Below are 230,686 nucleotides of genomic sequence, written 5' to 3' on the forward strand. Positions count from 1 at the left end.
TGGACGCTCCAGGAGCGTCGGGCGGGCGCGAGCGCGCCCGCGGGCATGGCGGGTTCGGTGATCTACGCGACCGAGCTCTTCGACGCCGACACCGTGCGCGCGTTCACCGAGCGCTTCGTGCGCGTGCTCGCCGCGGTGGTGGCCGACGCCGAAACACCGGTCGGCTCGGTCGATCTGCTCGACCCAGCCGAGCGTGCCGACCTGACCTCGCGGGCCTGCCCGCCGCCGCCGGCGCCGCGGCTGCTGCCCGAGCTGTTCTCCGCCGGTGCGCCCGCCGCGACCGCGGTGGTCGACGACGGGCGGAGGCTCACCTACCGGGAGCTGAACGAGCGCGCGAACCGGCTGGCCCGGCTGCTGATCGCCGCCGGTGTCGGCGCGGAAGACGTGGTCGCGCTGGCGATCCCGCGCTCGATCGAGTCGGTGGTCGCGCTCGCGGCCGTCTCCCGGACCGGCGCCGCCTTCCTGCCGATCGACTCCAGGCTCCCGGTCGACCGCATCGCCTTCATGATCGCCGACTCCGGCGCGCGGATCGGGTTGACCGTGACCGGCGTCCGCGCGGCGCTGCCTGGCACGATGTGGTGGCTGGTGCTGGAAGACCTGGATACCCGCGGCTACGACGCGGCCCCGGTCGCCGACGCCGACCGGCGGGTGCCGCTGCACCCGGACCATCCGGTGCACGTCATCTACACCTCCGGCTCGACCGGGCGCCCGAAGGGCGTGGTGGTGAGCCACCGGGCACTGGCGAACTTCGCCGCCGACCAGGACGGGCGCTTCGGGCTGAGCGCGCGGACCCGTGCCATGCACTTCGCCTCGCCCTCGTTCGACGCCTCCCTGCTCGAGCTCCTCCTGGCGATGCTGCGCGGCGGGACGCTGGTTATCGTGCCGCAGAGCGTGTACGGCGGTGCGGAGCTGTCCGAACTGATCCGGGAGCAGCGGGTGACCCATGCCGTCATCCCGCCCGCGGCGCTGGCGACCTTCGACCCGTCCGGGCTGCACACGCTGCGCGTGGTGATCGCCGGTGGTGAGGCCAGCCCGCCGGAGCTGATCGCCAGGTGGGCGGTCCCGCTGCCCGACGGCACCGTGCGCGCCTATTACAACGGCTACGGCCCCACCGAGACCACGGTCGACAGCAACATCAGCGCGCCGCTGGTGCCGGGTGCGCGGGTGACGATCGGCGGACCGCAGGGCGGCACGCAGTCGCTGGTACTGAACGCGAGGTTGCAACCGGTTCCGGTCGGCGTCGCCGGTGAGCTGTACATCGCGGGGGTGCAGCTGGCCCGCGGCTACCACGCCCGCCCCGGGCTCACCGCCGAGCGCTTCGTCGCCCATCCGTACCGCAGCGGCGAGCGCATGTACCGCACCGGCGATGTAGTCCGCTGGACCGAGGGCGGCGAGGTCGAGTACGTCGGCCGCGCCGACTTCCAGGTCAAGATCCGTGGCTTCCGGATCGAACTCGGCGAGATCGACGCCGCGCTGGCCGCGCACCCGAGCGTGGATTTCGCGGTCACCATCGGCCACCGCGGCGAGACCGGCGTCGCCAACCTGGCCTCGTACGTCGTCGCCGCCCGCGGCCGCACGGTCGACACCGCCGAACTGACCGCGCAGCTGCGCGAAACGCTGCCCGGCTACATGGTCCCGGCCGCCATCACGGTGCTCGACCGGCTCCCGCTGACCACCGTCGGCAAGCTCGACCGCAAGGCGCTGCCCGCGCCGGTCTTCACCTCCGAGGTCGCCTTCCGCCCCCCGCGGACGCCGGTCGAGCAGATCGTCGCCGACGTCTTCGGCCGGGTGCTCGCGGTCGAGCGGGTCGGCCTGGACGACGACTTCTTCACCCTCGGCGGCAACTCCCTGCTCGCCACCCGGGTAGCGGCCAGGCTCGGCGCCGCGCTGAACTCCCGGGTGCTGGTCCGCACCCTCTTCGAGACCTCGACGGTCGCGGAGCTCGCCGCGGTGCTCGAGCGGGAGTCGGGCACCGGCGCCCGCCCCGCCCTGGTCGCGGGTGCGCGCCCGGAGCGGATTCCGCTCTCGCTCGCCCAGCAGCGCATGTGGTTCCTGAACCGCTTCGACCCCGATTCGGCGGTCTACAACGTGCCGATCGCGGTCCGGCTCACCGGCGAGCTCGATATCGCCGCGCTGGAAGCGGCTGTGCGCGATGTGGTCGCCAGGCACGAGGTGCTCCGCACCGTGTACCCGGAGACCGCGGACGGCCCGGTGCAGCGCGTGCTCCCCGCCGACGCGTCGGCGATCGCGCTGACCCCCGTACCCGTGCGCGCCGGCGACACGCAGGCCCGGGTTGCCGAGCTCGTCACCGCCGGTTTCGACGTGACCGCCGAGGTGCCGTTGCGGGTGGCGCTCTTCGAGGTGGCGGAGACCGCCGAGTACGTACTGGTCTTCGTGGCACAGCACATTGCGATGGACGGCTGGTCGGTGAGCCCGCTGACCCGCGATCTCATGGTCGCCTACGCGGCGCGGGCGGCGGGCGCGGCGCCGGAGTGGGCGCCGCTGCCGGTGCAGTACGCGGATTTCAGCGTGTGGCAGCGGGAACTGCTCGGTGCCGAGGACGACCCGGCCAGCCTGCTCGCGGTCCAGACCCGGTACTGGCAGCAGGCCCTGGCCGAGCTGCCGGACGAGCTGGCGCTGCCGACCGACCGGCCGCGGCCGAGTGTGTCCCGGTTCGCCGGGGCTAGTGTGGATTTCGAGGTCCCGGAGGAGCTGCACCGCGGGCTGCGCCGGCTCGCCGCCGAGCACAATGCCACGCTCTTCATGGTGCTGCAGGCCGGGCTGGCGGTGCTGCTGGCCCAGCTCTCCGGCAGTGCCGACATCGCCATCGGCACCCCGGTGGCGGGCCGCGGCGAGGCCGAGCTGGACGACCTGATCGGCATGTTCGTCAATACCCTCGTGTTGCGGACCGTAGTGGTCCCGGACGACGGGTTCGACGCGCTGCTGCGGCGGGTGAAGGAGACCGATCTCGCCGCTTTCGCGCACGCCGACGTGCCCTTCGAGCGGCTGGTCGAGGTGCTCTCGCCGCCGCGCTCGCAGGCCAGGCACCCGCTCTTCCAGACCGCGCTCACCCTGGTCAACGCCCCGGTCACCGAGTTCGAGCTGCCCGGCCTCCGAGTCGGAGGTGTGCAGCCGTCGGCACTACCTGCCAAGTTCGATCTGCAGTGGACGCTGCGGGAATTGCCGACCGCCGAGGGGGCCGTCGCGGGAATCGCCGGATCGGTGGTCTATGCGACCGATCTGTTCGACGCGGCGACGGCGCGTTCGTTCGCCGAGCGGTTCGTGCGGGTTCTGGCCGCCGTGGTGGCCGATGCCGGGGCCCCGGTGGGCTCGGTCGATCTGCTCGATCCCGCCGAACGCGCCGATCTGGTGGCGCGGGCCTGCCCGCCGCCGATGTCGCCGCGCTTGCTGCCCGAGCTGTACGGCGCGGGCGCGCCGGATGCGGCCGCGGTGGTCTTCGAGGGGCGGACCCTGACCTACCGGGAGCTGAACGAGCGCGCGAACCGGCTGGCCCGGCTGCTGATCGCCAGGGGTGTCGGTGCCGAAGACGTGGTCGCGCTGGCGATCCCGCGCTCCATCGACTCGGTGGTCACGGTGGCGGCGGTGTCCAGAACCGGCGCGGCGTTCCTGCCGATCGACTCCCGGCTCCCGGCCGACCGGATCGATTTCATGCTCGCCGACTCCGGAGCGCGGATCGGGCTGACCACCGGCGGCGTGCGGGAGCAGTTGCCGCGCACGTCCTGGTGGGTGGAGCTGGCGGATCTGGAGCTTGGCGAGTTCGACGGCTCCCCGCTCAGCGATGCCGACCGGCATGTGCCACTGCATCCGGATCATCCGGTGCACGTCATCTACACCTCGGGTTCCACCGGGCGTCCCAAGGGCGTTGTGGTGAGCCACGGCGCGTTGGCGAATTTCGCGGCGGATCAGAACCGGCGTTTCGGGTTGAGCGCGCGAACCCGGGCGCTGCACTTCGCCTCGCCGTCGTTCGATGCCTCCCTGCTGGAACTGCTCCTGGCGATTCTGCGTGGCGGGACGCTGGTGGTGGTGCCGCAGAGCGTGTACGGCGGCGAAGAACTGTCCGAGCTGATCCGCGAGCAGCGGGTCAGCCACGCGGTGATTCCGCCCGCGGCGCTGGCGACCTTCGACCCGTCCGGGCTGGACACGCTGCGCGTGGTGATCGCCGGTGGTGAGGCCAGCCCGCCGGAGCTGATCGCCAGGTGGGCGGTCCCGCTGCCGGACGGCACCGTGCGCGCCTACTACAACGGTTACGGTCCGACCGAGACCACGGTGGACAGCAACATCAGCGCGCCGCTGGTGCCGGGCGCACGGGTGACGATCGGCGGGCCGCAGGACGGCACGCAGTCGCTGGTGCTGAACGCACGATTGCAGCCGGTGCCCGTCGGGGTGGCCGGTGAGTTGTACATCGGCGGGGTCCAGCTGGCGCGCGGCTATCTCGCGCGCCCCGGGCTCACCGCCGAGCGTTTCGTGGCCAACCCGTTCCGCGGCGGCGAGCGCATGTACCGGACCGGTGATGTGGTGCGCTGGACCCGCGATGGCGAGGTCGAGTACGTCGGCCGCTCGGACTTCCAGGTGAAGATCCGCGGTTTCCGCGTCGAACTGGGCGAGATCGATACCGCGCTGGCCGCGCACGGGGACGTGGACTTCGCGGTCACGGTGGGGCACCGGGGCGAGACCGGGGTGGCGAACCTGGTCTCGTATGTCGTTGCCACGCCCGGGCATACCCTCGATAGCGGCGAGCTGACCGCGCACCTGCGCGAGACGCTGCCCTCCTACATGATCCCGGCCGCGATCATGGTGCTGGATCGGTTGCCGCTGACCACGGTCGGCAAGCTCGACCGGAAGGCGCTGCCCGCGCCGGTCTTCGGCTCCGAGGTCGCCTTCCGTGCCCCGCGGACGCCGGTGGAACAAACCGTTGCCGAGGTCTTCGGCCGGGTGCTCGCCGTCGAGCGGGTCGGCCTGGACGACGATTTCTTCGCCCTGGGCGGCAACTCGCTGCTGGCTACCCGGGTGGCCGCCCGGCTCGGTGCCGCCCTGCACACCCGGGTGCTGGTCCGCGCCCTCTTCGAAGCCTCGACCGTCGGCGAGCTCGCCGCGGTGCTGGAGCACGAGTCGGGCAGCGGCGCCCGCCCCGCCCTGGTCGCGGGTGCGCGCCCGGAGCGGATTCCGCTGTCACTGGCGCAGCAGCGCATGTGGTTCCTGAACCGCTTCGACCCCGGGTCGGGGGTCTACAACGTGCCGATCGCCGTCCGGCTCAGCGGCAGGCTCGACACCGCCGCGCTCGCCGCCGCTGTCCGCGACGTCCTCGACAGGCACGAAGTCCTGCGGACCCGGTACCCGGAGACAGCCGCCGGCCCGGAGCAGCAGGTGCTGCCTGCCGCGGCGGTGCTGAGCGAGCTGCCCGTCGTGCCGGTGACGGCCGCCGCGCTGCCTGCGGAGCTGCGAGCGATGGTGTCCGGCGGGTTCGACGTCACCGCGGCGGCGCCTTTGCGCGTCACCCTCTACGCGCTCGACACCCCACCCGCGCAGGACCCCGAGTACGTGCTGGTCTTCGTGGCGCACCACATCGCCGTGGACGGCTGGTCGGTCGGGCCGCTCACCAGGGACCTCATGGTCGCCTACATCGCGCGGAGCGGGCAGATGCCGCCGGACTGGGCGCCGCTGCCGGTGCAGTACGCCGACTACAGCATCTGGCAGCGCCGGGTGCTCGGTGCCGAATCCGACCCGGACAGTCTGCTCGCCACCCAGGCCGAGTACTGGCGCGGCGCGCTTGCCGGGCTGCCCGACGAGCTCGGGCTGCCCACCGATCGGCCGCGGCCGGGCGTCGCCACCTTTACCGGCGACCGCGCCCCCTTCACCGTCGACGCCGATCTGCACGCCGGGATCCTGCGGCTGGCCAGCGAGCGCCAGGTCACCGTGTTCATGGTGGTGCAGGCGGTCTTGGTCGTGTTGCTGTCGCGGCTGTCCGGGGCATCGGACGTGGTGCTGGGAACACCCGAGGCGGGCCGCGGCGAGGCGGAGCTGGACGACCTGGTCGGCATGTTCGTGAACACGGTGGTGCTGCGGACGCCGGTCTCGCCCGACGACGATTTCACCGAGGTGCTCGCGCGGGTGCGGGAGACGGATCTGGGTGCCTTCGCGCACGCGGACATCCCGTTCGAGCGACTGGTGGAGTTGCTCGATCCGCCGCGGTCGCGGGCACGGCATCCGCTGTTCCAGGTCGCGCTCTCGCTGACCAACCTCCCCCCGTCGACCTTCGAGCTGCCCGGGCTGCGGCTCGGCGCGGTGCAGACCGACGAGGTGGTCGCCAAATTCGATCTGCAGTGGAGCCTCGTCGAACAGCACGGCCCCGACGGAGAGCCCGCAGGCATCGACGGTGTGGTCGACTACGCCACCGACCTCTTCGACCGCAGCACGGTGCGATCCTTCGCCGACCGCTTCCTGCGGGTGCTGCGCGGCGTGCTGGCCGACCCATCGGTGACCGCGGGCTCGGTCGGCGTGCTCGACCCCGCCGAGCACGCCGACCTGGTGGCGCGGACCGGGGCACCCGCGGTCGCGCCGCGGATGCTGCCGGAGCTGTTCACGCTCGGCGCGCCGACGGCGCCCGCGGTGGTCTCCCAGGGGGAGACGCTGACCTACGGCGAGCTGAACGCACGGTCGAACCGGCTGGCCCGGTTGCTGGTCGCCGAGGGCATCGGAGCCGAGGATCTGGTCGCGGTCGGAGTGCCGCGGTCGGCGGATTCGGTGCTCGCCGCCTTGGCGGTCGCCAAGACCGGGGCGGCGTTCGTGCCCATCGACCCCAACTATCCGGCCGAGCGGATCGCGCACATGGTCACCGACAGCGGGGCGCCGATCGGACTGACGGTTCGGGCGGTGCGTGCGGTGCCCCCCGGCCCGGCGCGCTGGCTCGTGCTGGAGGACCTGGAGCTGTCCGGCTTCGACGACACGCCGCTGACCGACGCCGACCGGGTGCGGCCCGTGCGGCCGGAGCATCCGGCCTACGTCATCTACACCTCCGGCTCCACCGGCGTCCCGAAGGGCGTCGTGGTGACGCACTCGGGGCTGGCGAACTTCGCCGCGGAGCAGGCCGAGCGGTACGGCCTCGGCACCGGCACCCGTGCACTGCACTTCGCCTCCCCGAGCTTCGACGCCTCGATCCTCGAACTGCTGCTCGCCCTCGCCGGGGGCGGTGCGTTGGTCGTGGTGCCGCCGACGGTGTACGGCGGCGATGAGCTCGCCGCGATCATCCGCGGCGAAGACGTGACGCATGCGTTCGTCACCCCGGCCGCGCTGGCCACCTTCGAGCCCGCCGGCCTCGACTCGCTGCGAGTGCTGGTGGCCGGTGGCGAAGCGTGTCCGCCGGAACTGGTGGCGAAGTGGGCGGTTCCGCTGGCGGACGGCACGATGCGTGCCTTCCACAACGGCTACGGCCCGACCGAGACCACGATCATGACCAACATCAGCGCTCCGCTGCGGCCGGGGGCGCCGGTCACGATCGGCGGCCCGACCCGGGGGATGCAGTCGCTGATTCTGGATTCGCGGCTGCGGCCGGTGCCTGCCGGTGTGCCGGGTGAGCTGTACCTGTCGGGTATCCAGCTGGCTCGGGGCTACCACGCGCGCCGCGGTCTCACGGCGGCGCGGTTCGTGGCGAATCCGTACGTGGCGGGTGCGCGGATGTACCGCACCGGTGATGTGGCGCGCTGGACCCGGACCGGCGAGGTGGAGTACGTGGGCCGCTCGGATTTCCAGGTGAAGGTGCGCGGTTTCCGGATCGAACCGGGCGAGATCGACGCCGCGCTGGCGACACACGAATCGGTCGGCTTCGCGGCGACCGTCGGGCATCCCGGCGCGACCGGAACGACCGTGCTGGTGTCGTACGTGGTCGGAGCCCGGGGTTGCGTGCCCGACCCGGCCGCGCTCACCGCGCACCTCGGGGAGCGGCTGCCCGGCTACATGGTCCCCGCCGCGATCATGGTGCTCGATCGGATACCGCTGACCCCGGTCGGCAAGCTGGATCGCGCGGCACTGCCCGCTCCGGTCCTCGAGTCGGTCGAGTTCCGCGCGCCGTCGACGCCCGCCGAAGAGACCGTGGCTGAGGTCTTCGCCGAGGTACTCGGCATCGAACGGGTCGGCGCCGACGACGACTTCTTCGAGCTGGGCGGCAACTCGCTGATCGCCACCCGGGTCGTCACCCGGCTGCGCGAGCGCACCGGCACCGAGCTCCGGGTCGCCGTCCTCTTCGACGACCCGACCGTGGCGGGCGTCGCGGCCCGGGTCGTCGCCGCGCACTCGGGCGACGACGCCGCGATGGGGGTGCTGCTGCCGATCCGGCGCACCGGCGACCGGCCGCCGCTCTTCTGCCTGCACCCCTACACCGGCCTGGCCTGGAGCTTCGCCGGGCTGGCCCGCTTCCTCCCCGCCGACCAGCCGATCTTCGGGCTGCAGACGCCCGCGCTCACCGAGGACGACTGGCGGCCTGCCTCGCTCGACGACTTCGTCGAGCGGTACGTCGCGGAGATCAGGAAGGTGTGGCCGGAGGGGCCGTACCGGCTGCTCGGCTGGTCGATCGGCGGGGTGCTGGCGCACGCCGTCGCGGTGCGGCTGCAGCGCGACGGCGCCGAGGTCGAGCTGCTCGCGGTCCTGGACGGCACCCCGGCCGTCGACTTCGCGGATTTCCGGCGGGCGGTGCGCTCCGCCTTCGCCGAGGTGGGGATCGCGCCGGAGGCGCTGCCCCCGGAGGAGGACCTCGGCGACCTGAGCGAGGCGGCACTCGAGGCGCTGGCCGCCGCGATCCCCGCCGAGCTGGCGGTGCTGGACGCCGCCCGGCTGCGGCGCATCTATCGCGGCGCGATGTCCGTCGTCGAGCTCGCCACTCGGCACGATGTCGGCGTCTTCCGCGGTCGGATCGAGTTCTTCCGCGCCACCCGGCTGGATTCGGGCGGGGTGCTCGTCGACCCCGCCGAGTGGCAGCCGTACACCGACACCCCGGTCGCCGACCACCCCGTCGACACCTCGCACCTGCTCATGACCACCCCGGAGGCACTCGCGCGCATCGCACCCCGACTGACCGAAATCCTCGATAAATAGCGCCGCGCCCGGCGCTGTGAACTGCATCTCGCGCGGCATTGTTGCGATGCTGTGCGGATGCCCTGCACCCTTGAGTGTGTAGCGTCCGCCAACTGGCCCGAGTGCCCGGAGCGCGGTTTCCCCATGGAGCCCGCGCCGCGCGGACGCCGCTCGGCTGTGCCCGCATCGGTGGTAACGGACCACGTGTCCGCATTCGATGCTTGTTCTGGGGGCCAGTCGGTAGTGACAGGGGAGCGGACGATCGGTGGGTGTGACGTGCTGGCTGGTGGGCGACGGGGAGACGTGGCTGTCGGGGTGAGCTGGGAATGACCAGCCCCGCCCGGCCGAGGGCTGCGCGTACCCGCAGGTCGCGACTGGTTTCGCTACCCCAGCTGATGACGTCGGCGGTGGAGGCGAACCCGGACGGCACCGCGGTGGTGTTCGCCGGTGCGGACGAGACCTACGGCAGCCTCGGCTACGCCGAGCTCGACGAGCGCTCCAACCGGCTCGCCCGGCTGTTGCTGGAGCGCGGGGTCGGGCCGGGCGATCTGGTCGCGGTCGGCATCCCGCGCTCGCTGGAGTCGGTGCTCGCGGTGTGGGCGGTCGCCAAGACCGGCGCCGGGTTCGTCCCGGTGGATCCCAGGTACCCGCGGGAACGGGTCGCCTACATGGTGCGCGATTCCGGCGCGCTGCTCGGGCTCGCGGTCGGCGCGGTCCGCGCCGAGCTGCCGGAGACGGTGGAGTGGCTCGCGATCGACGCCGACCTGGATCTGGAGGCGTGGTCGCCGGAGCGGGTCACCACCGCCGACCGGCGCCGCGCGCTACGCCCGGACGACGCCGCCTACGTCATCTACACATCAGGCTCGACCGGGCTGCCCAAGGGCGTCGTCGTCACCCAGGCCGGGCTGAAGAGCTTCTGCGACGAGCAGCGCGACCGGTACCGGGTCGACAGTGATTCCCGCGCACTGCACTTCGCCTCGCCCTCGTTCGACGCCTCGGTGCTGGAGCTGCTGCTCGCGCTCGGCGGCGCGGCCGCGCTCGTCGTGGTCGACCCGGCGATCTTCGGCGGCGACGAGCTGGCCAGGCTGCTCCGCCGGGAGCGCGCCACGCACGCCTTCATCACCCCGGCGGTGCTCGCCTCGCTCGACCCCACCGGCCTGGACGAGCTGCGCGTCGTGGTCGCGGGCGGCGAGGCATGCCCGCCGGATCTGGTGCGGCGCTGGGCCTTCGGTGGCCGCGAGTTCTACAACGGCTACGGCCCCACCGAGACCACCATCATGACCAACATCAGCGATCCGCTCGTCCCCGGCGAGCCGGTGACGATCGGCAGGCCGATCCGCAACATCACCGAGTTCGTGCTGGACGAGCGGCTCGGCCCGGTGCCGGACGGCGTCGTCGGCGAGCTCTACATCACCGGCGCGCAGCTGGCCCGCGGCTACCACGCGCGGCCCGCGCTCACCGCGGCGCGCTTCGTCGCGAACCTGTTCGAGGAGAACGGCTCCCGGCTCTACCGCACCGGCGACCTGGTGCGCAGGCTGCCCTCCGGCGAGATCGAGTACCTGGGGCGCAACGACTTCCAGGTGAAGATCCGCGGGTTCCGGATCGAGCTCGGCGAGATCGACGCGGTGCTCGCCGCGCACGACGGGATCGACTTCGCGGTCACCGTCGGCCACGAACTCGACAGCGGCGCCACCATTCTCGTCTCCTACGTGCACGCGGCCGGGGGCGCGCCGGTGGACACCGCTGCGCTGACCGAGCTGGCCGAGGCGCGGCTGCCCGCGCACATGGTGCCGACCGCGGTCATGGTGCTCGACGCCATCCCGCTCACCCCGGTCGGCAAGCTGGACCGTCGCGCGCTGCCGGAGCCGGTGCTCGACCACAAGACCTACCGGGCGCCGGAGACGCCGGTGCAGCTCGCCATCGCCGAGGTGCTGGCCGAGGTGCTCGGCACCGAGCGGGTCGGGCTGGACGACGACTTCTTCGCGCTCGGCGGCGACAGCATCACCGCCATCCAGGTGGTGTCGCGGGCCCGCGCCCGCGGCGTCGTCTTCACCCCGCGCGAGGTCTTCGAGAGCCGCACGCTGGAGGCGCTGGCCGGGCGCGCGCACACCGCCGAGCCGGAGGCCGCCGCGGCGGAGCTCGCGCTCGCGCCGGTGCCGGAGGCCGAACGGGAGCGGCTGGCGCTGCGCTACCCCGGGCTGGCCGAGGTGTGGCCGCTGACCCCGCTGCAGTCCGGGATGCTCTTCCACGCGCTGCTCGCCGAGACCTCGATCGACGCGTACATGACGCAGTTCGTGATCGATCTCGGCGGCCGGGTGGACGCCGAGCGGCTGCGCGGCGCGGCCGCCGCGGTGCTGGACCGGCACGACAACCTGCGGGTCGCCTTCGCCGAGGACGGCGCGGGCAACCCGGTGCAGGTGGTGCTGGACCGGGTCGAGCTGCCCTGGCGCGCGGTCGAGTTCGCGCACCTCGACCCCGACACCGTGGCGGTGGAGACCGACCGCCTGCTCGCCGCCGACCTGGCCGAGCGTTTCGACATGCGCCGCCCCCCGCTGCTGCGCTTCGCGCTCATCCGTACCGCCCCCGACGCCTGGCGGCTGCTGGTGACCGCGCACCACATCCTGATCGACGGCTGGTCCATGCCGCTGCTCATGCAGGACCTGCTCACCGTCTACGCGCTCGGCTCCGCCGCCGCGCTGCCCCCGGTGCGTTCGTACCGGGAGTACCTGGCCTGGCTGGCGCACCGCGACCAGGGCGAGTCCGTCGACGCCTGGCGCGCCGCGCTGGCGGGCTTCGACGAGCCGACGCCGCTCGCAACCGCCGGGCGCGGCCGCGAGCTGGCCGCAGGCATCGGCGAGCTCGGCTTCGCGCTGAGCGCCGAGCAGACCGCCGGGCTGGCCCTGGTGGCGAGCGAGGTCGGGGTCACCGTGAACACCGTGGTGCAGGCGGCCTGGGGGCTGCTCGTCGCCCGCTCGGTCGACCGCGACGACGTGGTCTTCGGCGCCACCGTCTCCGGGCGGCCGCCGCAGCTGCCCGGCGTGGAGTCCATGGTCGGGCTGTTCCTGAACGCCATCCCGGTGCGGGTGCGGCTCGGCGCGGACAGCACGCTCACCGAGGTGCTGCGCGCCCTGCAGGCCGAACAGGCCGGGCTGCTCGACCACCACTACGTGGGGCTGAGCGAGATCCAGGCGGCCGTCGGCGTGCCCGAGCTCTTCGACTCGCTGCTGGTCTTCGAGTCCTTCCCGGTGGACGCCGCCGCGCTCACCGACGCCGCCGACGCCCTGGACGGCATGGTCATCACCGGCGCGACCGGGGTGAACGGCTCGCACTACCCGCTCACCGTCATGGTGGTGCCGGACCGGGAGTGGCAGCTGCAGATCAAGTACCTGCGCGAGGTCTTCGACGACGAGCAGGTACGGGTGCTGGCCGACCGGTTCGCCGCGCTGCTGGCGCGGTTCGTGGCCGAGCCCGGCGCCAGGGTCGCCGACATCGATGTGCTCACCGACGCCGAGCGCGCGGTGCTGGCGCGGGTGAACGACACCGCCGCGCCGGAGTTCGCGGACGGGGCCACGCTGGTCTCGCTCTTCGACGCCCAGGTCGCGCGCACGCCGGACGCCGCCGCGGTGCTCGCCGACGGCGAGACGCTGACCTACGCGGAACTGGACGCCCGCGCGCGCGAGCTGGCCGGGTACCTGGCCGGGCGCGGGGTCGGCCCGGAATCGCTGGTGGCGGTGGCCATGCGGCGCTCGGTGGAGCTGGTGGTCGCGGTCTACGCCGTGCTGCGCACCGGGGCCGGTTATCTGCCGATCGATCCGGATCACCCGGTCGAGCGCAGCGAGTTCGTGCTCGGCAGCGCCGGGCCCGCGCTTGCGCTGACCACCGCGCGGGACGGGTTCGCCACGGCGGTCGATGTGCCCGTTGTGGTGGTCGATGATGTTGTCGGAGAACCTTTCTCGGGTGCGGCCCCGCAACCGGGGAATGTCGCGTACGTGATCTACACGTCCGGGTCGACCGGGCGGCCGAAGGGCGTGGTCATCACCCATCGGCAGATGGCGAATCAGTTCCGGTGGGCGCAGCGGGAGTACCCGCACGGCGTCGGCGACGTGGTGCTGTTCAAGACGCCGATCACCTTCGACATCTCCACCTGGGAGCTGTTCTGGCCCCTGCAGACCGGGGCCGCGATCGTGGTCGCGGAGCCGGAGGGGCATCGGGATCCGGCGTATATCGCGCGGGTGCTGGCCGAGTACTCGGTGACGGCGGTGCACTTCGTGCCGTCGATGCTGGAGGCGTTCCTGGATGCCGTGCCCGAGGTGTCGCTGCCGTCGCTGCGCTTCGTCTTCGCCGCCGGTGAGGCGCTCTCCCGGCAGACGGCGGTGCGCGCCGCGGCGCTGCTGCCCGGCGTCCGGCTGGACAACTGGTACGGGCCCGCCGAGGCGACCGTGGTGAGCGCCTTCCCCGCCGCCGCGGCGCGCGGGGGGACCGGTGTGCCCATCGGGGCGCCGGTCGCCAATACCGGTGTCGCCGTGCTGGATCGGCAGCTGGTTCCGGTTCCGGTCGGTGCGGCCGGTGAGCTGTATGTGTCCGGTGTGCAGCTGTCGCGCGGGTACGCCGCGGCGCCCGGGCTGACCGCGGAGCGTTTCGTCGCGGGCCCGGACGGGACCAGGCTCTACCGGACCGGTGACGTGGTGCGCTGGGTGCACGCCGGTGCCCGATTGGCGCTGGAGTACCTGGGCCGCAGCGATTTCCAGGTGAAGCTGCGCGGCCAGCGCATCGAGCTGGGCGAGATCGAGAGCGTGCTGCTCGCGCACCCGGCCGTGCAGCGGGCCGCGGTGCAGCTGGTACGCGGCGCCACCGGTGACCGGCTGGTGGGTTATGTGGTTCCCGCACCGGGTGCGGAGATCTCCGGGAGCGGTCGCACCCCGGCTGTCACCGAAGCCGAGCTGCTGGCGCACGTGGGCGCCGGTGTCCCGTCCTACATGGTCCCCTCGGCCCTGGTCGTGCTCGACTCTTTCCCGCTCAACCCCAGCGGCAAGCTCGACCGCCGCGCCCTCCCGGTCCCGGCGGCCGCGGCGCGCGCCTACCGCGAGCCGGCGACCGAGGCCGAGCGCGCGGTGGCCGGCGTGTTCGCCGAGGTGCTCGGGCTCGAGCGGGCAGGCGCGGACGACGATTTCTTCGAGCTGGGCGGCAACTCGCTCGTCGCGACCAGGGTCGCGGCCCGGCTCGGCGCGCTGACCGGTGCCAGGGTGCCGGTGCGCACGGTGTTCGAGCGGACCACGGTCGCCGGCCTCGCCGCCGCGCTCCCGAGCGGTGCGGCGGGCGAACGGCTTCCGCTGGTCGCCGGGGTGCGCCCGCCGCGGGTGCCGCTGTCACTGGCCCAGCAGCGCATGTGGTTCCTGAACCGCCTGGACCCGGAGTCGGCGGTCAACAACCTGCCGGTCGCGGTCCGGCTCACCGGAACCCTGGACACCGCCGCGCTCGCCCGCGCCGTCGCCGACGTCGTGGCCAGGCACGAGACGCTGCGCACCGTCTACCCGGCCGACGCCGACGGCATCCCGCACCAGGTGGTGCTCCCGGTGGACCGGGTCGCCCCCGCGCTGACCCCGATCCCCGCCGACCGGCTGGACGAGCAGCTCGCCGAGGTGCTCGGCGCAGGCTTCGACGTGACCGTCGACCCGCCCTTCCGCGCCGCCCTGCTGGAACAGGGCCCGGGGGAGTACGTGCTCGCCTTCGTCGCGCACCACATCAGCGCCGACGGCTGGTCCATGGGCCCGCTGACCCGCGACATCATGCTCGCCTACGCGGCCCGCGCCGCCGGGCAGCCGCCCGCCTGGACCCCGCTCCCGGTGCAGTACGCCGACTTCAGCCTCTGGCAGCGCGCCGTGCTCGGCGCCGAGGACGACCCCGACAGCCTGCTCTCCGCCCAGGCGGCGTACTGGCGTGACCGCCTCGCCGGGCTCCCCGCCGAACTCGCGCTCCCCGCCGACCGCCCGCGCCCGGCCACCCAGTCCTTCGCGGGCGGCAGCCACGGGTTCCTGATCGACCCGGCCCTGCACGCCGCGCTCACCGAAATGGCCCGCGCGCACGGCACAACCCTGTTCATGGTGCTGCACGCCGCCCTCGCGGCGCTGCTCGCCCGGCTCTCGAACAGCCTCGACATCGTCGTCGGCACCCCGGTCGCCGGGCGCGGCGAGGCCGAGCTCGACGACGTCATCGGCATGTTCGTCAACACCCTCGTGCTGCGCACCGAGATCACCCCGGGCGCCGGCTTCGACACCCTGCTCGCGCAGACCCGCGACCACGACCTGGCCGCCTTCGCGCACGCCGACATCCCCTTCGAGCGGCTGGTCGAGGTCATCGACCCCGAGCGCTCCACCGCGCGGCATCCGCTCTTCCAGGTGATGATCTCGCTGCAGAACCTGCCCGCGACGAGCCTGGAGCTCCCCGAGCTGCGGGCCGACGCCGTCGACTTCCCCATCGACACCGCCAAGTTCGACCTCATGCTCGCGCTGCGGGAGGCGGGCGAGCACGGCATCGCCGCCGAGTTCTCCTACGCGCGAGACCTGTTCGACCCGGAGACCGTCGCCGGTTTCGCCGAGCGCTACGTCCGGCTGCTCACCGGCATCGCCGCCGACCCCGCCGCCCCCGTCGGCGACATCCCGCTGCTCTCCGCCACCGAGACGGCGCAGCTGCCGCACACCGTCGAGCCGCGGGAGCTCGGCCCGACGCTGCTGCTCCCCGACCTCTTCACCGAGCAGGCCCGCCGCACCCCGGACGCCACCGCACTGGTCGGCCCCGACGGCAGCACCCGCAGCTATGCCGAGTTCGGCGCCCGGGTGCACCGCCTCGCGCGCCGCCTCGTCGAGGCTGGCGTCGGCCCGGAGACCCTGGTCGCGCTCGGCCAGCGGCGCTCGGTCGACCTCGTGGTCTCCGCCTACGCGGTGCTGGCGGCGGGCGGCGGCTACGTCCCGCTCGACCCGGACCAGCCCGCCGACCGCATCGGCCACATCCTGGACACCGCCGCCCCGATCCTGACGCTCACCGCCGACGGCTTCGACGCGGGCGCGCACCCCGCGCTCGACCTCGGCGCCGTCGACCTCACCGGCTACGCCGACACCCCGCTCACCGACGCCGACCGGAATGCCCCGCTGCGCCCGCAGAATCCGGCCTACGTCATCTTCACCTCCGGCTCGACCGGTCGCCCGAAGGGTGTGGCGGTGCCGCACGCCGCGGTGGTGAACCAGGTTCGCTGGATCACCGCGGAGTACGGGATCGGCCCGGACGACGTGGTGTTGTTCAAGACCCCGGCCACCTTCGACGTGTCGGTGTGGGAGCTGTTCGGCCCGCTGAGCGTCGGCGGCCGGATGGTCGTCGCGAGCCCGGACGGCCACCGCGACCCCCGCTACCTCGCGGAGGTGATCGCCGAGCAGCGCGTCACCATGACCTCGTTCGTGCCGTCCATGCTGAGCGTCTTCGCCGCGAGCGCCGACCCGGCGGCGCTCACCTCGCTGCGGGCGCTGCTGCTCGCCGGTGAGGCGCTGACCGGCGCCGTGGTGGACGCCGTCCGCCGGATCACCCCCGCCGCGCTGTACAACCTGTACGGGCCGACCGAGTTCACCGTGCACGCCACGCACACCCAGGTCCCGGCCGCGGTGCCCGGCGCGGTGCCGATCGGCACGCCGGTCTGGAACGCCGCCGCGTACGTCCTCGACGCCAGGCTGCACCCGGTGCCCGCCGGGGTCGCGGGGGAGCTGTACCTGGCGGGCGCGCAGGTGGTGCGCGGCTACGCGGGCCGCCCCGACCTCACCGCCGACCGCTTCGTCGCCGACCCGTTCGGCCCGGCGGGCACCCGCATGTACCGCACCGGCGACCTGGTCCGCCGCGGCCCCGACGCCGCCCTGACCTACCTTGGCCGCACCGACTTCCAGGTGAAGCTGCGCGGCCTGCGCATCGAACTCCAGGAGATCGAGGCCGCGCTCACCGCGCATCCCGACGTCACCCAGGCGGTCGTCGTCCTGCACACCGACCCGCACACCGGCGACCGCCTCGTCGGCTACGTGGTCCCCGCGACGGCCGACCGGGCCGCGCTGCGCGCGCACCTCGGCACCCGGCTGCCCGGCTACATGGTCCCCGCCGCGCTGGTCCCGCTGGACGCCATGCCGCTGAACGCCAGCGGCAAACTGGATCGGAAGGCGCTGCCGGAGCCGGTCTTCGAGAAGGCCGCCTTCCGGGCCCCGGTGACCCCGGTGGAGCAGATCGTGGCCGGGGTCTTCGCCGAGGTGCTCGGCACCGAGCGCCGGATCGGCCTGGACGACGACTTCTTCGGCCTCGGCGGCAACTCGCTGCTCGCCACGCAGGTGGTGGCGCGGATCGGGGCGGCGCTGGACGCGCACATCCCCGTCCGGGTGCTCTTCGAGATCGCCACCGTCGGCGGGCTGGCGGCCCGCGCCGAGCAGGCCGCGGGCGGCGGCGCCCGGCCCCCGCTCACCGCCGCGCCGCGCCCGGCGCACATCCCGCTCTCGCCCGCCCAGCAGCGCATGTGGTTCCTGAACCGCTTCGACCGCGGCTCGGCCGCCTACACCATCCCGGTCGCGGTCCGGCTGCGCGGCGCGCTGGACACCGCCGCCCTGCGCGCCGCCATCGCCGACGTGGTGGAGCGGCACGAGATCCTGCGCACCGTCTACCCGGAGACCGCGGACGGCCCGGCCCAGGTGATCCTGGCGCCGGAGCAGGCGACGCCGAAGCTGCGCGTCCGCCCGCTCACCCCCGACGAGCTCCCCGGCGCGCTGGCCGAGCTCGTCACCGCGGCCTTCGACGTCACCGCCGAGGTTCCGCTGCGGGTGGTGCTCTTCGAGCTCGCCCCGGACGACTTCGTGCTGGCCATGGCGATCCACCATGTGTCGGGCGACGGCGCCTCGGTCGCCCCGCTCACCCGCGACCTGATGATCGCCTACGCGGCCCGCACCCGCGGCGATGCTCCCGGCTGGGCGCCGCTGCCGGTGCAGTACGCCGACTACAGCATCTGGCAGCGCGAGCTGCTCGGCGCCGAGGACGACCCGGAGTCGCTCGCCGCCGAACAGCTCGCCTACTGGACGCGCACCCTCGCCGGGCTGCCCGACCAGCTCGAACTGCCCACCGACCGCCCGCGCCCCGCCGTGCGCTCCTACGCGGGCGGCGTCGTCGGAGTGGAGATCGACGCCGAGACCCACGCCGCGCTCACCGACCTGGCCCGCGAGCAGGGCGCCACCCTGTTCATGGTGGTGCACACCGCGCTCGCGGTGCTGCTGGCCCGGCTGGCCGCCACCGACGACGTGGTGATCGGCACCCCGATCGCGGGCCGCGCCGAGCCCGGCCTCGACGACCTCATCGGCATGTTCGTCAACACCCTGGTGCTGCGCTCGCGGATCGCCCCGCACGAGCGCTTCACCGAGCTGCTCGCCCGCCAGCGCGGCACCGACATCCAGGCCTTCGCGCACGCCGACGTGCCCTTCGAGCGGCTGGTCGAGGTGCTGAACCCGGCCCGCTCGCAGGGCAGGCACCCGCTGTTCCAGGTCGGGCTCTCGTTCCAGAATTTCGCCGCCGCCGAGCTGGAGCTCGCCGGGCTGAGCCTCTCCGGGGTCGAGATCGACACCGCGCTCTCGCAATTCGACCTGCACCTGATCGTCGGCGACAACTACGGCCCCGACGGCGTCCCCACCGGCATCGTCGGCGGCCTCACCTACGCCACCGACCTCTTCGACCGCGGCACCGCCGTCGAGTTCGTCGCCCGGCTGCAGCGGGTGCTGCGCGCCGTCGTCGGCGACCCGGCGAGCACCGTCGGCGACATCCCGCTCACCGGCACCGCCGAGGCCGAACGGGTGCTGCGCGAGTGGAACTCGACCGCGCACCCGGTGCGCTGGGAGCTGCTGCACCAGGGCTTCGAGGAGCGGGTGCGGGCCGAGCCCGCGGCCGTCGCGCTGGTCGCCGGGGCCGAGCGGCTCACCTTCGCCGAGCTCTCCGCGCGGGTGGAGCGGCTGGCAAGGGTGCTCGCGGCGCGCGGGGTCGGGCCGGAGGTGCCGGTGGCGCTCGCGCTGCCGCGCGGGGTCGAGCTGGTGGTCGGGATGTACGCGGTGCTGCGGGCGGGCGGCGCCTTCGTGCCGATCGACCCGACGCACCCGGCCGAGCGGATCGGCCACATCCTGGACATCGCGCGCCCCGCCGTGGTGCTCATCTCCGCCGAGACCGGCTTCCCGGTGCGGGTGGAGGCCCCGCTGGTGGTGCAGGAGCTGGACGGCGAGCCCGGCTTCGACGGCCCGCTCCCGGTGCCAGCGCCGGACCACCCGGCCTACACCCTCTTCACCTCCGGCTCCACCGGCCGCCCCAAGGGCGTCACCATCACGCACCGGGCGGTGGCGAACCAGATCGCCTGGATGGCCGCGCACTACGGCTTCGGGCCGGACGACGTCTACCTGCAGAAGACCGCCTCCACCTTCGACGTCTCGATCTGGGGCTACTTCCTGCCGCCCGCGAGCGGCGCCCGGCTGGTGCTCGCCGCCGACGGCGCCCAGCGCGATCCCAGGCACATCGCCGAGCTGGTGCGCGCGCACCGGGTGACCCGCACCGACTTCGTCCCCTCCATGCTGAACGTCTTCGCGCAGTACGCGGGCAGCGCCGACCTGGCCACGCTGCGCGACGTCTTCGTGATCGGCGAGGCGCTGCCCCCGGAGACGGTGGCGGCGCTGGCCAAGGTCTCCGACGCCGCCGTACACAACGTCTACGGTCCAACCGAGGCCGCCGTCTCGGTGACGTACCACGAGGTCACCGCCGCCGACACCGCCGTCGTCCCGATCGGCGTCCCGGAGTGGAACTGCACCGTCTACGTGCTGGATTCGCGGTTGCGGCCGGTTCCGGTGGGAGTCGCGGGCGAGCTCTACCTGGGTGGGGTACAACTGGCGCGCGGCTATGTCCGGCGCCCCGACCTCACCTCGGATCGCTTCGTGGCCGACCCGTTCGGCCCGCCCGGATCCCGCCTCTACCGCACCGGTGACGTGGTGTCCTGGCGGGCCGACGGCGTGCTCGTCTACGGCGGCCGGGTCGACTTCCAGGTCAAGTTCCGCGGCCAGCGCATCGAACTCGGTGAGATCGAGACCGCGCTGCTCGGCGTCGACGGCGTCGCGCAGGCCGCGGTGCTGGTGGCGGCCGGCGCGACCGGCGAATTCCTGGCCGGGTACGTGATGCCCGCGCCGGGAGCCGAACTCGACCCCGACGCGGTGCGCGCGGGCGTCACCGCGGCGCTGCCCGGGTACATGGTGCCCGCGGTGGTCACCGTGCTGCCCGAGTTCCCGCTGAACACCTCGGGCAAGCTCGACCGCAAGGCGCTCCCGGTGCCGGAGTTCCGCTCCCGCGGCTTCCGCCCGCCCGCCACCCCGATCGAGGAGATCGTGGCCGGGGTCTTCGCCGAGGTGCTCGGCGTGCAGCGGGTCGGCGCGGACGACGACTTCTTCGCGCTCGGCGGCAACTCCCTGCTCGCCACCCAGGTGGTGGCCAGGATCGGCGCCGCGCTGGAGGCCACCGTCCCGGTGCGCGCCATCTTCGAGGCGGGCAGCGTGGCCGCGCTGGCCGCGCGGGCCGAGCAGCACGCGGGCTCCGGCGCGCGGCCGCCGCTGGTCGCCGCCGAGCGGCCGGAGAATCTGCCGCTCTCGCTGGCACAGCAGCGGATGTGGTTCCTGAACCAGTACGACCCCGGCTCGGCGGTCTACAACATCCCGATCGCGGTCCGGCTCACCGGCGCGCTCGACGTGCCCGCGCTGGAGCAGGCCGTCGCCGACCTGGTCGGCAGGCACGAGGTGCTGCGCACGGTGTACCCGCGCACCGACGCCGGGCCGGTGCAGCGCGTGGTCTCGGTGCGCGCGGCCTTCGACGGCCTCGCCGCGGAGCTGGTCACCGTGGACGACCTGCTGCCCTGTGTGCAGTCGGTGGTCACCGAGGGCTTCGACGTCACCGCCGAGGTGCCGGTGCGGGTCGAGCTGTTCCGGATCGTCGGCACCGACGAGCACGTCCTGGTCTTCGTCGCGCACCACATCGCCGCCGACGGCTGGTCGGTCGGGCCGCTGACCAGGGATCTCATGGTCGCCTACACGGCGAGGGCGGCCGGGGCGACCCCGGCGTGGGCGCCGCTGCCGGTGCAGTACGCCGACTACACGCTCTGGCAGCGCCGCGTGCTCGGCGCCGAGGACGACCCGGAGAGCGTGCTCGCCGCGCAGGCCGGGTTCTGGCGCACCGAGCTGGCCGGGCTCCCGGACGAGCTCGCGCTGCCCGCCGACCGGCACCGCCCCGGCACCGCGAGCTTCGCGGGCGCGCGGGAGCCGTTCACCGTCGACGCCGAGCTGCACCTGGCGCTGCGCGCGCTGGCCGCCGAGCACAACGTCACGCTCTTCATGCTGATGCACGCGGCGCTCGCGGTGCTGCTCGCCCGGCTCTCCGGCGGCGACGACATCGCCGTCGGCACCCCGATCGCGGGCCGCGGCGAGCCCGAGCTGGACGACCTGGTCGGCATGTTCGTGAACTCGCTGGTGCTGCGCACCGGCATCGAGCCCGCCGAGCCGTTCACCGAGCTGCTCGCCCGGGTCAGGGACGTGGACCTGGCCGCCTTCGCGCACGCCGACATCCCGTTCGAGCGGCTGGTCGAGCTGCTCGACCCGGTGCGCTCGCAGGCGCGGCACCCGCTCTTCCAGGTGGTGCTCTCGCTCGCCAACCTGCCCGCCACCGAGTTCGAGCTGCCCGGGCTGCGCATCGCCGGGGTCGAATCCGACACCGCCGTCGCCAAGTTCGACCTGCAGTGGACGCTCAGCGAGCTGCGCGACGAGCGCGGCGAGCCCGGCGGCATCGCGGGGCTGCTGGAGTACGCCACCGACCTGTTCGACCCGGAGACCGCCGCCGGCTTCGCCGAGCGCTTCGTCCGGCTGCTCGCCGCGGTCGCCGCCGACCCGGCGGCGCCGGTCGGCGCGGTCGAGGTGCTCGCGCCGCGGGAGCGGGCGGAGCTGATCGCCCGCTGGGGCGAGGCCGCCGTGCTGCCGCGGCCGCTGCCCGAGCTGCTCGCCGCCGCGGCGGCGGTCGACCCCGCCGCGCCCGCGGTGGTGTACCGGGGCGAGAGCATCAGCTACGCCGAGCTCGACGCGCGCTCGAACCGCCTGGCCCGGTTGCTCATCGCCGCCGGGGCCGGCCCGGAGGAGCGGGTGGCGCTCGCCGTCCCGCGGTCGGCGGACTCGGTGCTCGCGGTCTGGGCGGTGGCCAAGACCGGCGCCGCCTTCGTCCCGGTCGACCCGACCTACCCGGCCGAGCGGATCGCGCACATGGTGACCGACTCGGGCGCGCGGCTCGGGCTCACCGTGCGCGGTGTCAGCGCCGCGCTGCCGGACTCGGCGCGCTGGCTGGTGCTGGACGACCTCGACGCCTCCGGGTACGACGCCGCGCCGATCACCGATGCGGACCGGCTCCGGCCGCTGCACCCGGACAACCCGGTGTACGTCATCTACACCTCGGGCTCGACCGGCGTGCCGAAGGGCGTGGTGGTGGCGCACTGGGGCGTCGCCAACTTCGCCCAGGTGGAAATCGAGTACTTCGGCCTCGACGCGAACATCCGCGCCCTGCACTTCGCCTCGCCCAGCTTCGACGCCTCGATCCTGGAGCTGATGCTGGCGGTGGCGTGCGGCGGCGCGCTGGTGGTGGCGCCCGCCGACCTGTACGGCGGCGCGGAGCTGGCCGAGCTGATCGAGCGCGAGCGGATCACGCACGCCTTCGTCACCCCGGCGGCGCTGGCGACCTTCGAACCGGCCGGGCTGGAGTCGCTGCGGGTGCTCGTCGCGGGCGGCGAGGCCTGCCCGCCGGAGCTGGTCGGCAGGTGGGCGGCGCCGGGCCGGGCCTTCCACAACGGCTACGGCCCGACCGAGACCACCGTCATGTCCAACATCAGCGGCCCGATGGTGCCCGGCGCGCCGGTGACCATCGGCGCCCCGGTCCGCGGCATGCGCTCGCTGATCCTTGACGCCGGGCTGCGGCCGGTGCCGGTGGGCGTCGCGGGCGAGCTGTACCTGTCCGGCGCCGGTCTGGCGCGCGGCTACCACGCCAGGCCGGGGCTCACCGCGGAGCGGTTCGTCGCCGACCCGCACGTGCCGGGCGGACGGATGTACCGCACCGGCGACGTGGTGCGCTGGACCCGCTCCGGCGAGGTCGAGTACGTGGGCCGCTCCGACTTCCAGGTGAAGGTGCGCGGTTTCCGGATCGAGCTGGGCGAGATCGACGCCGCGCTGGCCGCGCACGGGTCGGTGGACTTCGCCGTGACCGTCGGGCGCGACGGCCGGCTGGCGGCGTACGTGGTCGGCCGCGATATCGACACCGCGGAGCTGACCAGGCACGTCGCCGCCCGGCTGCCCGGCTACATGGTGCCGTCCGCGATCACCGTGCTGGACAGCATCCCGCTCACCCCGGTCGGCAAGCTGGACCGCGCGGCGCTGCCCGAGCCGGTCTTCGCGGCCAGGGCGTTCCGCGCCCCGGCCACGCTCAGCGAGGAGCTGGTGGCGGGCGCCTTCGCCGAGGTGCTCGGGTTGGACCGGGTCGGCGCCGACGACGACTTCTTCGAGTTGGGCGGCAACTCGCTGCTCGCCACCCAGGTGGTGAACCGCATCCGCGAACTCGGCGGCGCCGAGCTGCGGGTGGCGGTGTTCTTCAGCGACGCGACGGTGGCCGGGGTGGCGGCACGGGCCGCCGAGGCGCTCGCCGACGGTGGCGACGCGAACGCCGCGATGGGCGTCCTGCTGCCGATCCGGGCCACCGGCACCGAACCGCCGCTCTTCTGCGTGCACCCCATGTCCGGGCTGGCCTGGGCCTACGCCGGGCTGGCCCGCTTCCTGCCCGCGGCGCAGCCGATCATCGGCATCCAGTCGCCCGCGCTCTCCGAGGACGACTGGCGGCCGCTCTCGGTGGCCGACATCGTCACCAGGTACGTGGCCGAGATCCGCGCGGTGCGGCCGGAGGGGCCCTACCGGCTGCTCGGCTGGTCGCTCGGCGGCGTACTCGCGCACGCGATCGCGGTCCGGTTGCGGGAGCAGGGCGCCGAGGTGGAGCTGCTGGCCGTGCTCGACGGCGTGCCCGGAATCGACCTGGACGATTTCCGCCACGAAGTGCGCACCGCCTTCGCCGAGGTCGGAATCGCTCCGGATGCGCTGCCGGACGCGGACAGCCTCGGTGAGCTGGGTGACGAGGCGCTCGCGGTGTTGCTGGAATCGGTCCCCGCCGACCTGGCCGTGCTCACCGCCGACCGCATCCGCCGGATCTACCGGGGCGCGGTGCGCTCGGTGGAGCACGTCACCAGGTACCGCCCCGCCATCTTCGACGGCCGGATCGACTTCGTCGGCGTCACCCGGTTGGACGCGGGGGCCGAGCCGCACGCGGGCGCGGCCGGCTGGCGGCGCTACACCGACGGCCCGGTGGCCGAGCACTCGATCGACTCCACCCACCTGCGCATGATGGAGCCGGAGGCGCTGGTCCAGCTGGGTCCGCTGCTGACCGGGCTGCTCGGTGGGGACGGTGCCGAGCGGACGACCGGTACTTCCCGATAGAGTGCGGCGCGGCCCTGCCCCCGAGACCGGCGCCCCGGCATCTCGGGTGCAACAAGGCTGATTTGCCGACGATAAAGCGAGTGTGCGGCAGGGGCGACCGCTGCCTACACTCGAGAATCTGCTCTGCCTTAGGGGATGCACACGATGGACTCCCACCGACGCTCGAACCGGGACAACCGTCGGCGCAAGACCCGTAGCCCGCTGTTCGCTCAGCTGCTGACGGGGGCGGTCGAGGCTGCGGCGGAGTCGATCGCCATCCGGTACAACCCGACCGGCGAGCCCGGCGACCAGGTCGAGCTGAGCTACCGGGAGCTGGACGAGGCCTCGTCCAGGCTGGCCCGCGAGCTGATCATCCGGGACGTCGGCCCCGGCGCGGTGGTCGCCATCGCCATCACCCGCTCGGCGGAGTCGGTGCTCGCGGTGTGGGCGATCGCCAAGGCGGGCGCGGCCTATGTGCCGATCGACCCCACCTACCCGCGCGAGCGGATCGAGCACATGGTCGCCGATTCCGGCGCCGAGTTCGGCCTCACCCTGAGCAGGCACCGGCCGGTGCTCGGCACCGCCGCCTACTGGATCGAGCTGGACGACCCCATTCTCGCGAAGCGGATCGACGAGCGCCCCGGCCACCCCGTCTCCTACGAGGACCGGGTGCGGCCGTTGCACGCCGAGCACCCCGCGTACGTGCTCTACACCTCCGGCTCGACCGGCAGGCCGAAGGGCGTCGTCGTCACGCACGCCGGGCTCGGCGCGCTGGTGGCGCACGAGCGCGACCACTACGACGTTCGGCCCGGCTCCCGGGTGCTGCACATCTGCTCGCCCAACTTCGACGTCTCGGTGCTGGAGCTGCTGCTCGCCTTCGCCACCGGCTCCACCCTGGTGATCGCGCCGCCCGGGGTCTTCGGCGGCTTCGAGCTGGCCGATCTCATCCGCCGCGAGCAGGTGACGCACATGCTGATCACGCCGGGCGCGCTGGAGTCGGTGGATCCGGGCGGGATCGACTCGCTGCGCTCGGTCATGGTGATCGGCGACCGCTTCGGCCCGGAGCTGGTCCGACGCTGGGCCGTCTCACCCCGGAACTTCTTCAACGCCTACGGCCCCACCGAGGCCAGCATCGCCGCCACCGGCACCCCGGCACTGCGCGCGGGCGAGCCGATCACCATCGGCACCGCCTACCCGGGCGTGCACGTCTTCGTGCTCGACGCCAGGCTGCGGCCGGTGCCCGCCGGGGTGGTCGGCGAGCTGTACCTGGCCGGGCCCGCGCTGGCCCGCGGCTACCTGAACCGCGGTGCGCTCACCGCGAGCCGCTTCGTGGCCTGCCCGTTCGGCAGCGAGCTCGGCGAGCCGGGCACTCGCATGTACCGAACCGGCGACCTGGCAAGGCGCACCGATTCCGAGAACGGCCCGCTGGAGTTCCTCGGCCGGACGGATTTCCAGGTCAAGGTGCGCGGCTTCCGGGTGGAGCTGGGCGAGATCGACGCCGCGCTCACCGCGCACGAGGACGTCGACTACGCCGCCACGCTCGGCAAGGTGCTTCCATCCGGGGTCACCGCGCTGGTCTCCTACGTGCTGCCCCGGCCGGGCGCGGTGCTCGACACCGAGAAGCTGGTGCTCTTCGCGGGCCGCGCGCTGCCCGCCTACATGATCCCGGCGGCCGTCGTCGTGCTCGACCGCATCCCGCTGAACCCGGTGGGCAAGCTGGACCGCGCCGCGCTGCCCGAGCCGGTCTTCGCCGCGCGCGACTTCCGCGCGCCGGAGACCGCCGCCGAGCGGGCCGTCGCCGAGGCGTTCGCCGCGGTGCTCGGCACCGAGCGGCAAGTCGGCGCCGACGACGACTTCTTCGAGCTGGGCGGCAACTCCCTGCTCGCCGCGCAGGCCGCGGCTCGGATCGGCACCGCGCTGGCGGCCAAGGTCCCGGTGCAGCTGCTCTTCGAGGCGACCACCGTCGCCGCGCTGGCCGAGCGGGTGGCGGCGTACGCGGGCACCGGCGGCAGGCCGCCGCTCACCGCGCAGCCGCGCCCCGAGCGCATCCCGCTCTCCTACGCGCAGCAGCGCATGTGGTTCCTGAACCGCTACGACCCCGAGTCGGCGGTGAACAACATCCCGACGGCGGTGCGGCTCACCGGCGCGCTCGACGTGGCGGCGCTGGAACTGGCCGTCACCGACCTGGTCGGCAGGCACGAGGTGCTGCGCACCGTCTACCCGGAGCTGGACGGCGTCGGCTACCAGGACATCCGGCCGGTCGGCGACCCCGTGCTGCCCCGGCTGGAGCGCGGCAGCGCCACCGAGGACGAGGTGCACGAGCTGGTCATGGCGGCCGCCGCGCGCGGCTTCGACGTCACCGCGGCGCCGCCGATCCGGGCCGTGCTGCTCGAGCTCGGCCCGGACGACGCGGTGCTGGTCTGCGTGGTGCACCACATCGCCGCGGACGGCTTCTCGCTCGCCCCGCTCACCCGCGACCTGATGACGGCGTACCTGAGCCGGACCCGCGGCGCCGAGCCGGACTGGGAACCGCCAACCGTGCAGTACGCCGACTACGCGCTCTGGCAGCGGAAGGCCCTCGGCTCCGAGGACGACCCGGCCTCGACCATGGCGGAGCAGCTCGGCTACTGGCGGGCCCGGCTCGCCGACCTGCCGCCGCAGCCGGAGCTCCCCGCCGACCGGCCGCGCCCCGCCGTGGCCTCCCACCGCGGCGACACCCTCCCCTTCCGGGTGGACGCGGGTACGTACGCCGGGCTGCGCAGGCTCGCCGCCGAGCACGACGCCACGCTCTTCATGGTGGTGCACGCCGCGCTCGCGGTGGTGCTGAGCAGGCTCTCCGGCACCGACGACGTGGTGATCGGCACCCCCGTCGCCGGCCGCGGCGACGCGGCGCTGGACGACGTGATCGGCATGTTCGTCAACACCCTCGTGCTGCGGGCCGATGTGCCCACCGCGCGCCCCTTCACCGAGCTGCTGAGCGCGGTGCGCGGCGGCGACATCGCGGCCTTCGGCCACGCCGACGTCCCGTTCGAGCGGCTGGTGGAGCTGCTCGACCCGGTGCGCTCGCCCGCGCGGCACCCGCTCTTCCAGGTCATGCTGACCTTCCACAACACCGCGCGCGCCGAGCTGGAGCTGCCCGGGCTCTCGGTGCGCCCGATCGAGCTGCACAGCACCGGCCAGGCCCGCTTCGACCTGCAGCTCACCCTGGTCGAGCACCCCGGCTCCGGGCTGGCGGCGGCGATCGACTTCGCCACCGACCTCTTCGACCCGCCCACCGTGCGCGACTTCGCGGACCGCTTCGTCCGGGTGCTCGCCGCGGTCGCGGCCGACGCGACCGTTCCGGTCGGCGACCTCGACCTGCTCGCGCCGGGCGAGCAGGAGCTGGTGCTGAACGCCTGGAACACCGCGGGCGCCCCGGTGCCCGAGCTCACCCTCGTCGACCTGGTCGCGGCCCGCGCCCAGGCCAGGCCGTACTCGGTGGCCGTGCGCGGCCCGGGCGAGCTCGGCACCGAGCTGGACTACGGCACGCTCTGGGCCCGCGCCGAGCAGGCCGCGCGGGCGCTGATCGAGCTCGGCGCCGCCCCGGAGACGGTCGTCGCGGTCGCCGCCGGGCGCACCGAGGAGCTGCCCATCGCACTGCTCGCGGTGCTCATGTCCGGCGCCGCCTACCTGCCGCTGGACACCGGCTACCCGGCGCAGCGGCTGAGCTTCCTGCTCGCCGACGCCGCCCCGGTCGCCGTGCTGACCACCGGCGCCGAGCGGGAGCTGCTCCCGCCCACCGACATTCCCGTGGTCACGCTGGGCGAGCTCGGCACCGGCGCCGAGCCGGACGAGTTCGTCACCCAGGTGCTCGCCCCGCAGCGCAGGCTCGCGGCGGCGCGCCGCGGCGAGCTGCGCCCGGACAACCTCGCCTACGTCATCTACACGTCGGGCTCCACCGGGACGCCGAAGGGCGTCCGGGTGACGCACCGGAACGTGCTCGAGCTCTTCGCCAACACCCAGCTCATCTTCGACTTCGACGCCGACGACGCCTGGACCCTGTTCCACTCCTTCGCCTTCGACTTCTCGGTGTGGGAGCTGTGGTGCGCCTTCGCCACCGGCGGCACCGTCGTGCTGGTCGACCAGCTGACCGCGCGCTCGCCGGAGGCGTTCCGCGCGCTGCTTGTCCGCGAGCGGGTGACCGTGCTCAACCAGACCCCGTCGGCCTTCCGGCAGCTGGCCGAGGCGGACCGGGTCGCGGTGGCCGGCGGCGCCGACCCGCTGGCGCTGCGCTACGTGGTCTTCGGCGGCGAGGCGCTCGACCTGCGCGGGCTGCGCGCCTGGTACGAGCGGTACCCGCGGGACGCCCCGTGGCTGGTGAACATGTACGGCATCACCGAGACCACGGTGCACGTCACCTTCCAGGTGCTGGACGAGCGGATGGCCGCGGAGGCGGTCGGCGTGATCGGCCGCGCGCTGCCGGGGGTCAGGGCGTACGTGCTCGACGATCGGCTACACCCGGCGCCGGTCGGGGTGATCGGCGAGATGCACGTCAGCGGTGGCCAACTGGCCCGCGGCTACGCCGGGCAGCCGGGGCCGACCGCGGCGCGCTTCGTCGCCGACCCCTTCGGCCCGCCCGGCGCGCGCATGTACCGCAGCGGCGACCTCGGCCGCTGGGCCGGGTTCGGCGCGGGCATGGCGCTGGAGTACCTGGGCCGCGCCGACCAGCAGGTGCAGGTGCGCGGCTTCCGGATCGAGCCGGGCGAGGTGGAGGCCGCGCTGCTCGGCCTGGACGGCGTCGCCGAGGCGGCGGTGCTGGTCCGCGCCGACGAGCACAGCGGCGAGCGGCTGGTCGGGTACGTGGTGCCCGGCCAGGTCTGGGACGCCTTCACCGACTCCGGGCCGGACCCGGCCGCGCTCCGCGCCGAGCTGGCCGCGGTGCTGCCCGCGCACATGGTGCCGGATGTGATCACCGTGCTGTCCGCGCTCCCGCTCACCCGCAACGGCAAGCTGGACCGCACCGCGCTGCCCAGCCCCGAGGTGATCGGCGCGGCGCAGACGCAGGCCCCGGCCGGGCCGATCGAGCAGGGCGTCGCCGACGTCTTCGCCGGGCTGCTCGGCGCCACCGAGGTGGGCAGGGACGACGACTTCTTCGCGCTCGGCGGCAACTCGCTGCTCGCCACCCGCGCGGTGGCGCGGGTGAACGAGGCGCTGGACGCCGCGGTCGCGGTCCGCGACCTCTTCGACGCGCCGACCGTCGCCGAGCTGGCCGACCGGGTGGTGGCCAGCCGCGCCGCCGCGGACGGGCACGCCGAGCGGCCGCCGCTGGTGCCGGTGCGCAGGCCGGAGCGGGTGCCGCCGGCCCCGGCCCAGTACCGCATGTGGCTGCTGAACCGGCTGGACCCGGAGTCGCTGGTCTACAACATCCCGCTGGCCATCCGGCTCACCGGCGAGCTCGACGCCCCCGCGCTGCGCACCGCCGTCGCCGACGTGCTCGAGCGGCACGAGCCGCTGCGCACCCGCTACCCGCTCGGCCCGGACGGCATGCCGTACCAGGAGGTGCGGACGGTCGAGGAGACCATGCCGGAGGGGCTTCCGGTCCGCCGCGCGGCCGACCCGGGCCGGCTCGTCGCCGACCTCATGGGCAACCCGTTCGACGTCACCGAGCACGTTCCGGTGCGCGCGGTGCTGGTGCAGACCGGCCCGGCCGAGCACCTGCTCGTCCTCGTCCTGCACCACATCTGTGTCGACGGCGCCTCGGTGGCGGTGCTCGCCCGCGACCTGGTGACCGCATACGCCGCCCGCTCCACCGGCGTTCCGCCCGCCTTCGCGCCGCTCGCGGTGCGCTACGCCGACTACGCCATCCGGCAGCAGGAGGTGCTCGGCTCGGCCGACGACCCCGGCTCGCTGGCGGCGAGTCAGCTGGCGTACTGGAGGGAGCAGCTCGCCGGGCTGCCCGCCGTGCTCGAGCTGCCCTGGGACCGCCCGCGCCCGGCCACCCCGACGATGCGCGGGCTGAGTGCGCGGGTGGTGATCCCGGCCGAGGTGCACGAGGAGCTGATCCGGCTCACCCGCGGCCGCAACGCCACCGTCTTCATGGCCGTGCACGCCGCGCTCGCGGTGCTGCTCGCCCGCTTCGCCGACAGCGGCGACCTCGCCATCGGCACCCCGTACGCCGGGCGCGGCGACCGCGCGCTGGACGACCTGGTCGGCATGTTCGTCAACTCGCTCACGCTGCGCACCGTGCTCGCGCCGGAGGAGAGCTTCACCGAGCTGCTGGACCGGGTGCGGGAGACCGACCTGGACGCCTTCGCGCACGCCGAGGTGCCGTTCGAGCAGGTGGTCGAGCACGTCGTCGCCGGGCATGTCGGCCCGCACCACCCGCTCTTCCAGGTCATGCTGGCCTTCCAGAACGTGGAGCCGCCGTCCCTGGAGCTGCCCGGGCTGCGGGTGAGCGCGCTCGACCCGGGCGCCGTCACCGCCAAGTTCGACCTGCAGGTCGTGGTGGAGCCGCGGCCGCGGGTCGACGGCCACGCGGGCGAGCTGGTCGCGCTCTTCACCGTCGCCGCGGACGTCTTCGACGAGGTCGCCGCGCAGTCCTTCGCGCGCCGCTTCGCCCGGGTGCTCGCCGCCGTCGCCGACGACCCGGAGATCGCGGTCGGCGCCATCGACCTGCTCGACCCCGCCGAGCGGGAGCGCGCGCACGCCCGCACCCAGCTCGCCGCCGCCCCGGTCGCCGCGGCCACGCTGCCCGAGCTGATGACCGCCGCGGTCTGGGGCGCGCCGGTCGGCGCCGCCGTGCGCTACGCCGAAGCCGACGGCGCCGCCGTCGAGATCACCTACGCCGAGCTGGACGAGCGCTCGAACCGGGTGGCGCGTGCGCTGATCGCGCGCGGCGTCGGCCCGGAGGACATCGTCGCGGTGGCGATGCCGCGCTCGCCGGAGTCGCTGCTCGCGGTCTGGGCCATCGCCAAGAGCGGCGCCGCCTACCTGCCGGTCGACCCGGACCACCCGGCCGACCGGGTGGCGCACATGATCGGCGACTCCGGGGTGCTGCTCGGGCTCACCGTCGCCGGGGTGCGCGACCGGCTGCCCGGCGCCGCCGAGTGGCTGCTGCTCGACAGCGAGAACACCGCCTACTCCGGCTACCCGGCGGGCGCGGTCGAGCAGACCGACCGGCGCAGGCCGCTGGAGCCGAGGCACCCGGCCTACGTCATCTACACCTCCGGCTCCACCGGGGTGCCCAAGGGCGTCGTGGTGACCCACGCGGGCTTCGCCCGGCTCGGCGCGCACCAGCGCGAGAAGTTCGGCGTCACCCCGGATTCCCGGGTGCTGCACTTCGCCTCGCCCTCCTTCGACGCCTCCTTCCTGGAGCTGCTGATCACGCTGGCCGGCTCGGCCACCGCCGTCGTCGTCCCGCCGACCGTGTACGGCGGCGCCGACCTGGCCGCGCTGCTGCGCCGGGAGCGGGTGACGCACGCCGTCTTCACCCCGACCGCGCTCGCCTCTATGGAGCCGGACGGCCTCGACGACCTGCGGGTCGTCCTGACCGGCGGCGAGGTGCTCAAGGCCGACCTGGTGCGGCGCTGGGTGCAGCCGATCGGGGAGAGCGGTTTCCGCGAGTTCTACAACGCCTACGGCCCCACCGAGGCCACCGTCGCGACCACCGTCACCGAGCAGCTCAGCGGCAGGCTGGTGCCGACCGTCGGCGCCGCCATCCCGGGCAACGGGGTGTACGTGCTGGACCGGCGGCTGCGCCCGGTGCCGGACCGGGTGGTCGGCGAGCTGTACCTGACCGGTGCGCAGCTGGCCCGCGGCTACCTCGCGCGGCCCGGGCTCACCGCCGACCGCTTCGTCGCCGACCCGTTCGCCGCGGACGGCTCCCGGCTCTACCGCACCGGGGACCTGGTGCGCTGGACCAGGTCCGGCGATCTGGAGTTCGTCGGCCGCACCGACACCCAGGTCAAGATCAGGGGCAGGCGGATCGAACTCGGCGAGATCGACGCCGTGCTGGCCGGGCACGACGACGTCGACTTCGTGGCGACGCTCGGCCTCGACCGACCCGAGGGCGGCACGATCCTGGCCGCCTACGTGCGGCCGATCAAGGGCCGCTCGCCCGCCCCGAGGGAGCTCTTCGAGCTCGCCGAGCGGAGCCTGCCCGCCTACATGGTGCCCTCCGCCATCACGCTGCTCGACGAGGTGCCGCTGGCACCGACCGGCAAGCTGGACCGCGCCGCGCTGCCCGCGCCGGTGCTGCGCGGCGCCGCCTACCGCGCGCCCGCCACCCGGCTGGAGGCGCTGGTCGCCGGGGTCTTCGTCGAGCTGCTCGGCGCCGAGCGGGCGGGCGCGGACGACGACTTCTTCGCGCTCGGCGGCAACTCGCTGAGCGCGACCAGGCTGGCCGCCCGGCTCGGCGCCCGGCTGGACACGACGGTGCCCGCCCGGCTCGTCTTCGAGGCGCCGACCGTGGCGGCGCTGGCCGCCAGGCTCGCCGAGATCCAGGGCTCCGGCGCGCGCCCCGCGCTCACCCCGGTGCCGCGCCCGGAGCGGTTGCCGCTCTCCCCGGCGCAGCAGCGGATGTGGTTCCTGAACCAGTTCGACACCAGCTCGCCCACCGACACCATCCCGGTGGCGCTCCGCCTCACCGGCGCGGTCGACGTCGCCGCCATCCGCGCCGCCGTCGCCGACGTGCTGGCCAGGCACGAGGCGCTGCGCACGGTCTACCCGGCGGTGGACGGCGCCGCGCACCAGGTGGTGCTCCCGGTCGCCGGGGTGCTGCCCGACCTGGACCCGCGCCCGGCCGACCCGGCCACGCTGCCCGCCAAGCTCGCCGACTTCGCGAACGTCGGCATCGACGTCACCGAGCAGCCGCCGGTCCGCGCCGCGCTCTACGAGCTGGGTCCGGAGGAGTTCGTCTTCGCGCTGGTCCTGCACCACATCGCCGCCGACGGCGCCTCCATCGCACCGCTCGTCCGCGACCTCAGCACCGCCTACCTCGCCCGCACCACCGGCCGCGAACCCGCCTGGACCCCGCTGCCCGTCCAATACGCCGACTACACCCTCTGGCAACGCGAACTCCTCGGCGCCGAGACCGACCCCGACTCCCTGGCCGCCGCCCAGCTCACCTACTGGCAGCACACCCTGCGCGGCATCCCCGCCCGCCTCGACCTGCCCGCCGACCACCCCCGCCCCACCGTCGCCACCGGCCGCGGCGCCCGCCACACCTTCACCATCCCCGCCGCCACCTACCGCGCCGTCGAAGAACTCGCCCGCCGCCACAACGCCTCGGCCTTCATGGTCACCCACGCCGCCTTCGCCGTCCTGCTCGCCCGGCTCACCGGCACCCGCGACATCACCGTCGGCACCCCCGTCGCCGGCCGCGGCGAAGCCGCGCTCGACGACCTGGTCGGCATGTTCGTCAACACCCTGGTCCTGCGCACCCCCATCGACCCCGCCGAACCCTTCACCGACCTGCTCACCCGGGTCCGCGAAACCGACCTCGCCGCCTTCGCCAACGCCGAGCTGCCCTTCGAGCGCCTCGTCGAGGTCATCGACCCCGAACGCTCCGCCGCCCACCACCCCCTGTTCACCGTCGCCCTGTTCTTCCAGAACCTCGACCCCGTCGCCCTGGAACTCCCCGGCCTCACCGTGGCCGGGCTCGACGTCGACGGCGTCCGCGCCCGCTTCGACCTGCAACTCACCGTCACCCCGCCGCGCGAGGGCGCCGCGGCGGCCGAGTTCGCCTACGCCACCGACCTCTTCGAGCCGGCGACCGTCGCCGGTTTCGCCGACCGGCTGCTCCGCCTGCTCGACACGCTGGTCACCCGGCCCGCCACCGCCGTCGGCGACGCCGCGCTGCTGACCGACGCCGAGCGGGCGGCCGCGGTGTGGTCCGGCCCGGCGTTCCAGGTGCCTGGCGAGGAGCTGCTCGACGGGTACCGCCGGGCGGTGCGCACGCTCCCGGCGCAGGTCGCGGTGGAGTACGAGGGCCGCACCCTGACCTACGCCGAGTTCGACGCCGCGGTGAACCGGCTCGCCCGGCTGCTCATCGCCCGCGGCGCCGGTCCGGAAACCGTTGTCGCGCTCTCCATCCGGCGCTCTCCGGAGCTGGTGATCGCCATCTACGCGGTGCTCACCGCGGGCGCCGCCTTCCTGCCGCTGGACCCGGAGCACCCGGCCGAGCGGATCGGCACCGTGCTCGGGATCGCGGCACCGGTCTGCCTGCTCACCACCGCCGCCGACCGGGTGCCCGCGCCCGCCGGGCTGCCGGTACTCGAGCTGGACGGCCTGGACTCGGCCGGTTTCGCCGCCGAGCCGCTCGCCGCCTACGAGCGGCGCGCTCCGCTGCACCCCGAGCACCCCGCGTACGTGCTCTTCACCTCCGGCTCGACCGGGCAGCCCAAGGGCGTCGCGGTGCCGCAGCGCGCCATCCACCAGCAGATCAGCTGGATGCTGGCGCGCTACCCGCTGGAGCCGGGCGACCGCTACCTGCAGAAGACCGCGACCACCTTCGACGTCTCGCTCTGGGGCTGGCTGCTGCCGCTGCGCGCGGGCGCCAGGCTGGTGCTCGCGAGCCCGGACGGCCACCGCGACCCGCGCTACCTGCTCGACACCATCGCCGCGCGCGGCATCACCGCCACCGACTTCGTGCCCTCCGTGCTCACCGCGCTGGCCGCGGCGGCGGGCCGGGGCAGCGCCGACCTGGCGAGCCTGCGCGAGCTCTTCGTGATCGGCGAGGCGCTGCCGCCGCAGACCGTCGCCGCCTTCGCCGCCGCCACCCCGGCCCGGCTGCACAACCTGTACGGCCCCACCGAGGCCGCCGTCTCGATCACCGGCTGGACCGCGCGCCCCGGCGTGCCGGTCGCCATCGGCGAGCCGCAGGGCGGCAGCCGGGTCTACCTGCTGGACGAGCGGCTGCACCCGGTGCCGGACGGCGTGGTCGGCGAGCTGTACCTGGCGGGCGGCCAGCTGGCCCGCGGCTACGTCGGCCGCCCCGACCTCACCGCCGACCGCTTCGTCGCCGACCCGTTCGGCCCGGCCGGTTCCCGCATGTACCGCAGCGGTGACCTGGTGCGCCGCACCGCCTCCGGCGAGCTCGAGTTCCGCGGCCGCGCCGACTTCCAGGTGAAGTTCCGCGGGCAGCGGGTCGAGCTCGGCGAGATCGAGGCCGCGCTGCTGGCCGCGCCGGAGGTGGCGCAGGCCGTCGTGCTGCCGGTGCCGGTGGCCGAGGGGGAGCACCTGGTCGGCTACCTGGTGCCCGCCGACGGCGCCCGGCTCGACCGGGACGCGCTGCGCACCCGGTTGCTCGCCCGGCTGCCCGGGTACCTGGTGCCCGCCGCGCTGGTGGAGCTGGACGCGTTGCCGCTGAACAGCTCCGGCAAGCTGGACCGGCGGGCGCTGCCCGCGCCGGAGTTCACCGCGCGCGCCTTCACCGCGCCGAGCGGCCCGGTGGAGGAGCTGGTGGCCGCCGCCTACGCGGAGGTGCTGGAGACCACCGGTGTCGGCCGGGACGACGACTTCTTCGCGCTCGGCGGTAACTCGCTCGGCGCCATGCGGGTCGCGGCCAGGATCGGCGCGGCGCTGGAGCGCCGCGTCCCGGTGGCGCTGGTCTTCGAGCTCCCGGTCGTCGCGGCGCTGGCCGCCCGGCTCACCGGCGCGCCCGTCGACGACGCCCCCGCGCTGGTGGCCGCGGTCCGCCCGGCCCCGGTGCCGCTCTCGCCCGCGCAGCGCCGGATGTGGTTCCTCAACCAGTTCGACACCGCCGCGACCGCCTACAACATCCCGGTCGCGGTCCGGCTGCGCGGCGCGCTCGACACCGCCGCGCTGCACGCCGCGCTCGGCGATGTCATCGACCGGCACGAGACCCTGCGCACCCGCTACCCGGACGCGGGCTCCGGCCCCGAGCAGCAGATCCTGCCGCCCGGTGACGGCATCGAGCTCGCGATCGAGCCGGTGGCCGCGGCCGAGGTCACCGAGCGGGTGGCCGAGCTGGCCGCGACCCCGTTCGACGTGGCCGCCGAGGTGCCGGTGCGGGTCGCGCTGCTCGCCGTCACCGACCCGGAGCACGGCGGCCCCGAGCACGTGCTCGTCGTCGTGCTGCACCACATCGCCGCCGACGGCTGGTCCATCCGCCCGCTCACCGGCGACCTGGTCGCCGCCTACCGGGCCAGGGTCGACGGCGCCGCCCCCGAGTGGGCGCCGCTGCCGGTGCAGTACGCCGACTACGCGCTCTGGCAGCGCGCCACCGTCGGCGACCCCGACGACCCCGACTCGCTCGGCGCGGCCCAGCTGCGCTACTGGCGGGACGCGCTGGAGGGGCTGCCAGCGGAGTCCAGCCTGCCCGGCGACCGGCCGCGCCCGGCGCAGCCGTCCCTGCGCGGCGGCACGGTCGCCTTCACCGTCGACCCGTCGGTGCACCGCGCCCTCGACGAGCTGGCCAGGGGCACCGGCGCCTCGCTCTTCATGACCGTGCACACCGTGCTCGCGGTGCTGCTGGCCCGGCTCGGCGGCGGCGACGACATCGCCGTCGGCACCGCGGTCGCAGGCCGCGGCGTCGCCGAGCTGGACGACGTGGTCGGCATGTTCGTCAACACCCTCGTGCTGCGCAGCCGGATCGACCCGGCCGAGCCCTTCGCCGAGCTGCTCGCCAGGCAGCGGGAGACCGACCTGGCCGCCTTCGCGCACGCCGACGTCCCGTTCGAGGAGGTCGTCGCGGCGCTGCAGCCGGAGCGGGCACTGAACCGCAGCCCGCTCTTCCAGGTCGCGCTGGCCTACCAGAACCTGCCAGCCACCGGCTTCGCGCTGCCCGGGCTGGAGCTGACCGTGCTCGACCCGCAGCTGCGGGTGGAGCGCTTCGACCTCTCGGTCGCCATCGGCGCGGCCGGGCCCGCGCGGGACGCCGCGCTGGTCGGCTCGGTCGGCTACGCGCTGGACCGCTACGCCGAGTCCACCGTGCGGGCCTTCGCCGGGCGCTTCGTCCGGCTGCTCGCCGCGGTCGCCGCGGCGCCGCGCACCCCGGTCGGCGACCTGCCGCTGGTCACCGAGGCCGAGCTGGGCGGGTCGTCCCGGCTCGGCGGCAGGCCGGCCCCCGACCTGCTCACCCTCTCCGACCTGCTCACCGGCGCGGCCGCGCAGGCGCCCGCCACCGTCGCGCTGCGCGCGGGGGAGCGGGGCTGGACCTACGACGAGCTGCAGACCCGCTCGGCCCGGCTGGCCCGCGCGCTGATCGACAGCGGGATCGGCCCCGGCGACGTGGTCGCCGTCGGCATGCCGCGCACCCCGGAGTCGGTGCTCGCCATCTGGGCGGTGGCGCAGACCGGCGCCGCCTTCGTCCCGGTCGACCCGGACTACCCGCCGGAGCGGGTGGCCTTCATGGTCACCGACTCCGGCGCGGTGCTCGGGCTCACCCTCGCCGCAGTGCGCGACCGGCTCCCCGCCGACCTGCCCTGGCTGGCCCTCGACGGCCGCGGCTCGGACAGCTGGATCAACGAGTTCGGCGGCACCCCGGTCACCGACCGGGACCGGCTGGCCCCGCTCAGCCCCTCCGACATCGCCTACGTGGTCTACACCTCCGGCTCCACCGGCGCGCCGAAGGGCGTCGCGGTGAACCACCTCGGGCTGGCCGGGCTGGTGGTCGCGCAGCGGGTCGCGCTGCGCGCCTCCGGCGATTCCCGGGTGCTGCACGTCGCCTCGCCCTCCTTCGACGCCTCGATCTTCGAGCTGCTGCTCGCCGCGGGCGCGGCCGCCACGCTGGTGATCGCCCCGCGCAGTGCGTCCAGCGGCGACGAGCTGGCCGAGCTGCTGCGCGCCGAGGCGGTCTCGCACGCCGTGCTCACCCCGTCGGTGCTCGCCACGCTCGACCCCGCGGCGCTGCCCGACCTGGTCTCGCTGCTCGCCGCGGGCGAGGCGAGCCCGCCGGAGCTCGCCGCCCGCTGGGCGATCACGCTGCCGGACGGCCGGGTGCGCGAGCTGCACAACGGCTACGGCCCCACCGAGGCCACCGTCATGACCAACAGCGCCCGGCTGCAGCCGGGCGCCCCGGTGACGCTCGGCGAGACCGTCGCCGGGATCACCGAGTGGGTGCTCGACGGGCGGCTGCACCCGGTGCCGACCGGGGCCGTCGGCGAGCTGCACATCGCGGGCGCCGCGCTGGCCGAGAGCTACCGGAACCGCCCCGGGCTCACCGCCGCCCGCTTCGTCGCCTGCCCGTGGCTGCCCGGCCAGCGCATGTACCGCACCGGTGACCTGGTGCGCCGTACCGCCGCGGGCGACCTGGAGTTCCTCGGCCGCAACGACCTGCAGGTGAAGATCCGCGGCCTGCGGATCGAACCGGGCGAGCTGGAGGCCGTGCTCACCGCGCACGAAACGGTCGGCTTCGCGGTGGTGCAGCCGCGGCGGCTGCCCGGCGGCGCGGTCGGGCTGGTCGGCTACGTGCTGCCCGCCGCCGGCCACGAGATCGGCGTCGAGCAGCTGCACGCCTTCGTGACCCACCGGCTGCCCGCGCACCTGGTGCCCGCCGCGCTGGTCGTGCTGGAGAGCATCCCGCTCACCCCCGGCGGCAAGCTGGACCGGGCCGCGCTGCCCGCCCCCGTCCCCGCGGGCGGCACCGCCCGGCCCCCGGTCGACGCCACCCAGGCCCGGCTGGCCGAGATCTTCGGCCGGGTGCTCGGGCTGGAGCACATCGGCGTCGACGACTCGTTCTTCGCGCTCGGCGGCGACAGCATCTCGGCCATCCAGGTGGTCGGCGGGGCCCGCGCGGCCGGGCTGGTGATCACCGCGCGCGAGGTCTTCGAGCAGCGCACCGTGGCCGGGCTGGCCCGGATCGCGCGCACCGCGGCGCACCAGGGCAGCGCGCCCGCCGAGCTCTCCGGCGGCGGCATCGGCTCCATGCCGCTGCTCCCCGTGCTCGCCGACTTCCTCGACCGCGGCGGCATCGTCGACCGCTTCGGCCAGTTCATGGTGCTCGCGCTGCCGCCCGGGATCGACCGGGCCGACCTGGTCGCCACCCTCGCCGCCGTGGTCGAGCGGCACGACGCGCTGCGCGCCAGGCTGCGCCCCGCACCCGCGGGCTGGGAGTTCGAGACGAGGGCGACCGACGCCACCGAGCTGGTCGACGCCGCCATCACCCGGCTCGACGTGCCCGCGGCGGCGGGCGCGGCCGAGCTGAACCGCTTCGCGACCGTCGCCACCGACACCGCGCTGGCCGAGCTGGCCCCGGCCGCGGGCCGGATGTTCGCCGGGGTCTGGCTGCACCGCCCCGACGACCGCGACGCCCTGGTCCTCGCCGTGCACCACTACGTGATCGACGGCGTCTCCTGGCGCGTGCTGCTGCCCGACCTGGTCACCGCGTGGGCGCAGATCTCGGCCGGCATCGAGGTTGAGCTGCCCCCGGTCGGCACCTCGCTGCGCCGCTGGGCGCACGGCCTCGCCGCCGCCGCGCCCGGCCGCGCCGACGAGCTCCCGCTCTGGCGCTCGATCCTGGCCACCCCCGACCCGCTGCTCGGCGTGCGCGCGCTCGACCCGCGCCGCGACACCCACGCGGGCACCGGCCGCTTCGAGGTGCCGGTGCCCGGCCCGATCGCCGCCGCCGTGCTCACCCGGCTGCCCGCGCTCTACCACACCGGCCCGGACACCGCCCTGCTCACCGCGCTGGCCATGGCGGTGCGGGCCTGGCGCGCCCGGCGCGGCGTCGAGGCCGCGACCACCGTGGTCCGGCTGGAGGGCCACGGCCGCGAGGAGCAGGCGGTGCCCGGCGCCGACCTGGCCCGCACCGTCGGCTGGTTCACCACCGTGCACCCGGTCGCGCTCGACCTCGGCGCCGTCGCGCTCGGCCCGGACTACGAGGGCGGGGCGGGCGCCGCCGAGGCGGTGCGCGCCGTCAAGGAGAACCTGCGCGCGGTGCCCGACCGCGGCATCGGCTTCGGCATGCTGCGCGGGCTCGACCCCGCTGGCGAGCTCGCCGAACCCGCGCACCCCGGCCAGATCTCGTTCAACTACCTCGGCCGGGCGGGCGGCATCGCGGGCGCGCTCACCATGGACTGGCTGCCGACCGGCGAGTTCGGCCGGATCGAGCTGGACCCCGCGCCCGAGCTGCCCGCCTCCGGCGTGATCGAGATCGACGCCATCGCCGACGACCTGGACGGCATCCGGCTCACCGCGACCTTCCGCTACGTCGCAGGCATCCTGGACGAGGCCGACGTCCGCGACCTCGCCGAGGACTGGCTGGCCGCGCTGGAGTCGCTGGCCGGGCACCTGGACCACCCGGCCGCGGGCGGGCTCACCCCGTCCGACGTCGCGCTGGTCGCGGTGTCGCAGCCGGAGCTGGACGGCTGGCGCCGGGCGGGCGACGGGCTGGTCGACGTGCTCCCGGTGACCCCGCTGCAGGCCGGGCTGCTGGTGCACAGCGCCGAGCCGGGCCCCGACTACTACGTCATGCAGTTCGCCCTGGAACTCCCCGCCGACGTCGACCTCGACCGGCTCTACGCCGCCGGGACCGCGCTGCTCGACCGGCACGCCGTGCTGCGCACCGTCTTCGCGCACACCGCGGACGGCACCCCGGTGCAGCTGGTCTACGAGCGGGTCGCGCTGCCCTGGCAGCACTTCGAGCCGGTCCCCGACGCCGACCTGCCCGCGCTGCGCGCCGCCGAGCGCGCCGAGCCGATGGACCCCGGCGCCGCCCCGCTGCTCCGGATGACGCTGTACCGCACCGAATCCGGCCGCGCCCACCTCACGCTCACCCTGCACCACCTGCTGCTCGACGGCTGGTCCATGCCGCTGCTGGTCCGGGACCTGCTCGTGCTCTACGCGGGCGGCCCCGAGCTGCCCGCGCCGCGGCCCTACCGCGATCACGTCCAGTGGCTCGCCGAGCGCGATCGCGGCGCCGCGACCGCCGCGTGGGCCGCCGCGCTGGACGGCGTCGAGCCGACCCTGCTCGCCCCCGCGCTCGCCGCCTTCGCCGGGCCGGTCCGGCCCGAGCAGCGCGACGAGGTCGGCACCGCCGTCGTCGAGGTCGACGTCACCAGGACCGCCGTGCTCGGCGCGCTCGCCACCGGCACCGGCGTCACCGTCGCCACCGTCGTGCAGGCCGCGTGGGCGCTGGTCGTCGGCGGCGCCGTCGGCAGCGACGACGTGGTCTTCGGCGCGGTCGTCTCCGGCCGCCCGGCCGAGCTGGCGGGCGCCGAGGAGATGGTCGGGCTCTTCGCCACCACCGTCCCGGTGCGGGTGCGCACCGGCGGCCCGGGCACGGTGCGCGAGCTGCTCACCCGGCTGCAGTCCGAGCAGGCCGCGCTGCTCGACCACCACCACCTCGGCCTCGCCGACATCCAGCGCGCCCCCGCGCACCGGAACGGCTCCGCCGACCCGCTCTTCGACACCCTCGTCGCGGTGGAGAGCTACCCGGTGGACACCGAGGCGCTGCGCGCCGCCGCCGAGCACGCCACCGGCACACCCGGGATCGGCGCCATGGACTCCGTCACCTACACGCACTACCCGATCACCCTGCTGGTCGAGGTGGGCGCGCAGCTCGGCATCCGGGTGCTCTTCCGCCGCGACGCCGTTGAGGACGCGGTCGCCGCCGTGCTCACCCAGCGGCTGCGCGTCGTGCTCGACCGGATCTCGCTCGGCCCCGACCGCAGGCTCGCCGCGCTCGACCTGCTGCCCGGCCCGGAGCGCGCCGTGCTCGACGCGCTCAACGACGGCGCGCTCGCCCCGCCGCCCGGCGAGGACACCCTGGTCTCGCTCTTCCGCGACCAGGTGGCGCGCACCCCGGATGCCCCCGCGGTGACCTTCGGCGCCGAGACCATCTCCTACGCCGAATTCGGCGCCCGCGTCGCCGGTTACGCCGGTGCGCTCGCCGACCTCGGCGCCGGGCCGGAGCGCCTCGTCGCGGTGGCGCTGCCGCGCTCGCTCGACCTGGTGACCGCGATCTACGCGGTGCTGGAGACCGGCGCCGCCTACGTCCCGCTCGACCCGGCCGACCCCGCCGAGCGGATCGACGCGGTGCTCGCGCGGGTGCGCCCCGAGTTCGTCCTCGGCACCGCCGATTTCCGCACCGGAGCCGGGACCACCGTCGTCGACTTCGCCGAGGTGCGGCCCGGAATCGCGCGGGCCTACGCCAACCGCCCCGACACGCTGGCATCCGTCGTGCACACCTCCGGCTCCACCGGCCTGCCCAAGGGCGTGCTCAGCACGCACCGGCAGCTGGTGAACCAGCTGCGCTGGGCCCAGGCCGCGCACCCGCACGACAGCACCGACGTCGTCCTGCACAAGACCCCGGTCACCTTCGACATCCACGCCTGGGAACTGTTCTGGCCGCTGCAGACCGGGGCCAGGCTGGTGATCGCCGAGCCCGGCGCGCACCGCGAGCCCGCGCTGCTGCGCGCCCTCATCGAGCGCGCGGGCGTCACGACCGTGCACTTCGTCCCCTCGCTGCTCGACGCCTACCTCGGGCTGCTCGCCGAGACGCCGGGCGAGCCCGCCGCGCTGCCGCGCCGGGTCTTCGCCGCGGGCGAGGCGCTCGGCCGGAGCACCGTGCAGCGCTTCGCCGCGCTGCTCACCGGCGAGCTGCACAACTGGTACGGCCCCGCCGAGGCGACCGTGGTGACGGCGTACCGCGCCGACACCGACGGCGGCACCGGCCCGGTGCCGATCGGAACCCCGGTCGCCGGCACCGACATCCACGTGCTGGACGCGCTGCTGCGCCGGGTGCCGATCGGCGCCCCCGGCGAGCTGTACCTGGCCGGGGTCCAGCTGGCCCGCGGGTACGCGGGCGAGCCGGGCCGGACCGCCGAGCGGTTCGTCGCCGACCCGTTCCGCCCCGGTGAGCGGCTCTACCGCACCGGCGACATCGTCCGGCTCGGCCGGCGCGGGCTGGAGTACCTGGGCCGCAACGACTTCCAGGTGAAGCTGCGCGGGCAGCGGGTCGAGCCGGGCGAGGTGGAGGCGGTGCTGCGCGCGCACCCCGCCGTCGCCGTCGCCGCGGTGACCGTCGCCGACGGGCGGCTCGTCGCCTACCCGGTGCCGGTCGCAGGCCAGGTCGTCGACCCGGCCGAGCTGCTCGCCTTCGCCCGCACCCGGCTGCCCGGGTACCTGGTGCCCGCCGCCGTCGTCCCGCTGGCCGAGCTGCCGCTCACCGGCACCGGCAAGCTCGACCGCCGCGCCCTCCCTGCCCCCGACTTCGCCCCCCGCACCGGCCGCGAGCCGCGGACGCGCACCGAGCGGCTCGTCGCCGACGCCTTCGCCGCCGCGCTCACCGGCGCCCCCGCCGTCGGCGCCGACGACGATTTCTTCGCCCTCGGCGGGACGAGCCTCGACGCCGTGCGCGTCGTCGCGCGGCTCGTCGCGGAGACCGAAGTGCCCGTTCGCGTCCCATGGTTGTTCGACGGAGCGACGGTCGCCGATCTCGCCGGGCGGATCGACGGGGTGCGCGGTGTGCCCGCGGTCCCCGTCGCGCACGCGGCCGGGGACGCCCAGTACGAGTCCGGTGCTCCGATCACGGATCTCGATTCCGCCGCCGGTCCCGACGCGGGCGAGATCGCCAGCACCGACCTCGATTCCGCCGCTGGCCCAGGCGCGGGCGAGATCGCCGACCTCGATGACGGCTCCCGGCTCCCGGCGCCCGCCGACGACATGCCGACCGCCGTCTACCAGCCCGTCACCGCGGGCAAACACGCCGCCGAACCCGCCGCCCCGGCGGACCCGGCCCTCGCCGTCGTCCTCCCGCTGCGCACCGGCGACGCGAAGCAACCGCCCCTGTTCTGCATCCACCCCATGGCCGGCCTGGCCTGGTGCTACCAGCCGCTGGCGACTCGCCTCACCCCGGGAGTCCCGGTGTACGGCATCCAGTCCCCGGTCCTGTCCGAGCCGCTCACCGGCCCGGACGCCTGGGACGGCCCGGAATCGCTGGCCGAGCTGGCCGAGCGGTACGTGGCCGAGATCAGGGCGGTGCGCCCGGAAGGCCCGTACCACCTGCTCGGCTGGTCGCTCGGCGGCGTGCTCGCGCACGAGGTCGCGGTGCGGCTGCGCGCCGCAGGCCAGCAGGTCGGGCTGCTCGCCCTGCTCGACGCCGACTTCGCCTTCGACCTCACCACCTGGCGCGAGACCACGGTCCGCATGCTCGCCGAGATCGGCATGCACGACGTCGACCCCGACCGGCTCGCCGAACTCTCCGAGGAGCACCTGGCGGCACTGCACCGCAGCATCCCCAGCGAAATGGTCGAGGTGGACCGCATCCGCCTGCGCGCCGCCTACACCACCGCGGTCCGCTCGGTCCTGCTGCTCCCGCGGCACCGCCCCGGCGTCTTCGACGGCACCGTGCACTACTTCCGCGCCGCCGCCGACGACCGCCGCGATCACGACGTCATCGCCTCCTGGCGCCCGCACGCCGCCCGCATCCTCGACCACGAGGTCCCCGTCCGCCACGAGGAGATGACCGGCCCCACCGCCCTCGACACCGTCACCCCCCTCCTCGACGCCCTCCTCACCGCCGACGCCCCCACCGAGATCCGCCCCCTCCCCAAACACGCCGCCCCCACCCCCGAGCCCGCAGTCCCCGCCGACCAGCCCGCTGCCCCGGCACCCGAGCCCGCTGCTCCCGCTGACCAGCCCGCTGCCTTCGCCTACGAGCCCGCTGCCCCCGCCGACGAGCCCGCTGCTCCCGCTGACCAGCCCGCTGCCTTCGCCTACGAGCCCGCAGTCCCCGCCGACGAGCCTGCTGCCTCCGCTGACGAGCCTGCTGCGCCCGCAGACGAGCCCGCAGCCCCCGCCGACGAGCCGAAATCGGCCGCGGAGTCCGCATGGGCCACAACCTCGAACGACACTGCCGCATCGGCGCCCACCCCCGCCGACGAGTCATCCGAGGTGTCGGCACAGCCCGCCGAGCCCGCATGGGCCACCCCGTCGAACGGGACCCCGGTGCCGAGCGCGGAACCCGCCCCGGCCCAAACCCCCGTCGAGTACCCCTGGGCCACCCCCTCCAACGGCACCTCTGTGCCGAGCGGAACCCCCGCACCAGCGGGAACCGGCACGGAGTACCCCTGGGCCACCCCGTCGAACGGTGTCCCCGCCGCCCCGGCTCCCGAACCGAGCCCCCCGTGGGCCACCCCGTCGAACGGTGTCCCCGCCGCCCCGGCTCCCGAACCGAGCCCTCCCTGGGCCACCCCGTCCAACGGAGTCCCCGCCGGCCCGGACCCTGAACCGAGCCCCCCGTGGGCCACCCGGTCGAACGGCGTCCCCGCCACCCCCGACTCCCCGTGGCCAACCGCCACCACCCCCGCCCTCCCGCCCCACGACGAGGACGAAGCCCCCCGCCACCGCGCCCGCCAGGAATCCCCGAACCCCTTCGGCCCCGCCGTCACCGACCCGGCCGAGCCGAGAACCCAGGTCCCGACCATCTCCACCTCGGCACTGACCACAGCGGTCCTCCCGTCCCGCCTCCCCATCACCACCCCGACGGCGGTGAACCTCGGCCTCACCCCGCAGCTCCGCGCGGCAGCCGTGGACGTCCCCGCCGGAACAGACCCGGCAGCGGTCCGCGCCGCGGTCGACGCGGTCCTGGAGCGCCACCCCCTGCTCTGGTCCCGCTGGCGCCAGGAACCAGGCGCCCCCGGCCCGGTCTTCGAACTCCCACCCCCGCCCGAGCGCGCCGACGAGCCCTTCGTCCACCTCCCGCTCTCCGGCGACCTCCCACCCCTCGACCGCATGGTCGCCGAGGTCTCCGCCGAACTCGACCCGGCGGCCGGCCGCAATATCCGCTTCGTCTTCGCCGCCCGCCCGGACGGCTCCGCCACCCTGCTCCTGGTCGCCTCGGCCCTCGTGGTCGACGACACCACCTGGCGCATCCTGGCCGACGACCTCTCCGCCGCCTGGTCCGGCAGCAGGCACGCCAACCCGCCCGGCGCCGACGACGGCGTCACCGAGCTGCTCACCGCGCTGCGCCGCCGCTTGGCCGGCCCCGAGCGCGCCGAGCTGGACTGGTGGCGCGGCACCCTGGCCGGCCGCCCGGCCGAGCCGCCGATCCCGGCCGGCGGCCGCCGCCGCATCTCGCTCACCATCACCGCCGACGGCACCGCCGCGGTGGCCGCCGCCGCGGCCGCGCACGGCGCCGAGGTGCTCGACGTGCTGCTCGCCGCCACCGCGCTCGCCGTGCGCACCGCCGCCGACCAGGCGGTGACCAGGGCCATCGGCCCGGTCGTCCGGCTGCAGGCGGACGGAAGGAGCGCGGGCCGCACCGACGGCGTCGCGGGCGCCTTCGACGTCGGCTACCCGCTCCCGCTGCCCCCGGCCACCGTCGACGTGGCCGAGGCGCTGGTCGGCGGCCCGGCCGCGGGCGAGCTGCTGGAGCGCGTCGCCGCCGCGCGCGCCGCGGTGCCATCCGGCGGCGCGGGCTACTCGGTGCTGCGGCACGTCACCGCCCGCAGGGAGCTGGCCGCCGCCGCGCAGGGCCGGTACGCGCTGCGCTACCGCGACGTGCGCCCGGCCCGGGTGCTGATCGAGCCCCCGGTCACGGACGTGCTGCTCGACCTGCTGATCGACGTCGGCCCGGACGGCCTGCTCGTCCGCTTCGACTACGTCGAGGCGGCGTTCAACCAGGACGAGATCCGGGTCTTCGCCGAGCACTGGGTGCGCGCGCTCGGCGGGCTGGCCGAGCACGGCTCGCAGCAGCCTGCCGCGCGCTGACGGCTCGCCGGGCCGGGAACCCGTTCCCGGCCCGGCGCCGCCGTCGGGCATGATGGGGCGAAGTCACAGTAACGTCACGCCGGGCCGCGGCGACTACACAGACCGTAGGGTTCGGGGCGCGTGTCCGCGTCAGGACGTGCCAGTCGACAAACCCGAGACGAAGCGAAGGTGTGAAATTGATACGTCGTCCCAGCCGGCGCCGCGGTACCCGCGCGGCAGTGATGATCGCGACGACGGCGGTGCTCGGCGGCCTGCTGTCCGGTCTCGGCGCATCGACGGCGACGGCCGACCCGATCATGGATCAGAAGGCCCTGCTCGGTAACCCGGTCGCGCCGGACGGCTCGAAGATCGTCAAGGCCGAGTACAAGGATGACCGCAACCTGCGGCTGCACGTGTACTCCGCCGCCATGGACGAGAACATCCTGATCGATGTGCAGCGGCCCGCCGACACCTCCGAGCCGCGCCCGACGCTCTACCTGCTCAACGGCGCGGGCGGCGGCGAGGACGACGCCTCCTGGCAGGCCAAGACCGACGCGCTGCAGTTCCTCTCGGACAAGAACGTGAACGTCATCCAGCCCATCGGCGGCAAGTGGAGCTACTACACCGACTGGATCGCCGACGACCCGGTCCTTGGCCGCAACAAGTGGAAGACCTTCTTCACCGAGGAGCTGCCCCCGCTGGTCGACGGCGCGCTCGGCACCAACGGCACGAACGCCATCGCCGGGCTCTCCACCTCGGGCACCACGGTGCTCGCGCTGCCGATCGCCAAGCCGGGGCTGTACAAGGCGGCGGCCGCCTACAGCGGCTGCGCCATGACCAGTGACCCGGTCGGCTCGGAGTTCGTCCGGCTCACCGTCGAGGTCTGGGGCGGCGGCGACACCCTGAACATGTGGGGCCCGGAGGGCAGCCCCGAGTGGGCCGCCAACGACCCGTACGTGAACGCCGAGCGGCTGCGCGGCACCGAGCTCTACCTCTCCACCGGCAGCGGCCTGCCCGGCAGGCACGACACCCTGGACGGCCCCTACGCGCTCCCCGGCTCGTCGGGGCTGGCCAACCAGCTCGTCGTCGGCGGCGTCATCGAGGCGGGCACCAACTACTGCACGCACAACCTGGCGACCAAGCTGAAGGATCTGGACATCCCGGCCACGGTCAACTTCCGCCCGGACGGCACCCACTCCTGGGGTTACTGGCGCGATGAGCTGCCCGCCTCCTGGCCGACCCTGGCCCGCGGCCTCGGGCTGTAGCAGCACCCGGTGAGCGCCCCGGCCGCAGTGGCGGCCGGGGCGTTCGCTATGTCGGCAGCAGGGCGGTCAGCGCCGCCGCGAGCACGGCGTCGGCGTACTCCTCGGTGAGCCCGCCGAGCCCGAGCGACCAGCGCATCTGGATCGGCCCGAGCAGCAGGTCCACCGCCAGCTCGACATCCGCATCGGCGGGCAGCGCGCCGGCCAGCCTGGCGGCGACGGCGGCGCGCTGGGGGTGCAGCAGCCGCTCCCGGTACTCGCGCGCCAGCCCGGCGTCCTGCTGGATCTCCACGTACATGGCGCGCAGGAATCCGTCGTGCACCGGGTCGGTGAGCGCGCCGACCGCGCCGCGCAGCAGCGGCCGCAGGTCGGCGCGGAGATCGCCGGTGTCGGGCAGCGCCGCGGCCGCGTCCCGCTCCAGCAGCGCGTCCAGCACCACCGCGCCCTTGGACGGCCACCACCGGTAGATCGTCTGCTTGCCGACGCCCGCGCGCGCGGCGATGGCCTCGATGGTCAGCCGCGGGTAGGGCAGCTCGGCGATGAGTTCGCCGGTCGCGGTGAGGATCGCGGTGCGGGCGCGCTCGCTACGCCGGGATTCGTTCACCGCGCCAGCTTACTACGAGACGAGACGTATCGTCTTGACCGGCGAGCTGCGGAGTGTCATCCTCGTACAAGACGAGACGTTGCGTCTCGGTTAGGAGAGGAACTCCATGACGCGAACCTGGTTCATCACCGGTGCCAACCGCGGCCTCGGCCGCGCCTTCACCGAGGCGGCGCTCGGCGCGGGGGATCGCGTCGTCGCCACCGCGCGGGATCCGCGCCGCATGCCGATCGAGCACGAGCGGCTGATCGTCCTTCCGCTCGACGTCAGGGACCGGGCGGCGGTGCTGAGCGCGGCCGATACCGCCGTCGAGCGGGCGGGCCACGTCGACATCGTCGTCAACAACGCCGGGTACGGCCTGGTCGGCGCGGTGGAGGAGCTGTCGGAGGAGCAGCTGCGGGATCAGCTGGAGGTCAACTTCTTCGGCGCGCTCTGGGTCTCCCAGGCGTTCGCGCCGCACCTGCGGGCGCGGGGCAGCGGGCACATCGTGCAGATCTCCACCGTCGGCGCGGCGGGCAGCCTGCCGCTTTTCGGCGCGTACAACGCGGGCAAGTGGGCGCTGGAGGGGTTCAGTGCCGCGCTCGCCGACGAGCTGCGCCCGTTCGGCGTCCACGTCACGCTGGCCCAGCTCGGCGGTTTCGCCACCGACTGGGCGGGCTCCAGCATGCGCTTCGGCACCCGAATCCCCGCCTACGACAACTGGCGCGAACAGATTTTCGGCAGTACGGACTACCCGGCCGAACCCGCCTCCGCCATCCCCGAACCCGCCACCACCCCGGACTCGGCCGAACCCGCCGCTACCTCGGACTCCGCCGAGCACGCCCACACCGCACCCGAACCGGTCGAATATGCCGACGCCGCACCGGAACTCGCCGCCCGCGCCCTGCTCGACCTCGTCGCCGAGCCGAACCCGCCGCTGCGCCGGATCATCGGCCCCGGCGCTCACCAGATGGTCACCGCGGCACTCGACCAGCGCCGCGCCGACTACGCCCGCGACCCCGAATTCCACTGGCCGACAGGTCAATGACGCGCGCCCGCGAGACGCCTGGCGTCAGTCCGCGAAGACCGGCTTCCGCTTGGTCAGCATGGCCGTCGCCCCCTCGACGAAGTCCGCCGACTGCAGCAGCTCGATCTGCCCGGACTTCTCCGCGGCGAGCGTGGCCTCCAGCGCGGTCAGGGTGGCGGCGTTCAGCGCCTGCTTGGTGAGCTCCAGCGCCCGCCGCGGCCCGGCGGCGACCTTCGCCGCCGCGGCCTCCACCGCCGCGTCGAGCGAGGCATCATCGAGCACCTCGGTGAAGAGTCCCGCCGCGTGCGCCTCGCGGGCGGGCAGCCGCTCGCCGAGCAGCGCCAGCTTCGCGGCGAACGGACGCCCCGCGGCGGCCGCGACGAGCGCCGCCGCGCCGCCGTCCGGCATCAGCCCGATATTGATGAACGCCAGCAGCAGGTAGGAATCCTCACTCGCGTAGACCAGATCCGCGGCGAGCGCGATCCCCACCCCGACCCCGGCCGCCGCGCCCCTGATCCGCACGATCACCGGCACCGGCACCGCGACGATCGCCCGCACCAGCCGGTTCGCGGTATCCATCACCTGGTCCGGGGTGATCCCGCGCTGCGTCTCGGCGCCGGAGGCCGACAGATCGGCCCCGGTGCAGAAGTCGCTCCCCTCGCCGGTCAGCACGATCGCGCGCACCGAGCGGTCGTCGGCGGCGGCGACGAAAATGTCCCCGAGCGCGACCATGGTGTCGAAGTCGATCGCGTTCTTGCGCTTGGGTTTCGTGATGGTGACGCGCAGGATCTTGCCGTCGCGCACGGCCGAGAATCCGGCCGGAGCCGCCGTCTCGACGGAATCGGGGTTGCTCATGTCGGTCTCCTGGTAGGAAGTTCAGCGGGCGCCGTGCGATGAATGATGGTTAACTTTGCGAATTGTGGTTAACTTAGGTTGACTGGTCCGGCGCTGTCAACAGACGGCGCGCCGGAGGGAACGGAGAGGTGTATGGTCGCGGATCGCAGCGAGGCCGGTCTCGCCACCGCGCGGCCCGATTCCGGCCAGCCGGTGCGCCGCCGCCCGAAGGACCGCAAGGTCCAGATCATCCGCGCCGCCGCCCGCGCCTTCAGCGAGCGCGGCTACTACCCGGTCGGCGTCGACGAGATCGCGGCCGAGGTCGGCATCTCCGGCCCCGCGCTGTACCGGCACTTCACGAACAAGTACGCGCTGCTGGTCGCGGCCGCCGAGGAGGGCGCGCGCGCCCTCCTCGAGGTGGCCCGCGCCGCCGACGATCCCGCCGCCGACCCGCGGGAACGGCTGGACAAGCTGATCCGCGGCATCGCCGAGCACACCATCGAGATCCGCCGCGAGGCCGGGCTGTACCGCTGGGAGCGGCGCTACCTGGAGCGCGAGGACCGGGTGCGGATCCGGCGCGTCTACGACGACCTGAACGCCACCCTCGCCGAGCCGATCGGCGCGCTGCGCCCGGCGGCGACCGAGGCCGACGTCGCCATGCTGGCCGCCTCGGTGCTCAGCGTGGTCGCCAGCATCTCGGCGCACCGCACCGCGCTCTCGGGGACCAGGCTGCTTCCGCTGCTCACCGGCATGTGCTGGGCGGTGCTGCGCGCGGAGCTGCCGCCGGCGCCGGGGGAGCCCGATCCGGGGCCGTCCGTGCGCGGCCTCCCGGTCACCTCGAAACGCGAACAACTGCTCACCGAGGCGATCCGGATCTTCGGCAGGCAGGGCTACCACGAGGCCAGCATCGAGGAGATCGGCGCCGCGGTCGGGATCAACGCCTCCAGCGTCTACCGCTACTTCAGCAGCAAGGCCGACCTGCTCGCCGCCGCCTTCTACCGCACCGGCGACCGGGTCGCCATCGCGCTCACCGAGGCGCTGGCCGAGGCCACCGACCGCCCGGACGCGGTGCGCCGGATCGCCGGGCGCTACGCCAGGCTCACCTTCACCATGCCGGAGATCATGCCGGTCTACTACGCCGAGTTCAGCAACCTGCCGCAGGCCGAGCAGCACAAGCTGCGCGCCATCCAGCGGCAGAACGTGCTGGAGTGGGCGAACCTGCTCGACGGCGACCCGATCGAGGCCAGGTTCCGGGTGCACACCGCGCTCGGCCAGGTGATCGACGTCGGCAGGCTGATCCGCTTCGACAGCCGCCCCGAGCAGCTGGCCCGGGTGCACGCGCTCATGCTCGCGGTGCTGCTCGGCGAGCAGCCGGAGCCGCCCGCCGAGCCGTGAACCTCAGCCGACGCGGCCGTGCCGCAGCCCGAACATGACCTTGGCCGCGCGCAGGTGCCGCCGGTGCCGGTGGAAGGTCGAGAGGTTCACCTGCGCCCGGTAGCGCTTGCGCGCGATGGCGAGCGTCCGGCTGAACTCCTGCAGCCCCTGCACGCCGTGGCTGTGCCCCTGCCCGTACTCGCCGAGCCCGCCGAACGGCAGCGCCGGGATCCCGGCGTAGGCCGAGGACGAGTTGATCGTCACCACCCCGACCCGCAGCTTCTCCGCGAACGCGGCCACCTCGGCGACGTCCCTGGTGAAGACCGAGACCGCGATGCCGTTGCTCGCGGCGTTGATCCGCTCCGCCGCCTCGTCGATATCGGCCACCCGGTTCACGATGAGCACCGGGCCGATGCCCTCGCCGGTGACCGCGATGCTGTCCTCCGGCACCTCGGTGAGCACGATCGGCTCGATGTACGGCTCCCGGATCGAGTCCAGCCCGCCGACCACCGCGCGGCCGCCGCGGGCCAGCGCGTCCCGCACCTGCCTGCGCACCACCTCGATCTGCGGCTCCAGGATCATCGGGCCGTACGAGGCGTGCCGGTCGGCGCCGGGCCGCAGCGCGGCGGCCTGCTCGGCCACCAGGTCGAGGAACGGCTCGTAGATCGAGGCGGGCACGTAGGCGCGCTGGATCCCGGTGACGTTCTGCCCGGCGTTCGACATGGCGCCGAAGACCGCCGCCTGCGCCGCGTCCCGCAGCCTGGCGTCCACGTGCACCACCATCGAGCCCTTGCCGCTGCGCTCCACCACCACCGGGGTGCGCGAGCGGGAGCACTCCGCGACCACCGCGCGGGCGCCCTGCTCGGAGCCGGCGTAGGCGATCTTGTCCACCGCGGCGCGGCAGAGCGCGATGCCGGTGCGGTCGTCGCCGGTGACCGCCTGCAGCACCGGCTGGTCCGGCTCGATCTCGGCCCAGCTGCGCGCCAGCCAGACGCCGACGCCGGTGGTCAGCTCGTGCGGCTTGAACACCACGGCGTTGCCCGCCGCCATCGCGTAGGCGATCGACCCCATCGGGGTGAAGACCGGGTTGTTCCAGGCCCCGAGCACCCCGACCACGCCGAGCGGCAGGTAGCCGACCGAGGCGTGCTGGTTGCGGCTCAGCCAGGTGGAGCGCAGGTTCCGGCGGCCGAGCGCCCGCGCGGCGTTGCGCGCCGCCCAGTCCAGGTTCTGCACCGCGAGCATGACCTCGATGGCGGCATCGGCCTCCGGTTTGCCGGTCTCGGCGCTGAGCAGCTCGACGAGCTCGCCCGCGCGCCGCGCGATCAGCCGCTTCCAGGCCAGTAGTATCCGTTTTCGGGCGGCGAAAGTCATTCCCGCCCACCATTTCTCGGCGCGTTTCGCGGCGCGCACCGCGTGTTCGACATCCCGTGCGCCCATGATCGCGTAGGCACCGACGGTCTCGTCGGTGCGCGGATCGCGGATGGTCACGGTGTTCGGTCGGTCCGGTCCTCCCGGGAGCGCCGCCACTGTCGGCTGCGCGGACTCAACCATGGTCACCCTTTCGAGATCGGTGTGCCCACCCTGCTTCCCCGGCGATTCCGGCCCCCGAACAGCAGGGTATGCGGGTGATGCGGTGGCGGACAAGGACGTCCGGTCGAGAACGGGCAGCGGCGCCGACGTGACCGGCGTCGCAGTTCTCCCCTGTGATGAATACCACACTTGAATCGTGCACGATTGGGTACCGGACGACTGCGCGCCATCCGGAAATGCGGCCGGTAACATCGCGCCCGACGCGGAGGATCATCAGCCCGGGACGTTCTCGTACGTGCCGGCGCCACCCCGCGCACCCGCCGATAGTGGAGAGTTGATGCCGAGTCCGAATGTAGTGGAGGCGCCCGTGCGCGAAACGACTTCCAGGGAGGTCCGGGAGGCCGCGGTCTCGGTGACCGATGTCCGGAAGTCCTTCGGCGATGTCCACGCCCTCCAGGGCATCGGCTTCCAGGCCGAGCGCGGCAAGGTGCTCGGCATTCTCGGCCCGAACGGCGCGGGCAAGACCACGACCGTCAAGATCCTGGCCACCCTGCTGCGCCCGGACTCCGGCACCGCGATCGTCGCCGGGCACGACGTGCTGCGCGACCCGGCGGGCGTGCGCCGCTCGATCATGATGACCGGCCAGTACGCCGCGCTGGACGAGAACCTCTCCGGCCGGGAGAACCTGGAGCTCTTCGGCAGGCTCATGGGGCTGACCAAATCCGCCGCCCGCAAGCGCGCGGACAGCCTGCTCGAGGAGTTCGACCTGGTGGCCGCGGGGCGCCGCGCGGTGCGGCACTACTCCGGCGGCATGCGCAGGCGGGTCGACATCGCCTGCGGCCTCGTCGTTCGCCCCGAGGTGGTGTTCCTGGACGAGCCGACCACCGGCCTCGACCCGCGCAGCCGCCAGGGCGTCTGGGAGCTGGTCACCGCGCTCAAGGAGCAGGGCATCACCGTGCTGCTGACCACGCAGTACCTGGAGGAGGCCGACGTCCTCAGCGACAACATCATCGTGATCGACCACGGCACCGTGATCGCCGAGGGCACCGCCGACCAGCTCAAGGAGCGCACCGGCGGCAGCTGGTGCGAGATCGTCCCGCTCGACCCCAAGCGCATCGACTTCGCCGTCGCCGCGCTCGGCGACCTGGTCCCGGAGGCGGTCCGCGCCGACCTGCCCGGCCACGACCGGCTCTCCATCCCGGCCCCCGGCGGTGCCAGCACGCTCGCCGAGGCGGTCCGCAGGCTGGACGCCGCCGGGATCCAGCTGGCCGACATCGCGCTGCGCCGCCCCTCGCTGGACGACGTCTTCCTGAGCATCACCGGCCACTCCGGCGGGCAGCAGTGACGGCCACCGCCGAACTCTTCGCGGGGCTGCCAGAGGCCAAGCCGAACTCGTTCGCGCAGTGGCGCGCGCTCACCGGCCGGGTGATCTGGGTGATGGCGACCAAGGGCGAGCTGATCGTCGCCATGCTCACCCCGCTCGTCTTCACGCTCGGCTTCTACCTGCCGCTGCGCTACGTGATGAAGTTCCAGGGCATCGACTACGCGCAGTTCGTGATGCCGATCATCGTGCTGCAGACCATGGCCTTCACCATGATGTCCAATGCCCAGCTGGCCGCCTTCGAGGCGCTCACCGGGCTGAGTACCAGGCTGCAGAGCATGCCGATCGGCGCGCTGGTCCCGCTCACCTCGCGGATCTGCGCGGGCATCGTGCGCTCCAGCTGCTCGCTGGCGGCGGCGCTGGTCTTCGGGCACCTGATCGGGTTCCGGTTCAGCGCGGGCTGGGGGCAGGCGGTGCTGTTCTGCGTCTTCTCGCTCGGGGTCGGCACCATGCTCGCCATCGGCGCGGACGCGCTCGGCAGCGTGACCAAGAGCCCGGAGTCGCTGAGCCAGGCGCTCACCCTGCCCACCATCATCTTCGGCATGCTCTCCTGCGGCTTCGTGCCCGAGGCGAGCTTCCCGGCGTGGATCCGGCCCTTCGTGCGCAACCAGCCGATCTCGCAGTTCTCCTTCGCGTTGCGCGACATGGCGGCGGACGGCGTGACCTGGCACGTCCTCTGGGTGCCGCTGCTCTGGCTGATCGGCGGTTTCCTGGTGTTCATCCCGCTGGCGATCTGGGCGAGTGTGAGGCGGTCATGAGTACGGTCGATACGGTCGAGCGGGAGATCAGCTGGCACGGCAGCCCGCTGCCGGAGACCAGCCCCGCCGCGGAGAGTTCGATGCGCAGCTGGGCCGCGCACAGCCTGCTGCAGTGCAAGCGGCTGCTGCTGGTCTGGGCCCGCGACCCCGGCACCACCATCCAGACCCTGGTCTATCCCGCGCTCACCCTGCTCATGTTCAAGGTGGTGCTCGGTGACTCGATCACCCGCGCCACCGGCATGCCGAGCATCTACGGCCAGGTCGCCATGCTCACCCTGATCGCGGCCATGACCGGCTCGGTCGTGAGCGCGCTCGGCTTCAAGGCGGAGAAGGCGACCGGGCTGCTCGGCCGCTTCTGGACCATGCCGGTGCACCGCGCCGCCGGCCTCACCGGCAGGCTCCTCGCCGAGGCGCTGCGCGTCCTGGTGACTACGCTCTTCGTCATCCTGGTCGGGCTCACCCTCGGCTTCCGCTTCGAGCAGGGCCCGCTCGCCGCGCTCGGGCTGATCGGCATCCCGGTGCTCTTCGGCATGGGCTTCGCGGTGCTGGTGACCGCGCTGGCCACCATCTCCGAGGGCGTCATGCTGGTGAACATCATCGGCATCGTGAACACGCTGCTGATGTTCTTCAACTCCGGCTTCGTCCCGGTCTTCGCCTACCCCACCTGGCTGCAGAGCACGGTCGAGAACCAGCCCATGAGCTGCGCCATCGAAGCCATGCGCGGCCTCTCCTACGGTGGCCCGGTAGCCGAGCCGCTGCTCAAGACGGTCCTCTGGACCGTCGCCCTGATCGCGGTCTTCGCCTACCCGGCGGTCCGCGGGTACCAGCGGGCCGCCGAAACCGGCCGCTGACGCGGTGCGCAGGCGGACCGCGCTCGCCGTCCTCGGCACGGCGCTGTCCGCCGGGCTCACCGGGTGTCACGACGATCCCGACCCGTCCGTACTGCGGGTCGGGACCGAGGGCACCTACCCGCCGTTCTCCGTCCGCGGCCCCGGCGGCGCGTTCACCGGCTACGACATCGAGGTGGCCGATGCGGTCGGTGCCCGGCTGGGCAAGCGCGTCGAATTCACCCAGGCGTGGCTGCGGCACGGGCTCGTCGACGGGTTGGCGAGCGGCGTCTTCGACCTGCTGGCGAGCCACATCGAGCTCACGCTGGGGATCGACGAGCAGCTGGGCACGGCGGGGGTCTACGCCACCGGGGGCCGGGTGTTCCTCACCCTGCCCGGCGCCGAGCCGGTCGCCGACCCGGCGCGGCTGCGCGGCCGCACCGCGGTGCGCTGGAACCCGAGCGACTGGCCCGGGCTGCACCCGGAAGATCTCGGCGCGACCGTCGTCGAGGCCCGCACCCTCGACGACGCCGTCCGGCTGCTCCGGGAGGGCGGCGCCGACGTCGTCCCCGCCGACAGCCTGGCCGTCGCCGACTACCGCACCCGCACCCGCGACAACACCCTGATCGCCACCCCCTACCCGGACTACACCCCCGGCTACACCTTCGTCACCCGCAAACACGATCCCCTCGCTCCCGAGGTCCGCCGCGCACTCGCCGAACTCCGCGCCGACGGCACCCTCCGAACCATCTCCGAGAGGTACTTCGGCGTCGACGTCACCCCCGCGGATTGATCGGCTTCTGCTCCGTCCACGAGGGAACCTCGACGGCACCGGACGCGTCGAATCTGTCCCACTCGCCGTGGGACATCGTGGGGGGAAGACATGAAGGTACGAATTTTCGCCGTGGTCATCGCGGCGATAGCGGCATCGTTCGCCGGGACGGTTACCGCTCCGCCCGCCAACGCCTCGTTCCCGTGGGGAGCGTGCGGGGCGAGTTCGCCCGCCGACAAGGTCGTGACGACCTTCGGCAACTGGAAATTGCTCTGTGGCACTGGTGATTTCGGTTTCCGGCACATCCAGGCCAGGCACTTGGGGGAATGGGAGAGCCTCGCAGCGATCGAGAACCGCAACTGGCGGGACATCGCTGACATGGCCATGGCCAAGGCCCATGACGCCCCCGATTGGCAGGGTTCGCACGTTACAGGTCAGATCTACCTGGTCAATCACGCCACGGGGGCGATCGTCAAGACGGCCCAGCCGACCGTGATCGTGAACAACAGGAATGAAATCATTACCGCCTTCCCGGGAGGAGGATGCCGTGGGAAAGCCTGAACTCCCGAGCGTCGAAGACCTGGTCGATTCCGTCATCCGCGCGGGAGCGGAGCTGGGCCTCCGGATCGAGAGAGGCGAAGCCGGGCGGTTGGTGATCACGGCGGACGGTGCGATGCGTGTCGAACCGCCGCTGATCTTCAGCATGACGGATCAGGAACTGCTCGACTATCACGTCCGCTTGGCGGGTTACGCGGGTAAGCCGGGTGGCTCGCGTACTCCCTGGCTGAGCTGGTTGATGCTGATGTCGACCCACCTCGAAGAGGCCGTCTACCAGGCGGGGAAGGCGGAGGCGTCGACGTCGATCGCGATCGGGGCGACGGGCTTTCAGCCTGCTCCGACGTAGTGCTCAGCCCTCCCGGACTCGATCGGAAGGGCTGAAATCGTGGTCGAGCCAGCGATTCCGGTTGGTCCAGCCGACCAGGTCGTAGCGCCAGCGGAAGGGCCAGGTGTGCGCGACGGTGTCGAAGAGGACGGCGCCGAGGGCGGTGTAGTCGTCGTGGGCGGAGAGCAGGGCCCGCTGTCCGCGCTCGTCCTGGGTGAAGAACGACTCGAACATGGCGATCGACTGGTCGGTGGTCAACCGCCCGAGCCCCCACAGCCCGCGCTCGCGCATCCAGTAGACGAGCCGGGCCCGCCAGGGCCAGAGCGCGGCGATCGGGTCGGCCCCGCGCCGCACCGCCTCGACCGCGGTGTCGACGAGCGCGAGCGAATCGGCCACGCTGTACCCGGTGCACGGGTGCATCATCCCGCCCCGCGACCCGAACGGAACCGCCTGCGCCGCACCGCGCTTCGGCGGCGGCTGGTCGAGCGGATAGTGCGCGGCCTCGCTCGGCTCGTCCCCGGTGAGCCGGATCCCGTGCGCGGCAAGGCGATTCAGCGTGCGGCGGCGCAGCTCGCGCTGCGGCATCCCGCCGCGCAGCCCGAGGCTGGTCTCCTCGAAGATCACCGTGCCGTCGCCGAGCGGGACGGCGTAGAGGAAGGACGGCGGCTCGTCCGGCCCGGCCCCGTTCTCCGGCCGCCAGTCCAGCAGCAGCCCCTCGCCGTCGGCGACCATGGGTGCCGCGGTCTCGGCGTCGACGAAGATCCCGTGCGCGCTTGCTGCCCGCCGCTGCCCGAGCGCGGGCAGTCCGCGGCTGTCGAAGACCGTGCCCGCCCGCACCACCGTGCCGTCGCCCAGCGTCACCTCGTGCGCGGACACGGAGGTAGCCCGGTCCGCCAGCACCGTCGCCCCGTCCAGCGGCAGCGCGTCCCGCAACCCCGGTTTGGAGAGCACGCAGTACGGCCGCTCGATCCGGTGCTCGGCGGCGGCCCACACCGTCGGCGCCTCGATCCGCTGCGCGATCACGCTCCGCGGCAGCCACTCCGGCAGCTCATCGACCCAGCAGGAGAAGGTGGGCGGCCACAGCCGCTCCGGCCGCGGGTCGATCGCCGTCACCCGGAACCCCGCCGCGACCGCGCGGTGCGCGAGCGCCCGACCGGTCGGCCCGAGCCCGACCACGCAGATGTCGACCTCGCTGCTCATACCTGGCATTCAACCGGCGCCCGGCGGCACGGACAATATGGGCTCGGTCATGGTGTCCGAACAGCGGCGTTCCGACCCGGGGAGCGCACCCTGCGGCGGGGCTCAGCGCGGCGTCACCCAGGTGGTGATGTCGGCGTGCACCACCTCGACCCCGTTCGCGTCGTAGATCGAGACCGGCACCACGACCTCGGCCCCCTCGGTGATCGCCGCGAAGTCAGGCATCGAGGTCAGCTCGGCGACGGCGCGCAGCCCGGTCTCCGCCTTGGCCAGGTACTCGACCGTCATCTTCTTGGGGATCCAGCGGTGCGTGGTCGGCACCGTCGCCTCGCTCAGCATCCCCATCGCCACCTCGGCGAGGTTGCAGGCCGCGATGGCGTGGAAGGTGCCGATGTGGTTCCTGATCCCGAACCACTTGGGCGAGGTCACCTCGCACACCCCCGGCTCCAGCCGCACCACCGTGGGCAGCACGGTGCCGAAGTACGGCACCCGCGCCACCATCCCCAGCGAGAACAGCGCGTGCCCGACCCGGTTGTCCGGGAGCTTCTTCCACCCGCGGTAGGTGGTGGTCAGGTTGGTCATGCGCAGTATCTTACTTGCTAGTAAGTTCTGTCGTGCCGAATGCGGATCAGGGGCGATTTGAAGTCGCTCCCGTCCCTCGTGCATACTGTTCGGGTTGCCTTGCACCGGCTCGTGCCCTCGTGGCGCCCCGGGTGAGGCGAGCAGAACCTCGTGCATCTCATCGGGAGACCGGTGTGGGTGCGTCCGGGACGTCGTTCCGAGGCCGTGATGAGTTTTCGATCCGGGGCCGAAGAATGAGCGGAATGGCGACACGCCCGACCGCGTGGACCGGAGAACCATGACAGATGAACAGCGGCGAGTGACCGGGAACGTCTCCGGTCGTGGTCTCACTCTGAGGCGTCTTTCGTGTGTTCGGGCTGTGCAAATCGAGGTGGTGCGGAAGCCCGGCTTCCGTAACCACGAAGGAAAGCGGAGAAAAGGACACTTAGCGTGGCGGGACAAAAGATCCGCATCAGGCTGAAGGCCTATGACCACGAGGCGATCGACGCGTCCGCGCGCAAGATCGTCGAGACGGTGACCCGCACCGGGGCCCGCGTGGTCGGCCCGGTGCCGTTGCCGACCGAGAAGAACGTGTACTGCGTCATTCGTTCGCCGCACAAGTACAAGGACTCGCGCGAGCACTTCGAGATGCGTACGCACAAGCGTCTGATCGACATCCTCGACCCGACGCCGAAGACGGTCGACGCGCTCATGCGCATCGATCTGCCGGCCAGCGTCGACGTCAATATCCAGTGACGGGGACCGCAGACATGACTGACAACAAGAATCGGCCTGCCGCAGGCATCCTGGGCACCAAGCTCGGCATGACGCAGGTTTTCGACGAGAAGAACCGCGTCGTCCCGGTGACCGTCGTCAAGGCAGGCCCGAACGTCGTGACCCAGATCCGCACGGTCGAGCGCGACGGCTACAGCGCCGTCCAGGTCGCCTTCGGCGCCATCGACCCGCGGAAGGTGAACAAGCCGACCTCCGGCCAGTTCGCGAAGGCGGGCGTGACCCCGCGCCGCCACGTCGCCGAGATCCGCGTCGCCGATGCCTCCACCTTCGAGGTGGGCCAGGAGATCAGCGCCGAGGCGTTCGGCGAGGGCAGCTACGTCGACGTCACCGGCACCAGCAAGGGCAAGGGCTTCGCGGGCACCATGAAGCGGCACGGCTTCAGCGGCCAGGGCGCCTCGCACGGCGCCCAGGCGGTGCACCGGCGCCCCGGCTCGATCGGTGGCTGCGCCACCCCGGGCCGCGTCTTCAAGGGCATGCGGATGTCGGGCCGGATGGGCAACGACCGCGTGACCACCCAGAACCTCTCGGTGCACAAGGTGGACGCGGAGAACGGCCTGCTGCTGATCAAGGGCGCGATCCCGGGGCGCAAGGGCAGCGTCGTGATCGTCAAGAGTGCCGTGAAGGGTGGTGCGCACGCATGAGCGTGGACACTGGAAAAGTCGACACAGCAAAGAAGTCCGTTTCCTTGACGCTGGACGTGAAGGAGCTCGGTGGCAAGACCAATGGGACCGTCGATCTCCCCGCCGAGATCTTCGACGTCCCCGCCAACATCGCGCTGATGCACCAGGTGGTGAACGCCCAGCTCGCGGCGGCCCGCCAGGGCACGCACGCCACCAAGACCCGCGGCGACGTCCGCGGCGGTGGCAAGAAGCCGTACCGGCAGAAGGGCACCGGCCGCGCCCGTCAGGGCTCGACCCGTGCGCCGCAGTTCGCCGGCGGTGGCGTCGTGCACGGCCCGCAGCCGCGCGACTACAGCCAGCGCACCCCGAAGAAGATGAAGGCCGCCGCCCTGCGCAGCGCCCTCTCCGATCGGGCGCGCAACGAGCGCATCCACGTGATCACCGAACTGGTGGCCGGGCAGGCCCCGTCCACCAAGGCCGCGAAGACCTTCCTCGCCGAGCTCTCGGAGCGGAAGAAGTTCCTGGTCGTCGTCGGTCGCGAGGACGTCGCCGCGTGGAAGAGCGTGGCGAACCTGCAGCACGTGCTGCCGATCGCGCCGGACCAGCTGAACACCTACGACGTGCTGAACAGCGACGAAGTGGTGTTCTCGGTCGAGGCACTGAACGCCTTCGTGCACGGTCCGGCCGAGTCGGCCCAGGAGGAGAGCAAGTGACCACCATCGCCGACCCCCGCGACATTTTGCTGGCGCCGGTCATCTCGGAGAAGTCCTACGGTCTGATCGAAGAGGGCACCTACACCTTCATCGTGCACCCGGACTCCAACAAGACGCAGATCAAGATCGCTGTCGAGAAGGTCTTCGGCGTCACGGTGACCAGCGTCAACACCGCCAACCGTCAGGGCAAGCGCAAGCGGACTCGCTTCGGTTACGGCAAGCGCAAGAACACCAAGCGCGCGCTCGTGACCCTCTCGGCCGACAGCAAGCCCATCGAGATCTTCGGAGGCCCGGTCGCGTAAGCGGGCGGGAATCCAGAAAGTAGAGAAGAACTCATGGCTATTCGCAAATACAAGCCGACCACCCCGGGTCGCCGCGGCTCCTCGGTCTCGGATTTCGCCGAGATCACCCGCTCGACCCCGGAGAAGTCGCTGCTGCGCCCGCTGTCCAAGAGCGGTGGCCGCAACGCGCACGGCCGGATCACCACCCGGCACCGCGGCGGCGGCCACAAGCGCGCCTACCGCGTGATCGATTTCCGTCGCCTCGACAAGGACGGCATCCCGGCCAAGGTCGCGCACATCGAGTACGACCCGAACCGGACCGCCAACATCGCCCTCCTGCACTTCCTGGACGGCGAGAAGCGCTACATCATCGCCCCCAAGGGCATCGCGCAGGGCAGCCCGATCGAGTCCGGCCCGACCGCCGACATCAAGCCGGGTAACAACCTGCCGCTGCGCAGCATCCCGACCGGTACCACGATCCACGCGGTCGAGCTCCGCCCGGGCGGCGGCGCCAAGCTGGCCCGCGCGGCCGGCATGAGCATCCAGCTGCTCGGTAAGGAAGGCGCCTACGCCGTCCTGCGTATGCCCTCCGGCGAGATTCGCCGCGTCGACGTGCGCTGCCGCGCCACCATCGGCGAGGTCGGCAACGCCGAGCAGTCGAACATCAACTGGGGCAAGGCAGGCCGCATGCGCTGGAAGGGCCGCAGGCCCACGGTGCGTGGTGTCGTCATGAACCCGGTCGACCACCCGCACGGCGGTGGTGAGGGCAAGACCTCCGGTGGCCGCCACCCGGTCTCGCCGTGGGGTCAGCCGGAAGGCCGCACCCGCAAGCCGAACCGCCCGAGCGACAAGCTCATCGTCCGCCGCCGCCGCACCGGCAAGAAGCGCTAAGGAGGAGGTAAGAAATGCCACGCAGCCTCAAAAAGGGCCCGTTCGTCGACGACCACCTCCAGAACAAGGTGGACGTGCAGAACGACAAGGGCACGAAGCAGGTCATCAAGACCTGGTCGCGTCGCTCCACCATCACCCCCGATTTCATCGGCCACACCTTCGCCGTCCACGACGGCCGCAAGCATGTGCCGGTGTTCGTGTCCGAGAACATGGTCGGGCACAAGCTGGGTGAGTTCGCGCCGACCAGGACGTTCAGGAGCCACGTCAAGGACGACCGGAAGAGCAAGCGGCGATGAGCACTGAGACGCAGACCCCGACGACCGCTCGGGCGACCGCGAAGTTCGTGCGGGTCACCCCGATGAAGGCGCGCCGCGTCGTGGACCTGGTCCGCGGCAAGCGGGTCGAGGACGCACTGGCGATCCTGAAGTTCGCGCCGCAGGCCGCGAGCGAGCCGGTGGCCAAGGTCGTGGCGAGTGCCGCGGCGAACGCCGAGAACAACCTCGGCCTCAACCCCGCGACGCTGGTCATCTCCACGGCCTACGTCGACGAGGGAGCCACGCTGAAGCGTTTCCAGCCGCGGGCCCAGGGCCGCGCGTTCCGGATCCGCAAGCGCACGAGCCACATCACCATCGAGGTCGAGAGCGTGCAGAGCCTTGCTTCCGCCCCTCGTAGCCGCCGGAAGGGAGGGGCGAAGTAAATGGGACAGAAAATCAACCCCCACGGCTTCCGTCTCGGTATCACTACCGACTGGAAGTCCCGCTGGTACGCCGACAAGCAGTACGCGGATTACGTCAAGGAAGACGTCGCGATCCGCAAGTTGCTGGCGACCGGCATGGAGCGTGCCGGCATCTCGAAGGTCGAGATCGAGCGCACCCGTGATCGCGTCCGGGTGGATATCCACACCGCGCGTCCGGGCATCGTGATCGGCCGCCGCGGCGCCGAAGCCGACCGCATCCGTGCCGCGCTGGAGAAGCTCACCAAGAAGCAGGTGCAGCTGAACATCCTCGAGGTCAAGAACCCCGAATCGGATGCCCAGCTCGTCGCCCAGGGCGTGGCCGAGCAGCTCTCCAACCGCGTGGCGTTCCGGCGCGCGATGCGCAAGGCCATCCAGTCGGCCATGCGTTCGCCGAACGTCAAGGGCATCCGCGTGCAGTGCTCGGGCCGCCTCGGTGGCGCCGAGATGTCGCGCTCGGAGTTCTACCGCGAGGGGCGGGTGCCGCTGCACACGCTGCGTGCCGACATCGATTACGGCCTCTACGAGGCCAAGACCACCTTCGGTCGCATCGGTGTGAAGGTCTGGATCTACAAGGGCGACATCGTCGGTGGCAAGCGCGAGCTGTCCGCCGCCGCTGCCGCGCCGGAGCGTCCGCGTCGTGAGCGGCCCAGCCGCCCGCGCCGGTCCGGGTCCGCCGGTACCACCGCGACCAGCACCGAGGCCGGACGTGCCGCGACCGCTACGGCGGTCGCCGACGCTCCGGCGGAAACTCAGGAGGGCTGACGCATGCTGATGCCTCGCAAGGTCAAATTCCGCAAGCAGCACCACCCGGGCCGCAGCGGAATGGCGAAGGGCGGCACCGCCGTCACCTTCGGTGACTTCGGCATCCAGGCACTCGAGCCGGCCTACGTCACCAACCGGCAGATCGAGTCGGCGCGTATCGCGATGACCCGCCACATCAAGCGTGGCGGCAAGATCTGGATCAACATCTACCCGGATCGCCCGCTCACCAAGAAGCCCGCCGAGACCCGCATGGGTTCCGGCAAGGGTTCGCCCGAGTGGTGGATCGCGAACATCAAGCCCGGCCGCGTGATGTTCGAGATGAGTTTCCCCAACGAGGAGATCGCTCGCGAGGCCCTGCGCCGCGCGATGCACAAGCTCCCCATGAAGTGCAGGATCGTGACCAGGGAGGAGCAGTTCTGATGGCTACCGGAACACCGGCCGCAGAGCTCCGCGAGCTCACCGAGGACGAGCTCGTCGCCCGCCTGCGTGAGTCGAAGGAAGAGCTGTTCAACCTGCGTTTCCAGATGGCGACGGGTCAGCTCGATAACAACCGTCGCCTGCGCGTCGTCCGTCACGAGATCGCGCGCATCTACACGGTCATGCGTGAGCGCGAGCTCGGTCTGGCCACCGGACCCGCTGGCAAGGGAGATGCGGCATGAGCGAAGAAGTGACCACCGAAGAGCGCAACTCGCGCAAGATCCGGACCGGCTACGTCGTCTCGGACAAGATGAACAAGACGATCGTCGTCGAGCTGGAAGACCGGCACCGGCACAAGCTGTACGGCAAGATCATTCGCACCACCTCCAAGGTGAAGGCGCATGACGAGACCGAGTCCGCGAACGTCGGCGACCGCGTGCAGCTGATGGAGACCCGTCCGCTGTCCGCCACCAAGCGCTGGCGTCTGGTCGAGGTGCTGGAGCGGGCCAAGTAGGTCCTGCTTTCGCACGGTCAGAGAAAGGGCCGCTTCCTCCGGGAAGCGGCCCTTTTGTTTTCGTTCTAGCTGGTCATTGCGTAGGTGCGGCTGAGTTTGTGGGCCGCCTGCATGGCCTGGTCGACGACCGAGCGGGGGAGGCCCATTTCGGCGCCGATGCTGGCGGCGCTGCGGGAGCGGTCGGCCATCTCCAGGATTTCGGCGAGCTGTTCGACGGGGACCTTCGACCAGCCGCGGGCGACGATCGTCTTCGCGGCGGCCCAGGCGCCTGCCTCGTCGGATTCCATGACGGGGTCGTGGTCGGGGAGGGCGGGTTCCGGCTCGCTCGGGGTGAGGGCGGAGGTCAGTTCCTTCAGTTCGGGCTGGGCCGGGGCTTTGGCTTCGGGTTCCGCTTCGGTGAAAGGCAGGGGTTCCTGCTGCGGCGGCTCGGGAGCGGTGACGGCGCGGAGGTGGATGCGGGGGGTCGCCGGTGGGAGCTGGTCGGGGTCGGTTTGGGCGGCGGGGGTAGCGCTCGGCCGCTCCCGGGGAGGCTCCGGCTGTTCCGCGGCGGCGGGCTCGATCTCCTCGTGAGAGGGTGGCGGTTCTGCTTCGGCAACGACCGGTGCGGGCTCGGGCGGGCGGGAGTAGGCGGGCTTCTCGTCGTGGGCTGCGGGGAGCTTGGCATCGTTGCGGGGCAGGCCGCGCTGTGCGTCGGTGGCAGCCGGGTGCGTGGGGCCGTTGTCCGGTGAGGCGGACGGCTGCGGTGGAGTGTGCTCCTTCGGCGCCGCTGGTGCGGGTTGCGGAGTCGGCTGGTCGGCCTCGGCGATGGAACTCTGCGGTTGCGCTTCTTCGGGCTCGGCAGTCTTCGAGGCCACGATCAGCGCGTCGTCGGCGTCCACCTGCGGAACGGCGGGCTGGACAACAGGGTGTGATACGACGACGGCGCCGGTTTCCGCAGTAACCGCGGTATTGTGGGCCTCGGCCCGCCCGGGGGCCGCGATCTTCTGCGCGGCCGGAGCAGCGGGGGAGCCGGCAACTGCCTCGCTCGGTGCGGCTGCGGACTGGGCAACGGCCCGATCCGGAGCCGGGGCAACGGAATCGCTCTCGGGACGAGCAGGCTCGATCCTCGCCTGCTCGAACTCGGCATGCGCCCGAGCAACCAGCTCGGCGAGATCCACCTCGCTCTGCGGAGCCGGATACCGCTCGGCGAAGGCATGGGTGCGGGCAGCGGGTGCCTCGACCATGGAATCGATGGGCAGGTCGACCGAGGCATCGTCGATGAGCTGCGCGTATCGGGCGGCGACCCAGGAGTGCAGCCAGATCACGACGCCGACCATGATCGGGGCAATTGCGAACTCCGCCGCCCGGCCGAGTTCACCGGCGGCCAGGTGCGGCCCCGCATTGAGCCCGATGGTGGTCCCGAGCAGTGCGAGTTCCACCAGAATCACCCGCCCGCGGGGCAGCTCCCGCCCCCAGCGGGCAGCGGTGGTCGCCGTGATCATGATGATGATGATCGGAATCGAGATCATCGCCTCGATGCCGTACGAAAGCCAATACAGCGGGTCGGCCATATTTCCGCTGGGTACCAAGTTGCGCTGCACGTTGACCCCGGCCCACACCATGCCGAGCACAACGACCGCGATGAGCGCCCGCGACGACCACTCCGCCCGCTGGTACAACTGCGCGATTCGCGCGTCCTGCGAAGCCACCCGCCGCCGCGCGGCCAAGGCCTTGCGATGCCAGCGCGCATCGGACTCCTCGGTCCGCCGCAACGCCGCATCCGCCCGCCGATCCCGCTTCTCGGCATCGAGCTCGTCCTGCACGGCCCGCCGCCGCTGCCCTCGCCGCTGAGCCCGAATCCACTCTGCGAGCTCTCGCTCAGCCGCGACTTCGCTGTCGGAGAGCACATCGAGCAGGGCATTGTCGTGCTGCAGAGGCAGTTTTCCCCGCGCCGTCGCCACCTGGTGGGCCAGGGCGTCGATCTCGGCACGGCCGGTCGAGCTGTCGTCGCGCATCGCGAGCCTTCCCGGGCCGGGGCCCGGGGACAGCGGCCGCCGATCCGATGGTTCGAACGTATGTGTGATCGGTGCGAGGCTAGTCTGTAGTCTGGCTTCGGTCAATGCGGAGCGCGGTGTTGTGCTTCCCGCGTGCGCGGGGATGAGCCCGTTCAGCGGAAACTGGTGCCGAGCAGGGATATGTGCTCCCCGCGCACGCGGGGATGAGCCCGCAGCGCAAGCGGATCGCAGAATTCCAATCCGGTGCTCCCCGCGCACGCGGGGATGAGCCCGGTGCGCCAGCGCGGCGACGGTGTACTGCTCCGTGCTCCCCGCGCACGCGGGGATGAGCCCGCCGGGCAGTTGGTCGCGCTCGGCGCGGGCCTGTGCTCCCCGCGCACGCGAGGATGAGCCCACGAGGTCGCCGCGCTGCGGGGCGCCGGTGACGTGCTCCCTGCGCACGCGGGGATGAGCCCGATCGGGGTCCAATAGCCGAGTGTCGGCAGTTGTGCTCCCCGCGCACGCGGGGATGAGCCAGCTGACACTTGAGCACCACGGCACAGTTGACGTGCTCCCCGCGCATACGGGGACGAGTCCCCGTCCGCTGAACCTCGTGGTCTACACCTCGCGTACTGGCGACCCCGCTCATCGCCGCGAGAGCGGGGGTTGTCCGTCGATCACCTCGGCCACCAGGTCGGACCACTGCGTCGCCAATCGGCCGACATCGAACCAGGCGGCGTGCAATGGCCCGGAACTGGCCGGCGGTTCGGCACACAACAGCCGCTCGGCGATGACGTGCGCAGCGGCCATGTCATCGATGACGAGTGCGCAAGTCGCTGCCTCCACGGCACCTACTCCGGCATGGCCGACAATCCATTCCGCGATCTGGTCCCGCAGCACGCGGCGACTGTTGTCGCGCAGCTGATAGTGGCCGGGATAGCGCGCGCGGACGCGATGCATCTCAGCAAGCGCTCGAGCGCACTTCAGCAACAGTGTGACGTCGTCGCGAACGGGAACCCGGAAGGCGGTGGTGAGCTCCCGCCAGTGCGGGAGTCCGGGGCGCGACGCGGTCATGACAGCGGCGTGGACAGGCGGGCGAGCGCGGCCGCATAAGGCAGACATCGAGCCGGATCGTGACCCGCATGCCGGGTGAGTACGCTCGAAGCGTCCCAGCGCTGCAAGTCCGGCGGCAGCTCGTCACACCGGTAGGTGCGAATCCCGTCGACCAGACCGCGGTACCGCGCCGGGGCGACATCGCTCTGCTCGCTCATGAATGCTTCCCTGCCGCGGCTGCGCGCACTCGCCGAAGACCGCGATCGGGCGTCTGCGCAGTGCCAATCGCCTCCCGGTCTGCGGGAACCATGCGCTTGGCGCGAACCAGCACGTCCTGCGCGGCCTTCTTGCGCGGGCAGTCCGCAGCGCGGCACGCTCGGTGTCGCCGCATCTCGCGATGCGCCTGTTCGACGGTGAAAGGCTGCTCTGGAACGGCGTGTAGCGCGTCCTGTCGCTCGGCCTCCACCCGGCCGATGATCTCGGCAGAGGAGGGACCGACATCCCTACGGCGCTGTGCAAACCAGTCTTCGAACCCCATTTGTGCGTCCCCCTGCGGTCGCGTCCAGATTTGGAGGCACCTACCACCGCGGTCTGCGATCAGGTCGCGTGGCTGATCGATTCGGAAGCCAACGCGGGCGGCAGGGCCGGATTCGACGCTATGACCTGCGTAACACCGCTCCTGTCCCGAAAGGGCAGGGCTCATGCCCGAGCCGTCCGGCGTACCCTCGGCGGTGCATGGGTTGCCCGAGCGCGGAGGAGACGGCCCGATGTCCGACCTGCCACCGAACGAAATCGGCCGCCGAATCCGGGAGATCCGGTTGTGGCGGGGTCTCAGCCTCGAAACCGCAGCTGGGCTGGCTGGCATCTCCTACGGTTACCTCGGCCGCGTCGAGCGCGGAGAGCAGGCCCTCTCCAAGCGCCGCACCCTCGAAGCGTTGGCGCAAGCGCTGCGGGTCGCGCCCTCCGAATTCAGCGGCCAACCGTGGGAGCACGGTGCCGGTCAGTCCGCTGACGCCTACGCGGGCCTGCTCGACATCGAAAGTGCCCTCGAGCGGTGCAAACTCGGCGATGACCCTGGCGGCTCGGTGCGGGAGTGGCCCGTCATCGACGCGGATCTTTCTGTGGCAGAACGCTTACGGGAAGACACCGACTATCCGGCGGTGTGCACACTGGCTCCGGGGCTGCTCGTCGAACTCCATGCCGCCTACGTCCGCCGCCCAGACCTACGTGCCGAAGTGCTGGCCGGCCTCATTCGCTGCTATTACATCCTCGCCGCGACCACGAAACGCTTCGGCGTGCGCGGATTGCCGATCATGATGGTGAAGGCTGCGCAGTCGTGCGCCGAAGAACTGGAGTCCCCCGCGTGGATCGGGTTCACGGTCTGGCTGCGCGGGTCGATCTCCGGGTCCATGTCGCGAAGCCGGCAATACGAACGATGTGTGGCTACAGCTGATCGGATCGCCCCACACCTCGATGACGATGAGGTGGTGCAGGCGTACGGGATGCTCAATCTCTCGGCAGCCTTGGCGGCGGCCGTCCAAGACGATCGGTCGACGGCCGAGACTCATCTCGCCGAAGCGGAAGCCGTGGCTCAGCGGATGGAACGAGACGTGGGCGGTTTCGGGCGGCTGTGGTTCGGACGCACCAACGTGCACATTTGGCGGGCCTCGATCGGGATCGAACTCGGTGACGGCGTCGCGGCGGTCGAGCGCACGGGCGGCATCCCTGTCGACTCGATCCCGTCGGCGTCGCGGCGCGCCAACTTTTACTCGGAAGCGGCACGCGTGCTGCTGGCAGAGCCGCCTTATCGTAGTCGAGGGTTGGACATGCTACTGAAGGCGGAATCTATTGCGCAGCTGCAGGTTCGTGGTGATTTTTTCGTTCGCGAAGCTGTGGCCGACCAATTGCGGACGGCTCGGCGTGATGCGGGCGGGCGGAACCTGCGTGGTCTCGCGTGGCGGTTGGGGATTGTGCCGGAACAAGGAGCACACTTCAACTGACTGCCTAGTGGCGCGGGCGGTGTCGTGCTCTTAGTGCCTGTGCCCACTGGTGCGTTTAGTCCGGCTAAGGTTCGGGCGCGCGATCTATTCTGGCGTGGACGCAGTATCGGTGGACTGGGCGTAGAGTCCACCCGCCCATGCCGGGTGTGGGTGGCGGGTAGGGGAAAGTGTCGCAGTCGGTCAGATGTCCGATTGAAAGGAGGGGCGGATCGAAAGTGAATGGGTAACTCTGTTACCCGACGTTGCGCCGCAGGTCAGGAAGTGTGCTCCCCGCGCACGCGGGGATGAGCCCTCTGCTCTACGCCGTAGAACACTTCCCCCTCTGTGCTCCCCGCGCACGCGGGGATGAGCCCCCTCCGATTGCCTCGGCCGCGGAGCCCATCTTGTGCTCCCCGCGCACGCGGGGATGAGCCCACGAGGGTGTGCACGGCCCCGCCGAGGTCGAAGTGCTCCCCGCGCACGCGGGGATGAGCCCCCATCCGGCGGCGGTGGCGTGGTCGGCGGTGGGTGCTCCCCGCGCACGCGGGGATGAGCCCCCCTTGCTGCCATCCGCGAAGATGCCCGTGCCGTGCTCCCCGCGCACGCGGGGATGAGCCCCGTTCCTTGTCGACGACGTCGAGCTCCAGGTTGTGCTCCCCGCGCACGCGGGGATGAGCCCGGTCGCACGATCGGCATCGAGGCGGCCAACGAGTGCTCCCCGCGCACGCGGGGATGAGCCCTCGGCCGGATTCGCCACCAGCCTGGACACCTAGTGCTCCCCGCGCACGCGGGGATGAGCCCGTCGAGAGCAACGGCAGCGACGGCGTGGTGATGTGCTCCCCGCGCACGCGGGGATGAGCCCCGTGTCGGCCTCCGCCAGCGCGGCACGAGCGGGTGCTCCCCGCGCACGCGGGGATGAGCCCTCGCTCTTTCCGAGCCCGACCCCAAAGAGGACGTGCTCCCCGCGCACGCGGGGATGAGCCCCGCTCGGGGTACCACCAGCGCAGAGCGTGGTGGTGCTCCCCGCGCACGCGGGGATGAGCCCCTCGGGATGCCCGAGCCGCTGGCCGCCGCTTTGTGCTCCCCGCGCACGCGGGGATGAGCCCCCCGAGAGGCCCGCCCGCCATGCCCGACCTTCGTGCTCCCCGCGCACGCGGGGATGAGCCCGCCAGCGAGCGCCGGTCGCTGGCGCACATCCGGTGCTCCCCGCGCGCGCGGGGATGAGCCCTCATCCAGGTCCACCCGGTCGTCCGGCTCGACGTGCTCCCCGCGCACGCGGGGATGAGCCCTTGTCCACCAGCCCATCGATCTCGACCAGCTCGTGCTCCCCGCGCACGCGGGGATGAGCCCCCGGCTGCCTTGGTGGCGCACCTGGTCACCGGGTGCTCCCCGCGCACGCGGGGATGAGCCCCGGGCCGCCGGCCGCGCGATCAAGTACCTGACGTGCTCCCCGCGCACGCGGGGATGAGCCCGCCGTGTCCCCCTCGGTCGGTACCTGGATCGGGTGCTCCCCGCGCACGCGGGGATGAGCCCAGCCCACCCCACGAGCCCGCGGCGAACGGGTCGTGCTCCCCGCGCAGGCGGGGATGAGCCCATCTCCTGCGCCTGCACGGCGGTGCCGACGGTGTGCTCCCCGCGCACGCGGGGATGAGCCCTCCTGGTGGGTCTCGAGGAACGAGTCCTTGTCGTGCTCCCCGCGCACGCGGGGATGAGCCCGCGGCGCTGCGGCACCGGCCCGGCGCGCTGGAGTGCTCCCCGCGCACGCGGGGATGAACCCGGCTGGCTGGTCTCGCTCAACGGCAAGCTCACGTGCTCCCCGCGCACGCGGGGATGAGCCCAGGGCCTTGGCTTCGGGATCCCGGACCCCGACGTGCTCCCCGCGCACGCGGGGGATGAGCCCCGGGATCGCTCGCCCGGCAATGGCGGCGGCGTGTGCTCCCCGCGCACGCGGGGATGAGCCCAGGTCGGCGAGGCGGGCGTGGGGGCTGGTGGCGTGCTCCCCGCGCACGCGGGGATGAGCCCTCCGGCGGCAATGAGGCCGTGGGCCTGCTGCAGTGCTCCCCGCGCACGCGGGGATGAGCCCTGCCGCAAGGTGCCCAAGCCCGACGACAAGTCGTGCTCCCCGCGCCTGCGGGGATGAGCCCTTGTGCGGGAACTGGGAGTCTTCGGCTTTCGCGTGCTCCCCCGTGCCTGCGGGGATGAGCCCGAGTAGATCCTGAAGGTCTACAACGGCGACGTATGCTCCCTGCGACTGCGGGGCAAAGCCCGGGCTAGACAAGCATCGCTGCGGTCCGGGTCAGGTGGCTTCTCCGCCCGTGGGACGACAGCTCGCGCGCGACGCTGCACCGGATCGCACTATCGCACGGGGCCGACAGCTCGCATGGTTTGCGTATCAACAACGGTCGTGTCGCAGCGCGTGCCAACATCTCTGCGATATCGGACATTTCGCACCTCGGGAAGCGGTCATTCGATGGACAGCCGTGATCCGTGGCGATTGCTACTCTCACCGCTGCAGAGCACCGCGAATCGCTGGTCTCCGCACTTGTCGGTGGTGGGCTTTATCGTCGCGACCATCCGAAGGGGGGATAGATGCTGAGCAGCGCAACGATGTCGGCGTGGGCGAAGACCGACCGTGACGGCGGTCGGCTGTCGCTCGTCCGTCATCTCGCAGACTCCGCCGAGGTTGCGAAGCTCGTATGGGACGAATGGCTACCTCCACATACCCGCCGTGCGATGTCCGCGAATCTCGGTGACGAGGAGGGCCGCGCCGTCCTGTGCTGGCTCGCGGCCGTGCACGATCTCGGCAAGCTGACCCCCGCCTTCGCGTGCCAGGTGCGCGATCTGGCCGAGACCATGGCGGATCGCGGTCTGAAGTTCCCAGCTGCTCTCAGCAATCGAAAAGCGTTGCCGCACGGTCTCGCCGGGCAGGTAGCAATCACAGCGGTGTTGGTCGAGCGGGGTTGGACGAAAGCAGCAGCCGATTCGTTCGGCGTGGTGGTCGGCAGCCACCACGGTGTCCCGCCGACCGAGCGGGAGGCAGACAGCGGCGCGAACCAAATCGACCTGCTCGGCCGCGCCGAGTGGGACAAGTCGCGGCGCGAACTGCTGGACTTCGTGACCGAGCGGACGGCGGGCTGGGACCGGGTGGACCGGTGGCGGCACTCCCCGCTGTCGCTGACCCAGCAGGCGCTGTTCACCGCGGCCGTGATCGTCGCGGACTGGATCGCAAGTAACCAGGACCTCTTCCCGCTGGACGAAGCGCGGGCTTCGAGCACCGCGGCCCCGCTGGCCTGGCAGGTGCTCGGTCTGCCGCCGCCGTGGTTACCGCAGCCGGTGCCGTTGCAAAACATTTCGGAAGTTCAGCGTTTCGTTCGAAGCAGGTTCGGGTGGCCCGAGTCGGTGCAGGCGCGACCGCTGCAAGCGGAGTGCGTGCGGCTCGCGGCCGCGCTGCCTGAGCCGGGGCTGATGGTGGTCGAGGCGCCCATGGGGGAGGGGAAGACGGAGGCGGCGCTGGCCGCGGCAGAGCTGCTCGCGCAGCGGTTCGGATTCGGGGGAGTGTTCGTGGCGCTGCCGACGATGGCGACCTCGGACGCAATGTTCGGTCGCGTCCACCGCTGGGTGGAGAATTTGCCCGATACCCCATCCACAATGTTCCTGGCGCACGGCCGCGCGGCCCTGAACAAGGACTTCGCCGAGTTGCGCAGTGCGGGATTCGATTCCATCGGTGTCGACTGCGTCGACAGCGGGGTCACCGCCCACGCCTGGTACGTGGGTAAGAAGGGACCGCTCGCCGATATCGTCGTCGGGACCATTGATCAGGTGTTGCGCGCCGCACTGAAGACGCGGCACGTCATGCTTCGCCACCTCGGGCTCGCGAACAAGGTCGTCATCGTCGACGAGGTGCACGCGGCCGACAGCTATATGTCGACCTACCTGTGCCGGGCACTGGAGTGGCTGGGTGCGTACCGGGTCCCGGTCATCCTGCTTTCCGCGACACTGCCGCCCGCCCAGCGCGATCTGCTGGTGCGTGCCTACCAGCGCGGTCGGGGAGATGTCGAGTGCGCGATCGAGGCCGAAGCCGGCTACCCGGCGGTCACGGTATGGCCGCATTCCGAACTCGGTGGCCCTGTCGCCGCCTCCGGTCGATCGATCGCCGGCATCGCGATCGAGCCGATCGAGGACGACGCGAGCGGGCTTGCCAACCGGCTCCGCGCCGAGCTGGCCGCCGGTGGCGTCGCCGGAGTCGTGTGCAACACGGTGGCGCGGGCGCAGGAGACCTATACCGCCCTGGTGGACGGCGGATTCGAGGAGGCGGAGGTGCTGCTGGTGCACTCCCGCTTCGTCGCGGGGCACCGCGCCGAGCTGGAGGAAAAGTTGCGGGCGGCGCTTGGGCCGGCGGGCGGCGGTGCGCGGCGACCGGCCCGGTTCGTCGTGGTCGGTACCCAGGTGATCGAGCAGTCGCTCGACATCGACGTCGACCTGCTGGTGACCGACCTGGCACCGGTCGACCTGATGTTGCAGCGGATCGGGCGGCTGCACCGCCATCGCCGCGACGGTCGGCCGACCGCGGTCGCGCGGCCGCGCTGTCTGGTTCGCGGCGCGGACTGGAACGCCGTCCCGCCCGAGCCGGTGCGCGGTTCGGAGGCCGTCTACGGACTGTCCCGGCTGCTGCGGGCTGCCCTGGTGCTGAGCCTGTCGACGGGCCGCTCCGTCACGGTGCCCGATGACGTGCCCGGTCTGGTCGCCGCAGCGTACGACGAGAAGGTCGATCCCCCGATCGAATGGTCTGACACGATCCGCTCGGCGGACGAGGCTTGGGCCGATCACACCGCGAAACAGCAGCGGAAGGCACGTGACTACCTGCTCCCGGGACCGGCGAGCGAGAACCCCACTGTGGCCGGGTGGCTCGCGCACGCCATCCCCGACGACGCCGAGGGCGTCGGCGGTCAGGCACAGGTCCGGGACGCCGAGGACAGCCTGGAGGCGATCGTTGTGCAGCGCTGCGGCTCGGCGGTATGTGCCCTCGAACAGGTTCCCAAGATCGGTGGCACCCCCGTGCCGACCGAGACCGAACCACCGTCATGGCTGGCGAAGAAGCTCGCCGCCTCCACGATCCGGCTCCCCGCCTACCTGACCCGATACGGACGGAAGGAGCGAATGATCCGCGCACTCGAGGACACCTGGTATCCGGGCTGGCAGCGGAGTCACTGGCTGGCCGGCGAGCTGGTGCTGGAACTCGACGCGGACGGCGTGGCGAACCTGGTCGGGTACGACCTGCGCTACGACCCGCTGCTCGGACTGCTCGCCGTCCCGGCGGCCGAGGATCGGAGTACGCCGTGACGGACGAGTACCGGTTCGACCTCCTCGATGAACCGTGGATTCTCGCCACCGACACCGCGGGCAGGCTGCGTGAGGTTTCGCTGCGACAGGTGTTCCGCGACGCCCACGAATTGAGCGCCTTGGCGGGAGAACTCCCCACCCAGGAGTTCGCGATCCTGCGACTGCTCCTGGCCATCCTGCACCGCAGCATTCACGAACGAGCCGGAACCGCTGTCGAGGTCTGGGCCGGGCTGTGGCAGGAGTGGCCTGCCGCCGAGATCGACGCCTACCTGCTCCGTTACCGGCACCGCTTCCAGCTCTTCGACGCGAACGAGCCGTTCTTGCAGGTGGCCGAGCTTCGGTCGAGTAAGGACGCAGTCAGTTCGCTCGACAAAGTGATTGCCGACATCCCCAACGGCAGCAAATACTTCACCACCCGCGCCGGGCGCGCGATCGACCGCATCGGAGCAGCCGAGGCGGCCCGCTGGCTGGTCCATGCGCATGCCTTCGATCCGTCCGGGATCAAGACCGGCGCAGCCGGCGACGACCGGGTCAAGGGCGGCCGCGGCTATCCGATCGGAATCGCGTGGGCAGGTGGGCTCGGTGGTGTCTACCTGGAAGGCAGTAACCTCCGGCAGACGCTGCTGCTCAACCTCGTCCTGACCGACCCGAGCGGGGAACGCCACCAGCAGATCGGTGTCCCGCCCTGGGAGCGCGCGGCCGATGGCCCCGCCGTCCGGAAGGACCCGGGCCCGCACGGCCCGGTCGAACTGTTGACCTGGCAGAGCCGCCGGGTGCGCCTCGTCCGGGACGGCGACGAGGTCACCGGTCTCGTGCTCTGCAACGGAGACGCGCTGGAACCGTTCAATCAGCAGCTGCTCGAGCCCATGACTGCGTGGCGCTACAGCGAGATCCAGTCGAAGAAGGCAGGCAGGGCGCGGCACTATCCGCTGCTGCACGATCCGGATCGCTCGCTCTGGCGCGGGTTGCGTTCCCTGTTGAGCGATGTAGCGAACTCGGCCCCCACCGCCGGGCGCGGAATCGCACCGGGCGTGGTCGAGTGGGCGGGGCTGTTGACGGCACGGGGCGTGATCCCGCGAACCCATCCGATTCGCCTGCACGCCACCGGGATGCACTACATCAACAATGTCTCGATCGTCGGCGACATCATCGACGATGCGATCGGGTTCTCCGCCGCGATGCTGGCCGACAACCCCGCGCTGCGGACCTGCGCGGTGAACGCCGTACAGCTCGCCGAGGACTGCGTCTACGAACTGGGACGGCTCGCGGCGAACCTGGCGATCGCGGCCGGTGGTGAGACGGACGGGCCGACCGCGCGGGCGAAGGAGCTCGGCTACTACACCCTCGAAGATCCTTACCGGCGGTGGCTGCGCGGACTCGACCCGCACGCCACCGACCTGTCGGACTCCGCCGTCGAATGGCAGCGCGTGGTCGGGCGCATCGTGCACGGCCTCGGCGATGAACTCATCACTGCGGCCGGGCAACCGGCATGGGTCGGCCGCGAAGCGAACAAGCGGTGGGTCGACTCCGGGCAGGCTGATCTCTGGTTCCGCGACAAGCTCCGCGAACTGCTGCCCGTCGCGTTCACCGCACCGGCCACCCCCGAGAAAGGAAAGGCGACCGATGACGAACGTGTCGATGTCGTTTGGTGACCGCGAGAAGTTGCTGCGCGACTACGTTTCCGGCCGGGTCTCCGTCTTGCAGAGGAGGTACCGCGAACAGGACGCCGACGCGCGGGCGGCACTGGCAGAGCTGCGCCGCGGTGTCGGCGGCGCCCCAGGAACCGATCCGCTGCTGTGGAAACTGACCGTCGACGGCTTCCCGGCCGAACTGAACGCGCCGGAAACCCTGACCCGTGCCGAACACGACGGCGCCGCGACGGTGTGGGAGCGCGCGGCCTTCGACGCGATCACGCTCTTCGCGCTGCACCAGCAGTCGCGGACCAGCGCCATGCACCGCGCGGGCATCGGGCTCGGCGCGGCCGTGCGCGTGCTCGGCACCCGCGCCGGCTCCGAGGACGCCGTGCGCGCTCGCTTCCACGCGCTGGGGACAGCACAGGATCATCCCGCGCGGCTCATCCACCTACGCGGCCTCATCACCCAGTGCCGGGCCTTCGACATCGCCCTCGACTACGGCAGACTCGCCGTCGACCTGGGCAGGCTCGACCGCAACACCTACGCCGACCGCGTACTGCTGGCCTGGGCTCGCGATCTCCATCGCCGCCCCCGCGAGGCCACCGCGGACACCCCTGAGACAGGAGAGAAGCGATGACCAGGCTCTTCATCGACATCCACGTTCTGCAGACCGTGCCGCCGAGCAATATCAACCGAGACGACACCGGGCGACCCAAGACGGCCTACTACGGCGGCGTGCAGCGCGCCCGCGTCTCCAGCCAGGCATGGAAGCGCGCGGCCCGCACCGAATTCCGCACACTGGTCGATCCAGACACGCTCGGCGTGCGGACGAAGCGCATCGTGGAACTCGTCGCCAAGCGAGTCGGTGGCGCGATCCCCGACTCCGAGGCGCGTGACACGGCCGTGGCGACGGTATTCCGGGCGGCGGGCATCGGTCTGGAGAAGCCCAAGAAGAAGAAAGAAGAGGAACTCGACCCGACCGAGCAGTCGAAGTACCTGCTTTTCCTCAGCGCGACTCAGATCGACCGCCTCGCCGAACTCGCGATCGCCGCGCACAATGGTGCCACGGTGGACAAAGCCGCGGCCAAGGCGGCCGCCAAGGGGGCCGACAGCATCGACGTCGCGCTGTTCGGGCGGATGGTCGCCGATTCTGCTGACCTCAATGTCGATGCCGCCGCCCAGGTCGCGCATGCGATCTCGGTGCACGCGGTAAATACCGAATTCGACTACTACACCGCCGTCGATGACCGCGCACCCGAGGACAATGCGGGCGCGGGCATGATCGGCACCGTCGAGTTCAGCTCCTCGACGCTCTACCGGTACGCGACCGTGAATGTCGCCGCGCTGCAGCGGAACCTCGGTGATCCGGACGCCACCGTGCTCGCCGTCGAAGCCTTCGTGAAAGCCTTCGTGCGGAGTATGCCGACCGGCAAGCAGAACACCTTCGCGAACCGCACTCTGCCCGACGCGGTGGTGCTCAGCCTGCGCACCGACCAGCCAGTCAATCTGGTCACGGCCTTCGAGGAGCCGATCGCCGCGGCCGGCGAGGCACGGGCCGCCGTGGCCGCGAAAGCACTCGTCGCCCGCTATACCGCCGTCGAGTCCGCTTACGGTGACGGCTCCACGGTCAATTACCTGGTCGCCGCCGGTGACGGTGCCGACGTGCTCGCCGAGATCGCCGCACCCGGCTCGCTCGCCGCGGCGGTGGACGGCATCACCCAGCGAGTGCGCGCCGCGCTGGCGGTGACGCCGTGACGGTGCTGCTGTTGCGGTTGGCGGCTCCCCTGCAGGCATGGGGAGTCGCGAGTCGCTTCGCGCGCCGGGAGACGCAGCAATTTCCCTCCAAGAGCGGAATTCTCGGACTCATCGCCGCCGCGCAGGGGCGGCGCCGCACCGATCCCATCGAGGAGGCACTGCAGGGGCTCGGCTTCGGCGTGCGGGTCGACCAGCCGGGGCGATTGATCCGCGATTTCCAGGTGGCGCTCAGTCTGGACAAGAAGCAGTCGTTTCCGCTGTCACAGCGCTACTACCTCGCGGATGCGGCGTTCCTCGCGGTGATCCACGGTGAGCGCGAGCTCATCATCGGTATTAGAGACGCGCTGCGCCGTCCTGAGTTTCCGTTGTACCTGGGGCGTCGATCCTGCCCTGTCGCCGAGCCGCTCGTCATCGGTGAGCCGACCGAGCAGCAGCTCGCCGACGCGCTGCGGGGTACGGAATGGCAAGCGGCTAAATGGTATCGGGGAAGGCAACCGGACCGGCTCCGGTTGCCGATCTATCGCGATCTGTTGCCGGGTGATCCGGAAGGACAATTGCGTGAGCGGGTGCGCGACATGCCGCTCAGTTTCGATCCCGAGCGTCGCGAATACGGCTGGCGCACCGTGGTGGAGGATCACGTCGATATCGACAATCCGCTGGGGCGAGCCGGGCACTCCCCGATGGCCGCCCTGGGAGGTGAGTAGCGATGTTCCTGTCTCGTGTGCCGCTCAACGGCGCCCGCACCGGTGCCCGCCGAATATTCGAATCGCCCCAGGTGGCGCATGCCGCGGTCCTCGCTGCGTTCCCGCCGCAGCCCGACTCCGGCGCCGGCCGGGTGCTGTGGCGGATCGACCGTCGCGACCATCAGGTCGACCTCTACGTGGTGAGCCCGGCGGAACCGGACTTCACCCATATCGTGGAACAGGCCGGATGGCCGACCACGACGGCGTGGACCACACGCAAGTACACGCCGCTGCTCGATCGACTCGAGGCCGGCCAGCGATGGCACTTCCGGCTCACCGCCAACCCCATTCGCGCCGCACTCGATCGCAGCGTGGACGCTCCGCTGGAGCGCGGCAAGCCGACCGGCCTCACTCATACCGATCAGATTCACTGGCTGCAGAAACGGGCCGCACCGAACGGATTCACGCTCGGGGCGAGCGATAGTGCACTCGATGTCGTGGTTTCCGATCGGAAGACGGTGCGATTCCGGCGCCGGGCGGCCACGGTCACCGTCTCGACCGCGACCTACGAGGGCACGCTCGCCGTGGTCGACGCTGATCGGCTCAGGTATGCCCTGACCAGCGGAATCGGCCGCGCCAAAGCTTATGGCTGCGGCCTGCTCACTCTCGCCCCCACTCAGTGAACGACCAGCCCTCCGCTCGGTCGATCGGGATCGGCGAGCTGGTTCGTGCCAAAGACCGGCTCTCGTTCCTGTATCTGGAGCGGGCGACCGTCCATCGGGACGGCAATGCCATCACGTCCACCGACGAGAACGGCGTCGTGCATATTCCCGCGGCGACCATCGGTGCGCTGCTGCTCGGCCCGGGCACGCGCGTCACCCATCAGGCGATGCTGCTGCTCGCCGAGAGCGGGTCGACCGCGGTATGGGTGGGTGAGCGCGGCGTGCGGTACTACGCGCACGGGCGATCGCTGGCGCGGAGTTCCCGGCTGCTCGAGGCGCAGGCGGTCGCGGTCACCAATCAGGCCCAGCGGCTTCGGGTAGCGCGCCGCATGTACGAGATGCGTTTCCCGGGCGAAGACGTCAGCGCGTTGACCATGCAGCAGTTGCGCGGGCGCGAGGGCGCGCGCGTGCGGCGCTTGTACCGGGACCACGCGGAACGCACCGGAATCGCCTGGAGCCGACGCGACTACAACCCCGACGACTTCGGCGCGAGCGACGACATCAATCGCGCGCTTTCGGCCGCGACCACCTGCCTCTACGGCATCGTGCACGCGGTTGTCGTCGCGCTCGGCTGCGCGCCCGGACTCGGTTTCGTGCACACCGGCCACGAACGGTCCTTCGTCTTCGACCTCGCCGATCTCTACAAGGCCGACTTCGCCATCCCACCCGCCTTCGAAGCCGCCGCGTCCGGCGCCGACGACATCCCCGCCACCACCCGCCGCGCCGTCCGGGAGGCGGTGCACACCGGACATCTGCTCGAGCGCTGCTGCACCGACATCTATGCCCTGCTGCTCCCGGAAGAGCCCGACGGTGCGGCCGAGTGGGATACCGACATCGTCGAGCTGTGGGACCGCGGGGGCAATGTCGCGGCGGGCACCTCCTACTCGGACTCTGGCTCGGATTCGGACTCTGGCTCGGACGAGGCTGAAGTTCCGTGGTAGTGCTGGTGTTGACGGCCTGTCCAGCGGGCCTGCGCGGGCACCTCACCCGCTGGTTCCTGGAAATCAGCCCCGGAGTGTTCGTCGGTGTCGTCTCCGCGCGGGTCCGGGAGCTGGCCTGGGAACGCGCCGTCGAGCTGGCGCGGGACGGGCGCGCCATCATGATTCACAGCACTCGCGGCGAGCAGCGGCTCGCTTTCAAGGTGCATCGGCATGATTGGGAACCTGTCGATATCGATGGACTTCAGCTCATGCGACGGCCGCACACCGCCGATGCGAGGGCGGGGAAGGCGCGGGCCGGCTGGAGCAAGGCGAGCCGCTATGGACGTGCGGCGAAGCGCCGTAAGCCGTCGACTACCGACGAATAGGTGCGTGGCCATAGTGAAGTCCCTTGGCACCTGGTGGGATTTGCATTGACGGCATGACCGCATCGGTGTGTGAGAGCATCGCCGTGCCCGGACATGGGTGCACGCGTGCGGCTCATCCCCGTGTGCGCGGGGAGCACACTTACTGACCTGCGCTTACTTTGGCAGAGGCCGTTGCTCATTCACTTTCAATCCGCGACTCTCCCAACCTCCGATCGCTAACGCTCTACCACCCCGACGGTAGCGAAACTCGCGGGGAGCAAGATCCGAATCGAGCCGACACCCGTCAAACTCCCGCTCGCTCCAACCGCCACCCGCTCGCCCGCGACCGCTCCCCCCAGAAAGCCGCGTATCGCCCACCGAGTTGCAACAACTCACTGTGCGTCCCCCGCTCGACAATCGCCCCGCCCTCGACGAACAGGATCTGATCCGCGTGCGCGATCGTCGACAGCCGATGCGCGACCACGATCACCGTCTTCCCCTGGGTCAGCTCGTGCACCCCGCGCACCACGACCGCCTCACTGTGCGGATCGAGCGCACTCGTCGCCTCGTCCAGCAGCACGATCGGCGCCTCCTTGAGCAGCGCCCGCGCGATCGAAACCCGCTGCCGCTCACCGCCGGAGAGCGAAGCACCGCCTTCACCGACCCTGGTATCCCACCCGTCCGGCAGCCGCGCGGCGATCTCGTCGACGCGAGCCGCCTCGCCGACCCGGCGCACCTCCTCGTCGGTGGCGTCCGGCTTGCCGATCCGGATGTTCTCGGTGACCGAGCGGTCGAACAGGTAGACATTCTGGAAGACCAGCGCGAGCTGGTCGAACAGCGTCTGCGACGGCTGCTCCCGCACATCGTGCCCGCCGATGGCCACCCGCCCGGAATCCACGTCGTAGTAGCGGGCGGCGAGCCGCAGCAGCGTCGTCTTGCCGGAGCCGCTCGGCCCGACGATCGCGGTGGTCGTGCCCGCGGGCACGGTGAAGGACACCCCGGAGATCACCCGCTCGCCCGCGCGGTAGCCGAAGCTGACGTCATCGAAGCGCACCTCGGGCGCACCGGGGGTGACCTCGGCCGCGGCCTCCGGCAGCACCGGCTCGGCGAGCAGCTCGGTGACCCGGTCGAGGGAGTTGCGGGCGGTGCGCAGCCCGTTTCCGATCTGCGCGGCCTGGGTGAGCGGCTCCACGAACCGCGCGCTCACCGCGATCAGCGCGATGGCGACGGCGGCCGAGACAGAACCGCCGGTGACCAACGTGATCACCACGTACACCAGGACCAGGAACACCGCCTGAACGAACAGCTCGAACACGATGAGGCCGGGCACCGAGGTGAACACCGTCCGGGTGGTCTCCGAGCGCTGCCGATGCAGCGCGCCGTCCAGCGCCTTGTTTCCGCTGCCGACCGCGCCGAAGGCCCGCAGCACCGGCTGCGCCTGCGCGAACTCGACCACCCGCGCGTCGGCCTCGGCCGCGGCCGCGTGCACCCGCTTCTCGGAGGTGGAGTAGGCCCGGCTGGCCATTATGTTCACCGCGTACAGCACCGGCGCGGCCACCAGCATGGTGAGCGAGATCCGCCAGTCCACGAACAGCATGCCGACGGCGACGGTGACCGGCACGATCACCGCGGTCAGTATCTTGGCGACCAGGTAGGCGAGCGCCCGCTGCACCTCGAGCACGTTCTCCGTGGCGAGCCGGCCGATCGGACCCGCGCCGTGCGTCTCGAACCAGCCGAGCGGCATCGCGTTCAGATGATCGCCGATGCGCAACTGCAGGTCGCGCTGCATGCCGAGCGCGATGCGCAGCGCGATGGTGGTCTGCAGGTAGCTGAAGACGGCCATCACCGCGACCGCGACCACCATGGCGATCGTCCAGGTCCAGGCGCGATCCAGGCGATCCTCGAACAGGGCCTCCAGCACGGGAACCAAGAGCAGGTAGCCGATGCCCTGCGCGACCGCCTGCGCGACGATCACCGCGAGCAGGATCGGCAGCCTGCCCCGGAACTGCTCGGGTACCAGCCCGAGCACCTTGGCGATCATCGGACCTCCTCGCTTTCCACCAGCGCGACCGCGCCGAGCGCGGCCTCGTTGATCTCCCAGAGTCTCTGATAGGTGCCGCCCGCCGTGCACAGCGTCTCGTGGTCGCCCTGCTCGACCAGGGTTCCGTTCTCCAGCACCAGGATCCGGTCGACGCCGGTGAGGGTGTGCAGCCGGTGCGCGATCACCAGCACGGTGCGGCCCGCGACCAGCACGGCGAGCGCGTCCTGCACCGCCGCCTCGGATTCCGGGTCGGCGAAGGCGGTGGCCTCGTCCAGGACCAGCACCGGGGTGTCGGCGAGCAGCGCCCGCGCGATGGAGAGCCGCTGCGCCTCGCCGCCGGAGAGCGTCGCGTCGACGCCGATCTCGGACTCGTAGCCGCGCGGCAGCGCGACGATCCGGTCGTGGATCCGGGCGGCGCGGGCGGCGGCCTCCAGGGCCGCGTCGTCGGCGTCCGCCCTGGCCAGCGTCAGGTTGTCGCGGATACTGCCGCGGATCAGCCGGACATCCTGCAGCACGAAACCGACGGTGCGGTACAGCTCCTCGGTGCCGTAGTCGCGGATGTCCCTGCCGCCGATGGTGATCCGCCCGCCGGTGACGTCGTAAAACCGGGGCAGCAGCTTGGCCAGCGTGGATTTGCCCGACCCGCTCGGCCCGACCAGCGCGGTGATGGTGCCGGGCGCCAGCTCCAGCTCGACCCCGCGCAGCACCGGATGGCCCTCGCGGTAACCGAAGGTGACGTCCTCGAACCGCACCCGCCCCCGATCGGCGTCGGCCACCGCGGGCACCGGATCGCCGGAGCCGGCCGCCAGCTCCGGCGTCTGCTGCAGCTCGTGCAGCCGCACCGCCGCCGCGCCGCCCTCGCGCAGCGCCTGCCCGCCGTACCCGAGCCCCATGAGCGAGCTGCCGAGACCGAGCCCGACCAGCAGGAACGGCAGCACATCCAGCGGAGCCAGCCACTCCAGCCCGACCCCCGCCAGCCCGGCGACCACGATCACCACCATGACGAAGACCGGGGCGATCACCACGTCGGTCACCGACTGCGGCCGGATCTGCGGCGTCTTGAGCCGGTCCAGCGCGGCCACCTGCTGCTCGATCGCGTCCCGGTAGGCGCTGTGCGCGCGGCCCGCCTGGCCGAAGGTCCGCACCACCTGGATGCCGTCGACGAATTCGATCGCCGCCTCCTGCACCGTCCGCGAGGTGCGGGTGTAAACGGCGAGCCGATCCCGGCCCGCCTGGTCCATCATGCGGCTGAGCCCGATGAAGTAGATGACCAGCGGAATCAGCAGCACCAGGGTGAGCCGCCAGTCCACCGTGAACAGGTAGCCGAGCGCCACCAGCGGGGCGACGACCGCGCCGACGAACTCCAGCCGCGCATGCGCGATCAGGTAGTGCAGCGCCTCGACGTCGTCCTGCAGGTACTTCTTCACCTCGCCGGAGCTGCGGTCGGAGAACCAGCCGAGCGGCACCCGGCTCAGCTTGGCGGCGAGCGCGCGGCGCACGGTCAGCTGGAAGCTCGCGTCCACCAGGTGCGACCAGGTGAGCGCGGCGGCCTGCAGCAGGCCGCGGGCGACGAGCACCGCGATGGCGATCCAGACCAGCCGCCAGACCCGGTCGGTGTCGGTCTGCGCCGCGAGCAGCTCCCGGCTGGCCTCGACGATGAGGATGAACGGCACCACCGTGCCCAGCGAGGCGACCGCGACCACCAGGCTCGCGAGGGTCAGCGTGCGCTGCACCGGGGCGAGGATCTCGCGCCGCGCCAGCGCCTCCTGCTGCTTGCGTTCCTTCAGCACCGCCTTCGGCGGCCGGTTCCCCGGCTCCGCCGTCGGCGGCGCGGTCTGCACCGTCATGCGCCTCGCCTCTCGCCCGTGGTCGTCACGCAGCGGGAGTCCCCCCGCCTCGGAGATAGGTTAGGCTAAGTTTTGCCATCGCGGTTGATTGGTTCGAAGTTGTCCGAATAGTCGGAATCCTCGGTGGCGCAGCGCTGTTGTGACGGAGATGACCTCCTCCGTCGTCGATCCCGACACCGAGTTCGGCGCCCACGTCGCCGAACGCCTCGACTCCGATCAGATCGCCTGGCTCACCACCGTCGGCCCGAGCGGCACCCCGCAGCCGAACCCCGTGTGGTTCCTCTGGTCCGACGGCACCCTGCTGATCTTCAGCAGGCCGGACCAGGCCAAGATTCGCAATATCCGACGCAACCCACGGATCTCGGTGCACCTCAACAGCACCGAGACCGGCGGCGACGTCGTGGTGTTCACCGGCACCGCGCATATCGAGGAGGTGCCGCCCGGCGACGCCGAGACCGGCGCCCTGCTCGCCAAGTACGCGGAAGGGCTCGAGAGCCTGAACCTCACCGGCGCGGAGTTCACCGCGACCTACTCCGCCGCGATCCGCATCGTCCCGGACCGGTTGCGCGGGTTCTGACCGGCTAGGGTCGGGCCGGTGCGACGCCGTCAGCGGCCGCCGCTGCCCAAGCGGCACGGGCTCGACCCGGCTCGATTGCGGCTGCCCGAGGAGGGCGCGTGGGGTTCGCTGCGCGATCACCTCGTGGAGCGGCTGCCCCGGGTGCCCGCCGCGCGGATCGACGAGATGCTGGCGGCGGGGGCGATCGTCGATCTGGACGGTCCGCTGTCGCCGGATGCGCCGTACGTGCCCGGCGGGGCCGTGTGGTTCCACCGGGATCTGCCGGTCGAGGCACCGGTGCCGTTCGACATCACCGTGGTGCACCGGGACGACGACATCCTGGTGGTGGACAAGCCGCATTTCCTCGCGACCATTCCGCGTGGGCGGCACATCCTGGAGACCGCCCTGGTCCGATTGCGCCGCGACCTCGACCTGCCCGAGTTGATTCCCGCGCACCGGCTGGATCGGGCCACCGCCGGGCTCGTGCTGTTCGTGGTGAACCCGGCCCGGCGCGGGGCCTACCAGACCCTTTTCCATCGTCGCGAGGTTTCCAAGGAGTACGAGGCCATCGCGCGGTACGACCCGGAGCTGGCGCTGCCGCGCACGGTGACCAGCCGGATCGTCAAGGAGAAGCACATCCTGCCCGCGTTCGAGGTGCCCGGGGAGCCGAACTCGCTGACCGAGGTGGAGTTGCTCGAGCAGCGCGATGGACTCGGCCGCTATCGGCTGCGGCCGCACACCGGGCGGACCCACCAGTTGCGGCTGCATATGAACAGCCTCGGGGTGCCGATTCTCGGTGACGATTTCTATCCGGAAGTCACCGACAAGCCGATCGACGACTTCACCCGGCCGCTGCAACTGCTCGCCGCGCGGCTGGGGTTCACCGATCCGCTCAGCGGGGTGCAGCGGGAATTTCGGACTACCCGGCGGTTGCGGGCATGGGACGATCCGGTCGGCTGGGCCGAGAATTAGAACCGGTTCAGCGGGGTAAGCGCTGATCGATGGCTCTTTCCTCGCACTCAGGCAGCATCCGTACACTTGGCCCGGTGCGTGAACCGGATCTGGGCGTCAGTGGCCCCGCGGCCCCTTCTGTCCCCGACTCGGAGCCGCGGCATCGCGTGCACGCCTACCTTGATGTAGCTGTCGTTGTCGTCGTGCTCGCCTGCACGAATCTCATCGCCCACTTCACCACCGCCTGGGCCAATGTGGTCAGCGTCCCGGTGGCGGCCGTCGTCCTGCTAGCGCTCATGCGGCGCCGCGGGCTCGGATGGCACGAGCTCGGGCTCTCGCCTCGGCACTGGCGGCGCGGCACGCTGTACTCCGTTGGCGCCGTCGCCCTGGTGCTCATCGTCGTCGCCATCGGTGCCGCGCTACCCATGACCAGGCCTTTCTTCCTCGCCGACCGGTACGCCACCGTCTCCGGCGCGCTGATCGCCTCCATGATCATCATCCCGCTGCAGACCGCTATCCCGGAGGAGTTGGCGTTCCGCGGAGTCCTGCACGGCACCCTGGATCGGGTCTATGGGGTGCGCGGCGTCTTCTTCACCGGCTCGCTTCTTTTCGGGCTGTGGCACATCGCCTCCTCTTTCGGGCTGACCAGCGGCAACGCCGGGCTGGGCGCGGTGCTCGGCGGTGGGTGGGTCGGGCAGGTGCTCGGCATCGCGCTCGCGGTGCTCGCAACTGGTGCGGCGGGGGTGGTGTTCACCTGGCTGCGGCGGCGGAGTGGGAGCTTGCTCGCGCCGATCGCGCTGCATTGGTCGGTGAACGGGGCTGGGGCGCTGGCGGCGGCAGTGGTGTGGCATGCGACGGTTGGGTAGAAGGTTTGAAAGTGAATGGGTAACGGGGTTACCTGTTGCTAAGGTGCTGGTCAGGAAGTGTGCTCCCCGCGCATGCGGGGATGAGCCCTCCCCATTGTTGTTGATTCGCTGGACGCGTGCGTGCTCCCCGCGCATGCGGGGATGAGCCCACGGATTTGTCGCCGGTGCCGAGTGCTGCGGCGTGCTCCCCGCGCATGCGGGGATGAGCCCCGGGCCCGGGCGGTGGAGTCGAGGCGGGCCAGGTGCTCCCCGCGCATGCGGGGATGAGCCCGGCCTGCCCGCGGTCGACGAGCCGCTGGAGTTGTGCTCCCCGCGCATGCGGGGATGAGCCCGGAGAGGGAATAACGCCGAGCGGAAGCCTTCGGTGCTCCCCGCGCATGCGGGGATGAGCCCACGCCGTCGCGGTCGAGGTGCAGCTGCGAGCAGTGCTCCCCGCGCATGCGGGGATGAGCCCCGCGCTCAGGTCCGCGATGCCCCAGCCGTAGACGTGCTCCCCGCGCATGCGGGGATGAGCCCCTGCGGCCGGGCACCCGGTACGTGTGGTGGGAGTGCTCCCCGCGCATGCGGGGATGAGCCCTCACACGGATGGTGTTCGTGATCGGGGTGTTGGTGCTCCCCGCGCATGCGGGGATGAGCCCTCGACAACCTGCGCCGACTCGGGCTCAGATGCGTGCTCCCCGCGCATGCGGGGATGAGCCCGGGCCGGTGAGTCTCGGGACGGTGCCTAGGGCGTGCTCCCCGCGCATGCGGGGATGAGCCCGCATGTGCGAAGAATTTCCGGCCGAATCCGAGGTGCTCCCCGCGCATGCGGGGATGAGCCCGGGTCGTCCGGCAGGCTCCAGAGGTTGCCCTCGTGCTCCCCGCGCATGCGGGGATGAGCCGCTGAGCCAGAACAGGGCCTCGCTCATGTCCCCGTGCTCCCCGCGCATGCGGGGATGAGCCGCTGAGCCAGAACAGGGCCTCGCTCATGTCCCCGTGCTCCCCGCGCATGCGGGGATGAGCCGAACGCCTTGAGTCGCTCCTGTCCCTCGGTGGAGTGCTCCCCGCGCATGCGGGGATGAGCCCTCTCCGCACCCCTCGCCTACGCCGGCCCCTCCGTGCTCCCCGCGCATGCGGGGATGAGCCCTCGACGCCGCGCCGGTCGAACTGCTGCCCGCCGTGCTCCCCGCGCATGCGGGGATGAGCCGCGCCCGGCCCGCGCCCGCGCGTTGCTGACCGGGTGCTCCCCGCGCATGCGGGGATGAGCCGGGCCCGCGAATCGCCGCCTCCTACCACCTCAAGTGCTCCCCGCGCATGCGGGGATGAGCCCCCGCACCGACGGCACCTGCTACACGCAGGTCCGTGCTCCCCGCGCATGCGGGGATGAGCCCTCGGTGGCGCGGAACCCGGTTGCCGCGACGATGTGCTCCCCGCGCATGCGGGGATGAGCCGATGTCGATCGCCGCGCCGCCCATGACGAGTACGTGCTCCCCGCGCATGCGGGGATGAGCCGAACGGCGAGGCCACCGTCCCGACCCTTCAGGCGTGCTCCCCGCGCATGCGGGGGATGAGCCGCTGCCGCCCCGGGTGGAGACGGTGACCAGGCGGTGCTCCCCGCGCATGCGGGGATGAGCCGTCGAACTCGGCCGCCGGCGCCCCGTCCAGGAGTGCTCCCCGCGCATGCGGGGACGGGGTGCACCACGGATAGTGGCGTCTGAGCGCGCTCGACTGCCAGAGGCTGTTGCGCTATCGCCTTCCTCTGGGTGGATCGGTCGACCTGTGACTCCCATCGAGCAGCGCGTTGCCGCGAAAATGGAAGTGCCTTGCCTTCTACACTGCTCCACCTGAGATTCCGCCGTACTTGTTTGCGACCTCACTCACAACAATCGGTCGCTCACCCAGCGGTGGACCCACTATTGCGGTGATCAAATCGGCTGTGACCCTGCGTGTTTCGATCGCACTTCGAGTCCCGCCGAACCAGCGCCCGATGAGCGTGCGCACCGGTGGGGCGAGGAACAGCGGGGCGTCGGTGAACGCGAAGTGGTCGGTTCCGCCGACGGTGTAGTGATACCCACCGGCCCGCAACCCGTCGAGCAGCTTGCGGTTGCCCTCGACGTAGGCGGCCGAGTGCCCGGTGAGCGCCGGGTCGCTGTCGATCAGCAGGTACGGGCCGGGGAGGCGCTGTTCGGGTAGATCACCGTAGAGCGTCCCGTCGATATTGGCGGCAGCGATCACGCGCTGGTCATGGGCCAGCGCGGAGGCGGCTGCGGCGCCGCCGAAGGAGTGGCCCGCGGCGGCCACGCGGGTGGTGTCGATGCGGCCGGTGAGGACACTGTCGGCGGTACCGATCCGGTCCAGCGCGAAGGACAGATCCGCGGTGCGGACGGCCAGCTGGGCGGCCATCTCGGCATCGGAGCCCGAGTTCGGTACCCCGTGCGCGACGGTGCCGTCGGCGAGTTCGGTGACGGCGACCTCGTACGGGTGATCCACCGCGAGCACCACGAAACCGCGCGAGGCCAGCTCGGTGAGCAGCCCGGTGTAGACCGCGCGCGGCGCGCCGTAGCCGGGGGAGAAGAGGAGCACCGGCCAGCGCGGGCGATCGTCGGCGAGCGGGACGTCGGCGCCCGCGTGCGTGTCGATCAGGTGGTAGCGGGAGAGCAGCACCGACGGTATTCCGGAGACCGTGGCGGGCAGGTCGCCGTGGCCGTCGAGATAGAGGTATCGCCGTGGCACCGAGTCGAATTCGGCCGGATACCACGCCTGGACCACGACATTGCGGTGGTCACCGGAGTCGGCCGTGGCGGGCTCGGGCCGGGACTCGTCCACCCAGCGCAGTACGGTGCTGCCGACCGGATGGGCGCCGTCCGGCGCGGGCAGCCGCGGCACCGGCGGCAGCGCCCAGACCGCGGTGGCGACCGGGACCAGCACGCCGACGAGCAGCGCGGCGGGCAGGGTGCGTCGCGGGGTGCGGACGAGCAGCCAGGTAGCGACCCCGAGTAGCAGGTACGCGGGCACCCGCTGCCAGACGAAACCCTCGAAGAGCAGCTGAATTCCGGCACTCGCGAAGAGCAGGGGGAGCAGCACCGGCGCCGCCCAGCGCGCGGTGCGCGGCACGACGGCGCCGCCGACCGCGAGGAGCAGAGCACCCACCACCAGGACCGCGTCCAGCACCGACATGCCTTCAGCTTCCCGGTGGCGGCGAGATTTCGCATCGGCCGCTGGATGGCCGCGATGTACGCCGCAGGTAGGACAACCCGGTGTGCAGTTGGGAAATAAGGGGAAAAGCCGAGCAGAGATGATGTGCGGGCACCCGACCCCGCAATAGCGTCGGCTACGCGCACGCGGCACCGGGTGGGATGTCCCCGGTGCCGGGTGCGTGCGACCGACAGGGGGAACGATGGCGGGACCGGGATGATCGAGCTGGGCTGGACGATCGCCGTCGGATTGCCGCTGGTGGTGCTGATCTCGGTGATCCTGTGGCCGTCGGGACGGCCTTGACCCGGTGCCCACGGGGGGCACCGGGGCCGGATCAGGAGATCAGCAGGAGACCGAGGCGTAGTAGCCGACGGTGCAGACCGATTCGCTGGTGAGCTTCCAGGTGCCGTTCACCTGCCGCCAGGAGACCTCGATCAGCGGGAACGGGGCGTACCCGGAGACTGTTGTCTGCAGGTTGGCCGTGAGGGTGTCGCCCGCGACGGCGACCGGGCCGGTGACGTACCACGCGAAGCTGGGCACCGAGGAGATCACGCTGGTGATCTTGTCGATGGTGGCGAGGTCGGATTCGCCGCCCTCCAGCTCGGCGGCGCGGGCGCCGCGGCCCGCGCCGGGGTTCAGCACCAGCTGCAGCTTGGCCTGCAGCTCGCCGACGGACGGCGCCGCGGTGTGCACCACGGCGGGCGCGGCGGTGGCGGGGGCGGCGATCGCGACGCTGCCCCCGCCCAGTAGAGCGCCTGCGGCCAGGGCGATCGCGGTGCGGGTCCTGAGGTTGATCATGTGCGTATCCCATCGTTTCGTGCGGGGTGTGCCGTACACGTCGGCTTCGACGCGGGGGCTTGGCACCACCCAGCAATATAAGGTAAGCCTATGCAAACATGAAGGGCGACCGGTACCGCGAGAGTTGGGAGCACCCGGTGGACAGACTTCTGGTGATCGGGGCGGGGCCGAAGGCGATGGCCGTCGCGGCCAAGGCGCACGTGCTCCGGCAGCTCGGTCTGCCCGCCCCGCACGTGACGGTGGTGGAGGCGCACGCCGTCGGCGGCAACTGGCTCCCGGGCGGCGGCTGGACCGACGGCAGGCACCGGCTCGGCACCAGCCCGGAGAAGGACATCGGCTTCCCGTACCACTCCACCTTCGCCCGCGGCCACAACCGCGCCATCAACGAGGCGATGCACGGCTTCAGCTGGACCGCCTTCCTGATCGACCGCGGCGACTACGCCGAGTGGGTCGACCGCGGCAGGCCGAGCCCGCACCACTACGTCTGGGCCAAGTACCTGCAGTGGGTGGCGCGCCGCTCGGAGGTGGAGGTGGTGCTCGGCACGGTCACCGAGGTGGCGGCGGCCGCGGACGGCTGGCTGGTCACGGTGCGCGACGGCGACGGCTCGCTCGCCCAGCTGGACGCCGACGGGCTGATGATCACCGGCCCCGGCCGCAGCGGCCGCGCGCTGGCCGAGCACCCGAAGATGCTGAGCATCGCCGAGTTCTGGGAGCTGACGGGGAAGCGGGCGCTGCCGCCCTCCTCGCGGGCCGCGGTGATCGGCGGCGGCGAGACGGCCGGCTCGGCGATGGACGAGCTGGTCAGGCACGACGTGCTGACGATCTCGGTGATCTCGCCCGCGGCCACCATCTACACCCGCGGCGAGAGCTACTTCGAGAACTCGCTCTACTCCGATCCGGCCAAGTGGCGCGCGCTGAGCGTCGCCGAGCGCAGGGACGTGGTGCGCCGCACCGACCGCGGCGTCTTCTCGGTGCGGGTGCAGGAGACGCTGATCGGCGACAACCGGGTGCACCACCTGCAGGGCCGGGTGGTCCGGGTGGCCGACCACGGCGACGGCATCGCGCTCACCCTGCGCAACGACCGCCGCCCGGACCAGACGCACGCCTTCGACCTGGTGGTCGATGCCACCGGCGGGCAGCCGCTGTGGTTCACCGAGCTGTTCGATGCCGACGCGGCCGACCTGCTGGAGCTCGCCGTCGGCGGTCCGGTCACGCAACCTCGGCTGGAAGCGGCAATCGCGCACGACCTCTCGGTGAGCGGTCTCGGTGCGAAGCTGTACCTGCCGAACCTGGCGGGGCTGTCGCAGGGCCCCGGCTTCCCGAACCTCAGCTGCCTGGGCGAACTCTCGGACCGGGTGCTGGCCTCGGCCGCTTCCCGGATCTCCACTCCCGCCCGGGCTGCCGCGCGGCGTAGCGAATAGGCTAGGCTTGCCTTACTTATTGTCGATGGCGAGGTTCGGTTCATGCGTATCGTGTCGTTCGGTTTCCAGACCTGGGGCCGCCGTACTCTCCAGGCCCTGATCGATTCGGAGCACGAGGTGGTCCTCGCGGTCACCCATCCGGCGAGCGAGCACGCCTACAAGGGCATCTTCTCCGACTCGGTCGAGGAGCTGGCCCGCGAGCACGGCATCCCGGTGCACCGCACCGAGCAGGCCGACGCCGCCACCATCGACCTGGTGAAGCGGGCCGAGCCGGACGTCATCGTGGTGAACAGCTGGTACACCTGGATGCCAGCCGAGCTGTACGCGATGCCGCCGCACGGCACGCTCAACCTGCACGATTCGCTGCTGCCGAAGTTCACCGGCTTCTCCCCGGTGCTGTGGGCGCTGATCAGCGGCGAGTCCGAGTTCGGGCTGACCGTGCACCGGATGGACGAGCAGCTCGACACCGGCGACATCCTGGTGCAGCACCGGCTGCCGATCCCGCCGGGCGCCACCGGGACCGAGCTGGTCGAGGCGGGCATGGAGCTGATCCCCGGCGCGGTGCACGAGGCGCTGGACGCGCTGGCGAACGGCACCGCCGAGTGGACGCCGCAGCGCAGGGAGGAGCGCACCTACTTCCACAAGCGCGCGGAGCGGGACAGCCTGATCGACTGGAGCTGGGCGGCCGCCGATCTGGAGCGGTTCGTGCGCGCGCTCTCCGCGCCGTACCCGCGCGCCTTCGCCTACTACCGGGGCGAGCGGGTCGAGGTGCTGGCGGCGAAGGTCTCCGCGGCGCGCTACGGCGGCACCGCGGGCCGGGTCATCGTCCAGGAGGACGGCGGCGCCGTGGTCTGCGGCCCGAACCCGGTTCGCGGCACGAACCACGGATTGGTGATCACCGCCGTCCGCACCGCCGACGGCGTCGAGCACTCCGGTGCCGAATTCTTCCGCCGCGGCGGCTATCTCACCGATTCACCTGCCTGAGCGGAGCTCTGCCGTGTCGATCCTCGCCGATCTCGTCGTCCCCGCCGTCGCGGGCGATCCGCGCAGGCCGCTGGCCGACGGCAGGCGCCGGGCGCTCTTCCTGCAGACCAGGGAGCCGGAGGAGACCGCGCTGAACGTCGCGGTCGCCTACCGGGTGGACGGCGCGCTCGACCCCGACCGGCTGCGCGCCGCGCTCGCCCAGGTCGCGGCCGAGCACGAAATCCTGCGCACCACCTACGGTTTCGATGCCGAGGGGGAGCCGTTCGAGGAGCTGCGGGCCGACACCGCGCCGAGCTGGCAGGTGCAGGAGATCGCCGAGCTGCCGGAGGCGAGCCGGGCGCGCCGGGTCGAGGTGCTGGCGCGGCGCGAGCTGGCGCGGCCGTTCGACCTGGCCGTCGAGGCGCCGCTGCGGGTCACGCTGATCCGCACCGGGGCGGCGGAGTTCGTGCTGGTGCTGGTGGCGCACGCCATCGCGTGGGACGAGGAGTCGGCGGGCGTCTTCGGCGCCGCGCTGGAAGCCGCCTACCGTTCCGGGGGTGAAGAAACGGCTGCCGTCGGTACGCCGGGGCGAGCGATCGTGGCCGGAACGGGGGAAACGGGCCAGCCGGGCCGGGATGCCGCAGGACCGGAAGCCGTTCGGGCCGAGCCGGGCCGGGCCACCGCGGTCCCGGACGATCCGAGCGACGCGGCCCTCGACTTCTGGCGCTCGGCGCTGACCCCGCTGCCGGACCCCGTCGAGCTGCCCGCCAAGCCGGTCACCGGCCCGGCCCGCCGGATCCGCCGGGTGACCCGCAGGCTTCCCGCCGGGTTGCTCGATCGGGTGCCCGGCGCCGAAACCGGCCACCCCGACCCCGCCTTCGGCGCGCTCGGCGCGGCCTTCGCCGCCCTCCTGCACCGCTACACCGCCACCACCGACCTGCTCCTCGCGGTCCCGGTGAACAACCGCGACGCCGCCTCCGCCGACCGGATCGGGTTCTTCGGCAACACGATCCTGCTCCGCACGCGAGTGCGCTCCGCCGAGCCTTTCACCGAGCTGGCCGCGAGTTTCAGCGAAGCCGCGAGCGCGGCCTTCGCGCACGCCAACGTCGGCATCGAGCACGTGGTCCGGGTGCTGAACCCGCGCCGCGCGGGCGCACGGGACGGCCTGGATCGGCTGGCGCGCATCGCGTTCAGTGTGCGCACGGCCGAGTCCGGTTTCGCGCTCGGCGCGGCGACCGCGACCCCGCTGGAGCTGGGCAGCCGCACCGCCGCGGTGCCGCTGCGGATCGACGTCGTCCGGGACGGCGCGGACGCGCGGGTGCAGGCCGAGTACCGGGACGGCCGGTTCGACGACGGGCTGATCGCGCAGCTGCTCACGCACTACGTCCGGCTGCTCGCGGACGCGGTCGCCGCGCCGGAGCTGGCGGTCGGCGAGCTGGACCTGCTCGGCGCCGACGAGCGCGAGCGGCTGCGCGCGCAGTCGCACGGCGAGCTGGTCCCGACCCCGCCGAGCACCCTGGTCGCGCTCTTCGAGCACCGCGTGCGCCAGGCCCCGGCCGCCCCCGCGCTGCTGGCGCCGAGCCGCACCGGCGACCGCACCATCGGCTACGCCGAGCTGGACCGCAGGGCCAACCGGCTGGCCCGCGAGCTGATCGCGCGCGAGATCGGCGCCGAGGACCTGGTCGCGCTGCGCCTGGCGACCTCGGTGGAGTATGTGGTCGCGGTCCTCGCGGTGCTCAAGGCAGGCGCCGCCTACCTGCCGATCGACCCCTCGTACCCGCAGCCCCGGATCGACTACGTGCTGGCCGACGCCGCGCCGCGGCTGATCCTCGACCCCGAATCGCTGGCCGCCGTCGAGCGCGCCGCCGCCGCGCTGGCTTCGGAGCCGCTCGCCGACACCGAGCGGGCCCGCCCGCTGCGCCCGGCGAACCTGGCCTACGTCATCTACACGTCGGGCTCCACCGGCAGGCCGAAGGGGGTTCCGGTCGCGCACGCCGCGATCGCGGAGCACCTGGACGGCTTCTGCGCGGAGTGGGGGATGACCGCCGACGACCGGCTGCTGCAGTCCTCCTCGATCGGCTTCGACGCCTCGCTGCTCGACATCTTCGTGACTTTCACCGTCGGTGCCTGCCTGGTGGTACCGGAGCCGGACGCGCTGCGCGACCTCTCCTACACGGCCGAGATCATCGCGCGCTGCCGGGTCACCGTGCTGCACATGGTCCCATCGACGCTGAGCACCCTGCTGCTGCTGCCCGAGGTGAGCGACTGGCGGGCGCTACGCCGGGTGCCGGTGGGCGGCGAGGCGCTGCTCGGCGAGGTCGCCGACCGGTTCGCCGCGGTCTTCGACGCCGAGCTGCGCAACCACTACGGCCCCACCGAGGCGGTGGTCTGCGCGACGCACCAGGTGGTGGCCGGGCCGCAGGGCGCGGGGATCGTGCCGATCGGGGTGCCGAACCGGAATGTGCACGTGCACCTGCTCGACGCCGGGCTGCGGCCGGTGCCCGCCGGGGTGATCGGCGAGATCTACCTGGGCGGGGCGCAGCTGGCGCGCGGCTACCTGAACCGGGCCGGGTTGGCGGCGGAGCGCTTCGTCGCCGACCCGTTCCTGGCGGGCGGCAGGCTCTACCGCACCGGCGATCTGGCCCGGCGCAACCTGGCGGGCGAGATCGAGTTCGTCGGCCGCGCCGACGACCAGGTGAAGGTGCGCGGGCACCGGATCGAGCTGGGCGAGGTGCAGGCCGCGATCGCGGCGCACCCGGCGGTGGGGCACTGCGCCGTCGTCGCGGTCGGCGATCCCGCGCGCGGCACCACGCTCGCCGCCTACCTGGTGCCCGCGGGCAACGGGATGGTGCTGGAGCCGGAGCAGGTGCGGGCCCGCGCGGCCGTGAGCCTGCCGGAGTACATGCTGCCGAGCAGCTTCACCGTGCTGGAGCGGATTCCGCTCACCGAGCACGGCAAGCTGGATCGGGCCGCGCTGCCCGCGCCGGCCCCGGTGCGCTCGCCGGTCTCCCGGGAGCCGGCCACCGGCACCGAGATCCGGCTGGCGGCGCTTTTCGCCGAGATCTTCGGCGCGGAGCGGGTCGGGGCCGACGACTCCTTCTTCGAGCTGGGCGGTCACTCGCTGCTCGCCGGGCGGCTGGTGGCGCTGATCCGGGCGGAGTTCGGGGTCGCGGTCGATGTGCGGGCGCCGTTCGACACGCCGACGGTGGCCGGGCTGGCCGCCGCCATCGAGGCGGCGCCGCTCGCCGCCTCGTCGCTGCCCGCGCCGACCAGGCAGCTGCGCAGGCCGGAGCGGATTCCGCTCTCGGTGGCGCAGGAGGTGCGCTGGCGCGCCGCCTTCCCGGCCGGGGCGGGGGACGGGCAGCCGCTCGCGGCTCGGGCCGGCGCGCTGGATCCGGCGCCGAGGGACACCGATTCGCTGGCAACGGTCGACGCCGATTCGCTCGGTTCGTTGCCGGAAGAGCCGCAGCTGCCGGCGGCGCGGTCGTGGTCGCCGACCGATTCGCGCTGCGGGGTTCCGTTCGCGGTGCGGTTCGAGGGTCGGCTGGATCGCGCGGCGTTGCTCGGCGCGCTTCGGGACACGCTCGCCAGGCACGAGATCCTGCGCACCCGGTTCGCGCCGGGGCCGGGGGGAGCGCCGGTGCCGCGGCGGGTTCCGGTGGAGGAGATCGAGATTCCGGTGCGCACGGTCGGCTCGGCCGCCGAGCTGAACACCGCGCTGGCCGAGGCCGCGGCGGCGGTTCCCGACCCGGTGGCGGGGCCCGGCATCCGGCCGGTGCTCGTGACCACGACCCCCGAGACGCACGTGCTGGTGCTGACCGCGCACCACCTGGTGGCCGACCACTGGTCGTTCCGCACGGTGCTGCGCGACCTGGCCCCCGCCTACCGCGCCCGGCTGCGCGGCGACACCGCGCACCGCCCGCTGCCCGAGCTGAGCTTCACCGACTACGCGCTCTGGCAGCGTGCCGCCGCGGGCCAGCTGCACGCGCAGGCCGAGTACTGGCGCGCCGCGCTCGCCGGCCTCCCCGCCCCGACCGGGCTCGCCACCGACCTGCCGCGCCGCGAACCGTCCGAGACCGGATCCCATACCGCCCGCTTCACCATCGACCCGGTGCTGCGCGGGCGGCTGCGCGCGCTCGCGGAGGGAGTCGGCGCCTCGGAGTTCATGCTGTACCAGGCGGCGGTCGCGGTGTTACTGCACCAGCACGGCGCCGGCACCGATATCGCGCTCGGCGCCGCCATCGCCGGGCGCACCGACCCCGCGCTGGCCGACCTGGTCGGCCCGGTGGCGAACACCCTGGTCCTGCGCACCGATCTCACCGGCGACCCGACGCCGCGCGCGGTGCTGGAGCGCTCCAGGGCCACCGCGCTCGCCGCCTACGGCAACCAGGACGTCCCGGTGGAGTGCGTGCCCGGCGCGGCCGAGACCTTCGGCGCCACCCTCGATTTCCGCGAGCAGGACTGGTCCGCGGAGGCGCGGTTCGGCGAGGAGATCGCCGCCGCGGTGCTGCCGCTGCCCGGCGATCCCGCCCTGCGCGACATCGGCTTCGCCTTCCACTGCGCCCAGGACGGCGGCTTCGACGCGGCGATCACGGTGCGCGCGAGCCTCTTCCGGCCCGCGTCGGCCGAGCTCTTCGCCGGCCGGGCGCGCCGGCTGCTCACCGCCTTCGCCGACACCCCCGACCGGCCGCTGAGCCGGCTCGGCGTCGGCACCGGCGAGGAGCGCGAGCGGGTGCTGCGCGAGTGGTCCGCCGGGGTCGAGCCGCCGTTCGGTCCGGCGGCGCCCGGACTGCTGTGGCGCGGGCGGATGTTCCCCGGCCAGCGCCCGGCGCTGCGCTGCGGCGGCGAAACCCTGGACTATCAAAGCCTTTTCCAGCGCGTCGACGAGTCCGAGGACACGGTTCCCGCCACCGGGATAGCAGCGGCGGACATCGTGCGGCTGCTGGTCGCCTTCGATGCCGCCGCGCAGTCCGACACCCCGATCACGCTGGCGGCCGGCTGCACCGGCACCGGACGGGTCGTGGTCGCGCCCGCCGCGGTGGCCGCGGCGGTGGCCGATCGCCGCGCGGTGGTCACCGACTGCGCGCCGGGCAGCACCGACCGGGCCCGCGGCTCGGTGGACGTGCGGCTGGTGGTCGCGCCCGCGCCGACGGTCGCGGTGCTGGTCGAGGTGCTCGCCGGGTTGGTGGACGGCGCCACCGTCGTGGTCGCCGAGCCGAGGCGGGCCGCCGCCTTCCTCGATGCCGAGCGGGTGACACACGTGGTCGCCGCGGCGGGCACCGTGCTCGGCCGGGACGGCGCGCTCCGGGACGGCCCGAACCGCTGGGCCGAGGTCAGGCGCTGGGACCTCTGGGGCGAGGGCGGTCCGAGCGAATCCGAGTGCGCGCGCATCGCTTTCGACACCCCGGCCGAGTTCCCGGCCAGGGCCGCGGGGACGGTCGGGTACGCGCCCGCCGTGACCGTCGGCGCGGTGGCGCGCGGGCCGGTGGACGGCAGCGGGCGGGTCCGCCCGATCCCGGGCGCGCGGGTGTACGTGCTTGATCCGGCCGGGCAGCCGTGCGCGCCGGGCGTGCCGGGTGCGGTGTACGTCGGCGGTGCCGCGCTCGGCGTCGCCGACGCCGCGGACGCGCGGTTCGAGGACGACCCGCTGCAGCCGGGGGAGCGCCGCTACCGCACCGGCGACACCGCGCACTGGACCGTCGACGGCTGGCTGAAATTCGCTTAGCCTAACCTTTGAAAAAACCGACCGTTCGATTCGAGGAGCTGACCCATGCCGTCGACTACGAGACGCGGCCCGGCCGCCAGGCTCGGCTTCGCGCTGCTCGCGCTCGGGGTCGCGCTCGGCGTGGTCGCCTGCGGCGACTCCGGTGCTTCCGGCGGCGGCGACGGCGCGGTGACGATCACGCACAACTACGGCGAGACCGTGGTCGACGGCACCCCGGAGCGCATCGTCACGCTCGGCAACCAGTGGCTCGACGCCACCCAGGCCTTCGGCATCACCCCGGTCGGCTACGCGGACAACATCTCCATCGGCGCCAAGACCAAGGTGCCGTGGGAGCCGGACTCGCTGAGCCAGGCCACCGTGCTCAACGCGGGCGGCGACATCGCCGAGCAGATCGCCGGGCTGGAGCCGGATCTCATCCTGGTGCCGAGCTACCTGGTCGACAGGGCCCTGTACGACAAGCTCACCAAGCTCGCCCCGACCATCGGCGCGGTCACCGCGAATGCCCAGGTGGACAACTGGACCGACCAGGTGACCGCGCTCGGCAAGATCCTGGACCGGGAGGGCGACGCGCAGGGCATCATCGACGGTGTCGACGCCAAGGTCGACGGGTTCGCGCAGAAGTACCCGAAGCTGTCGGGCAAGACCTTCCTGACCTGCATGCTCACCGGCCCGGCCCAGCTCATGGTGCTGGCCGATCCCAAAGACGGCTCGGCGGCGCTCTTCGAGCGGCTCGGCATGAGCATCCCGCGGAAGATCGCGGACGAGGCGCCCGCGGGCGGCAGGCTCGCGCTCTCGCCGGAGCGGCTCGGCGACCTGACCTCCGACATGCTGATCTGTGGCGCGCTGCCCGCCTTCGAGGAGAAGTTCAAGCAGCTGCCCGGCTATGCCGAGCTGCCCGCGGTGAAATCCGGCGGCATCGCCTTCATCGACGTGATGACGATCAGCGCGCTGAACACCCCCAGCCCGCTGAACACCCCGTACGTGCTGGACAGGCTGGCGCCGACCTTCGAGGCGCTGAACAAGTAGCGGGCCGCGGTTGGTACCGAACGAGCGGTCTGTTTAGGATAGGCTAACTTTGGTCGCGCGGTCCGTCGGGCAGGCGATCGGTTGTTCGGACTGAAGCCGGGCGGTCGTCGATTCGCCGCCGCGGCGCGGAAGGATCGCGATGCCAGACTCGCTCGTGCAGGACTCCACCGGCCGGAACGGCTCCGCGGGCCGGGCGGCGCGCCCGGTTCCGCTCGCGCCCGCCCAGCAGGCGGTGCTGCTCCCGGAGCGGCTGCGCCGCACGCCGGCCGCGAATCTCTTCCTCGCGCTGGAGTTCACCGGCGAACTCGGTGACGATGCCCTGCGCCGCGCGGTCACCGCGGTGCTGACCGGGCACGAGATCCTGCGCAGCGTCTTCCCGGACGACCGCCGGGTGCCCTACCAGCGCGCCGACGAGCTGCCCGGCTCGGTGCTCGAACTCGGCAAACCGGATGCCGGGCACGTCTTCGACCTGGTGCGCGAGCTCCCCGTCCGGGTCACGCTCGACCGCGCCGGGGAGCGCGCGGTGCTGGCGTTCGCGGTGCATCCGGTGGCCGCCGACGACGTCTCGCTCGAGCTGCTCGCCGAGGCGCTCTTCGCCGCGCTCGATACCGGCGAGGTGACCGGGTCCAGCTTCCGCGCGGCGGTTCCGGCGCTGGTCAAGGGGATGGCGGTGGATCCGGCGGCCGACGCCGACGCCGGGTACTGGCTGGACCGGCTGGCCGACCTGCCGGAGCGCGCGGTGCCGGTCGAGCCCGGCGCGGCCGCACGGCACAGCTTCCGGATCGCGCCGGAGGCGCTGGCCGATCTCACCGCGGGGCAGGAGCCTGCGGCCGCCTTCGCGGCGCTGCTGGCGAAGGCGCTCGGTGCCGCGGGGCTCGGTGCCGATCCGGCCGTTGGGCTGTTCGACCCGGCCCGGGACGAGGCCACCGCCTCGACCATCGGCCCCTTCGGCAACTACCTGGTGCTGCGCGGTCTCACCGGCGCCGAGCCGCCGCGGCAGGCGGTGCTCGGCGCGGCCGAGGTGCTGGCGGCGGCGCGGGCGCACGGCTCGACCCGGATCGAGTTCCTGACCCACCGGCTGCGCGGTGCGGCGGCGGTCTCCGGCGGCGCGCTCTTCCAGGCCGCGCTGGTGGTGCGGTCCGGGAATGCCATCGCGCACAGCGGGTCCGGGTACACCGCGCGCGAGCTGGAGCGGCGGCTCGCCCGCCCGCACGGGGTCGAGCTGCTGGTCGAGGTGCGGCTGGACGACGACGGCGCGCTGGTGATCGTCGACTCGCCCGCCGCCCCCGCAGCGCTGCCCGAGTTCGTCGCCGAGCTGGAGCGTCGCGCCCTGGCCTGGGCCGACGGCCGCGACGGTGGCGCTGCCGTCCCGCTGTTCCAGCCGCCCGTCGCCACCGCGGGCGAGCTCGGCCCCGGCCTCGGCGGCCCGCCGCGGACCGCGGCGGAGCACACCCTCGCCGCCGCCATCCGCACCGTGCTCGAGCTGGACGAGGACGACGAGGTTGGCCGCGAGGACACCTTCTTCTCCCTCGGCGGCGACTCCATCGCCGCGCTGCGGCTGGTCACCGTGCTGGCCGAGCAGGGCTTCGCGCTCGACGTGCAGACCGTGTTCGGCTTCCCGGCGGTGCACGAGCTCGCCGAGCAGCTGGAGGCCGCGCCCGAGCAGGTGGCCGCGCCGGAGCCGCAGGCCGCCGCGCCGCTCAGCGCCTCCGGGCTTGACCCGGCGGTGCTGGCCGCGCTCGGCGCGAAGTTCGGCGCGTGAGCACCTCCATCCTCGACGTCGTCGCGCTCTCGCCGCTGCAGCGCGGGCTGTACTCGGTGAGCGCGACCTCCGGCGATGTCGACCCCTACCTGGTGACCTTCGCGGTGCGGGTGGACGGCCTCGCCGACCTCGGTAGCCTGCGCAAGGCCTTCGACCAGGTGCTGGAGCGGTATCCGCACCTGGGTGGCGCGGTCGTCACCGACGGGCTGCCACACCCGGTGCTGGTGACCACCTCCGCGGGCCGGATCGGCTGGCGCGAGCTGGATCTGCGCGGCGAACCCGATCCGGCGGCGGCCGCGCGCCGGCTCTACCTGGACGAGGGGCGCACGCGGATCGATCTCGACGCGGGGCCGCTGTTCCGGGTGGTGGCGGCACGGGTGGGGCCGCAGGAGTACGAGCTGGTCTGCACCGCGCACCACATCGTGGTGGACGGCTGGTCCATTCCGTTGATCTTCGCCGACCTGCTCGCGCTGCACCGGGGCGAGGGCGCCGGGCTGCCCCCGGCCCCGCCGCTGCGCGAGCACGCGGCCTGGCTGGCGAGCAGGGACACCGAGGCGTCGGCCGGGGCGTGGACCGCGGCGCTGGCGGGGCTCGCCCCCATGCCCATGATCGCCGGGCCCGCGCCCGCCGACATCCCGGTGCTCGGCGAGGCCAGGCTCACGCCGGAGCGCACCGCCGCCGTCACCGGCTGGGCGCGCGCGCACGGGCTCACCCTGAACACCGTGCTGCAGCTGGCCTGGGCGCGGGTGCTCTCCGCGCTCACCGGGCGCGACGACGTGGTGTTCGGGCAGACCACCTCCGGGCGGGACGGCTCGCTGCCGAACGCCGACCGGCTGGTCGGGGCGCTGGTGACGACGATCCCGGTGCGGGTCCGGCTGGACGGGCGGGCGCCCGCCGAGATCGGCGGGGAGCTGCAGAAGGAGGTCGCGCGGCTGCGGGCGCACGAGTACCTCGGCATCGCGGAGATCACCAAGCGGGCCGGGGTGGGGCAGCTCTTCGACACGCTGCTGGTCTTCGAGAACACGCCGATGGGCGACATCACCGCGCGGATGCCGCTCGGCGACGGCGCCACGCTGGTGCCGCGGCGGATCGACTCGCCGAGCCACTACCCGATCGCGGTCGTCCCGGTGCTGGAGCAGGGGTCGCTGATCAACCGGGTGGAGATCCGGCCTGATCTGGTGCGGCGGTTCGAGCCGGATGCGCTGGCGGAGCGGGTGCTCGCGGTGCTGGAGCGGATCACCGGCGCCGCGCGGGCCGCCGATGTCGCGGTGCTGCTCGACGGGGAGCCCGCCGCGCTGGCCGCGCCGGACGCCGTCGCCGTGCCGGGGGATGTGCCGCACACGCTGCTCGCGGCCGTCGAGCGGTTCGGCGACCGGAGCGCCGTCGTGGACGAGGTGGGGGAGCACTCGTACGCCCAGTTCGGCGCCGCCGTCCTGGCGCTGGCCGCCGGGCTCGCCGCGCGCGGGGTCGGGCCGGGGAGCGCCGTCGCGGTGGCGCTGCCGCGCGACCGCCGGGTCCTGCACGCGCCCTTCGCCATCGGCCTCACCGGCGCGACCTGCGTGCACGTCGACCCGGCCACCCCGCCCGACCGGCTCGCCTACATCGCCGAAACCTCCGGCGCGCGCCTCGTTCTCGCCGACGCCGCCCTCGCCGACGTCCTAGCCGAGGCCGGCCTCACCCACCTCGTCCCCGACAACGCCGGAAACCTGCGCGAACTGCCCGCCACCCCCTCGTCGGCAGCGTCCGCCGACGCCACATCGCGCTCCGCGGGCAACACCGCGAGCGCCCCCCTCACCATCGCAGGCCGCAGCTCCGCCGCCCAAGGCGAACCACCCGCTGCTCCGGGCGAGTCACCCGCTGCTCCGGGCGAGTCACCCGCTGCTCCGGGCGAGTCACCCGCTGCTCCGGGCGAGTCACCCGCTGCTCCGGGCGAGTCACCCGCTGCTCCGGGCGAGTCACCCGCTGCTCCGGGCGAGTCACCCGCTGCTCCGGGCGAGTCACCCGCCGCTCCGGGCTACGGGTTTCCGCCGGTCCCGGCGGAGAACCCGTTCTACGTCGTCTTCACCTCCGGCACCACCGGCCGCCCCAAGGGCGTCGCGGTGCCGCACCGCGCCCTGCTCAACCACTGGGGCAACCACGAGCGCCGCATCTTCGCCCCGGAGAGCGCGGCGGCGGGCAGGCCGCTTCGCATCGGCCACGGCTGGTCCACCGGCTTCGACGCCGCCTGGCAGCCGAGCATCGCACTGCTCTCCGGCCACACCGTCGTGCTGCTCGGCGACGACGAGCGCACCGACGCCGAGCGGATCGTCGCGGCCATAGCGACCAACGGCATCGACATCTTCGACACCTCACCCTCCATGCTGAACCGGCTCGTCGCCGCCGGGCTCCTCACCGCCCGCGACGGCCGCGAGTACTGCCCCCTGCGCGTGCTCGCCCTCGGCGGCGAGGCCATCAGCCAGGACACCTGGAACCGCCTGCGCGGCCTCGCGGACACCAGGGTGATCAACTTCTACGGCCCCACCGAGACCACGGTCGAGGCGCTCATGGCCGACGTGCACGAGCACGAGGCCCCGACCATCGGCCACACCTTCGGCGGCATGACCGCCGAGGTGCTCGACCACCGCCTGCGCCCGGTGCCCCCCGGCGGCCAGGGCGAGCTGTACCTCTCCGGCGCGCAGCTGGCCCATGGCTACCTGCGCCGCGCGGGGCAGACCGCCGCCACCTTCGTGGCGGGCCCGGCCGGAAGGCGCTACCGCACCGGCGATCTGGTGCGCCGCACCCGGGCGGGCACCGTGGTCTACGAGGGCCGGATCGACAGCCAGGTAAAGATCAACGGCTACCGGGTCGAGCCGGACGAGGCCACCGCCGTGCTCCGCGAGATCCCCGGCGTGCGGCACGCCGCCGCGCTCGCCTTCACCGCGGGCGGCCGCACCCGGCTCGGCGCGCTGGTGGTCGCCGACCGCCCGGCCACCGCCATCCGCGCGGCCGCCGCCCGCAGACTCCCGCGGTTCCTGGTGCCGACCCGGATCGTGCACGTGGCCGAGATCCCGCTGAACCGCAACGACAAGCTCGACACGCACGCCGCGACCGCGCTGCTCACCGCCCCGGTGGCGACCGGCGCCGCGGCCGAGCCGGGCACCGAGACCGAGCGCGCGCTGCTCGGGGTGCTCGCGGAGATGCACGCGGGCAGCGCCGGAATCCTGGACAGCTTGGTCGATCTCGGGATCGACAGCATCGGCGTGATCGACCTGGTCTCGCGTTTGCGCGGCGCCGGCTACCGGGTCGCTGCGCGGGATGTGCTCGGCGCCGCCGACCTGCGCGAACTGGCCGCGCTGCTGGACGGCGCCGGGGAGCCGGACGCGGGTGGCGAGGTGCTCGCCGCTGGCGCGGTGCTGCCGCTGACCGCGCTGGCCCTGGAGATCATCGGACAGGGCGGGTATCAGCACCTGACCCAGAGCCAGGTGCTGACGCTGCCGCCCGGAGTCGACCCGGCCGGGGCCGAGGAGGTGCTGCGCGCGCTGGCGACGGCGCACCCGGCGCTGCGCTCGCGGCTCGGCGCGGTCGACGGCGTCCCTGCGCTGATCGTGCTGGCGCCGGAGGAGTTCCGGGTCGAGGTCGCCGTGGCCGCGCCGGGCTCGGCGACGCCGCGCGAGCTGCTCGCCGCCACCGTCGACCGGCTCGACCCGGCCGCCGGGCGGATGGTCGCGGCCACCGTGCTCACCGGCGCGGAGCCGCGGTTGCTGCTCTCCGTCCACCACCTCGCGGTGGACGTGGTGTCCTGGCTGATCCTCGCCGACGACCTGCGCGGCCTGGCCGACGGGCGCGCGCCGCTGGTCGAGTACGCGCAGCCGGGAGCGGTGGTTCCCGCTGCGGCGGAGCCGCTTCCGGTGCTCGGCACGCCGCTCGCCGGGCGGCTCACCGACCCGGTGGTCGACCGGGCCGCCGACGCGCACCAGCACCTGGTCGAGCTCGACCCGGAGCGCACCGCCGCGTTGCTCGCGCGCTGTGCGGCGAGCGACGTTCCGCTGGAGGAGGCGCTGATCGTGGCCTGCGCCCGCGCCTTCGACGGGCTCGCCGACGCGGCGGGGCGGGTGGCGATCACCAGGGAGTCGCACGGGCGGCCCGCCGACGACGACAGCAGGCGGGTTGGCTGGTTCACCGTCGAGGAGACGGTGACCGTGCCCGGCGCGGTGGTCGCGGAGTGGAGCCCGGCGGCGGGGCGGCCCGCGCTCGCTGAGCGCTCGACGGCGGTGCGGGGGCAGCTGCGGTTGAACCACCTCGGCCGCTTCGATCAGCTCACCGGAGGTCGCGGGCCGTGGGCGCCGGTTCCGATGGCGGAGTTCACCGCCGAGTTCGGCATCGCGCAGCATCCCGAGCTACCGCTGCGCTTCACCGTCGACATCACGACGGTGGTCGTCCAGCGGGAAGGCGCGCCGGTGCTGGTGGGGCAGTTCGACATCAACGGCGCCGTGCTCGGTTCCGCGGCCGCCGCCGAGTGTTCGGCTCGCTGGCGTGCGGTGGTCTCCGCACTCGCGGAGTGAGGCCGGAACCGGGCAGCGGGGGATACGCGACCCCGCTGCCCGGACCACCGGTCGCGCGCGACGGAGCCCACCGTCGGCGCGCCGTGGCACAGCACCCACTCGGCAACCTCGCCGATGAGTTAGCATAGGCAAAGTTAGGCAAGGCTAGCCTACATCAAATCGGACATAGCGGTCAAGTCGGGCCGCGAAGTTCGACGTGGGCGGCTGTATCGGGTTAAGGAGTCGGATGCTCGGCAAGGCGGAACTGCGCGACATCGTGGCGGCGGATCTCGGGGTGGCGCCCGAGGCGGTCGGCTTCGACGACGATCTGGTGAGCCTCGGGATGCACTCGATGAAACTCATGCGGCTGGCCGCCGGGTGGCGCAAGCGGGGGTACGACATCCGGAGTTCGGCGCTCGCCCTCGAGCCGACGATCGCCGCCTGGGCAGCCCTGCTCGCCGCAGGTGCCCCCGAGGTTCCCGCCGTCACCGGCCCGACGGCCGCCGCCTCCGCTTCGGCTGGTTCCGCGACTGCCGCCGGTCCGGCCGAATTCCCCCTCGCCACCATGCAGCACGCGTACTGGATGGGCAGGCGCGGGGATCAGGCGCTCGGCGGCGTCGCGGCGCACCTGTTCGTCGAGTTCGACGGCAGCGGCGCCGATCCGGAGCGGCTGCGCCGGGCCGTCGCGCGGCTGGTGCGCAGGCACGAGATGCTGCGCGCCCAGTTCCTGGACGCCGGCACCCAGCGCGTCCTGCCCGAGCCGCTGGTCCCGGTCTTCGCCGCGCTCGACCTGAGCGCCGAGCCCGCCGACCGGATCGAGGCCGAGCTGGAGCGGGTGCGCCAGGAGAAGAGCCACCAGCGCATGGACGTCGCCGCGGGCAAGGTCATCGACGTCGCGCTCACCGTGCTGCCGGACGGCGGCCACCGCCTGCACCTCGACGTCGACATGCTGGCGGGCGACGCGCAGAGCTACCGCCGGGTCCTGGACGACCTGGCCACGCTGTACGAGGCCGACGCCGACGCGCTGCCGCCGCTCGGCATCACCTTCCGTGAGTACCTGGCCGCGAAGGAGCGCACCGCCGGCGACACCGAGGCGGATCGCGCCTGGTGGGCCGAGCGGCTCCCCGAGCTGCCCGACATCCCCGCGCTGCCGGTGCTGCCGGAGAACGAGCGGCGCGACCCCGCCCGCAGCGTCCGGCTGCACCACTGGTTCGACGCCGAGGCGAGGGCGAATCTGCACGCCAACGCGCACGGGAACGGCGTCACCGCGGCGGTCACGCTCGCCACCGTCTTCGGCGAGGTGATCGCGCGCTGGTCGGCGCGGCAGCGCTTCCTGCTGAACGTTCCGCTCTTCGCCCGCGAGCAGCTGCACGACGAGATCGACGCCGTGGTCGGCGATTTCACCAACTCGGTGCTGGTCGAGATCGACGCCTCCCGGGTGGAGTCCGTGCTCGCCAGGGCCCGCGGGTTGCAGCGCGAATTACACACCTGCGCGGCGCACGCCGAGTACGAGGGGCTGGACGTGCTGCGCGACCTGGGCAGGCTGCGCGGCGCGCCGGTGACGCCGTCGGTGGTCTTCACCTCCGGGCTCGACCTCGGGGAGCTGTTCTCCGAGCGGGTCACCCGGGTCTTCGGCAAACCGGTGTGGATCATCTCGCAGGGCCCCCAGGTAGATCTGGACGCCCAGGTGGCGGAGCTGGACGGCGGGCTGCTGGTGAACTGGGACCTGCGCCGCGACGCGCTGCCCGACGGTATCGCCGAGACCATGTTCGCCGAGTTCCGGCGGATTCTGGCCGCACTGGCCGCGCCGGGCGCGGATTGGTCGCAGCCGCTGGCGATTCCGCTGCCCGCCGAGCAAGCGGCGGTTCGGCGCGCGGTCAACGACACCGCCGAGGAACTCGGGGCGCGCACGCTGCACCACGCCTTCTTCGAGCTGGCGGAGCGGCATCCACAGCGGACCGCGCTGCTGCGCGCGGGCGGGCTCACCACCGGTTACGGCGAGCTGGCCGGGCAGGCGCTCGCCGTCGCGCGGGCGCTGGCGGACGCCGGGGTGCGGGCGGGCGACACCGTCGCGGTGCTCGTGCCCAAGGGGCACCGGCAGCTTCCCGCCGTGCTCGGCGTGCTCGCCGCCGGCGCGACCTACCTGCCCATCGGCACCGACCAGCCCGCCGCCCGGCGCGACCGCATCCTCGCCCGCGCGGGTGTCGACGTTGTGATCACGGACGGTGCCGCCGAGCCCGCCACCCGGGTGACCGCCCTCGACCTGACCACAGCGCTGACCGGCCCCGCGCTCGACGCCCCGCTCCCGGCGACCCCCGACAGCACCGCCTACGTGCTGTTCACCTCAGGCTCGACCGGCGAACCGAAGGGCGTCGAGGTGAGTCACCGCGCCGCGGCGAACACCGTCGACGCCATCGCCCGCCGCTTCGGCATCGGCGCGGGCGACCGCCACATCGGCCTCTCCGCGCTCAACTTCGACCTCTCGGTCTACGACATCTTCGCCCCGCTGAGCGTCGGCGGCGCCCTGGCCTGCCTCGACGAGGCCACCGAGCGCGACGCCCAGGCGTGGGCCGCGCTGATCGCCGAGGCAGAGGTCTCCGTGGTGAACGCCGCGCCCGGACTGCTGCAGATGCTCGCCGATATCGCCGCCCCCGCGCAGCTGCGCTCGATCCGCCTTGTCCTCACCGGCGGCGACCGGGTGCGCACCCGGCTGGCCCGCCGCTTCCGCGCCGCGGTGCCCGGGCTGCGCTTCGTCGGCCTCGGCGGCACCACCGAGACCGCCATCCACTCCACCGTCTGCGAGGTCACCGACGACTTCCCGGCGCACCGGGACAGCGTCCCGTACGGCACGCCGCTCGCGAATGTCGCGCTGCGCGTGGTGAACCAGCGCGGCGAGGACTGCCCTGACCTGGTGCCCGGCGAGCTGTGGATCGGCGGCGCGAGCGTGGCCGACGGCTACCGGGGCGACGCCGAGCGCACCGCCGACCGTTTCCTCGAGCACGAGGGGCTGCGCTGGTACCGCACCGGCGACCTGGCCAGGTACCTGCCGGACGGCACCGTCGACTTCCTCGGCCGCGCCGACCACCAGGTGAAGATCCGCGGCTACCGGGTCGAGCTCGGCGAGGTGGAGTCGGCGCTGGCCGGGCTGCCCGGCGCGGGCGAGGCGATCGCCCTGGTCACCGACTCCGGCAGGCTGGTCGCCGCGGTGACCGCGGACGGCTCCGGCGCCGCCATCGACCCGGCGCGGCTGCGCGACCAGCTGCCCGGCTACATGATCCCCGAGCACGTCGAAACGCTGGCCGAGATCCCGCTGACGCCGAACGGCAAGCTGGACCGCGCCGCCATCCGCCGCCTGCTGGCCGCGGGCGACCCGGCGGCCGCCACCGCCTACGTGCACCCCGCCGACGAGGTGGAGGCCGCGCTGGCCTACATCACCGCGCAGGTGCTCGGGCTGGACCGGATCGGGGTGGAGACCGACTTCTTCGACGTCGGCGGCAACTCCATCCTCGCCACCACGCTCACCGCCAAGGTGCGCGGGCTGCTCGCGGTGGACGACTTCGGCGTCAGCGCGGTGCTGGAGGGCCGCACGGTGCGCCGCATCGCGCGCGGGCTGCTCGGCACCGAGGCACAGCCGGGGCGGCTGGCGCAGGTCGCCACCATCCTGCTCGAGCTCGCCGAGATCAGCCTTCCCGACTCCGCGAGCGTGGTGTGCAGCCGATGAAATCCCTCGACGACCTGCAGGAGGCCATGCGGGCGCGGCTGGCCCAGGCCGGGCTGGACACCCGCTCCGGACCGGTCGAGCGCCGTGACCCCGAGCGCGCCGCGCTCTCCTTCGGGCAGCGCTACGTCTGGGCGCACCAGCAGATCGCCCCGGAGAGCACCGCCTACAACCTGTGCCTCGCGCTCACCTTCGCCGGCGAGGTGGACGACGCCGCGCTGCGCGCCGCCTTCCTGGCGCTGCCGGAGCGGCACGAGGTGCTCCGCACCACCTACCACAACGACGAGCAGGGCGAGCCCTACCAGCGCATTCACGCCGAACTGCCGCCGCGGGTGCTGCTGGAGGACCACACCGGCCTCGACCGGGACGAGGCGGAGCGCAGGCTGGCCGCCGCGGTCGCCGCCGAGGCGCAGGACACCTTCGATCTCGGCGTCGAGTCCTCGCTGCGGCTGCGCTTCGTCCGGCTCGACCCGCGGACCCTGGTGGTGGTGCTGGTGATCCAGCACATCGCCTGGGACGGGATGACGCTGCCCGCGCTCTCCGCGGACGTCGAGCGGTTCTACGCGCAGGCGCGGGCGGGCGGCATCACCGTCGAGCCGCTGCGGCTACAGGTCGCCGACTTCGCGGAGTGGGAGCAGGAGCGGTTCCGTGACGGCACGCACGAGGCGGCGGCCGAATTCTGGGCGAGCCGGTTCGACGGCGAGGTGCCCGAGCTGGCGCTGCCGCACGACCGGCGGCCGGTCGCCGTCACCGAAACCGGTGCGCGGCTGGACCGCTCGCTCGGCACCGTGGCGGAGGCGGCGCTGCGCGCGCTGAGCTCCGAGCTCGAGGCGACCCCGTTCCAGGTGTTCCTCGCCGCCTACGCGGTCGCGCTGCGGCAGCTCACCGGGCAGCCGGACGTGGTGATCGGCACCACCGTGGCCAACCGCGAGGAATGGGGGATGGACGCGCTCATCGGCAACCTCAGCACCATGCTGCCGCTGCGCATCCGCGGCATCGACGGTGGCCGCGACTTCGGCGAATTCGTCGCGTACGTGCGCGCGGTGACCACGGAGGCGTTCCGGCACAAGCAGTTCCCGCAGGAGGAGATCGTCCGCGCGGTGAACCGGGCCACCGGCAATGTCGGCTCGAAGCTCTTCGACACCATGGTGCTCTTCCTGCACCAGCGCATCGACGGCCCGCGGCTGCCCGGCGTGCGGACCAGCTGGGAGCTGGCCGACCACGGCGCCTCGCTGCTGCCCGTCGCGGTGGAGGCGTTCATGCACCCGGACCGGGTGGATGTGCAGATCACCTACCGCACCGACCTCTTCGACGCGGCGACCATCGGCAGGCTGCACGAGTACATCGACCACACCCTGGCGCGCGCGGCCGCCCGCACCCCGCTCGACGCCCTGCTCACGCTCGCCCCGGGTGATCGGGCGGCGCTGGCGGCGTGGTCGCGCTCGGAGCGGGTGCCGATCGTCGCGGAGACGGTCGACGCCATGATCCGGACCTCCGCGCTGGAGTACCCGGAGCGGACGGCGGTGGTGTTCGGCGAGATCGAGCTGAGCTACGCCGAGTTCGACGCGCGGGTGAACGCGTTCGCGCGGCTGCTGCGCGAGCGCGGGGCGGGCGCGGGCGATCGGGTCGGGGTGTTCGCCGAGCGCAGCGAGCGGCTGCCGGTGATCTTCGCCGCCATCCTGCGCACCGGCGCGGTGTACGTGCCGGTCGACCCGAGCTACCCGGCCGACCGGATCGCCTACATGCTGGCCGACGCCGAACCGGCGCTGCTCGTGCGCTCCGCGCCGCAGGCCGTCGCGGCGGGCTCGGTGCCGGTGCTCGACGTCGCCGACCCGGCCGTCGCCGCCCGGCTCGCCGAGCTCGACACCGCGCCGCTGACCCCGGCCGAGCTGGACCGGCCGATCCACCCGCTGGACGCCTCGTACCTGCTCTACACCTCCGGCACCACCGGCCGCCCCAAGGGCGTGGTGACGCCGCACCGCGGCGTGGTGAACCACGTGCAGTGGATGCGCGACTACCTCGGCTTCGCCGAGGAGCGGATTCTGCAGAAGGCGCCGATCGGCTTCGACGTGTCGGTGTTCGAGCTGGTCAACGCGTTGTGCACCGGGTCGGCGACGGTGCTGCCGCCGCCGGAGTGGTGGCAGGCCGACGTGGAGGCGCTGGCCGGCATCATCGACCGGCACCGGATCACGCAGATCTCGCTGGTGCCGAGCGTGGTCCGGGCCTTCCTGGACGCCGGGCCGGACCCGGCGCGGCTGGCCTCCATGCGCTTCGTGTACCTCGGCGGCGAGGCGGTGCCGCCGACGCTGGTGGCCGAGGCGAGCCGGGTGTTCGGCGGCCGGGTGCTCGGGCTGTACGGGCCGACCGAGGCGTCGATGGACATCATGCACGAAAATTTCGCCGGTGCGCTGGCCCGGCCGGAGTGGTTCCGCTCGGCGCTCATCGGGCAGCCGGAGTGGAACTCCGACGTGCACGTGCTGGACGACCGGCTGCGGCCCGCGCCGATCGGGGTCAGCGGCGAGCTGTACCTGGCCGGGCCGCAGCTGGCGCAGGGGTACCACCACCGGCCGGGGCTGAGCGCGGGGACCTTCGTCGCCTGCCCGTTCGCCGACGAGCCCGGCGCGCGGATGTACCGGACCGGCGACGTGGTGCGCTGGCATCCCAGCGGCAGCCTGGAGTACCTGGGCCGCGCCGACGACCAGGTGAAGATCCGCGGGCACCGGATCGAGCTGGGCGAGGTGGGGTCGGTGTTGCGCCAGGTGCCCGGCATCGGCTCGGCCGCCGCGGTGGCGCACCGCAGGGACGCCGATGTCGCGCTGGTCGCCTACTACGTGGCGGAGCCGGGGTCGGTGTATGCCGGTGGGGCGGCCGAGTCGCACGCCGGTGCGCTGCGCGCCGAGCTGGCTGTCCGGCTGCCGGAGTACATGATTCCGGCGGCGCTGGTGCGGCTGGAGGCACTGCCGCTCACCGCCAACGGCAAGCTCGACAAGCGCGCGCTTCCGGTGCCCGAGCTGGGTGCGGGCAGCGGCCGCGGGCGCGAGCTGCGCGGTGCCGCCGAGCAGGTGGTCGCCGCGGTCATGCGGCAGGTGCTCGGGATCGCCGAGGCGGTTCCGCTCGCCGCCGACGACGACTTCCTCGCGCTCGGCGGTGATTCCATCAGCGCCATCCGGATGGCGTCGGCGCTGAAGAAGCGCGGGCTCGCCATCACCACCAGCGCGCTCTTCGAGGCGCGCGGCATCGCCGCCATCGCGGCCGCCACCGGGGTGGTCGCCGAGACCGGCGGGAACGCGCTGGTCGAGGTGGGGGACGGGACCGGGTGGATTCCGCTGCAGCCGATCGCCGCGCTGCTCACCGAGCAGTCGGCGGCGTACGCCGGGTACAGCCAGGCAACGGCCGTGGTTACCCCGGCCGACGCCGACCTGGAACGGCTCACCACCGCCTGGCACCGCGTCGTACGCGCGCATCCGCTCCTCCGCGCCCGCCTCGCTTCCGCCTCGGCGGCGTCGGGGGACGCGGACTCGGTGGCCGCGATCGCCGGCCACCAAGCTGTGGCGCTCGCCTCGCCTTCGGATACCGACCCGCTCGGGTACCTGATCCCGCCCGCCGACACCGAGCTCCCGCCGGTTCTCGACATTCCGATTCCGGCCGGGGACTGGGACACCACCGCGGGTCCGACCCTGCACGCCCGGCTCCGCACGCTCAGCGCCGATCTCGACCCGGCGGAAGGCCGGATGTCCGCCGCCGCCTGGGTGCACCCGGACGACGGCGGCCCCGGCCGCCTGCTCCTGGTCCTGCACCACCTGGTGGTGGACGGCGTCTCCTGGCGCATCCTGCACGACGACCTGCGCACCGCCTGGCGGGGCGACCCGGTCGACTCGGAAACCACCTCGGTGCGGAGCTGGAACACGGCGCTCCTGCGGCACGCGAGCAGTACCGCCGTCACCGCGCAACTCCCGTTCTGGCGCAGCGCGATCGAGCCGGAGCCACCACTCGGCTCCCGCCCCTACGACCCGGCCGTCGACCGGGTCGAGACGGTCCGCGAGGTCACCGCCGAGCTGGACACCGCCGACACCACCTTCCTCATGACCACAGCCGCGACGGCTTTCGGCTGCGACTTCCTCGACATCCAGGTCGCCGCGCTGACCGTCGCCACCGACCGCTTCCGCCGGGCCAGGGACCGCGGCACCGACACCCTGCGGCTCACCATGGAGCGCCACGGCCGCGCCGAATCCCTCTTCGCCGGCGCCGATCTGGCGAACACCGTCGGCTGGTTCACCACCACCTACCCGGTCGCGCTGCGGGCGGGCGGCGACATGGTCGACGCGGTGCGCGCGGTCAAGGAGCAGCTCCTCGCGGTGCCGGAGAGCGGCATCGGCTGGGGCCTGCTGCGCCGGCTCGACCCGGCGACCGGGGCAGAGCTGACCGGCCCCGAACCGCAGATCGCCTTCAACTACATGGGCCGCTTCGAGGTGCCGGCCACCGCGCGGGACTGGGACGCCGCGCCCGAGTTCGGCTACCTCGGCGGCCACGCCGACCCGGCCATGCCCGCCCCCGCACTGCTCGACGTGAACACCGTCGCGCTCGTCGACGACGCGGGCCCCGCCCTGCGCGGCTCCTTCCGCTACGCCTCCGGCGCACTGACCGAGCCGGAGGCGGGCGAGCTCGCCGAGCTCTGGGCGGGCGCGCTGCGCGAACTGGCCACGGCGGTCCGCGCGGACCCGCGGCGCAGGCTCACCCCGAGCGACGTGCTCGCCGCCGAGGTCAGCCAGGCCGACCTGGACCGCTGGCAGGCCGGGTACGGCGATGTCGCCGACGTCTACCCGCTGGCCCCGCTGCAGGCCGGGCTGTACCTCACCGCCATCAGCACCGCGGGCCGGGACGCCTACACCGTGCAGACCACCATCGGGGTGCGCGGCCCGCTGGACGTCCCCCGGCTCGGCGCGGCGCTGAACCGGGTGCTCAACCGCTACCCGAACCTCCGCGTCTCCTTCGCGGTCGCCGCGGCGGGCGAGCCGTACGCCGTCGTCGCCGAGCGGATGGAGTTCCCGGTCGGCGAGCTCGACCTCACCGCGAGGCCGGAGCTGATGGAGACCTTCCTCGACGCCGACCAGGCAGGCGTCTTCGATCTCGCCCGCGGCGCGCTCATGCGCGCCACCGTGGTGCACCTGCCCGGCGACGAGCACACCCTGGTGCTCACCTCGCACCACATCCTCACCGACGGCTGGTCCGGGCAGCTGCTGCCGCGCGAGATCTTCGACGAGTACGCCCGCCCCGGCATCGCCGAGCCGCTCGGCAACCCGGCCACCTTCGCCGAGTTCCTCGCCCTGACCAGGGAGCGCGAGGCCGCCACCGAGGCGGTGTGGGAGCGCTACCTGGAGCCGGTGCGGCCGTGCCTGGTCGCCCCGGCCCGGGTGCCGGGCGGGAGCGCGCCGGTCATGCACCGCTTCCCGGTCGAGCCGGAGGTCGCGGACGGGCTGGCGGCGCTGGCCGCCGAGGCGGGCAGCACGGTCAGCGTGCTGTGCCAGCTGGCCTGGTCGAGCGTGCTGCGCGAGATCACCGGCGAGCCGGGCACCGTCTTCGGCGAGGTGGTCTCCGGCCGCCCGGCCGACCTGGACGAGGTGGACCACGCCGTCGGCTGCTTCGTGAACACCGTCCCGGTCGCGGTCCGGCTGGACGGCGAACGCAGCTGGCGCGAGCTGCTCACCGGCATGCAGCGCAGCCGCATGGAGCTCATGGAGTACCAGCAGTACCGGCTGACCAGCGCGAACCGGACCGCGGGGGCGCGCAGGCTGTTCGACAGCATGTTCGTGTTCCAGTCCTACCCCTCCGGGCGCGACGAGCTGGTCCGGCTGCTCGCCGAGCGGCAGCTCGAGCTCGTCTCCTTCGAGGGCCGCGGCGCGACCGACAACGCGCTGCTCGTCATGGTCTTCCCGGCCGACCTGCTGTTCCCCGGCGAGCCGCTGCAGGTCGTCCTCTTCTACGCGGAGGACTCCTTCGACGCAGGCGACGCCGAGATCATCGAAACCGCGTACCGCAACACGCTGCGCGCCATCGCCAGCACGCCGGACCGGAGGGTTGCCGACACCGCGATCCTCGACGACGAGGACCGCGCGGTCCTGGTCATGCGACGGATGTGGCAGTGACCGCACCGCAGGTGCTCCCCCGAGTAGGAGAAGACTGATGGCCATCGCGCCGGGCTGGATCCGGAAGTTCCACAAGCCGCGCAGCGCGGACGCCACGCCGCTGGTGATCTGCCCGCACGCGGGCGGCGGAGCCGCCACCTACCGTCCGTTCTCCAAGGCGTTGAGCGCGAACTTCGACGTCGGGCTGCTGCAGTACCCGGGCAGGCAGGACCGCGGACACGAGCCGGTGGCGACGTCGATCGAGGAGCTCGCCGCGGGCGCCTTCGCCGAGTACCGCGGCTCGCCGCTGAACACCGGCGCCCCGCTCACCGTGTTCGGGCACAGCATGGGCACCATGGTCGCCTTCGAGTTCACCCGGCTCGCCGAGCGGGCCGGGCTGCCGGTGCGGCTGCTCGGGGTCTCCGGGGCGGTGGCGCCCTGGCAGGTCGCGGAGATGCCCGCGCACCCCACCGAGGACGAGGAGCTGCTCGACCACCTGAGCGGGCTGGACGGCACCGGCGCCGAGGTGCTCGGCAACCGGGAGCTGATGCGGATGTCGCTGCCCGCGCTGAAGGCCGACTACGCCGCCTTCGACGCGTACACCTGCGACAAGGACGTCACCGTGAGCAGCCACATCCACGCCATGGGCGGCAGCGACGACGAGTTCGTCACCATCGGGCACCTCTACTCCTGGCAGCAGCACAGCGACCGGGAGATCGAGGTCTCGCTCTTCGACGGCGGCCACTTCTACCTGCACGACCACGTCGCCGATATCGCCGAGGCGCTCACCGCCGAACCGGGCGACTCGAGATGACCGAGCACGATCCGGTCGTGGTGGCGGGCATGGCGGTCGAGGCGCCGGGCGGGGTGCGGACCCTCGGCGCCTACTGGGCCGCGCTCGCCGAAGCCCGCGACCTCACCGGCCCGTTCCCGCGCGACCGCGGCTGGCGGCTCGGCGAGCTGCTCCGGCTCGGCGAGCGCGAGGGCTGGGGGAGCGTCGCCGACGCGGGCGGGTTCCTGGACGACGCCGGTGATTTCGACGCCGGCTTCTTCGGGATCACCCCGCGCGAGGCGGTCGCCATGGACCCGCAGCAGCGGGTCGGGCTGCGGGTGGCGTGGCGGGCGCTGGAGAACGCCGGGATCGACCCGGCGAGCCTGGCAGGCGCCGAGGTCGGCGTCTACATGGGCGCCTCGCACACCGACTACGGGCCGCACGCCGCCGAGGTCAACGACTACACCGGCTACCGGGCCACCGGCGCCGCCTACGGGGCGATCCCGGGCCGGATCTCGCACGCGCTCGGGCTCATCGGGCCGTCCATCCACACCGACACCGCCTGCGCGTCGTCGCTCACCGCGCTGCACCTGGCCGCGAACGCGATCCGCGCGGGGGAGTGCGAGCTGGCGCTGGCCGGTGCGGTCTGCGTGCTCGGCTCGCCCGCCGGGTTCTACGAGTTCTCCAAGGCCAACGCGCTCACCCCGGACGGCCGCTGCATGCCGTACTCGGCCGAGGCCAACGGCACGCTCTGGGGCGAGGGTGCGGGCGTGCTCGTGCTGGAGCGCGAATCCCGCGCCCGCGCGGAGGGGCACCGGGTCTACGGCCGGGTGCTCGCCACCCGGGTCAACCACAACGGCGCAGGCGCCCCGATCGCGGTGCCGAGCAGCGCCGCGCAGGAGCGGCTGATCCGGAAAACGGTGGCGGCGGCCGGGATTCCGGCGGAGTACATCGGCATGATCGAGGGCCACGGCACCGGCACCGCCGTCGGCGACCCGCTGGAACTCGAGGCGCTCACCACCGTCTACGGCACCGCGGGCTCGGCCGATGACGGCCCGCTGCTCGGCTCGGTGAAGTCCAACGCCGGGCACGCGCAGGCCGCGGCGGGCATGCTCGGGCTGATCAAGGTGCTGCTCAGCGGCCTGCACGGCGCCATAGCGCCGACCCGCTACGCCGACAACCCGACACCGGAGGTGGACTGGGACGCCACCGCCATGCGGCTCGCCGCCGAGCTCACCCCCTGGACCCCGATCGCGGGCGTCCGCTACGCCGCCGTCTCCTCGTTCGGGGTCGCGGGCACCAACGCGCACGCCATCGTGGCCATGCCTGCGCTCGAGGAGGACCCCCGTGGCTGACTACCGGCTCCCCGACGGCAGCACCCCGGTGCTGCTCTCCTCCGACGGCGCGGAGACGCTGCGCGCCGAGGCCGCCGCAGTGCGCGACTACCTGCTCGCGCACCCCGGCGCGACCCCGGACGCCGTCGCGGAGATGCTCTTCCGCACCAGGACGCCGCGCCGCCACCGGGCGCTGGCCATGGTCACCGGCCGCGACGAGTTGCTCGCCGCGCTGGAGGCGGTCGCGGCGGGCCGCCCGCATCCGTCGGTGGTGGCCGGTGGCAAGCCCGCCATCGCGCGCCGGGTCGGGTACACCTTTCCCGGCCAGGGCAGCCAGCGCGCCGGCATGGGGCGGATGTACTACGAGCGCTCGCCGGTCTTCAAGGCCGCGGTGGACGAGGCCGAGGAGGTCTTCGACCGACTCTTCGACGTCTCCCCGCTGACCTACCTGCTGGACGAGGCGCAGGACGGCGAGGAGCGGCTGCGCGTCGTGCAGCCCGCGCTCATGATGCAGATGCTCGGGCTGGCCGCCATGTGGCGGGCCGCCGGGGTGGAGCCGGCCGCGACGGTCGGGCACAGCCAGGGCGAGATCGCCGCGGGCGTCGTCTCGGACAGCTTCACGCTGGCCGACGCCGTCCGGGTGGTGACGCTGCGCGGCACCCTGGTCGACGGGCTCGGCATGCGCTTCCGGGCGGAGCGGCGCTCCTTCTCCATGGCGGTGCTCGGTGTCGACCGGGACGCCTGCGAGGCGCTGCTCGCCCGCACCTCCGGCTTCGCCGAGCTCTCGGTGATCAACTCGGCGCACGTGCTCGTCATCGGCGGCGACCAGCCGGTGCTCGCGGAGATCGTCGCCGAGCTCACCGCGAAGGGCATCTTCGCCAAGGAGATCCGGGTCGCCTACCCCGCGCACACCTCGCTGGTCAGCGAGTTCCGCGCCACCTTCTGCGATCCCGCGCTGGTCGCCGAGTTCGACCGGCCGTCCTTCACCGAGGGGCCGATCGAGTGCATCGGCGCCACCCTCGGCGCCGCGCTCACCGCCGACCTGCCGGTCGGCGACTACTGGTACTGGAACCTGCGCAACACCGTGCGCTTCGACCAGGCCGTCGGGCTCGCCGTCGAGCGCGGCATCGACACCTTCGTCGAGATCTCCGAGCACCCGACGCTCGCGTTGGCCATGATGGAGAACCTCGGCACCGCCGCGGCGCAGCGCGACTTCCAGGTGCTCGGCACCTCCCGGCGCACCGCCGACGACCTGCGCGAGTTCACCCGCTCGGTGGCGCAGGTCGCCGTCTCCGACACCGGGTACCGCTGGGACGCGCTGCGCGTCGACGGCCCGAAGCGGCTGCCGCTGCTCGACTTCCCGCACACCGTCACCGGCGGCAAGCACCTGTGGGCCGTGCGCGATTACAGCGCCGCGCCGGTCGAGCCGGAGCCGGTTCCCGCGCCGGTGCACCGGCTGGTCGAGCGGTGGAAGCCGCTTGGCAAGCGGAGACTGGTGCCGCCGCGCACGATCGCGGTGCTCGACTACAGCGGGCACTGCGCTGACCTGGTCACCGCGATCGGCAGCGCCGCTCCCCGGCACGGGGCGACCGTGGTCGACCGCACCGCGGGGCACGACACCCTGGTCGTCCTGGTCCCGCCGGCCGGCGCGAGTGTCGCCGCCGTCGAACCGCTCGCCGAATTCGCGGCGCTCCCGGCGCTGCTCACCGACCTCGGCGGGGTCACCGACGTCTGGCTGGTCACCGCCGGTGGCGAGGCCGTGCTCGACGGCGAGACCCCGGACCCGTTCCACGCCGCCGCGCAGGCCGCCTACCGCTGCCTGGCCGCCGAGCACATCGGCACCGCACTGCGCCACCTCGACCTGCCGGCCGCCAGCACTCCGGAGGAGCAGGCCAAGGCGCTGGTCGGCGCGGTGCACGCGGCCGGTGAGCCGGAGCTCGCGGTCCGCGCGGGCAAGGTGTACGCCAAGCGGCTCGGCACCGCGGACGACCTGCAACCGCTCGACCTCACCGGCCGCACCGAGATCGTGATCGTCGGCGGCACCGGCGAACTCGGCCTCGACTTCGCCGAGCGTTTCGCGCGGGCCGGCGCCGGGCGGGTCACCCTGGTGAGCCGCTCCGGCGGCTCACCCCGGGCCCGGGCACGGATCGAGGAGCTGCGCGAACTCGGCGGCACCGAGATCGCCGTGCGCCCCTGCGACGTCACCGACGAGGCGGCGGTGCGCGAACTCGGCGCCGGTTTCGACGGCAGGCCGGTCGACCTCGTGGTGCACGCCGCCGTCGACTACGCCGCCGCCGGCACCGCCCCGACCCCGGCGGCGGTGCGCGCAGCCGCCCTGCCGAAGAGCACCGCGCTCGCGCACCTGGTCCGGCACCTGCCGCGCACCGCCGACGCGCGCATCGTGCTGTGCTCCTCGCTCTCCGCCACCATCGGCGGCCGCGGCCACTTCGTCTACGCCGCCGTGAACCGGCTGCTCGACGCCGCCGCCGCCGGGTACCGCGCCGACGGCATCGCGGTCACCTCGGTGCAGTGGGGGCTCTGGCGCGCGGTCGGCGCCGACCGGGCCGACGCGCTCGCCGCCATCACCGGCACCGGCCTGCTGCCCATGGACCCGGCCGCTGCCATCACCGCCGGCATCACCGCCGAACCCGGCAATGCCCTGGTCGCCGCCGCCGACTGGGCCAGGATCAGCGACCTCTTCGGGCTCTTCGGTATGGCGCCGCTCTTCGCCGATCTGGAGATCGACGCCCCGGCCCCGGCCGGAAGCGCGGCGCCGACCTCCGGCGTGCCGGGGACGACGGCGGCCGGGCCCACCGGCTCGGCCGGAGCCGGGAACACCCCCGGCGCCACCGCCGATTCCCCCGCGGGCACGGCGGAGACCGTGCGCGTCGCCCTGCGCACCGTCATGGGCATGGAACCGAACGACGACATCGACGGCACCACCCCGCTGGTCGCGCTCGGCCTCGACTCATTGCAGGCACTCGACCTGCGCAAACGCATCGAGACCGACCTGAGCCGCGACCTCCCGGTGACCGCCATCCTCGGCGGCGCCTCGCTCGACGAGGTGGTCGCCCTGCTCGGCTGAGCATCCCCCGGCCGGAGCGGCCGGGACCATTTCCGGAAGGGGAGCACGACGTGACAGGAAGTAGCGCCGACCCGGCCATCGTGGTCGACTCGGTGCGCAAGCGCTTCGGCGAGGTACACGCGCTACGCGGGATCAGCTTCAGCGTCCCCGCCGGCAGCGTGCTCGGCGTGCTCGGGCCGAACGGCGCGGGCAAGACCACCACCGTCTCGGTGCTCTCCACCCTGGTCGTGCCGGATTCCGGCCGGGCGACCGTCGCCGGGTTCGACGTGGTGCGCGATCCCGACGCGGTGCGCGGCTCGATCATGCTCACCGGCCAGTACGCCGCGCTGGACGAGATGCTCACCGGCCGGGAGAACCTGGTGCTCTTCGGCAGGCTGATGGGGCTGCGCCGCAGGGCCGCGCGGGCGAAGGCCGACGAGCTGCTCGCCCGCTTCGACCTGGAGGATTCGGCCGACCGGCGGGTCGGGCAGTACTCCGGCGGCATGCGCAGGCGGATCGACATCGCCTGCGGCCTGGTCCGCCCGCCGAAGGTGGTCTTCCTGGACGAGCCGACCACCGGGCTCGACCCGGTGTCGAGGCAGGGCCTGTGGACGCTGGTGCGCGAGCTCAGGGAGCAGGGCGTCACCATCCTGCTCACCACCCAGTACCTGGAGGAGGCGGACGTCCTCAGCGACAACATCATCGTCGTCGACCGGGGCACCGTCATCGCCGAGGGCAGCGCCGACCAGCTCAAGGCGCGCTCCGGCGCCAGCTTCTGCGAGGTCGTCCCGGCGGACATCACCCAGCTGGCCGCCGCCACCGAGGTGCTCGCCGGGCTCGGCACCCCCACCGTCGCCGCGACCGCCGACCGGGTCTCGATCCCCGCCCCGGACGGCGCCGCCACCCTCTCCGAGGCGCTGCGCAGGCTGGAGGCGGCGGGCATCCCGCTGATCGATATCGCGCTGCGCCGCCCCTCGCTGGACGAGGTCTTCATCGAGCTGACCGAGAAGCCCGCCGAGGTGCCCGCGTGACGGGCGCCGTCGAGCGGGTGCCCGCGAGCCTGCAGTGGACCGCGCTCAGCGAGCGCGGCATCAGGGCCGCGCTGCGCGAGGGCGACCTGATCCTCGCCTTCGCCTCCCCGCTCACCTTCTTCGTCTGCATCTACGTGCCGCTGCGCCGCTCCATGGAAGCGGGCGGCATCGACTACGCGCAGTACCTGGCACCGCTCATCGTGGTGCAGGCCATGTTCTTCACCGCCATGTTCGCAGGCGACCGCGCCGCGCGGGAGGTGCGGGGCGGCATGGGAACCCGGCTGCGGGCCATGCCGGTGCGCGCCTGGGTGCCGCCCGCCGCGCGCATCTCGGCCAACCTGGTGCGCGCGCTCGCCGCCCTGGCCGGGGCGCTCGTGGTCGGCACGCTGTTCGGGTTCCGCTTCGACGGGGCCGGCCACACGCTCGCCTTCGTGCTGCTCACGCTGGCCTTCGGCACCGCGGTCATCCTGGCCGCCGACGCGCTCGGCACCGCCACCGCCAATCCGGAGCTTGGCGCGACGGTGCTCTTCGCGCCGCAGCTGCTGCTGCTCATGATGTCGACCGGTTTCGTCCCGGCCGATGGGTTCCCCGGCTGGATCCAGCCCTTCGTGCGGAACCAGCCGGTCTCGCAGGTGGCGGGGGCGCTGCGCGAGCTGGCCGATGGCAGCGCCACCGCCACCACCGCGGTGGCGACGGCCTGGGTGGCCGGGCTGGTGCTGCTGGCCGCCACCGCGGCCGTTCGAGCCGAGCGGAGGCGCAGGCGGTGACCCCCCTGATCGATCAGAGCCTGGTCGAGACCGGCAGGCTGCTGCGCCGCTGGAGCAGGCAGCAGGAGGTGCTCACCACCACGCTGCTGCTGCCGATCCTGCTGCTGCTCATGTTCGAGCTGGTGCTCGGCAAATCGCTCACCCCGCCCGGCGGGGCCGAGCCGATCTACGGCTTCGTGCCGATGATCGCGGTGGCCGGCGCCATGTACGGCGCCACCGGCACCGGGCTCTCGCTCTACGGCGAGCGGCAGAGCGGGCTGCTGCGCCGCTTCTGGGTGCTTCCGGTGCACCGCTCGGCGGGGCTGATCGGCCGGTTGCTCGCCGAGTGCGCGCGGGCACTCGCCGCCACCGTCGTCGTCCTGGTGGTCGGCGTGCTGCTCGGGCTGCGCTTCCACGAGGGCGTGCTCGGGGCGCTCGGCGCGGTGCTGGTCCCGGTGCTGGTGATCGCGGGCTTCACCCCGATGGTCATCGTGGTCGGGGTCAGCGCGATCGGCGACAAGGTGGTGCAGATCTTCGCCGCCGTGCTGCTGCTCGCCATGTTCTTCAACTCCGGGTTCGTGCCGGTGGAGAACTACCCGGAGTGGTTGCGGCCGATCGTCCGGGGGCAGCCGATCAGCTGCGCGGTGGAGGCGATGCGCGGGCTGCTGCTCGGTGGGCCGGTCGCGGGGCCGCTGGCGCAGACCGTCGCGTGGTCGGTGGGGCTCACCGCGGTCTTCGGGTTCCTCGCGGTGCGCGGGTACCGAGCGGCCGCCCGGCAGTGACGTCAGCCCGCGGCCCGCTGGAGGGCGGGCTCGAGGCGGTTCAGCAGATAGGGCACGGAAAGGGCGGTCGGGTACTCCAGCCCGGCCAGCTCCACCGGGTCGAGCAGCACCGCGGTGCCGTTCCGCACGGCGCTGAGCTCGCCGTAGCCGGGGAGCGCGGCGGCGTCCGCGCCCGTGCCGGGGGAGTGGCCGATGACCAGGACGTCGGCGTTCAGCTCGGCGAGCCGGTCCACCGGGAGCAGCACCCGACCCTGGTCGCCGGGGAGCGCCGCGAGGGCCTCCGGGAGCCGCATGCCGAGCCGGGTGAAGAGCTCCAGCGCGGGCGCGGCCGGGTCGACGGCAACGATGAGCTGCCCGGGTCCGGCCAGCCACGCCACCGCTACCGTGCGCCCGCGCACCCCGCCCGCCTGCGCCGCGAACCGGTCCAGCCTGCGGTCGACCGCCGCGATCACCTCGTCCGCCTCGTCCGGCTCGCGCAGCGCCGCACCAAGCGCGCGCACCTGGTCCCGCCAGCGCCCGACCGGCGCGCCGTCCAGCGCGGGGACCGTCGGCGCGATCGAGGTCAGCTCCAGGTACGTGCTCGGCGAACCGAGCGCACCCTCCACCAGGATCAGCTCCGGCCGCAGCTCCTTGACCTGCTGACCCAGTGGCTTCGCCGGGTCGATGCCGGTCGCTGCCCCCGCGCTCGACCGCCAGGGCGGCACCGTCCCCGCCACGTCGGTCAACTGCCCAACCGGCGTCACGCCGAGCGCGAGCGCCGCGTCCGACCACTGCGCTCCGAGCGCCACCACCCGCACCGGTGTCCGCTCGAGCACGGTCTCGCCCTGCGCGTGGGGTACCCGCACCGCTCCCTCGACACTTCGCTCCGGCAGCTGGCAACCGACCAGCAGCAGGGCCGCTGCCACGAGCACCGCGATGCGCACCGCTTCTCCCTCCGTTCCGGGCAGGGTGCCCGGTGATCGGGACCGTATGCGACCAGCGCCGCGGTCTGCTTCACTCCATCGATGGCAGAGGCTCGCTACGACCGCACCGGCCGCACCTACACCGCCACCCGCCGCCCCGACCCGCGGATCGCGGCCCGGCTGCGCGCCGCGCTCGGCTCCGCGCGCAGCGTACTGAACGTCGGCGCGGGCACCGGCTCCTACGAACCGCCCGGCACCGTGCTCGCGGTCGAGCCGAGCGCGGTCATGATCGGCCAGCGCCCGCCCGGCGCGGCGCCCGCGGTGCGCGGCGTCGCGGAGGCCCTTCCGCTGCCCGACGATTCGGTGGACGCCGCGCTCGCGGTGCTCACTGTGCACCACTGGGCCGACGTCCCCGCCGGGCTGGCCGAGCTGCGCCGGGTGGCCCGCCGCCGGGTCGTCCTTCTCACCTGGGACCACACCGTCACCGCCGATTTCTGGCTGCTCCGCGAGTACCTGCCCGCCGCCGCGGCGACCGACGCCGCGCTCGCGGTGCCGGTCGCCGAGGTCGCCGAGTGGCTCGGCGCGGCCGTGCATGCGGTGCCGGTGCCGTGGGACTGCGCCGACGGCTTCGCCTGCGCCTTCTGGCGCCGCCCGGAGGCGTACCTCGACCCGCTGGTCCGGGCGGGCGCCTCCATGTTCAGCCTCACCCCGGAGCCCGAACTCCGCACCGGCCTCGACCGGCTCGCCGCCGACCTCGCCGACGGCAGCTGGCACCGCCGCCACGCCGAGCTGCTCGACCGCACCGAACTCGACCTCGGCTACCGCCTGCTGACCGCCGAGCTCAGAGCAGGCTGACCCGCTGATCCTCCGGCAGGAACAGCGTGTCCCCGTCCTTCACCTCGAAGGTCTGGTAGAACTCCGCGACGTTGCGCACCACCTGGTTGCAGCGGAACTCGCCGGGCGCGTGCGTGTCCTGCAGCATCCGCACCGCCACCGCCTCGGTCATCTTCTCCCGCCAGTTGCGGGCCCAGGAGAGGAACATCGTGCGGTAGTCCGGCTGCTGCCCGGCGCGCTCGGCGGCGCGGCGGTAGGCGGCGAAGGCGATCTGCAGCCCGCGCACGTCGGCCAGGTTCTCGCCGACGGTGAGTTTGCCGTCCACGTGCTGGCTCGGCTCCAGCCCCTCCGGCACCAGCACGTCGTACTGGGCGACGAGCTGGTCGGTCTTTGCCTCGAAGGCGTCCAGGTCCGCCGGGGTCCACCAGTCGCGGCGGTTGCCGTCGCCGTCGTACTTGGAGCCCTGGTCGTCGAAGCCGTGTCCGATCTCGTGGCCGATGGTCGAGCCGACCGCGCCGTAGTTCACCGCGTCCAGCGCGTCCTTGTCGAAGAACGGCGGCTGCAGGTAGGCGGCGGGGAAGACGATCTGGTTGGTGGTCGCCGAGTAGTAGGCGTTCACCGTCTGCGGCGACATCGCCCACTCGCTCTTGTCCACCGGCGTGCCGAGCCGGGCGAAGGCCCGCTTCACCTCGAACGCGTTCACCGCGAGCAGCGACTCCACGAGCTTGCCGCGGGTGATCTCCAGCGTCGAGTAGTCCACCCACTTGTCCGGGTAGCCGATCTTGGTGTCGATCTTCTCCAGCTTGGCCAGCGCCTCGCGCCTGGTGGGCTCGGACATCCAGGACGAGTTGGTGAAGCTCTCCCGGTAGGCCGCCATCAGGTCGTCGACCATGACGAGGGCCCGCTCCTTGGCCTCGGCCGGGAAATGCTTCTCCACATACAGCTTGCCGAGCTGCTCGCCGAGGTTGGAGTCGACCACCCCGACGGCCGACTTCCACATCTCCGGCTTCTGCTCCAGCCCGCTGAGCTGCTTGCCGAAGAAGTCGAAGCGGGCATCCGCGATGGCGGCGGGCAGGAACCGGGCGTAGGCCTGGATCACGCTCAGCTTCAGGTAGTCGCGCCAGACCGCGATATCCACCTCCGCCCAGAGCGCACCGGCCGCGGTCACGAAGGAGGGCTGCCCCACCACGATCTTGTCGAAGAGCGATTTCGGCCGGTCGGTGTTCCCGGCCAGCCACGGCTCCCAGTCGAACTGCGGCGCGAGCGCCGTCAGCTCGGTCCAGGACATCAGGTTGTAGGTGGCGTCGGTGTCGCGCAGCCGGACGTTGTCCCAGTGCGCGGCGGCGATCCGCCGCTCCAGGTCGAGCAGCCGCTGCGCCACCCCGGCCGGGTCGGGCAGCCCGGCGCCCGCCGCGGCCTTCTGCAGGTAGGTCTGGTAGCCGGCCAGGTCCTCGGCGAACTCCGGCTTGCGGTAGTACTGCTCGTCCAGGCCGAGCCCGGACTGCCCGATGCTCGGGATGTACTGGGTCGAGTTCTTCCGGTCGATGCCGATGCCCATGCCGATCAGCCCGCCGATCGGCAGCGCGGCCATCACCTTCGCCAGCTCGGGCTTGCCCGGCGCCCTGTCGATCTGCTCGAACAACCCGGCCAGCGGGGTCAACCCGAGCCGCTCGATCTCGGCCAGGTCGAGCCGGGCGTCGTAGAGGTCGCGGAGCTGCTGCGCCTCCGAGCCGGGCGCCGGGTCGGCGATGCTCTCGATGAGCTCGCGCAGCTGCAACTCGGTGCGCTCGGTCGCCTCGGTGATCGCGCCGACCTGTGCCTTGTCCGGCGGCAGCTGGAACTCGCGCAGCCAGCGCCCGTTGACGTGCCGGTAGAGGTCGTCCTGCGGCCGGATGGCGTCGTCCGCGCCGCCCATGTCCACCCCGGTCAGCCGCACCGGCGCCTCCTCGGCCGAGCAGGACGCCAGGTAGACGGCCGCGGGCACGACACCGAGCGCGACCAGGAACGCGCGCCGGTCCAACCGGCCGGATGCAGTCACCAGGATTCCCCTATCCGATGCGACCGCCGGCCGCATCCCGTCGTCGGCGCCCGACCGGCGCACCTCACCCGCGCGAGGCTACCCCGCCACCCCCGATTTCGACCGAGCCAGGTGCTTCCCATACACTAGTGCGGTTGCCTGCGGAGGCCGTGCCCCCGCAATTCGGCAGTGAACCCCCAGCGGCGGCTCCGGAACCTCGGAGAACCACTGGCAGGCGCGCGTCGGAGGGCAGCCGACCACGCCCGTCGGGTCGGAAATCCGGCGTGCTTCATGTCCAGGTCAACGAAAGGTTGCTGAAGTGATTCAGCAGGAGTCGCGGCTGCGCGTCGCCGACAACACGGGTGCGAAGGAAATTCTCTGCATCCGCGTGCTCGGTGGCTCGTCGCGCCGCTATGCCGGTATCGGCGACATCATCGTCGCCACCGTCAAGGACGCCATCCCCGGCGGCAACGTCAAGCGGGGTGAGGTGGTCAAGGCCGTCGTCGTGCGCACCACCAAGGAGCGCCGCCGTCCGGACGGTTCCTACATTCGCTTCGACGAGAACGCCGCCGTCCTCATCAAGCCGGACAACGATCCGCGCGGCACCCGCATCTTCGGCCCCGTCGGCCGCGAGCTGCGCGAGAAGAAGTTCATGAAGATCGTCTCGCTGGCCCCGGAGGTGCTCTGACCATGAAGGTGCACAAGGGCGACACCGTGCTCGTGATCTCCGGTAAGGACAAGGGCGCGAAGGGCAAGGTCATCCAGGCCTTCCCGCAGCAGAACCGGGTCCTCGTCGAGGGTGTGAACCGGATCAAGAAGCACGTCGCGAACTCCGCCAACGAGCGCGGCGCCTCCTCCGGCGGCATCGTCACGCAGGAAGCCTCCATCCACGTCTCGAACGTGATGGTCGTGGATTCCGACGGCAAGCCGACCCGCATCGGCTACCGCAGCGATGACGAGACCGGCAAGCGCGTCCGCATCTCCCGTCGCAACGGGAAGGACATCTGATCATGACCACCACCGAGAAGACCCAGCCGCGCCTGAAGCTCCGCTACCGCGAGGAGATCAGGGACGCGCTGAACTCCGAGTACGACTACGCCAACGTGATGCAGATCCCCGGCGTGGTGAAGGTCGTCGTCAACATGGGTGTCGGCGACGCCGCCCGGGACGCCAAGCTGATCAACGGCGCCGTCGACGATCTGGCGCTGATCACCGGCCAGAAGCCGATCATCCGCAAGGCCACCAAGTCGATCGCGCAGTTCAAGCTGCGCGAGGGCATGCCCATCGGCGCCAAGGTGACGCTGCGCGGCGACCGCATGTGGGAGTTCCTGGACCGCCTGGTCTCCATCGCGCTGCCCCGTATCCGCGACTTCCGCGGCCTCTCGCCGAAGCAGTTCGACGGCAACGGCAACTACACCTTCGGCCTCAGCGAGCAGTCCATGTTCCACGAGATCGACGTGGACCGCATCGACCGCCCGCGCGGTATGGACATCACCGTCGTGACCACGGCGACCAACAACGAAGAAGGCCGTGCCCTGCTCAAGCACCTCGGCTTCCCGTTCAAGGAGAACTGAGCACATGGCGAAGAAAGCGCTGGTCAACAAGGCCAACTCGAAGCCGAAGTTCGCGGTGCGCGGATACACCCGCTGCCAGCGGTGCGGCCGTCCGCACGCGGTCTACCGCAAGTTCGGGCTCTGCCGCATCTGCCTGCGCGAGATGGCGCACCGCGGTGAGCTGCCGGGCGTGCACAAGAGCTCCTGGTGAGCTGATCTCCCCCCGAACAGGGACCCGAGCCACGGCTCGGGTCCCTGTTCTGCGTTCTGCATGATCCGGTGGGAAACCGGGCGTAACGGTGCTTTGTTCACGACCCATTCACCGTTGTGACAGTGGGTGTCACTAACGTTGCCGCGGTCCGTTCGACGCACGCACCGGAGAGCTGTGAACACTCTTTCCCGCACTGCCGCACCGTTTCTCGACGAATACGCGATCGGCGCGCGGCCCCGCCCCTCCGGTGAGCTCGGGCAGCTGACCGAGTCCTTCATCGCGGGCATGCTGGCCGAGAAGCCGCGCTTCCTCGGCTTCCCCACGAACATGGATTTCCGGTTCAGCGAACTCGCCGGAATCCTCGACATCTTCGTCAACAACCTCGGCGACCCGCGCAGCGCGGACAAGGCCGGGATCAGCTCGAAGCCGATGGAGTGCGCCGTCGTGGACGCCGTGGCCCGGCTCGCCAACGGGGCGCCCGACGAGACCTACGGCTACATCGCCGCCTCGGGCAGCGAGGCCAACCTGTTCGGCCTCGACCGCGGCTGCGTCGCGCTGCCCGACGCGAAGATCTACTGCAGCGGCGCCGCGCACTACTCGATCCGCAAGGCCGCCCGGCTCATGCGCCGCGAGCTGGTCGTCGTGGCCGCCGACGCCACCGGCCGCATGGACCCCGCCGCGCTCGCGGCCGCCTGCCGCCCGGGTGCCGGGCGCGGCGCCATCGTGGTCGCCACCCTCTCCACCACCATGACCGGCGCGATCGACGACGTGGACGCGATCGTCGCCGCCGCGGGTGCGGCGGGCGAGGTTTACGTGCACCTGGACGCGGCGCTCGGCGGGCTGATCATTCCCTTCACCGAATACGGCCCCACCTGGGGTTTCGCCCGGCCGGAGGTCGGCAGCATCGGGATCAGCATGCACAAGGCGCTCGGCACACCGGTCGTCTGCGCCCTCGCCCTGTGCCGCGCCGACCTGGTGCACACCGCGATCGAGGGCGACTACGTCGGCGCCACCGACGTCACCCTCGGTTGCTCCCGCTCCGGGCTGGCCGGAGTACTCCTCTGGTACGCGCTCTCGGGCAAGGGCATCGCGGGCCTCGAGGCGGACGCGCACACGTCGCTCGCCACCGCCGCCTACGCCGAACGCGCCCTCGCCGCCGCCGGCACGAATCCGATGCGCCACCCCGCCTCGGTCACGGTCGTCTTCGACCGTCCCGCCGAGGCCATCTGCCACCGCTACCACCTCGCCACCGCGGGCGACCGGGCGCACGTGATCACCCTCCCGCACGTGCGGGAAGCGATGATCGATGCGCTGTGTCTGGAGATCACCGAGCAGCGGGGGCTGTAGCGGACGAACGCCGCCCGGAAACGTGTCGAGATCTCGAATCGGGGCGGCGATTCCCCTGGCCTCCGCTCCGCACCCGGGCTCAGGGCGGTGAGTGGTACTCGATCCGGATCGAGCTGGTGTCGAGACCCTGATTCCGCAGGCTGTCGACGACCTGCGCGGTGAATCGCCTGGCCGGTCGGTAGTGGCTGCTCTGGTCGGAGATCAGCAGCACTTCGCCCTCGCGCACCGCGATCTCCCCCGCCCCCGCCGCAGGCGCACCGGCCAGGAAGCTCGAGTGATGGAACTCGCCGAGCAGGTGGTACGGCGCCGAGTACACAGTGCCGTACTCGTCCATCACGAAGATCGCGCGGCCACCCTGCGGAGTCCACAGAGTCCGTGCGGCGGCGGTGTCGTAGGGCAGGCCGATGCCGTTGTACAGCCGCCCGTCGTGCGCGGAGAGTTCGAACTCGCGGCGCTCCTCGGCGCCCAGGTAGCGCACGTGCTTTCCGCCCCAGATGGCATTGCCCGGCTGATCCTCGCCCCGGAACTGCTGCTGAATCGGCGTCGTCTCGTACCGCGAGCCCGCGATGGTGGCGGCGACGTCATCAGCGGTGAGCAGGGTGATCTCGCCCCGCGCGATCCGCGACGACTCCGCGAGTTCCCGTGCGATCTGCTCCGGCTCCAGCTCCGAACTCGCGCTCGCCAGCATCACATCGTCGCTGTCGTCCCAGACGTCGCAGAACAGGCCGATCACGGCTCCTGAGCGCAGGCGGAGCGGCAGGAAGGCGCCGTCCGGACTGGCGTGGAAGGCGCGGCCGAGGCGCTCCTGCACAACGCGTTCGGACAGGTGGATCCGGGCCATCGGCCGCGCGCCCTGGAATCGGTCGAGGTGGTCATCCGGCAGGACGGCGAACGGCAACTCCGGCCACGGGCGAAGCTCGTCCAGGCGGGTGACGACCCGCGCCAGAAAATCGCGCAGCTCGCTGTCGAGCTGGGGCATGGCCACCAATGTCGGCAGCGGCGCGTTCGAGCGGAGTCCCTCGGCGAGTGCCGCGTACTCCTGTTCCGGCGTCAGTGTCCCGATCGGCTCGTTCAGCAGGGCGCGGGAGATTTTCTCGACGACCCGCTCGTCCAGTTCCCGCTCGAACTGTGTGAAGTAGAAGATCGTGTCGACGACCCCGGACCAGTACTCGCTCACAACTGCCTCCTCCGTCAACGGGGTGCCTCGAATTCGATCGCCACGGCCCCCATGTCGATGCCGAGCGCGCGGAGCCTGCTGATCGCCTGCAGTGTGTGACCGCGTTCCGGGCGGTAGTGCCCGCTCGAATCGGTCAGCAGGTGTAAGCGCCCGTCGACGACCCGGAGTTCGCCGGCGGCCGCGACGGCACCACCGGCCAGAAAGCTGGAATGGTGGAACAGGCCGCGGCCGTGGGTATTCGATGCGTAGAGATTACCGTCCAGGTCCATGACGAAGATCGCGCGTCCCTGACCGCCCCAGTGGGTGCTACCCGCGCGAGTGTCGAATGGATTGCCGTCGACATCGACGAGCAGCCCGTTCCGGACTGTGAGACGCAATCTCGACCGCTCCTCGGCATCGAGATAGCGCACCGCGCTCGGTGGGGATGTCCAGATCGGGTTGCCCGGCTCGTTCTCACCGTGGAACGCGGAGTTCATCCGTCGCCCCTCGAAGGGCGGTGACGCGCGGAACGGCGTGCCATCGATCGCATCCTCGGATGGGCGCTCCGGCTCGATGACGGCCCGTCGCGATTCGGGCCTCGGCGCGGTCGGTGGCCGCGGCAGGTCCTGCTGGAGCACGATGACGGGCCGGGGCCGGGGCCGTCGTTCGCCGAAGCCGAACCACCGCCGCCACCGGCTGGGCTCGGAACGTCGGCGCGGGTTCGGTCTGCCCCAGTCGGATTCCGGCGTGCGGTCCGCCGGGGGCGCAGGTGGAACGGCGCTCATCGGCGGAGCGGGTGCTGGGGCGGGACGGTCCGTCTCGGGTGCGCGTCGGGGATCGAAGGCGGGCGTGGTCTGCGCCGAGCGGTCCGCCGTGCCCGGTGATTCCATCGGGGTGCTCCCGACTTGTCGGCCCAGTCGAGCCAGATCGGTCGTCGAGAGCCCCTGGCCCTCGGCGGGGCCGAGACCGAGCTGTGCACGGAGCGACGTTTCGATCGCGGCGGGATCGGTTCTCGGAGAATCGCTGTTCAGGTGCAGGTCGGCGGCCGCGGGGTCGGTGACGGGAACGAGGTCGACCATCAGCCAGGCCCCGTCGGGAAGACGATGGCCGCGGTTGAAGGCGAGGTCCGTCGTGAGCTGGGCGCGATCGTGCAGCTGCCGCACATCGACGGGGTTGTTGCCGGTCACGTGGACGTTCATGCCGACGACGAGGACGGGCTGGCCGAATTCGGTGCTTCGGTGGGCGGGAAGGGCCCGGCCGGTCAGCGGATCGGCCAGGGTTGTGGCGGTATCGGATGCCGGGCCGCCGGAGCGCAGCTGTTCCCTGGCGCGGCGTGCTTGCCCCGCGTTCCGCAGATCGTGCTGCGTAACCGGCGCGGCTACCGCTCGAAGGTCCCTTCCCGCGGCCAGGTCCCCGTCCGACGGGCCTGGTCGTAGGCCCATGAGGTCGCTTCCGCTGCGAGGCGGTCGCTGGGCTGATGCCGGATCGGTTGCTTGGTGATCTGCACTCGTCGAGTCAGCTCCGGGTTCTGCGGGTTGTCGAGGTCGGTCTGACGTACCTGGTACTCGATCGTGTTCTCGGTCTCGGCCAGCTGGGTCAGGTGAATGCGGTGCTGTTTCGGATAGACCTGGAAACCCGGTGCCGGGTTGCCCGCTTCGATCGCCGTGTCGAACATCTCCCCTGTCATTCTGACCGGCAGGCTGCTGTGCGAGGTGATCACTCCCGTGTGCTTGTTGATCACCACGCTGCCCAGGCCCACCCCCGATCGGCGCACCTCGTCCCGAGGCAGGATCTCCTGACAGACCCAGCCCTGCCGGCTCTCCAGAATCGAGAATCTCCGGTCGGGGCCGTAGACCTGGCGCATCAGTTGCGTGGCCTGTTCCCGTGTCGGTACCGGCTCCGGCATCGGACGTTCCTCCGTTTGAGTCGATCGGTATGCACTCCATCGCGACCGCGTCGTCCACGAGATATCCGGGTGGGGCGTCCGTGGTGAGACCGTGCTGTGGATCCCACCACACCGGCCCGTCGGCGCCTGCCGGGTAGACGACGACTGTGGCGTGGCCGCTGATGATCTCGGGCGATCCGTTCGAGTCGAGCACGACGTCGCCGTTCGCGTCCAGCGCGGGAAACCAGCTGGTGACGAGCGCGGCAGAACCCGGACCGAGACCATCGACGTAGTGGTGCAGCGCGTCGAACTGGGCAGGCACCGGCATGCCACTGTAGGACAGCCAGGGGCCGCCGAGCCAGGTCGAAGCCCGTTCCAGCCCACCCCGTTCGCCCGATCGGCGGTCGACCTCGGCGTAGTTCGGGTTGTGCGGGTCGGCATGAATGATGTCCGCCCAGCGCGGCGCCGAAACCTGCGGAACACCATGGAAGGACGACAGGGCGGAGAGCGCACAGTCGAGGCAGTTGTTGCTCCTGCCGGTGACCTCCGGTCCGCCGTCGTTGACCAACTGCCCGTACGGATGGGTACGCGGGTCCGCGAAACGGTCGAAGCCGTTGCCGTTCCGGAGCGAGTCCTCGACATCGTGCTGAAAGTCGGGGGATTCGACATTGTCGAGCCGGTGGTGGTCGACGACCCGGGTATCGCTCGGGTTGCTGACGGGGCTGTCGGTGTTGGCGCGGGCGATGTCGTTGCTGATCTCGCGCAGTTCGAGCGCGCTGAGCGGGGAATACGCATCAGCGGGGAACAGTCCCAGATGCTCGCGAAGGGTATTGGTGATGGTGCCGGCCAGCCGGTCGGCGCTCAGGCCGAGGCCCGGGGTGTCCGTGTCGGCGGTGAAGCGTATGTCGATCAGGAGCTGGTCTCCGCTGAGCAGCCGGCTGCCGTTGTTGAAGACCGCATCGACGGTGGACTGGACGCGCTCCATCGCGTGCTGGAGCGCTGCGGGCGAGAGGAGGTGGGCGTCGGTGATGTGCGCGTCGATATCGGCGACGGTGATCCACTGTCCGCCACCCATGTCGAAACGTCGGATGCGGTAGGCGGGCGGGCGCTGCGACCACGGGTTCCGATTCACGTCGATCGCCGGGTTGCGGCCGTCGTGCGCGGGGAGGTCGCGGAGCGATTCGCGGAATGCTCGCGTCGGATCCGGGCTCGTTGCCGCGGGTGGGCCCGGCTCGGTGTTCGCGGGCCCGAACGGGGCGGGTGAAGGGGGTGGAGTCGGGGACGTGCCCGGTGCCGGAAGCGACGGTGGGCCGGTCGGAGAGCTCACCGGTGGTGTCACGCCGAGGGCATGGGGTGTGGACTGCGGTCTGCCCGGCGGGGACGGGATCGAGGAGTTCGTGACCGGGGACGGCGTAGTCGCCGGCGTCGCGTCCACCGGTGTCCGGGATGTGGGCGTGCCCGGCGCCGCAGGTGGTGTTTGCTGGTCAGCGGGCTGCTCTGGCCCGGATTGGATGCGCGCCGCTGCGGTAGGCGTTGTATCCGTGGTGGTTTCGCGCTGGGTGGACCCGCTCGGGGTTGGTCGATTGCTCGCTGAGGCGGGGGTGAGCGCGGTATCGGTCGGTGCGGCTGTGCGCTGGTGCGCAGGGGCCGGTGATGGCGCGACCGGAGGCGCTGTGCTGAAGCCGGTGGAGGGATTCGTGGATGCCGGTGTGCTCGTCGTTGGTGGGCTCGGGGAGGTCGTGACCGGGGACGAAGTGGCGGCTGTTGTTGTGTCCACCGACGCCGGGGATGACGGAGCGCTGGACGTGGTCGGTGTGGAGTTGGCAGCGGCGTCGCCTGTCGGGATGGAGACAGGGTGGGCGGCTGCGATGTCCGTCGGCGCGGAAGACGGCGGTGGGGCCGGTGGCGGGCTGGTCGAGGTGCTCGGCGGTTCCGGAGATCCGGTGGTGACGGGTGCCGGGGTCGGCGGTGGGGCGGCCGCGTTATCCGGGGTGACCGGTGACGCGGGGGTCGGATCGGCCGGCGAGATCGGGGCAGTGGCCGGGGTCGCGTCTGATGGAGTGTCAGCAGTGAGCGAGGTGGCGTCCGGGGCAGGTGACCGAGTCGGCTCAGGGCCGGTGTCGGGGTCCGGCGTCGGCGGTACCGGAGCCGTGGTGCTCGGCGGGCTGCTCTCTGGTTCGGGAGTGCTCGGTGCGGCGTCCTGCGCTGTGGAGGTGTGTGTCTCGACGGGGTGCGGACTCGTGTCACTGGCGAGAGAGGGGGTGGCGTCAGGGTTCGCGGGTGAGGTGGTGATGTCGGCATCGGCCGGTGTTGTGGCGGCGTCGCGTGGCGGCGAGGTATCGGTATCGGCGGCTGCGGTGGGGGTGTCGATACCGGGCGCGGCAGTCGAGCCGGCGGTGTCAGGTGCGGCCTCGACACTCGTAGGTGAGGTGCTGAGATCAGCGGGAGGGGTTTCCGCGTCGGACGGGATACCGGTCTCGGTATCGGGCGCTTCGTTGGCCGCAGGCGGGCCCGAATCTGTCCCCGCAGGTGACGTCGGGGCGTCGGGGGAGTCGGTGTCGGTGGACGGGGTGGAATCACTGAGGTCAGGGGTGCCCGGTGCTTCGGGATGCCCGCTCGACTCGACGGCCGACTGGATCCCGCCCGCCCCGGCACTGGTGAAGGTGTCGAGCCCGATCTGTAGATCCTGGCCGGTGATGGCGGCCGCGGCCGTCTGGGCGGCGAGATCGGCGGCGAGTTCGGTTCCGGTTCCGGTGGCGGTGTCGGTGGCGAATCGGCCGAGTTTGCTGGTGGCGGCGTCGGAGAGGCCGTCGAGGTCGGAGCCGAGGCCGCCGCCGACCGCGCCCCCGACGGCGCCGGCGAAAGTGGAGAGGCCGAGGTCGGACCAGCCGAATTCGTCCATCGCGCGGTCGCCCCTGCCGACCTGGGTGGTGCGGGCGATGGCGTCGACGCCGCCTTCCTCGAGCGCTTCGAAGGCGGCGCCGTGGAGGGCGGCGCGGGCGGCGGCCTTCAGTGCGCCGCGGGTGAGCATGCGGGCGATGAGCTGTTTGATCGCGATGCGGACGGCGACTTGGGCCGCGACCCGGGCGGCGACGCCCGCGGCGGCTCCGACGCCGGTCCAGGCGGTGCCGAGCGCGACGCCGATCTCGACGGCGGCCACGATCATGGTGCCGATGATGACGAGCTTGGTGTGCTCGATGTCGTTGGCGCCGTCGTACAGGAGTTCGGCCTGGTAGCGGCAGTACTTCGCGATGGCGGTGAAGGCGGCGTCGTCGCCTGCGAGGAGTTTGTCGCGGTAGGCGGCGAGCGCGGTGTGGGTCTCGCCCTCGGAGATGGCGGCCAGGGCGGCGTTCAGCGCGGCGGCGGCCTCGTCGTCGACGGTGTCGAGGGTGTCCGCCATCGAGTTCCAGGCGTCGGAGAGGCGGCGCATGGCGGTTTCGTCACCGTCGGGCCAGTCGCCGGCGCCGAGGATGTACTTCGCGACCCACTCCAGGGAGTCCGGGATCTCGATGCCCACGGGTCAGCGGCCCGTGGACTGGTCCAGGCCGGCGGCGGCGGCGTCTTCCTGGGCGGTCACCTGGTCGGCGATGGTGACGAGGGTGGCGCCGAGCCGGGTCATGGTGGTGGCGAGGTTGGCGACCGAGGTCTTTCCCTGCTCGACGCCGGAGGTGTAGTTCTGGGCGAAGGCCTGGCCGGTTCGGTCGTTGCCCCAGCATTCGCCCTCGGCGGCCAGTGCCGCGGTGAGCTGGTTCGCGGCGGTGGTGATCGTGGCGGCGGCGGTGTCGAAGGACGGCTGGGTGGCCCGGAGGGCTCGGGGGTCTATGCGGACGGTGCTCACCGGAGGTAGCCCCGGTTGCGGAAGTAGTCGTCCTCGTCCTCGATCGAGTCGGAGGCGGGCGTCGTGGCAGCTTCGGCGGTCGACGAATCGAGTTGTGCGAGAACATCTTTTGTTGCCGGAGCGCCGGGGATGAGGTCGGGGAGGTCGGGGAGGGGCAGGTCGGTGAACGGCGCAAGGGCCTCGGCCTGCTTGGCAGCCGCGCGGCCCGCCGCTTCCCGCAGCGTGGCCGTGATCACCGGGCCGAGGGTCGCGGAGGTGGATCGCTTGAAAGCTTCGGGCTGGAGGTGCACCTCGAGCACCCCGGCGACGGTCGCGGTGACGCGCACCAGATTGTCCGGCGACCACACCGTGACCGGCTCGGCCGCGCGCTGCTGCGCGGCGACCAGCGCCGACCGCTGCTGCTCGTAGGACTCGAGCATCGACTCGACCTGTGCGCGCAGCGCGTCGTTGCCCGCCCGGGCCGCACCGGGCAATTCCTCGGCCATCGGGGCTCCTTTCCCAATCGACACGTTCGCAAGGCTTGGACGCGCGCGGGACGTCCGCGGTTCCCGCTACCGGCTGCCGACCGGGCGGCGGGTGAACAGGCCGATGTGGTTGGCGATGCGCAGGCGAAGCTCGTCCGGCGGCCCCGGGATGACGGTGAGGTCGTCGCCGTCGGCGTGGTGTTGCAGCAGGTAGCGGCCGTCGTCCGGGTAGTCGAGCCACAGGAAGGCTCTGCCGTCGGAGGTGGGGCGGGCATCGAGCTGATACCCGGGGTAGACGGTGATCTCGCCGGTGCCGATCCGGGGGCGGCGGAAGAAGCGCTGCACCTGTTCGGTCGGGGAGAGCCGGGTGGGGTGCCTGCCGTAGACGGGCGCGTCCAGGTCGCCGCGCCTGCCTTCGAAGCGCGGGGTGCGGCCGCCGGGCGCGGGTGGCAGGTGGGCGACGATCCGCTCGGCGAGCGCGGCGGGTGGCAGTGCGTGGATGGTGATCGGACCGCCCCGATCGCGATCGGCGCCGGGTGCCTGGACGGCGAGCGCCCCGAGATCACCGGCGATGCCCGCGTAGATCCGCACCACCGCGGACTGCGCCGGGCCGTGCAGCCCCTCGATCTCGACGCGTACCCGCGGCTCCAGCAACACCCCGAAGGCCGCGTGCAGCCCGGGGTCGTACACCCGCTGGATCTCCTCGACCGCGACCTGCCTGCGCTCGCTGTGCACCGCGAGCGATTCGGCGAACTCGGGGCGGAAGGTCAGCGGGTAGGGCAGGCGGTCGCGGCCGTGGGCCTCCAGCGCGAGAGCGAAGGCGTGCGGGCTCAGCGTCCAGCGGTCGCTCACCCGCCGATCACTCCGCCCGGTGGCAGCGTCGGCGGGAGCTGCCCGATGAGTTCGTGCTCGCGGTCCCGCACGAGGTAGTCGGGGATCTTGTGTTCGCTCTCGTCGTCACCGCCGTTGGCGCCGCGGCCCGCGCCCATCATGCCGGGCATGCCGTTGGCGCCGCGGCCGGCGGCGGTGGTGGCGGCGTTCCTGGTGGCCGGGGTTGTGGCGGTGCCGGTCGCGGTCGGCGAGCCGGGCACGCTGCGGCCCGGGTCGGGGGAGCTGGTCGTGGTCGGCGCGCCGGTGTTGGTGGTGGGGCTCGGGGTGCCGGTCCTCGGGTCGACCGAGGTGGTCGGCCGGTCGGTGGTGGAGGTGGGGACGGTACTCGCGGGGACGGTGCTCGCTGGGTTGGTGCTGGTCGGATCGGTGCTGGTGGGCGAGGTGTTCTCGGTGTCTTCGGAGGTGCCGGTGGGGTCCGACTCGGTGGTGCCGGTGTCCGTCGGGGTCTCCTGGGGACTCACCGGCGACTCCGTCGGGGTGTTCTGTGGGTCGGTGGAGCTCGGCGAACCAGTCGTGTCCGGCGTGTTTCCGCCGGTGTCGACACCGGGGGCCGGGGTGCCGCCCGGTGCGCCGCCGGAGTCGCCCACGGTGTTGTGCGGCACCGGGAGGATCGGGGTCTGGCGATCCACGGTGGCCGACCCGGGCTGGTAGGTGCCGATCATGAAGAGCTGAGCGTCGGCCTCCGCCTCGGTGGCGCGATGTTTGGCCGCTTTGATCACCCCGTTGCCGGGGATGTGGCTGACGAATTCGTCGAAACCCGAGACCTCTTCGGGCTGGGGAATGGCGATCTTCGCCTGTCCGAGCAGCCCCTCCATGTAATCGATGCCATTGGCGACCATCTGGAACGCGGTGGGCAGATTCGCCGCCTCGGCGGCGTAGCCCTTGATTCCCTCGATCGCCGCGTTCCCGGAGGCGCCCGACCACTTCTCGGCCAGGACCCGCTCCATCGCGGACCGGTAGTTCTCCACCGCGGTGCGGGTGCCATCGGTGAGCCGGCGCCAGCCGTCGGCCCCGGCGTTCACCTCGCCCGCGCTCACGCCCGGCTCGCCTCCGCTGCCGTTCAGGGCCTGCCAGATCTGCCGGTGCGACCAGGTGCTGAATGCTTCCGGCGCGGTGACGGCCTCCTTCGCCATCGCCACCGCGGTGCCGTCCCGCAGCCGGGACCATTCGCCGCCGATGATGTCGCGGTCGCCCTGCCAGGTCTGCTTGCCCTGCTCGTCGAGGGTGGCGCGGTCGTTGTCCGCGTCGCGGGATCGGGCGTAGTTGTCCACGATCTTGAAGGTGCCGAGGGTGCCGACGTGGCCGAGGAATTCGCCGATATCGCTGAGCCCCATCAGATTCCTCCGTTCGTCAGGGTGTCGGCGGATTGCTGGTCGGTGGAGTGGAGTTTGCCGATTGCGGCGAGGAAGGTGTCGCGTTGGTCGCGGGCTATGGATATGTGTTGGTCGAGGCGTTTGGTGGCGGAGTCGTCGGGGTCGTCGGCGCTGCCCGTGGCGGCCTTGAATTCGAGCTTCTGTCGGATTGCCTGGGCTGAGGGGAGTCCGCCCCAACCGCTCAAGCGGTCCAGTTTGCCGGCTACGAGTTTCTGCGCTTCCAGTGCCGCGATGTACTCGCCGACGACGTTCGCCATCGAATTGCCGAGTCCCTCTTCTATCCTGATCTCTCCAGCGATGGCCTGCTGCTTCATGGTTCGCCAATACGTGACTTGATCCTCGGACACAGTCCCCACCTACTCGGGTAGATGCGGCTCGAGGGCCGCCGCGTACTTCTCGGCCATCGTGCACAGATCGCCGGTCCTGGGACCCTCTGTGCTCAGCCATGAGGCCGTTACCTCGAACAGGCCCTGCTGGGCTTCGAACGAGACGTAGCAGATGTCCGGAGTGTTCTGTTCCTTCGAAACCAATCCGGGGCGTGCGTTCACCGTCGTATCCCGGATGACGGTCACCGACTTCTTGGTGCGGGCTTCCTCGAGTGTGTGGCTCGTCGAGCCGACACCGATCATCCGGCGGCCCGAGCCGTAGCGATCGTCGGTCGGCGCCCAATCGCAGATCCGCCATGCCGAGATGCCCGTCGGCGGGTCCGTTGTGATCAACTTCGTCGCTGGATCGAGTCCGACCTGCCGCAGCACCTCGTCCGACAGCGCCCCCCGGCACGGGTTGAAGACCTCGATCTTGTCCGGATCCCGCACCGTCGTCGTCGGCCCGGCCGACCCCGGCGAATCCACACACCCCGCGAGCAGCGCGACTCCGGCCACCCCACCGGCCACGGCCCGCAGCACCCCCATACCTCGCACAGCAGCTCCTCCCCGGTCGACCACGATTACCCACTTGGACGCGCCCCGCTGCCGATAGGTTCCCGTCGAGCGAGTTCGCGACCATCGAACCATCGCGGAGCATCCGTCCGCGGCCTCGGGCGACCCGATTTTGTCCAGGGAAAACGCGCCCTTACACTAGAGCGGTTGCCTGGGCACAGCCATGTCCTCTGTATATGCGCACCCGGCGGCGAGAACTCACCCGGTCGGCAAGTGCTGACCGGACCAGCCGAATTGTCGTAGGCCCACGGTCCGCGTGAGCGGGCGTTGCATGGGAACCGCGGCGAGAAAGGTGTCGAGGTCTAACCATGACCATGACCGATCCGATCGCAGACTTTCTGACCCGTCTGCGCAACGCCAACTCGGCGTACCACGATCAGGTGAAGGCTCCGCACTCGAAGCTCAAGGCGAACATCGCCGAGATCCTCAAGCGCGAGGGCTACATCTCCGACTTCCGCACCGAGGACGCGACGGTGGGCAAGACCCTGATCGTCGACCTCAAGTACGGGCCCTCCCGCGAGCGCAGCCTCGCCGGGGTGCGCCGGGTGTCCAAGCCCGGTCTGCGCGTGTACGCGAAATCCACCAACCTGCCCAAGGTGCTCGGCGGCCTCGGCGTGGCGATCATCTCCACGTCCTCCGGCCTGCTGACGGACCGGCAAGCGGCACAGCAGCGCGTGGGCGGCGAAGTCCTCGCCTACGTCTGGTAAGGGAGGCAGAGACATGTCGCGTATCGGCAAGAAGCCCATCGCAATCCCCGCCGGGGTCGATATCACCGTCGACGGCCAGGTCGTCTCGGTGAAGGGGCCCAAGGGCACCCTGTCGCACACCGTGGCCGAGCCCATCACCGTCACTCGTGGTGAGGACGGCCAGCTCGAGATCGGCCGCCCGGACGACGAGCGGCGCAACCGCTCGCTGCACGGCCTCACCCGCACGCTGATCTCGAACATGGTCGTCGGCGTGACCCAGGGGTACGAGAAGAAGCTGGAGATCTTCGGCGTCGGTTACCGCGTGGCGGCGAAGGGCTCGAACCTCGAGTTCGCCCTCGGCTACAGCCACCCGGTTCCGGTCGAGGCCCCGGAGGGCATCACCTTCGCGGTGGAGACGCCGACGAAGTTCTCGGTGTCCGGAATCGACAAGCAGAAGGTCGGCCAGATCTCGGCGGTCATCCACGGTCTGCGCAAGCCCGACCCGTACAAGGGCAAGGGCATCCGCTACGCCGGCGAGGTCGTGCGCCGCAAGGTCGGAAAGACGGGTAAGTGATCATGGCTAAGACCAGTGCAAGCCAGGAGAAGAAGCAGGCCAAGCGGATTCCGCTGGGCAAGGACGCCTCCACCCGGCGTCGTCTCTCGAAGACCCGCCGCCACTTCCGGCTGCGCAAGAAGCTCGCGGGCACCACGGAGCGCCCGCGCCTGATCGTGCACCGCTCCGCGCGGCACCTGCACGTGCAGCTGGTGGACGACTCGAGCGGCAAGACCATCGCGTCGGCCTCGACCATCGAGGCGGACGTGCGCGGCCTGGACGGCGACAAGACCGCCAAGGGCGTGAAGGTCGGTCAGCTGATCGCGGAGCGCGCGAAGGCAGCCGGCGTCGACGCCGTGGTCTTCGACCGTGGCGGCCACGACTACCACGGCCGGATCGCCGCGCTCGCGGATGCCGCTCGTGAAGGCGGGTTGAAATTCTGATGATGATGATCGCAAACGGAAGGAACGTCTGATGCCGGGACGTCAGCGGGGTCACGGCGGAAACGGACCCGCCGGACAGAACAACAGTGGTAGTGGCGGCCCCGAGGGCGGGCGCGACAACCGCAGGGGCGGCGGCAACGACCGCCGCGGCGACCGGCGGGACAATGCCGCCGAGAAGAACCAGCTCGAGCGGGTTGTCGCGATCAACCGCGTCTCCAAGGTCGTGAAGGGTGGTCGTCGCTTCAGCTTCACCGCCCTGGTGATCGTCGGCGACGGCAACGGACTGGTCGGCGTCGGCTACGGCAAGGCCAAGGAAGTTCCCGCGGCCATCCAGAAGGGCGTCGAGGAGGCTCGCAAGAGCTTCTTCCGCGTTCCGATGATCGGCTCCACCATCGTGCACCCGGTGCAGGGCGAGGCGGCGGCCGGTGTGGTCATGCTGCGTCCGGCCTCCCCCGGTACCGGTGTGATCGCCGGTGGCGCCGCGCGCGCCGTGCTGGAGTGCGCGGGCATCCACGACATCCTGGCGAAGTCGCTCGGTAGCGACAACGCGATCAACGTCGTGCACGCGACGGTCGAGGCCCTCAAGCAGCTGCAGCGCCCCGAAGAGGTCGCGGCCCGTCGTGGCCTGCCGCTCGAGGACGTCGCACCGGCGGGCATGCTGCGTGCGCGCGCCCAAGCAGCGACGGGAGGTGCCAGGTAATGGCAGATCTCAAGGTGACCCAGATCAAGTCGTCGATCGGGGCCAAGCAGAACCAGCGTGACAGCCTGCGCACCCTCGGCCTGCGCGGCATCCGCAAGCAGGTCGTCCGACCGGACAGCCCGGAGAACCGCGGTCTGATCAACGTCGTGCGCCACCTCGTCACGGTCGAGGAAGTCGAGGAGGGCTCGCGATGACCATCAAACTGCATCACCTGCGCCCCGCGCCGGGTGAGAAGACCGCCAAGACCCGCGTTGGTCGCGGTGAGGGCTCGAAGGGCAAGACCGCGGGCCGCGGCACCAAGGGCACGAAGGCGCGCAAGAACGTCCCCGCGGCGTTCGAGGGCGGCCAGATGCCGATCCACATGCGGCTGCCGAAGCTCAAGGGCTTCACCAACCCGTTCCGCACCGAGTACCAGGTGGTGAACGTGGGCCGCATCGCCGAGCTCTTCCCCGAGGGCGGCGAGATCGGCAAGGCCGAGCTGGTGGCTGCGGGCGCTGTCCGCAAGAAGCAGCTGGTCAAGGTCCTCGGCGACGGCGAGATCTCGGTCGCGGTCCAGGTGACCGCCGACAAGGTGACCGGCGCCGCCAAGGAGAAGATCACCGCGGCCGGAGGGTCGGTCACCGAGCTCGGCTGACGACCGCTCTGCACCCGGTGGCACCGGACGAGTGAATGGCTCGTCCGGTGCCACTGTTAGAGTTCAGTAGTTGTCTGCCAAAGCCGTCATGGGGCTCGGCGTCTCCGAAGTAGGACACCGCTGGAACATCCATGGCACACCCGTGTCGTTCGCCAGGAGGATCTGTGCTTTCCGCCTTCGTATCGGCCTTCCGGACTCCGGACTTGCGGCGGAAGATTCTCTTCACGCTGGGGCTGATCGCGCTGTACCGGATCGGTGCGGCGCTGCCGTCGCCTGGCGTCGACTACCGGGCGGTGCAGGAATGTATCGACCTGGTCTCCGGCGGTGACAACGCGGGTATCTACCAGCTGATCAACCTGTTCTCCGGCGGCGCGCTGCTGCAGCTGTCGGTGTTCGCGATCGGCATCATGCCGTACATCACGGCGAGCATCATCATCCAGCTGCTCCAGGTCGTGATTCCCCGTTTCGAGGAATTGCGCAAGGAGGGGCAGTCCGGGCAGACCAAGCTGACCCAGTACACCAGGTACCTGTCGATCGCCCTGGCGATTCTGCAGGCCACCGGCCTGGTGGCGCTGGCGGCGCGCGGTCAGCTGCTGCAGGGCTGCCAGCAGGACATCCTGGCCGACACCGGCATCTTCGGCATGATCACCATCGTCGTCGTCATGACGGCGGGTGCCGCGCTGGTGATGTGGTTCGGTGAGCAGATCACCGAGCGCGGCGTCGGCAACGGCATGTCGCTGCTGATCTTCGCGGGCATCGCCGCCCGCATCCCGTCCGAGGGCAAGGGCATCCTGGACAGCCGCGGCGGAATCGTCTTCGCCCTGGTCTGTGTGGCCGCGCTGGCCATCATCGTCGCGGTGATCTTCGTCGAGCAGGGGCAGCGCCGGATTCCGGTGCAGTATGCCAAGCGGGTCGTCGGCCGCAAGATGTACGGCGGCTCGTCGACCTACCTGCCGCTCAAGGTCAACCAGGCCGGCGTCATCCCGGTGATCTTCGCCTCGTCGCTGCTCTACCTCCCGAACCTCATCGCTCAGCTCACGGGCTCGACGAACGCGACCGACCCGAGCTGGTGGCAGGAGTTCATCCAGAAGTACCTGGTCAACCCGAGCAGCCCGGTGTACATCGGGATCTACTTCGCGCTGATCGTCTTCTTCACCTACTTCTACGTGGCCATCACCTTCAACCCGGAGGAGCGAGCCGACGAGATGAAGAAGTTCGGTGGCTTCATCCCTGGCTACCGCCCGGGCAAGCCGACCGCCGACTACCTCCAGTTCGTCCTGAGCCGGATCACCCTCCCCGGCTCGATCTATCTCGGCCTGGTCGCCGTGCTGCCCAACCTCTTCCTGCAGATCGGCAACTCCGGCGGTAGTGCCATGCAGAACCTTCCGTTCGGCGGTACCGCGGTGCTGATCATGGTGAGCGTCGGTCTCGACACGGTGAAGCAGATCGAGAGCCAGCTGATGAATCGCAATTACGAAGGGTTCCTGAAGTGAGAGTTGTACTGCTCGGTCCGCCGGGTGCCGGCAAGGGCACTCAGGCCGTCCTGCTGTCCGAGAAGCTGGGCGTTCCGCACATCTCCACCGGGGATCTGTTCCGCGCCAACATCGGTCAGCAGACCCCGCTCGGCCGCGAGGCGCAGAAGTACATGGACGCCGGCGATCTGGTGCCGAGCGACGTGACCAACCGCATGGTCGAGGCGCGCGTCGCCGAGCCGGACGCCGCGAACGGCTTCGTGCTCGACGGCTACCCCCGCACCGTCGACCAGGCCGACGCGCTGGAGAAGATCCTGCGCGAGCTGGACACCAGGCTGGACGCGGTGCTCTGCTTCGTCGTCTCCGAGGACACCGTGGTGCAGCGCATGCTGGCCCGCGGCCGCAGCGACGACAACGAGGACGTCATCCGCAACCGGCTCCGGGTCTACCGCGACGAGACCGAGCCGCTGCTGCAGCACTACGACGGCCTCGTGGTGACGGTGGACGGCGTCGGCGAGGTGAACGACGTGAACGGCCGAGCGCTGCGCGCCCTCGGCGTCAACCACTGATGGTCTTCGGCCGCAAGAGCAAGAAGGTCGTCCCGTTCCGGACGGCGGGTGAGCTGGACGCCATGGCCGCGGCGGGCGCCGTCGTCGGGCGGGCGCTGGTCGCGGTGCGTGAGGCCGCCAAGCCCGGCGTCTCCACCCTGGAGCTGGACGCCGTCGCCGAGCAGGTGATCCGGGAGGCCGGGGCGGTGCCCTCGTTCAAGGGGTACCACGGCTTCCCCGGCTCCATCTGCTCCTCGGTGAACGACCGCGTGGTGCACGGCATCCCGACCGCCGAGGAGATCCTCGCCGACGGCGACCTGGTCTCGATCGACTGCGGCGCCATCCTGGACGGCTGGCACGGCGACTCCGCCTGGACCTTCGGCATCGGCGCCGTGAGCGAAGCGGACGAGCTGCTGAGCGCGGCGACCAGGCTCTCGATGGAGGCCGGGATCGCCGCCATGCTGCCGGAGCACCGGCTCACCGACATCTCGCACGCCATCGAGCTCGGCACCCGCGCCGCCGAGGTCGCGCACGGCCGCGAGTACGGGATCGTCGACGGCTACGGCGGCCACGGCATCGGCCGCGAGATGCACCTCGACCCGTTCCTGCCGAACGAGGGCGAGCCGGGCCGCGGCCCGCGCCTGGTGATCGGCTCGGTGCTCGCCATCGAGCCCATGCTCACCCTCGGCACCACCGAGACCACGGTGCTCGGTGACGACTGGACCGTGGTAACCGCCGACGGCACCCGCGCCGCGCACTGGGAGCACACCGTCGCGGTCACCGAGGACGGGCCGCGCATCCTCACCCCGCGCCCCGAATAGCCGCGGTGGAACGGGTGCGCGACCGCGCCGACGCGCACCGCGAAGCCTGACTCAGCTCTCCAGCAGCAGCGTGACCGGGCCGTCGTTGACGAGCTCCACCCGCATGTGCGCGCCGAAGCGCCCGGTCTCGACGGTGGCGCCGAGCCCCCGCAGCGCCGCGGCGAACGCCTCGACCAGCGGCTCGGCCACCGGCCCCGGCGCGGCGGCGGCCCAGGAGGGGCGCCTGCCCTTCGCGGTGTCGGCGTACAGCGTGAATTGGCTGACCACCAGGATGGGGGCGCCGGTGTCGGCGGCGGAGCGCTCCCCGGTCAGGATGCGCAGCCGCCACAGCTTCGCGGCCATGGCCGCGGCGTCGGCGGCGGAATCACCGTGCGTGATCCCGACCAGCGCGACCAGCCCCTGGTCGGCGGGGTCGATCCGGCCGACCGTCGCGCCGTCCACCGTGACGGCGGCACCGCGCACCCGCTGCACCAGCACTCGCATGCGGTGATGGTGTCACGCGGAGCGGAAGAACAGCACATCCTCGCCGTACTCGGCGAGCGCCCGCGCCTCGGCGGCCTGCCGGATCCCGCTGCTCGGCAGCTCGGTCAGTTTGGCGAACATGCCGATATTGCCGAACGCGGCGCGCACCTGGGTCTCCGAGGCGTAATCGGCGCCGTAGTCGGCGAGCACCGCGAAGTCGAGCGGGGCCAGCGGGGTGTCGAGCGTGACGGCGCCCGCGGGCCTGCCGAGCGCGGCGTACTGGGTCGGCACGCCGTCCTGGTACCAGCACAGCTCGTAGGACATCTGCTCGGTCGCGGTCACGCTGAGCACCGGCCAGCGTTCGGCCAGCCGCAGCGCCAGCGGGTGGCTCCCGGCCGGCGCGACCTCCCAGGCCAGGCTCTTCACCGCCACCCAGCTGCCCGAGCCGCGCTCGATCAGCACCACGTCGTCGCCGAGCACCGTCGCGGCGTTGAGCTCCGGCGCGGGGACCGACCAGTGCTTCTCGTGCACGCCCAGGTAGTTGGAGCTCTGCACCAGGCGGGCGCCGTCGGCCTCGTAGGCGGCGAGCACCGCGGCCCGCACCTGCTTGACCGCGTCCGGCGCCGAGCAGCGCACGCTCAGCGCGCCGAAGCTGGTGGCGATCTCCATCGGCCGCGACGGCTGGTCCGGCATCGCCCCGGCCGCCAGCGGTTTCAGCCCGACCAGCGCCAGCTTCCAGTTGATCTCCTCGATCGTCGCGAGGTCGCCCGCGCTCTGGTAGAGGATCTGCTGCTGGGTGAGTCTGCCCGCGCCCTGCAGGGTGCGGCAGTCGAGCTTGGTGAGCGCGGCGAGCGTTTTGGCGGTGAGATCCAGGTCGGCGATCTTGATCTCGCGCAGCTGCTTGGTCATCTCCGGAGTGGTCCAGGAGGAGTAGCGCTCCCGGTAGGTGGAGAGCGCCTGCTTGCGCTGCCTGCCGATGGTGAGCGTGCGGAGCAGGGTGTTCAGCGCGGCGAGGTACTTGGTGGCCTGCGCGGGGTCGGCGGCGAAGAGCCCGGCCCGGATGCGGGTGGCGTCCTCGTTGGCCGCCACCGCGGTGGCCGGATCCAGCCGGAGCAGCCAGACGCCGCACTTGGCGAGCGCGTCCGCGCACATGGCGGCGCCGTGCGGGTAGGTGTGCGCGACCCGGCGGTACACGTCGCAGGCCCGCCGGATGGTGGTGGTGGCGAGCTCCCGGTGCCCGACCGCGCGGGCGGCCTGGTCGAAAATGCGCAGCGCGTCCTGGATCTCACCGGCCAGCCGGGCGGAGACCAGCCCGGCGCCGAACCAGTGCAGCCGGATCTCGACGGCCTGCTGCGCGGGCTCCAGCGCCTCGGCGGTGCGGTCGCGCGGGCTGCCGTCGGTGCGGGTGGCGATCAGTCCCTTGGCGAGTTCGCAGAGCGAGGTGGCCAGCCGCAGTTCGGTCTCTGAGCTCCGGTCCACCGCGGCGCGGCGGGCGACGGACGCCTGGTACTCGAGTGCGTTCAGATCCATGATTCCGCCGAAACCCGCGATAGCACAGCAGACCTCCCTCGCGCTCGATGGCGCCGACCACGCCATCACCCCCGGCACCGGGGAGCGGACGACTGTGCAGAGTCTGCCACATCGCCCGGCTCGCCGTCGCATTCCGGCGCGGGCGGTGGCGCAGGTCGAATCGGGTGGCGGGCCGACCGGGGCCGGGCGCGTTTCACCCGGTCGCCGCATCCGGGTTGCCGCCACCGGCGGACCGGGTGAGAATCGACGTTAACGAAGGCGTAAGCGGCGGTTCGCATTCGGCTGTTAGGTTCCGGAAACGCGGCCGCTGCGGTCGTCGCTGTCGATGCGGGAGGGAACGGCAATGGCGGAGAAACTCGAGTACGACGCCGACCTCTTCTACGCCGCGGCGGACGCCACCGGCCGCGCGCGCGATCGTGTCAACGGCATCATCTCCCGGCTGGTGTCGGCCGCCGACGGGCGCGGCGCGCCCTGGGGTGCCGACACCATCGGCCAGAGCTTCGCCAACGGTCAGGACGGTACCGGCGGCTACCTGCTCTCCGCCACGAACCTGGTCACCGGTTCGCGGAATGTGGCGGGCTCGCTCGACTCCTTCTCGGCGGGTCAGCGCGAGAGCGCGCGGCTGCTGGAGCGGATGGAGCAGGGCAACGTCACCGGCTTAAGCTGACGACGGGCCAGGGGATGACGAACGAACAGGCGAAGGCCGATCTGGCGAGCATCGTCGACGAGGTGCAGCAGCAGATGCGCACGATCGCGCGGGTGCAGCAGGCGCGCGCCGAGCTCACCGGCACCGGCACCGCGCGGGGCAAACGCGTCACTGTGACGGTGAACGCCGACAATGCCGTGATCGAGACCAAGTTCTCGGCCGACATCGCCGAGCTGGAGTACGCCGAGATCGCCAAGGCGGTCACCGAGGCGTCCCAGCGGGCGTGCGCGGAGGTCGCGGCGCGCACCGGGGAGCTGATGCAGCCGGTGCGCGAGCAACAGGCCCGGCTCCCCAAGCTCGCCGACCTCATCGAGGACATGCCGAACATGCAGGTTCCCGAGTCGGTCGCCGCCTCCACCGCCCCGCCGCGCGCGCCGGAGCGCCGGGACGCGGGAACCCGGGTGCCCGGCCCCGTCTTCGCCGAGCCCGATCGGGGCGAGCGCGCCGGCTCCGTCACCGACCAGAGCTGGTGAGCGCGGGGTAGCGCACACATGATCGAGTTGCCGGGCTACCTGCAGTGGCTGGAGCCCGTGGTCGGGATGGAGTGGCCCGAGGGCAACGAAGACGAGATGTGGGCGCTCGCCGAGGATTGGCGCACCGCCGCCGCTGAGCTGACCGCCGCCATCGCCGATATCGAGGCCGCCAAGGCCGCCGCGCTGAAGGCATATCCGCACGGCGATGGCGTCGACGATATGCGGCGCGGCTTCGACAGCATGATCGAGGGCGACCAGTCGATCGCCAAGCTCTCCGAATTGTTCGGCCAGGTCGGTGATTCCGCGGACAGCGTCGGCACCGAGATCGAGTACGCGAAGCTCATGTACTGGTCGTCGCTGGCGCTGCTGGCCGGTGAGCTCGCGGCCGCCTGGCTCTGGCCGCCGACCGCGCCCGCGGTGCAGGCGGTGGCCATCGGGCTGACCCGGATCGCGGTCCGGATTCTCGGCCAGCGGGTGGTGCAGGCGATCATCCGGCATGTCGGGAAGCTGGCCGCCTCCAAGCTCGCGCAGTTCATGCTGCGGCACGTCGCCATCGACACCGTCCTCGGGACGGTTCAGGAGCTGGGCATCCAGCAGTACCAGGTCGACCAGGGGCATCGCGACAACGTCAACTGGGAGCAGGTGGCGGTCACCGCGGTCAGTTCGGCGGCGGGTGGTGCGGCGGCAGGGCCGCTCGGGGATCGTATCGGGCGGCGGTTCGGCGACAACTTCCTGAGTGCGGGGCTGGCGGGAACCGGAGCCGGGTTGGCCGGTGCCACGGCGGGCTTCGGGGCCAGTGTGGTGACCCAGTTCGGGATCGATTGGGCGCAGGGCGGGTGGGATCAGGCGTGGCAGAACGCGTCCGCGACGCCGCTGGACTGGCGGGTGTTCACCGCCGGGGCGTCCAATGGGCTGGCGTCCGGGTTGAACAAGCGGGCGGCTAATCAGGGGTGGAACCATGTTCGGCCGGACCTGTTCAACCGTCCGAGTTTCGGGTCTCGGCTCGATGCGTTGTTCGCGCCGGGTGGGGGTTCGGGGGGTGGTCCGAATGGTGGTGGAAACGAGGGTGGTGGGGGCAACCAGGGTGGCGGTAACCAGGGGGGTGGCAACCAAGGTGGCGGCGACGGGGGCAACTCCGGGAACAATGGCCGGGGTGGCTCCGGGGGAGAAGACGGCCAGGGCAACAACGGCCAAGGGGGCACCCGAGGCAACGGCGATCAGGGTGGCAGCGAGGGCAACAACGGCCAGGGGGGCACCCGGGGGAACGGTGATCAAGGTGGCAGCGAGGGTAACGACGGTCAGGGTGGCGACCAGGGCAATACCGGCGGGAACGACGGCGGCAACACTGGGGAGAGCGGAACCGGTGACCAGCGGGCCGGTGACGCCGAAGCCGATGGGCGGGGCGACGATTCCACCGAGGGGGCGAACGAGCGGGAGTCCGCCGACACCACGCGCGCGGGCGACGCCGAGGGCGACGTCTCCCCGGCGGGCCGCGACGGCAACGAGGCCGAGACCCGGGCCGGGCTCGCCGACGACTCCGGCTCGGACAACTCCGGCCGGAGCCGGGGCGGCGAGCCGGAAGGCGTCGTCGCCGGGAGCGACCCGTCCCGCACGGCGGACACCGGCTCGCAGCGCCTCGACGGGGACACCGGCAGCGTAGCGACGCCGGAGACGCCGACCGGCGCGGCAGGCGACAGCACCCGCACCGGGGCCACCGACTCCGGTCAGAACCCGCCGGGGTCCGCCGCCACAACCACCGGCGGCGCGGTTCCAGTGACCGGCGCCGCCGGGCAACCCACCTCCTCGGGCAGCAATACCTCCTCGACGCCCCCGCAGCAGGGCTCGAACACACCCGGGGGCGAAACCCGGCAGAGCCCGGTCCGCCCCGGGGGCGCAGCCCCCGACGTCCGGCCCGCCACGCCAGCGGACAGCGCCCGGCCGGAGAGCCCCCGTCCCTCCGGCAGCGAGCCGCGCGCCGGGACGCCGGAGAGCCGCACCGGCGATTCCCGCCCGCAGCAGCCCGGCCGCGCCGGGGTCGCCGACGCACCGCGCGCGGCCGACGGCCGGGCGGGTGTGCAGGGTACGGCGACCGGCAGCACTCCGCCGCCGCGTACCGGCGCGGTGATCGACGGCTCGGATCCGGCGCGCTCGACCGCCGCGCCGGAGGACGCGCGGCCCCGCGTCACCCGCCCGGTCGCCCAGGAACCGGTCGCGGGCCCGCGCACCCCGGAGTCCGGCAGAGAAGGCGTGGCACCCGGTAGAGAAGGCGTGGCACCCGGCCGGGACAGCGCTGCGCCCGGCCGCGATCAGCAATCCGGCCGGGACAGCGCGGCACCCGGCCGCGACCAGCCGAACTCGGCGCACGGCGAGCGGCCGGGTACCCGGCGTGACCCGTCCGATCCGAGCGGCGGGCCGCTGCCCGAGTACCCGGATGCCACCCGCAGGCCGCCCGCGGACACCGGGGAAATCGAGGACGGCGCCGACCCCGCGCGTCCGGATCGGTCGCGTCCGGACGGGTTGCCGGACTCCGAACCGGTGGGGCCGGAAGCGGCACTACTCGCCGGGCCCGCGGCGGTCGCGGCCGCCGAGAACGGCTCCCGGCACCAGCGTTCCGACTCCGCACCGGGAGTGGATCGTGCCGAGGACGGGCGGCGCGATGACGATCCACGCGATCCCGACGACCCGCGCGACCCGGCCGTGCGCGGGCTGGAGCTGATCCGGGACCTCACCGGCAGCGAGGTGATCCGGCTCCCCGATACCGACACCGGGCTCGCCGGACGCTCCCGCGCGGATATCGAGGATGCCGCGGGCGCGCCGCTGCGCCGCTTCCCCGACCACGACGCCATCCGGGACGTACTGCGCTACGAGACCGGCCCGGACGGGACGATCCTGCGCGATGCGGCCGGGGCGCCGATCCCGCGCCCGGACGGCGCCTCCGCGCTGGTGGTGGACGACTACGCGGGTGCCGACGGAAGCCGGGTCGGCGCTGCGGCCCATGTGCTGATCCTGCGCGACGGCGAGGTCGTCGTACACGACCCGGAGACCGGGATGGTGCACGACTTCCCGCCGATGATCCCGCGCCGCGGCGTGCGGCCGGTGCAGACCCGGGCCGTGCTCTTCGACTCCGACGGTATCCCGGTCCGGATGGAAGATACTCCAGCGCAGCAGAATTCGATGGCGAGCGATCCGCTGCCCGCCAATCCGTCCGACGTGCCCGAGCCCGTCGCGGGTGGCGATCCGCCGCCCCCGGAGGACAGCGGGGACGCGCCGCCGCCGTCCGCGGACGCCGGTGGCGGCACCCCGCCGGTCGAGCCGCCGGACGCGCCGCCCACCCCCGCGGACGGCGACGACGACGATTTCGGGCGGGACCGGGAGGGCGATCTGCAACGCTGGGCGCGGTTCCGCGCCGAACAGGCCGACATGGAGGCGCGGCTGGAGGCCGCCCGCGCGCAGTGGCTGCGCGACCTGGCGGAGACCGCCGCCCGCTACGACCTGCCGCCCGGGATCGGCGACTCCGAGTGGACGCTGCGCATGCGCGCCGAGCAGGCCGAATGGAACACGCGCATGCGCGCCGAGCTGGCCGACTGGCTCTGGGAGATGGCAGGTGGGCGGCCGGACCCGGCCGGGGTTCCCCTCCGGGAACCGGACTCGATGCCGGTCGCCGCCGATCGCGACGCCACCCCGCCTCCCGGCGATCGGGATGCGCCGCCGAGGGCCGATCAGGAGCCGGATCGGAGCAATCCTGGCGATCTCCGGCCTCCGGGGGAGCGGGATCGCCCCACCCCCGGGGACGAGGCTGCGGGTCAGCCGGTGGACCGGGACGCCCCGGAGTCCGAGGGCGAGCGCCCGGTGCCGCGCAGTGACGAAGGGACCCGTCCGGATGCTGCGGGCGAGCCCCGTCCGGATGCTGCGGGCGAGACCCGCCCGGATGCTGCGGGCGAGACCCGCCCCGACGCCACTGACCAGCCCCGTCCTGACGCCAATAGTGAGACCCGCCCCGAATCCGACGATGACACCCGTCCCGACCCCGGCCCGGACACCCGCCCGGCGGCCGACGAGTCGACCCCGGACCGCGATGCCGCGCGGGCGGAGTACGACGACCTGCTCGCCCGGCGCAATGACCTCGCGCGCGAACTGGAGTTCTGGCGCGCCAAGCGGGACGACCGCGTCGGCCGCCTGCTCGACGTGGAGAATCCGGATCACGCGCTCGGCACCAGGGAGGAGCTGGCCCGAACCATCCTCCGGCTCTACGACGAAGCCGGTTTCCGCCGCGACGAAATCGGCCCGACCGGTGAGGAGCTGCCGCGGCAGCGGCGATCGCAGAATTCGCCGGAGGAGGTCGCGCGCCGCCGGGAGGCGCTGCGCAAGCTGATCGAGGCGGCCGAGCGGGTGATCGAGCTCAGCACCGAGCTGTCCCGGCTCGACAACCGGATCGCGGAGCTGGAGCGGACGGGTTCGCTGGATCGCCCGCCCGCGGCGGAGGCAGTGGCCGAGCTGGACCGGTTGGCGCGCGAGCGTGCCGAGGAGTTGCTGCGGATCAAGCCGCGTCGCGGAATGCGGGATGATCTGGCACAGCGTCTCGGCGTGGTGGACGAAACGGGCGCGGTGGACGAGGGCGCCCTGAGCCCGGATCGGCTGGACGAGACCCTCGACGACCTGCGGGCGCGGGATCCGGACAGCACGCGCGAGGTCGAAGCGCTCGGCGATGCCGCCCGGGATGTGAACGCCTCGAACAACGAGGTGGGGCGGCTACAGGACACGATGGCCGAGGTCGCCGGTGCGTATCGGCGGGACATCGAGGCCGAGGGCGGCCGGATGCTGACGCCGTCGGTGGGGTTCGTCGACGGGGAGCGGCCGCGGCTGGTGGTGTACGGCCCGCGCGACGAGACCGGCCACCCGCTGGCCGATTTCGACGCGGCGCTCGACGACGCCCTGCGCCGCAACCCCACCGCCGCGCAGGCGATGGTGCGTCCGGAGACGACGGTCGAGTACCGCCGCGTCACCGCCGATCGCGCGGGCAACTGGCGGATCGAGCAGGTGCCCGGCCCGGAGATCCGGCGGTTCCGCAGCCCCCCGAACCAGGGCAGGCCCGGTCTCGACATCACGCTCTGGCGGGACGCCGACGGCACGCTGCGTGCCGTCGACCCCACCGCCCCCGATCGCGAGCGCGGCGGCGACGCGCCGAGGACGCCGAAGGCGTACAAGGACCGCGATCTCCCGGAGGGGGTCAGCGGCTGGGCGGTGAACCAGGTCCAGGGGGCGGTGCAGGACGTGTTCGCCGACGCCCCGATCGACCCGAACACCGGGCTGCCGCAGGAGGGCATCAACGAGGATCTGCTGCCGCACATCCCCGGGCAGGGCCCGTCGGTGGATCCGCGCGTCCCCACCTACGAGCTGCCCTACGCCGACGCCGCCGGCCACCTCATGCGGGTCATGCTCGAGGTCGCCAAACTCTCCGGTTTCACCTGGTACGCGGACCCGAACGATCCGTTCCGGGTGCACCCCGGGTTCCTCGGGCACCCGTGGTTCCGGGCGAGCCCGCCGGAGGTGCAGCCGATGGTGCGCACCTGGGGTCCGGAGCAGGCGGCGGCGGACGACGGTGACGTCGGCGACGGCTGGAAGCAACGGCAGCGGGCGCGCGAGGAGGCGTGGGCCGAGGTCCAGAAGTGGGCCGACGAGCAGTACGCGCGGTTCCGGGCCGATGACTCCGATGTGGATCGGATCGCGGAGCACGAGCTCGAGCGGGCCAGGCACCGGGAAGAGGTCGAGATCCCGGCCGAGGCGCGCGCGATCGTCGACGCGATCGACGAGCGGCTGGTGCGCGGGGACCGGGGGCTCGATCCGCTCGGCGATCTGGACGCCCAGCGGCAGCGGCTGGACGAGGAGATCGATCAGGTCGCCCGCGACCTGGAGCCCCGGTTCGCGGACTCGAATCCGGAACGCGTGCGCGACCTGGTCCTCGAGCTGCGGGAGCAGTTGCGCAACGGTGCCGATCCGGCCCGGCTGGCGGAGGAGGTCGCCGAGCGGTTGCGCCGCGAGCCGCCGCTCACCCGCGAGGAGATCCTGCGCGTCAAGAACCACCTGATGCGCGACGAACACCTGGTGCTCGACGCGGACACGGGGCAACTGGTTCGCCGCGGGCTGGACGCGGTCGCCGACGTCGCCGAGGCGTGGCAGCGGCTCATCGACGGCAATCCGCTGCCCGCGGATCGGCTGCTGCTGCGCGACGCGCTCGCCGAATCCGACTTCCTGCGCACGTCGGACAACCTCACCTGGCACGAGGCGAACGCGCACGTCGCCGGGCTCGACGGGCTGCACTGGGATGCCGAGCGGCCGCCGCTCACCGAGTGGCGCGAAGGGATTCCGTTCGCGCCGTGGTCGCAGGCGACGCCGCCGCCGGGGCAGGAGCCGCCCGGGTTGCCGCCGGGCGGCGACGATCCTGCCCTGCCCCCTGGGGCGCCGCGCGATCCCGATGCCACCCGTCCCGACGGCGGGACCGCGGACGCCGCAACCCGCCCCGGCGACGAAACCCGCGCGAACGACGAGACCCGTTCTCCGGTTGTGACCCGCCCGGACGACCACGCAGCGGATACGACGCGGACCGAGAACCCGCCCGCCGACGAGCCGCGCCCGAATTCTCCGCGCCGCGCGACCGAACCTGTTCCGCAGTGGCCCGACGCCACGGCGCCCGGCTACCCCCGCCCCACGAGTGGGGATAGCGGTGCGACGCGGCCCGCTCGCCCGCAGCCCGATCCCGCCGAGAACCGCGCGGATCCGATCGCGGAGGAGAACCCGGACGCCCCGGAACCGGTGGCCGACACCGGCGGCGGCACCCCGCCGCCGGACCCGCCGGACAGCGCGCCGCCCGCGCGAGGCGACGACGGCAGCCCGCGCCGAGAGGGGGAGACCGACGCCGAGTGGGTGGCGCGGATGCGCGCCGAGCAGGCCGAGTTCGAGGCCAGGATGGAGGCGGAGCGCGCGCAGTGGCTGCGCGACCTCGCCGATTCCATCGCCCGCGACCGGACCGAACCGGGCGTCGGCGACGACGAATGGCTGCTCCGGCGACAAGCCGAGCAGGCCGAGTGGAATGCCAGGATGCACGCCGAGCGCGCCGACTGGCTCTGGGACATGGCGGGCGGCCGCCCGGACGACGGGGACATCCCGCCCGCCGCCGACCCCACCGGCCCGGAAACCCCGCCGGACAGCACCCCGCTCAGCGACGGCGCCCGGCCGCCCGGCGACGAGCCGGACGCCACCCCGCCGAGCGCCGACCCGGACCGCACCCGCCCCGCGAACGCCTCCGACCCGGTGGACCCGCCCGGCGAGCCGGACACCAGCCCCGGCGAGCCGCGCGACTCCGCCGACCGCACGGCGGAGTATGACGACCTGCTCGCCGATCGCACCGACCTCGCGCGCGAACTGGAGTTCTGGCGCGCCAAGCGGGACGACCGCATCGGCCGCCTGCTCGATATCGACGATCCGGAGCGCGCGCTCGGCAGCAGGGAGGAGCTCTCCAGGACCATCCTGCGGCTGTTCGAGGAGGCCGGCTTCCGCCGCTCGGAGATCGGGGCGATGGGCGAGGACACGGTGCGCGACGTCCGCACCCGGAACTCCCCGGAGGAGGTCGCGAGCCGCCGGGAGGCGCTGCGCAAGCTGGTCGCGGCGGCCGAGCGGGTGATCGGGCTGCGCGAGCGGCTGGCGGACGTGGACCGGCGGATCGCGGAGCTGGAGCGCTCGGGTTCGCTGGATCGCCCGCCCGCGGCGGAGGCGGTCGCGGAGCTGGATCGGCTGGCGCGGGAGCGCGCCGATGAGCTGCTGCGGATCAAGCCGCGCCGCGGGATGCGCGACGATCTGGCGCAGCGGCTCGGCGTGCCGGACGAGCAGGCCCTCGGCCCGGATCGGCTGGACGAGACCCTCGATGACCTGCGGCGCCGGGATCCCGATGCCGGGCGGGAGATCGAGGCGCTCGGCGACGCCGCTCGGGATGTGAACGAGGCGCACACCCGGATCGGGCGGCTGCAGGATCGGATGGCCGAGGTCGCCGGTGCGTATCGGCGGGATATCGAGGCCGAGGGCGGCCGGATGCTGACCCCGTCGGTGGGGTTCGTCGACGGGGAGCGGCCCCGGCTGGTGGTCTACGGCCCGCGCGACGAGACGGGCCGCCCGCTGGCGGATTTCGATGCGGCGCTGCACGATGCGCTGCGCCGCGATCCGACCGCGGCCAGGGCGATCACCCGCCCGGGGACGACGGTCGAGTACCGCCGCGTCACCGCGGACCGCGCGGGCAACCGGCGGGTGGAGCAGGCGGCGCCGCCGGAGCTCCGCCGCTTCCGCAGCCCGGCCGGGCGGGGCCTGCCCGGCCTCGACGTCACCATGTGGCGCGATGCCGGCGGCGTCTGGCACAGCGTCGACCCGACCGCTCCGGACCGCCACCGCGGTGGCGACCCGGCCACCGTCCCCAAGTCGTTCAAGGAGCGCGACCTGCCCGAGGGGGTCAGCGGCTGGGGCATGAACCCGATCCAGGCGTCGGTGCAGGACGTCTTCGTCGATCCGCCGGTGGATCCGGCGACCGGGAAGCCGCAGGAGGGCGTCAACAAGGATCTGCTGCCGCACATTCCGGGGCAGAGCAACCCCTCGGTGGATCCCGGCATTCCCACCTACGAGCTGCCCTACGCCGACGCGGCCTACAACATCGTGCGGATCATCCTGGAGACCGCCAAGCTCTCCGGCTTCACCTGGTACAACGACCCCGACCAGCCCTACCGGATCCACCCGGGCTTCAAGGGGCACCCGTGGTTCCGGGCGAGCCCGCCGGATGTGCAGCCGATGGTGCGGAACTGGGGGCCCGAGCAGGCCGCCGACGACGGCGGCGACCTCAGCGACCAGTGGAAGCAGCGGCAGCGCGCCCGCGAGGAGGCGTGGGACGAGGTCCAGCGCTGGGCCGACGAGCAGTACGAGCGGTTCCGCGCCGACGACGGCGATATCGACGCCATCGCCGCCACGCTGGACGAGCGGCGCGCCGCGGAGCGCGCGCAGGCTCTGGACGAGGCGCAGCGGATCATCGACACCGTCGCGGATCGGTTGATCCGGGGCGACCGTGGGATCGATCCGCGCGCCGATTTCGACGCCCAGCTCCGGCGGTTGCACGACGAGATGGACCGGGTCGCGCGGGAGGTGGCGAACCGCTTCGCCGACGCGGACCCCGAGCGGGTGCGCGATGTCGTCGACGACATCCGCGAGCAACTGCTCGACGGCGCTGACCCCGGCCGGATGGCGGCGGAGCTCGCCGAGTTGCTGCGCCGCGACACCCCGGAGTTCACCGAGGCGGAGCTGCGGCGGATCAAGGACCACCTGATGCGCGACGAGCACCTGGTGCTCGACCCGGACACCCTGCGGCTGGAGCGGCGCAGGCTGGACGCGGTCGCCGATGTGGCGGAGGCGTGGCGGCGGCTCGTCGACGGCAACCCGCTCCCGGCCGACATCCTGCTGCTCCGGGACGCGCTGGCCGAGGCCGATTACCTGCGGTCGTTCCGCGATCGGGACGATCCGAACGTCACCTGGCACGAGGCGAACGCGCACGTCGCCGGGTTGGACGGGCTGCACTGGGACGCCGAGCGCCCGCCGCTCACCGAGTGGCGCGACGGCATTCCGTACGCGCCGTGGAGCCAGGAGACCCCGCCCCCCGGCCGCCGAGCGCTGCCGGGCGGCGACGATCCCGCGCTGCCACCGGGCGGCCCCCCAGACGTGCCCCGTTCCGGCGAGCCGCACCCGGACGACACCCGCTCCGATGACATGGCAACGGACGAGGGGGACCCGGACCCCGCGGCCGCCGCGCTGCGAGTGGAGCTCGCCGCGCTGGACGAAGCCTTCCGGCGCAATGAGGAAGCGGCCGCCGCCGCGCACCGCGAGCTGCTCGACCGGTTGGATCGCGCGCACCGCGAGCTGAACGAGCGCTTCGACGAGCTGCTCGCGGGCACCCCCGATACCACGCCGGATCCGGACGCCGCCGTGCAGCGCGAACTCGACCGCCTGGACGAGACCATGCGCCGCAATGCCGAGGACGCCGAGCGCAGGCACCGCGAGGTCATGCGCTACCTGGAGGACCTGCGCCGCGAACTGGCCGGGGAACCGGAGCGGTCAACGGCCGACGACGCCCTGAGCCGGGAGCTGGAGCGGCTGGACGAGGCGTTCCGCTGGAACAGCGAAGCCGCCGAGCGCGAGCACCGCAGGCTGCTCGACCACCTGGAGGCGCTGCGCCGCGAGCTCTTCGGCACCGATGAACCCGGCGACCCCGGCGAGCCGGACCCGGACGAGCCGCGCAACTCCGGCGGCGCGATCCGCCCCGACGACGACCTGGACGCCCTGGACTGGGCCGACGAAGCCTACGAGGTCTTCCGCGGCGACGGGTCGGACATCGACGCCATCGCCGCGACCCTCGCCGCGCTGGACGATCCGGCGGGCGCCCCGCTCACCAGGGACGAGATCGCCCAAATCAAGGACCACCTGTTCAACGCCGCGCACCCGATCGAGGATCCGGACGGCACGGTGGAGCGCAGGCAATTCGATGCCGATCCGAGTATCGCCGAGGCCTGGATCCGGTTGCGGAACGGCAACCCGCTGCCCGCGGATCTGGTGCTGCTGCGGCACGAACTCACCGAGTCGCGGATCATGCGCGACGATCCCGGGCTGACCTATCAGCAGGCGCATCACCGGGCCAACACCAGGCACAATTGGCAGGCGAACATTCCGCCGCGCACCGGCGAGAGTTACGAGACGGGACGCACCGATGGCACTGCTGATCTACTTCGCCCGGATCAGGGAGGAGACGACCGAGGTGGAGTACCGCTTCGGCCCGGCGCGGGACCAGCTGAACAGCACCCTGATCATCGACAAGACGGACCGCAGCGTCCGGACCGGCACTCCGGCGGACGCTCTCTCCCGGACGACGGCGGGCCAGATCCTGCGGCGGGCCCGCAGCGCGGGGACCTGGCCGGAGAAGGGCGTGATCGCCTCGTAGCACCAGGCGCAGGCTGGCCGGTGGCCGAGGCCGCCGAGCTCAGGCACTCCCCGCCGCCGGAGCCGGAGTCGAGCGCGGTCCGGGAGGTGCTGTCCGCCACCGAGACCGGGCGCTGGGCGCTGCGGGTCTTCGACGAGGCGGGGATTCCGCCGCGCGTCGGCGAACCGGCGGGCGGGCAGGTCGAGCAGGCGGCCGCACTGGTGGAGGCGGCGACCCGGCTGGCAGGCGAGCCGCCGACGACCCCGGACGGCGAGCGCCGGGCGCTGGCGGAGGCCATCGGGCGGCGCGCCGAGATGCTCAGGGAACTCGGCGATCTCGGCGTCGATACCGGCACCTCGCGCGATCCCATCGAGCGGGCCGTCGCGGCGGCGCTGGATCGCACCTTCCTCGACGCGCGCGACGCCGCCATGGCCGAACTGCTGCGCGCGCAGCCGGAATCCGATCCGGGGCCGCTGCGCCTCCTGGCCACCCGGGCCGGGGTCGAGGCGCTGCTCGCCGGCCCGCTGCTCGCGGAGCTGCCGGTGCCGGACGCCACGCCCGTCCACCCGGCCGAGCCGGTCGCGGGTCCGCCCGCCGATCCCGCCCCGCGGGCCGACGGCGCGTGGGCCGAGATCCGTCAGGCGCTGCGGCAGAGCCCGGCAGGCGAGTGGGCGCAGCGGGTACTGGCCGAGAACGACGTCCGGCTCCGGTTCGGGGACGATCCGGAGACCGCCGTCACCCGCGGCGCCGACGGCGGGCGCACCGTGCGCGGCCCGGCGGCCGGCTACGACCCGGGCACCAACACCGTCCGGCTGCCCGTCGACGGCAGCCTGCGGGACCACCTCGCCGAGCTGGTCCGGACGGCGGCCGCGCTCGAGCAGCGCGGCGGCGGCGCACCGGAGCGGCTCACCCTGCCCCGCGACGAGTACGTCGGCACCATGCTGGACCGGCAGGCCGAGGCGGAGGCGCTGGCCATCGCGCACGCGCGCGCCTGGGATCGGCCGGGTACCGACGCGCTCACCCGCACCTATCTGGCGGCCGTCGACCGGGCCGCGGAGACCGCCCGCGGGCTGTTCCGCGGCGCGGGGCCGATCCGGGGCGATCTCGTCGACGCGGCCGCGCACCGCGCCGGGGTGCGCGCGGTGCGGGCGGTGCTCGACACCGCGGGTCCGCTGCGGGACGGCCGGGTGCCGTCCGAGGTGCACGGCGCGGCCTGGGACCGGGCGCACGGAATCGCCGACGACGCGGGCGCGCCCCGCGACCAGGCCCGCACCCGGCCCGCGGAGACGCCTGCCGCCAGGGAGCGGCGTGCCGCGGACATGGCCGACGAGATCGAGGTGCTGCGGCTGCTGCGGGAATCCGGCCGCTTCATTCCGCTCGGCCCCGCCGAACGCGCCTACCGCACCGCCTACGACCGAGCCTACCGGGCCGCCGCGCGAACCGATCCGACCGGCATCGCGCCCGAGCGGACGGCCGGGCGGGCCGGGCTCGACGCGCTGACCAGGTACCTTCGCCGCACCGGCACGGAGAACGCCGAGCTCGCCTTCGATGTCGCGCGCGCCGCGGCCGACGGCGGCACCGGCAGGCAGTGGGGCGATCCGCGGCCCGACCCGGTGCGTCCCGAACCGGACGCCGCGCGCGCGGCCGACCCCGATCGCGCGGCCGAGCAGGCCCGCGCGGTCACCGACCGGGAGCTGCACCGGCCGGGTGCGCAGCGGCTCACCGACCACGTGGTGCGGATTCCGGACGGGGAGCACGGCAGCCCGTACCGCCTGGTCGTGGCGGCGCCGCCGGGCGGGCACATCGACGCACTGCACGATCTCGCGCTACGCCACCCCGAATACCGGAACGTGCTGTGGGATCGCTCGCACGAGCTCCGCTACCTCGCCGTGTCGGACGGCCCCGGCGAGACCCCCGAGGTCCGGCGGCTGCCCGCGGACGTCGCCGAGGGGCCGTACCGGCGGCCGACCCGGACCGAGGCCGTCGACCAGCTGCTCGACCACTACCTGCGCGAGCGGGCTGCGGGGCGCACCGATCTCGGCTACGACACGTGGCTGCGACAGCTCGGGCCGCGTGCCTTCTACGACGCCGAGACGGCGGGCAGGCCGCTCGGCGACGAGTCTGCGGAGAGCCTGCGCGGTCCCGGCTGGTTGCGGCACGACTTCCTCACCGACACCAACCACTACCCGGCCGCCGACAGCGCGGGACCCGCGCACCCGGCCGAGATCGTGCGCCGCTTGCTGACCAGGCAGGTGCCACTGCCGGAGCCGACAGCGGTGCCGATTCCGCCGCGCGCGCACCCGTACCCGATCGACCTGGGCGGCACGCGGGTGACGGTGTGGCTCACCCCGGACGGCGCGGGCAGCTGGCGCCCGGCGCCGCCGACCCCGGCGGGGCGGGCGAGCGACGTCGTCGCCAGGCACCTGCCGCACATCTCCGACACCGACCCGCGGCGGCTCGCCGAGCGGATCGGCCGCATCCTGAACGACGCCGGTGCGGACCTGCGGCAGGCGGGCCCGCCGCCCGGGCTGCTGCGCCGGATCGCCGACCGGCTGCCGTTCGGCGGCCGGGACGCCGATCCGGGCCTCGCCGCCGCGCCGGACGAACCGGGGCTGCTCGCGGCCCGCGACGCCGCCGACGTGGAGCAGCCACGGGACGGCGACATCCTCTACGCGGGCACCCTGCCCGAGGGCGGAACCCCGCTGTACCGGGGGATTCCGCGGCTGCTGGCCGACGGCTCGGAGAACCCGGCCTACCGGGAAGGGCTGCGCGGGCGGGCGGTGCCGCGCGGCACCGCCGACCTCTCCGCCGACGACCACATCCGGCAGTTCCACAGTGCGGAGAGCGACACCACCTCCTGGTCGCGGCGGCTCGACGCCGCGCGGCACTTCGCGGGCGCCGACGGCCTCGTCCTCGAGTGGCGGACCGGCGCGCCGCCGGAGGGCGCGACCTGGAAGTTCAAGCCGATCTACGACCTGCCGGACGAGTTCTCCCAGGTGCTGATCCAGGGCACCGTGCCGGAGACAAGGGCGGTCAGGCACCTGCCCGCGCCCGAGAGCCCGGAGCCCATGCGGGCCTCGGATCCCGACCGCGACGCCGCCGCCCCGGAGCCGGACCGTGACGCCGCCGCGGAGCCGGACCGTGACGCCGCCGCCGCGGAGCCGGACCACGACGTTGCCGAGCCGCTCCGGGACGCGGAGGAGCCGCGCGGGGCACCGGACGACGACGAATGGTCCCGGCTCGCGCCGCGCGAGGTCGGCGAGCGCCTCGCCGAGGTGCTCGGCCTCGACCCGGAGCGGGTTCTCGGCTTCGACCGCCCCGACCTCGACTCGACGGTGGCGCGGGAGTTCGCCCGCGGCATCGCCGAGACCTTCGCCGACCATCCGCACGCGCGGCCGGACAGCGTCGGTTTCGGCGAGGTGCCCGCCGACATCCACGGCCGCCGCCCGATCGCCGTCTCGCAGCCGCGCACGGACCGCGCCACCGGCGTGGTCCGCACCGAATCCATCACGCTGAACGGGGATCTCGCGAGCGACCCGGCCCGCTTCCGCGCGCAGCTGACCGATGGCGTCGATCGCGGCGACTACCACCCGTCGGTGCTGGACCGGCCGGTGTACGCCACCGCCGTCCACGAGTACGGCCACGCCATGGATTACGCGGCCGGGCGCGTACTGCGCGCGGTCCTCGAGGACCTGCTGATCCAGCGCTACCTGAACACACCGGGCGCGATGAGCGACGGCTACGAGCAGTGGGTCCACCAGCTCAGCGGCTACAGCTTCGACGAGCACGGTGAGCTGAACCCCGCCGAGGCGATCCCCGAGGCGTTCCTCGACGTCCGGCTGCACGGCGAGAATGCCTCCGAGCCGGCCCGGATCATCCACGACGCCCTGCTCTACCTCTCCGAACTGCCCGCCGACCCGCCCCCCGACCCGAGCGGCCCCGACGACCCCGGCCCGCTCGACGGCGGCTCAGCCCCGGCCCGCGTGCCGGACGACGAGTGGTCGCGCATGGGGCTGGAGGAGATCGGCGAAACCCTGCGCACGCGGCACGGTTTCGACGAGGTCACCGGTTTCGCCGACACCGACCCGAGCCTGCCGCCGCTCGACCTCGAGATGGTGCGCGACTACGCCCGCGCGATCGACGCCATGCTCGCCCGCTACCCGCAGGTCGATATCCGGGCGCTGCACATCGCGCCGATCACCAGGCCCGACGGCCGGGTGGTGTTCGGCGAGGCCCAGTGGCAGGTGCACCCGGACGACATCTACCGCTACTACACCGAGTCGATCACGCTGAACGAGGACATGCTGCGCGACCCGCGGCGGTTCGAGGCCATGAAGCAGCGCGCCGAACGGTTCGGCACCTCGCCGCGGAACGTGTCGCAGCGCCCCGCCTACGCCGTCGCGCTGCACGAGTTCGGGCACGCGCTGGATTCGGCGGGCGGCATGCGGGCCCGCGGCCAGGCCGAGGAGCTGCTGCTGGAGTACTACGCGGAGACGCACCCCGAGGTCGATCCGCTGGCGTTCGAGGTGTGGCTCGGCGACCTGAGCGGCTACAGCTTTCGGCAGGGCGACCTCAACTCGCCGGAGGCGCTCGCCGAGGCGTTCCTCGATGTGGAGCTGAACGGGGAACGCGCCTCGGAGCCGGCCCGGGTGCTGCACGCGCTGCTGGTCCGAGAGGCCGTCGACAGCTATTACGACACCATCGACCGGGACGTCGCCGCGCCGCCGCGGGGGCCGGAACGCCGGCCCGGCGTCGACTCCGACGCGCTGCCGGACCCGGGCGACGGGCTCCCCGACACACCCGGTGATCCGGATCCGGTGGTGGCGGGCGAGGCTCCGCCGCTGCCGGAGAATCTCCGGGAGATCGTGGTGCAGGTCGACGGCGCGGCCGTCCCGCTCCGCGTGGTGCCGGACGGCGACGACAGGTGGCGGGTGCTGCCGCAGGACGCCGCGCCGGAGCAGCTCCGCTCGGCGGCGCCGGACGAGCGCGGCGCGATCCGCCGGGAGCTCGATTACGTCCGCGATCGGCTGGCGGGCGGCTACTACGCTGCCGCAGGCAAACCGCCATCCGGCTCCGGTTTCGACAGCAAGGGCACCGCGGCCGCGGTGGACGGGGTGGCCGCCATCCCCGAGCTGATCGATCCGGCCCCGCGGCCGCCCGCGAGCCCGGCGCCCGACCCGGACCAGCCGGTGCTCGGCCCCGCCCCGGAGAGCGGCGATTCGGCCATGCCGGTGATCCGCATCCTCAAGGAGGGCGCGCTGGTCTGGCTCAATCGCGAGCATGTGCCGGTGCTCGGCCGGTTGTCGGCGCGGCAGCCGGACGCCGCGAGCGAGCACGTCCCGCTGCGGGACGCCGACGGCGGCGAGTACCGGCCGTGGCTGGACGACGCGGACCCCGACCTCGCCCGCGAGATCATCACCGATCAGCTGCGGGCCCGCCGCACCACCCCGGACCAGGCCCGCGCCGATCTGCGGGCGCTGCTGCCCGGCGCCACCCCCGAGCAGCGCGCCCGGGTGCTCGGCGACCTGGTCCGGCACGGCCTGCTCGACGCGGCCGACGCCGCGGCGCTGGATCGGGAGCCGCCCGCGCCGCCCCCCGCCGAGCCGCTCGAACCGCCCAGGGACGGCGAGACGCTGCGGGAGACCGCCGAGCGCCTCGGCTTCGACCTGCCCGACGAGGACCGGGACACCGTGCGCCGGGTACTGGACGAGGAGGAGTACCGCACCGTCCGGGCGGCGGCCGCCGTCGAGGGGCTCGCCGACGCGCTGCGCCGCTACCGGGACGAGGCCACCCGCCCCTACCGCGACGCCGACCTGCCCTTCGACCCGGATGGCGGCGACCCGGCCCGGGATCTCGGCGACGCCGAGCACCGGCCCCGCTACGCGGATCGGCCGGACCCGGCGGGCCGCCCGGTTACCTTCGGCGACGCGGTCAGCTTCGCGGACAGCAACCCGCTCACCCGGTTCCTGCGAGAGATGGTCGCCGCCTTCGGCACCCACCCCGGGCTGCTCGACTACCAGGCCGTCGGCAACGGCGCCGACCCGATCGCGGTCTGGGGCGACGGCGACGAACTGGGCCGCGATCAGGGCCTCGAGGAGTTCTTCAAGCACGCGCTACGGCGGGATCAGCTGCTGGACGAGCTCTCCACCTGGGCGTACCTGAACGACGCCGACATCACCGCGCTGCGCGCGGCGGAGCCGGACCGCGCGGCCGCCATCCTCGACGACCTGCGCGCCGCGGCGACGGCCCGCGCGGAGCGGCTCGCCGAGTTCGCCGCCGCCGCGGAGCGGCTGCTGTATCCGGCGGGCACCGACCCCACCCCCGTCGGCGCCGAGCTCGGGCCGCAGGCCGGGCTGCTGCCCGTCGCGGGCGGCCCGGACCGGGTGCTGCTGGTCGACGGCCCGCACGACCGGGCCCAGGTACTGGCGACGCTGCTCGACCGCGACCCCGCGCTCGCCGCCGCGCTGCGCGAGGGCCGGATCGTGCCCGACTTCCGCACCGCGCGCACCGACTGGACCGGCCGGGTCCACCTCGATCCGGAGCCGACCCCGGAGTTCCGGCGGCACCGCGCCGACGTGGACGGCCGCACGCTCGACGTCACCCTGACGCGGGATCCGGGCGGCGAGTGGCGGCCGGTGCAGCCGCTCGACCCCGGCGCCGCCGGTGCCCCCGCGCGGCCCCTGGCCCCGGACGCACTGCTACGCGATCTCGTCGGCGCCGCGCGTGATCTCGGGCTCGGCCCGGACGACCTGGGCCGGGATGCCTGGCGGGACCGGCTGGCCGACCTCCGGCTGGACAACGCGGTGCGCGCGGCGCAGCTGGAGGCGCTCGGCGACTTCGCCCGCTCCGCCTACGACATCCAGACCTTCCACGACCTCGGCACCGTCCGCGGCCGACTCGCCGCCCGGCTCGGGGCGGCGGAGGCCGCGATCACCCCCGGGCTGCTGGTCGACGCGCTGATCGAGCAGCCGTCCCGCCGGGCGCTGCGCGCCCAGCAGTTCGAGGACGTCGCCGCCTACGCCGGGCAGCTGCGGAGCACCGACCCGGCCGGGGGCGATGCCGCCGGGGACCGGCTCGCCGAGCGCCTCGGCGTCCCGCCCGCACACCTCCATCCCCCGAAGTACCGGACCGACGAGCGGGGCAGGCTGGTCCTCGGCAGCGCCGAGTCCGGCCTCGACCCGCGGAAGCTGCACCGGCTGGTCCGCGGCCTCGACCGCACCGACCGCGCGCTGCTGCGCGACGCCTTCACCGAGTACTTCGCCACCCTGCTCGGGATCGACCCCTACCTCGGCGTGCTGCGCGGGGACGGCACCCCCGACCCGCGCTCCGCGGACGGCACCCTGCCGGTGCACGACCCGGCGGCGATGAGCGACCTCCGCGACATCATCGCCGGTGCGCTGCGTGGCTCCGGCGCTACCGATTTCGCGCACCGGGTCGCCGAAGCCGCGGCGCGCCCGCATCCCGGCGATCCCGACGCCGGGCGAGCCCGACCGCAGCCGGGCGACGACTGGTCGAAGCTCGTCGGCGTCGACGTGCCGGATGAGAGCGATGCCCAGTTCCGCAAGGTCTACGAGGCGTATCGGGACGGAAAGATCGACCGGCAAGAGGGGCTCGACCCGCAGCAGCTCGCCGCCGCGCTGGAGCGCATGCGCGGTGCGGTGCGCGACCGCGCGGCCCGCATCGATACCCTCGCCGAACTGCTCGAACAGTTCGCCCGGGTGGAGCGGTGGGCGGCCGCGGACCGTGCTCCCGGCGATCCGTCCCCGCTCGGTGCCGGTCCTCCGGATCGGGGTACCGATCCGCCCGCGGATTCTCGCTCGGAGTGGAAGCGGCGTGCCGATGCGGAGCTCGCGGAGTGGTCGGCGCGGATGCGTGCTGATCTGGACGAGTGGGTGGCGCGGATGAATGCCGAGCACCGCGCCGAGCCTGCCGCGCCGCGCCGGGACAGCGCCGATGGCCGAGTCCGGCCCGGCGACCCGGGTGCCGGAGACGATGGTGGCGCGGGTGGCCGGGTTCGGCCGGGCGATGCGGATCGGGACGGTGACGCGGCGGCCGAGGGCGGGGCTGGGGGCCGTGATCGGCCGGGCGATCCCGATCGGAGCGGGGTTCCGGACGGGACCAGATCGGCTGGGCGGTCGCATATTCCGCATCCGCCGAAGTCGTACGAGTTCGAGTTCCCGGAGCAGCTCCACATCGATCGGCAGGCGTGGCCGGTGCCGCCGCCGGTCGAACCGTCGCAGCAGGTTCCGCCGGGTGGCGAGCATCGGCCGGTGCGGCCCGCTCCGGTGCCGGGCGATGCCCCGGTTCCGCCCGGCGCGGACGCGACGTGCCCGCCGGACGCGCCGGGTGCGGACTGCCCCCCGCAGGGGCCGGACCCGCAGACCGGTGCACCCATCGCCGACCCGCCGGGCGGCGTACCGGTCCCGCCGGGCACCGGCCCGAACCCGCCCGCGCCCGGCCCGCACCCGCCGGGCGACAGCAGCCCGAACCCGTGCCCGCCTAAAGGCGATTCGCCGTGCCCGCCTGGTGGCCCGGGTCAGTTCCCGCCGGTTGGTCCCGGTGACTTCCCGCCGGGTGGCCCTGGTCAGTTCTCGCCGGGTGGCCCTGGTCAGTTCCCGCCGGGTGGCCTTGGTCAGTTCCCGCCGGGTGGTCCCGGTCAGTTCTCACCGGGGGGCCCTGGTCAGTTCCCGCCAGGTGGTCCCGGTGACTTCCCGCCCGGCGGCCCTGGTCAGTTCCCGCCGGGTGGTCCCGGTGGCTTCCCGCCGGGCGGTCCAGACCAGTTCCCGCCGAACGGCTCCGCCCACTTCCCGCCCATCGGAAACGGCGAGCGCCCCCCGCTGGACCCGAGCGCCCCGAACCCGGGAACCGCACCCGGCGGAGGCCCGAGCGGCCCCGGCTACCCGCACATCCCCACACCGAACGGATGGCCGCACCCGCCCGTGCCCACCCCGGCCCAGCACCACCCGGACCAGGGAACCACCGGCACACCGCCGATCCCCCCGCCGATGATGCCGCCGCTCACCCCACCGCCCGGCCGGGGCAACGACCGCCGCCCGGCCCCGCACCGCGACCGCGCACCCTGCGGCCCGCTCCTGGTACGTCCGTACGCCGGCTTCGGCGTCCCGACCGAGTTCGATCCGGAGACCGGCGCACTCCGGGCGAACGGCGGCGCGACGGGCTCGCAGGCGGGCGTCTACGCCGACCTCGGCGGAGCCCTCGTCGTCTTCTACCGGAGCGAGAACGGCCTGACCCTGTGGCTCGGCCACCGGGTGCTCGACCTGGAGAATCCGATCGCGGTCGACTGGTCCGACCTCGGCGGCGGCACCACCCGCCTGACGGTGCAGGCCGCGGACGGCCCGCCGCTCGAACTGCGCTACCGCACCAGCACTCCGGAGATGGATCTCGGCCTGTTGATCCGTGACGTGCTCGCCGATCCGGAGCGGCGGCACGGGATATTCCGGTAGACGCCCGAACGGGACCGGAACACAATGACCAGGAAGGAGGGCGTGGTGCGCGAGGACTACCCGACCGAACCCGAGACCCGGCGCAACTTCGAGGAGTTGCTCGGCAAGGTGCGCGCCGGTGGGGCGCCGCATTCGGACAGCGGTCTGGACCTGACCACCGAGGAAGCGCTGTGGGATATCACCCGCGCCTACCCCGAGGTGCCCGATGAGCTGGTCGCGGCGGCCCGCGCGGCATTCGAGGGCCAGCTGGACGGCTCGAATGCCGCCGCCCGCCGCGCCGAACGGGCCCGCAAGATCGAGGCCATCAACCGGCGCCGGAGCGCCCCGTGACGAATCCGCACGCCGCCGAGGAGAACCCCGCCACCGTGACCACGCCGGACGATCCGCGCCCCGCCCGCGATCAGCCGGGCGCGGAGGCGCCGGCCGCGACCCCCGCCGAGAACGAACCCGACCTCGGCTTCACCCTCGGCGACGAGCAGAGCACCACCGTGCCCGCCCCCGCCCCGGCACCGCCCGACCCGGTCGAGCGCAGCACCGAGCTGAGCCGCGCCATCGCCCGCGAGATCGCGGCGCTCGGCCCGGAGGGCTGGCGCCGGGTCGACGCGGTCTTCGCCATGACGGTGGCCGCGGAGGTCGCGCTGGTCATCTTCTCCGACGAGCAGCAGCGCACCGCGCAGATCTTCCCGTCGGAGCAGGTGCTCTCGCTGGTGCGGGCGCATCGGCAGCTCTCGGCGGAGCTGGGCGACGGCCCGTGGTGGCGCTACCTGCTCGCACTGGACAGTGAGGGGCGGCTGGAGGTCGATCACGACTTCGGCGAGGAGCCGTTCCCGGACGACCATCTGTTCCCGGCCGCGGTCTACCGGGCCGACCTCGCGGTGTTCCCGCGGGCGCGGCTGCCGATCTGGCTCGCCGCCTATCTCGGGCACGACGATCGCCAGGCCCGGCTGCCCGCCGCCGCCAGGGCCGATCACCGGGCCGGGCAGGGTGCGGTCGTCGCCGAGGACGCGCTGCCCGACCTGCCGCTCATGGTCGCCCGCTGGTCGGTGCTCGCCGCCGTCTTCGTCGCCATCGGCTCTCCGCTCGGACCGCGGGTGCTGCCCGCGCTGCACTGGTTCGAGGGCTCGGCGCGCAGCGGGTCGTCGCTGTACACGCTGCCCGGCGAGCGGGCGGTGCTCTCCGGCGGCATCTGGGACGCACCGGAACTCGACGCCGTCTACAACGGCGGCGCTCCGATGCCCGCCTACTACGCGGGCGCCCCCGAGTGGCTGGCGAACCCGGTCCTCAATACCCGCGCCGCGACCGGGTTGCTGTCGTTCTGCTACTGGTGGGAGCGCGGCCGCTGGTACCGCGCGGAGTCGCCCGCGGCGACGGAGATCGGCGCCGCCGTCCCGGCGATGTGGTCGACGGAGAGCACCGCGGGCGTCGTCGCCGCGCTGATCGCGGAGGCGAGCGGCGCCGACCCCGGCGCGGCGGCGCTCGATCTCGTCGTCGCCGCCGAAACCGGCGTGGTGCACCGCAGTACGGTGCAGCGGGTGCTCGGCGCCGGCTCCGGGCTCGACATCGACGCGGGGCTGCTGCAACTGAGCATGGCGGGCATCGTCACCGAGGACGCGGAGCCGCTTCCGGCGGGCGACGCGCTGGCCGCCGTCCGCAGGCTGGTCACCGAAAGTGGGGCGGACACCGCGGGATACCCGCTGGAGCGGTTGCGCGCGGATCGGGTGAGCGTCGGCTGGATGGTCTACTCCCCGGCCGATCCCGATGATGCGGGTATCGGCCGCGCTGTGTTCTACGTCGCTGACGACGGCGTGGTCGAGCAGGCCTCCTCCGCGCTCCCGCCCGCGCTCTACCAGGCCGGATTCCGTGATCGCTTCCACGCGCGGCGGGCTCGGGCAGACGTGTCCTGACCTCCGCCTGCCCCGAGGATCGGGTTCTGTACACGCGCTGTTCACCTGTGGGAACCTAGAATTGGTGAAAGCGGAAAGAATGAGCTACGAGACTTTCTCGCGATGCGCGGTACGAACGCTGGTCATCGGCAGGGGAGTGAGCGATGACGACTCCATGGGACAGTTTCCACAGCCAGGCCGGGGCAGGCGTGCTCAAGCTGGAGCCCGGTGTGCTGGAGGGGCTGGTCAACGCCGCCAACGGCGCCAGGGTCCGGGTCAGCACCGTCCGCGGTCAGGTGAGCAAGGTCGACAATCTGTCGCCGTTCGCGGCGGTGCTCGCCTCCGCGGAGATGCTGGCCCGCCGGTTCTCCGCCAAGGGCCAGGAGCTCGGCCGGATCCTGGACGACCACGTCGAGATCCTGGACGACCTGAACGAGACGTTCATGGCCGCCGCCCGTGCCTACGTGAACTCGGAGGAGGCGGGCACCGCCGATTTCGAGCGGCTGCGGCAGTGGATCGACGACCACCGGGATCCGGGGCTGCGCGACACGCTCTCGCAGCGCCCGCCACCCGCCGACCTCAGCACCGCCAACGACCACTACAACCCCGGCGGCGCGGCGCCGACCCCGGTGCCGGGGTGGAACGAGGTCGGGTCGCAGGGCGAGGAGGGCCACTGGGGGCTCCCGGCCGACCTGCAGAGCCCGCGCGGCGTGCAGTTCGATCCGCAGGCCGGGCTGCACCCGGAGGAGTTCGAGCCGATCAGCTACGAGCAGTACCAGACCATCATCGCCTCGATCACGCAGGGCGCTCCGGTGCCGCCGCTGGCCGCCGCGCAGGCCGCCGCGGACTGGCGCTGGCTCTCGGGTGAGCTGCGCAGCAGCTTCAATATCCTGACCACCCAGATGGCGGGCACCCAATCCAGCTGGACCAGTACGGATTCGAACGGCGCCGCCGAGCGGGCGCGCCAGGCGATCCAGGCCTACGGCACCGGCGTCGACACGCTGCTCAGCAGCATGAACGCGGTCGGCTCCGCGCTGGAGTACGTGTCGGAGTGGTTGCACACCACCGGCGTCGAGCTGCTCCAGGTGAACGACTCGCTGCCGACCACGGGCAATCCGGGGGAGACGGTGGTCCAGTTCGACCAGCGCCGCAAGGAGCAGGCGCACACCGGTTACGTCCGGGTGATGAACAAGGATTACGGCCCGGGCATCGAGCACACGGCCCAGGTGATCGCGGTGCTTCCGCCCGCGATCGCGCCGACCACCGGCCAGCAGCCGCAGGTGCCGGGTGGTCCCGGTGGGAACAGCGGCGGGGGCGGTGGCGGTGGCGGGGGCGGCGGTGTGCCCGGCGGGGGCGGCGGGCCGAACCCAGGCCAGCAGCAGCTGGCCGGAATGCAGGATCGGCTGCTCCCGACGGCCGAGGAGATCGCGCAGCTGGAGCAGGGCCAGGGGCAGGGGCAGGGCGACGGCACCGGGCAGGGCGATGGCCAGGGGCAGAACGGGCTCACGCCGGAGCAGCAGCGGGCGCTGGCCGGCCAGCAGGGTGCGCAGGGCGGTGCGCCGGGTGCGCAGGCGGCGCAGCAGCTCGGGCAGCAGCTGGCGCAGTTCGGCCAGCAGGCCGGGCAGCAGCTCGGTCAGCTCGGCCAGCAGCTCGGCCAGCTGGAGCAGCTGGGGCAGCTCGGCCAGCTGGGCGGACTCCCCGGCGGCGTCCCCGCGATTCCCGCGCTGTCCGAGCTGTCCGAGCAGGTCAAGAGGGCGGGCAAGGGCGGCGGGGGCGCGGGCGGTGGTGTCGGCGGCGGCGGCGGTGGTGTCGGCGGTGGTGTCGGTGGGGAACGGCCCGCGCTACAGAACCTGGACAAGGCGTCGAAGCTGTTCCCGCGGGCGGCTCCGGCGGCCGAGTTCACCGCGACCAGGGCCGGGATCGCGCCCGGCGCCGGGACGCCGATGAGCGGCATGCCGATGGGCGGCGCGGGCGGCGCGCAGGGCGGCGGGCAGCAGAAGGACCACAAGCGCGCCGACTACCTGGACTCGTCCGAGCACCTCGAGGAGGCGTTCGGGGAGGCGCCGGTGGTCGTGCGCCCGATCGTCGAACAATGACGCGCGGCTGGGAGCTCTCGCCGGTGGAGTTCACCGGGCTGTGGGCGGCGCGCCGGGAGTCGGTGCCCGAGCCCTTCTTCCACCTGCCCGAGCCGGGATCCACCTGGGGTGCGGGCAGGCGGCGCAGGGCCGAGGCGGTCGCCGAGGTCCGCGCGCGGCTCGGCGGAGTGATCGATGATGTGCTCGACGCCGTCACCCGGCCCGACATCCGGCTCGTCGTGTCCGGAATGAGCGGGACGGACCCGGCGGAGCCGGCGGCCAGGCTCCGAATGCTGGCCACCCGCACCGGGGATCGCGGCTTCCTGATCACCCAGCTGCCCGGGCGGAGTGGCTCCGAAGCGGCCGGCTACACCATCACCGAGCAGGACGTGCTCGAACTGGGCGCGGTGGTGACCGCGGCCCTGCCCGACCGGGAGGCGGGGCGCAAGCCCGGATTCGTCTACTCGGCTCCGGTCGACCGGGGCGATCACGACTACGACGACCGGCGGTCGCTGGTCCGGGACACCGCGGCCGACCCGGCGGCGGGCCGGAGCGCGGAGTTCGAGCGGGCCCGTCTCGATCAGGTCGGCTCGATCACGGTGCAGCAGGGCAGCTCCCGCTTCGGCCCGCGCGGCATCAGCACGGTCCACCTGTACTGGCGCGACCTCACCGACGACGGCAGATACGCCGTGGTGCCCGGCCGGCCGATGACCGTCGTACCCGCCGACCGACCCAGAATGACCGGCCTGGTCGATGCCGGGATCGCGGAGATCGTCCGCGCGATCCGGGACGACCGCGCATGACGAACGGAGAATCCGAGATGACCGACGACCGGCCCGCGGAGCCCGGCTTCCCGGCGGAGTTCAGCGCGTCGACGGTGACCGGGTCGATCGCGGTGCGTACCACCGAAACCGGCCTCCCGCTCGGCATCACGCTCGACCCCGACCAGCTGCGCCGCGATCCGGGGGAGCTGGCCGCGGAGATCCTGCGGCTCTGCAGGCAGTCGGCGGCGCGGGCCGGGCTGGCCCGCCGCGAGCACCTGCGGGCGGCGGGCTTCACCCCGGAGATGCTGGCCCGCACCGGATTGCCGACCGAGCGCGAGGTGGTGGCCGCCGAGATCGTCGCCGAGCAGGAGTACGAGACCGAGCCGCAGAGCTGGCTCCGCTCGGTCTGAGAACCGCACCGACACCGACGAAGGAGGGCCGATGGTCGACACGATGGACGAACTGCTCGCCCGCGTGCAGAACCAGATCTACCGGCTGCGCGACCTCGGCGACTCGATGAACGCCGTGCGCGCCACCGAGACGTCGCCGGACGGCGCGATCACCGTCGAGGTGGACGGCAACGGCGCGCTGCTGGATCTGCGGTTGACCGGCGCTGTGGCAAGGCTCACGCCTGCCGAGTTCGAGCATGCCCTGGTCGCCACCGCACGCGCCGCCGTGACTTGCGCTTTCGCCGAAAGGGGTGGGCTGATCACCGCTTTCAACGCCGAGCAAAACCGGTGACCGTCGGCCAGTGGTCATCGAAAGTTAACCGGGAGATGCACGACGTGCGGGGTCACCGGTCGCTAACGTAGAGCGAAACATGCTGGCATGTTTCGGGATTGGACGCTTGTCATGAATCACGTTGCAGTTGTGCCCGAAGCCGTCCGCCGGTACGGCGACGCCTCGGCGTCGATGGCCGCCGGGATCGCCACCGCGGGCGCGGTCGACCAGGTGGCGACCGTGGCCGCCGTCGTCCCCGTCTTCGGGCTGATCGGCCAGGAGTTCCTCGCCGCCTACGCGGTCGCGCAGGCCAATCACATCGCGTCGCTGCTCGAACTGGCGGGCGTGCACGCCGGGACGGCGCTGACCGCCTACGAGGCGGCGGCCACGTACGAGGCGACCGACAGCGCGTCGGGGGCGGCCATCGGAGCCGTCGAGCGGCAATGACCGCGCCGGGGCAGGAGCAGGGGCCGCCGGTCGATCCGACGGTCCTCGACCTGCTGCGCGGCAGCGCGCTCGCGCCCATGCTCGACCGCCCGGTCGGCGAGATCCTGCACGACATGGGCTTTCCCGCGCTGCCCGACCTCACCGCGCTGCCGCCGCTGCCCGGGCTGCCGCCGCTGCCGGTGCTCGACCTGAGCGCGCTCATGCGCCCGCTCACCGACCTGGCCGCCGCCTTCGGCACCGGGAAGCTGCCGGAGCCGGTGGCGCAACCGGTGCTCGCCGACCCCGCCGCCGCGCCCGCGCCGCCCGCCGACCCGACCCAGATGCTGCAGCAGGTCGGCACGATCCTGCAGTCGGTGACCCAGCTCGGCAGCACCGCGCTGCAGGCGGTCATGCAGGTCTGGCAGAGCATGGCGGCCGAGCAGGCGGCGGCGAAGGCCGGGCAGGCGCAGGCCGACGGTGCCGAGCTGGCCACGCAGAGCACCCAGGAGAAGGCGATCATCGGCAACGGCGCGACCAGCGTCTTCATCGGTGCCGCCGAGCTCGCCGCGGTGATCGCCAAATTCTCCGCGACGCTCGCCGCCGCGCCGCTCTACGCGACCAGCGGACCGGGGATGGCCTTCCTGGTTGCCTCGGCGGTGGAATCGGCGGCCGAGGGCGTCGCGATCACGGTGAAGACCAAGGCCGAGATGCTCGGCCACAGCGCGAGTATGACCGGGGCCGGGCAGAAGGTGGCCGTCACCAGTGCGCCCAAGGGCGTCGACGGGGCGCAGCAGCTCTCGCAGCTGCTCGGCATGCTGACTCCGCTGCTCAGCACCGCGACCCAGGTCGCGACCACGGTGGCGCAGACCGCCGCCAAGCCGGCGCACACCGCGCTGCTGGCGCCGGTGCGGCCGGAAGACGAGGCGCCGCGCCATGATCCGGCGAAGCCGATCGCCGCGAGCGGTGGCGGCGCCGGTGCGGGCGGTGGCGGTTTCGGCGGCGGTGGTGGCTTCGCCGCCGCGCCGGCGCCGCTGAGCCCGTGGCAGGGGACGAGGGCCGCGGGCGGCCCCGTCGGCGGCCTCACCGGCGCGAGCACCGCCGCGGCTCCCGCCGCCGTCGCCCCGGCCGCGGCGAGCGGCGGGCACGGCGGCAACGGCGGTTTCATGCCCGCCGGCGGTGCGGCGGGTGCGCTCGGCGGCGCCGGGCTGGCCAGGGAGGGCGAGTCGAGCACCGACGGGGTGCGCGGGGTGCTGGTCACCGGCAGCAACGGCGACGAGGTGGTCGGCCGGATCGACGGGGTCACGCTCCCGGTCGTCGGCGCCACCGTGCCGAACGTGGAACCGCCACCGGACCGCGATCTCAGACTCTGACCGCGGGACCACCGTCCGGCGGCGATCACTTCGACAGGGCACGACCAGGAGGCAGACATGAGCGGCGAGAGCACGGTGCAGGGATTCGACGGCGTCCGGTTCGACCCGGAGGCGGCGGCGCGCGCCTCCACCGGCCTGGACGGGCTGGCTGACCGGCTCGCGGCGGAGCTGCAGGCGGTCGAGGAGGCGCTGCGGATCCCGCCGGCCGGCGTCGACGAGGTGTCCGGCCGGGCCGCCGTCACCAGCAACGACGTCGCCGCCTCCTACCTGGGCAGCGCACAGGCCGGGGTGCACGAGGTGCGGAAGCTGGCGGCGGTGCTCCGGCAGCAGTCCGTCGAGTTCGGCCGGCTGGAGACCGAGACGGTGGCCAGCCTGGAGACCGGCTCCCGCCCCGCCAACGCCTGAATCCCCGCTCCCGAAAGGCGCCGCGTAGCCATGATCGAACCACCGCAGCCGGGTTTCACCGGCGTCGTCTGGGAGGCGCGCCCGCCGCAGCGGCTGGCCGAGGAGCTGTCGACCGGGCCGGGGTCGGTCCCGATGGCCGAGGCAGCGCAGGCGTGGACTCGGCTGGCCGCCGCCTTCGGCGCCGCGGTGCTGGAGTACGAGCACGCGCTCGGGGAGCTGCGCGGAGCCTGGCAGTCCGGGCGCAGCGGTGAGGTGATCGAGGCGATCACCGCGCTGCGCCAGTGGCTGCTCGATGTCGCCGGCGCCGCGGCGGCCAACGCCGCCCGGATGCAGGCGCAGGTCGCCGCCTACGAGATCGCCATGATCGCGATGCCGAACCTGGTCGACATCGAGGCCATCCAGCAGGCGCAGCGCGCGGTGGAGAGCATCGGCGCCGCGCTCGGCGGCCCGATCAAGGCGGTGGCCGCGCAGACCGATACCGAGGCTGACCAGGCCAAGGCGGTCGCCTCCCGGGTGATGCGCAGCTACGAGGCCGCGACCGAGCCGCTCGCGCTGGCCTGGGAGCAGCAGCACCCGCCGCGGATCGCCCCCGAGCAGCCGCTGCAGGCCGAGCAGGCGGCGAGTTCGGCGGCAACGGCGCCGGGTGCCACCGCGAAGATGTCCCCGGCCGCGTTCGGGATGCCCGCGATCCCCATGATCGGGATCCCGGCCCTTCCGGTGCGCGAACTCGGCGGCTACCGCGCCCCGATGGTCGCGCAGGCGGCGACGGCCGCCGTCGAGACGGCCCCGCGCGCGACGCCGGTGCCCGCCGCCCCCGGCGGCCAGTCGATGCCGATGACGCCGCTCGCGCAGGGCGGTGGCGCCGCCCAGGAGGCAGGCCGCTTCCCGCGCGCCGCGCTGCCCGGCGAGACCGACGACCACCTCGGCGAAGAGGCGGCCATCCAGGCGGCGCCCGCCGTGCTCGGCGCCGTCGCCGCCGGCGGCCACCAGGTCGCGCCCGGCGGCCGGGCGGAGGGGGCACCGTGACCACGCTGACCAACGACGGCCTGCTCGCCGTCGCGCACCGGCTCGGCGTGCAGACCATGCCGCTGGTGCTCGCCGTCGGGCCCGAGCAGGACTCCTACGCGGACTGGCGGATCGCCCAGGAGGCGGCGCTCGCCGAGCTGACCGGCGCCGGGCTGATCGACGGCACCGGCGAGGTCGACGCGGAGCTCGCCGGCGCGCTCTTCGTCCTCGCCCAGCCCGACCGCCAGCTCGCGGCGCGCACGGTGACCTCGGACGGCACCCGGCGCAGCTGCCTGGCGCGCCGCGGCGAGCAGCACGCCGTCGCCGTGCGCGACGGCGCGCGCTACGAGGTGCGATCGCTCTGGCTGGACGGCTCCAACTCCGCGGCGGGCACGCCGCTGCTGGCCGCGCTCGGCCCGCTGACCCCGGCCGACGTCCCCGCCTTCAGCGCGCCCGCCGACGAACTCGCCGACCGGCTGGACGCCGCGGTCACCGTCAGCGACCACATCGATGCCTTCTACGCCTCCGGTGCGCCGGAACGGGACGCCACCCGGCTCGGGTCCGCGCTCGCCCGTACCCGCGCCCGCACCGAGATCGTGGCGCTGGCGCACGAGGACGGGCGCACCGCGCGGGCCCCCGGCGCGGTCGCGGTGTACGACACCGACCGCGGCCGGATCGTCGCGGCCCCCGCGCTCGCGCCGGACCGGCGCCTCTGGACCACGGTCACCACCGGCACCGACCATCGGGTGGCGCAGGCGATCGCCACCCTGATCGAGGGCCTGCCCGATGGGAGGTGGCTACCCCGCTAGCTATCTCGCCGCGCGGAGTACGTCGTGGCGAAAGACCGTGGGATTCGTCCGGTTTCCAGTTTCCGGCGCGGGTCTCGGCTTCACACAGCACGGATGACGAAAGGTCAGAATCATGTCTCACACTACTCTCGGTGGCGGCGCAGGGGCGGTCGGTGTCGAGGCCGACGCCATCACCCAGGTCGAAAGCCGGATGGACCAGGCCATCAACGCCCTCCGGGCGTCCGTCAGCGCCGTCGACGCCGCGTCGGACGCGGCCCGGGCGGGCTGGAAGGGCGACGCCAACGACAAGTTCATCCAGGTTTCCCAGGCCTGGGACGAGGAGGCCACCCGGCTCAACCAGAAGCTGGACGAGCTGACCGCCGCCGTCGCCTCGGGCAAGGCGACCCTCGTCAACATGGACCAGCAGGCCTGATCCGCCACCACGGCCCCGAAACTCAACCGAAGGACTGAGCCATGACCATTCTGTACGACCCCGCGACCATGAACGCCCTGTACGACGAGCTGAAGACCAACGGAAGCAAGATCCAGGGTGAGATCCAGGAGCTGAACGACGCCGCGAATCTCTTCCGCCAGAACCTGTCGGGTGATCAGGCGATCAGCAACTTCGACAACGCCAACAAGAACGTGAACACCGAGCTCGATGACACGCTGTCCAAGCTGGACCAGCTGGCCGCCGAGGTGGAGAACGCGCTGAGCCGCGCGCTCGAGGCCGACGGCCGGGTCGGTGACGGCTTCTCCGCCTTCTGACGGCAGCCAACCGAGGCCGGCCGGGGCGCGCCCCGGCCGGCCTCGTCGTCAGCGGGCGGCCAGCGACTCGCCGATGTACTCCATCTCCGCCGGCGTGGTCACCATGGACACGGTGGTCTCCGCCGTCCCGGTGCGCACCGTGATCCGGTTCAGCGCCGCCGGGTCCTGGAGCAGCGTGATGTCCGGCTCCAGCGCGGCGGGCTCGCCGCCCTCCCTGATGTGCACGATGGTGGCGCCGCCCGCGTGCGTGGTCGGCGGCACGCCGTCGAAGACCAGCACGGTGGTGCTCGGGTAGGGCGCCGCCGGCGGTGGCGGCGTGCTGGCGGGGTGGTAGCTGGCGCCCGCGGCGCGCGGCGCGATGGTCAGGATGCCGGGGGTGTCGAGCGCCGCCACCATGGTCTGCCAGCGCTCCGGGCGGGCGGTGTGCACCACGCCGTGCGCGCCGAGCGCGATGGCGCGCAGCACCACCTGCTGGGCCAGGTCGAGGTTGCCGACCACCTCGACGAGCCTGGTGCCCTCGCCGATCAGCGGTACCGCGATGCCGCGGCCCTGCTCGTCGGCGCCGATCAGCTGCCCGCAGCCCGCGGTCGGCACCGCGATGCCGGTCAGCGCGGTCAGCGTGCCGCGGTAGGCGTCGGCGGGGTCGGGGCGCCCGGCGTCGCCGAGCGGGATGCTCGTGGTCAGCGCGCGCAGCTGCCTGCCAGGCAGCGGCCGCAGGCTGGACAGCGGGGCCGCCTCCGGCTCGGTGTCGGTGTCGAGCCGCACCAGCGCCTCCAGCAACACCGTGCCGATGAGATCGGGCCTGGTCTCCGGCTTGTGCGCGCCGGGGCGCAGCCGCAGCGTCACGGTGGTGGAGAGGCTGGGTAGCGCCCAGATCTCGGCCAGCCCCTCCGGCTGCACCGCCTCCGCCTCGACCCGGTAGAGCGCGAGGTGCCGGTCGCCGCTGCGCAGCCCCCTCGGCGTCTCCACCACCCGCTCCAGCTCGGTGCCGTGGGTCAGGCTGCGCAGCGCGGCGGTCATCTCGGCGGCGCTCAGCACCGAGGTCGCGATGTCGAGCGCGGCCAGCCGGTTCGCCACCCGCCGGGTCGCGATGATGGCTGCGCGCAGCGAGCCGGTGCTCCCGCCGCCGCGCTTCTCCACCGCGTCCGCGTTGACCAGCGGGTTCAGCCGGAGCACCAGCCACACGGTCCGGTGCGCGATGGCGGGCAGCGGGCCGAGGATGCGCTCGTACAGCCGCGCCGCCACCCCGGTGCCCGCGGTGCGCGCGCCGGTGCTGATCAGGTCGATGCCCGCCAGCTCCAGGTCGAACTGGTTCAGGCACCGCGCCACCTCGGCCAGCGGGAGCAGCTGGTCGGTGTCGAGCGCGCCGGGGCGGAGCAGGGTCAGGCTGTCCGGCGGCGGATCGATGCGCAGCATGGTGACGAGCGCCTCACCGTCCCAGCGCATGCCGTAGCCGCCGCCCTCGCTCACCGGGACGTCGAACGGCTCGCCGGAGCTCGCCCAGTTCGCGGGCAGCCCGCGATCGCGTCTGCGGCCGAGCGCGCCCGCGATCCGGGCGGCGAGCGTCCGCCCCCGGATCGGCGCCAGCAGGAGCAGTGCGGCCAGCACCCCGGCCGCGACCGCGCCGAGCACGTGCGCCGTCGTGGCGAGCACGACCCAGGCCAGGGCCGCGGCGACCAGCACCGACGGAATCACCAGCCGCAGCGGGAAGATCCGGAACAGCCAGAACGCCGGGTCGCGCAGCCGGTCGTAGGGGGAGCCGGTGGCCGGGTGCTCCGGCTCCGGCTCGGTTGCCGCGCGCTCGTCCGGATCGCGCTCGTCCGGATCACGGTTGTTCATCGTCTCGTCGGTCACCGTCGTCATCGCGTTTTCCTGTTCGAAACATGCGGCCCCGGTCGAAATGCTCTGCACGTCAGCGGTTCCGGGCCGTCCTCGGCTTACGGTACCGTGTCGGCTGTGACGGTTCCCGGTGGAGCGATCGAGTGCCTGCCCAGCTGACGACCCGGGCCCAGGTCAACGGGTACAGATTCCTGTTGCGCCGGCTCGACCACGCCCTGGTCCGCCGGGACGTGCGCATGCTGCACGACCCCATGCGCTCGCAGATCCGCTCGCTCCTGGTCGGGCTGGTGCTCGGCATCCTGATCGTCGCCGGCGCCGCCATTCTCGGGCTGATCCGCCCGCAGGGCGCCATCGGCGACGCGCTGATCGTCTCCGGCAAGCAGAGCGGGGCGCTCTACGTGGTGGTGCAGGGGCAGGACGGCAAGCAGACGCTGCACCCGGTGCTCAACCTCGCCTCCGCCCGGTTGATCACCGGCAGCTCGGCCGAGCCGCAGTCGGTGAAGGACGCCAAACTCGGCGACCTGCCGCGCGGCCCGATGCTCGGCATCCCGGGCGCACCGGGCGTGCTGCCCGGCTCGAAGCAGGGCGACCGCTCGGAATGGACGCTCTGCGAGACCATCTCGCTCTCCGCGGGCGGCAGCGCCGCCTCCGCCTCCGGCGGCCGGACCACGGTACTGGCCGGCCGTCCCGAGCTCGGGGAGCGCGCTCGCGCACTGGGCGCGGGCGACGCCATGCTGGTGCGCCGCAACGGCCAGAGCTTCCTGCTCTACGACGGCAAGCGCGCGGAGCTCGACCCGGGCAACTCGGTGCTCGCCCGCGCGCTCGAACTGCGCGGCATCACACCGCGCCCGGTCGGGGCCGGGCTGCTCGGCGCGACCACCCCGGTCCCGCCGCTCGCCGTGCCCGCGGTGCCCAATGCCGGTGCGCCGGGGCCCGGCCCGCTGGGGCGGTACCAGGTGGGCAGCGTGGTCGCGATCCCCGGCGCCGCCGTCGACGGCTCGGATCGCTACCTGGTGCTCGCCGACGGGCTGCAGCCGATCGGCGAGTTCGCCGCCCAGGTGCTGCGCTTCGCCGACTCGCACGGGCTGAGCGAGGTCCCCGCGCTCGCCCCCGATGTGCTGGACAAGGTTCCGGTGGTCAGGGCGCTGCCGCTGGACCACTTCCCGGCGCGCAAGCCCGCGCTTGTGCACGCCGAGGACGCCCCGGTCTCCTGCGTCTCCTGGGCCAAGGACCCCGGCACCGCACCGGCCGACGGCGCCGGTGACGGCCCCGCCGACCGCGCCGTCGTGACGATCCTGGCCGGTACCAGGGTGCCGATCCCGGAGTCGGCGGCCGCGGTGCGGCTGGCGACCGCGGACGGCACCGGCGAGCGGGTGGACGAGGTCTACCTGGCGCCCGGCTCCGGCGAGTACGTCCAGATGACCGGGCTGGAGCCGGGCAGCCCGCGGCGCGGTAGCCTGTTCTACGTCAGTGACAGCGGCATCAGGTACGGCGTCCCCGACACCGCCGCCGCAGGCGTGCTCGGGCTCGGCGCCCAGCCGCGGATGGCGCCGTGGGCGATCGTCGGGCAGCTGGTGCCCGGCCCCACGCTGAGCCAGCGGGACGCCCTGGTGGCGCGGGACCAGCTGCCGCAGGAGCCGATCCGCTAGTAGTCGCCGGCCGGGATGTTCAGCGAGGCGAGCAGCGAGGTGAGCGCGGTGCGCATATCCGGCTCCTCGATGCGCATCAGGACGTCGTCGTCGACGCTGCTCAGATCCAGCGATTCGTCGTTGGCGAGCCGGAATTCGCGCTCCTCCTCGGCCGCCTCGATCACGTTCCGGATGAAGCGGCCGTTGCCCGCCAGGTCGACGCCGCGCCGCGGCTGCCCGCTCTGATCGGTGCTGTGCAGGTCGTAGAGGTGTGCGCAGACCCGCACCAGCAGCGCCGCCGCCTCGTCGGAGAGCTGGGAATCGCGCTTGCCCGCGATCACCGCGCCGATCGCGCCCAGCTCGTCCGCGGTGTACGAGGGGAACTGCAGGCGCTTGGCGAAGCGGGAGGCCAGGCCGTCGTTGCTGGCCAGGAAGCGGTCGATCTCGCCGTCGTAGCCCGCGATGATGACGACCAGCCGGTCGCGGTCGTTCTCCATCCGGGCCAGCAGGGTGTCCACCGCCTCCCGGCCGAACGCGTCGCCGCCGGAGAGCCCGGCCTGGATCAGCGTGTACGCCTCGTCGATGAAGAGCACGCCGTCCATGGCGGTGTCGATCAGCGCCTCGGTCTTGATGGCGGTGGAGCCGAGGTGCTGGCCGACGAAGTCGGCGCGCTTGGTCTCGACCACCGTGTCGGTCTTGAGCAGCCCGAGGCCGCAGTAGATCTTGGCGACCACCCGGGCGATGGTGGTCTTGCCGGTGCCGGGCGGGCCGGTGAAGGCGAGGTGCTGGCCGCGCGGCGCGCTGGCGAGCCCCTTCTCCGCGCGGATCTTGGCCAGCTGCGCGCTCGACTGCAGCTTCGCCACCTGGGTCTTGACCGAGCCGAGGCCGATCTGGGAATCCAGCTCCGCGCGCGCCTCGGCCAGGATCTTCTTGGCCCGGTCCGCCGATTCGGCCTGCTCCATCTGCTCCATCGAGGGCGAGGAGACCGGGTCCCAGCGGTCGGTGCGGGCATCGATGGACTCGCGCGAGGTCACCGTGATCCGGTAGGTGCGGTCGCGCATGGCCGCGGTGTTGGCGTCGAAATCCGGTGCCTGCGAGTACACCTTCTCGAAGAGCGCCTGCGCCTCCTCCTCGCTGCCGGTCTCGCGCAGGCACAGCCCGCGGCAGAACATGGCGGTCGAGCGCGCGGCCGGGATCGGGCCCCGCTCGGCCTGCTCCATCCGGCGGATGGCCTCGCCGAACAGCCCGAGCTGCGCGCAGGCCGTCCCGACCATCACGTGCGCGCCCGCGGCCAGGTACGGGTCCGGCCACTCGGCGGAGCCGTTCAGCACGGCCATGACGTCCGGCCAGCGCTGGGTCTGGTAGTGCAGCACGCCGCGGACGTAGGCGGCGACCCGGTCGTCCACCTCCCGTTCCGGGTCGTCGGTGCGCGCCCGCCGGTGCGCGGCCAGCTCGTCCAGCACCCGCTCGGCCTCGGTGAATTCCTTGTCCGCGATCAATTGGGCGGCCCAGGCGAGCCAGATCTCGGTGTAGCTCGCCAGCGGATAGTCGATGTAGAGCCCGGGCAGGAAGCGCCCGGCCAGCTGCCGCGGCGTGAGCCCGACCCGGCGCTGCTCGCGGTGCAGCGTGCCGACGCTGGTGCGGTGCAGGTTCTGCAGCACCTCGCGGGTGAGCTCCCCGGCGGCGGCACGGCCGAGCCACGCGTCGCACATTCCCGGGTCCCACTCGGTCGCGCGCTGGAACGCCAGCTTGGCGTACTCCAGATCGCGCGCCGATTCCTGCCCCTCCAGGGAGATTCCGAGTGAAAGGACTCCGGCGTCGAAGGCCTTCTGTGCTTGGCGATTGCCGGTCATTGCTCTGGAACCCCGAAATCTTCGTCGTCCGTTGCCATTCAGTTCACCTGGACCGGCCCTCACGGACTGCATGCGCGCTGGTCTGTCCGTTACATTAGGTTCCGCTGCCAGCAGGCTGCAACGCAAGTGTCATCTACCTGTGAGCGCCGGGAAGCCAACGCCCCGGATGCTGTTGTGGGGGCGTGAACGTCGTTGATCGAATCACCGCCGACCGGGGGAACCCGGGCTGTCGAACCGGAACTCACCCGCGTCTCCGTCATCGGGGGCGACACCCAGCTCGACGTCGGGCTGCCGTCGACCGTCCCGATCGCGAGTTATATCGGTGAACTGGTCGCGCTGATCGGCTCGCGCGATCCGGACCCGGCCGGAGCCGACGACGCCGCGACCGATCTGGATGCCAAGCGCTGGACCCTCGCCCGGCTCGGCCGGGACGCCATCGCACCGAGCCGCACCCTGGACGAGGCCGAGGTGTACGACGGCGAGCTGCTCGTGCTCCGCGCCGTCGCCGCCAAGGAGGCGCCGGTGCTCTTCGACGACGTCATCGACGCGGTCTCCCGGCTCACCGCCACCCAGTTCCGCGGCTGGACCGGTGGCTCCGCGCGCTGGACCGGGCTGGTGGCGTCGCTGTTCACCGTGCTCGCGGTGCTCGCGCTGCTTGTCGTGGCGCGGCGGCACGGCGACCCGCTCGCCCCCGCCTTCGCGCTGACCGGGACGGCCGCTGCGGCCTTCACCGCCGCGGGCTTCGCGGCCAGGCGGTATCGGGACCAGCTCACCGCGGCCTGGCTCGCCGCCGACGGGCTGCTGCTGATCTTCGCGGGCGCCGCGCTCTTCGTCCCCGGCCCGCTCGGCAGCGCGCACCTGCTGCTCGGCAGCTCGGTGGTGCTGGTCGCTGCGGTGCTCGGGTACCGGCTGACCGGCACCGGCGCCGCGCTCTTCGTCGCGGTCGCCGCGCTGGCGCTGGTGGCGGGCGGCGCGGCCGCGGTCTACCTGGTCTGGCACCCGGGGCTGGCCAAGCTGGCCGCCGGGCTGATCGTCGTCGGCATCGCCACCGTCTCGATGGTGCCGAGGCTGGCCGCGGTGCTGGCTCGGCTGCCGATCCCGCCGGTGCCGACCGCGGGCGCCGCGATCGACCCGGCCGATCACGAGCCGCGGCCGACGCTGGAGGGCATCGGCGCCATCGGCGCCACCGCGCTGCCGTCGGCCGCCGGGCTGGAGCTGCGGGCGCGGGCGGCCAACCGGTACCAGTCCGGGCTCGTCGTCGCCTGCGCGATCACGACCGTCGTCGGGGCCTTCGGCGCCGCCGATCCGCTCGGCGCGGCGCGCTGGCAGGGGCTGACGCTCGCGGTGATCACCGCGATCATCCTGTGCCTGCGCGGCCGCGCCTTCGCCGACCTGCTCCAGGCGGTGACGCTGATCGGCGCCGGCTGCGTGATCATCGTCACGCTGATTGCCGGACTCGCGCTCGGCGACAGCGAGCTGGAGCTGATAGCGGTGGGGTTGCTGCTCGCCTTCGGCGCGGGCGCGGCGGCCTTCGGGGTGATCGGGCCGCACGTGGAGGCGACCCCGGTGACGAGGCGCGGCATCGAGGTCTTCGAGTACCTGCTGATCGTGGCGGTGATCCCGCTGGTGCTGTGGATCATGGGCGTCTACTCGATGGCACGGAACATATGAGCCACCCCCGGCATCGCCCGCTCACCCGGACGGCCGGGGCGGTCACGATCATCGCGGGGTTCCTGGCGGCGACGCTCGCCCCGGCCGCCGCGATCGGGCCGCCCCCGATCGACCAGGGCGCGCTCGGCGCGGCGCAGGGGCTCAGCGGCAGGCCGGCGCCGCTGGAGCCGACCGAGCAGCGCTCGCTCTGCGCCGAGCCGCTGCTGGTCGGCGGGGCCCCGCAGGAGCCGCCGCTGGCGCAGCGCATGCTCGATCTCCCCGCGGCCTGGCAGTTCAGCAGGGGCGGTGGGCAGAAGGTGGCGGTGATCGACACCGGCGTCAACCGGCACCCGCGGCTGCCCCGGCTGCAGCCGGGCGGCGACTACGTCGCGGACAGCGACGGCACCGTCGACTGCGACGGCCACGGCACCCTGGTCGCAGGCATCATCGGCGCGCAGCCCAGCCTCGAGGACGCCTTCGCGGGGGTGGCGCCGGACGCCGAGATCCTCGCCATCCGGCAGCTCAGCCTGGCCTACGAGCGCAAGGACAGCAACAACCGCAACGAGCGCGGCGAGATCCGCAGCGAGGGCTACGGCAGCGTGCTCACCCTGGCGGGCGCGGTGGTGCGCGCCGCCGACATGGGCGCCACCGTCATCAACATCTCCGAGGTCGCCTGCAGCTCGGCGGGTTCGGACTCCTCGGACGGCGCGCTCGGCGCTGCCGTGCGCTACGCGTACGAGCGCAACGTGGTCGTGGTCGCCGCGGCGGGCAACGTGGAGAGCGACGGCGCCTGCCGGAACCAGAACGAGGGCACCGGCTGGGAGGCCGTCGGCACCGTGGCGAGCCCGGCCTGGTTCACCCCGTACGTGCTCGCGGTCGGCTCGGTGGACGCCGACGGCAAGCCCTCCGAGCTGTCGCTGCACGGCCCGTGGGTCGGCGTCGCGGCGATCGGCCGCAACATCGTCTCGCTGGACAGCAAGCCGGGCGGGGCCGGACTCGTCGACGGCGTGCAGACCACCGACGGCATCCGCAGCGTGGACGGCACCAGCTTCGCGGCCCCCTACGTGGCCGGGCTGGCCGCGCTGGTCCGGGCGCGCTTCCCGGAGCTGAACGCCCAACAGGTCATGGATCGGATCACCCGGACCGCGCAGAGCCCGGGGACCGGGCGCGACGACGCCGTCGGCGCCGGGCTCATCGACCCGGTCGCCGCGCTCACCGCGCCGCTGCCGGAGCAGCCGGTCGGCGCGGCGGCGGACGTCGGCCGGGCGATCGCGGCGCCGGTGTACCCGGCCGGGCCGGACCCGCGGCCGCGCCGGATCGCGGTGATCGGCTCGATCGTCTGTCTCGCGGGGCTGGCGATCGGCGTCGCGGTGAGCCTGCCCTACCGGCGCAGACGCCGGGACATCGAGGCCGAACTCGCCCCCTGACCCCGGCCACCGCCAGCCCGACCCGCTCGAACCATCGAAGGACCCATGGCTACCGAAGGTTTCGTCCGACGCCCCCGCATCGCCCCGCCGCGCGCGCCCGGCGGCGAGGTGGCGTTGACCGCGCCGCCGGAGGTGCCGCGGCCGCTGCCCGCGCCGCTCATGATGAAGCTCATGCCGGTGGTCATGGTGATCGCCATGGTCGGCATGATCGCGATGATGGCGATGATGGGCCGCAACCTGCTCGCCAACCCGTTCATGATGATGTTCCCGCTGATGATGGTCATGTCGATGGTCGGCATGATGGCCGGGTACCGGGGCGGCGGCGGCAAGCGCGCGGTCGAGCTGAACGAGGAGCGCAAGGACTACTTCCGCTACCTCGACCAGATCCGCAGGGAGGTCAGGCGCACCGGGGGCAAGCAGCTGGAGACGCTGGTCTGGAGCCACCCCGACCCGGCCGACCTGCCCTCGCTGGTCGGGACGCGGCGGATGTGGGAGCGCCGCCCCAACGACCCCGACTTCGGGCACGTGCGGGTCGGGATCGGCAGCCACCGCCTCGCCACCAAGCTGGCCCGCCCGGAGACCGGCCCGCTGGAGGACCTGGAGCCGGTCTCCACCGTTGCGCTGCGCCGGTTCGTGCGCACCCACTCGGTGGTGCACACGCTGCCCACCGCGGTCTCGCTGCGCGCCTTCCCCGCGCTGAACATCGAGGGCCCCACCGACGAGGCGCGGATGCTGGTGCGCGCCATGCTCATGGAGCTGGTCACCTTCCACGGCCCCGACCACCTGGCCATCGCCATCGTCTGCGCCGACCCGGACGGGGCGTGGGGCTGGACCAAATGGCTGCCGCACCTGCAGCATCCGAGCCAGCGCGACGGCATGGGCAGCGCCAGGATGCTCTACACCTCGCTCGGCGAGCTGGAGACGGCGCTGCAGGGGGAGCTGCTCGAGCGCGGCCGCTTCATGCGCAACCCGCAGCCGACCCAGGGCAGGCTGCACCTGGTCGTCGTGATCGACGACGGCTACGTGAACGGCGGCGAGCGGCTGATCAGCGAGTCCGGGCTGGACTCGGTCACCGTTCTCGACCTAACCGCCCCCGAGGGCGGGCTCGCCGCCCGCCGCGGCCTGCAACTGCTGGTCGGCAACGGCGACGTCTCCGCGCGCAGCGCGGCGGGGGTGGAGCGGTTCGCCGCCGCCGACGCCGTCGAGGTCGCCGAGGCGGCGGCGCTGGCCCGCGGCCTCGCCCGCTACCGGCTCGCCACCGCGGCGCAGATCGTCAGCCTCGGCGAGGGCTCGGTCTCCGATCCGGGGCTGATGTCGCTGCTCCGCATCCCGGACGCCGCGCAGATCGACCCGGCCCGGGTCTGGCGCCCGCGCACCGCGCGCGAGCGGCTGCGGGTGCCGATCGGCATCACCCCGGACGGCACCCCGGTCGAACTCGATATCAAGGAGTCCGCCGAGAACGGCATGGGCCCGCACGGCCTCTGCATCGGCGCCACCGGCTCCGGCAAATCCGAATTCCTGCGCACGCTGGTGCTCTCGCTGGTCACCACGCACTCCCCGGACGCGCTGAACCTGGTGCTCGTCGACTTCAAGGGCGGCGCGACCTTCCTCGGCCTCGACCCGCTGCCGCACGTCGCGGCGGTGATCACCAACCTGGAGGACGAGCTCGCGCTGGTCGACCGCATGAAGGACGCGCTGGCGGGCGAGATGAACCGGCGCCAGGAGCTGCTCCGCTCGGCGGGCAACTACGCCAACGTCACCGACTACGAGAAGGCGCGCGCCGCCGGGGTGCCGCTCGACCCGCTGCCCGCGCTCTTCATCGTGGTCGACGAGTTCTCCGAGCTGCTCTCGCAGAAGCCGGATTTCGCCGAGCTGTTCGTCATGATCGGCAGGCTCGGCCGCTCGCTGCACGTGCACCTGCTGCTCGCCTCGCAGCGGCTGGAGGAGAACAAGCTGCGCGGCCTGGAGTCGCACCTCTCGTACCGGATCGGGCTGCGCACCTTCTCCGCCAACGAGTCCCGCGCGGTGCTCGGCATCACCGACGCCTACCACCTGCCCAGCGTGCCCGGCTCCGGGTACCTGAAGAGCGACGCCTCGGATCCGCTGCGCTTCAACGCCTCCTACGTCTCCGGGCCGTACGTGGCCCCGCTCGGCGGTGGCGGCGACGAGGGCGGGCCGGTCGCCGGTGGCAGGCCGACGGTCTTCACCGCGGCGGCGGTGGAGATGGCCGAGCCACCCGCCGACGCGCTGCTCGACGACGACCCGCTCGGCCTGCCCCCACCGCCGCCTGCGGGCGCGCGGCCCGAGCTGCCGCCACCGCCCGGCAGGCCGATGCCGGGCGAGGAGGGCGTCCCGGACAGCCTGCTCACCGTGGTGGTCAAGCGGCTCACCGGGCACGGCAGGCCCGCGCACGAGGTCTGGCTGCCGCCGCTGGAGGAGTCGCCGACCGTCGACATGCTGCTGCCCGACCCGGACTGGCGCTCGCCGGTGAACCGGCACGGCCAGCTCTGGATGCCGATCGGCGTCATCGACAAGCCCTACGAGCAGCGCCGTGACGTGCTCACCGTCAGCCTGGCCGGTGCGCAGGGCAACGTGGCCGTCGTCGGCGGCCCGCAGTCCGGCAAGTCGACAACGCTGCGCGCCATCGTGCTGGCCGCCGCGGCCACGCACACCCCCGAACAGGTGCAGTTCTACTGCCTCGACTTCGGCGGCGGCAGCATGGCCGGGCTCGCGGGCATCCCGCACGTCGGCTCGGTCGCGGGCAGGCTCGACGGCGACCGGGTGCGCCGCACCGTCGCCGAGCTGACCACACTCCTGCGGGAGCGCGAGCAGCGCTTCGCCGAGCGCGGGATCGAGTCCATGGTCGACTTCCGGCGGCGCAAATTCGCTGCCGCGCAGCATGTTCCGGAGGGAGCGGCCTCGCCGGGGAACCCGCTCGCCGACGACCGCTTCGGCGACGTCTTCCTGGTGATCGACGGCTGGGCCGTGATCCGCGAGGAGTTCGACTCGCTGGAGTCGCAGATCAACGCCATCGCCGCGCAGGGGCTGTCGTACGGCATCCACCTGGTGATCGGGGCGAACCGCTGGGGCGAGATCCGCCCGGTGGTCAAGGACCAGATCGGCACCAGGCTGGAGCTGCGGCTCGGTGACCCGTCGGACTCGGAGATGGGCAGGCGGGTCGCGCACCAGGTGCCGGTCGGCAAACCCGGCCGCGGCCTCACCCCCGACCACCTGCACATGCTCATCGCGCTGCCCCGGCTCGACTCCGACTCCAACCCCGAGACGGTGGCCGAAGGCGTCACCGCCGCCCGCGCCGGGCTGGAGCTGGTGCACCCGAGGCACCGGGCGCCGCAGGTGCGGATGCTGCCGCAGCAGCTCGACCGCGCCGAGCTGCTCGCCGCCGCCGCGGCGGCCGGGATCGAGCCGAGCCCGACCAGGCTCGTCGTCGGGCTCGGCGAGTCCGCGCTGCAACCGCTGGTCCTCGACTTCGGGGCGGAGCCGCACTTCATGGCCTTCGCCGACGTGGAGTCCGGGAAGACGACGCTGCTGCGCAATATCGCCATGGGCATCGTGGAGAACGCGACGCCGGACGAGGCCAAGATCATCATGATCGACTACCGGCGCACCATGCTCGGCGTGGTCGAGGGCGAGCACCTGGCCGGGTACTCCACCTCCTCGCAGACCTGCGCGCCGATGATCCAGGAGGTCGCCGGGTACCTGAGCAAGCGCATCCCGGACTCCGACATCACCCCGCAGCAGCTGCGCGAGCGCAGCTGGTGGAGCGGGCCGGAGATCTACGTGCTCGTCGACGACTACGACATGGTCGTCACCGGCGGCATCAACCCGTTCGCCACGCTCATGGAGTACTTCCCGCAGGCCCGCGACATCGGGCTGCACTTCGTCGTCACCCGGCGCATGGGCGGCGTCTCTCGCGCGCTCTTCGACCCGATCATCGGCGGGCTGAAGAACCTCTCGGTCGAGACGCTGATCATGAGCGGCTCGCGGGACGAGGGGAAGCTGATCGGCGACGTGCGGCCCATGCGGCTGCCCCCGGGGCGCGGGGTGCTGGTCTCGCGCAGCCGGGAGCAGGAGATGGTGCAGATCGCCTACCTGCCCCCGCTGTAGGGCGAGCCGCGGGGCCTCCGCTCGCGGTTACCCGGTTGCCGGGTGGCGGAGCGCGGGCAGGGTGGTGGGCCAGGTGTCGACCCGGCGCTCGAAGAGCGCGCGGGAGGGGCCGTGGGCGGGTGGGCCCGCGATCCGGGCGAGGTGGAATCCGGCGTCGCGGTAGTAGGCGTGCAGTCCGGCGTTGGTGGTCCAGGCGTCGAGCCGGACCCAGTCCAGGCCGTCGCCGCGGGCGAGGGCGGCGGCGTGCGCGAGCAGCCGGTGCCCGATGCCGTGCCCGGCGAAGGCGGCGTCCACGATCATGAAGTGCGCGATCACCGCCTCGGCGAGCTCGGCGGGCGTCCACAGGTCCCGGTCGGCGCGCCGGTCGACGGTGATCGTGCCCGCCACCTCGCCACCCAGCTCGGCGACCCAGGTGTGGCCGCGCTCGATCGCCCGCCCGGCCGCCCGTGCGAAGGCCGCGATCTCGAGCCCGCGCCCCGCCGCCGTCCACTGGTCCTCGCCGCGCGCGACCAGCCAGCGGGTCCGGCGCAGCCGGAGCAGGCAGAGCAGCGCCAACTCGTCGCGGCGGGCACGCCGGATGAGCAGCGTTCCCGGCCGCACGGCGCGGGCCGGGGCCGGCGCTGTCACGAAGCGGAGGCGGGCACGGGCGACTCCAGGGTGCGGGCGATGACCGCGACCCCGGCCGGGTCGCCCAGCTGGTAGGCGAGCCGGTTGCGGGTGGCGAGGCAGCGGTGCCTGGTCGCCCTGGTGACCCGGCGCTGGTTGGCGCCGATCCGCAGGTGGTCGAGCAGGATGGTGCCGGGCACGATGTTCAGCACCGCCGCCTCGGCCACGCTCGCGGGCCGGGCGGAGACGGTGTCGCGGTGCGCGGTCTCGCCGTGCCCGCGCTCGGCCAGCCTGCGGGTGGTGCCCTCCGGGATGTCGTGCGGCACGTCGGCGCCGATCGCCTCGGCCAGCTCCCGCGCGAAGAAGCTGACCTCCCACGACCACGGCTCGTTGTCCAGGTACTGCACCACCGTGCGGGCCATCACCCAGGAATCCGGCGCCACCCCGAGCCAGCCGCCGACCTCGGCGCCCGCGGGCTCCATCCGCGCGCTGAACTCCTTCGCCGGCTCGCGCCCCGCCGCCCGCGCGATCTCGGAGAAGATGTCGTGCGCCGAGCGCGGCCGGTCCGGGCGGATGTGGTCGGTGACCACCGATTCCAGGATCTCCCGGCTGCGCACGATGGTGCCGCGCGAGGTCGCCGTGTACACCAGGTTCTCGGTGACGAGCACCTGGATGGCGTGGCGCGCGGTGGTGATCGAGACGCCCATGCGCTCGGCCAGCTCGACGTGGCTGGGTAAGCGGTCGCCCGGCTGCCAGGTGCCGCCCCGGATCTGCTCGCGCAGCAGGTCGGCGATGCGCTGGTAGGTCGGGCCGTCCGCCATCGGGCTCCCTCGGTGCTGGGCAACAGTGTGGTTACACGCTTGTCGATGGCATCGCATACCCATCGGTCTTCCGAGTAAAACCATCGGCCGACAAGGAATTTCGGCCGAACCGCCGCTGCATAACGCTTCGGAAACGGGCTCCGGTCGCGGGCGGGGCTTCGCTTGACAGGGTCTTTCTGAGGTTTAGTGTAATGAACGTTCTGAACGTTCTGATCCGGTGTTGTGCGGCGATGACTGCGAGGCAACGTGGCAGGTTCGGATAGTTCTACGGTCGTGAAGACCTTTCCCGGTGCGGCCAGGGGTGCCGATCCGGGGGATCGGGCCTCGGAAACGGGGCAGCTACCTTTTTCCGATCTCCTTCTCCGTGCGCTGCGGGGGCATCGGGTGGTGGGCGGACCGCTGCTCTGGTTCGCCCGCGACCTGGCGGTGCTGCACGAGCGGCGCATCGGCCCCGGCGGCCCGGAGTCGCCGATCGCGTCGGCGGCGCTGCTCGAGATCGATCGCCGCAGAGGCGAACTCGTAATGGCGATCGACGACTGGGTGGCGCGCAGCGTGCCCGAGCACCGGCTCGGCGCGACCCTGCACACCGAGACCATCGGCGCGGTGATCGACCGCCTCGCCGAGTCCTCGGTGCGCGCGCACCGCGCGCTGATGAGCCTCGACGCCGACGACGACCGGCTGCACAGCGCCTGGCACCACCTGGCCGAGCTGAGCGACGGCTACGACGACCTGGTGCGCGACGTGCTCGAGGGCAGGCGCAGGCTCCCGGAGTGGTGAGGGCCCGCGCGGCGCGGGCTCAGCCGCGGAAGACGGCGAACTCGTCGGCCACCGTCGCCGCGAGCTCGACGTAGGCCCGCTTGGTGTTCTTGTGCAGGCGGTGCAGGTCGATCTCCGCGCCCTCGGAGAGGTGCCCGTCGTAGGGGATGATGTGCACCGCGCGGCAGCGCGACAGGAAGTACTCGCGCAGGTGCTGCACCCCGACCGTCGGCGACCCCTCGCGCGGCAGGTTGATCACCACCACCGCATTGCGCACCAGGTGGTCGTGGCCGTGCAGGGAGAGCCAGTCCAGGGTGGCCGCCGCGCTGCGCGCGCCGTCGATGGCGGCCGACGAGATCAGCACCAGCGAGTGCGCCGTGTCAAGCACGCCGGTCATGGCCGAGTGCATGAGGCCGGTGCCGCAGTCGGTCAGGATGATGTTGTAGAAGCGCTGCAGGATCCGCGCGACCGCGCGGTACTCCTCGTCGCTGAACGCCTCGGACGCCGCCGGGTCGCGCTCGCTCGCCAGCACCTCGAGCCGCGAGGTGGCCTGCGAGGTGTGCCTGCGGACGTCGGAGTAGCGCTGGATCGCGGGGTCGAGCAGCAGGTCGCGCACGGTCGAGCGGGTCTGCAGCGGCACCCGCTGGGAGAGCGTGCCGAAATCCGGGTTGGCGTCGACCGCGATCACCCGGTCGCCGCGGATCGAGGCGAAGATCGAGCCGAGCCCCATGGTGGTCGTCGTCTTGCCGACGCCGCCCTTCAGCGAGAGCACCGCGATCCGGTAGTCGCCGCGGACCGGCTGCCGGATCCGGGCCACCAGCTCCTGCAGGCGGCGCTCCTCGGCCGACATGCCCGGGTTGATGGCGCCACCGGAGACGTGGTGCACGGCCTTGCGCCAGCCGCTGCCCGGCGACTTCTTGGCCCGGCGCATGGGCACGTCGTCCAGGGAGGGGGGCGGGGTGGAGCCGTAGACGTTCGGCGGGGTGGCGTTGACCTGCCTGCCTGGCTGGAACTGGTGCTGGCCCGGGCCGGGGCCGTACGGCGGAAAGTTGTTCCCGGGTGGCTGATTCGGCCCGGGGCCGAACTGGTTCGGGTCGCCACTGTACGGCGGAGCCTGGTTCGCGAGCGGGTGGTTCGGGTCGGAGCGGTACTGCGCGGCCGGAAAGTGATGCGGCGGCGGTTGATTCGGTCCGGGCCGGTTCGGGTCCTGGCCGTATGCCGGGGGAGGCTGATCCGGGCTCGAGCCGTGCTGCGGCGGAACCTGGTTCGCGAGCGGCTGATTCGGCTCCGACCGGTACTGCTGGTTCACCGGGAGCAGGTTCGGATCGCCGTACTGCTGGGGCGCCGGGTTCGCACCGGGACCGTAGGGCGCATCGCTCGTCGGAGCGGAGCCGTAGGGGGCAGGTGGTTGGTTCGCGGGCCCGGTGCCGTAGGGGGAGGGCGGCTGATTCGTCGGCGCGGTGCTGTAGGGCTGCGGCGACGGGGCGGGCAGCGGTGCGGCAGAGCCGTTCCCGGTGGGCGGGGTCGGGTAGGCGGTGGGCGCGGCGTGCGGGGGAGCGGGCGGGTAGAGCGGGCCCGCCGCGGGCACGTCGAATTGCTGCGGTGCCACCGGGATGCTCGGCGCGGAGCGGTAGGCCGATGGGTCCGGTTCCGGCGCGGGCGCCTCCGGTGCGCGCTCCGGCTGTTCGGCCTGCGCGGGGCCGTAGGGCACGCCGCCGTTGCCGGTCGGCCCCTGCCACGGCGGCACGCTGCCACCGGTGGCCGGGGCTACCGGGGCGCGCGGCGGGAGCACGTCGGGTGTGCCGATCTGCCCGCGCTCCAGCGGCTCGTCCGGAGCGGGCTGCACCTCGGGCTCGGCATCCCGGTGCAGCGCGGAGAGCCCCTCGCGGAACCCGGCCAGATCGCGGTGCGGAGCGGCCTCTTCCAGCTCGTCGTCCGCGGTGTTGCTCGGCACGGGCAGCCGCTCCGGCGGTGGCGGCAGTTCGGGCCGCGCCCTGCGGCGCTCCCTGACCGCCGCCGTCTCGCGCAATCCGCCCGCGGCGCTCGCCACCGCGCCGAGCGGCTGGAAGGCGCTCGACGGCACCGAAGGGTTGCGAGTCGGCAGCGTCGGCCGCGGGCTCTCCTCCGGCGCGACCGCGCCGGTGCGCGGATCCCGCAGCGCCTCGTCGCCCGGCCCGGCCTCCACGAGTTCGTGCCGCGCCCGCCCGTTCCGATCGTCGCTCGGAAGACTCTCCGCGGGCCCGAAATCACTCCGATGCCCCAGCACATCCGTCGACGCCTGCGGCACGGAGAACTCCGCCTCGAACTCGCCACGCCCCGACGCCTGCGGCACGGAGAGCTCTGCCTCGAACTCGCCACTGCCCGGCGCCTGCTGCTCGCCGAAGCCGAACTCGTCACTCCCCGAAGCGAACCCGGCCCGCTGCCCGAGCCCGGCTCCACCGTCTACCGGCGCACTCTCCCCGGGCCGCGCTTCGTAACCACCGTCCCCCGGCGCGAACTCCGCCTGCCGCGCTCCGTAGCCTTCCCGGCCGTTCCCGCCCTGCCGCGGCTCGAAAAGCTCCGAATCGCCCGCGGATTCCGCACGCCCGACGCCCCACCGCTCCGGCCGCTCGCCCGCCCGCCCCTCGGACTCGACCTGCTCGTCGACGGCAGCGGGCGCCTCGTCCCCGCGCCGCCAACCACGCCGCCGCTTCTCCCGCCGCCCGACCTCGGGCCGCTCCCCCTCGGGGGCGCGACCGCGGAACCGGGAGCGGCGCGGCGCGGGTGCGTCGTCGTCGGACGGCAGGTTCTGCACGGGTGCTTCGTAGCCGACCTGCGTGACTTCGCTCTCCGAGAGCCACGGCGGCAGCATGGGGAGGCCGTCGTCGTTGCGGCTCACCTGTCCCCCTCGATGTGCTGGACCGTTTCGCTGGACTCGGGCGTCAGTTTACGGGACCGGCCGGGCGCGGCGCGGAAGGGGCGATTTTGCCTGATCGGCGGCCCCTCGGTATCCTGGGAAGACGGTGCGCCTACAGGCATGCGTTCACCCGGGAACATTCGATCCGTTTTCGACGTTCGATTGTTCGCTGGTGCTCGGACGGTGCGGTGCAGGCGCCGGTAGGACCAGAGCAGTAATCACACCAGGTTGAGCGTAACCGGGATCGCGGAGGACATGGCGAAAAAAGACGGGGCCATCGAGGTCGAGGGTCGGGTTGTCGAGCCGCTGCCGAATGCGATGTTCCGGATCGAGCTCGAGAACGGACACAAGGTTCTCGCGCACATCAGCGGGAAGATGCGGCAGCACTACATCCGCATCCTTCCCGAGGATCGGGTGGTCGTCGAGCTGTCGCCGTACGACCTGTCCCGCGGCCGGATCGTCTACCGCTACAAGTGACGGGCTCGCCCCGCGAGCACGAAGGAAGCTTCCCCAGCCGTCGGGCTGGGGAAAAGTTGTGTCCACACACCGTGGGCCACAGTAAGAGATTGGACGGACGTGAAGGTTCAGCCGAGCGTCAAGAAGATCTGCGAGAAGTGCAAGGTGATCCGCCGGCACGGGCGGGTCATGGTGATCTGCGAGAACCTGCGGCACAAGCAGCGTCAGGGCTGACACCACCGAGCACCGATCGCTGATCGGGCTTGACCGAAGAAACTCCCAGCGCCAGCCACACGCTTGGGAACGGGTGGGTCGTGAGATCCACCCGGGCGTGTGCGCTCACCACCGGAACGGAGGCCGGTGCCCCAGACGAGGGGATGGACAGGGAGCAGACCTCCGCAACATTAAGGAACCTGCCAGATGGCACGTCTCATGGGCGTTGATCTCCCGCGCGAAAAGCGCATGGAGATCGCGCTGACCTACATTTTCGGCATCGGCCGTACCCGTTCCCACGAGATCCTCGCCGCCACCGGGGTCAGCCCCGACCTGCGGTCGAAGGATCTGAGCGACGACGACCTGACCCGGCTCCGCGATTACATCGAGGCCTCCGACCTCAAGGTCGAGGGCGACCTGCGCCGCGAGGTGCAGGCCGATATCCGCCGCAAGATCGAGATCGGCTGCTACCAGGGCATCCGGCATCGTCGCGGCCTGCCCGTGCGGGGCCAGCGCACCAAGACCAACGCGCGCACTCGTAAGGGTCCGAAGAAGACCGTCGCCGGTAAGAAGAAGTAAGGGAACCGATGCCTCCGAAGAGCCGGGCCTCGGGCCCGAAGAAGTCCCAGAAGGCGCGTCGCAGGGAAAAGAAGAACATCCCGCACGCCCACGCGCACATCAAGAGCACGTTCAACAACACGATCGTGTCGATCACCGACCCCAGCGGCAACGTCATCTCCTGGGCGTCGTCGGGCCACGTCGGGTTCAAGGGCTCGCGCAAGTCGACCCCGTTCGCCGCCCAGCTGGCCGCCGAGAACGCTGCCCGCAAGGCGCAGGAGAACGGCGTCAAGAAGGTCGACGTGTTCGTCAAGGGCCCGGGCTCGGGCCGCGAGACCGCGATCCGTTCGCTGCAGGCCGCAGGCCTGGAAGTCGGCACGATCTCCGATGTCACCCCGCAGCCGCACAACGGCTGCCGTCCGCCCAAGCGGCGTCGCGTCTAATAGCGGGAAAGGAAGTAGAACGACATGGCCCGTTATACCGGACCCATCACCCGCAAGTCGCGGCGTCTCCGCGTCGACCTGGTCGGCGGCGACAAAGCCTTCGAGCGGCGCCCCTACCCGCCCGGCCAGCACGGCCGGGCGCGGATCAAGGAGAGCGAGTACCTGCTCCAGCTGCAGGAGAAGCAGAAGGCCCGCTTCTCCTACGGCGTCATGGAGAAGCAGTTCCGCCGCTACTACGAAGAGGCGAACCGCCAGAAGGGCAAGACGGGTGACAACCTGCTCCGCCTGCTGGAGACCCGCCTCGACAACGTCGTGTACCGCGCAGGCATCGCGCGCACCCGCCGGCAGGCCCGTCAGCTCGTGAGCCACGGCCACTTCCTGGTCAACGGCATCAAGGTCGACGTGCCCAGCTACCGCGTGAGCCAGTACGACATCATCGATGTCAAGGAGAAGTCGCTCCCGACGCTGCCCTTCCAGGTGGCGCGCGAGACCGTCGGCGACCGGCCCCTCCCGGGCTGGCTGCAGGTGCTCCCGGGCCGGCTGCGGATCCTGATCCACCAGGAGCCGGAGCGCGCCCAGATCGATGTGCCGCTGCAGGAACAGCTGATCGTCGAGTACTACTCGAAGTAGGTCAGCGCTGCTGGTGCGTGGCCGCCGTCCGCGGCGGCCACGCGCAACACCCCCACCACGAGGCGTCAAATAGCGGGCGCCCACACAGGAGGATCCCATGCTGATTTCCCAGCGTCCGACGCTGACCGAAGAGGTCGTGGCGGAGAACCGCTCGAGGTTCACCATCGAACCGCTCGAGCCGGGCTTCGGCTACACCCTCGGCAACTCGCTGCGCCGTACCCTGCTGTCCTCGATCCCGGGGGCCGCGGTCACGAGCATCCGCATCGACGGCGTGCTCCACGAGTTCACCACCGTCCCCGGGGTGAAGGAGGATGTCACCGACATCATCCTGAACCTCAAGGGCCTGGTCGTGTCCTCGGAGGAGGACGAGCCGGTGACGATGTACGTCCGCAAGCAGGGCCCGGGCACCGTCACCGCCGGTGACATCGTGCCCCCGGCGGGTGTCGTCGTACACAACCCGGACATGCACATCGCCACCCTGAACGACAAGGGCAAGCTCGAGATCGAGCTGGTCGTCGAGCGGGGCCGCGGCTACGTGCCCGCCGTGCAGAACAAGGCGTCCGGCGCGGAGATCGGCCGGATCCCGGTCGATTCGATCTACTCGCCGGTGCTCAAGGTGACCTACAAGGTCGAGGCCACCCGCGTCGAGCAGCGCACCGACTTCGACCGGCTCGTCCTCGACGTCGAGACCAAGAACTCCATCACCGCGCGGGACGCGCTCGCTTCGGCGGGCAAGACCCTGGTCGAGCTCTTCGGCCTGGCCCGCGAGCTGAACGTGGAGGCCGAGGGCATCGAGATCGGGCCGTCGCCCGCCGAGGCGGATCACATCGCCTCGTTCGGGCTGCCGATCGAGGACCTGGATCTCACCGTCCGCTCCTACAACTGCCTCAAGCGTGAGGGTGTGCACACGGTGGGCGAGCTCGTCGCCCGCACCGAGTCGGATCTGCTCGACATCCGCAACTTCGGCCAGAAGTCCATCGACGAGGTCAAGGTCAAGCTGCACGCGCTCGGCCTCTCGCTGAAGGACAGCCCGGCCTCGTTCGACCCGTCCTCCGTGGTCGGGTACGACGCGAACACCGGGACCTGGAGCGACAGCGGAACGTTCACCGACACCGACGGCGGCGAGCAGGACTACGCCGAGACCGAACAGCTCTAGGTCCGCGGGGAGGCATCCCCGGCTGCGGCCTCTCATAAGGAGTAATTCTCATGCCCAAGCCCAAGAAGGGTGCTCGCTTCGGCGGGTCGGCGTCGCACCAGAAGGCGATCTTCGCCAACCTGGCGACGGCGCTCTTCGAGCACGGTCGGATCACGACCACCGAATCCAAGGCCAAGGCGCTGCGGCCGTACGCCGAGAAGCTGGTCACCAAGGCGAAGGGCGGCACCCTCGCCGACCGTCGCGAGGTGCTCAAGGTGATCCGGAACAAGACCGTCGTGCACGAGCTGTTCGCCACGATCGGCCCGTCGTTCGAGGGTCGCGAAGGCGGCTACACCCGCATCACCAAGACGCTGCCGCGCAAGGGCGACAACGCCCCCATGGCCGTGATCGAGCTGGTCCGGGAGAAGACCGTGTCCAACGAGGCCGATCGCGCTCGCCGCGTGGCCTCCTCCAAGAAGGCCGAGCCGGTCGCCGAGGCGCCTGCCGTCGAGGAGACCGAGGTCGAGGAGACCGAGACCGAGGCCGCCGAGGCGCCCGAGGCCGAGGTTGCCGAAGCTGAGGCCGCCGAGGACAAGGCCGCCGAGGACAAGAAGGAATCCTGAGCTGACTCCGGATTCCGGCGACGAGCCCGTCACCCGCGAGGGGGGCGGGCTCGTTCGCGTGCGGCTCGACATCGCCTACGACGGGACCGAGTTCACCGGGTGGGCTCGGCAGCCCGGGCTGCGGACCGTGCAGGGGGTGCTGGAGGAGTCGCTGAGCAAGGTTTTCCGCTCGCCGGTTCAGCTCACCGTGGCGGGGCGCACCGATGCGGGGGTGCACGCGGAGGGGCAGGTCGCGCACTTCGACACCGCCGGGGAGTTCGACGGGGCCAAGCTGGTGCATCGGCTGGCTCGGTTCCTGCCCAAGGATGTTCGGGTCACCGGTGCCCGGCTCGCGCCCGCGGATTTCGATGCTCGGTTCTCCGCTGTGCGGCGGCACTACGTCTATCGGCTGACCACCGCGCCGTACGGTGCCGATCCGCTCGCCGCGCGCGGGGTGGTGGCCGCCAAGGGCGGCCTCGATGTGGAGGCCATGCGTGTGGCCTCGCGGAAATTGCTTGGCCTCAACGATTTCGCGGCCTTCTGCAAGCGGCGCGAGGGGGCGACCACGGTGCGGGAGTTGCAGCGCTACGACTGGGAGCACTCCGGGTACGCGCTCACCGCTTTCGTCAGCGCCGATGCTTTCTGCTGGTCCATGGTGCGGAGTCTGGTCGGCGCGGTGCTGGCTGTGGGGGAGGGGCGGCGGACGCCCGAGTGGGTCGGGAGTCTGCTGCTCGAGCGGGAGCGGTCCAGTTCGATCACCGTCGCCCCGGCGCACGGGCTCAGCCTTGTCGCCGTCGACTACCCCGCCGACGCGGATCTCGCCGCGCGCAACGCGCAGACCCGGGAGATGCGCACCGTGCCCGGGCCGGGGTGCTGCGGCGGCTGATCTCGCATCCGCCTCCGGCGGCTCGACTGATTTTCGCGCTGGGCGACTTGCTCGTGGCCGCGCGCGGATTGGGCTCGTCTCAGAAACAAGTCGAGCCGCCGGAGGCGGATGCGAGAGTAGCGGCACCGGCCTCCGGCTCAGGAGCGGACGAGGCGGGCTATGGCGTCGGTCGCCTCTTTGATCTTCGCCTCCGCTTCCGGGCCGCCCGCGACGGCGGCGTCGACGACGCAGTGGCTGATGTGGTCCTCGAGCAGCCCGACCGCCACCGCCTGCAGCGCCTTCGTCATGGCGGAGACCTGGGTGAGGATGTCGATGCAGTACTTCTCCTCCTCGACCATCCGCTGCAGCCCGCGCGCCTGGCCCTCGATGCGGCGCAGCCGCTTGAGGTAGTCGTCCTTCGCGGTGATGTAGCCGTGCCCGGTGTGGTCGTGCTCGCGGCTGGCGTCGGTCACCGGCCCTCCTCATCTGGTTCGATACCCCCCAAGGGTACAGCAACCACCGGCTCGGCCGCCCGGTTCGCGACCGCGAGACCGGCCACCACCAGCACCGATCCGACCAGCTGCACCGGCGTCACCGCCTCGCCGAGCAACAGCCAGGAGAGCCCGACCGCGAAGAGCACCTCGCTCAACAGCACCAGCGACATCAGCGTGGCGCCGAGCCGGGCGGCGCCCGCGACCCCGCACAGGTAGGCGAGCACCGTGCTCACCAGGACGAGCAGGGTGAGCGCGAGCGGCACCGGCAGCTCCCGGTGGTCCATGAGCGCGGTGCCCGCGCCGACGACCAGCGGCAGCGCCCCGATTCCGGCGAGCAGCCAGGTGGTCAGCGCCGCGACGGTGAGCCCGGAGCCGAGCAGCGCGACCGGGCTGAGCCGCGCCGTACTGCGCTCGGAGAGCAGGAAGAAGACCGCGTTGCCGATCATCGAGAGCCCGGCCCAGGCCAGCCCGGCCGGATCCGGGCTGCCCGCGCCGAAGACCTGGACCACCAGCGCGGCACCGGCCAGCGTCACCGCCGCGCCGGCCAGCGTTCCGGTGCTCGGCCGCCTGCGCCCGACCACCCAGTGCCAGGCGATCACCACCACCGGCGCCAGGAACTGGATCATCAATGTCACAGCTACCTGCAGCGTTGCCAGCGAGAGGAAGAACGACGCCTGCACCCCGGCCACCCCGATGGCGCCGAACGGAACGACGGTGCGCAGCTCGCGGCGGCCCGCCCACAGCCCCCGCGGGTCGGCGAAGACCGCGAGCAGCAGCATGACCGCGGCGGCCCCGGTGAGCCGCACCGCGAGCACCGCCCCCGCCGACCAGCCCGCGCCGAGCACCGCCTTCACCAGCGGCCCGGAGGCCGCGAAGGCCAGTCCGGAGGCCACCGTCAACCACACGCCGAGCGCTGCCCGCGACATCACAGCGCCCATCCTGCCGCCCTCCGCGCTCGCCCGACCGGTCGGATGTGATTCACCCATCCGGCCCCGCCCGCCCGCGCCGCGCCGCCGCCACGGAGAATCGAGCCATGACTTCGGACCGCAGGCCCGCCCTCGCCGTCATCGGTGGCAGCGGGTTCTACGACTTCTTCGACGGCGCCGCCGAGCAGCTCGAGGTGCAGACCCCCTACGGCGCGCCGAGCGCGCCGATCGCGGTCGGCGAGGTGGCCGGCAGGCCGGTCGCCTTCCTGCCGCGGCACGGCGCGAAGCACGAGTTCGCGCCGCACACCCTGCCGTACCGGGCCAACCTCTGGGCGCTGCGTGCGCTCGGCGTGCGCCGGATCTTCGCGCCCTGCGCGGTGGGCAGCCTGCGCGCCGACTGGGGGCCGGGCACCGTCGTGGTGCCGGACCAGCTGGTCGACCGCACCTCCGGCCGCGAGCAGACCTACTTCGACGGCGGCGGCGTGCACGTCTCGTTCGCCGACCCGTACTGCGACGAGCTGCGCGGTGCCGCGGCGAAGTCCGAGGTGGCGGGGTTGCCGCTGCGGTCGGGCGGCACCGTGGTCGTGGTGCAGGGCGCCCGCTTCTCCACCCGCGCCGAGAGCCGCTGGTTCGCCGCGCAGGGCTGGGACCTGGTCAATATGACCGGCTACCCGGAAGCGGTGCTCGCCCGCGAACTGGAGATGTGCTACGCCGCGGTGGCCCTGGTGACCGACCTGGACGCCGGGCTGGCAGAGGGCGACGGCGTGCACGCGGTCGACGTCTTCGCCGAGTTCGAGCGGAACCTGGTGCCGTTCAAGGAGCTCGTCCGGCGCGCGGTTGCCGCCACCGATGGCACCGATACCTGCCCCCGCTGCCGGGCGCACGACGGTGTCACGCTCCCCTTCGAGCTGCCGTGAGCGGCGTGCACAGACTCGGGCGGGCGCAGTCGCCGCTGCGGCTCGAGGTGATCGTCGGCAGTGTCCGGGCCGGTCGGTTCGCGCCGACCGTGGCGGACTGGTTCCTGCGCACGGTCCGGGCGAACCCCGATTTCGACACCGGGACGCTGGATCTCGCCGAGTTCCCGCTGCCGCAGGATCTCTCCGAGAACGACGCGGTGCGGCTCTTCCGGAGCAGGCTGGTCGCCGCCGATGCCTTCGTGCTGGTCACCTCCGAGTACAACCACGGCTACCCGGCCGCGCTCAAGAACGCGATCGACAGCGCCAAGCACGAGTGGCGCGGCAAGCCGGTCGGCTTCGTCTCCTACGGCGGCGTCTCCGGCGGCCTGCGCGCGGTCGAGCAGCTGCGCCAGGTGGTGGCCGAGGTACACATGGTCTCGGTTCGCGAGTCGGTGAGCTTCCACCGGGTCAGGGGGCAGTTCGGCGCCGAGGGCGAGACCGCCGACGGCGCCGCGATCGACGGCGCGGGCCGGATGCTGCGGCAGCTGAGCTGGTGGGGCCGGGCCCTGCGCACCGCGCGGGATGCCGACCCGTATCCCGGCTGAGCGCTACTGGTTCGCCATGGCGCGGCGGCCGCGCGGCTGCCCGATGTAGGTCGACTCGCGCGGGATGGAGACCAGCGTCAGGTGCGCCTGCGCGGACCCGGTGCGCAGGATGACGTGGTTGCCGATCGCGCCCGGCTGCTGCAGCGAGAGGTCCGGCCTGGTGGCGGGCCAGGCCGACGGGTCGCCGGTGACGTAGATGGTGGTGACGCCGGCGTGCGGGGGCGGGGCGAGCACGCCGTCCACCACCGCCGCCGTGAAATCGGCGTCCGACTGGTGCGTCTCGACCGCGATCCCGAGCCGCTCCGGGTTGCCGATCGTGGTCACCAGGTTCTCCCAGGCGTGCGGGCGGTCGGTGCGGATCAGGATGCGCTCGCCGACCGCGAGCGCGCGGAACACCAGCTGCTGCGCCAGGTACAGCTCGCCGGCCAGGTAGACGGTGGAGATGCCGCTGCCGATGAGCCGCATGGCGACACCGTTGCCCTCCTCGTCCGAGCCGATCAGCTGCCCGCAGCCGGAGGAGGGCAGGTGCAGCGCGCCGAGCACCTCGATCGGGTACTCCGCCATCGGCACCGTCTCGTCCACGCCGGGGACGGCCAGCGGGAGGTGCGCGAGCAGCGCGTCCCGGTGCCTGCCGTGCATCGAGACCATGCCGGAGAGCTTGGGCCGCTCCGGAAGTTCGCGGGCGGAGAGCCGCCAGGCCGCGCCGATGCTCACCGACTCGGCATTGCTGCCCGGCCGCAGCCGGACCGCGACCGTCGTGCCGCGCGACGGCGCCACCCAGAGCTGGGCGAGCAGGTCGGAGCCGAGCCGTCGCGGGTCGACCGCGGTGCCGATGTTCACCACGTTGCCGATCTCGGCGTAGCGCCAGCGGTGGGCCAGCTCGCGCGGGTCGAAGCCGCCGGTCACCTGGAGCACGGCGGCGCGGATCTCGGATGCGGTGAGGATGCGGGCCGCGCAGTCCGCGTCCTCCAGCGCGCGCACGATGCGCTGGGTCGCGATGGTGACGGCGCGCGCGGCGCCGCCGTTGCCGCCGCCGCGGCGCTCGGCCGCGCCCGGACAGCGCACCGCGTCGAAGGCGATGGCCAGCCAGACCGCCCGGTGCGCGGTCGCGGGCAGCGGCCCGAGCAGCGATTCGTAGATCGCGCCCGCCGGGGTGCCGGAGCGGCTGCGGTGACCGTGGCTGATGATGTCGATCCCGCTGAGCAGGATGTCGTGCTGGTTCAGGCACTGCGCGAGCTCGGGCAGCGGCAGCAGGTGCGAGGCGTGCACGGTGGTGCGGGCGATCCGGGTGAGCCCGCCGAGCGGGGGCAGCACCTCGACCACCGTCACCACCCGGCTGCCGTCCCAGTACAGCCCGTGCGAGCGGCCGTCCGGGCCGCGGAAGTCGACGGTGTCGCCGAGCTCGTAGCCGCGCCGGGTGAAGTACCCCCACGCGGTCGAGATCCAGTCCAGCACGGTGTGTTTGGCGACGGGGATCAGCGGGATCGCGGCCGCGGCGATGACGATGCCGAGCGCGGGCAGCCCCCCGAGCCCGACGGTCAGCGCGATCAATCCGGCCCCCAGCCCGATGATCTGCGCGACCAGCAGATTCTGCAGTGATATCCGTCCGAGCAACGGGCGTGGGCCCGCGCCGACAGGTTCGGCCATCGTCGTCCCCCATGCAACACCGGTGTCGGCCGTTTCCGCTGGCCGAACTGAAAAGCAGTCTCCGCGAACTGTACTGTGTTGCGCGGGTAGGAGCACCGTTCGGGGGAGGAACCATGCCATCGAAACCGACCACCCGCTGGCAGGTGAGCGGGTACCGCTTCCTGGTCCGGCGGATGGAGCACGCGCTGGTCCGGCGCGACGTTCGCATGCTGCACGATCCGATGAAATCGCAGTCACGGGCGTACGCCGTCGGGCTGGTGCTCGCGCTCGTGGTGCTGGCCGGTTGCGGGGTGCTCGCGCTGCTGCGCCCGCAGGACAAGATCGGCAGCAACACCATCCTGATCGGCAAGGAGTCCGGCGGGGTCTACGTCGTCATCGGCGACACCGTGCACCCGGCGCTGAACCTGGCCTCGGCCCGGCTGGCCGCGGGGGAGGCGGCCAAGCCCGCCATCGTCAAGGAGTCCGAGCTCGGCAAGAAGCCGCGCGGGCAGCTCATCGGAATTCCCGGGGCGCCCGCCGCGCTGCTCTTCGACAAGAAGGGCGCGGGGCGCGCGTGGACCGTCTGCGACCAGCTGAAGATGGACGGCGGCAGTGATCTCAGCACCTCGGTGCTGGTCGGCGACCCGGATACCGGGGCCAAGGCGGATGTGCTCCCCGGTGAGCGGGCGCTGCTGGTGCAGGGGCGGGACTCGGCGTATCTGATCTATGACACGAAGCGGGCACGGGTGGATATGAGCTCGCGGGCCGTCACCGACGCGCTCGGGATCACGGGGGTCACGCCGCGGCCCGTGAGCGACGGGCTGCTGAACGCGGTGCCCGAGGTGCTGCCGCTGGTCGCGCCGCGAATCGACGGTGTGGGTGAGGCTCCCGGCTATTCGATGGACGGCCATCGGATCGGGGACGTCGTCCAGCTCTCGACCACCGACGAGTACTACGTCGTCCTGCGCGACGGCCTGCAGGGGATCTCGGCGCTCACCGCCGACATCATCCGCAACTCGACCCCCGGCGCCGGTGACGCGACGATCCCGCAGAGCATGCGCACCGGCGTCGGCGTGTCCAAGGCGCTCCAGGTCGATGACTACCCGCGCACCGCCCCGACGCTGGTGCAGCCCAAGGACCGCCCGGTCAGCTGCCTGACCTGGCGTCCCATCGCCGCCGCCGCGGACAACGGGGACGGCGCCCGCCGCGCCGAACTCGAGGTGCTCACCGGCGTCGACCTGCCGCTGCCCGACGACGCCCGCACCGTCCCGCTGGCCAAGGCCGACGGCTCCGGGCCGAACGCCGACGCCGTCTACCTGAAGCCGAGCACCGGCGCCTACGTGCAGAGCACCGGCATCGACCCGGACAGCAGCCGCAGGGACAGCCTGTTCTACGTCGGCGACACCGGCGTCAGGTACGGCATCAAGAACGCGGAGGCCGCCAAGGCGCTCGGCATGGAGAACGTGCCCGCCGAGCCCGCGCCCTGGCCGATCGTCGGGCTGCTCGCCGCCGGGCCGAGCCTGGGCCGGGAAGAGGCGATGGTCGCCCACGACGGTGTCGCCCCCGACCCCGCGCCCGCCGACCAGCCGGTGGCCGCCGCCCGCTGACGCGGCTCCGCGTCGTCGGCCGGTCGCTGATCCGGCGGGACGATGGCCCGGGCGGGACGATGGCCCGGGCGGGACGATGGCCCGGCCGGACGATGGCCCGGCCGGACGATGGAGATGGGCCGATTACTTCGGCCTCCGCGCTCGGGCCGCGGGTGTCAGCCGGCCGGGGCCGGGTCCGCGTCGGCGAGCCGGTCGCCTGTCGGGCTTACCGCGCCTAACGGGCCGACCGCGCCTGCCGGGTCCACCGCACCTGCCGGGCCCACCGCACCTGCCGGGCCGGGCGGCCCGTTCGCCCCGGCCGGATCCCGGCGCAACTCCGCCACCTCGGCGCGCAGCGAGCGGACCTCGGTGAGCAGCGTCCCGATCTGCCGCTCCGTCTCGTCGGCACTCGCCTCGACCGCCTTGAGCTGGTCGAACACCCAGCTGGTCGTGGTGCCGATGGCGAAGCTGATCAGCCCGATGCCGAAGGTCATCAGGATCAGCGCGACCAGCCTGCCCTCCGCCGTCACCGGGTAGTAGTCGCCGTAGCCGACCGTCGTCACGGTGACCGCGGCCCACCACAGCGCGTCCCCGTAGTTCTGCACCTTGGCATCCGGCCCGCCGTACTCGGCGTCGAAGAAGGCCAGGCTGCACAGCAGGATCACCAGCACCGAGCTGGTGCCGACGTAGATGGAGAGCCGGAAGCGGGTGAGCCGCGCCCGGTTCAGCGTGCCGAGCATGAGCAGCGCCGCGCGCACCAGCCGCAGCGGCCGGAACGGCGGGACCAGCACGATCAGCAGATCCAGCGGGTGCGTGCGCAGGAACTGCCAGCGGTTCCTGGAGAGCACGACGCGGATGACGAAGTCGGCGGCGAAGGCCGCCCAGATCACCAGGTCGACCCGGGCCAGCCAGGTGTCGAGGTGCGGCGAGGCGCCGGTGTCGAGCACATACCAGGCGTAGGTGCCGAGGAAGAGCACGGCGAGCAGCAGCATCGGCACGTTGGTCGCGCGCTCCCAAGCCTCCCGGCGGCTCGGCATCGCAGTCGTCATGGCGGTACCCGGTTCGATCGGACGTGGTCACCGTATGTTTCGCGGTGCCGAGCGCCGACGCTACACGGAACTGCCCCCGCGCACCCGGTGGTTCAGGTCGCGTCCTCGTGCACGCCGAAGCGGCGGCGGATCGGGAAGGAGGCCAAATAGCCGAGCACACCCGCGGCCACGATCACCGCGGTGCCGATCAGCGCGACGTTCCGCGCGGTGTCGTCCGGGTCGGACGCGGGCGCGGGGACCGCCAGCTGGACGCTCACCGCCGCGCTCGGGATCTTGGCGGGCAGCGCCGCGGGCACCTCGTTGGTGAGCGCCGCGACCGGGTCGACGGCGCCGTACCCGACGTAGGGGTTCCAGCCCTCTGCCGGGGCGTGCGCGGTGGCCTGGATCCGCCGGATCACCTCGGCGCTGCTCAGCTCCGGGAAGCGGGCGCGCACCAGCGCGGCCACCCCGGAGACGTACGGCGCGGCGAAGCTGGTTCCGCTGTAGGCGGTGTACTGGCCCTGGTTGGTGTACTTGCCGTTGGAGGTGCCGCCCGCGCGGGCGTCGAGCGAGACCACGTTCTCACCGGGCGCCGCCACCCCGACCCACGGGCCGGGCACGGTGAACGACGACGGCGCGCCCGCGGCATCGATCGAGCCGACCGAGAGCACGTACTGGTCGAACCAGGCGGGCGCGACGAAGGAGGTGACCCGGGTCCACGGGTCGGCGCCGGGGTTGAGCGGGTCGAGCCCGGGGTTGCCCGACTTGCAGGCGTCGGTGTTGCCCGCCGAGGTCACGATCACCGCGTCGCGCTCCAGCGCGGCGTAGCGCACGGCGGCGCCGAGCGCGGCGAACTCGCGGCTCTCCGGCTTCTCGGTGGGGCAGGCCACCAGCGAGATGTTGATGACGGTGGCGCCCGAGTCCGCCGCCCTGCGCACCGCCGAGGCCAGGGCGGAGACCTTGCCGTAGCCGTCCGGCATGTCGTCCGGGCCCTTGTTCCGGCCCGCGCCCTCCTCCTGGTAGAGCGCGCTGGTCTGTCTGATGCTGAGCAGCTGGGCCTCCGGCGCCACCCCCGAGAAGCCCTGGTTCGGCAGTTGGGTGGCGCCGATGATGCCCGCGACGACGGTGCCGTGCGCGTCGCAGTCCTCGCTGCCGTTGCCGCCCGCGGCGACGAAATCGCCGAGCGGGGTCAGGTTGGGCAGCCGGGGGTGCGGCGAGACGCCGGTGTCGATCACCGCGACCACCTGGCCCGCGCCGCGCGAGAACTGCCAGGCCCGATCCAGGTCGAGCGCGCGCTGGGTCGGCGGGACGGAGGGGCCGTCCCCGCCCTGCTGGGTGCTGTAGCAGGCGGCGTTCCCCGGCCGCTCGGTCTTGCCGGGCGGCGCGGCGGGATCTCCGGCGGGCAGCGCCCCCGGGTCCACGATCGGCGGCCGGTTGTCGGCCAGTGCCGGTCCGGCGGAGAGCCCGGCGGCTACCGCCAGAACCGCGACAAGTGCCGCGAGCCGTCGCACGCCACTCACAACCCGCGGACGAGGGCGTAGAGCTCGGCCACCCAGAAGACCAGCGGCAGCACCGCGGCGACGAAGGCGTACTCCAGCAGCTCCACCGCGCGGCGCATGGGCGGCGTCGCCGTCTGGTTCGGCACCACCATGCCGAGGACCAGCGCCGCGACCAGCAGCAGCATGGCCGCGCCGAAGACGACCAGCGGCTGCTCCATCTCGATCGCCATCCCGACCAGCATGGCGAGCGCGATGCCCGCCCCGCCCGCGATCAGCACCACCGCCTGCTCGGCACCGGCGTAGGTGCGGCTGCGGAAGGCCAGCACCACCGCGCAGACCAGCGCGAGCGCGATCCCCTGCCAGTACGGCGTCTCCGCCTCCGGATCGGCCGCCGCCAGCGCCCCGGCCACGGTGACCAGCGTGGTCGCGGTGACCAGCCCGGCCAGGTACCTCCGTGCCCGCTCCGACTTGGCGCGCAGCACCTCCATGCTCGGCAGCGCGCGGTGGTCGTCCGGGTCGTCCTCGGTCGGGTCGATCGGGGTGCCCGGCGACGGCACCGGCGGCAGCGGCAGCTTGGCGAGCAGCATGGAGACCCGCGGCGCCAGCGAGAGCCCGCCGAGCGCGGCCGCGGCGAGCACCGCCCCGATCGCCCGCACCGGGTGCTCGGTGAGCAGCCCGACCAGGGCCGCGGGCGCTGTGAAGACCGCGAGCGTCGCCGCCCCGATGAACAGCCCGAGCCCGACCCCGGTGACCCGCCATGCCAGCACCGCGGTCGCCCCGAGCAGCACCGAGCCGAGCAGGATGTGCGCCCAGCCGTAGTGGTCGGGAACGTAGAGCATGCCCGCGCTGAACGCGGGCGGCAGCGCGCAGCCCGCGAGCACCAGCGAGGCCGAGGTGTCGCCGTACATCCGGCTCAGCACCATGCCCGCCACCACCAGCAGGATCGCCACCACCAGCGCGATCGAGCCGCTCACCCAGACCGGCATGGCCTCCGGCGCGAGCAGCAGCCCGAGGCAGCCGACCAGCATGGTCAGCGCCGCGAGCACCGCGCCGGTGAGCCGGGCGCTGTGCGGGGTCCAGCCGCGGAAGTGGTTCGCGTCGGCGATCGCGACGTTGTACATGATGTCGTCGAAGAGCGGGGTCGGCGCGGTCTGCGAGGCGCTCTCCAGCATGAGCAGCTCGCCGTCGCGGACGCCGTGCTCGCCGAGGCTCAGCGAGTTGGAGAAGGGCGGGTGGCCGATCCGGGCCAGCACCCACTCGGCCGGCTCGAAGCGCTCGCCCTCGTTGTCGAACTCGTTGCTGCGGCTGTGCTGGGCGACCATGTCGACCACGCTCGGGATGACCAGCGCCACCGGGACATCCACCGGAATCGCCATGTCGACCTGGGTGTGCTTGGCCAGGATGGTGACCCGCGCGAGATCGGGCGCGCGCACGATGCCGCGCGAGGAGTCCTCGTCGATGTGTCCGAGCCGCGCGTACGTCACGCTGTCCCCCAACTTCTTATCCACAGGTGTTTCCGCAGGCCATAGGCTGGGGAAGGCCCCCGGGCAGCAGCTTGCGAACCCACCCTCCGCCCAGCACAATGCTGTGCGAACTGTACGACATGTCAGCCGTGGCCTCCATACCGAGGCTCTGCCGCGGCGGGCGAAGATGGGGGACGCAGTCGATGAGCACGGTCAGGTTCCAGCGGCGTGCCCGCCGCGAGATGCCACGAACCCCGGGCGGCGAGGTCACGCTGCAGCCGCCGCCCGAGATCCCCCGCGTCACACCGGGAAACCTGCTGCTCAAGCTGATGCCGGTGGTCATGGTGATCGGCATGGTCGGCATGATGGCGCTGCTCTTCACGCAGGGCGGCGGCATCGCGTCGAATCCGATGAGCCTGATGTTCCCGCTCATGATGCTGCTCTCGATGGCGGGCATGTTCGCCGGTCAGGGGGGTGGCAAGGGCCAGAAGGCGGCCGAGGCCAACGAGGACCGCAAGGACTACCTGCGCTACCTGGACCAGGTGCGCCGGGACGTGAACGACACCGCGGCGCAGCAGCGCTCCGCCGTGGAGTGGAGCCACCCGGAGCCCGAGCTGGTCTGGATGCTGGCGGGCACCAGCCGCATGTGGGAGCGGCGCGCGGGCGACAAGGACTTCTGCCACGCCAGGATCGGGCTCGGCGGGCAGCGGCTGGCCACCCGGCTGGTCGCGCCGGAGACCGGCCCGGTGGAGGAGCTGGAGCCGATCGCCGCGGTCTCGCTGCGCCGCTTCGTCCGGGCCCACTCCACCGTGCCCGACCTGCCCACCGCCATCGCGGTCAAGGGCTTCGCGACCATCGCGCTCGACGGCGACCGCGCCGAGGCCAGGGACATGACCCGCGCGATGCTGGTGCAGCTGGCCATGTTCCAGGCCCCGGACCAGGTGCTGATCGCCATCGTCGCGGGCCCGGACACCGCCCGCGAGTGGGAGTGGACCAAGTGGCTCCCGCACACCCAGCACCCGGACGCACAGGACGGCATCGGTACCCAGCGGATGTTCTTCGGCTCGATCCGGGAGGCGACGGCGGGGCTCCAGCCGCTGCTCGCGAATCGGGTGCGGTACTCGCGCAATCAACCGGCCAATCCGAACATGGTGCACATCGTGCTCGTGGTCGACGGCGGTCTGCTCGAGGCCGAGGAGGAGCAGCTGCGCGAATCCGGGTACGAGGGCGTCACGCTCATCGACCTGTGCGGCTACGCGCCGCGGCTCGCGGTCTCCCGCGGCATCAAGATGATCGTGGAGAACGGCGAGTGCACCGGCCGCGGCGCCACCGGAAACCAGGAGCGCTTCGCCCTGATCGACCGGATCAGCGTGCAGCAGGCGCAGCAGGTCGCGCGCAGGCTGGCGCCGTACCGGGCCGCGACCCAGCGCAGCAGCGACGTCGAGGTGGACGACACCGAGGCCATCTCCACCTGGTCGCAGCTGATGAGCCTCGGCGACATCGGCGCCTTCAACCCGGAGCAGGCGTGGCGGCCGCGGTACGGCCGCGAGCGGCTGCGGGTGCCGTTCGGCATCGGCGCCGACGGGCTGCCGGTCGAGCTGGACATCAAGGAGGCCGCGGAGAACGGCATGGGCCCGCACGGCCTCTGCATCGGTGCCACCGGCTCCGGCAAGTCCGAGTTCCTGCGCACGCTCGTGCTCAGCCTGCTCGCCACGCACTCGCCGGACCAGCTGAATCTGGTGCTCGTCGACTTCAAGGGCGGCGCCACCTTCCTCGGGCTGGACGGCGTCCCGCACGTCGCGGCCGTCATCACCAACCTGGAGGAGGAGGCCGATCTCGTCGACCGCATGAAGGACGCCCTGGCCGGCGAGATGAACCGCCGCCAGGAGGTGCTGCGCGCCGCGGGCAACTTCGTCAACGTCTCCGAGTACGAGAAGGCGCGGGCGGCAGGCGCCGACCTGGACCCGCTGCCCGCGCTCTTCGTCGTGCTGGACGAGTTCTCCGAGCTGCTCACCCAGCACCCGGACTTCGCCGAGCTCTTCGTGATGATCGGCCGCCTCGGCCGCTCGCTGCACGTGCACCTGCTGCTCGCCTCGCAGCGGCTGGAGGAGGGCAAGCTCAAGGGGCTGGAGAGCCACCTCTCCTACCGGATCGGGCTGAAGACCTTCTCCGCGAACGAGTCCCGCCAGGTGCTCGGCGTCCCGGACGCCTACAACCTGCCGAACAACCCAGGCGGCGGCTACCTCAAGGCCGACTCCGGCGAGATCCAGCGGTTCCAGGCCAGCTACGTCTCCGGCCCGTACGTCGGCGGCGGCCCGCAGCGCGAGGTCACCCAGGCGGGGGTCGCCGGCGGTGACATCGACGTCACCGCGCGGCAGTTCACCGCCGCGCACGTCGACTACCGCCCGGTGGACCGGATCCCGCTCCCGGTGCGGCTGAACGCCGATCCGGAGCCGGGTGAGGAGGGCGAGCGCCTCTCCGACCTGGAGATGCTGGTCTCCCGGATCCAGGGCCACGGCAGGCCCGCGCACGAGATCTGGCTGCCGCCGCTGGACGAGGCGCCGACGCTCGACCAGCTGGTGCCGCGCTCGATCCTCACCGGCGAGTACTCGGCGGTGGCCTCGCTGCGCGCGCCGGTCGGCATCGTCGACCGCCCCTACGACCAGCGCCGCGACCCGTTCCTGATCGACCTCTCCGGCGCCCGCGGCAATGTCGCGGTGGTCGGCGGGCCGCAGTCGGGCAAGTCCACCGCGGTGCGCGCCTTGATCATGGCGCTGGCGCTCACGCACACCGCCGAGCAGGTGCAGTTCTACTGCCTCGACTTCGGCGGCGGCACGCTCACCGGACTGCAGGGGCTGCCGCACGTCGGCTCGGTCGCGGGCAGGCTGGACGTGGACAAGGTGCGGCGCACCGTCGCCGAGATGACCACCATCGTCCGGCACCGGGAGCTGCGCTTCCGGCAGCTCGGCATCGAGTCCATGGTCGAGTACCGGCGGCTGCGCGCGATGGACCCGGCCAGCAGCCCGGCCGCGGCCGGGGCGCACGACGACGCCTTCGGCGACGTCTTCCTCGTCATCGACGGTTTCGGCTCGGTCCGCCAGGATTTCGAGGCGCTGGAGCAGGTCGTGATGAACCTGGCCGGGCAGGGGCTCTCCTACGGCGTGCACGTGGTGGTCACGCTCTCCCGCTGGATGGAGGCGCGGCCCGCGCTCAAGGACCAGATCGGCACCCGCATCGAGCTGCGGCTCGGCGACCCGATGGACTCCGACTTCGGCCGCAAGCTGGCGGCGCTGGTGCCGCAGGGCAGGCCGGGGCGCGGCATGACGCCGGAGGGGCTGCACATGCTCACCGCACTGCCCCGGATCGACGGCCGCCCGGCCACCGACGACCTCGGCCCCGGCGCCGCCGCCGCGGTCGAGCAGATCGCGGCGCGCAACCCGGGCCGCCCCGCGCCGCGGGTGCGCATGCTGCCGGAGCGGTTCGACCGGGACGACCTGGTCCGCGCGCTGCCCGGCTGGCCGCGCACCCCGGACCAGCTCGGCACCAACCTGCGGATTCCGATCGGGCTCAACGAGTCCGAGCTGGCTCCGGTCTTCCTCGACTTCGGCGAGCAGCCGCACTTCCTGGTCTTCGGCGACAGCGAGTGTGGCAAGACCAACCTGCTCCGGGTGATCTGCCAGGGCGTCGTCGAGTCGAACGCGCCGGTGCAGGCCAAGATCATCCTCGGCGACTACCGGCGCAGCATGCTCGGGCTGGTCGACGGCGAGCACCTGGCGGGCTACGCGCCGTCCGAGGCGATGCTCACCGGCATGTCCGGCGAGCTGGCCAAGATCCTGAAGAGCCGGATGCCGGGCGCGGACGTCACCCAGCAGCAGCTGCGCGACCGCTCCTGGTGGACCGGGCCGGAGTTGTTCCTCGTGGTGGACGACTACGACCTGGTCGTCACCTCCGCGGGCAGCCCGCTCGCGCCGATCGTCGAGTACCTCGCGCACGCCAAGGACATCGGCTTCCACCTGGTCCTCGCCCGCAGGGCCGGTGGCGCCTCGCGCTCGCTCTTCGAACCGGTGATCTCGCGGATGAAGGACGTCGGCACCACCGGGCTGATCATGAGCGGCAACCGGGACGAGGGCCAGCTCTTCGGCACCGTGCGCCCGAGCGAGCAGCCGCCCGGCCGCGGCACGCTCGTCGGCCGCTCCGGCAGCGGGCTCTTCCAGGCCGCCTGGAGCCGGGACCGATGAGCCCGACGGTCGCACTGCACATCGACGGTGACGACCTGCACGCCGTCGTCGGCCCCGACCCGCGCGGCGCCGTGGAGTGGAACGTCACGCTGGACGGGCTGCCCGCCGCCGCGGGCAGCCCGGGCGGCCCGCTCGCCGACGAACTGCGCGGGGATGCCGAGCGGCGCGGCACCGCGCTGCCGATCGAAGCGGTCGCGGTGGCGCATCCGACGCAGTGGGGCGGCCCCGCGCTGGCGCACGCGCTGCGCGGCCTGCTGCCCGGCGTCGCGGCCGACGTCGCCGCCGTGCCCACCGCGCACGTCGCAGCCGCGCACTACCTGCGCAGCCGGGCGCTCACCAGGGCCAGCGTGCTCGTCGTGGAGTTCACCGCGCTCTCCTGCACGGTCGCCGTCGTCGACTGCGACAGCGTCGAATCCACCGTGGTGGCCTGCGAACACGAGCCGACCCTCGGCACCGGCGACCCCGCACCCGCCCCCGCCACCGCCGAGCGATTGGCCGAACTCGCCGACCGCGTGCTCGACGACCGCGCCCCGCACGCCGTGCTCGTGGTCGGCGATGCCGACCCGGAGGTGGGCGACCTGCTCCGGCAGCACCTGGCAACCCCCGCCTTCGTCCCCGAGGTGATCGCGCTCTCCGGCCGGGAGATCGCCAAGGCCGTGTGGACCGACGCCCGCCGTGCGACCCCCGGCCGCGCCGCCGCCCTGCCCGGCAGGCAGGCGATGGACGTGCAGGCGACCATCGGCGCCAATCTGCTGGCCCGCAGGCAGCCGCCGAACCGCCGCTCCCCGCTGGTCATCGGCGCCGCAGTGGTTTTCGTCGCGCTGGCCGCCGCGGCCGCGATAGCGGGCGGCACCCTGCTGCGCGCCCCCGCCGACGGCTCGGTCGCCGACAGCCCCGCCGTCCCCGGCGCCTCCCGGCCGACCACCCCGCCTCCGGACAGCACCGCCGAGGCGGGCCGGATCACCGTCGCCGTGCCCGCGCAGTGGCGCCCGGCGGGCGCCGCCGACCCGGAACGGCTCGTGCTGACACCGGATTCCGCGGTGCGCGCCAGGATCACCGTCACCCAGTCCGTGCTCGCCGCGGGCGCCGGTGCCGATGACGTCGCACGTGACCTGCAATCGAAGATCTCTCGCGCCGAACCCGGCCGATTCGGTAACGTGCAACGAGACGTCGTGCTCGGTGACCGCCCTGGCCTCGCCTACGACGAGTTTCCGGGGGATGGGTCCGAAGTCAGGTGGCACGTCATCGTCGACCGCGGTGTCCAGGCGGGCATCGGGTGTCAGTACGGCAGGGGGAGGTGGGACACAGTTCGGACCGCATGCGAAGAAGTGGCGCGGTCACTGACCGTTCGTCCCTGACGGTATCGGAACCGGGGGGAGAACATGGGAACCGATGAGACGCGTACCGCGTCCAACACATATGTAGGGGATCGACCACCTCGCCCGGCGACGGTCAGGTCCAACTCGAGCGAGAGGTAATTCGGAATGTCCGACATTGTTGGTATTGATCAGGGCCGCGCCCGGCAGGCCACGGCCGATGTCGAGGCCGTCGTCAACGGGATGCGGTCCACGCTGAGCAGGATCCAGACGATCGTCGACTCCGCCCGCGACGGCTGGCGCGGCACCGCGAACGGCGCCTTCGAGTCCGCCTCCGTGCGCTGGAACGACGAGGGCCGTCGGCTGAACACGCTGCTCGACGAGATGACCGTCAAGCTGCACCAGGCGAACTCGCAGTACGGGCGGATGGAAGAGGATTCCGCGCCCGGCTTCAACCTGAACGTCTAGCTCGACCGACGCACTCACTCACAGGGGATACATCGTGGATATCTATTACAACCGGGCGAAGATCGAGCAGACCATCGCCGACCTGCAGAAGGCCGCTCAGGACCTGCAGAGCCAGGACCAGGGCATCCGGGACGCGTCGAGCAAGCTCGCCGGCGCCTGGGAGTCCGGCGCCGCCAGCACCTTCCAGGAGGTGCAGAATCGGTGGAACAACGAGTTCGTCGACACCCAGGACGCCATGACCCAGCTGATCAAGGCGACGCAGCAGGCGCTGGCGGCCGCGATCGCGACCGACGGCAAGAACGCCTCGATGATCCTGGGCTGATTTCTCGCGCCGAGTTGGGTGTTCGCGTGCGCGAGCGCGCGAACACCCAACGGTTCGAGCCCTACTTGATCCGGGACTTCAGAATCGGAACGAGTTTCGACAGGAGCACCTGTTCCGAATTCGGCGTCCAATTGTCGAGGGCCGCGATCAGCGCGGGATCGTCGACGACGATGACCGTCGCCTTCAGCTGGGTCATGACGACCGGCAGCCCGAGCAGGCCGCCGCCACCCGCCTTCTTGTCATTGCGTGCGACGATCACGTAGCCCTGTGTGATGTTGCGCGGCAGATCGTATTCGGTCGAGTAGGTGAGTGTCCGCGGCGACGGTTCGTCGCCCTCTCGCGCGTAGGACGGGTTGTAGACGAGCCCGAGGCCGGACAGGAAGTCGGTCTGCGGGCTCGGGTTCAGATACATCTGCACGCCTGAGCCGGTGTCGTCCCGATCCCCCGAGAAGCGGGCAAATGCAACCGGTTTGCCCTCGAACGCCGGATTCTCCCGCCTCGCCTGATCGATCGAGGTCGGCGCGGCCGCCGCGGTCACCGTCGAGGTCGCGGTGGCCACCGCCTGCCCGTCCGGATCGCTTCCGCGATTCAGTGCCCACACCCCGCCCGCTGCCGCCGCCGCGACGACCAGCGCGGCGACTACCCCGATCACGGCGCCCCCGCGCCGCTTCGGCGCTTCGGCTCGCACCGTGGCGATCCCCGATTCCGTCGGTACCTCGCCTCGCGGATTCGTCGGGTAGCCGTAGCTCGGCTGCCGGGGTGCCTGATACGCCGCCGGAGCGACAACGTCCGCGCGTCCGCTCAACGCCGCAGTGGCCGCCTCGACGAACTCCCTGGAGTTCGCGAAACGCTCGGCGGGCTCCTTCGCCATCGCCCGCGCGAAGACATGGTCGACGGCGTGCGGCAGCGCCGGATTCACCTCGGTCGCCCGCGGCGGCGGCTGATGCAGATGTCCCATCATCACCAGCGCGGGCTGACTCCCCGGATAGGGGTTGCGCCCGGTCAGCAGCTTGAAGAACGAGCAGGCCAGGCTGTACAGATCGGCCCGGTGGTCGAGCGGCATCCCGGCCAGCTGCTCCGGCGCCGCGTACGCGATGGTGGCGAGGAAACTGCCGGTCTGGGTCAGCTCGTTCGCGTCGTCGGTCGACTTGGCGACGCCGAAGTCGGTGAGCAGCACCCGCTCTTCCCCGTCCTCCGGGGTGGCGAGCAGGAAGTTGGCCGGCTTGATATCCCGGTGCAGGAGGCCGCGCCGATGCGCGTAATCGAGCCCTCTGCCGACCTCGGACAGGATGTGCAGCGCGCGCCGTGGCCCGAGGCCGCGGCCGACCCGCGCCAGCTCCGCACCGGCGTCGGTGCCGTCCACGTACTGCATCGCGATCCACAGCTGCCCGGCCTCCTCGCCCCGGTTGTAGACCGAGACGATGTTCGGATGGTCCAGCCCGGCGGCCAGGTTCGCCTCGCGCTCGAAGCGCGCCCGGAACTCGCGGTCGGTGGAGAGCTCGGCGCTGAGCACCTTGAGCGCGTCGGTCCGGGGCAGCGTCGGGTGCTTCGCCAGGTACACGGTGCCCATGCCGCCCGCGCCGAGCACCCGGACCACGCGGTAGCCGCCGACGAGTGTGCCCGCGTTGATCGGCATGTCCGGGTTCTCCTGTTCTGCTTGGCGCCGCTCCGAGCGAGGGTACGCAAGCGGGTGCGGCCCGCGTTACCTAGTAGCTGTTCGCCAGCAGCGCGTACTGCGCCGCGGCGCGCTGGTGCAGGTCGACGATCTGGTCGCTCTCCACCGAGGCCAGGTAGCGCTGGTACGGCACCGTGCAGCGGTACCGCCCGGCCGAGACGAGGGTGTTGTTGGTCCTGGCCCCGCAGCGCACGCCGGGGATGCCGTCGGGGGCGTCGGCCGGCTCCGTGAAACCCCACCCGAGGACGGCCTCGCCCAGTGCGAGCGCGGCGGCGGCGTCCCTGGTCCGGAACGTCTGGCTCGCATTGAACGAGCCGGTCTTCGCGTACCGGTCGACACCGGCGTCGTCCAGGATCTTGCCCCGGTCGTACTGCTGGTTCAGCTGGGTGGCGAGGCCGCGGCGGGTGAGTGTGAGCTGCGAGCGCGGTGACGGCGCGCCGGACGCCTCCGGATTCAGGGTCCGGTTCAGCATTCCCTCGGGATCGTTCTCCAGCCGCAGCATCTCCTCGCCGCTGAGCGCTGGCGCACCGTCGAGGAGCCTGCCCTGATTCTCCAGGGCCCGGCGCGAGAGATCGGTCAGGTTGCTCAGGTCGGGCTCGGATGCCTCGGTGAACGCGCTGATCACGTAGGAGCCCTTGGCCATGAAGGCGCCGAGGGTGGGGACCCCCGGCCGCCAGTGCGCGTGCGCGGCTGGGATGTTCGGGATGTTCACCCGCTGATTCAGGTCCGGCGCGACGTCGAAGTCGGTCTGCTCCAGTTCGCGAGCGGTCCGCTCTGCGGTCGCGGCATCGGGGAACTGGAGCACGACGACGGTGACCGAGGTCTTCTTCGGATCATCGTCCTTGTCCGTGGTGCCTACCGTGACACCGAACCCGACGATCATGCCGTTGCGCTCGGTGACCGGCCCGTTCGCGTTGGCCAGCACATCCTCGACGTCGTCGCGGCTGAGCAGCGCGCTGGAGCCGAGGAGGTAGTGGAAGTTCGCGTCGATCTCGGTGCCGGTCACCATGGTGTCGGCGATCCGCATGGCGGCCAGCCGCGTGCTGTCGAACAGCGAGTGCCCGTACTCGTACCGGAATTCGAGCGGGGTGGTCGGGTAGTTGCCGACGTCGAGCGGGCGGACGTCGATCTCCGCGGCGGTCGGCACGCCGTCCACTTTGCCGCAGCCGGCGAGCAGCGTGAGCGTGCCGAGCAGGACGGCAAGCAGGCGGTATCGATGCGTCATCCGCTGTCGTCCTCTCACTTCGCCCGCGCCAGGATCGCGTACTGCGCGGAGATGCGCTGCTGCGCATCCTGCAACTGTCCGGCGGTGACCTCGGCGGCGTAGCGGTCGAAGCTGACCCCGCAGTAGTACGCGACGCCGGAGGCCGGGCCGATGTACTGCAGGCACTGCGCGAACGGCAGCGCCGCGGGCGCCGGTGCCCGCCGGTAGAACTTCCCCACGTCGGCGCGCTCGTCGATCAGCCATCGGGCCGCCCGCGCATCGTTGGTCCGGTAGACGTAGCCGCCCTTCCAGGCCACCGAGTCCACGCCCGCCTTCTCGAACATCCGGCTGTCGGCTTCCGGATTGAAGCCGATCTGCAGGCCCCCGTGCCGGTCGTAGACGCCGGGGATGCCGGACTGCCCCGGGTCGTCAACGGTGTTCAACGCGCGCGCGAGCGTCTGCTCCGGGTCGACGTCGAGCTCCATCAGCTTGCTCACCGGAGTCGGGGTGAAGCTCTCCAGGGCAGGCTTCATCTTCTCGACGCTGCGTGCCACGCGGTTCCGGAGCTCGTCGGGATCGCTGCGCCGCAGCTCGTACATCGTGTTGTCGCGGATCTCGGTGAAGAGCAGGAACTTGCCGACCGCGTAGTACGAGTGGATCGCACCGGGGATCGAGGGGGCGGAGTGCGCGCGGGCCTCGGGGAAGCCGGGGATGCTCTGGATCTGGATGTCCGGGCCGAGCGCGGCCCGCTCCACCTCGGTGAAGGCGTCCGCCGCCCGGGTGGCGTCCTGCTCGGTCTCGAAGAGCATCGCGATGTTGTCGAGATCCCAGGACAGGTTGTGCGTCGTGTCCGTGCGGCCCGCGGTGACGAAGCCGGCGACGAACCCGCTGATCCGGCCGCCGAGAGCGGCGGTATCGCCCTGGAACCGATTGCTGATGGCGGCCGAGCTGGTCGCGGTGAAGGTGCGCACCGCCGCCAATCTCGTCGGCGCGTACTTGACCTCGGGATCGATCTCCATCGGCAGCGGCAGGTGGTTGCCGAGCCGCATCGCCTCGACCAGCCGCGCCATGTCCAGGCTGGTCGGCTTGTCGTAGTACTTGGGCTCGGCGTTCAGATTCCCGACGTCGAGCGCGGCGAGATCCACCTCCGGCCGGGCGGGCGCCGCCGAATCGCCCGTTCCGCACCCTGCCGTCACCGCGACGACCGCGGCCAGGAGGGCCGCGCACAGCCCTCGGCGTCTGTTGAGCATCTGTCCCCTCCGTCGCGGGCGCGGGCGCGGGCGAACCCGCGGTGGCCGGCGTGTGCCCGCGAGTCCTCCGCTCGCGGGCCGAATACCCGAGAGAACATAGCACCCGGCTCGGACCGGGGGCCGGGTGTGAAGCGGGGGTCAGAGGCTGTTGGCGAGCAGGGCGTACTGCGCGGCGACCTTCTGCCTGACGTCGGGTTCCAGGTCGCTGCTGACCACGGCGACGTAGCGCTTGTAGGTGACGAAGCAGCTGAAGGCGTACTCGGTCTCCTTGTTGCCCGCGGCGTTGAGCTGGAGGCACTTGGCGCCGGGGACGTCGTTGGGGGCGCCGATCGGGTCGTACTCGGCGCCCGCGCTGTCGATCAGGCCGGTCATGAAGGTGCGGGCGGCGTCGGCGTCGCGGAGGCGGTGCAGCAGGGTGTTGTCGACGACGGCGCTGCTGTCCAGCCCGGTCTCCTGGATCAGCTGCTGCCTGGCGGCCTGGTCGTCGGCGGCCTGCAGCATCCGGGCGGGGCCGTAGACGGCGAAGCGCTGTGGATCGGGGGTGCGGTCGGCGCGGCTCTCCACCACGACGCGGGCGAGCATCCCCTCCGGGTCGACCGGCAGGTCGTCGAACTCGGCGGTGGGGGTGGGCTGGAAGCCGTCCAGTACCGGGACCTCGGCGCTGAGCGCCTTGTCCACCCAGCTCACCAGGTCGGCGCTGTCGGCCTTCGGCCGCTGCACGTAGAGCGAGATCACGAACTCGCCGTGCGCGAGGAAGGCGCCGACGCTGGGGACGCCGGGGCGCCAGTGCAGGTAGGCGTCGGAGAACTTGGTGGAGGCGAGCTTCTGGTTCTCCGGCGCGACGTTGATGTCCGCGTCCTCCAGCTCCTTGGCGGCGGCGGCCGCGGCGCCCTGGTCGGGGAAGCGGAGCACGACGGTGGTGAGCGCGGTGGCGTCGCCGACCGGGAGCGTCTCGCCCTTGGGGTCGGCGCGGTCGGCGCCCGCGGCGACGTAGCCGGTCAGGAACTTGCGGTTCACCAGCACGGGGCGCGAGACGTCGGCGAGCAGCCCGATGGTGTCGTCGACGGTGGTCAGCACCGAGCTGGTGCGGCCGTGCGAGAGCGAGGGGTCGATATCGATGGACGGGACGACGGCGTCGGCCATCCGGATGCCCTCCAGCACGGCGCCGTGGCCCGCCGGGCTCACGTCGTAGGAGTGCCGGTCCACCTCGTACTTGCCGACCTCGAGCTTCCGCACGTCCGGCTCCCCGGCGACCGGGACGCCGGGAATGCTGCAACCGGCCAGCAACCCCGCGACGGTCATCGTGGAAAGGCAGAGCGCGATGCGCGACATCCGAACCATCACAGGCCCCTCGATCCTCGGCGATGTGGATATGAAGTTACCGGAACCGGACGCCCCGCGGAGGGGCGAAGCGACGGCGGGCAGCGGGACGCCGTAACCCGCGGTGCCATAGGCTTGATCGCGTGCCGACGACTCCGCGTTCACGCCGCAGCGGCGGTTTGTGCTGTGAATGTGGACACCGCCGCGGGGGCCGGTCCCGGTGAGGGATCGCCAGGTCGAGGTCGTCGCCGGGCAGCACGCCGTCGCCCGGGTCGCGGGGGCGGTGGTCGTGGTCCGGCATCGCGGCCCGACCAGGCCGACGCCGGATTCGCCGACCGCGGTCGCGGTGGAGTCGCTGGCCGAATTGGTCAGGGATGCCTTCGAGCGGGAGGGCGGGGCCGGCGCGACGATCGCCCGCGAGGCCACCCGCTGGCTCATGAAGCACGCCGAGCGGATCAGCCCCGGGCAGCCGGTCGACTTCGGGATCCTCTCGGTGGGCGAGAACGGCGGGGTCGCGGTGTTCCTGCACGGCGCGGTCACCGCGGTGCTCGCGGGTGAGAACGGCGCCGAGCACCTGCGCGGCAGCGACGCCGCGTTCACGGTGGACCGGGTGGCGCCGGTGCCCGCCCGCGCGGTCGCGCTCTTCGTCGACGACCGCGACGGCCGGATCCCGGAGCTGCCCGCCGCCCGCGGCATCGGCTGGCTGGTCGAGGGGATCGCGCAGGGCAGCGGGGCGATCCTGTGGTCGGCGACCGCGCGCGCCGGAAGTGGCCCGCAGCCGGAGCCGAGCGGCGCGCACCGCAGGGCGGAGCCGCCGCCGATCCCGACCGCGCGGATCGAGCGCGCCCCGCGCCGGGAGCAGCCCGAGCCCCCGCACCCCGCCGAGCGGGACGAGCGGGACGAGGCCGAGGCCGCCGCCACCGCGCTGCTCGACCAGGTCGAGGCCACCGACGCGCTGCCCGCGGCCGCCCGCCCCGCCGCCACCCTGCCGCCGGACCCGCACCGGGCGCCCACCCAGCACGGCACCGGCCCGGCGCCGCTGCCCGACCCCGACCTGCAGCGCAGGCTGGAGGCGACCGCGCGGGCGGCCCCGCTCAACGTCAAGGTCATGGGGTTCAAGTGCGCCCGGGCGCACCCCACCGACCCGCGCTCGGCGTTCTGCACCGTCTGCGGCATGCCGGTGGACCAGACCCAGCCGCTGATCGAGGTGATCCGCCCCCCGCTCGGGCTGCTGCTGCTCGACGACGGCATGACCTACCTGCTCGCCGCCGACGCGGTGATCGGCCGCGACCCGGACCACTCCGAGTCGGTGAGCCGCGGGATGGTGCCGCTCCAGGTGGAGGACACCTCGGGCGGCATGTCCAGGGCGCACGCCGAGATCCGCCTGCTGAACTGGGACGTCGCCGTCCTCGACCTCGGCTCCACCAACGGAACCCGCACCCGCATGCCCGGCTACCGCGACTGGCTCCGCCTGGCCCCCCACCAGCCGATGCTCCTGGTCCCCGGCGCCGAAGTCATGATCGGCAACCGAGTACTCCGCTTCGAACCAGCCGCCCCCCCACCCTTCGGAGCCTGAGCCTCCCCAAGGGGGCGAGTCTTACGAGCCGAACAATTCAGCTGTAGCGGGCCAGGCAGGTGCTTTCGCCGCCGAGTACGCCGGCTCGGAAGGCGTCCACCCGGGCGAAGCCGCTGGGTACCGTCTTGCCCTCGACGTCGCTGGCCGCGAGACCGTCGGTGAGCAGGCCCGAGACCGCCTCGTCCAGGTCGCCTGCGGCGAGCCGGATGTCGCCCTGGTTGGCGGGGCGCCCGGATTCGGCGAGCTTGCCGGTGACCACCCCGGAGAGGCAGGCCGCGCGCAGCCCGGTCTTGGCGCCGACCAGGGCCTGGTCGTTGCTGTGCTGCACCGCGAGCGCGTAGCGGGAGATGAAGACGACGTAGCCGTTGTAGTCGCCGGTCACCTTGAGCGGAAGCGGGTCGTCCAGGTCGCCGACGGCGCCGCGCTCGGAGAGCTTGGGGATGTCGGTGGCGATCAGGTTGCTGGTGGGGCAGTAGGAGACCGGCTCGGTGGTGGCGCCGTCACCGCACTCGATCTGCGCACCGCCGTAGTTGTAGTGCGGCCGGTCGTCGAGCGGGAGGATCGCGGCCAGCGCCTTGCTCAGCTCGATCAGCGATTCCTTGGTGATGTCGAATTCACCGGTCTGGCCCTGGAAGCTGGTCGGCAGGTCGCCGCGGCGCTGGTTGATCTCCTCCTCGTCGATGCCGCGGCAGGCGCGCGGGCCGTCGGTGAAGCCGATCTGCACCGCGGTCACCCGCTCGAAGGCGGAGCCGTGCACGCTCTCCGGGTCGTCCGGGTCGGAGTCGCGGATGGCGACGGTGGCGGCGAGCACCGAGTTCAGCCCGTCCGAGGTGTTGATGGTGAAGTGCGCCGACTTGCCCTCGGCGACGTGCCGCATGAAGGCGCCTGCGAAGCAGTCGGCCTGCTGCTCCTTGACGATCACCGGATCCCGGCCGCCGACGATCTTGGCCATGTTCTGGATGGCGTGGCCGTATTCGTGCGCCAGCACCATGACCACCGACATCTGCCCGAAGGTCTCGGCCATGGTCGGCAGCAGCACCTCCCGGTCCCAGCCGATGGAGTTGTCCAGCCGGCAGTAGGCGGCGTTCACCAGGCGGTAGGTGGTGTCCTCGCAGAACTCGGGCGCCGCGCCGCGCGGTGCCTTTGCGCTCCACGAGAGCAGCTTCTCGACCGGCTGGAACTCGCCGTCGAACTCGGTGCGGTACACCTGCCGCCAGTAGGACTGGATGTCGTCGACGGCGTTCAGCGCGAGCCGGTCGATCTCGCTGCCGTCGCCGCCGGTCGCGGTGAGCTCGGTGGCGGGGGCGCCGGGGCGGGGGCCGCTCGGCCCGCTGGTGGTGGGCAGCCCGGCGACCTTGAACGGGTCGTCGTAGATGGAGACGGCCCGGCCGTCGACCATGCGGGTGCATCCGGCGAGCAGCAGCACGAAACACAGGGCGGCAACGGCGGCGGTGGTCGCTCGACGATTCGGCAAGGCAGGATCCCCCTCGGTCGGCCGTTCTGAGTTCCCCGCGGTCGGTCACCGGAGCGGGACAAAAGGCGCGTCGGGGGCCCTTCCGCTGTCCGGGTGATGGCATAGTATCCGCTGCATGTCTTCACCGGGGGCGCAGTCCATCACCGTGCGCCATGAGGGAACCGAACGCGTCTTCGAACCGAGCCAGAAGGTCACCCTCGGCCGGGCGCCGGAGGTCACGCTGTTCGTGGACAGCCCGCTCGTCTCCCGGGTACACGCGACGCTGACCTGGCAGGGCGGTTCCTGGGTGCTCGCCGACAACGGCAGCACCAACGGCGTTTTCGTGGACGCGCGGCGGTTGAGCAGGCCGGTCCCGATCGATCGGGCCACCCAGGTCCGGCTCGGGGACGCGATCAGCGGGCCGCTGCTGCACCTCATTCCGGCCGGTGCGCCCCGGCAGACCGGCGCGACCCCGGTGGCGCGGCCGCAGT

At 72.7% G+C, this 230,686-nt stretch carries 144 protein-coding genes and 2 CRISPR repeat arrays (2 of these 146 running past the window's edge); of the genes, 103 read left to right on the forward strand and 41 right to left on the reverse strand.

Going from position 1 to position 230,686, the window contains the following annotated elements:
- The 4 genes from LTT61_RS22145 to LTT61_RS22160 form a co-directional block, all read left to right on the forward strand.
- Window positions 1-9,105: the 3' portion of a non-ribosomal peptide synthetase gene (locus tag LTT61_RS22145; RefSeq protein ID WP_233015979.1), read on the forward strand. Its footprint begins 6,165 nt before the window's first position; 9,105 of the gene's 15,270 nt are visible here — the last part of the coding sequence; its start codon lies off the left edge, out of view; the stop codon is at window positions 9,103-9,105.
- Between the two features lie 305 nt (window positions 9,106-9,410).
- Window positions 9,411-24,677, forward strand: a complete 15,267-nt coding sequence (locus LTT61_RS22150) for an amino acid adenylation domain-containing protein (RefSeq protein WP_420094679.1) — start codon at window positions 9,411-9,413, stop codon at window positions 24,675-24,677.
- A gap of 144 nt (window positions 24,678-24,821) precedes the next feature.
- A complete protein-coding gene (locus LTT61_RS22155; protein ID WP_233015981.1) occupies window positions 24,822-47,309 on the forward strand; it encodes a non-ribosomal peptide synthase/polyketide synthase in 22,488 nt (7,495 codons plus the stop codon).
- Window positions 47,310-47,530: 221 nt separating this feature from the next.
- Window positions 47,531-48,553, forward strand: coding sequence for an alpha/beta hydrolase (locus tag LTT61_RS22160; protein WP_233015982.1), 1,023 nt, complete (start codon window positions 47,531-47,533; stop codon window positions 48,551-48,553).
- A 46-nt stretch (window positions 48,554-48,599) separates the two neighbouring features.
- Here LTT61_RS22160 and LTT61_RS22165 read toward each other — a convergent pair whose 3' ends face one another.
- Window positions 48,600-49,154: a TetR/AcrR family transcriptional regulator gene (locus tag LTT61_RS22165; RefSeq protein WP_233015983.1), complete on the reverse strand. Its 555-nt coding sequence runs from the start codon at window positions 49,152-49,154 to the stop codon at window positions 48,600-48,602.
- Window positions 49,155-49,260: 106 nt separating this feature from the next.
- On the opposite strand from LTT61_RS22165, the gene LTT61_RS22170 reads away from it, so the two are divergent.
- Complete coding sequence (locus LTT61_RS22170) at window positions 49,261-50,178, forward strand: SDR family NAD(P)-dependent oxidoreductase (protein WP_233015984.1); 918 nt, start codon at window positions 49,261-49,263, stop codon at window positions 50,176-50,178.
- A 24-nt stretch (window positions 50,179-50,202) separates the two neighbouring features.
- Here LTT61_RS22170 and LTT61_RS22175 read toward each other — a convergent pair whose 3' ends face one another.
- Window positions 50,203-51,012 (reverse strand): enoyl-CoA hydratase-related protein, encoded by an 810-nt coding sequence (locus LTT61_RS22175; protein WP_233015985.1) that lies wholly within the window; start codon window positions 51,010-51,012, stop codon window positions 50,203-50,205.
- Between the two features lie 132 nt (window positions 51,013-51,144).
- Between LTT61_RS22175 and LTT61_RS22180 the strand changes: the two genes are divergently transcribed.
- Complete coding sequence (locus LTT61_RS22180) at window positions 51,145-52,386, forward strand: TetR/AcrR family transcriptional regulator (RefSeq protein WP_233015986.1); 1,242 nt, start codon at window positions 51,145-51,147, stop codon at window positions 52,384-52,386.
- Between the two features lie 3 nt (window positions 52,387-52,389).
- On the opposite strand, the gene LTT61_RS22185 is transcribed toward LTT61_RS22180, so the two are convergent.
- The gene (locus LTT61_RS22185) at window positions 52,390-53,916 is read right to left on the reverse strand and encodes an aldehyde dehydrogenase family protein (protein WP_233015987.1); all 1,527 of its coding nucleotides are present in this window, start codon (window positions 53,914-53,916) and stop codon (window positions 52,390-52,392) included.
- 316 nt (window positions 53,917-54,232) lie between these two features.
- On the opposite strand from LTT61_RS22185, the gene LTT61_RS22190 reads away from it, so the two are divergent.
- The 6 genes from LTT61_RS22190 to LTT61_RS22215 all read left to right on the forward strand — a co-directional run bounded on the left by LTT61_RS22190 (window position 54,233) and on the right by LTT61_RS22215 (window position 58,537).
- Window positions 54,233-55,240, forward strand: coding sequence for an ATP-binding cassette domain-containing protein (locus LTT61_RS22190; RefSeq protein ID WP_420094680.1), 1,008 nt, complete (start codon window positions 54,233-54,235; stop codon window positions 55,238-55,240).
- The gene (locus tag LTT61_RS22195; protein ID WP_233015989.1) at window positions 55,237-56,034 is read left to right on the forward strand and encodes an ABC transporter permease; all 798 of its coding nucleotides are present in this window, start codon (window positions 55,237-55,239) and stop codon (window positions 56,032-56,034) included. Before LTT61_RS22190 ends, LTT61_RS22195 begins: the two co-directional genes overlap by 4 nt.
- A complete protein-coding gene (locus LTT61_RS22200; protein ID WP_233015990.1) occupies window positions 56,031-56,885 on the forward strand; it encodes an ABC transporter permease in 855 nt (284 codons plus the stop codon). The genes LTT61_RS22195 and LTT61_RS22200 overlap by 4 nt, the downstream gene beginning before the upstream one ends.
- Window positions 56,886-56,889: 4 nt before the next feature.
- Window positions 56,890-57,654, forward strand: a complete 765-nt coding sequence (locus LTT61_RS22205) for a substrate-binding periplasmic protein (protein WP_233015991.1) — start codon at window positions 56,890-56,892, stop codon at window positions 57,652-57,654.
- 90 nt (window positions 57,655-57,744) lie between these two features.
- On the forward strand, window positions 57,745-58,194 hold the full coding sequence (locus LTT61_RS22210) for a hypothetical protein (protein WP_233015992.1): 450 nt from the start codon (window positions 57,745-57,747) through the stop codon (window positions 58,192-58,194).
- Window positions 58,181-58,537, forward strand: a complete 357-nt coding sequence (locus LTT61_RS22215) for a hypothetical protein (protein WP_233015993.1) — start codon at window positions 58,181-58,183, stop codon at window positions 58,535-58,537. Before LTT61_RS22210 ends, LTT61_RS22215 begins: the two co-directional genes overlap by 14 nt.
- 3 nt (window positions 58,538-58,540) lie before the next feature.
- On the opposite strand, the gene LTT61_RS22220 is transcribed toward LTT61_RS22215, so the two are convergent.
- On the reverse strand, window positions 58,541-59,716 hold the full coding sequence (locus LTT61_RS22220) for a lycopene cyclase family protein (RefSeq protein WP_420094681.1): 1,176 nt from the start codon (window positions 59,714-59,716) through the stop codon (window positions 58,541-58,543).
- A 102-nt stretch (window positions 59,717-59,818) separates the two neighbouring features.
- Window positions 59,819-60,295: a hotdog fold domain-containing protein gene (locus LTT61_RS22225; RefSeq protein ID WP_233015995.1), complete on the reverse strand. Its 477-nt coding sequence runs from the start codon at window positions 60,293-60,295 to the stop codon at window positions 59,819-59,821.
- Between the two features lie 429 nt (window positions 60,296-60,724).
- Between LTT61_RS22225 and rpsJ the strand changes: the two genes are divergently transcribed.
- Genes rpsJ through rpsQ form a run of 11 tightly spaced genes read left to right on the forward strand, consistent with a single transcriptional unit; the run spans window position 60,725 to window position 66,003 of the window.
- Window positions 60,725-61,030, forward strand: a complete 306-nt coding sequence (gene rpsJ / locus LTT61_RS22230; RefSeq protein ID WP_003938093.1) for a 30S ribosomal protein S10 — start codon at window positions 60,725-60,727, stop codon at window positions 61,028-61,030.
- A 14-nt stretch (window positions 61,031-61,044) separates the two neighbouring features.
- Window positions 61,045-61,710 carry a 50S ribosomal protein L3 gene (gene rplC / locus LTT61_RS22235; protein WP_233015996.1) on the forward strand — a complete coding sequence of 222 codons (666 nt, stop codon included), beginning with the start codon at window positions 61,045-61,047 and terminating at the stop codon, window positions 61,708-61,710.
- A complete protein-coding gene (rplD, locus tag LTT61_RS22240) occupies window positions 61,707-62,402 on the forward strand; it encodes a 50S ribosomal protein L4 (RefSeq protein ID WP_233015997.1) in 696 nt (231 codons plus the stop codon). The genes rplC and rplD overlap by 4 nt, the downstream gene beginning before the upstream one ends.
- Window positions 62,399-62,704 carry a 50S ribosomal protein L23 gene (gene rplW / locus LTT61_RS22245; RefSeq protein ID WP_233015998.1) on the forward strand — a complete coding sequence of 102 codons (306 nt, stop codon included), beginning with the start codon at window positions 62,399-62,401 and terminating at the stop codon, window positions 62,702-62,704. The genes rplD and rplW overlap by 4 nt, the downstream gene beginning before the upstream one ends.
- 33 nt (window positions 62,705-62,737) lie before the next feature.
- Window positions 62,738-63,574 (forward strand): 50S ribosomal protein L2, encoded by an 837-nt coding sequence (rplB, locus tag LTT61_RS22250; RefSeq protein ID WP_233015999.1) that lies wholly within the window; start codon window positions 62,738-62,740, stop codon window positions 63,572-63,574.
- Between the two features lie 14 nt (window positions 63,575-63,588).
- A complete protein-coding gene (gene rpsS / locus LTT61_RS22255; RefSeq protein WP_067646950.1) occupies window positions 63,589-63,870 on the forward strand; it encodes a 30S ribosomal protein S19 in 282 nt (93 codons plus the stop codon).
- Window positions 63,867-64,271, forward strand: coding sequence for a 50S ribosomal protein L22 (rplV, locus tag LTT61_RS22260; RefSeq protein ID WP_233016000.1), 405 nt, complete (start codon window positions 63,867-63,869; stop codon window positions 64,269-64,271). Before rpsS ends, rplV begins: the two co-directional genes overlap by 4 nt.
- Window positions 64,272-65,072, forward strand: coding sequence for a 30S ribosomal protein S3 (gene rpsC, locus LTT61_RS22265; protein ID WP_233016001.1), 801 nt, complete (start codon window positions 64,272-64,274; stop codon window positions 65,070-65,072).
- A gap of 3 nt (window positions 65,073-65,075) precedes the next feature.
- A complete protein-coding gene (gene rplP, locus LTT61_RS22270; RefSeq protein WP_233016002.1) occupies window positions 65,076-65,492 on the forward strand; it encodes a 50S ribosomal protein L16 in 417 nt (138 codons plus the stop codon).
- Complete coding sequence (rpmC, locus tag LTT61_RS22275) at window positions 65,492-65,731, forward strand: 50S ribosomal protein L29 (protein WP_014349060.1); 240 nt, start codon at window positions 65,492-65,494, stop codon at window positions 65,729-65,731. The genes rplP and rpmC overlap by 1 nt, the downstream gene beginning before the upstream one ends.
- Entirely contained in the window at window positions 65,728-66,003 is a 276-nt protein-coding gene (gene rpsQ, locus LTT61_RS22280; RefSeq protein WP_233016003.1) for a 30S ribosomal protein S17, read from the forward strand. The genes rpmC and rpsQ overlap by 4 nt, the downstream gene beginning before the upstream one ends.
- Before the next feature lie 65 nt (window positions 66,004-66,068).
- Here rpsQ and LTT61_RS22285 read toward each other — a convergent pair whose 3' ends face one another.
- From LTT61_RS22285 to LTT61_RS22300, 4 genes are all read right to left on the reverse strand, one after another.
- Window positions 66,069-67,997: a hypothetical protein gene (locus tag LTT61_RS22285; RefSeq protein WP_233016004.1), complete on the reverse strand. Its 1,929-nt coding sequence runs from the start codon at window positions 67,995-67,997 to the stop codon at window positions 66,069-66,071.
- A 624-nt stretch (window positions 67,998-68,621) separates the two neighbouring features.
- On the reverse strand, window positions 68,622-69,050 hold the full coding sequence (locus LTT61_RS22290; RefSeq protein ID WP_233016005.1) for a hypothetical protein: 429 nt from the start codon (window positions 69,048-69,050) through the stop codon (window positions 68,622-68,624).
- Entirely contained in the window at window positions 69,047-69,247 is a 201-nt protein-coding gene (locus LTT61_RS22295; RefSeq protein WP_233016006.1) for a hypothetical protein, read from the reverse strand. The genes LTT61_RS22290 and LTT61_RS22295 overlap by 4 nt, the downstream gene beginning before the upstream one ends.
- Window positions 69,244-69,567 carry a hypothetical protein gene (locus tag LTT61_RS22300; protein ID WP_233016007.1) on the reverse strand — a complete coding sequence of 108 codons (324 nt, stop codon included), beginning with the start codon at window positions 69,565-69,567 and terminating at the stop codon, window positions 69,244-69,246. Before LTT61_RS22300 ends, LTT61_RS22295 begins: the two co-directional genes overlap by 4 nt.
- 229 nt (window positions 69,568-69,796) lie before the next feature.
- On the opposite strand from LTT61_RS22300, the gene LTT61_RS22305 reads away from it, so the two are divergent.
- The 9 genes from LTT61_RS22305 to cas2e all read left to right on the forward strand — a co-directional run bounded on the left by LTT61_RS22305 (window position 69,797) and on the right by cas2e (window position 82,448).
- Window positions 69,797-71,029, forward strand: a complete 1,233-nt coding sequence (locus tag LTT61_RS22305; protein ID WP_233016008.1) for a helix-turn-helix domain-containing protein — start codon at window positions 69,797-69,799, stop codon at window positions 71,027-71,029.
- A gap of 263 nt (window positions 71,030-71,292) precedes the next feature.
- A CRISPR array of direct repeats spans window positions 71,293-72,847; the repeat unit is 29 nt; unit sequence GTGCTCCCCGCGCACGCGGGGATGAGCCC.
- 750 nt (window positions 72,848-73,597) lie between these two features.
- Window positions 73,598-76,348 (forward strand): CRISPR-associated helicase Cas3', encoded by a 2,751-nt coding sequence (gene cas3, locus LTT61_RS22310; protein WP_233016009.1) that lies wholly within the window; start codon window positions 73,598-73,600, stop codon window positions 76,346-76,348.
- On the forward strand, window positions 76,345-78,000 hold the full coding sequence (gene casA / locus LTT61_RS22315; protein WP_233016010.1) for a type I-E CRISPR-associated protein Cse1/CasA: 1,656 nt from the start codon (window positions 76,345-76,347) through the stop codon (window positions 77,998-78,000). Before cas3 ends, casA begins: the two co-directional genes overlap by 4 nt.
- Window positions 77,972-78,619: a type I-E CRISPR-associated protein Cse2/CasB gene (casB, locus tag LTT61_RS22320; protein WP_233016011.1), complete on the forward strand. Its 648-nt coding sequence runs from the start codon at window positions 77,972-77,974 to the stop codon at window positions 78,617-78,619. The genes casA and casB overlap by 29 nt, the downstream gene beginning before the upstream one ends.
- Complete coding sequence (gene cas7e / locus LTT61_RS22325; protein ID WP_233016012.1) at window positions 78,616-79,737, forward strand: type I-E CRISPR-associated protein Cas7/Cse4/CasC; 1,122 nt, start codon at window positions 78,616-78,618, stop codon at window positions 79,735-79,737. The genes casB and cas7e overlap by 4 nt, the downstream gene beginning before the upstream one ends.
- Window positions 79,734-80,441, forward strand: a complete 708-nt coding sequence (gene cas5e / locus LTT61_RS22330; protein ID WP_233016013.1) for a type I-E CRISPR-associated protein Cas5/CasD — start codon at window positions 79,734-79,736, stop codon at window positions 80,439-80,441. The genes cas7e and cas5e overlap by 4 nt, the downstream gene beginning before the upstream one ends.
- Window positions 80,442-80,443: 2 nt before the next feature.
- Window positions 80,444-81,103: a type I-E CRISPR-associated protein Cas6/Cse3/CasE gene (gene cas6e, locus LTT61_RS22335; protein ID WP_233016014.1), complete on the forward strand. Its 660-nt coding sequence runs from the start codon at window positions 80,444-80,446 to the stop codon at window positions 81,101-81,103.
- Window positions 81,100-82,083: a type I-E CRISPR-associated endonuclease Cas1e gene (cas1e, locus tag LTT61_RS22340; RefSeq protein ID WP_233016015.1), complete on the forward strand. Its 984-nt coding sequence runs from the start codon at window positions 81,100-81,102 to the stop codon at window positions 82,081-82,083. The genes cas6e and cas1e overlap by 4 nt, the downstream gene beginning before the upstream one ends.
- Window positions 82,077-82,448: a type I-E CRISPR-associated endoribonuclease Cas2e gene (gene cas2e / locus LTT61_RS22345; RefSeq protein WP_233016016.1), complete on the forward strand. Its 372-nt coding sequence runs from the start codon at window positions 82,077-82,079 to the stop codon at window positions 82,446-82,448. Before cas1e ends, cas2e begins: the two co-directional genes overlap by 7 nt.
- A gap of 283 nt (window positions 82,449-82,731) precedes the next feature.
- Here cas2e and LTT61_RS22350 read toward each other — a convergent pair whose 3' ends face one another.
- A complete protein-coding gene (locus tag LTT61_RS22350; RefSeq protein ID WP_233016017.1) occupies window positions 82,732-84,468 on the reverse strand; it encodes an ABC transporter ATP-binding protein in 1,737 nt (578 codons plus the stop codon).
- Window positions 84,465-86,315: an ABC transporter ATP-binding protein gene (locus tag LTT61_RS22355; RefSeq protein WP_233016018.1), complete on the reverse strand. Its 1,851-nt coding sequence runs from the start codon at window positions 86,313-86,315 to the stop codon at window positions 84,465-84,467. The genes LTT61_RS22350 and LTT61_RS22355 overlap by 4 nt, the downstream gene beginning before the upstream one ends.
- A gap of 148 nt (window positions 86,316-86,463) precedes the next feature.
- Here LTT61_RS22355 and LTT61_RS22360 point away from each other — a divergent pair, with 148 nt between their 5' ends.
- From LTT61_RS22360 to LTT61_RS22370, 3 genes are read left to right on the forward strand one after another with little or no spacing between them, the layout of a single operon-like run.
- Window positions 86,464-86,892, forward strand: coding sequence for a TIGR03667 family PPOX class F420-dependent oxidoreductase (locus tag LTT61_RS22360; protein WP_233016019.1), 429 nt, complete (start codon window positions 86,464-86,466; stop codon window positions 86,890-86,892).
- Window positions 86,893-86,910: 18 nt separating this feature from the next.
- Window positions 86,911-87,843 (forward strand): RluA family pseudouridine synthase, encoded by a 933-nt coding sequence (locus LTT61_RS22365; protein WP_233016020.1) that lies wholly within the window; start codon window positions 86,911-86,913, stop codon window positions 87,841-87,843.
- Window positions 87,844-87,872: 29 nt separating this feature from the next.
- Window positions 87,873-88,688: a CPBP family intramembrane glutamic endopeptidase gene (locus LTT61_RS22370; protein WP_420094682.1), complete on the forward strand. Its 816-nt coding sequence runs from the start codon at window positions 87,873-87,875 to the stop codon at window positions 88,686-88,688.
- Window positions 88,689-88,747: 59 nt separating this feature from the next.
- Window positions 88,748-90,181: a CRISPR direct-repeat array (repeat unit 29 nt; unit sequence GTGCTCCCCGCGCATGCGGGGATGAGCCC).
- Between the two features lie 316 nt (window positions 90,182-90,497).
- Here the strand turns inward: LTT61_RS22370 and LTT61_RS22375 are convergent.
- Window positions 90,498-91,844: an alpha/beta hydrolase family protein gene (locus LTT61_RS22375; protein ID WP_233016021.1), complete on the reverse strand. Its 1,347-nt coding sequence runs from the start codon at window positions 91,842-91,844 to the stop codon at window positions 90,498-90,500.
- 195 nt (window positions 91,845-92,039) lie between these two features.
- Here LTT61_RS22375 and LTT61_RS32690 point away from each other — a divergent pair, with 195 nt between their 5' ends.
- Window positions 92,040-92,165 carry a hypothetical protein gene (locus tag LTT61_RS32690; RefSeq protein WP_269821783.1) on the forward strand — a complete coding sequence of 42 codons (126 nt, stop codon included), beginning with the start codon at window positions 92,040-92,042 and terminating at the stop codon, window positions 92,163-92,165.
- A 39-nt stretch (window positions 92,166-92,204) separates the two neighbouring features.
- On the opposite strand, the gene LTT61_RS22380 is transcribed toward LTT61_RS32690, so the two are convergent.
- The gene (locus LTT61_RS22380) at window positions 92,205-92,660 is read right to left on the reverse strand and encodes a hypothetical protein (RefSeq protein ID WP_233016022.1); all 456 of its coding nucleotides are present in this window, start codon (window positions 92,658-92,660) and stop codon (window positions 92,205-92,207) included.
- Between the two features lie 137 nt (window positions 92,661-92,797).
- On the opposite strand from LTT61_RS22380, the gene LTT61_RS22385 reads away from it, so the two are divergent.
- The 14 genes from LTT61_RS22385 (at window position 92,798) to LTT61_RS22450 (ending at window position 125,646) form a co-directional block, all read left to right on the forward strand.
- Window positions 92,798-94,081 carry a SidA/IucD/PvdA family monooxygenase gene (locus LTT61_RS22385; protein ID WP_233016023.1) on the forward strand — a complete coding sequence of 428 codons (1,284 nt, stop codon included), beginning with the start codon at window positions 92,798-92,800 and terminating at the stop codon, window positions 94,079-94,081.
- Window positions 94,082-94,123: 42 nt separating this feature from the next.
- Window positions 94,124-95,065: a methionyl-tRNA formyltransferase gene (locus LTT61_RS22390; protein ID WP_233016024.1), complete on the forward strand. Its 942-nt coding sequence runs from the start codon at window positions 94,124-94,126 to the stop codon at window positions 95,063-95,065.
- 13 nt (window positions 95,066-95,078) lie between these two features.
- A complete protein-coding gene (locus tag LTT61_RS22395; protein ID WP_233016025.1) occupies window positions 95,079-100,769 on the forward strand; it encodes a non-ribosomal peptide synthetase in 5,691 nt (1,896 codons plus the stop codon).
- Between the two features lie 45 nt (window positions 100,770-100,814).
- Window positions 100,815-101,795: an ABC transporter substrate-binding protein gene (locus tag LTT61_RS22400; RefSeq protein ID WP_233016026.1), complete on the forward strand. Its 981-nt coding sequence runs from the start codon at window positions 100,815-100,817 to the stop codon at window positions 101,793-101,795.
- Window positions 101,796-101,934: 139 nt separating this feature from the next.
- Window positions 101,935-103,557: a condensation domain-containing protein gene (locus tag LTT61_RS22405; protein ID WP_233016027.1), complete on the forward strand. Its 1,623-nt coding sequence runs from the start codon at window positions 101,935-101,937 to the stop codon at window positions 103,555-103,557.
- Window positions 103,554-108,098, forward strand: a complete 4,545-nt coding sequence (locus LTT61_RS22410; RefSeq protein WP_233016028.1) for an AMP-binding protein — start codon at window positions 103,554-103,556, stop codon at window positions 108,096-108,098. The genes LTT61_RS22405 and LTT61_RS22410 overlap by 4 nt, the downstream gene beginning before the upstream one ends.
- A gap of 226 nt (window positions 108,099-108,324) precedes the next feature.
- The gene (locus LTT61_RS22415) at window positions 108,325-111,798 is read left to right on the forward strand and encodes a non-ribosomal peptide synthetase (RefSeq protein WP_233016029.1); all 3,474 of its coding nucleotides are present in this window, start codon (window positions 108,325-108,327) and stop codon (window positions 111,796-111,798) included.
- A complete protein-coding gene (locus LTT61_RS22420) occupies window positions 111,795-117,938 on the forward strand; it encodes a non-ribosomal peptide synthetase (RefSeq protein ID WP_233016030.1) in 6,144 nt (2,047 codons plus the stop codon). The genes LTT61_RS22415 and LTT61_RS22420 overlap by 4 nt, the downstream gene beginning before the upstream one ends.
- A 37-nt stretch (window positions 117,939-117,975) precedes the next feature.
- Entirely contained in the window at window positions 117,976-118,731 is a 756-nt protein-coding gene (locus LTT61_RS22425; protein ID WP_233016031.1) for a thioesterase II family protein, read from the forward strand.
- Window positions 118,728-120,044 carry a polyketide synthase gene (locus LTT61_RS22430; RefSeq protein WP_233016032.1) on the forward strand — a complete coding sequence of 439 codons (1,317 nt, stop codon included), beginning with the start codon at window positions 118,728-118,730 and terminating at the stop codon, window positions 120,042-120,044. Before LTT61_RS22425 ends, LTT61_RS22430 begins: the two co-directional genes overlap by 4 nt.
- Window positions 120,037-123,108, forward strand: a complete 3,072-nt coding sequence (nbtC, locus tag LTT61_RS22435; protein WP_233016033.1) for a nocobactin polyketide synthase NbtC — start codon at window positions 120,037-120,039, stop codon at window positions 123,106-123,108. The genes LTT61_RS22430 and nbtC overlap by 8 nt, the downstream gene beginning before the upstream one ends.
- Before the next feature lie 50 nt (window positions 123,109-123,158).
- The gene (locus tag LTT61_RS22440) at window positions 123,159-124,118 is read left to right on the forward strand and encodes an ATP-binding cassette domain-containing protein (RefSeq protein WP_233016034.1); all 960 of its coding nucleotides are present in this window, start codon (window positions 123,159-123,161) and stop codon (window positions 124,116-124,118) included.
- Complete coding sequence (locus LTT61_RS22445) at window positions 124,115-124,885, forward strand: ABC transporter permease (RefSeq protein WP_233016035.1); 771 nt, start codon at window positions 124,115-124,117, stop codon at window positions 124,883-124,885. The genes LTT61_RS22440 and LTT61_RS22445 overlap by 4 nt, the downstream gene beginning before the upstream one ends.
- Entirely contained in the window at window positions 124,882-125,646 is a 765-nt protein-coding gene (locus LTT61_RS22450) for an ABC transporter permease (protein ID WP_233016036.1), read from the forward strand. Before LTT61_RS22445 ends, LTT61_RS22450 begins: the two co-directional genes overlap by 4 nt.
- A 2-nt stretch (window positions 125,647-125,648) precedes the next feature.
- Here LTT61_RS22450 and LTT61_RS22455 read toward each other — a convergent pair whose 3' ends face one another.
- Window positions 125,649-126,569: an ABC transporter substrate-binding protein gene (locus LTT61_RS22455; protein ID WP_233016037.1), complete on the reverse strand. Its 921-nt coding sequence runs from the start codon at window positions 126,567-126,569 to the stop codon at window positions 125,649-125,651.
- 81 nt (window positions 126,570-126,650) lie between these two features.
- Here LTT61_RS22455 and LTT61_RS22460 point away from each other — a divergent pair, with 81 nt between their 5' ends.
- Window positions 126,651-127,403, forward strand: coding sequence for a class I SAM-dependent methyltransferase (locus LTT61_RS22460; protein ID WP_233016038.1), 753 nt, complete (start codon window positions 126,651-126,653; stop codon window positions 127,401-127,403).
- On the opposite strand, the gene LTT61_RS22465 is transcribed toward LTT61_RS22460, so the two are convergent.
- Window positions 127,390-129,420, reverse strand: coding sequence for a M13 family metallopeptidase (locus LTT61_RS22465; RefSeq protein WP_420094683.1), 2,031 nt, complete (start codon window positions 129,418-129,420; stop codon window positions 127,390-127,392). The two genes, LTT61_RS22460 and LTT61_RS22465, sit on opposite strands and share 14 nt — an antisense overlap.
- A 298-nt stretch (window positions 129,421-129,718) precedes the next feature.
- Between LTT61_RS22465 and rplN the strand changes: the two genes are divergently transcribed.
- From rplN to LTT61_RS22490, 5 genes are all read left to right on the forward strand, one after another.
- The gene (rplN, locus tag LTT61_RS22470) at window positions 129,719-130,087 is read left to right on the forward strand and encodes a 50S ribosomal protein L14 (protein WP_233016039.1); all 369 of its coding nucleotides are present in this window, start codon (window positions 129,719-129,721) and stop codon (window positions 130,085-130,087) included.
- A 2-nt stretch (window positions 130,088-130,089) separates the two neighbouring features.
- On the forward strand, window positions 130,090-130,407 hold the full coding sequence (gene rplX / locus LTT61_RS22475; RefSeq protein WP_233016040.1) for a 50S ribosomal protein L24: 318 nt from the start codon (window positions 130,090-130,092) through the stop codon (window positions 130,405-130,407).
- Window positions 130,408-130,409: 2 nt separating this feature from the next.
- Window positions 130,410-130,973, forward strand: a complete 564-nt coding sequence (rplE, locus tag LTT61_RS22480; protein WP_233016041.1) for a 50S ribosomal protein L5 — start codon at window positions 130,410-130,412, stop codon at window positions 130,971-130,973.
- 4 nt (window positions 130,974-130,977) lie between these two features.
- Window positions 130,978-131,163, forward strand: coding sequence for a type Z 30S ribosomal protein S14 (locus LTT61_RS22485; protein ID WP_233016042.1), 186 nt, complete (start codon window positions 130,978-130,980; stop codon window positions 131,161-131,163).
- A 174-nt stretch (window positions 131,164-131,337) separates the two neighbouring features.
- Window positions 131,338-132,510, forward strand: coding sequence for an aminotransferase class I/II-fold pyridoxal phosphate-dependent enzyme (locus tag LTT61_RS22490; protein WP_233016043.1), 1,173 nt, complete (start codon window positions 131,338-131,340; stop codon window positions 132,508-132,510).
- Window positions 132,511-132,589: 79 nt separating this feature from the next.
- Here the strand turns inward: LTT61_RS22490 and LTT61_RS22495 are convergent, their stop codons facing one another.
- The 8 genes from LTT61_RS22495 to LTT61_RS22530 form a co-directional block, all read right to left on the reverse strand.
- Window positions 132,590-133,687 (reverse strand): hypothetical protein, encoded by a 1,098-nt coding sequence (locus LTT61_RS22495; RefSeq protein WP_233016044.1) that lies wholly within the window; start codon window positions 133,685-133,687, stop codon window positions 132,590-132,592.
- Window positions 133,688-133,701: 14 nt separating this feature from the next.
- Complete coding sequence (locus tag LTT61_RS32695) at window positions 133,702-139,068, reverse strand: toxin glutamine deamidase domain-containing protein (RefSeq protein WP_269821784.1); 5,367 nt, start codon at window positions 139,066-139,068, stop codon at window positions 133,702-133,704.
- A 3-nt stretch (window positions 139,069-139,071) separates the two neighbouring features.
- Window positions 139,072-139,389 (reverse strand): WXG100 family type VII secretion target, encoded by a 318-nt coding sequence (locus LTT61_RS22505; RefSeq protein WP_233016045.1) that lies wholly within the window; start codon window positions 139,387-139,389, stop codon window positions 139,072-139,074.
- Window positions 139,386-139,874, reverse strand: coding sequence for a YbaB/EbfC family nucleoid-associated protein (locus tag LTT61_RS22510; RefSeq protein WP_233016046.1), 489 nt, complete (start codon window positions 139,872-139,874; stop codon window positions 139,386-139,388). Before LTT61_RS22510 ends, LTT61_RS22505 begins: the two co-directional genes overlap by 4 nt.
- 66 nt (window positions 139,875-139,940) lie before the next feature.
- Entirely contained in the window at window positions 139,941-140,705 is a 765-nt protein-coding gene (locus LTT61_RS22515) for an ESX secretion-associated protein EspG (RefSeq protein ID WP_233016047.1), read from the reverse strand.
- Window positions 140,702-142,078 (reverse strand): PPE domain-containing protein, encoded by a 1,377-nt coding sequence (locus LTT61_RS22520; protein ID WP_233016048.1) that lies wholly within the window; start codon window positions 142,076-142,078, stop codon window positions 140,702-140,704. The genes LTT61_RS22515 and LTT61_RS22520 overlap by 4 nt, the downstream gene beginning before the upstream one ends.
- Window positions 142,078-142,431 (reverse strand): hypothetical protein, encoded by a 354-nt coding sequence (locus LTT61_RS22525; RefSeq protein WP_233016049.1) that lies wholly within the window; start codon window positions 142,429-142,431, stop codon window positions 142,078-142,080. The genes LTT61_RS22520 and LTT61_RS22525 overlap by 1 nt, the downstream gene beginning before the upstream one ends.
- A 42-nt stretch (window positions 142,432-142,473) precedes the next feature.
- Window positions 142,474-143,022, reverse strand: coding sequence for a DUF3558 domain-containing protein (locus LTT61_RS22530; protein WP_233016050.1), 549 nt, complete (start codon window positions 143,020-143,022; stop codon window positions 142,474-142,476).
- A 341-nt stretch (window positions 143,023-143,363) separates the two neighbouring features.
- Here LTT61_RS22530 and rpsH point away from each other — a divergent pair, with 341 nt between their 5' ends.
- The 9 genes from rpsH to map all read left to right on the forward strand — a co-directional run bounded on the left by rpsH (window position 143,364) and on the right by map (window position 148,912).
- On the forward strand, window positions 143,364-143,762 hold the full coding sequence (gene rpsH / locus LTT61_RS22535) for a 30S ribosomal protein S8 (RefSeq protein WP_233016051.1): 399 nt from the start codon (window positions 143,364-143,366) through the stop codon (window positions 143,760-143,762).
- 13 nt (window positions 143,763-143,775) lie between these two features.
- Window positions 143,776-144,315 (forward strand): 50S ribosomal protein L6, encoded by a 540-nt coding sequence (gene rplF / locus LTT61_RS22540; protein WP_233016052.1) that lies wholly within the window; start codon window positions 143,776-143,778, stop codon window positions 144,313-144,315.
- 2 nt (window positions 144,316-144,317) lie between these two features.
- Entirely contained in the window at window positions 144,318-144,737 is a 420-nt protein-coding gene (gene rplR / locus LTT61_RS22545; RefSeq protein ID WP_233016053.1) for a 50S ribosomal protein L18, read from the forward strand.
- A gap of 31 nt (window positions 144,738-144,768) precedes the next feature.
- A complete protein-coding gene (gene rpsE / locus LTT61_RS22550) occupies window positions 144,769-145,437 on the forward strand; it encodes a 30S ribosomal protein S5 (protein ID WP_233016054.1) in 669 nt (222 codons plus the stop codon).
- Entirely contained in the window at window positions 145,437-145,631 is a 195-nt protein-coding gene (rpmD, locus tag LTT61_RS22555) for a 50S ribosomal protein L30 (protein ID WP_233016055.1), read from the forward strand. The genes rpsE and rpmD overlap by 1 nt, the downstream gene beginning before the upstream one ends.
- Window positions 145,628-146,071, forward strand: a complete 444-nt coding sequence (gene rplO, locus LTT61_RS22560; protein WP_233016056.1) for a 50S ribosomal protein L15 — start codon at window positions 145,628-145,630, stop codon at window positions 146,069-146,071. Before rpmD ends, rplO begins: the two co-directional genes overlap by 4 nt.
- Window positions 146,072-146,235: 164 nt before the next feature.
- On the forward strand, window positions 146,236-147,564 hold the full coding sequence (gene secY, locus LTT61_RS22565; protein ID WP_233016057.1) for a preprotein translocase subunit SecY: 1,329 nt from the start codon (window positions 146,236-146,238) through the stop codon (window positions 147,562-147,564).
- Complete coding sequence (locus tag LTT61_RS22570) at window positions 147,561-148,112, forward strand: adenylate kinase (RefSeq protein ID WP_233016058.1); 552 nt, start codon at window positions 147,561-147,563, stop codon at window positions 148,110-148,112. Before secY ends, LTT61_RS22570 begins: the two co-directional genes overlap by 4 nt.
- On the forward strand, window positions 148,112-148,912 hold the full coding sequence (gene map / locus LTT61_RS22575; RefSeq protein WP_233016059.1) for a type I methionyl aminopeptidase: 801 nt from the start codon (window positions 148,112-148,114) through the stop codon (window positions 148,910-148,912). Before LTT61_RS22570 ends, map begins: the two co-directional genes overlap by 1 nt.
- 51 nt (window positions 148,913-148,963) lie before the next feature.
- On the opposite strand, the gene dtd is transcribed toward map, so the two are convergent.
- Window positions 148,964-149,395, reverse strand: coding sequence for a D-aminoacyl-tRNA deacylase (gene dtd / locus LTT61_RS22580; protein ID WP_233016060.1), 432 nt, complete (start codon window positions 149,393-149,395; stop codon window positions 148,964-148,966).
- A gap of 12 nt (window positions 149,396-149,407) precedes the next feature.
- Window positions 149,408-150,904, reverse strand: coding sequence for a hypothetical protein (locus LTT61_RS22585; RefSeq protein ID WP_233016061.1), 1,497 nt, complete (start codon window positions 150,902-150,904; stop codon window positions 149,408-149,410).
- Window positions 150,905-151,247: 343 nt separating this feature from the next.
- Here LTT61_RS22585 and LTT61_RS22590 point away from each other — a divergent pair, with 343 nt between their 5' ends.
- The 16 genes from LTT61_RS22590 to LTT61_RS22665 all read left to right on the forward strand — a co-directional run bounded on the left by LTT61_RS22590 (window position 151,248) and on the right by LTT61_RS22665 (window position 182,747).
- Window positions 151,248-151,571, forward strand: coding sequence for a hypothetical protein (locus LTT61_RS22590; RefSeq protein WP_233016062.1), 324 nt, complete (start codon window positions 151,248-151,250; stop codon window positions 151,569-151,571).
- 14 nt (window positions 151,572-151,585) lie between these two features.
- Complete coding sequence (locus LTT61_RS22595) at window positions 151,586-152,083, forward strand: YbaB/EbfC family nucleoid-associated protein (RefSeq protein ID WP_233016063.1); 498 nt, start codon at window positions 151,586-151,588, stop codon at window positions 152,081-152,083.
- A gap of 18 nt (window positions 152,084-152,101) precedes the next feature.
- Entirely contained in the window at window positions 152,102-172,543 is a 20,442-nt protein-coding gene (locus LTT61_RS22600; RefSeq protein WP_233016064.1) for a hypothetical protein, read from the forward strand.
- 24 nt (window positions 172,544-172,567) lie between these two features.
- Window positions 172,568-172,873, forward strand: coding sequence for a hypothetical protein (locus LTT61_RS22605; protein ID WP_233016065.1), 306 nt, complete (start codon window positions 172,568-172,570; stop codon window positions 172,871-172,873).
- Entirely contained in the window at window positions 172,870-174,447 is a 1,578-nt protein-coding gene (locus tag LTT61_RS22610; RefSeq protein WP_233016066.1) for a hypothetical protein, read from the forward strand. The genes LTT61_RS22605 and LTT61_RS22610 overlap by 4 nt, the downstream gene beginning before the upstream one ends.
- A 143-nt stretch (window positions 174,448-174,590) precedes the next feature.
- A complete protein-coding gene (locus LTT61_RS22615) occupies window positions 174,591-176,522 on the forward strand; it encodes a hypothetical protein (RefSeq protein ID WP_233016067.1) in 1,932 nt (643 codons plus the stop codon).
- Entirely contained in the window at window positions 176,519-177,304 is a 786-nt protein-coding gene (locus LTT61_RS22620) for an ESX secretion-associated protein EspG (RefSeq protein WP_233016068.1), read from the forward strand. The genes LTT61_RS22615 and LTT61_RS22620 overlap by 4 nt, the downstream gene beginning before the upstream one ends.
- A gap of 17 nt (window positions 177,305-177,321) precedes the next feature.
- Window positions 177,322-177,675, forward strand: coding sequence for a hypothetical protein (locus LTT61_RS22625; protein ID WP_233016069.1), 354 nt, complete (start codon window positions 177,322-177,324; stop codon window positions 177,673-177,675).
- Window positions 177,676-177,706: 31 nt separating this feature from the next.
- A complete protein-coding gene (locus LTT61_RS22630) occupies window positions 177,707-178,006 on the forward strand; it encodes a YbaB/EbfC family nucleoid-associated protein (RefSeq protein ID WP_233016070.1) in 300 nt (99 codons plus the stop codon).
- A 111-nt stretch (window positions 178,007-178,117) separates the two neighbouring features.
- The gene (locus tag LTT61_RS22635; protein ID WP_233016071.1) at window positions 178,118-178,432 is read left to right on the forward strand and encodes a type VII secretion target; all 315 of its coding nucleotides are present in this window, start codon (window positions 178,118-178,120) and stop codon (window positions 178,430-178,432) included.
- Window positions 178,429-179,781 (forward strand): hypothetical protein, encoded by a 1,353-nt coding sequence (locus LTT61_RS22640; protein ID WP_233016072.1) that lies wholly within the window; start codon window positions 178,429-178,431, stop codon window positions 179,779-179,781. The genes LTT61_RS22635 and LTT61_RS22640 overlap by 4 nt, the downstream gene beginning before the upstream one ends.
- A gap of 57 nt (window positions 179,782-179,838) precedes the next feature.
- Window positions 179,839-180,186, forward strand: coding sequence for a PE family protein (locus tag LTT61_RS22645; RefSeq protein ID WP_233016073.1), 348 nt, complete (start codon window positions 179,839-179,841; stop codon window positions 180,184-180,186).
- 30 nt (window positions 180,187-180,216) lie between these two features.
- On the forward strand, window positions 180,217-181,212 hold the full coding sequence (locus LTT61_RS22650) for a PPE domain-containing protein (RefSeq protein WP_233016074.1): 996 nt from the start codon (window positions 180,217-180,219) through the stop codon (window positions 181,210-181,212).
- Entirely contained in the window at window positions 181,209-182,000 is a 792-nt protein-coding gene (locus LTT61_RS22655; protein ID WP_233016075.1) for an ESX secretion-associated protein EspG, read from the forward strand. The genes LTT61_RS22650 and LTT61_RS22655 overlap by 4 nt, the downstream gene beginning before the upstream one ends.
- Before the next feature lie 112 nt (window positions 182,001-182,112).
- Window positions 182,113-182,412 (forward strand): WXG100 family type VII secretion target, encoded by a 300-nt coding sequence (locus LTT61_RS22660; protein WP_233016076.1) that lies wholly within the window; start codon window positions 182,113-182,115, stop codon window positions 182,410-182,412.
- Window positions 182,413-182,453: 41 nt separating this feature from the next.
- Window positions 182,454-182,747 carry a type VII secretion protein EsxR gene (locus LTT61_RS22665; RefSeq protein ID WP_233016077.1) on the forward strand — a complete coding sequence of 98 codons (294 nt, stop codon included), beginning with the start codon at window positions 182,454-182,456 and terminating at the stop codon, window positions 182,745-182,747.
- A 48-nt stretch (window positions 182,748-182,795) separates the two neighbouring features.
- On the opposite strand, the gene eccE (LTT61_RS22670) is transcribed toward LTT61_RS22665, so the two are convergent.
- A complete protein-coding gene (gene eccE, locus LTT61_RS22670) occupies window positions 182,796-184,610 on the reverse strand; it encodes a type VII secretion protein EccE (RefSeq protein ID WP_233016078.1) in 1,815 nt (604 codons plus the stop codon).
- A gap of 119 nt (window positions 184,611-184,729) precedes the next feature.
- Between eccE (LTT61_RS22670) and eccB (LTT61_RS22675) the strand changes: the two genes are divergently transcribed.
- Window positions 184,730-186,235: a type VII secretion protein EccB gene (eccB, locus tag LTT61_RS22675; RefSeq protein ID WP_233016079.1), complete on the forward strand. Its 1,506-nt coding sequence runs from the start codon at window positions 184,730-184,732 to the stop codon at window positions 186,233-186,235.
- Here the strand turns inward: eccB (LTT61_RS22675) and eccA are convergent.
- A complete protein-coding gene (gene eccA / locus LTT61_RS22680; protein WP_233016080.1) occupies window positions 186,232-188,067 on the reverse strand; it encodes a type VII secretion AAA-ATPase EccA in 1,836 nt (611 codons plus the stop codon). The two genes, eccB (LTT61_RS22675) and eccA, sit on opposite strands and share 4 nt — an antisense overlap.
- A gap of 192 nt (window positions 188,068-188,259) precedes the next feature.
- Here eccA and eccD (LTT61_RS22685) point away from each other — a divergent pair, with 192 nt between their 5' ends.
- From eccD (LTT61_RS22685) to eccCa (LTT61_RS22695), 3 genes are read left to right on the forward strand one after another with little or no spacing between them, the layout of a single operon-like run.
- Window positions 188,260-189,738, forward strand: coding sequence for a type VII secretion integral membrane protein EccD (gene eccD, locus LTT61_RS22685; protein WP_233016081.1), 1,479 nt, complete (start codon window positions 188,260-188,262; stop codon window positions 189,736-189,738).
- Entirely contained in the window at window positions 189,735-191,144 is a 1,410-nt protein-coding gene (gene mycP, locus LTT61_RS22690; RefSeq protein ID WP_233016082.1) for a type VII secretion-associated serine protease mycosin, read from the forward strand. Before eccD (LTT61_RS22685) ends, mycP (LTT61_RS22690) begins: the two co-directional genes overlap by 4 nt.
- A gap of 45 nt (window positions 191,145-191,189) precedes the next feature.
- On the forward strand, window positions 191,190-195,269 hold the full coding sequence (gene eccCa / locus LTT61_RS22695; RefSeq protein ID WP_233016083.1) for a type VII secretion protein EccCa: 4,080 nt from the start codon (window positions 191,190-191,192) through the stop codon (window positions 195,267-195,269).
- Window positions 195,270-195,296: 27 nt separating this feature from the next.
- On the opposite strand, the gene LTT61_RS22700 is transcribed toward eccCa (LTT61_RS22695), so the two are convergent.
- Both LTT61_RS22700 and LTT61_RS22705 read right to left on the reverse strand, forming a co-directional pair.
- Window positions 195,297-195,896, reverse strand: a complete 600-nt coding sequence (locus tag LTT61_RS22700) for a GNAT family N-acetyltransferase (protein ID WP_233016084.1) — start codon at window positions 195,894-195,896, stop codon at window positions 195,297-195,299.
- Window positions 195,893-196,696, reverse strand: a complete 804-nt coding sequence (locus tag LTT61_RS22705; RefSeq protein WP_233016085.1) for a GntR family transcriptional regulator — start codon at window positions 196,694-196,696, stop codon at window positions 195,893-195,895. Before LTT61_RS22705 ends, LTT61_RS22700 begins: the two co-directional genes overlap by 4 nt.
- A gap of 384 nt (window positions 196,697-197,080) precedes the next feature.
- Between LTT61_RS22705 and LTT61_RS22710 the strand changes: the two genes are divergently transcribed.
- Window positions 197,081-197,473 carry a DUF4254 domain-containing protein gene (locus tag LTT61_RS22710; protein ID WP_233016086.1) on the forward strand — a complete coding sequence of 131 codons (393 nt, stop codon included), beginning with the start codon at window positions 197,081-197,083 and terminating at the stop codon, window positions 197,471-197,473.
- Window positions 197,474-197,492: 19 nt separating this feature from the next.
- Here LTT61_RS22710 and LTT61_RS32990 read toward each other — a convergent pair whose 3' ends face one another.
- Entirely contained in the window at window positions 197,493-199,244 is a 1,752-nt protein-coding gene (locus tag LTT61_RS32990; RefSeq protein WP_420094824.1) for an AAA family ATPase, read from the reverse strand.
- 1,359 nt (window positions 199,245-200,603) lie between these two features.
- Between LTT61_RS32990 and infA the strand changes: the two genes are divergently transcribed.
- The 8 genes from infA to truA all read left to right on the forward strand — a co-directional run bounded on the left by infA (window position 200,604) and on the right by truA (window position 205,271).
- Complete coding sequence (gene infA / locus LTT61_RS22720; protein ID WP_003418601.1) at window positions 200,604-200,825, forward strand: translation initiation factor IF-1; 222 nt, start codon at window positions 200,604-200,606, stop codon at window positions 200,823-200,825.
- 99 nt (window positions 200,826-200,924) lie between these two features.
- Window positions 200,925-201,038 (forward strand): 50S ribosomal protein L36, encoded by a 114-nt coding sequence (gene rpmJ / locus LTT61_RS22725; RefSeq protein ID WP_040686659.1) that lies wholly within the window; start codon window positions 200,925-200,927, stop codon window positions 201,036-201,038.
- Between the two features lie 186 nt (window positions 201,039-201,224).
- Entirely contained in the window at window positions 201,225-201,596 is a 372-nt protein-coding gene (gene rpsM / locus LTT61_RS22730; protein WP_067646720.1) for a 30S ribosomal protein S13, read from the forward strand.
- 8 nt (window positions 201,597-201,604) lie between these two features.
- Entirely contained in the window at window positions 201,605-202,018 is a 414-nt protein-coding gene (gene rpsK, locus LTT61_RS22735; RefSeq protein ID WP_233016088.1) for a 30S ribosomal protein S11, read from the forward strand.
- 24 nt (window positions 202,019-202,042) lie between these two features.
- Window positions 202,043-202,648: a 30S ribosomal protein S4 gene (gene rpsD / locus LTT61_RS22740; RefSeq protein WP_233016089.1), complete on the forward strand. Its 606-nt coding sequence runs from the start codon at window positions 202,043-202,045 to the stop codon at window positions 202,646-202,648.
- Between the two features lie 97 nt (window positions 202,649-202,745).
- A complete protein-coding gene (locus LTT61_RS22745; protein WP_233016090.1) occupies window positions 202,746-203,804 on the forward strand; it encodes a DNA-directed RNA polymerase subunit alpha in 1,059 nt (352 codons plus the stop codon).
- A gap of 50 nt (window positions 203,805-203,854) precedes the next feature.
- Complete coding sequence (rplQ, locus tag LTT61_RS22750; RefSeq protein WP_233016091.1) at window positions 203,855-204,406, forward strand: 50S ribosomal protein L17; 552 nt, start codon at window positions 203,855-203,857, stop codon at window positions 204,404-204,406.
- A 1-nt stretch (window position 204,407) separates the two neighbouring features.
- Entirely contained in the window at window positions 204,408-205,271 is an 864-nt protein-coding gene (truA, locus tag LTT61_RS22755; protein ID WP_233021145.1) for a tRNA pseudouridine(38-40) synthase TruA, read from the forward strand.
- A 137-nt stretch (window positions 205,272-205,408) separates the two neighbouring features.
- On the opposite strand, the gene LTT61_RS22760 is transcribed toward truA, so the two are convergent.
- On the reverse strand, window positions 205,409-205,723 hold the full coding sequence (locus tag LTT61_RS22760; protein ID WP_269821785.1) for a metal-sensitive transcriptional regulator: 315 nt from the start codon (window positions 205,721-205,723) through the stop codon (window positions 205,409-205,411).
- Window positions 205,720-206,670: a DMT family transporter gene (locus LTT61_RS22765; RefSeq protein WP_233016092.1), complete on the reverse strand. Its 951-nt coding sequence runs from the start codon at window positions 206,668-206,670 to the stop codon at window positions 205,720-205,722. Before LTT61_RS22765 ends, LTT61_RS22760 begins: the two co-directional genes overlap by 4 nt.
- 107 nt (window positions 206,671-206,777) lie before the next feature.
- Between LTT61_RS22765 and LTT61_RS22770 the strand changes: the two genes are divergently transcribed.
- Window positions 206,778-207,587, forward strand: a complete 810-nt coding sequence (locus tag LTT61_RS22770; protein ID WP_233016093.1) for an S-methyl-5'-thioadenosine phosphorylase — start codon at window positions 206,778-206,780, stop codon at window positions 207,585-207,587.
- Complete coding sequence (locus tag LTT61_RS22775) at window positions 207,584-208,171, forward strand: NADPH-dependent FMN reductase (protein ID WP_233016094.1); 588 nt, start codon at window positions 207,584-207,586, stop codon at window positions 208,169-208,171. Before LTT61_RS22770 ends, LTT61_RS22775 begins: the two co-directional genes overlap by 4 nt.
- A gap of 3 nt (window positions 208,172-208,174) precedes the next feature.
- Here LTT61_RS22775 and eccE (LTT61_RS22780) read toward each other — a convergent pair whose 3' ends face one another.
- Entirely contained in the window at window positions 208,175-209,818 is a 1,644-nt protein-coding gene (gene eccE / locus LTT61_RS22780; protein WP_233016095.1) for a type VII secretion protein EccE, read from the reverse strand.
- 113 nt (window positions 209,819-209,931) lie between these two features.
- Here eccE (LTT61_RS22780) and eccB (LTT61_RS22785) point away from each other — a divergent pair, with 113 nt between their 5' ends.
- Window positions 209,932-211,404, forward strand: a complete 1,473-nt coding sequence (eccB, locus tag LTT61_RS22785; protein ID WP_233016096.1) for a type VII secretion protein EccB — start codon at window positions 209,932-209,934, stop codon at window positions 211,402-211,404.
- 155 nt (window positions 211,405-211,559) lie between these two features.
- Here eccB (LTT61_RS22785) and LTT61_RS32700 read toward each other — a convergent pair whose 3' ends face one another.
- The 3 genes from LTT61_RS32700 to eccD (LTT61_RS22805) form a co-directional block, all read right to left on the reverse strand.
- Window positions 211,560-212,432 (reverse strand): potassium channel family protein, encoded by an 873-nt coding sequence (locus LTT61_RS32700; RefSeq protein ID WP_269821786.1) that lies wholly within the window; start codon window positions 212,430-212,432, stop codon window positions 211,560-211,562.
- Between the two features lie 92 nt (window positions 212,433-212,524).
- Window positions 212,525-213,922, reverse strand: a complete 1,398-nt coding sequence (gene mycP, locus LTT61_RS22800; protein WP_233016097.1) for a type VII secretion-associated serine protease mycosin — start codon at window positions 213,920-213,922, stop codon at window positions 212,525-212,527.
- Window positions 213,923-213,927: 5 nt separating this feature from the next.
- Complete coding sequence (eccD, locus tag LTT61_RS22805; protein ID WP_233016098.1) at window positions 213,928-215,418, reverse strand: type VII secretion integral membrane protein EccD; 1,491 nt, start codon at window positions 215,416-215,418, stop codon at window positions 213,928-213,930.
- A gap of 158 nt (window positions 215,419-215,576) precedes the next feature.
- Between eccD (LTT61_RS22805) and eccCa (LTT61_RS22810) the strand changes: the two genes are divergently transcribed.
- The 4 genes from eccCa (LTT61_RS22810) (at window position 215,577) to LTT61_RS22825 (ending at window position 221,717) form a co-directional block, all read left to right on the forward strand.
- Entirely contained in the window at window positions 215,577-219,611 is a 4,035-nt protein-coding gene (gene eccCa, locus LTT61_RS22810) for a type VII secretion protein EccCa (protein WP_233016099.1), read from the forward strand.
- The gene (locus LTT61_RS22815) at window positions 219,608-220,969 is read left to right on the forward strand and encodes a type VII secretion-associated protein (RefSeq protein ID WP_233016100.1); all 1,362 of its coding nucleotides are present in this window, start codon (window positions 219,608-219,610) and stop codon (window positions 220,967-220,969) included. The genes eccCa (LTT61_RS22810) and LTT61_RS22815 overlap by 4 nt, the downstream gene beginning before the upstream one ends.
- A gap of 126 nt (window positions 220,970-221,095) precedes the next feature.
- Complete coding sequence (locus tag LTT61_RS22820) at window positions 221,096-221,395, forward strand: WXG100 family type VII secretion target (protein ID WP_233016101.1); 300 nt, start codon at window positions 221,096-221,098, stop codon at window positions 221,393-221,395.
- A 34-nt stretch (window positions 221,396-221,429) separates the two neighbouring features.
- Window positions 221,430-221,717, forward strand: a complete 288-nt coding sequence (locus LTT61_RS22825; protein WP_233016102.1) for a WXG100 family type VII secretion target — start codon at window positions 221,430-221,432, stop codon at window positions 221,715-221,717.
- Window positions 221,718-221,778: 61 nt separating this feature from the next.
- On the opposite strand, the gene LTT61_RS22830 is transcribed toward LTT61_RS22825, so the two are convergent.
- The 4 genes from LTT61_RS22830 to LTT61_RS22845 form a co-directional block, all read right to left on the reverse strand.
- Window positions 221,779-223,353 (reverse strand): serine/threonine-protein kinase, encoded by a 1,575-nt coding sequence (locus LTT61_RS22830; RefSeq protein WP_233016103.1) that lies wholly within the window; start codon window positions 223,351-223,353, stop codon window positions 221,779-221,781.
- Between the two features lie 70 nt (window positions 223,354-223,423).
- Window positions 223,424-224,617, reverse strand: coding sequence for a DUF7373 family lipoprotein (locus LTT61_RS22835; protein ID WP_233016104.1), 1,194 nt, complete (start codon window positions 224,615-224,617; stop codon window positions 223,424-223,426).
- Window positions 224,618-224,631: 14 nt separating this feature from the next.
- Window positions 224,632-225,846 (reverse strand): DUF7373 family lipoprotein, encoded by a 1,215-nt coding sequence (locus tag LTT61_RS22840; RefSeq protein ID WP_233016105.1) that lies wholly within the window; start codon window positions 225,844-225,846, stop codon window positions 224,632-224,634.
- 138 nt (window positions 225,847-225,984) lie between these two features.
- The gene (locus tag LTT61_RS22845) at window positions 225,985-227,178 is read right to left on the reverse strand and encodes a DUF7373 family lipoprotein (protein WP_233016106.1); all 1,194 of its coding nucleotides are present in this window, start codon (window positions 227,176-227,178) and stop codon (window positions 225,985-225,987) included.
- A 208-nt stretch (window positions 227,179-227,386) separates the two neighbouring features.
- On the opposite strand from LTT61_RS22845, the gene LTT61_RS22850 reads away from it, so the two are divergent.
- A complete protein-coding gene (locus LTT61_RS22850) occupies window positions 227,387-228,742 on the forward strand; it encodes an FHA domain-containing protein (RefSeq protein WP_233016107.1) in 1,356 nt (451 codons plus the stop codon).
- A 37-nt stretch (window positions 228,743-228,779) separates the two neighbouring features.
- Here LTT61_RS22850 and LTT61_RS22855 read toward each other — a convergent pair whose 3' ends face one another.
- Complete coding sequence (locus tag LTT61_RS22855) at window positions 228,780-230,216, reverse strand: metallopeptidase (protein WP_420094684.1); 1,437 nt, start codon at window positions 230,214-230,216, stop codon at window positions 228,780-228,782.
- Window positions 230,217-230,331: 115 nt separating this feature from the next.
- On the opposite strand from LTT61_RS22855, the gene LTT61_RS22860 reads away from it, so the two are divergent.
- Window positions 230,332-230,686 carry the 5' portion of an FHA domain-containing protein gene (locus tag LTT61_RS22860; RefSeq protein ID WP_233016108.1) on the forward strand. Its footprint extends 2,207 nt past the window's final position, so 355 of the gene's 2,562 nt are visible here — the first part of the coding sequence; its start codon is at window positions 230,332-230,334; the stop codon falls past the right edge of the window.

It is taken from the genome of Nocardia asteroides (assembly GCF_021183625.1).
Lineage (GTDB): Bacteria > Actinomycetota > Actinomycetes > Mycobacteriales > Mycobacteriaceae > Nocardia > Nocardia asteroides_A.

Excerpts from the sequence above, each read along its gene's own strand:
- rplB (WP_233015999.1), top strand. The coding sequence starts at position 62,738 with ATGGCTATTCGCAAATACAAGCCGACCACCCCGGGTCGCCGCGGCTCC.
- rplO (WP_233016056.1), top strand. The coding sequence starts at position 145,628 with ATGACCATCAAACTGCATCACCTGCGCCCCGCGCCGGGTGAGAAGACC.
- cas7e (WP_233016012.1), top strand. The coding sequence starts at position 78,616 with ATGACCAGGCTCTTCATCGACATCCACGTTCTGCAGACCGTGCCGCCG.
- LTT61_RS22745 (WP_233016090.1), top strand. The coding sequence starts at position 202,746 with ATGCTGATTTCCCAGCGTCCGACGCTGACCGAAGAGGTCGTGGCGGAG.
- LTT61_RS22845 (WP_233016106.1), bottom strand. The coding sequence starts at position 227,178 with ATGTCGCGCATCGCGCTCTGCCTTTCCACGATGACCGTCGCGGGGTTG.
- mycP (WP_233016082.1), top strand. The coding sequence starts at position 189,735 with ATGAGCCACCCCCGGCATCGCCCGCTCACCCGGACGGCCGGGGCGGTC.
- LTT61_RS22290 (WP_233016005.1), bottom strand. The coding sequence starts at position 69,050 with ATGACCGCGTCGCGCCCCGGACTCCCGCACTGGCGGGAGCTCACCACC.
- LTT61_RS22300 (WP_233016007.1), bottom strand. The coding sequence starts at position 69,567 with ATGGGGTTCGAAGACTGGTTTGCACAGCGCCGTAGGGATGTCGGTCCC.
- dtd (WP_233016060.1), bottom strand. The coding sequence starts at position 149,395 with ATGCGAGTGCTGGTGCAGCGGGTGCGCGGTGCCGCCGTCACGGTGGAC.
- LTT61_RS22190 (WP_420094680.1), top strand. The coding sequence starts at position 54,233 with ATGCCGAGTCCGAATGTAGTGGAGGCGCCCGTGCGCGAAACGACTTCC.
- rplX (WP_233016040.1), top strand. The coding sequence starts at position 130,090 with ATGAAGGTGCACAAGGGCGACACCGTGCTCGTGATCTCCGGTAAGGAC.
- cas6e (WP_233016014.1), top strand. The coding sequence starts at position 80,444 with ATGTTCCTGTCTCGTGTGCCGCTCAACGGCGCCCGCACCGGTGCCCGC.
- rplP (WP_233016002.1), top strand. The coding sequence starts at position 65,076 with ATGCTGATGCCTCGCAAGGTCAAATTCCGCAAGCAGCACCACCCGGGC.
- rplV (WP_233016000.1), top strand. The coding sequence starts at position 63,867 with ATGAGCACTGAGACGCAGACCCCGACGACCGCTCGGGCGACCGCGAAG.
- rpsK (WP_233016088.1), top strand. The coding sequence starts at position 201,605 with ATGCCTCCGAAGAGCCGGGCCTCGGGCCCGAAGAAGTCCCAGAAGGCG.
- LTT61_RS22765 (WP_233016092.1), bottom strand. The coding sequence starts at position 206,670 with ATGTCGCGGGCAGCGCTCGGCGTGTGGTTGACGGTGGCCTCCGGACTG.
- LTT61_RS22160 (WP_233015982.1), top strand. The coding sequence starts at position 47,531 with ATGATCGCGACGACGGCGGTGCTCGGCGGCCTGCTGTCCGGTCTCGGC.
- eccCa (WP_233016083.1), top strand. The coding sequence starts at position 191,190 with ATGGCTACCGAAGGTTTCGTCCGACGCCCCCGCATCGCCCCGCCGCGC.
- LTT61_RS22210 (WP_233015992.1), top strand. The coding sequence starts at position 57,745 with ATGAAGGTACGAATTTTCGCCGTGGTCATCGCGGCGATAGCGGCATCG.
- eccCa (WP_233016099.1), top strand. The coding sequence starts at position 215,577 with ATGAGCACGGTCAGGTTCCAGCGGCGTGCCCGCCGCGAGATGCCACGA.
- LTT61_RS22640 (WP_233016072.1), top strand. The coding sequence starts at position 178,429 with ATGACCGCGCCGGGGCAGGAGCAGGGGCCGCCGGTCGATCCGACGGTC.
- LTT61_RS22595 (WP_233016063.1), top strand. The coding sequence starts at position 151,586 with ATGACGAACGAACAGGCGAAGGCCGATCTGGCGAGCATCGTCGACGAG.
- rpsD (WP_233016089.1), top strand. The coding sequence starts at position 202,043 with ATGGCCCGTTATACCGGACCCATCACCCGCAAGTCGCGGCGTCTCCGC.
- LTT61_RS32700 (WP_269821786.1), bottom strand. The coding sequence starts at position 212,432 with ATGACGACTGCGATGCCGAGCCGCCGGGAGGCTTGGGAGCGCGCGACC.
- LTT61_RS22520 (WP_233016048.1), bottom strand. The coding sequence starts at position 142,078 with ATGGGGCTCAGCGATATCGGCGAATTCCTCGGCCACGTCGGCACCCTC.
- rpsS (WP_067646950.1), top strand. The coding sequence starts at position 63,589 with ATGCCACGCAGCCTCAAAAAGGGCCCGTTCGTCGACGACCACCTCCAG.
- eccE (WP_233016095.1), bottom strand. The coding sequence starts at position 209,818 with ATGGCCGAACCTGTCGGCGCGGGCCCACGCCCGTTGCTCGGACGGATA.
- LTT61_RS22665 (WP_233016077.1), top strand. The coding sequence starts at position 182,454 with ATGACCATTCTGTACGACCCCGCGACCATGAACGCCCTGTACGACGAG.
- LTT61_RS22585 (WP_233016061.1), bottom strand. The coding sequence starts at position 150,904 with ATGGATCTGAACGCACTCGAGTACCAGGCGTCCGTCGCCCGCCGCGCC.
- LTT61_RS22200 (WP_233015990.1), top strand. The coding sequence starts at position 56,031 with ATGAGTACGGTCGATACGGTCGAGCGGGAGATCAGCTGGCACGGCAGC.
- LTT61_RS22650 (WP_233016074.1), top strand. The coding sequence starts at position 180,217 with ATGATCGAACCACCGCAGCCGGGTTTCACCGGCGTCGTCTGGGAGGCG.
- LTT61_RS22220 (WP_420094681.1), bottom strand. The coding sequence starts at position 59,716 with ATGAGCAGCGAGGTCGACATCTGCGTGGTCGGGCTCGGGCCGACCGGT.
- LTT61_RS22605 (WP_233016065.1), top strand. The coding sequence starts at position 172,568 with ATGACCAGGAAGGAGGGCGTGGTGCGCGAGGACTACCCGACCGAACCC.
- LTT61_RS22460 (WP_233016038.1), top strand. The coding sequence starts at position 126,651 with ATGGCAGAGGCTCGCTACGACCGCACCGGCCGCACCTACACCGCCACC.
- LTT61_RS22360 (WP_233016019.1), top strand. The coding sequence starts at position 86,464 with ATGACCTCCTCCGTCGTCGATCCCGACACCGAGTTCGGCGCCCACGTC.
- LTT61_RS22175 (WP_233015985.1), bottom strand. The coding sequence starts at position 51,012 with ATGAGCAACCCCGATTCCGTCGAGACGGCGGCTCCGGCCGGATTCTCG.
- LTT61_RS22835 (WP_233016104.1), bottom strand. The coding sequence starts at position 224,617 with ATGACGCATCGATACCGCCTGCTTGCCGTCCTGCTCGGCACGCTCACG.
- LTT61_RS22830 (WP_233016103.1), bottom strand. The coding sequence starts at position 223,353 with ATGCCGATCAACGCGGGCACACTCGTCGGCGGCTACCGCGTGGTCCGG.
- LTT61_RS22170 (WP_233015984.1), top strand. The coding sequence starts at position 49,261 with ATGACGCGAACCTGGTTCATCACCGGTGCCAACCGCGGCCTCGGCCGC.
- rpsH (WP_233016051.1), top strand. The coding sequence starts at position 143,364 with ATGACCATGACCGATCCGATCGCAGACTTTCTGACCCGTCTGCGCAAC.
- LTT61_RS22350 (WP_233016017.1), bottom strand. The coding sequence starts at position 84,468 with ATGATCGCCAAGGTGCTCGGGCTGGTACCCGAGCAGTTCCGGGGCAGG.
- LTT61_RS22820 (WP_233016101.1), top strand. The coding sequence starts at position 221,096 with ATGTCCGACATTGTTGGTATTGATCAGGGCCGCGCCCGGCAGGCCACG.
- cas3 (WP_233016009.1), top strand. The coding sequence starts at position 73,598 with ATGCTGAGCAGCGCAACGATGTCGGCGTGGGCGAAGACCGACCGTGAC.
- rplF (WP_233016052.1), top strand. The coding sequence starts at position 143,776 with ATGTCGCGTATCGGCAAGAAGCCCATCGCAATCCCCGCCGGGGTCGAT.
- rpmD (WP_233016055.1), top strand. The coding sequence starts at position 145,437 with ATGGCAGATCTCAAGGTGACCCAGATCAAGTCGTCGATCGGGGCCAAG.
- LTT61_RS22225 (WP_233015995.1), bottom strand. The coding sequence starts at position 60,295 with ATGACCAACCTGACCACCACCTACCGCGGGTGGAAGAAGCTCCCGGAC.
- LTT61_RS22390 (WP_233016024.1), top strand. The coding sequence starts at position 94,124 with ATGCGTATCGTGTCGTTCGGTTTCCAGACCTGGGGCCGCCGTACTCTC.
- LTT61_RS22405 (WP_233016027.1), top strand. The coding sequence starts at position 101,935 with ATGCCAGACTCGCTCGTGCAGGACTCCACCGGCCGGAACGGCTCCGCG.
- LTT61_RS22620 (WP_233016068.1), top strand. The coding sequence starts at position 176,519 with ATGACGCGCGGCTGGGAGCTCTCGCCGGTGGAGTTCACCGGGCTGTGG.
- LTT61_RS22815 (WP_233016100.1), top strand. The coding sequence starts at position 219,608 with ATGAGCCCGACGGTCGCACTGCACATCGACGGTGACGACCTGCACGCC.
- LTT61_RS22630 (WP_233016070.1), top strand. The coding sequence starts at position 177,707 with ATGGTCGACACGATGGACGAACTGCTCGCCCGCGTGCAGAACCAGATC.
- LTT61_RS22155 (WP_233015981.1), top strand. The coding sequence starts at position 24,822 with ATGGACTCCCACCGACGCTCGAACCGGGACAACCGTCGGCGCAAGACC.
- map (WP_233016059.1), top strand. The coding sequence starts at position 148,112 with ATGGTCTTCGGCCGCAAGAGCAAGAAGGTCGTCCCGTTCCGGACGGCG.
- LTT61_RS22600 (WP_233016064.1), top strand. The coding sequence starts at position 152,102 with ATGATCGAGTTGCCGGGCTACCTGCAGTGGCTGGAGCCCGTGGTCGGG.
- LTT61_RS22525 (WP_233016049.1), bottom strand. The coding sequence starts at position 142,431 with ATGAAGCAGCAGGCCATCGCTGGAGAGATCAGGATAGAAGAGGGACTC.
- LTT61_RS22590 (WP_233016062.1), top strand. The coding sequence starts at position 151,248 with ATGGCGGAGAAACTCGAGTACGACGCCGACCTCTTCTACGCCGCGGCG.
- eccB (WP_233016096.1), top strand. The coding sequence starts at position 209,932 with ATGCCATCGAAACCGACCACCCGCTGGCAGGTGAGCGGGTACCGCTTC.
- LTT61_RS22295 (WP_233016006.1), bottom strand. The coding sequence starts at position 69,247 with ATGAGCGAGCAGAGCGATGTCGCCCCGGCGCGGTACCGCGGTCTGGTC.
- LTT61_RS22415 (WP_233016029.1), top strand. The coding sequence starts at position 108,325 with ATGCTCGGCAAGGCGGAACTGCGCGACATCGTGGCGGCGGATCTCGGG.
- LTT61_RS22770 (WP_233016093.1), top strand. The coding sequence starts at position 206,778 with ATGACTTCGGACCGCAGGCCCGCCCTCGCCGTCATCGGTGGCAGCGGG.
- rplQ (WP_233016091.1), top strand. The coding sequence starts at position 203,855 with ATGCCCAAGCCCAAGAAGGGTGCTCGCTTCGGCGGGTCGGCGTCGCAC.
- LTT61_RS22430 (WP_233016032.1), top strand. The coding sequence starts at position 118,728 with ATGACCGAGCACGATCCGGTCGTGGTGGCGGGCATGGCGGTCGAGGCG.
- LTT61_RS22305 (WP_233016008.1), top strand. The coding sequence starts at position 69,797 with ATGTCCGACCTGCCACCGAACGAAATCGGCCGCCGAATCCGGGAGATC.
- LTT61_RS22150 (WP_420094679.1), top strand. The coding sequence starts at position 9,411 with ATGACCAGCCCCGCCCGGCCGAGGGCTGCGCGTACCCGCAGGTCGCGA.
- LTT61_RS22370 (WP_420094682.1), top strand. The coding sequence starts at position 87,873 with ATGGCTCTTTCCTCGCACTCAGGCAGCATCCGTACACTTGGCCCGGTG.
- rplD (WP_233015997.1), top strand. The coding sequence starts at position 61,707 with ATGAGCGTGGACACTGGAAAAGTCGACACAGCAAAGAAGTCCGTTTCC.
- LTT61_RS22840 (WP_233016105.1), bottom strand. The coding sequence starts at position 225,846 with ATGCTCAACAGACGCCGAGGGCTGTGCGCGGCCCTCCTGGCCGCGGTC.
- rplR (WP_233016053.1), top strand. The coding sequence starts at position 144,318 with ATGGCTAAGACCAGTGCAAGCCAGGAGAAGAAGCAGGCCAAGCGGATT.
- rplE (WP_233016041.1), top strand. The coding sequence starts at position 130,410 with ATGACCACCACCGAGAAGACCCAGCCGCGCCTGAAGCTCCGCTACCGC.
- eccA (WP_233016080.1), bottom strand. The coding sequence starts at position 188,067 with ATGACCGGCAATCGCCAAGCACAGAAGGCCTTCGACGCCGGAGTCCTT.
- infA (WP_003418601.1), top strand. The coding sequence starts at position 200,604 with ATGGCGAAAAAAGACGGGGCCATCGAGGTCGAGGGTCGGGTTGTCGAG.
- rpsQ (WP_233016003.1), top strand. The coding sequence starts at position 65,728 with ATGAGCGAAGAAGTGACCACCGAAGAGCGCAACTCGCGCAAGATCCGG.
- LTT61_RS22615 (WP_233016067.1), top strand. The coding sequence starts at position 174,591 with ATGACGACTCCATGGGACAGTTTCCACAGCCAGGCCGGGGCAGGCGTG.
- LTT61_RS22635 (WP_233016071.1), top strand. The coding sequence starts at position 178,118 with ATGAATCACGTTGCAGTTGTGCCCGAAGCCGTCCGCCGGTACGGCGAC.
- eccE (WP_233016078.1), bottom strand. The coding sequence starts at position 184,610 with ATGACGACGGTGACCGACGAGACGATGAACAACCGTGATCCGGACGAG.
- rplC (WP_233015996.1), top strand. The coding sequence starts at position 61,045 with ATGACTGACAACAAGAATCGGCCTGCCGCAGGCATCCTGGGCACCAAG.
- LTT61_RS22375 (WP_233016021.1), bottom strand. The coding sequence starts at position 91,844 with ATGTCGGTGCTGGACGCGGTCCTGGTGGTGGGTGCTCTGCTCCTCGCG.
- LTT61_RS22180 (WP_233015986.1), top strand. The coding sequence starts at position 51,145 with ATGGTCGCGGATCGCAGCGAGGCCGGTCTCGCCACCGCGCGGCCCGAT.
- LTT61_RS22660 (WP_233016076.1), top strand. The coding sequence starts at position 182,113 with ATGTCTCACACTACTCTCGGTGGCGGCGCAGGGGCGGTCGGTGTCGAG.
- LTT61_RS22510 (WP_233016046.1), bottom strand. The coding sequence starts at position 139,874 with ATGGCCGAGGAATTGCCCGGTGCGGCCCGGGCGGGCAACGACGCGCTG.
- LTT61_RS22185 (WP_233015987.1), bottom strand. The coding sequence starts at position 53,916 with ATGGTTGAGTCCGCGCAGCCGACAGTGGCGGCGCTCCCGGGAGGACCG.
- rpmC (WP_014349060.1), top strand. The coding sequence starts at position 65,492 with ATGGCTACCGGAACACCGGCCGCAGAGCTCCGCGAGCTCACCGAGGAC.
- rpsC (WP_233016001.1), top strand. The coding sequence starts at position 64,272 with ATGGGACAGAAAATCAACCCCCACGGCTTCCGTCTCGGTATCACTACC.
- LTT61_RS22645 (WP_233016073.1), top strand. The coding sequence starts at position 179,839 with ATGAGCGGCGAGAGCACGGTGCAGGGATTCGACGGCGTCCGGTTCGAC.
- LTT61_RS22400 (WP_233016026.1), top strand. The coding sequence starts at position 100,815 with ATGCCGTCGACTACGAGACGCGGCCCGGCCGCCAGGCTCGGCTTCGCG.
- rpsM (WP_067646720.1), top strand. The coding sequence starts at position 201,225 with ATGGCACGTCTCATGGGCGTTGATCTCCCGCGCGAAAAGCGCATGGAG.
- LTT61_RS22485 (WP_233016042.1), top strand. The coding sequence starts at position 130,978 with ATGGCGAAGAAAGCGCTGGTCAACAAGGCCAACTCGAAGCCGAAGTTC.
- rpsE (WP_233016054.1), top strand. The coding sequence starts at position 144,769 with ATGCCGGGACGTCAGCGGGGTCACGGCGGAAACGGACCCGCCGGACAG.
- casB (WP_233016011.1), top strand. The coding sequence starts at position 77,972 with ATGACGAACGTGTCGATGTCGTTTGGTGACCGCGAGAAGTTGCTGCGC.
- LTT61_RS22380 (WP_233016022.1), bottom strand. The coding sequence starts at position 92,660 with ATGATCAACCTCAGGACCCGCACCGCGATCGCCCTGGCCGCAGGCGCT.
- LTT61_RS22625 (WP_233016069.1), top strand. The coding sequence starts at position 177,322 with ATGACCGACGACCGGCCCGCGGAGCCCGGCTTCCCGGCGGAGTTCAGC.
- LTT61_RS22420 (WP_233016030.1), top strand. The coding sequence starts at position 111,795 with ATGAAATCCCTCGACGACCTGCAGGAGGCCATGCGGGCGCGGCTGGCC.
- LTT61_RS22425 (WP_233016031.1), top strand. The coding sequence starts at position 117,976 with ATGGCCATCGCGCCGGGCTGGATCCGGAAGTTCCACAAGCCGCGCAGC.
- LTT61_RS22705 (WP_233016085.1), bottom strand. The coding sequence starts at position 196,696 with ATGGCGGACGGCCCGACCTACCAGCGCATCGCCGACCTGCTGCGCGAG.
- LTT61_RS22355 (WP_233016018.1), bottom strand. The coding sequence starts at position 86,315 with ATGACGGTGCAGACCGCGCCGCCGACGGCGGAGCCGGGGAACCGGCCG.
- LTT61_RS22285 (WP_233016004.1), bottom strand. The coding sequence starts at position 67,997 with ATGCGCGACGACAGCTCGACCGGCCGTGCCGAGATCGACGCCCTGGCC.